The 226,003-nt window shown below is 67.5% G+C and carries 213 protein-coding genes and 2 pseudogenes (2 of these 215 only partly in view); 102 read left to right on the top strand and 113 right to left on the bottom strand.

Annotated features, from left to right (window positions below):
- Positions 1-43, bottom strand: partial view of an SDR family oxidoreductase gene (locus LQZ87_RS02705; protein ID WP_230101898.1) — the 5' portion only. 752 nt of this gene lie to the left of the window's left edge; 43 of the gene's 795 nt are visible here — the first part of the coding sequence; the start codon lies at positions 41-43; its stop codon lies off the left edge, out of view.
- Between the two features lies 1 nt (position 44).
- Complete coding sequence (locus LQZ87_RS02700) at positions 45-914, bottom strand: hypothetical protein (RefSeq protein ID WP_230101897.1); 870 nt, start codon at positions 912-914, stop codon at positions 45-47.
- 110 nt (positions 915-1,024) lie between these two features.
- Here LQZ87_RS02700 and gnd point away from each other — a divergent pair, with 110 nt between their 5' ends.
- Positions 1,025-2,086 (top strand): phosphogluconate dehydrogenase (NAD(+)-dependent, decarboxylating), encoded by a 1,062-nt coding sequence (gnd, locus tag LQZ87_RS02695; protein WP_230101896.1) that lies wholly within the window; start codon positions 1,025-1,027, stop codon positions 2,084-2,086.
- A gap of 48 nt (positions 2,087-2,134) precedes the next feature.
- On the opposite strand, the gene LQZ87_RS02690 is transcribed toward gnd, so the two are convergent.
- Positions 2,135-2,971, bottom strand: a complete 837-nt coding sequence (locus tag LQZ87_RS02690; RefSeq protein ID WP_230101895.1) for a helix-turn-helix transcriptional regulator — start codon at positions 2,969-2,971, stop codon at positions 2,135-2,137.
- Between the two features lie 100 nt (positions 2,972-3,071).
- Between LQZ87_RS02690 and LQZ87_RS02685 the strand changes: the two genes are divergently transcribed.
- The gene (locus tag LQZ87_RS02685) at positions 3,072-3,830 is read left to right on the top strand and encodes an SDR family NAD(P)-dependent oxidoreductase (protein WP_230101894.1); all 759 of its coding nucleotides are present in this window, start codon (positions 3,072-3,074) and stop codon (positions 3,828-3,830) included.
- Here the strand turns inward: LQZ87_RS02685 and LQZ87_RS02680 are convergent.
- The 5 genes from LQZ87_RS02680 to LQZ87_RS02660 form a co-directional block, all read right to left on the bottom strand.
- A complete protein-coding gene (locus LQZ87_RS02680; RefSeq protein WP_230101893.1) occupies positions 3,827-4,021 on the bottom strand; it encodes a hypothetical protein in 195 nt (64 codons plus the stop codon). The genes LQZ87_RS02685 and LQZ87_RS02680 overlap by 4 nt on opposite strands.
- 89 nt (positions 4,022-4,110) lie before the next feature.
- A complete protein-coding gene (locus LQZ87_RS02675; protein ID WP_230101892.1) occupies positions 4,111-4,464 on the bottom strand; it encodes a TraR/DksA C4-type zinc finger protein in 354 nt (117 codons plus the stop codon).
- Between the two features lie 10 nt (positions 4,465-4,474).
- A complete protein-coding gene (locus LQZ87_RS02670) occupies positions 4,475-4,612 on the bottom strand; it encodes a hypothetical protein (RefSeq protein WP_230101891.1) in 138 nt (45 codons plus the stop codon).
- A 145-nt stretch (positions 4,613-4,757) separates the two neighbouring features.
- Complete coding sequence (gene purL / locus LQZ87_RS02665; RefSeq protein WP_230101890.1) at positions 4,758-7,091, bottom strand: phosphoribosylformylglycinamidine synthase subunit PurL; 2,334 nt, start codon at positions 7,089-7,091, stop codon at positions 4,758-4,760.
- 84 nt (positions 7,092-7,175) lie between these two features.
- A complete protein-coding gene (locus LQZ87_RS02660; RefSeq protein ID WP_230101889.1) occupies positions 7,176-8,132 on the bottom strand; it encodes a WYL domain-containing protein in 957 nt (318 codons plus the stop codon).
- A gap of 107 nt (positions 8,133-8,239) precedes the next feature.
- Here LQZ87_RS02660 and LQZ87_RS02655 point away from each other — a divergent pair, with 107 nt between their 5' ends.
- Positions 8,240-8,698 carry a VOC family protein gene (locus tag LQZ87_RS02655; protein WP_230101888.1) on the top strand — a complete coding sequence of 153 codons (459 nt, stop codon included), beginning with the start codon at positions 8,240-8,242 and terminating at the stop codon, positions 8,696-8,698.
- A 112-nt stretch (positions 8,699-8,810) separates the two neighbouring features.
- On the opposite strand, the gene LQZ87_RS02650 is transcribed toward LQZ87_RS02655, so the two are convergent.
- Positions 8,811-9,311: a DUF4188 domain-containing protein gene (locus LQZ87_RS02650; RefSeq protein ID WP_230101887.1), complete on the bottom strand. Its 501-nt coding sequence runs from the start codon at positions 9,309-9,311 to the stop codon at positions 8,811-8,813.
- 70 nt (positions 9,312-9,381) lie between these two features.
- On the opposite strand from LQZ87_RS02650, the gene LQZ87_RS02645 reads away from it, so the two are divergent.
- Positions 9,382-10,002: a MerR family transcriptional regulator gene (locus LQZ87_RS02645; protein WP_230101886.1), complete on the top strand. Its 621-nt coding sequence runs from the start codon at positions 9,382-9,384 to the stop codon at positions 10,000-10,002.
- A 26-nt stretch (positions 10,003-10,028) separates the two neighbouring features.
- On the opposite strand, the gene LQZ87_RS02640 is transcribed toward LQZ87_RS02645, so the two are convergent.
- Complete coding sequence (locus LQZ87_RS02640; RefSeq protein WP_230101885.1) at positions 10,029-10,631, bottom strand: biotin transporter BioY; 603 nt, start codon at positions 10,629-10,631, stop codon at positions 10,029-10,031.
- A gap of 81 nt (positions 10,632-10,712) precedes the next feature.
- On the opposite strand from LQZ87_RS02640, the gene LQZ87_RS02635 reads away from it, so the two are divergent.
- Both LQZ87_RS02635 and LQZ87_RS02630 read left to right on the top strand, forming a co-directional pair.
- Positions 10,713-11,297 carry a TetR/AcrR family transcriptional regulator gene (locus LQZ87_RS02635; protein WP_230101884.1) on the top strand — a complete coding sequence of 195 codons (585 nt, stop codon included), beginning with the start codon at positions 10,713-10,715 and terminating at the stop codon, positions 11,295-11,297.
- A 26-nt stretch (positions 11,298-11,323) separates the two neighbouring features.
- Positions 11,324-11,872, top strand: coding sequence for a hypothetical protein (locus tag LQZ87_RS02630; protein ID WP_230101883.1), 549 nt, complete (start codon positions 11,324-11,326; stop codon positions 11,870-11,872).
- A gap of 90 nt (positions 11,873-11,962) precedes the next feature.
- Here the strand turns inward: LQZ87_RS02630 and LQZ87_RS02625 are convergent, their stop codons facing one another.
- From LQZ87_RS02625 to LQZ87_RS02585, 9 genes are all read right to left on the bottom strand, one after another.
- Complete coding sequence (locus LQZ87_RS02625) at positions 11,963-12,688, bottom strand: SGNH/GDSL hydrolase family protein (RefSeq protein WP_230101882.1); 726 nt, start codon at positions 12,686-12,688, stop codon at positions 11,963-11,965.
- Positions 12,685-13,851, bottom strand: a complete 1,167-nt coding sequence (locus LQZ87_RS02620; RefSeq protein WP_230101881.1) for a DUF4185 domain-containing protein — start codon at positions 13,849-13,851, stop codon at positions 12,685-12,687. Before LQZ87_RS02620 ends, LQZ87_RS02625 begins: the two co-directional genes overlap by 4 nt.
- Before the next feature lie 92 nt (positions 13,852-13,943).
- A complete protein-coding gene (locus tag LQZ87_RS02615) occupies positions 13,944-16,070 on the bottom strand; it encodes a hypothetical protein (protein WP_230101880.1) in 2,127 nt (708 codons plus the stop codon).
- Positions 16,071-16,101: 31 nt separating this feature from the next.
- Positions 16,102-16,911, bottom strand: a complete 810-nt coding sequence (locus tag LQZ87_RS02610) for a carbohydrate ABC transporter permease (protein WP_230101879.1) — start codon at positions 16,909-16,911, stop codon at positions 16,102-16,104.
- 1 nt (position 16,912) lies between these two features.
- Complete coding sequence (locus tag LQZ87_RS02605; protein WP_230101878.1) at positions 16,913-17,788, bottom strand: sugar ABC transporter permease; 876 nt, start codon at positions 17,786-17,788, stop codon at positions 16,913-16,915.
- Between the two features lie 8 nt (positions 17,789-17,796).
- Positions 17,797-19,068, bottom strand: a complete 1,272-nt coding sequence (locus tag LQZ87_RS02600) for an extracellular solute-binding protein (RefSeq protein WP_230101877.1) — start codon at positions 19,066-19,068, stop codon at positions 17,797-17,799.
- Positions 19,069-19,110: 42 nt separating this feature from the next.
- Positions 19,111-20,928, bottom strand: a complete 1,818-nt coding sequence (locus tag LQZ87_RS02595; RefSeq protein ID WP_230101876.1) for a class I mannose-6-phosphate isomerase — start codon at positions 20,926-20,928, stop codon at positions 19,111-19,113.
- A complete protein-coding gene (locus LQZ87_RS02590; RefSeq protein ID WP_230101875.1) occupies positions 20,925-21,881 on the bottom strand; it encodes an ROK family protein in 957 nt (318 codons plus the stop codon). The genes LQZ87_RS02595 and LQZ87_RS02590 overlap by 4 nt, the downstream gene beginning before the upstream one ends.
- A 132-nt stretch (positions 21,882-22,013) precedes the next feature.
- The gene (locus LQZ87_RS02585) at positions 22,014-23,039 is read right to left on the bottom strand and encodes a LacI family DNA-binding transcriptional regulator (protein ID WP_230101874.1); all 1,026 of its coding nucleotides are present in this window, start codon (positions 23,037-23,039) and stop codon (positions 22,014-22,016) included.
- Between the two features lie 89 nt (positions 23,040-23,128).
- Here LQZ87_RS02585 and LQZ87_RS02580 point away from each other — a divergent pair, with 89 nt between their 5' ends.
- Positions 23,129-23,389 carry a deaminase gene (locus LQZ87_RS02580; protein ID WP_363317985.1) on the top strand — a complete coding sequence of 87 codons (261 nt, stop codon included), beginning with the start codon at positions 23,129-23,131 and terminating at the stop codon, positions 23,387-23,389.
- A gap of 209 nt (positions 23,390-23,598) precedes the next feature.
- On the opposite strand, the gene LQZ87_RS02575 is transcribed toward LQZ87_RS02580, so the two are convergent.
- Both LQZ87_RS02575 and LQZ87_RS02570 read right to left on the bottom strand, forming a co-directional pair.
- Positions 23,599-25,383, bottom strand: coding sequence for a hypothetical protein (locus LQZ87_RS02575; RefSeq protein WP_230101873.1), 1,785 nt, complete (start codon positions 25,381-25,383; stop codon positions 23,599-23,601).
- Between the two features lie 240 nt (positions 25,384-25,623).
- Complete coding sequence (locus LQZ87_RS02570) at positions 25,624-27,096, bottom strand: HNH endonuclease signature motif containing protein (RefSeq protein ID WP_230101872.1); 1,473 nt, start codon at positions 27,094-27,096, stop codon at positions 25,624-25,626.
- 156 nt (positions 27,097-27,252) lie between these two features.
- Here LQZ87_RS02570 and LQZ87_RS02565 point away from each other — a divergent pair, with 156 nt between their 5' ends.
- Positions 27,253-28,182: a hypothetical protein gene (locus tag LQZ87_RS02565; protein WP_230101871.1), complete on the top strand. Its 930-nt coding sequence runs from the start codon at positions 27,253-27,255 to the stop codon at positions 28,180-28,182.
- Between the two features lie 10 nt (positions 28,183-28,192).
- Here the strand turns inward: LQZ87_RS02565 and LQZ87_RS02560 are convergent, their stop codons facing one another.
- From LQZ87_RS02560 to LQZ87_RS02550, 3 genes are all read right to left on the bottom strand, one after another.
- Positions 28,193-28,675: a pyridoxamine 5'-phosphate oxidase family protein gene (locus tag LQZ87_RS02560; protein WP_230101870.1), complete on the bottom strand. Its 483-nt coding sequence runs from the start codon at positions 28,673-28,675 to the stop codon at positions 28,193-28,195.
- A 113-nt stretch (positions 28,676-28,788) separates the two neighbouring features.
- Positions 28,789-30,312, bottom strand: a complete 1,524-nt coding sequence (locus LQZ87_RS02555; protein WP_230101869.1) for an ATP-dependent DNA ligase — start codon at positions 30,310-30,312, stop codon at positions 28,789-28,791.
- Between the two features lie 72 nt (positions 30,313-30,384).
- Positions 30,385-31,257: an IclR family transcriptional regulator gene (locus LQZ87_RS02550; RefSeq protein ID WP_230101868.1), complete on the bottom strand. Its 873-nt coding sequence runs from the start codon at positions 31,255-31,257 to the stop codon at positions 30,385-30,387.
- 107 nt (positions 31,258-31,364) lie between these two features.
- Here LQZ87_RS02550 and fae point away from each other — a divergent pair, with 107 nt between their 5' ends.
- From fae to LQZ87_RS02495, 11 genes are all read left to right on the top strand, one after another.
- Positions 31,365-31,874: a formaldehyde-activating enzyme gene (fae, locus tag LQZ87_RS02545; protein WP_230101867.1), complete on the top strand. Its 510-nt coding sequence runs from the start codon at positions 31,365-31,367 to the stop codon at positions 31,872-31,874.
- Positions 31,875-31,893: 19 nt separating this feature from the next.
- On the top strand, positions 31,894-32,826 hold the full coding sequence (locus LQZ87_RS02540) for an NAD(P)-dependent oxidoreductase (protein WP_230101866.1): 933 nt from the start codon (positions 31,894-31,896) through the stop codon (positions 32,824-32,826).
- On the top strand, positions 32,823-34,313 hold the full coding sequence (locus tag LQZ87_RS02535) for an NAD-dependent succinate-semialdehyde dehydrogenase (RefSeq protein ID WP_230101865.1): 1,491 nt from the start codon (positions 32,823-32,825) through the stop codon (positions 34,311-34,313). The genes LQZ87_RS02540 and LQZ87_RS02535 overlap by 4 nt, the downstream gene beginning before the upstream one ends.
- A gap of 1 nt (position 34,314) precedes the next feature.
- Entirely contained in the window at positions 34,315-35,094 is a 780-nt protein-coding gene (locus tag LQZ87_RS02530; protein WP_230101864.1) for an SDR family oxidoreductase, read from the top strand.
- Between the two features lie 53 nt (positions 35,095-35,147).
- The gene (locus LQZ87_RS02525) at positions 35,148-36,614 is read left to right on the top strand and encodes an FAD-binding oxidoreductase (protein ID WP_230101863.1); all 1,467 of its coding nucleotides are present in this window, start codon (positions 35,148-35,150) and stop codon (positions 36,612-36,614) included.
- Between the two features lies 1 nt (position 36,615).
- Complete coding sequence (locus tag LQZ87_RS02520; RefSeq protein WP_230101862.1) at positions 36,616-38,046, top strand: FGGY-family carbohydrate kinase; 1,431 nt, start codon at positions 36,616-36,618, stop codon at positions 38,044-38,046.
- Positions 38,047-38,150: 104 nt separating this feature from the next.
- Positions 38,151-38,816 (top strand): ABC transporter permease, encoded by a 666-nt coding sequence (locus tag LQZ87_RS02515; protein ID WP_230101861.1) that lies wholly within the window; start codon positions 38,151-38,153, stop codon positions 38,814-38,816.
- A complete protein-coding gene (locus tag LQZ87_RS02510; protein ID WP_290368237.1) occupies positions 38,809-39,855 on the top strand; it encodes an ABC transporter ATP-binding protein in 1,047 nt (348 codons plus the stop codon). The genes LQZ87_RS02515 and LQZ87_RS02510 overlap by 8 nt, the downstream gene beginning before the upstream one ends.
- Positions 39,855-40,643, top strand: a complete 789-nt coding sequence (locus LQZ87_RS02505) for an ABC transporter permease (protein WP_230101860.1) — start codon at positions 39,855-39,857, stop codon at positions 40,641-40,643. The genes LQZ87_RS02510 and LQZ87_RS02505 overlap by 1 nt, the downstream gene beginning before the upstream one ends.
- A 55-nt stretch (positions 40,644-40,698) precedes the next feature.
- Positions 40,699-41,634, top strand: coding sequence for a glycine betaine ABC transporter substrate-binding protein (locus LQZ87_RS02500; RefSeq protein WP_230101859.1), 936 nt, complete (start codon positions 40,699-40,701; stop codon positions 41,632-41,634).
- Positions 41,635-41,714: 80 nt separating this feature from the next.
- Complete coding sequence (locus LQZ87_RS02495; protein WP_230101858.1) at positions 41,715-42,821, top strand: mandelate racemase/muconate lactonizing enzyme family protein; 1,107 nt, start codon at positions 41,715-41,717, stop codon at positions 42,819-42,821.
- Between the two features lie 134 nt (positions 42,822-42,955).
- Here LQZ87_RS02495 and LQZ87_RS02490 read toward each other — a convergent pair whose 3' ends face one another.
- Entirely contained in the window at positions 42,956-43,903 is a 948-nt protein-coding gene (locus tag LQZ87_RS02490) for a zinc-binding dehydrogenase (RefSeq protein ID WP_230101857.1), read from the bottom strand.
- Between the two features lie 276 nt (positions 43,904-44,179).
- Here LQZ87_RS02490 and LQZ87_RS02485 point away from each other — a divergent pair, with 276 nt between their 5' ends.
- Both LQZ87_RS02485 and LQZ87_RS02480 read left to right on the top strand, forming a co-directional pair.
- On the top strand, positions 44,180-44,407 hold the full coding sequence (locus LQZ87_RS02485) for a DUF2188 domain-containing protein (protein WP_230101856.1): 228 nt from the start codon (positions 44,180-44,182) through the stop codon (positions 44,405-44,407).
- 13 nt (positions 44,408-44,420) lie between these two features.
- The gene (locus LQZ87_RS02480; protein ID WP_230101855.1) at positions 44,421-45,143 is read left to right on the top strand and encodes a 3-keto-5-aminohexanoate cleavage protein; all 723 of its coding nucleotides are present in this window, start codon (positions 44,421-44,423) and stop codon (positions 45,141-45,143) included.
- Here the strand turns inward: LQZ87_RS02480 and LQZ87_RS02475 are convergent, their stop codons facing one another.
- A complete protein-coding gene (locus LQZ87_RS02475) occupies positions 45,144-46,139 on the bottom strand; it encodes an SDR family NAD(P)-dependent oxidoreductase (RefSeq protein WP_230101854.1) in 996 nt (331 codons plus the stop codon).
- 71 nt (positions 46,140-46,210) lie between these two features.
- Here LQZ87_RS02475 and LQZ87_RS02470 point away from each other — a divergent pair, with 71 nt between their 5' ends.
- From LQZ87_RS02470 to LQZ87_RS02460, 3 genes are all read left to right on the top strand, one after another.
- The gene (locus LQZ87_RS02470) at positions 46,211-46,786 is read left to right on the top strand and encodes a TetR/AcrR family transcriptional regulator (RefSeq protein WP_230101853.1); all 576 of its coding nucleotides are present in this window, start codon (positions 46,211-46,213) and stop codon (positions 46,784-46,786) included.
- Between the two features lie 37 nt (positions 46,787-46,823).
- The gene (locus LQZ87_RS02465; RefSeq protein WP_230101852.1) at positions 46,824-47,411 is read left to right on the top strand and encodes an HNH endonuclease; all 588 of its coding nucleotides are present in this window, start codon (positions 46,824-46,826) and stop codon (positions 47,409-47,411) included.
- An 84-nt stretch (positions 47,412-47,495) separates the two neighbouring features.
- Positions 47,496-47,981 carry a hypothetical protein gene (locus LQZ87_RS02460; protein WP_230101851.1) on the top strand — a complete coding sequence of 162 codons (486 nt, stop codon included), beginning with the start codon at positions 47,496-47,498 and terminating at the stop codon, positions 47,979-47,981.
- Between the two features lie 436 nt (positions 47,982-48,417).
- Here the strand turns inward: LQZ87_RS02460 and LQZ87_RS02455 are convergent, their stop codons facing one another.
- Positions 48,418-50,148, bottom strand: coding sequence for a DUF2075 domain-containing protein (locus LQZ87_RS02455; RefSeq protein WP_230101850.1), 1,731 nt, complete (start codon positions 50,146-50,148; stop codon positions 48,418-48,420).
- The gene (locus tag LQZ87_RS02450) at positions 50,145-50,489 is read right to left on the bottom strand and encodes a nucleotide pyrophosphohydrolase (protein WP_230101849.1); all 345 of its coding nucleotides are present in this window, start codon (positions 50,487-50,489) and stop codon (positions 50,145-50,147) included. Before LQZ87_RS02450 ends, LQZ87_RS02455 begins: the two co-directional genes overlap by 4 nt.
- 538 nt (positions 50,490-51,027) lie before the next feature.
- On the opposite strand from LQZ87_RS02450, the gene dcm reads away from it, so the two are divergent.
- Entirely contained in the window at positions 51,028-52,398 is a 1,371-nt protein-coding gene (dcm, locus tag LQZ87_RS02445) for a DNA (cytosine-5-)-methyltransferase (RefSeq protein WP_230101848.1), read from the top strand.
- A gap of 102 nt (positions 52,399-52,500) precedes the next feature.
- Here dcm and LQZ87_RS02440 read toward each other — a convergent pair whose 3' ends face one another.
- The 7 genes from LQZ87_RS02440 to LQZ87_RS02410 form a co-directional block, all read right to left on the bottom strand.
- Positions 52,501-53,382, bottom strand: a complete 882-nt coding sequence (locus LQZ87_RS02440; protein WP_230101847.1) for a hypothetical protein — start codon at positions 53,380-53,382, stop codon at positions 52,501-52,503.
- Entirely contained in the window at positions 53,369-54,499 is a 1,131-nt protein-coding gene (locus tag LQZ87_RS02435; RefSeq protein WP_230101846.1) for a hypothetical protein, read from the bottom strand. Before LQZ87_RS02435 ends, LQZ87_RS02440 begins: the two co-directional genes overlap by 14 nt.
- Positions 54,492-56,534, bottom strand: coding sequence for a Z1 domain-containing protein (locus LQZ87_RS02430; RefSeq protein WP_230101845.1), 2,043 nt, complete (start codon positions 56,532-56,534; stop codon positions 54,492-54,494). Before LQZ87_RS02430 ends, LQZ87_RS02435 begins: the two co-directional genes overlap by 8 nt.
- A complete protein-coding gene (locus LQZ87_RS02425) occupies positions 56,527-58,140 on the bottom strand; it encodes a sigma factor-like helix-turn-helix DNA-binding protein (RefSeq protein WP_230101844.1) in 1,614 nt (537 codons plus the stop codon). Before LQZ87_RS02425 ends, LQZ87_RS02430 begins: the two co-directional genes overlap by 8 nt.
- A gap of 557 nt (positions 58,141-58,697) precedes the next feature.
- Positions 58,698-60,239, bottom strand: a complete 1,542-nt coding sequence (locus LQZ87_RS02420) for an SIR2 family protein (protein ID WP_230101843.1) — start codon at positions 60,237-60,239, stop codon at positions 58,698-58,700.
- Between the two features lie 7 nt (positions 60,240-60,246).
- Positions 60,247-60,552: a hypothetical protein gene (locus LQZ87_RS02415; protein ID WP_230101842.1), complete on the bottom strand. Its 306-nt coding sequence runs from the start codon at positions 60,550-60,552 to the stop codon at positions 60,247-60,249.
- A complete protein-coding gene (locus tag LQZ87_RS02410) occupies positions 60,549-61,979 on the bottom strand; it encodes an ADP-ribosylglycohydrolase family protein (protein WP_230101841.1) in 1,431 nt (476 codons plus the stop codon). The genes LQZ87_RS02415 and LQZ87_RS02410 overlap by 4 nt, the downstream gene beginning before the upstream one ends.
- Positions 61,980-62,080: 101 nt before the next feature.
- On the opposite strand from LQZ87_RS02410, the gene LQZ87_RS02405 reads away from it, so the two are divergent.
- Positions 62,081-62,689 carry an NUDIX domain-containing protein gene (locus LQZ87_RS02405; protein WP_230101840.1) on the top strand — a complete coding sequence of 203 codons (609 nt, stop codon included), beginning with the start codon at positions 62,081-62,083 and terminating at the stop codon, positions 62,687-62,689.
- 122 nt (positions 62,690-62,811) lie between these two features.
- On the top strand, positions 62,812-64,173 hold the full coding sequence (locus LQZ87_RS02400) for a hypothetical protein (protein ID WP_230101839.1): 1,362 nt from the start codon (positions 62,812-62,814) through the stop codon (positions 64,171-64,173).
- A 51-nt stretch (positions 64,174-64,224) separates the two neighbouring features.
- Here LQZ87_RS02400 and LQZ87_RS02395 read toward each other — a convergent pair whose 3' ends face one another.
- The 7 genes from LQZ87_RS02395 to LQZ87_RS02365 all read right to left on the bottom strand — a co-directional run bounded on the left by LQZ87_RS02395 (position 64,225) and on the right by LQZ87_RS02365 (position 72,942).
- Entirely contained in the window at positions 64,225-65,121 is an 897-nt protein-coding gene (locus tag LQZ87_RS02395; RefSeq protein WP_230101838.1) for a phospholipid scramblase-related protein, read from the bottom strand.
- A 184-nt stretch (positions 65,122-65,305) separates the two neighbouring features.
- Positions 65,306-66,313 carry a hypothetical protein gene (locus LQZ87_RS02390; protein ID WP_230101837.1) on the bottom strand — a complete coding sequence of 336 codons (1,008 nt, stop codon included), beginning with the start codon at positions 66,311-66,313 and terminating at the stop codon, positions 65,306-65,308.
- Positions 66,314-66,680: 367 nt separating this feature from the next.
- Positions 66,681-67,433, bottom strand: a complete 753-nt coding sequence (locus LQZ87_RS02385) for an SDR family oxidoreductase (protein ID WP_230101836.1) — start codon at positions 67,431-67,433, stop codon at positions 66,681-66,683.
- A gap of 155 nt (positions 67,434-67,588) precedes the next feature.
- Positions 67,589-69,700: a sugar-binding domain-containing protein gene (locus LQZ87_RS02380; protein ID WP_230101835.1), complete on the bottom strand. Its 2,112-nt coding sequence runs from the start codon at positions 69,698-69,700 to the stop codon at positions 67,589-67,591.
- A 2-nt stretch (positions 69,701-69,702) separates the two neighbouring features.
- A complete protein-coding gene (locus LQZ87_RS02375) occupies positions 69,703-70,614 on the bottom strand; it encodes a carbohydrate ABC transporter permease (RefSeq protein ID WP_230101834.1) in 912 nt (303 codons plus the stop codon).
- 2 nt (positions 70,615-70,616) lie between these two features.
- Positions 70,617-71,480 carry a sugar ABC transporter permease gene (locus tag LQZ87_RS02370; RefSeq protein ID WP_230101833.1) on the bottom strand — a complete coding sequence of 288 codons (864 nt, stop codon included), beginning with the start codon at positions 71,478-71,480 and terminating at the stop codon, positions 70,617-70,619.
- Positions 71,481-71,574: 94 nt separating this feature from the next.
- Positions 71,575-72,942 (bottom strand): extracellular solute-binding protein, encoded by a 1,368-nt coding sequence (locus LQZ87_RS02365; protein WP_230101832.1) that lies wholly within the window; start codon positions 72,940-72,942, stop codon positions 71,575-71,577.
- Positions 72,943-73,069: 127 nt separating this feature from the next.
- Between LQZ87_RS02365 and LQZ87_RS02360 the strand changes: the two genes are divergently transcribed.
- From LQZ87_RS02360 to LQZ87_RS02340, 5 genes are all read left to right on the top strand, one after another.
- Positions 73,070-74,083, top strand: a complete 1,014-nt coding sequence (locus LQZ87_RS02360; protein ID WP_230101831.1) for a LacI family DNA-binding transcriptional regulator — start codon at positions 73,070-73,072, stop codon at positions 74,081-74,083.
- 24 nt (positions 74,084-74,107) lie between these two features.
- Complete coding sequence (locus LQZ87_RS02355) at positions 74,108-74,947, top strand: hypothetical protein (protein ID WP_230101830.1); 840 nt, start codon at positions 74,108-74,110, stop codon at positions 74,945-74,947.
- 158 nt (positions 74,948-75,105) lie between these two features.
- Entirely contained in the window at positions 75,106-75,384 is a 279-nt protein-coding gene (locus LQZ87_RS02350) for a type II toxin-antitoxin system RelE/ParE family toxin (protein WP_230101829.1), read from the top strand.
- Positions 75,385-75,395: 11 nt separating this feature from the next.
- Positions 75,396-75,680, top strand: a complete 285-nt coding sequence (locus LQZ87_RS02345) for a HigA family addiction module antitoxin (RefSeq protein WP_230101828.1) — start codon at positions 75,396-75,398, stop codon at positions 75,678-75,680.
- Positions 75,681-75,758: 78 nt separating this feature from the next.
- Positions 75,759-76,043 carry a transcriptional regulator gene (locus LQZ87_RS02340; RefSeq protein ID WP_230101933.1) on the top strand — a complete coding sequence of 95 codons (285 nt, stop codon included), beginning with the start codon at positions 75,759-75,761 and terminating at the stop codon, positions 76,041-76,043.
- Positions 76,044-76,069: 26 nt separating this feature from the next.
- On the opposite strand, the gene LQZ87_RS02335 is transcribed toward LQZ87_RS02340, so the two are convergent.
- Positions 76,070-76,285, bottom strand: coding sequence for a helix-turn-helix transcriptional regulator (locus tag LQZ87_RS02335; RefSeq protein WP_230101827.1), 216 nt, complete (start codon positions 76,283-76,285; stop codon positions 76,070-76,072).
- Complete coding sequence (locus tag LQZ87_RS02330) at positions 76,285-76,770, bottom strand: DUF2975 domain-containing protein (protein WP_230101826.1); 486 nt, start codon at positions 76,768-76,770, stop codon at positions 76,285-76,287. The genes LQZ87_RS02335 and LQZ87_RS02330 overlap by 1 nt, the downstream gene beginning before the upstream one ends.
- A 216-nt stretch (positions 76,771-76,986) precedes the next feature.
- Here LQZ87_RS02330 and LQZ87_RS02325 point away from each other — a divergent pair, with 216 nt between their 5' ends.
- Both LQZ87_RS02325 and LQZ87_RS02320 read left to right on the top strand, forming a co-directional pair.
- Positions 76,987-81,762: an NAD-glutamate dehydrogenase gene (locus LQZ87_RS02325; RefSeq protein WP_230101825.1), complete on the top strand. Its 4,776-nt coding sequence runs from the start codon at positions 76,987-76,989 to the stop codon at positions 81,760-81,762.
- A gap of 29 nt (positions 81,763-81,791) precedes the next feature.
- Entirely contained in the window at positions 81,792-83,000 is a 1,209-nt protein-coding gene (locus tag LQZ87_RS02320; RefSeq protein ID WP_230101824.1) for an MFS transporter, read from the top strand.
- On the opposite strand, the gene LQZ87_RS02315 is transcribed toward LQZ87_RS02320, so the two are convergent.
- Positions 82,997-83,662 (bottom strand): hypothetical protein, encoded by a 666-nt coding sequence (locus LQZ87_RS02315; protein WP_230101823.1) that lies wholly within the window; start codon positions 83,660-83,662, stop codon positions 82,997-82,999. The genes LQZ87_RS02320 and LQZ87_RS02315 overlap by 4 nt on opposite strands.
- Before the next feature lie 175 nt (positions 83,663-83,837).
- On the opposite strand from LQZ87_RS02315, the gene LQZ87_RS02310 reads away from it, so the two are divergent.
- The 10 genes from LQZ87_RS02310 to LQZ87_RS02265 all read left to right on the top strand — a co-directional run bounded on the left by LQZ87_RS02310 (position 83,838) and on the right by LQZ87_RS02265 (position 93,151).
- The gene (locus LQZ87_RS02310; protein WP_230101822.1) at positions 83,838-84,611 is read left to right on the top strand and encodes a Rossmann-like and DUF2520 domain-containing protein; all 774 of its coding nucleotides are present in this window, start codon (positions 83,838-83,840) and stop codon (positions 84,609-84,611) included.
- A complete protein-coding gene (gene panC / locus LQZ87_RS02305) occupies positions 84,608-85,459 on the top strand; it encodes a pantoate--beta-alanine ligase (RefSeq protein ID WP_230101821.1) in 852 nt (283 codons plus the stop codon). The genes LQZ87_RS02310 and panC overlap by 4 nt, the downstream gene beginning before the upstream one ends.
- Entirely contained in the window at positions 85,459-85,851 is a 393-nt protein-coding gene (panD, locus tag LQZ87_RS02300; protein WP_230101820.1) for an aspartate 1-decarboxylase, read from the top strand. Before panC ends, panD begins: the two co-directional genes overlap by 1 nt.
- A complete protein-coding gene (gene panB, locus LQZ87_RS02295) occupies positions 85,848-86,744 on the top strand; it encodes a 3-methyl-2-oxobutanoate hydroxymethyltransferase (protein WP_230101819.1) in 897 nt (298 codons plus the stop codon). Before panD ends, panB begins: the two co-directional genes overlap by 4 nt.
- Positions 86,745-86,771: 27 nt before the next feature.
- On the top strand, positions 86,772-87,782 hold the full coding sequence (locus LQZ87_RS02290) for a PfkB family carbohydrate kinase (protein ID WP_230101818.1): 1,011 nt from the start codon (positions 86,772-86,774) through the stop codon (positions 87,780-87,782).
- 63 nt (positions 87,783-87,845) lie between these two features.
- Entirely contained in the window at positions 87,846-89,189 is a 1,344-nt protein-coding gene (locus tag LQZ87_RS02285) for an HNH endonuclease signature motif containing protein (protein WP_230101817.1), read from the top strand.
- A gap of 174 nt (positions 89,190-89,363) precedes the next feature.
- On the top strand, positions 89,364-90,005 hold the full coding sequence (locus LQZ87_RS02280; RefSeq protein WP_230101816.1) for a PadR family transcriptional regulator: 642 nt from the start codon (positions 89,364-89,366) through the stop codon (positions 90,003-90,005).
- 56 nt (positions 90,006-90,061) lie between these two features.
- On the top strand, positions 90,062-91,741 hold the full coding sequence (locus LQZ87_RS02275; protein ID WP_230101932.1) for an AarF/UbiB family protein: 1,680 nt from the start codon (positions 90,062-90,064) through the stop codon (positions 91,739-91,741).
- 56 nt (positions 91,742-91,797) lie between these two features.
- Entirely contained in the window at positions 91,798-92,163 is a 366-nt protein-coding gene (locus LQZ87_RS02270; RefSeq protein WP_230101815.1) for a helix-turn-helix domain-containing protein, read from the top strand.
- Between the two features lies 1 nt (position 92,164).
- The gene (locus LQZ87_RS02265; protein ID WP_230101814.1) at positions 92,165-93,151 is read left to right on the top strand and encodes an SRPBCC family protein; all 987 of its coding nucleotides are present in this window, start codon (positions 92,165-92,167) and stop codon (positions 93,149-93,151) included.
- 206 nt (positions 93,152-93,357) lie between these two features.
- On the opposite strand, the gene LQZ87_RS02260 is transcribed toward LQZ87_RS02265, so the two are convergent.
- Positions 93,358-95,127 (bottom strand): sugar phosphate isomerase/epimerase and 4-hydroxyphenylpyruvate domain-containing protein, encoded by a 1,770-nt coding sequence (locus LQZ87_RS02260; protein WP_230101813.1) that lies wholly within the window; start codon positions 95,125-95,127, stop codon positions 93,358-93,360.
- Positions 95,128-95,238: 111 nt separating this feature from the next.
- Here LQZ87_RS02260 and LQZ87_RS02255 point away from each other — a divergent pair, with 111 nt between their 5' ends.
- From LQZ87_RS02255 to LQZ87_RS02230, 6 genes are read left to right on the top strand one after another with little or no spacing between them, the layout of a single operon-like run.
- A complete protein-coding gene (locus tag LQZ87_RS02255; protein WP_230101812.1) occupies positions 95,239-95,787 on the top strand; it encodes a TRAP transporter small permease subunit in 549 nt (182 codons plus the stop codon).
- Positions 95,784-97,058, top strand: coding sequence for a TRAP transporter large permease (locus LQZ87_RS02250; protein ID WP_230101811.1), 1,275 nt, complete (start codon positions 95,784-95,786; stop codon positions 97,056-97,058). Before LQZ87_RS02255 ends, LQZ87_RS02250 begins: the two co-directional genes overlap by 4 nt.
- Positions 97,055-98,041 carry a shikimate dehydrogenase gene (locus tag LQZ87_RS02245; RefSeq protein ID WP_230101810.1) on the top strand — a complete coding sequence of 329 codons (987 nt, stop codon included), beginning with the start codon at positions 97,055-97,057 and terminating at the stop codon, positions 98,039-98,041. The genes LQZ87_RS02250 and LQZ87_RS02245 overlap by 4 nt, the downstream gene beginning before the upstream one ends.
- Positions 98,038-99,069: a DctP family TRAP transporter solute-binding subunit gene (locus tag LQZ87_RS02240; RefSeq protein ID WP_230101809.1), complete on the top strand. Its 1,032-nt coding sequence runs from the start codon at positions 98,038-98,040 to the stop codon at positions 99,067-99,069. Before LQZ87_RS02245 ends, LQZ87_RS02240 begins: the two co-directional genes overlap by 4 nt.
- 8 nt (positions 99,070-99,077) lie before the next feature.
- Positions 99,078-100,052: a phosphotriesterase-related protein gene (locus LQZ87_RS02235; RefSeq protein ID WP_230101808.1), complete on the top strand. Its 975-nt coding sequence runs from the start codon at positions 99,078-99,080 to the stop codon at positions 100,050-100,052.
- Between the two features lie 7 nt (positions 100,053-100,059).
- Positions 100,060-100,707, top strand: coding sequence for a TetR/AcrR family transcriptional regulator (locus tag LQZ87_RS02230; protein WP_230101807.1), 648 nt, complete (start codon positions 100,060-100,062; stop codon positions 100,705-100,707).
- Positions 100,708-100,709: 2 nt separating this feature from the next.
- On the opposite strand, the gene LQZ87_RS02225 is transcribed toward LQZ87_RS02230, so the two are convergent.
- Positions 100,710-101,411 carry a ribonuclease H gene (locus LQZ87_RS02225; protein WP_230101806.1) on the bottom strand — a complete coding sequence of 234 codons (702 nt, stop codon included), beginning with the start codon at positions 101,409-101,411 and terminating at the stop codon, positions 100,710-100,712.
- Between the two features lie 30 nt (positions 101,412-101,441).
- A complete protein-coding gene (locus tag LQZ87_RS02220) occupies positions 101,442-101,768 on the bottom strand; it encodes a hypothetical protein (RefSeq protein WP_230101805.1) in 327 nt (108 codons plus the stop codon).
- 94 nt (positions 101,769-101,862) lie between these two features.
- On the opposite strand from LQZ87_RS02220, the gene LQZ87_RS02215 reads away from it, so the two are divergent.
- The gene (locus LQZ87_RS02215; protein ID WP_230101804.1) at positions 101,863-103,095 is read left to right on the top strand and encodes an FAD-dependent oxidoreductase; all 1,233 of its coding nucleotides are present in this window, start codon (positions 101,863-101,865) and stop codon (positions 103,093-103,095) included.
- Here the strand turns inward: LQZ87_RS02215 and LQZ87_RS02210 are convergent.
- Together LQZ87_RS02210 and LQZ87_RS02205 are read right to left on the bottom strand one after the other, a co-directional pair.
- Positions 103,092-103,820, bottom strand: coding sequence for a DUF3108 domain-containing protein (locus tag LQZ87_RS02210; RefSeq protein WP_230101803.1), 729 nt, complete (start codon positions 103,818-103,820; stop codon positions 103,092-103,094). The two genes, LQZ87_RS02215 and LQZ87_RS02210, sit on opposite strands and share 4 nt — an antisense overlap.
- 8 nt (positions 103,821-103,828) lie before the next feature.
- Complete coding sequence (locus LQZ87_RS02205; protein ID WP_230101802.1) at positions 103,829-104,731, bottom strand: VOC family protein; 903 nt, start codon at positions 104,729-104,731, stop codon at positions 103,829-103,831.
- Between the two features lie 107 nt (positions 104,732-104,838).
- On the opposite strand from LQZ87_RS02205, the gene LQZ87_RS02200 reads away from it, so the two are divergent.
- Positions 104,839-105,900 carry a mechanosensitive ion channel domain-containing protein gene (locus LQZ87_RS02200; protein ID WP_230101801.1) on the top strand — a complete coding sequence of 354 codons (1,062 nt, stop codon included), beginning with the start codon at positions 104,839-104,841 and terminating at the stop codon, positions 105,898-105,900.
- Here LQZ87_RS02200 and LQZ87_RS02195 read toward each other — a convergent pair.
- Entirely contained in the window at positions 105,869-106,237 is a 369-nt protein-coding gene (locus LQZ87_RS02195) for a protealysin inhibitor emfourin (RefSeq protein WP_230101800.1), read from the bottom strand. The genes LQZ87_RS02200 and LQZ87_RS02195 overlap by 32 nt on opposite strands.
- Positions 106,209-107,276, bottom strand: coding sequence for a M4 family metallopeptidase (locus tag LQZ87_RS02190; RefSeq protein ID WP_230101799.1), 1,068 nt, complete (start codon positions 107,274-107,276; stop codon positions 106,209-106,211). Before LQZ87_RS02190 ends, LQZ87_RS02195 begins: the two co-directional genes overlap by 29 nt.
- A 116-nt stretch (positions 107,277-107,392) precedes the next feature.
- Between LQZ87_RS02190 and LQZ87_RS02185 the strand changes: the two genes are divergently transcribed.
- The 3 genes and pseudogenes from LQZ87_RS02185 (at position 107,393) to LQZ87_RS02175 (ending at position 110,723) form a co-directional block, all read left to right on the top strand.
- Entirely contained in the window at positions 107,393-108,922 is a 1,530-nt protein-coding gene (locus LQZ87_RS02185; protein WP_230101798.1) for an SDR family NAD(P)-dependent oxidoreductase, read from the top strand.
- A gap of 232 nt (positions 108,923-109,154) precedes the next feature.
- Positions 109,155-110,282 (top strand): annotated as a pseudogene (locus tag LQZ87_RS02180) (Gfo/Idh/MocA family oxidoreductase); the annotation flags it as partial.
- Between the two features lie 51 nt (positions 110,283-110,333).
- Positions 110,334-110,723, top strand: a complete 390-nt coding sequence (locus tag LQZ87_RS02175) for a VOC family protein (protein WP_230101931.1) — start codon at positions 110,334-110,336, stop codon at positions 110,721-110,723.
- A 22-nt stretch (positions 110,724-110,745) separates the two neighbouring features.
- Here the strand turns inward: LQZ87_RS02175 and LQZ87_RS02170 are convergent, their stop codons facing one another.
- Both LQZ87_RS02170 and deoD read right to left on the bottom strand, forming a co-directional pair.
- Complete coding sequence (locus LQZ87_RS02170; RefSeq protein ID WP_230101797.1) at positions 110,746-113,274, bottom strand: DEAD/DEAH box helicase; 2,529 nt, start codon at positions 113,272-113,274, stop codon at positions 110,746-110,748.
- Between the two features lie 74 nt (positions 113,275-113,348).
- Positions 113,349-114,059 (bottom strand): purine-nucleoside phosphorylase, encoded by a 711-nt coding sequence (gene deoD / locus LQZ87_RS02165; protein ID WP_230101796.1) that lies wholly within the window; start codon positions 114,057-114,059, stop codon positions 113,349-113,351.
- A 130-nt stretch (positions 114,060-114,189) separates the two neighbouring features.
- Between deoD and LQZ87_RS02160 the strand changes: the two genes are divergently transcribed.
- Both LQZ87_RS02160 and LQZ87_RS02155 read left to right on the top strand, forming a co-directional pair.
- Positions 114,190-115,278, top strand: coding sequence for an iron-containing redox enzyme family protein (locus LQZ87_RS02160; RefSeq protein ID WP_230101795.1), 1,089 nt, complete (start codon positions 114,190-114,192; stop codon positions 115,276-115,278).
- Positions 115,279-115,285: 7 nt separating this feature from the next.
- The gene (locus tag LQZ87_RS02155) at positions 115,286-115,456 is read left to right on the top strand and encodes a CDGSH iron-sulfur domain-containing protein (protein WP_325471009.1); all 171 of its coding nucleotides are present in this window, start codon (positions 115,286-115,288) and stop codon (positions 115,454-115,456) included.
- 1 nt (position 115,457) lies between these two features.
- Here LQZ87_RS02155 and LQZ87_RS02150 read toward each other — a convergent pair whose 3' ends face one another.
- Positions 115,458-116,129, bottom strand: a complete 672-nt coding sequence (locus LQZ87_RS02150) for a DNA alkylation repair protein (RefSeq protein ID WP_230101793.1) — start codon at positions 116,127-116,129, stop codon at positions 115,458-115,460.
- Positions 116,130-116,234: 105 nt separating this feature from the next.
- Positions 116,235-117,269, bottom strand: a complete 1,035-nt coding sequence (locus LQZ87_RS02145) for an FUSC family protein (protein WP_230101792.1) — start codon at positions 117,267-117,269, stop codon at positions 116,235-116,237.
- A gap of 138 nt (positions 117,270-117,407) precedes the next feature.
- Between LQZ87_RS02145 and LQZ87_RS02140 the strand changes: the two genes are divergently transcribed.
- The 9 genes from LQZ87_RS02140 (at position 117,408) to LQZ87_RS02100 (ending at position 128,312) form a co-directional block, all read left to right on the top strand.
- A complete protein-coding gene (locus tag LQZ87_RS02140; protein ID WP_230101791.1) occupies positions 117,408-118,442 on the top strand; it encodes an iron-siderophore ABC transporter substrate-binding protein in 1,035 nt (344 codons plus the stop codon).
- Positions 118,439-119,485, top strand: coding sequence for an iron ABC transporter permease (locus tag LQZ87_RS02135; RefSeq protein ID WP_230101790.1), 1,047 nt, complete (start codon positions 118,439-118,441; stop codon positions 119,483-119,485). Before LQZ87_RS02140 ends, LQZ87_RS02135 begins: the two co-directional genes overlap by 4 nt.
- Positions 119,482-120,540, top strand: a complete 1,059-nt coding sequence (locus tag LQZ87_RS02130; RefSeq protein WP_230101789.1) for an iron chelate uptake ABC transporter family permease subunit — start codon at positions 119,482-119,484, stop codon at positions 120,538-120,540. The genes LQZ87_RS02135 and LQZ87_RS02130 overlap by 4 nt, the downstream gene beginning before the upstream one ends.
- Positions 120,537-121,337: an ABC transporter ATP-binding protein gene (locus LQZ87_RS02125; protein ID WP_230101788.1), complete on the top strand. Its 801-nt coding sequence runs from the start codon at positions 120,537-120,539 to the stop codon at positions 121,335-121,337. Before LQZ87_RS02130 ends, LQZ87_RS02125 begins: the two co-directional genes overlap by 4 nt.
- Positions 121,327-122,268: a siderophore-interacting protein gene (locus LQZ87_RS02120; RefSeq protein ID WP_230101787.1), complete on the top strand. Its 942-nt coding sequence runs from the start codon at positions 121,327-121,329 to the stop codon at positions 122,266-122,268. Before LQZ87_RS02125 ends, LQZ87_RS02120 begins: the two co-directional genes overlap by 11 nt.
- Before the next feature lie 105 nt (positions 122,269-122,373).
- Positions 122,374-123,429 (top strand): DUF998 domain-containing protein, encoded by a 1,056-nt coding sequence (locus tag LQZ87_RS02115; RefSeq protein ID WP_230101786.1) that lies wholly within the window; start codon positions 122,374-122,376, stop codon positions 123,427-123,429.
- 81 nt (positions 123,430-123,510) lie between these two features.
- A complete protein-coding gene (gene putP, locus LQZ87_RS02110; protein ID WP_230101785.1) occupies positions 123,511-125,043 on the top strand; it encodes a sodium/proline symporter PutP in 1,533 nt (510 codons plus the stop codon).
- Positions 125,044-125,154: 111 nt separating this feature from the next.
- Complete coding sequence (locus tag LQZ87_RS02105; protein WP_230101784.1) at positions 125,155-125,397, top strand: hypothetical protein; 243 nt, start codon at positions 125,155-125,157, stop codon at positions 125,395-125,397.
- 56 nt (positions 125,398-125,453) lie between these two features.
- Entirely contained in the window at positions 125,454-128,312 is a 2,859-nt protein-coding gene (locus LQZ87_RS02100) for a helix-turn-helix transcriptional regulator (RefSeq protein ID WP_230101783.1), read from the top strand.
- 59 nt (positions 128,313-128,371) lie between these two features.
- On the opposite strand, the gene LQZ87_RS02095 is transcribed toward LQZ87_RS02100, so the two are convergent.
- The 4 genes and pseudogenes from LQZ87_RS02095 to LQZ87_RS02080 form a co-directional block, all read right to left on the bottom strand.
- On the bottom strand, positions 128,372-129,043 hold the full coding sequence (locus tag LQZ87_RS02095; protein WP_230101782.1) for a response regulator: 672 nt from the start codon (positions 129,041-129,043) through the stop codon (positions 128,372-128,374).
- Positions 129,040-130,449: pseudogene (locus LQZ87_RS02090) on the bottom strand (ATP-binding protein); the annotation flags it as partial. The gene LQZ87_RS02095 and the pseudogene LQZ87_RS02090, both read right to left, overlap by 4 nt.
- A 75-nt stretch (positions 130,450-130,524) precedes the next feature.
- Positions 130,525-132,531 (bottom strand): APC family permease, encoded by a 2,007-nt coding sequence (locus LQZ87_RS02085; RefSeq protein ID WP_230101781.1) that lies wholly within the window; start codon positions 132,529-132,531, stop codon positions 130,525-130,527.
- Between the two features lie 93 nt (positions 132,532-132,624).
- Positions 132,625-133,206, bottom strand: coding sequence for a GNAT family protein (locus LQZ87_RS02080; RefSeq protein WP_230101780.1), 582 nt, complete (start codon positions 133,204-133,206; stop codon positions 132,625-132,627).
- Between the two features lie 97 nt (positions 133,207-133,303).
- Between LQZ87_RS02080 and LQZ87_RS02075 the strand changes: the two genes are divergently transcribed.
- Positions 133,304-134,005, top strand: a complete 702-nt coding sequence (locus LQZ87_RS02075) for a GTP pyrophosphokinase family protein (RefSeq protein ID WP_230101779.1) — start codon at positions 133,304-133,306, stop codon at positions 134,003-134,005.
- Positions 134,006-134,027: 22 nt separating this feature from the next.
- On the opposite strand, the gene LQZ87_RS02070 is transcribed toward LQZ87_RS02075, so the two are convergent.
- Positions 134,028-135,266, bottom strand: a complete 1,239-nt coding sequence (locus LQZ87_RS02070) for an amidohydrolase (RefSeq protein WP_230101778.1) — start codon at positions 135,264-135,266, stop codon at positions 134,028-134,030.
- 32 nt (positions 135,267-135,298) lie between these two features.
- Positions 135,299-135,949: a TetR/AcrR family transcriptional regulator gene (locus LQZ87_RS02065; RefSeq protein ID WP_230101777.1), complete on the bottom strand. Its 651-nt coding sequence runs from the start codon at positions 135,947-135,949 to the stop codon at positions 135,299-135,301.
- 161 nt (positions 135,950-136,110) lie between these two features.
- Here LQZ87_RS02065 and LQZ87_RS02060 point away from each other — a divergent pair, with 161 nt between their 5' ends.
- The 7 genes from LQZ87_RS02060 (at position 136,111) to LQZ87_RS02030 (ending at position 145,468) form a co-directional block, all read left to right on the top strand.
- Positions 136,111-137,781, top strand: coding sequence for an ABC transporter substrate-binding protein (locus LQZ87_RS02060; protein WP_230101776.1), 1,671 nt, complete (start codon positions 136,111-136,113; stop codon positions 137,779-137,781).
- 59 nt (positions 137,782-137,840) lie between these two features.
- Entirely contained in the window at positions 137,841-138,665 is an 825-nt protein-coding gene (locus tag LQZ87_RS02055; RefSeq protein WP_230101775.1) for an ABC transporter ATP-binding protein, read from the top strand.
- The gene (locus LQZ87_RS02050) at positions 138,662-139,477 is read left to right on the top strand and encodes an ATP-binding cassette domain-containing protein (protein WP_230101774.1); all 816 of its coding nucleotides are present in this window, start codon (positions 138,662-138,664) and stop codon (positions 139,475-139,477) included. The genes LQZ87_RS02055 and LQZ87_RS02050 overlap by 4 nt, the downstream gene beginning before the upstream one ends.
- Positions 139,474-140,565, top strand: coding sequence for an ABC transporter permease (locus tag LQZ87_RS02045; protein ID WP_230101773.1), 1,092 nt, complete (start codon positions 139,474-139,476; stop codon positions 140,563-140,565). Before LQZ87_RS02050 ends, LQZ87_RS02045 begins: the two co-directional genes overlap by 4 nt.
- Positions 140,566-140,700: 135 nt before the next feature.
- Positions 140,701-141,645: an ABC transporter permease gene (locus LQZ87_RS02040; RefSeq protein WP_230101930.1), complete on the top strand. Its 945-nt coding sequence runs from the start codon at positions 140,701-140,703 to the stop codon at positions 141,643-141,645.
- Positions 141,638-143,908 carry a glycoside hydrolase family 3 N-terminal domain-containing protein gene (locus LQZ87_RS02035; protein ID WP_230101772.1) on the top strand — a complete coding sequence of 757 codons (2,271 nt, stop codon included), beginning with the start codon at positions 141,638-141,640 and terminating at the stop codon, positions 143,906-143,908. Before LQZ87_RS02040 ends, LQZ87_RS02035 begins: the two co-directional genes overlap by 8 nt.
- A 63-nt stretch (positions 143,909-143,971) precedes the next feature.
- Positions 143,972-145,468, top strand: coding sequence for a SulP family inorganic anion transporter (locus LQZ87_RS02030; RefSeq protein WP_230101771.1), 1,497 nt, complete (start codon positions 143,972-143,974; stop codon positions 145,466-145,468).
- A gap of 17 nt (positions 145,469-145,485) precedes the next feature.
- Here the strand turns inward: LQZ87_RS02030 and nhaA are convergent, their stop codons facing one another.
- Positions 145,486-146,781, bottom strand: coding sequence for a Na+/H+ antiporter NhaA (nhaA, locus tag LQZ87_RS02025; RefSeq protein WP_230101770.1), 1,296 nt, complete (start codon positions 146,779-146,781; stop codon positions 145,486-145,488).
- Positions 146,782-146,942: 161 nt separating this feature from the next.
- Between nhaA and LQZ87_RS02020 the strand changes: the two genes are divergently transcribed.
- Complete coding sequence (locus tag LQZ87_RS02020; RefSeq protein WP_230101769.1) at positions 146,943-147,557, top strand: hypothetical protein; 615 nt, start codon at positions 146,943-146,945, stop codon at positions 147,555-147,557.
- 29 nt (positions 147,558-147,586) lie between these two features.
- On the opposite strand, the gene LQZ87_RS02015 is transcribed toward LQZ87_RS02020, so the two are convergent.
- The 4 genes from LQZ87_RS02015 to LQZ87_RS02000 all read right to left on the bottom strand — a co-directional run bounded on the left by LQZ87_RS02015 (position 147,587) and on the right by LQZ87_RS02000 (position 152,001).
- Positions 147,587-148,591 carry a LacI family DNA-binding transcriptional regulator gene (locus LQZ87_RS02015; RefSeq protein ID WP_230101768.1) on the bottom strand — a complete coding sequence of 335 codons (1,005 nt, stop codon included), beginning with the start codon at positions 148,589-148,591 and terminating at the stop codon, positions 147,587-147,589.
- A 9-nt stretch (positions 148,592-148,600) separates the two neighbouring features.
- On the bottom strand, positions 148,601-150,274 hold the full coding sequence (locus tag LQZ87_RS02010) for a glycoside hydrolase family 13 protein (RefSeq protein ID WP_230101767.1): 1,674 nt from the start codon (positions 150,272-150,274) through the stop codon (positions 148,601-148,603).
- Positions 150,275-150,347: 73 nt separating this feature from the next.
- Entirely contained in the window at positions 150,348-151,274 is a 927-nt protein-coding gene (locus LQZ87_RS02005) for a 2-hydroxyacid dehydrogenase (protein ID WP_230101766.1), read from the bottom strand.
- Positions 151,275-151,329: 55 nt separating this feature from the next.
- Positions 151,330-152,001 (bottom strand): GntR family transcriptional regulator, encoded by a 672-nt coding sequence (locus tag LQZ87_RS02000; RefSeq protein WP_230101765.1) that lies wholly within the window; start codon positions 151,999-152,001, stop codon positions 151,330-151,332.
- An 81-nt stretch (positions 152,002-152,082) separates the two neighbouring features.
- On the opposite strand from LQZ87_RS02000, the gene LQZ87_RS01995 reads away from it, so the two are divergent.
- Positions 152,083-153,249 carry a mandelate racemase/muconate lactonizing enzyme family protein gene (locus LQZ87_RS01995; RefSeq protein ID WP_290368236.1) on the top strand — a complete coding sequence of 389 codons (1,167 nt, stop codon included), beginning with the start codon at positions 152,083-152,085 and terminating at the stop codon, positions 153,247-153,249.
- Positions 153,250-153,270: 21 nt separating this feature from the next.
- Positions 153,271-154,092 carry a TIM barrel protein gene (locus LQZ87_RS01990; protein WP_230101764.1) on the top strand — a complete coding sequence of 274 codons (822 nt, stop codon included), beginning with the start codon at positions 153,271-153,273 and terminating at the stop codon, positions 154,090-154,092.
- Positions 154,093-154,137: 45 nt separating this feature from the next.
- On the opposite strand, the gene LQZ87_RS01985 is transcribed toward LQZ87_RS01990, so the two are convergent.
- From LQZ87_RS01985 to LQZ87_RS01905, 17 genes are all read right to left on the bottom strand, one after another.
- The gene (locus tag LQZ87_RS01985; protein WP_230101763.1) at positions 154,138-154,818 is read right to left on the bottom strand and encodes an aspartate/glutamate racemase family protein; all 681 of its coding nucleotides are present in this window, start codon (positions 154,816-154,818) and stop codon (positions 154,138-154,140) included.
- A gap of 42 nt (positions 154,819-154,860) precedes the next feature.
- Positions 154,861-156,096, bottom strand: coding sequence for a CaiB/BaiF CoA-transferase family protein (locus tag LQZ87_RS01980; RefSeq protein ID WP_230101762.1), 1,236 nt, complete (start codon positions 156,094-156,096; stop codon positions 154,861-154,863).
- 51 nt (positions 156,097-156,147) lie between these two features.
- Positions 156,148-157,185, bottom strand: coding sequence for an ABC transporter permease (locus LQZ87_RS01975; RefSeq protein WP_230101761.1), 1,038 nt, complete (start codon positions 157,183-157,185; stop codon positions 156,148-156,150).
- 51 nt (positions 157,186-157,236) lie between these two features.
- Positions 157,237-158,043 carry an aldolase/citrate lyase family protein gene (locus tag LQZ87_RS01970; RefSeq protein ID WP_230101760.1) on the bottom strand — a complete coding sequence of 269 codons (807 nt, stop codon included), beginning with the start codon at positions 158,041-158,043 and terminating at the stop codon, positions 157,237-157,239.
- Between the two features lie 100 nt (positions 158,044-158,143).
- Positions 158,144-159,682, bottom strand: coding sequence for an ABC transporter substrate-binding protein (locus tag LQZ87_RS01965; RefSeq protein WP_230101759.1), 1,539 nt, complete (start codon positions 159,680-159,682; stop codon positions 158,144-158,146).
- A gap of 135 nt (positions 159,683-159,817) precedes the next feature.
- The gene (locus LQZ87_RS01960; protein ID WP_230101758.1) at positions 159,818-160,579 is read right to left on the bottom strand and encodes an enoyl-CoA hydratase/isomerase family protein; all 762 of its coding nucleotides are present in this window, start codon (positions 160,577-160,579) and stop codon (positions 159,818-159,820) included.
- Positions 160,579-161,433, bottom strand: coding sequence for an ATP-binding cassette domain-containing protein (locus LQZ87_RS01955; RefSeq protein ID WP_230101757.1), 855 nt, complete (start codon positions 161,431-161,433; stop codon positions 160,579-160,581). The genes LQZ87_RS01960 and LQZ87_RS01955 overlap by 1 nt, the downstream gene beginning before the upstream one ends.
- Positions 161,430-162,485 (bottom strand): ABC transporter ATP-binding protein, encoded by a 1,056-nt coding sequence (locus LQZ87_RS01950; protein ID WP_230101756.1) that lies wholly within the window; start codon positions 162,483-162,485, stop codon positions 161,430-161,432. Before LQZ87_RS01950 ends, LQZ87_RS01955 begins: the two co-directional genes overlap by 4 nt.
- Complete coding sequence (locus LQZ87_RS01945) at positions 162,482-163,699, bottom strand: CaiB/BaiF CoA-transferase family protein (protein WP_230101755.1); 1,218 nt, start codon at positions 163,697-163,699, stop codon at positions 162,482-162,484. Before LQZ87_RS01945 ends, LQZ87_RS01950 begins: the two co-directional genes overlap by 4 nt.
- Positions 163,696-164,622 (bottom strand): ABC transporter permease, encoded by a 927-nt coding sequence (locus tag LQZ87_RS01940; RefSeq protein WP_230101754.1) that lies wholly within the window; start codon positions 164,620-164,622, stop codon positions 163,696-163,698. Before LQZ87_RS01940 ends, LQZ87_RS01945 begins: the two co-directional genes overlap by 4 nt.
- Before the next feature lie 9 nt (positions 164,623-164,631).
- Positions 164,632-165,414 carry an SDR family NAD(P)-dependent oxidoreductase gene (locus LQZ87_RS01935; protein WP_230101753.1) on the bottom strand — a complete coding sequence of 261 codons (783 nt, stop codon included), beginning with the start codon at positions 165,412-165,414 and terminating at the stop codon, positions 164,632-164,634.
- A 62-nt stretch (positions 165,415-165,476) separates the two neighbouring features.
- Positions 165,477-166,565 (bottom strand): tartrate dehydrogenase, encoded by a 1,089-nt coding sequence (locus tag LQZ87_RS01930; RefSeq protein ID WP_230101752.1) that lies wholly within the window; start codon positions 166,563-166,565, stop codon positions 165,477-165,479.
- Positions 166,566-166,567: 2 nt separating this feature from the next.
- The gene (locus LQZ87_RS01925) at positions 166,568-166,996 is read right to left on the bottom strand and encodes a MaoC/PaaZ C-terminal domain-containing protein (protein ID WP_230101751.1); all 429 of its coding nucleotides are present in this window, start codon (positions 166,994-166,996) and stop codon (positions 166,568-166,570) included.
- Positions 166,993-168,426: a MaoC family dehydratase N-terminal domain-containing protein gene (locus tag LQZ87_RS01920; RefSeq protein WP_230101750.1), complete on the bottom strand. Its 1,434-nt coding sequence runs from the start codon at positions 168,424-168,426 to the stop codon at positions 166,993-166,995. Before LQZ87_RS01920 ends, LQZ87_RS01925 begins: the two co-directional genes overlap by 4 nt.
- Positions 168,427-168,771: 345 nt before the next feature.
- A complete protein-coding gene (locus tag LQZ87_RS01915) occupies positions 168,772-169,785 on the bottom strand; it encodes a LacI family DNA-binding transcriptional regulator (RefSeq protein ID WP_230101749.1) in 1,014 nt (337 codons plus the stop codon).
- Between the two features lie 68 nt (positions 169,786-169,853).
- The gene (locus LQZ87_RS01910; RefSeq protein WP_230101748.1) at positions 169,854-171,131 is read right to left on the bottom strand and encodes a hypothetical protein; all 1,278 of its coding nucleotides are present in this window, start codon (positions 171,129-171,131) and stop codon (positions 169,854-169,856) included.
- A gap of 54 nt (positions 171,132-171,185) precedes the next feature.
- Positions 171,186-172,112 carry a dihydrodipicolinate synthase family protein gene (locus LQZ87_RS01905; protein WP_230101747.1) on the bottom strand — a complete coding sequence of 309 codons (927 nt, stop codon included), beginning with the start codon at positions 172,110-172,112 and terminating at the stop codon, positions 171,186-171,188.
- 201 nt (positions 172,113-172,313) lie between these two features.
- Here LQZ87_RS01905 and LQZ87_RS01900 point away from each other — a divergent pair, with 201 nt between their 5' ends.
- Together LQZ87_RS01900 and LQZ87_RS01895 are read left to right on the top strand one after the other, a co-directional pair.
- Positions 172,314-173,810 (top strand): FAD-dependent oxidoreductase, encoded by a 1,497-nt coding sequence (locus LQZ87_RS01900; RefSeq protein ID WP_230101746.1) that lies wholly within the window; start codon positions 172,314-172,316, stop codon positions 173,808-173,810.
- Between the two features lie 13 nt (positions 173,811-173,823).
- Positions 173,824-174,516 carry an RraA family protein gene (locus LQZ87_RS01895; protein WP_230101745.1) on the top strand — a complete coding sequence of 231 codons (693 nt, stop codon included), beginning with the start codon at positions 173,824-173,826 and terminating at the stop codon, positions 174,514-174,516.
- On the opposite strand, the gene LQZ87_RS01890 is transcribed toward LQZ87_RS01895, so the two are convergent.
- From LQZ87_RS01890 to LQZ87_RS01875, 4 genes are read right to left on the bottom strand one after another with little or no spacing between them, the layout of a single operon-like run.
- On the bottom strand, positions 174,473-175,465 hold the full coding sequence (locus tag LQZ87_RS01890; RefSeq protein WP_230101744.1) for a Gfo/Idh/MocA family oxidoreductase: 993 nt from the start codon (positions 175,463-175,465) through the stop codon (positions 174,473-174,475). The genes LQZ87_RS01895 and LQZ87_RS01890 overlap by 44 nt on opposite strands.
- 12 nt (positions 175,466-175,477) lie before the next feature.
- The gene (locus LQZ87_RS01885) at positions 175,478-176,911 is read right to left on the bottom strand and encodes an NAD-dependent succinate-semialdehyde dehydrogenase (RefSeq protein ID WP_230101743.1); all 1,434 of its coding nucleotides are present in this window, start codon (positions 176,909-176,911) and stop codon (positions 175,478-175,480) included.
- A gap of 10 nt (positions 176,912-176,921) precedes the next feature.
- A complete protein-coding gene (locus tag LQZ87_RS01880) occupies positions 176,922-177,905 on the bottom strand; it encodes a transketolase C-terminal domain-containing protein (protein ID WP_230101742.1) in 984 nt (327 codons plus the stop codon).
- Positions 177,902-178,768 (bottom strand): transketolase, encoded by an 867-nt coding sequence (locus LQZ87_RS01875; protein ID WP_230101741.1) that lies wholly within the window; start codon positions 178,766-178,768, stop codon positions 177,902-177,904. Before LQZ87_RS01875 ends, LQZ87_RS01880 begins: the two co-directional genes overlap by 4 nt.
- A 122-nt stretch (positions 178,769-178,890) precedes the next feature.
- Here LQZ87_RS01875 and LQZ87_RS01870 point away from each other — a divergent pair, with 122 nt between their 5' ends.
- Entirely contained in the window at positions 178,891-179,655 is a 765-nt protein-coding gene (locus LQZ87_RS01870; RefSeq protein WP_230101740.1) for an IclR family transcriptional regulator C-terminal domain-containing protein, read from the top strand.
- On the opposite strand, the gene LQZ87_RS01865 is transcribed toward LQZ87_RS01870, so the two are convergent.
- The 6 genes from LQZ87_RS01865 to LQZ87_RS01840 are packed head-to-tail and all read right to left on the bottom strand — an operon-like array spanning position 179,644 to position 185,623.
- Positions 179,644-180,618: a DUF4862 family protein gene (locus tag LQZ87_RS01865; protein ID WP_230101739.1), complete on the bottom strand. Its 975-nt coding sequence runs from the start codon at positions 180,616-180,618 to the stop codon at positions 179,644-179,646. The two genes, LQZ87_RS01870 and LQZ87_RS01865, sit on opposite strands and share 12 nt — an antisense overlap.
- Entirely contained in the window at positions 180,615-181,523 is a 909-nt protein-coding gene (locus tag LQZ87_RS01860) for a 2-dehydropantoate 2-reductase (protein ID WP_230101738.1), read from the bottom strand. The genes LQZ87_RS01865 and LQZ87_RS01860 overlap by 4 nt, the downstream gene beginning before the upstream one ends.
- A gap of 13 nt (positions 181,524-181,536) precedes the next feature.
- Positions 181,537-182,313 carry an SDR family NAD(P)-dependent oxidoreductase gene (locus LQZ87_RS01855; RefSeq protein WP_230101737.1) on the bottom strand — a complete coding sequence of 259 codons (777 nt, stop codon included), beginning with the start codon at positions 182,311-182,313 and terminating at the stop codon, positions 181,537-181,539.
- A gap of 40 nt (positions 182,314-182,353) precedes the next feature.
- Positions 182,354-183,310 carry an aldo/keto reductase gene (locus LQZ87_RS01850; protein WP_230101736.1) on the bottom strand — a complete coding sequence of 319 codons (957 nt, stop codon included), beginning with the start codon at positions 183,308-183,310 and terminating at the stop codon, positions 182,354-182,356.
- Positions 183,311-183,344: 34 nt separating this feature from the next.
- Complete coding sequence (pdxA, locus tag LQZ87_RS01845) at positions 183,345-184,394, bottom strand: 4-hydroxythreonine-4-phosphate dehydrogenase PdxA (RefSeq protein ID WP_230101735.1); 1,050 nt, start codon at positions 184,392-184,394, stop codon at positions 183,345-183,347.
- Entirely contained in the window at positions 184,391-185,623 is a 1,233-nt protein-coding gene (locus tag LQZ87_RS01840) for a four-carbon acid sugar kinase family protein (RefSeq protein WP_230101734.1), read from the bottom strand. Before LQZ87_RS01840 ends, pdxA begins: the two co-directional genes overlap by 4 nt.
- A gap of 196 nt (positions 185,624-185,819) precedes the next feature.
- On the opposite strand from LQZ87_RS01840, the gene LQZ87_RS01835 reads away from it, so the two are divergent.
- Positions 185,820-186,251 carry a DUF1761 domain-containing protein gene (locus tag LQZ87_RS01835; RefSeq protein WP_230101733.1) on the top strand — a complete coding sequence of 144 codons (432 nt, stop codon included), beginning with the start codon at positions 185,820-185,822 and terminating at the stop codon, positions 186,249-186,251.
- Between the two features lie 203 nt (positions 186,252-186,454).
- On the opposite strand, the gene purQ is transcribed toward LQZ87_RS01835, so the two are convergent.
- Positions 186,455-187,162: a phosphoribosylformylglycinamidine synthase subunit PurQ gene (gene purQ / locus LQZ87_RS01830; protein WP_230101732.1), complete on the bottom strand. Its 708-nt coding sequence runs from the start codon at positions 187,160-187,162 to the stop codon at positions 186,455-186,457.
- Positions 187,159-187,407, bottom strand: coding sequence for a phosphoribosylformylglycinamidine synthase subunit PurS (purS, locus tag LQZ87_RS01825; RefSeq protein WP_230101731.1), 249 nt, complete (start codon positions 187,405-187,407; stop codon positions 187,159-187,161). The genes purQ and purS overlap by 4 nt, the downstream gene beginning before the upstream one ends.
- 286 nt (positions 187,408-187,693) lie before the next feature.
- On the opposite strand from purS, the gene LQZ87_RS01820 reads away from it, so the two are divergent.
- Positions 187,694-188,371 (top strand): MerR family transcriptional regulator, encoded by a 678-nt coding sequence (locus LQZ87_RS01820; RefSeq protein WP_230101730.1) that lies wholly within the window; start codon positions 187,694-187,696, stop codon positions 188,369-188,371.
- Between the two features lie 49 nt (positions 188,372-188,420).
- Here the strand turns inward: LQZ87_RS01820 and LQZ87_RS01815 are convergent, their stop codons facing one another.
- Positions 188,421-188,954, bottom strand: coding sequence for an adenine phosphoribosyltransferase (locus LQZ87_RS01815; RefSeq protein ID WP_230101729.1), 534 nt, complete (start codon positions 188,952-188,954; stop codon positions 188,421-188,423).
- Positions 188,955-188,976: 22 nt separating this feature from the next.
- Positions 188,977-189,339 carry a hypothetical protein gene (locus LQZ87_RS01810; RefSeq protein WP_230101728.1) on the bottom strand — a complete coding sequence of 121 codons (363 nt, stop codon included), beginning with the start codon at positions 189,337-189,339 and terminating at the stop codon, positions 188,977-188,979.
- 233 nt (positions 189,340-189,572) lie between these two features.
- Between LQZ87_RS01810 and LQZ87_RS01805 the strand changes: the two genes are divergently transcribed.
- The 7 genes from LQZ87_RS01805 to LQZ87_RS01775 all read left to right on the top strand — a co-directional run bounded on the left by LQZ87_RS01805 (position 189,573) and on the right by LQZ87_RS01775 (position 196,122).
- Positions 189,573-189,791, top strand: a complete 219-nt coding sequence (locus tag LQZ87_RS01805) for a hypothetical protein (RefSeq protein WP_230101727.1) — start codon at positions 189,573-189,575, stop codon at positions 189,789-189,791.
- 12 nt (positions 189,792-189,803) lie between these two features.
- The gene (locus tag LQZ87_RS01800; protein ID WP_230101726.1) at positions 189,804-190,190 is read left to right on the top strand and encodes an ABC transporter permease; all 387 of its coding nucleotides are present in this window, start codon (positions 189,804-189,806) and stop codon (positions 190,188-190,190) included.
- A gap of 131 nt (positions 190,191-190,321) precedes the next feature.
- Complete coding sequence (locus LQZ87_RS01795) at positions 190,322-191,632, top strand: ABC transporter substrate-binding protein (protein WP_230101725.1); 1,311 nt, start codon at positions 190,322-190,324, stop codon at positions 191,630-191,632.
- Positions 191,633-191,734: 102 nt separating this feature from the next.
- Positions 191,735-192,778, top strand: coding sequence for a sugar ABC transporter permease (locus LQZ87_RS01790; protein ID WP_230101724.1), 1,044 nt, complete (start codon positions 191,735-191,737; stop codon positions 192,776-192,778).
- Entirely contained in the window at positions 192,775-193,665 is an 891-nt protein-coding gene (locus tag LQZ87_RS01785) for a carbohydrate ABC transporter permease (RefSeq protein WP_230101723.1), read from the top strand. The genes LQZ87_RS01790 and LQZ87_RS01785 overlap by 4 nt, the downstream gene beginning before the upstream one ends.
- Positions 193,666-193,670: 5 nt before the next feature.
- A complete protein-coding gene (locus tag LQZ87_RS01780; protein ID WP_230101722.1) occupies positions 193,671-195,095 on the top strand; it encodes a family 1 glycosylhydrolase in 1,425 nt (474 codons plus the stop codon).
- A gap of 31 nt (positions 195,096-195,126) precedes the next feature.
- Positions 195,127-196,122 carry a LacI family DNA-binding transcriptional regulator gene (locus LQZ87_RS01775; RefSeq protein ID WP_230101721.1) on the top strand — a complete coding sequence of 332 codons (996 nt, stop codon included), beginning with the start codon at positions 195,127-195,129 and terminating at the stop codon, positions 196,120-196,122.
- 8 nt (positions 196,123-196,130) lie between these two features.
- On the opposite strand, the gene LQZ87_RS01770 is transcribed toward LQZ87_RS01775, so the two are convergent.
- A complete protein-coding gene (locus LQZ87_RS01770) occupies positions 196,131-196,769 on the bottom strand; it encodes a GntR family transcriptional regulator (RefSeq protein WP_230101720.1) in 639 nt (212 codons plus the stop codon).
- Between the two features lie 127 nt (positions 196,770-196,896).
- Between LQZ87_RS01770 and LQZ87_RS01765 the strand changes: the two genes are divergently transcribed.
- The 5 genes from LQZ87_RS01765 to LQZ87_RS01745 are packed head-to-tail and all read left to right on the top strand — an operon-like array spanning position 196,897 to position 203,188.
- On the top strand, positions 196,897-198,156 hold the full coding sequence (locus LQZ87_RS01765; protein ID WP_230101719.1) for an NRAMP family divalent metal transporter: 1,260 nt from the start codon (positions 196,897-196,899) through the stop codon (positions 198,154-198,156).
- A gap of 2 nt (positions 198,157-198,158) precedes the next feature.
- A complete protein-coding gene (locus LQZ87_RS01760) occupies positions 198,159-198,959 on the top strand; it encodes a 5-oxoprolinase subunit PxpA (protein WP_230101718.1) in 801 nt (266 codons plus the stop codon).
- 1 nt (position 198,960) lies between these two features.
- Positions 198,961-199,761: a putative hydro-lyase gene (locus LQZ87_RS01755; protein ID WP_230101717.1), complete on the top strand. Its 801-nt coding sequence runs from the start codon at positions 198,961-198,963 to the stop codon at positions 199,759-199,761.
- Positions 199,761-201,470, top strand: coding sequence for an urea amidolyase family protein (locus LQZ87_RS01750; protein WP_230101716.1), 1,710 nt, complete (start codon positions 199,761-199,763; stop codon positions 201,468-201,470). Before LQZ87_RS01755 ends, LQZ87_RS01750 begins: the two co-directional genes overlap by 1 nt.
- Positions 201,467-203,188, top strand: a complete 1,722-nt coding sequence (locus LQZ87_RS01745) for a biotin carboxylase N-terminal domain-containing protein (RefSeq protein ID WP_230101715.1) — start codon at positions 201,467-201,469, stop codon at positions 203,186-203,188. Before LQZ87_RS01750 ends, LQZ87_RS01745 begins: the two co-directional genes overlap by 4 nt.
- 123 nt (positions 203,189-203,311) lie before the next feature.
- Here the strand turns inward: LQZ87_RS01745 and LQZ87_RS01740 are convergent, their stop codons facing one another.
- The 8 genes from LQZ87_RS01740 to LQZ87_RS01705 all read right to left on the bottom strand — a co-directional run bounded on the left by LQZ87_RS01740 (position 203,312) and on the right by LQZ87_RS01705 (position 211,962).
- Positions 203,312-204,652: a solute carrier family 23 protein gene (locus tag LQZ87_RS01740; RefSeq protein ID WP_230101714.1), complete on the bottom strand. Its 1,341-nt coding sequence runs from the start codon at positions 204,650-204,652 to the stop codon at positions 203,312-203,314.
- A gap of 113 nt (positions 204,653-204,765) precedes the next feature.
- Positions 204,766-205,629: a phosphoribosylaminoimidazolesuccinocarboxamide synthase gene (locus LQZ87_RS01735; protein ID WP_230101713.1), complete on the bottom strand. Its 864-nt coding sequence runs from the start codon at positions 205,627-205,629 to the stop codon at positions 204,766-204,768.
- An 84-nt stretch (positions 205,630-205,713) separates the two neighbouring features.
- On the bottom strand, positions 205,714-206,094 hold the full coding sequence (locus LQZ87_RS01730; protein ID WP_230101712.1) for a Rid family detoxifying hydrolase: 381 nt from the start codon (positions 206,092-206,094) through the stop codon (positions 205,714-205,716).
- Positions 206,091-207,764 (bottom strand): amidohydrolase family protein, encoded by a 1,674-nt coding sequence (locus tag LQZ87_RS01725; RefSeq protein ID WP_230101711.1) that lies wholly within the window; start codon positions 207,762-207,764, stop codon positions 206,091-206,093. Before LQZ87_RS01725 ends, LQZ87_RS01730 begins: the two co-directional genes overlap by 4 nt.
- Entirely contained in the window at positions 207,764-209,041 is a 1,278-nt protein-coding gene (locus LQZ87_RS01720) for an alanine racemase (protein WP_230101710.1), read from the bottom strand. The genes LQZ87_RS01725 and LQZ87_RS01720 overlap by 1 nt, the downstream gene beginning before the upstream one ends.
- A 5-nt stretch (positions 209,042-209,046) precedes the next feature.
- On the bottom strand, positions 209,047-209,649 hold the full coding sequence (locus LQZ87_RS01715; RefSeq protein ID WP_230101709.1) for a bifunctional 4-hydroxy-2-oxoglutarate aldolase/2-dehydro-3-deoxy-phosphogluconate aldolase: 603 nt from the start codon (positions 209,647-209,649) through the stop codon (positions 209,047-209,049).
- A gap of 10 nt (positions 209,650-209,659) precedes the next feature.
- Complete coding sequence (locus LQZ87_RS01710; protein ID WP_230101708.1) at positions 209,660-210,592, bottom strand: sugar kinase; 933 nt, start codon at positions 210,590-210,592, stop codon at positions 209,660-209,662.
- Positions 210,589-211,962: an MFS transporter gene (locus tag LQZ87_RS01705; RefSeq protein ID WP_230101707.1), complete on the bottom strand. Its 1,374-nt coding sequence runs from the start codon at positions 211,960-211,962 to the stop codon at positions 210,589-210,591. Before LQZ87_RS01705 ends, LQZ87_RS01710 begins: the two co-directional genes overlap by 4 nt.
- A 117-nt stretch (positions 211,963-212,079) precedes the next feature.
- Between LQZ87_RS01705 and LQZ87_RS01700 the strand changes: the two genes are divergently transcribed.
- Genes LQZ87_RS01700 through LQZ87_RS01690 form a run of 3 tightly spaced genes read left to right on the top strand, consistent with a single transcriptional unit; the run spans position 212,080 to position 214,846 of the window.
- Positions 212,080-212,766, top strand: coding sequence for a PAS domain-containing protein (locus tag LQZ87_RS01700; RefSeq protein ID WP_230101706.1), 687 nt, complete (start codon positions 212,080-212,082; stop codon positions 212,764-212,766).
- A gap of 54 nt (positions 212,767-212,820) precedes the next feature.
- Positions 212,821-214,311: a DHA2 family efflux MFS transporter permease subunit gene (locus LQZ87_RS01695; protein WP_290368235.1), complete on the top strand. Its 1,491-nt coding sequence runs from the start codon at positions 212,821-212,823 to the stop codon at positions 214,309-214,311.
- Between the two features lie 4 nt (positions 214,312-214,315).
- The gene (locus LQZ87_RS01690; protein ID WP_230101705.1) at positions 214,316-214,846 is read left to right on the top strand and encodes a GNAT family N-acetyltransferase; all 531 of its coding nucleotides are present in this window, start codon (positions 214,316-214,318) and stop codon (positions 214,844-214,846) included.
- Positions 214,847-214,872: 26 nt separating this feature from the next.
- Here the strand turns inward: LQZ87_RS01690 and LQZ87_RS01685 are convergent, their stop codons facing one another.
- The 3 genes from LQZ87_RS01685 to LQZ87_RS01675 all read right to left on the bottom strand — a co-directional run bounded on the left by LQZ87_RS01685 (position 214,873) and on the right by LQZ87_RS01675 (position 218,191).
- Positions 214,873-215,877: a sugar phosphate isomerase/epimerase family protein gene (locus tag LQZ87_RS01685; protein WP_230101704.1), complete on the bottom strand. Its 1,005-nt coding sequence runs from the start codon at positions 215,875-215,877 to the stop codon at positions 214,873-214,875.
- 32 nt (positions 215,878-215,909) lie between these two features.
- A complete protein-coding gene (locus LQZ87_RS01680) occupies positions 215,910-217,073 on the bottom strand; it encodes a Gfo/Idh/MocA family oxidoreductase (protein WP_230101703.1) in 1,164 nt (387 codons plus the stop codon).
- A 77-nt stretch (positions 217,074-217,150) separates the two neighbouring features.
- Positions 217,151-218,191, bottom strand: coding sequence for a substrate-binding domain-containing protein (locus LQZ87_RS01675; RefSeq protein ID WP_230101927.1), 1,041 nt, complete (start codon positions 218,189-218,191; stop codon positions 217,151-217,153).
- Positions 218,192-218,504: 313 nt separating this feature from the next.
- Between LQZ87_RS01675 and LQZ87_RS01670 the strand changes: the two genes are divergently transcribed.
- From LQZ87_RS01670 to LQZ87_RS01660, 3 genes are all read left to right on the top strand, one after another.
- On the top strand, positions 218,505-219,989 hold the full coding sequence (locus LQZ87_RS01670) for a sugar ABC transporter ATP-binding protein (RefSeq protein ID WP_230101926.1): 1,485 nt from the start codon (positions 218,505-218,507) through the stop codon (positions 219,987-219,989).
- Complete coding sequence (locus tag LQZ87_RS01665) at positions 219,986-221,035, top strand: ABC transporter permease (RefSeq protein WP_230101702.1); 1,050 nt, start codon at positions 219,986-219,988, stop codon at positions 221,033-221,035. The genes LQZ87_RS01670 and LQZ87_RS01665 overlap by 4 nt, the downstream gene beginning before the upstream one ends.
- An 84-nt stretch (positions 221,036-221,119) precedes the next feature.
- On the top strand, positions 221,120-222,298 hold the full coding sequence (locus LQZ87_RS01660) for an ROK family transcriptional regulator (RefSeq protein ID WP_230101701.1): 1,179 nt from the start codon (positions 221,120-221,122) through the stop codon (positions 222,296-222,298).
- A gap of 90 nt (positions 222,299-222,388) precedes the next feature.
- On the opposite strand, the gene purD is transcribed toward LQZ87_RS01660, so the two are convergent.
- Complete coding sequence (gene purD / locus LQZ87_RS01655) at positions 222,389-223,666, bottom strand: phosphoribosylamine--glycine ligase (protein ID WP_230101700.1); 1,278 nt, start codon at positions 223,664-223,666, stop codon at positions 222,389-222,391.
- Positions 223,667-223,698: 32 nt separating this feature from the next.
- The gene (locus tag LQZ87_RS01650) at positions 223,699-224,382 is read right to left on the bottom strand and encodes a CoA pyrophosphatase (protein ID WP_230101699.1); all 684 of its coding nucleotides are present in this window, start codon (positions 224,380-224,382) and stop codon (positions 223,699-223,701) included.
- Positions 224,383-224,439: 57 nt separating this feature from the next.
- On the opposite strand from LQZ87_RS01650, the gene LQZ87_RS01645 reads away from it, so the two are divergent.
- Together LQZ87_RS01645 and LQZ87_RS01640 are read left to right on the top strand one after the other, a co-directional pair.
- Positions 224,440-224,928, top strand: coding sequence for a hypothetical protein (locus tag LQZ87_RS01645; RefSeq protein WP_230101698.1), 489 nt, complete (start codon positions 224,440-224,442; stop codon positions 224,926-224,928).
- 21 nt (positions 224,929-224,949) lie between these two features.
- On the top strand, positions 224,950-225,318 hold the full coding sequence (locus LQZ87_RS01640; RefSeq protein WP_230101697.1) for a sterol carrier family protein: 369 nt from the start codon (positions 224,950-224,952) through the stop codon (positions 225,316-225,318).
- Between the two features lie 9 nt (positions 225,319-225,327).
- Here the strand turns inward: LQZ87_RS01640 and LQZ87_RS01635 are convergent, their stop codons facing one another.
- Positions 225,328-226,003, bottom strand: partial view of a heme ABC transporter ATP-binding protein gene (locus LQZ87_RS01635; RefSeq protein ID WP_230101696.1) — the 3' portion only. 104 nt of this gene lie beyond the right edge of the window; 676 of the gene's 780 nt are visible here — the last part of the coding sequence; its start codon lies off the right edge, out of view; it ends in the stop codon at positions 225,328-225,330.

The following is a 226,003-nucleotide window of genomic DNA, read 5'->3' as shown; positions in this document are numbered from 1 at the left end:
ATCCCGTGACGAGTGCTGTTCTGCCTGTCAGGTCGATCTTCACGTCAGCTCTGCTCCTCAGGATGGCGGATCGGGTTGCGCTGGATCGGGCTGCGCTGGATCGGGCTGCCGGTTGCCTGGCTGTTGCGAACGGGCAGAGGGTCCGGCGCGTGCTCGGCAACGGGCTCGGCAGAGGCCGCGGCGGCCGTCGAGGGCCCCGTGATCTCCCGCGCGACCTGTTTCTCGAGCACCTCGACCGCCTGCTCGCTCAACACGATGAGTCCGTCGAGCTCTTCGCGCACGCGCTTGTATGCGATGTTGCGCTCGGCCTGTGTCGCCGACTCGTCGACGGCGACCTTCAGGAGCTTCTCGGCCCGGTCGAGCTTCTTGCGCTCGGCCTCGGAGAACGTGGAGTTCCGCAGCCGGCGGGCATCCTTCTCGGCGATCTCGAACGCGACGGCTGCGTTGCCGACGGCATCCAGATACTCGCTGACCTGCTGCTCGCTGACCTTGGCGCCCGGCGACGAGGGTCGCAGGTTGTCCGCAGTCTTCTTCGCGCGCAGGAACGCGGCGGTCAGCGGCTGCCGGCCGTCGCTCATGGCGGGGAAGGCGATGAGCTTCGCGACGTCGAGTTCGTAGTCGAGCCACCGCGCGGTGATCTCGTCATGCTCGGCGAACAGGCGCTCCAGCAGCTCCTTCGACGAGAGCTGAGAGTCGGATGCCACATCCTTCGCCCTGGCGCGCGCAGGCAGTGCCTGCCCGCGGGCGGCGAGCTGGGCGGCTTTGATCTCGCCCTTGACCCGCAGCGTCTCGAGCCGACGCTCGTGCCGGCGCTTCGCGCTCTGCTCCCACGCCTTGGCCGCTCCGCCGGCCATCCCCATGATCGGGAAGATGAGCCACCAGAAGTTGCCCGCCCAGTTCCAGAACTCTTGCATGATGCGTTCAGCCTAATGCGGGCCCGCTCTTCGCGGGTGGCGTCAGTTCGGATGCCGTGTCAGGATGACCACGGATCGGCTCGCGACGAGCCCGAACGGGAGGAGCAGACATGCAACTGGCCATGATCGGACTCGGCAGGATGGGCGCGAACATCGTCCGACGACTGATGCGCGACGGTCACGACTGCGTCGTCTACGACGTGAATCAGGATGCTGTCGCCGCACTCGTCGCTGAGGGCGCCACCGGCGCCGACAGCATGGCTGACCTAGCCGCCAAGCTGCAGCCCACCCGTGTGGTGTGGATGATGGTGCCGGCATCCCTGACCGGAAAGGTCGCCGACGAGGCTGCCGCGGTGCTCGAACCGGGCGACATCCTCATCGACGGCGGCAACTCGAACTACCGCGACGACGTGCGCCGGGCGAAGGCGCTGCGCGAGAAGGGCATCGAGTACGTCGACATCGGCACCAGCGGTGGCGTGTTCGGCCTCGAGCGCGGGTACTGTCTCATGGCCGGTGGCACCGAGCGCGCTTACGCGCACATCGAGCCCATCCTCAAGACGATCGCCCCAGGGGTCGGCGAGATTGAGCGCACTCCCGGCCGCACCGGTGACCTTGCGCCGGAGGAGCAGGGGTACCTGCACTGCGGGCCGTCCGGTTCGGGTCACTTCGTCAAGATGGTGCACAACGGCATCGAGTACGGCATCATGGCCGCGATCGCCGAGGGCCTGAACCTTCTCCACAACGCGGATGCCGGAGTGCGCGAGGCCGAGCACTCCGCCGAGGTCGCCCCGCTCGAGGAGCCGGAGTTCTACCAGTTCCCCATCGACACCGCCGCCGTGTCGGAGCTGTGGCGCCGCGGATCGGTGATCTCATCGTGGCTGCTGGATCTCACCGCCGCCGCGCTGACGGAGAACCCCGCGCTCGACGGTCTCGCCGGCCGGGTGTCGGACTCGGGCGAGGGTCGGTGGACGGTCAAGGCCGCGGTCGACGTCGGCGTTCCGGTTCCCGTGCTCGCGGCATCCCTCTTCGAACGGTTCGCGTCGCGCGACGAGGACCAGTTCGCCAACCAGGTCCTTTCGGCGATGCGGCTGCAGTTCGGCGGCCACAAGGAGCTTCCCGCCGGTGACGTGCTCGAGGCGGGTGGGCGCAAGTCCGATTCGAGGGACGCGTAGTCGCTCCCTGAGCCTGGCGTCGATCCGTGGGGCTCAGGGATCGGTGGCTCAGAACCGCTGCGCCCCGAGCACCCCGAGCAGGCGGATCCTCTCCTCGTCGTCGCTGCGCGGCGCAGCGGTGAGCACGAGCAGCGCCTGCCCGCGGTCCTCCGTGAAGAGCACCTGGCAGTCGACCTCGATCGGTCCCACTTCGGGGTGGATCAGCGTCTTGTGGTCGGCGAACCGCTGCGCGACCTCCTGCCGCTCCCACAGCTCGCGGAACTCCTCGCTCTGCCGTGACAGCTCCGCCACCAGCGCTCCGGCCTGTGATCGCTGTCCCATCGCGCCGTACGCGACGCGCAGACCCGCGACCTGTGCACGGCTGTTGCGAGCGTGATCGTCCTCCGGGTAGTGCGCTCTGGCCCGCTCCGGTTGCACGAACCACCGGTACGGCTCGTACCGCTCGAACCCCGACAGGCCGACGTTGTCACCGAGCAGGGACGCTGCCAGCGCGTTCTGCACCAGCGTCTCGCCCAGGCTCGAGATGATCAGCGCCGGGGTGTCCTCCAGCCGGTCGAACACCCGCTGCAGCGCCGGCGCCACGTGATCGGAGGGCGCGATCCGGTCGGGTACCGTGTGCCCGGCGACCCGGTAGAGATAGTCCCGCTCGTCGGATGACAGCCGCAGCGCTCGGGCGAGGGATGCGAGGATCTGGGTGCTCGGCTGTGGCCCTCGCTGCTGCTCGAGACGGGTGTAGTAATCGGTCGACATCAGAGCGAGCTGCGCGACCTCTTCGCGGCGCAGCCCCGGCGCTCGCCGCCGCACGCCCGACGGCAGCCCGACGTCGCCGGGCCGCAGCTGCTCCCGGTGCCGGCGCAGGAACTCGGCGAGGGCTTCACGATCCATGCATCCATCATGCGCGCCTCGCGTCGCCGCATCCAGGGATCGCCGGTCCCCCGACAAGCGCTCTCTGCCGCGCGGCCGTGCACCGGCCGAGACTCGGATCATGCGAATCAACGGAAACACCATCTTCATCCCCGGCGCGACCAGCGGAATCGGCTTCGCCCTCGCGCTGCGTCTGCAAGAGGCCGGCAACCAGGTGATCGTCGGCGGTCGCCGCACCGAACTGCTCGAGGAGATCGCGGCGCAGCATCCAGAGATCGACACGATCAGGATCGACACGGCGGATGCCGTATCTATCGCCGCTGCCGCGAAGGAGGTCATCGCGCGCCACCCTGACCTCAACGTGCTCGTGCCGATGGCCGGCATCATGCGGGCGGAGGACTGGACCTCACCCGGTTTCCTCGAGACGGCTGAGGCGACGGTCACCACGAACGTGCTCGGCCCGATCCGGCTGATCGCGGCGTTCACCGAGCACCTGCTCGCGCAGCCCGACGCCACGATCATGACGGTCTCGTCGGGCCTCGCTTTCACGCCGCTACGGTTCACGCCGACGTACAACGCGACGAAGGCGGCTATCCATCAGCTCAGCGAATCGTTGCGGCTGCAGTTCTCAGGCACGAGCGTTCGCATCGTCGAGCTCGTGCCGCCGTCGGTGCAGACCGACCTCATGCCGGGCCACGCGGAGGACCCGCATGCGATGCCGCTCGGCGACTACATCGACGAGACGATGGCGATCCTCGAGAATCAGCCCGAGGCGACCGAGGTGCAGGTCGAGCGCGTGAAGTTCCTGCGCTACGGAGAGGCCCGCGGCGACCAGGCGCAGGTCATCGCGGCGCTGAACGGATTGGCGCGGACGGCTTAGGAGTCGGCATCCGTCTCGTCGGAGTCGATCTCCTCCTCGATGCCGGCGTCCTCGGCGTCGTCCTGCACCTGCGCCGGCGGCAGGTCGGCGAGGAACGCGCGGTCGTCGTTCGGGTCGCCGGTTCCCTTGTCGAGGCCGGCGCTGGTGGGATCGTCGGCGCTGGTGGGATCGTCAGTGCGGGGGTCGCTCATGGGATGCTCCAATCGGTCGGTCGCACCAGCGTGCACCTGCCGAGCGGGGCGCACCAGAGGGTTGACAACGTGGAGTTCGAAATCGCTCGTCAGCGTCCGAGCTTCTCGGCGCACGGCACGCAGAGCTCGGCGAACGGGCGGACGCGGAGTCGTGCGGCCGGGATGCTGCGACCGCAGTTAGCGCAGATGCCGTAGGTGCCGGCATCCATGCGGGCGAGCGCGGCGTCGACCTGCGCGAGCTCGTCGCGCGCGCCGTCGTGCAGCCCGCTGAGGCGCGACCACTCGGCGGACAGCGGCACGCCCTCCGGATCGTGTTCGTCGTCGTCGCTCTGGCTGCTGCGGTCGCGGGTGAGCTGCGCGAGCGTCGCCTCGAGTGCCGCGGCGCGGTCGCTCGCCTGGCGTCGCAGCGCCTCGAGCAGGGTGCGCAGCTCGGGATCCGTCATGGCCCCAGCGTCAGCCGAACAGCAGGCTGAGCACGGTCGAACCGCCGCCCACGAGGATCAGCGCGCCGATCGTGATCCACGCGATCAAGCGGATGCGGCGATTGCGGCGCTCGCCGAGATCGCCGTAGTCCTCGCTGGGCTCGGTCATCGGCTGCTCCTCACGTGGGAGGTATCGGTTCGCGCTGCTCTTCCCTGGTTCGCGCTGCTCATTCCTGTTTGCGCTGCAGAAACATCGACCGCGTGAACAGATTTCGACAGCGTGACGCGAGGGGCGGGCGCGAGAGCGAACGGCTTCACGAGTTCACCGGCTCCGCGACGGTCGGGCCGAAGGCCGCCGGCAGAGTCGCCTGCGAGGTCTCGCGCAGCTCGGATGCCGACACCGTGAAGAGTCCGGTGACCTCGAGGTCGGCGACGGTGTCGGTGACGCCGATGCGCAGCACCGGGTAGTTCCGGCCCTCGCAGAGACCGCGGAACTTCACGTCGTCCTCGCGCGGCACGGTGACGATGACGCGGCCGGTCGATTCCGAGAAGAGAGCGGATGCGGCATCCACCCCGTCGCGGTCCATGAGCTCGGTCAGCCACACGCGGGCGCCGACGCCGAAGCGCATGACGCCTTCGGCGAGCGCCTGGGCGAGCCCGCCCTCCGACACGTCGTGTGCGGAGGAGATCAGCCACTCGTCGCGCGCGGCGCCGATGAGGCCCGCAAGCGTCTTCTCGGCGGCGAGATCCACCTTCGGCGGGAGCCCACCGAGGTGGTCGTGCACGACGTCGGCCCACGCCGAGCCGGACAGCTCGGTCTGCGTGGTGCCGAGCAGGTAGATGTTCTGGCCCTCGTCCTGCCAGCCGGACGGGATGCGGCGCGAGACGTCGTCGATGATGCCGAGCACGCCGACCAGCGGAGTCGGGTGGATCGGGGTGTCGCCGGTCTGGTTGTAGAACGAGACGTTGCCGCCGGTGACCGGGGTGCCGAGCTCGTAGCATCCGTCGGCGAGGCCGTCGACGGTCTGCCCGAACTGCCACATGACCTCGGGGTTCTCCGGGGATCCGAAGTTCAGGCAGTCGGTGATCGCGGTGGGCTCGGCGCCCGTGACGGCGACGTTGCGGTACGCCTCGGCGAGCGCCAGCTGCGCGCCCGCGTACGGGTCGAGCTGGCAGTAGCGGCCGTTGGCGTCGGTGGAGATCGCGAATCCGAGACCCGACTCCTCGTCGACGCGGATCATGCCGGCGTCGTCGGGGAAGGCGAGGGCGGTGTTGCCGAGCACGTAGTAGTCGTACTGGTTCGTGATCCAGCGGGTGTCGGCCAGGTTCGGCGAGCCGACCAGTCGAAGGAACTGCTCGCGCAGCACGTCGCCGTCGTCCGTTCGGGGCAGCAGCTCAGCGGCATCCGCCTGCAGCGCATCGATCCACGTCGGGTAGGCGACAGGACGGTCGTAGACCGGACCGTCGACTGCGACCGTCGACGGGTCGACGTCGACGATGCGCTCGCCCTGCCAGTCGATGACGAGGCGGCCGTCGCCGGTGACCTCGCCGAGTACGGAGGTCTCGACGTCCCACTTGTTCACGACCTCCATGAACGCCTCGAGCTTCTCCGGCGCGACGATCGCCATCATGCGCTCCTGCGACTCCGACATGAGGATCTCCTCAGCGGTCAGGGTGGGGTCGCGCAACAGGACGTTGTCGAGCGAGACGTGCATACCGGAGTTGCCGTTGGCGGCGAGTTCGCTGGTCGCGCACGAGATGCCGGCGGCGCCGAGGTCCTGGATGGCCTCCACGAGTTCGCCGCGGTAGAGCTCGAGGCAGCACTCGATGAGCACCTTCTCGGCGAACGGGTCGCCGACCTGCACGGCGGGGCGCTTGGTGGGACCGCCGTCGTCGAAGGAGTCCGATGCCAGGATGCTGGCGCCGCCGATTCCGTCGCCGCCGGTACGTGCGCCGAACAGGACGACCTTGTTGCCGACGCCCTCGGCGTTGGCGAGCTTGAGGTCCTCATGACGGAGGACGCCGACCGCGAGGGCGTTCACGAGGGGGTTGGCCTGGTAGACGGCGTCGAAGACCGTCTCGCCGCCGATGTTCGGCAGGCCCAGGCAGTTGCCGTAGAAGCTGATGCCGGCAGTGACGCCGTGCACGACGCGGGCCGTGTCGGGGTGGTCGATCGCGCCGAAGCGGAGAGCATCCATCACGGCCACGGGGCGCGCGCCCATCGAGATGATGTCGCGGACGATGCCGCCGACGCCGGTCGCAGCGCCCTGGAACGGCTCGATGAAGCTCGGGTGGTTGTGGGATTCTGCCTTGAAGGTGACGGCCCAGCCCTCGCCGACGTCGACGACGCCCGCGTTCTGGCCCATGCCGACCATGAGGCGTTCCTTCATCTCGTCGGAGACCTTCTGCCCGAAGCGGCGCAGGTAGTTCTTCGACGACTTGTACGAGCAGTGCTCCGACCACATGACGGAGTACATCGCCAGCTCGCCGCTGGTGGGACGGCGGCCCAGGATCTCGCGGATGCGGGCGTACTCGTCGTCCTTGAGCCCGAGGGCGCCGTACGGCTGCTCCTTCTCGGGCGTCGTCTCGGCGTTCGAGACGGAGTCGGGGACGTGCTGACGAGCGGATGCTTCGGGGGCGGTGGTCACGCGCGCTCCAAGGTTTTGCGGAAGGAGAGGTGGCAGGCGGGGCGGTCCCAGTCTACCGGCGCGGTCGACGCCCCGTTCCGCCGGTCAGGATCGTCGATGCGCCGCAGCGGTTAGCCGTTGAGCGAGCACCTTCGCGGCGTCGCGCAGCGGCTCGGGGCCAAGGATCGTGAAGGAGGCGTCGAACCGAGCGAGCGACGCCAGCACTCCGGTCCACGACCAGGAACCGACCGTGATGCGGCACGAGTTCGCGTCGACCTCCTCGAGCGTCCCGTCTCCGATCCACGGCGCGACGGCGCGGGCGGGGAGGGCGATGAGCACCTCTCCGACGCACGGCCAGCGGTCCTCGGCATCCGAGCCCTTCGCCCGCGCTGCGAGGTAGGTCTCGGCATCCGCCGCCGGCAGCGGGCGCGGCTCGAACGACGGGCCGGTCGGGATGCGCGGCGACATCCTGTCGAGGCGGAACGTGCGCCAGTCATCTGCCTCGAGATCCCATGCGAGCAGGTACCAGCGACTCTCGCGCGCCACGACCGCATGCGGTTCGGTGCGTCGCGGCGGGCGGTCGTGGTCGGTTCCGTAGTCGAATCGCAGCACGCGGCGGGCGTGCACGGCCGCGCTGACGGCCTCGAGCACGGAGGGGTCGAGTGCGGCGCCTGCGTCCTGCGGGCCGGTGAAGCGGATGCCGTCGACCCGATGCCGCAGGCGCGAGGGCATCACCTGTCGCACGGTGGCGAGGGCACGCACCGCGGCCTCGTCGATGTCGACGCCGGTGGCGGATGCCGTCTGCAGAGCGATCGCGATCGCCACAGCCTGATCGTCGTCGAACAGCAGCGGCGGCAGCTCGGAGCCCGCGGCGAGGCGGTAACCGCCGTCCGGTCCCTTGATCGCACCGATCCGATAGCCGAGTTCGCGCAGCCGATCGACATCGCGGCGCACGGTGCGCCGGCTCACGTCGAGGCGTTCGGCCAGGACGCGGCCCGGCCAATCGCGCTGCGTCTGCAGCAGCGAGAGCAGGGCGAGCATGCGCGCGGAGCTTCCGGTCATGGCATCCATTCTGCGCCGAGTAGAGGACGATAACTGACCTCTACTGCTGTGATCGTGGGTCTCGGCGACCACTCGGTCGTCGGCAGGTTCCACAACAGGAGAGAATCATGACCCTCACGACCACCACTCACCTCAACTTCCGCGGCGTCGCTCGGCATGCGCTCGAGTTCTACCAGTCGGTGTTCGGCGGCGAGCTCACGGTCGCCACCTACGGCGACTTCGGGATGCCGGCCGGCGTGCCCGGCGCCGACAAGGTCGTCTTCGGCAAGCTCACCGGCGAGGACGGCATCCGTCTGATGGCCTACGACATCCCTGGTCAGGACGACGAGGACGCGGCCGCGACGGCGGGGTCGACGCGACGCGAGAACGGCGTCACGATCACCGATCGCACGTTCTTCCAGTCACTCGACGGCGGCTCGATCGAAGAGATCACGAGGTACTGGGAGCGCCTCCTCGAGGGGGCCGTGATCATCGAGCCCCTGGCGGCGTCCGCGTGGTCGGCTGGATTCGGGATGCTTACGGATCGTTTCGGCGTGACATGGGTGCTGGGTGTGACGGCCGAGTAGGTGACAGCGGAGTAGGTGGTGTCGGGGTGTCGCCTCGTGCCGTCTGAACGGAAGTTCAGCGTCGCGAAGCGACACCTCTCGACTGAGCGTCGAGCGTCGAGTGCGCCGGATGCTACCGTCGCTCCGCTTCGGCGACCGTCCTGCCCTCGTCGAACCGTGCCTTCGCCCGGTCCTGGCGTCTGCCGACTTCGACCAGCTCGGTCGCCTTCGGCAGCCCCATCTCGCGCGTGGAGACGTAGATGCTCTCGGCGCGCTCGACGAGGAATGTCTCGTGCCAGACTCCGACGGTCCCTGGGGACTTGCGGGCGGCCTGGTTGAACTTCGTCCAGGCGGGCCGGTGCGCCTGCGACGGCGAGGTGGAGTAGGCGTAGAGCTTGTCGACCGATGACCAGTACTGCACGACGTACGGACCTCCTCGGCCGAAGAGGAGCTCGTAGCCCAGGAAGCCCGAACCGTCGTCCTGCGACAGCTCGCGCAGCATCCGGGGCATTGCGAAGAATGCGGGCAGCCAGACGTCCGGCCGCCACCAGCGGTTGATCTGCATCCCGATGTGGAAGACGACGAGCTCGCCCTCGTAGTGATGGGTCATGCGGCCCATGATGACCTTCGACATGATGTCCTCCGTTTTGGATAGCGTCACTATCCATAATGGATAGCGCTACTATCGATGTCAAGAGGTGACGATGAAGATCTCAGAGCTTTCCGCCACGACCGGCGTCCCGGTGCCGACGATCAAGTACTACCTGCGCGAACAGCTTCTGCCCGAGGGGGAGCGCAGCGCGCCGACGCAGGCCTCGTACGGCGAGCGGCACGTCAAGCGACTGGGCGTGATCCGCGCGCTCGTCGCTGCCGGGGTGAGCATCGCCGAGGTGCGCCGCGTCCTCGAGACGCTGGACAGTCCGCCGGCGAGCGCGCATCTTCTGCTCGGGTCCGCACACGCGGCGATCACGCCGCGGGTCGATGACTCGCTCGACCTTGCGGCCGCGGAGGATCTCGTCGCCGGGCTCGGCTGGACGCCTGGCCTGTGCGATGAGGCGCTGCTGCATGCCGTCGCCCGAGCGCTCGACGGCCTGAAGGCAGCCGGATTCGAGATGCCCGCTGAGGTCCGGTCGGCGTACCTGGACGGCATCCGCAAGATCGCTGATGCCGAGGTCGCCGGCGTCCCGACGTCGTCGCCCGAGGCGGCGGTGCAGTACGTGGTCCTGGGCTCTGCGCTGGTCGAGCCGCTGCTTCTCGCGCTGCGGCGCGTGGCGCAGCAGGTCGCTTCGGCTGAGCGGTTCGGGGATGGTTCGACGCTTCGGTGAGGTGGCGCGACCCGGGCGGTGCGGCGTCAGCGCCGTGTGCGGTCGACGACCCGCCAGGTCGCGGGCAGCAGAGCGGCCATCGCGACGATCTTGACCGCGTCGCCGATGAGGAACGGAACGACGCCCAGCGTCAGTGCTGCGACCAGGTCGACGCCGACGAACGCGGCCAGCCACGGCACGCCGAATGCGTAGATCGTGAGCGAGCCGAGGGCGGCGAGCCCGAGGGTCGTCCAGACGTTCCGGTCGGAGCGACGGCGGGCCAGGATGCCGACGAGCAGAGCTGCCGCGACGTAGCCGAGGATGTAGCCGAACGAGGCGAAGGCCCAGCCCGCGGAGCCGTTTGCGAAAAGCGGCACCCCGATGATGCCGAGTGCGAGGTAGAGGCCGGCGCTCGCGCCGCCGCGCAGCGGTCCGAGCGCGGCTCCTGTGAGCAGCACGGCGAAGGTGGCCAGCGAGATCGGCACCGGGGTGAACCACAACGGGATGGCGATGTAGCCCGCGACCGTGATGAAAGCCGTGCCGGCGAGCGTCAGCAGCACGTCGCGGGCGAGCGCGCTCCGGCGGGAGTGCGTGCGGATGAGGTCGGCGAGCACGGGAACGCGGCCGATGCGGCCTGCGGGTGCGGACATGGGTTCCTCCTGGACGACGTAGTCGAGAACAGCGTTCACCTGAACACCGTTCTATTGAACACTGTTCGGTACAGTAGCACTATGAATGCCGCGCCAGCATCCGCCCGCAACGACAAGAGCGCCGTCCTCGCTGCCGCCATGCGCGTGCTCGCTGAGAACGGTCTTCCGGGGCTCTCGATGCGTCGCATCGCCGATGAGCTCGACGTGCAGGTGAGCGCGCTGTACTGGCACTTCCCGAACAAGCAGGCGCTGCTGGCCGCCGTCAGCGCGCGGATCGTCGGCGACGGGTCGCCGAATCCTGAGATGGATGCCGTCGCCCGAACCCTGCGCGACCGCCTGCTCGCGCATCAGGACGGTGCCGAGATCGTCTCCAGCTCGTTCGCGCTCGGCCTGCTCGACCTTCCCGCACGAGCCGATCTGGTCAGTGCGGCCCGTGATCTCGGGCTCGACGACACGGCTGCGGAGGTGGCCGCCGACACGGTCGTGCACTACGTGATCGGGTACACGTTCCACGAGCAGCAGCGGGTGCACGCGGCCGTCGTCGGCGCAGCGGATGCTTCGGTCGACCTGTCGCCGTCCGACGTCGACGATCGCGGAGACGACTTCGAGGCCGGGCTCGCCATGGTCCTCGCGGGGGTGCGGGCGACGGCATCCGCTCGCCGCTGACGACGGCGGCGCACTAGCCTCGAGAGGTGTTCGCGATCGCTCTGAAGTACGCCCTCATCGCCCTGGTGATGGTGATGGTCGTCGGCGGAATCTGGTGGGCGGCGAAGCATCCCAACCGTTCGAAGCAGGATCCAGGACGGCTGCGCATGCCGATCTTCATCCCGATCGTGGGCTGGCTGCTGCTGGTCGTCGGGTTCCTGATGGTGCTGGTCGCGTTCAGCGCAGACGGAGATGCCGACGGCGAGGCCGACCTGCTGCCGATGCGCATCGCGGCGGTCGCCATTTTCGCCGGCGGGCTGTTCTTCCTGCTCATGCACCGCAACTGGTACCTCGAACCCGATGCGGACGAGGTGCGCTTCCGCACGATCTCCGGGCGCGAGCGCGTCATCGCCTACGCCGACATCGTCGACTATCGGACGTATGAGTACCAGGGCCAGCCGCGACTCGAGGTGCGCTCGGCATCCGGCGTGAAGCTGGCGATCAATCCGCGGATGTACGTGGTCGAACCGCTGTTCGACGCGATCGCGTTCCACCAGCGCGCCGGGCGCTGGCCGCTGCGCGGCGAGGCGCGGTAGTCGGCCGAGCGCGCCAGCCTGTATGACTTTTGTCGGTTATGAGCGCTCAGAACCGACGAAAGTCATACCGCACGCGGCGAGAGGGGCGCGTCAGGCCGGCGGCCACTGCGGATGCCGCGCCACCTCCACCCGCGCGGTGAGATCAGCCACCACGCGGGAGCCGTCGGCGACGAGCCCGAGAGTGCGCGCCAATTCCAGCGCCATCAGCGCGTGACCCGCCGCATTCGGGTGGAACGCGTCGTCGAGCAGACCCCATGGCATCCCCTCGTTGCCAGGACCCGTGCCGGTCGAGAACTCGGCGAACACGGCGTGCTGGTCCACCAGGAGGACCTCCTCCGCCACAGCCACCTCGCGCATCGCCTCGGCGAACTCGGCGAGTCGGGCCCGATCCGGCGCATGCGCCAGGTCGGCGAACGGCGGCGTCTGCAGCACCGGAATCGCCCCCAGCCCCCGCACGCGGGACACGAACACGGTGAGGTCGGCGGCGAACTCCGCAGGCGACACGACCGGATCGACCCACACCGTGGAGCAGTCGTTCGTGCCGATCATCAGGGTGACGACATCGGGGTGCCAGGTCGCGACGCGACGGTCGAAGTCGTCCAGGATGAGCGGGATGCGCCAGCCCGAGATCGCGGTGTTGATGACGGCATCCTGCACGCGCCCGAGATCACCGCGGATCAGCTCGTGCAGATGATCGACGTAATTCCGTGCTCCGCGCGTGTGGAGCAGCCCGTGGGTGATGGAATCGCCGGTCATCACCCACGTCGCCGGTCGCCCGGAGGCCAGCAGGTCGTGCAGCCTGGAAGCGTCGTTCATCCGCCTACTTTCAGCTCGACATCGATGAACCGCGGACGGTAGATCGACGCGTCGTCGTATACGTCGCCGACATTGTCGAACGTGTTGACGTTGTACGTCACGAGGAGCCGGTTGCCCTTGCGCATGTCGGGATGCTCATGCGCGTTGTAGGTGAAGACGTCGGCGTCTCCGTACGAGCCGAGCGCCCCGGTCTCTGGCGTGCGGTACAGCTCGACCGGCTCCGAGAACGGGCCGATGGGCGAGCACGAGGTGCGCGCCACGATGCGGGTGCTGAAGAGTTCGGAGGTGTCTTGCGTGATCATGAGGTACCCGTCGCGGTACTTCGCGACGCTGAACTCGTTCGCGACGTACGGTGTGACGGGCACGGCATCCGCCTCCTCCGCCGACCAGCCGGTGCCGTCCCAGAACGTCCAGTCACCGGCCAGCCCTGAGCCGTCCGTCGTCCGGGCGACGTGCGCCGAACGGACGCCCTCGATGTCGGTGATGCCGTAGATGTAGGTGGTGCGGCCCTCCTGCAGCGTCCAGGAACCCCAGTTGATGCCCGTGGCCGACGGCAGGTCGGCGATCGACTCGAGCTGCAGCGTGTCGCCGTCGAGCGTGGCGAGCCTGTTCGCGCTCCATCCCCAGTCCCACTGACCGGTACCGGTACGGGTGAACTGCAGCAGCGGCACCTGCACCGTGTTGTGCTTGCCCGTCGCCGGGTCGCCGATCCAGTACCAGCGACCGTCGTCCTCCGGCGGCACGATCGCCTCCGGAGCATCCGCCGTTCCGCCCGTCACCGTCTGCATGCCCTTCCGGGTCTCGACGACGATCGAGTTGTTCACGAAGGCGGAGTCGGTGGGCCGCGAGCCGTCGGGGTTGACGGTGCCGAGGAACGTGTCGGAGAAGAACCAGCCGGTCTTGCCGCCCTTCAGCGGCAGCGAGTACGTGCTGTCGGCACCCGTCCACGCCCCACCGGTCTCGGCGTAGGTTCGGAACTTGTCCGTCAGCGGCTGGTCGACGGATGCCGTCGCCGTCAGCGTCTTGCCGGTCAGCGAGCACTGGCCGTCGCCGTGCCCGTGGCCTGCCGGTGCGATGGTCGCGCTCGCGGGTGCCGCGATCAGCGCGCCGGCCAGCATGGATGCCGCGGCGACGGCGCCAGCGATCGTTCTGATGTTCCTCATGACCACTCCTTCGTGTTCGTTGCTGCTTCTGATCGAGCTGATCTCGTGCTGGATGAGTTCAGTCGGTTATGAGCTTCCAGAAGCGACGAAAGTCATCCCGCCTGGGGCAGAACCTGCCCGTCCGCGCGCACGTCGTACGTTGCGTCTCCGACGCGGAGGCCGCGGAGCACCGCCGACGAGTCGAGCGCGGCCACGCATCCGGCGGCGGAGACCCTGCCGTCCAGCGCGATCGACACCCCGAACAGCGACTCGATGACGAGCTCGATCCACGCGCCGGACGACGAGCACGCCCAGTCGGTGATGTACGGCAGCTGCGGCGGGGCCTTGCGCGCTCCGCCGTTCAGGCCGGGCACGGCCTCCTCCACGAAGTGCGCCTGCCCCATCGGGCCCTGGTTCGCGGTCTGCGCGAGGCCGGAGATCCAGTCGGTGAGCACTCCTGGCGCTCCGAGCGCGGCGAGGGCTCGCCCGGCATCCGCCGGCCAGGCCGGATACGCGCCGTTCCACTGGTGATCGGGCCGCACGCTGTAGCTGGCATCCGGATCCCAGGGCGAGAGAGCGCGCATCCAGTTGTCGGTCTGCAGCTCGCGCTGGAAGAACTCGACCATCTCGGCACGGATGCCGGGCGTCAGGTCGGCGGCGATCGTCGTGCCGACGACGCTGAAGTCGTAGCAGTGCCGCACCGGCAGCATCGTGCCGTCGGGCTGGCCGGCGGCGAAGATCCCCTGCCCGGGCAGGTAGCGGGAGATGACGGACGGCAGCAGGTCGTCGGCCGCGGCGCGGAGGGTGGATACCGCGGCATCCTGCTCGTGCCCTTCCGAAGCGTGAAACTCGACGAGCGACGCGGCCGTGCGCATGTTCCAGACGTTCGCGGCGTTGAGGCTCGCGACCTCGTGCGTGTACGAGCTCACGCACTCGAGCAGGTTGTCGATCTCGCCGTAGTCGGCGAGATCCGTGTCGTGGCGCAACGCCTTCCACGCCGTCGCCCACTCCTGCACCGACTCCGCGACGGTCGCATCTCCGACTCGTTCCGAGAGGAAGCCGACATCGCCGGTCAGTCGTACGTAGTCGTTGACGAGCCGGATCATGGCGTAGTCGTTGACCGAGTACCAGCGCCCGACCGGGCCGCCCGTGATCGACGAAGTGCCGAAGTGCGAGTGGATGTCGAGCGAGATCCAGTGCAGGATCTGATTCCGCATCTCGGCCGGGTCGAGCAGCGCGTGGCTGACGGAGCTCAGGCTGTAGTCCCAGATGAACGTCGTCGTGCCCCAGTAATTGGGCATGAGCGTGTCGTACGAGCGGCCGAGTACGTTACCGTCCCAGTCGCGGCGGAACCAGATGAGGCCGAGGGCGGCCCACCAATAGATCCGCCGCAGGGGTTCGGATGCCGTGTCCAGCACTGGCAGCGCACCCGAGAACTCGCCGTCGTCCGGCGTGAAGGCCGCCGCGAGCTGCCGGTTCCAGAACTCCTCGGCCGACGCGACAGCACCAGGCACGTCCGCTGCGACCTTCGCGTACGTCCGGCGCGCGGCATCCGCCGAGGTGCCGATCGCGTGCACGTAGCCGGTCCGAGCAGACCCGCCCGCCGGCACGTCCAGCACCACCGTGAGATCGCCGCCGCGGCCGTTGCCGCCGATGCCGATCTCGAACTCCGCAGGCAGCGCCGCCACCCCGCTCAGCGCTGCCTCCCCCTCGGCCAGTCCCTGCACGCTCCACGCCGCGGCATCCGCCGACGAGAACTCGATCGTGCTGCCCTTGACCGTCGCGGCATCCGTTCCGGAGGGCGATTCGGCATCGAGCCACGCGTCCGACGACCGGGTGACGCGTGCGGCGGCCGACAGGCCGATGGTCACCGTGCGCGCCGATTCCGACGAGACCACGATGTCGATCGCGACGGCCATCGACCCCGGCACGCACGCTGTCGTCGTCTCGATCGTCAGGGCGCCGAGCTCAGCTCGACGGACGACGCGGTCCGGGCGCCACTCGTGCGTGACCGGCACGCCGTACGACGCGAACAGACGCCCGTCGACGAACAGCACGGCGGTCTGCGTCAGCCCCTGTGAGACGGGCGGGAACTGCACCGCGGAGAGCGCGGTGAGGTCATGGTCGACACGGACGGTTCCGAGCATGTTCGTGAGCCCGGCCGGCGCGATCATGTCGTCGTACTGGTGGGTGATCGGGTCGGCGGCGAGATCGTCGACCGTGGGGATCAGCGGATTCATGGTGCCTTTCACACGTTTACGAAAGAGTGCGTCAGTACTGGCCGAGGGCCAGTCCCTTGTTGAAGAACTTCTGCGTGCAGAGGAACAGAACGACCGTCGGCAGTGAGACGATGACGGCCGCCGCGAGCACGGTCGACATCTGTGCGCCGCCGTACGTGCTCTGCATGCCGGACAGGGTCGTGACGATCGGGCGGATGTCGTCCGACTGGCTGAGCGTGAGGCCCAGCAGCAGGTCGTTCCAGACGAACGTGGCCTGCAGGATGAAGATCGCCACGAGCGCGCTGGATGCCATCGGCAGGTACATGCGCGTGAAGATCTGCCAGGTGGTGGCGCCATCGAGAACAGCCGCCTCGAACGTCGAGTGAGCGACTCCGGTGAAGAAGTTGCGCATCACGAACGCTGAGAACGGTATCGAGATGACCGTGTAGATGATGACCATGCCGACCCGGGTGTCGAACATTCCGGTGCGGGAATATGCGTCGAACAGGGGCAGCAGGATCATCTGCAACGGGAACACCGATCCGCCGAAGATTACGACGAACCACGTGAATCCGTGCTTGAGCCGCAGGGCGACGATCGCGAAGCCGGCGGCCGCTCCGACGAGCACCGCGATCGCCGGCGAGACGATCGAGTAGATCAGCGTGCTGACGATCGAACTGCCGAGCCCCGACAGCTCGAAGGCGGCGGCGAAGTTCTGGAAGAGGTGGAAGTCGGTGGGGATCCACGACTCCTTCGAGGTGAAGGTGAGCGGGTCCTTGGCCGCGTTGACGACGAGCAGGTAAGCGGGCATCAGCCAGATGAGGCCGAGGATCATGAGGATGCCGTAGCGGAGGGTCTTCATGTCAGAACTCCTTCTTCGGCGACAGTTGCTGGCGCAAGTACGTCACCGAGGCGACGAGCGTGATGACGGTCAGGAACACGGCGATCGCGGAGCCCAGGCCGTAGTCGCTGTTCACGAAGGTCTCCTTGTACATCGTCAGCGCCAGGGTCTCCGAGACGGTTCCCGGTCCGCCCTTGGTCATGCCCCAGACGATGTCGAAGGTCTTCAGGCTCGCGACGATCGAGAGTCCGACGACCACGGCGGTGAGCGGACGGAGCATCGGCCAGAGGATGCTGGTGAACAGGCGGATGCCGTTGGCTCCGTCGATGCGGGCGGCCTCGAGCGGCTCCTTCGGGATCGCCTGCAGCCCGATCGTGAACAGCAGCGCGTTCACGCCGACGCCCTGCCATGCGGCGGCGATGATCATGACGACGGTGTTGAGCGGAGCATCCAGGAGCCAACGCGGCGGATCCAGGATGCCGAACACGGCGAGCGCCTGATCGAGCGCGCCGCCGGAGGACAGGATGAAGGACCACACCACGCCGACGCCGATGCCCGACAGGGCGTAGGGGATGAGGAAGGGCAGGCGCAGCCAGAGTCCGCCGCCGAGGTTCCAGGTGAGCAGCGCCACCGCGAGCCCGATGCCGACCGGGATGATGAGCGTCCCGACCACCCACAGCACGGTGTTCAGGGCGGAGGTCAGGAAGTCGCCGTCGGTGAACATCTCGACGTAGTTGTCGAGGCCGATCCAGTCGGGGCTGCCGAGCCCGTTGTAGTCAGTGAAGCTGAGGTAGACCGTCCACAGCAGCGGCAGGTAGAGCAGGACCGCGATGAGAAGCACGCCCGGGGCGATGAAGCCCCGGGCGGACCACTGGTACGGCGTCTTCTGGTGCGCCATCCGACCCGTTACTCCTGCTCTGCCCAGTACTTGTCAGCCGTGGCCTGGATCTTCTCCAGGAACGGCATCGGGTCGCCGGGGTTGGCGTTGAAGGCGCCGAACTGCTCGATCGCGGTGGTCACGATCTCGGTCGGCATCGCCTCGAAGAAGCGGTCGTACAGCTGGTAGTCGTCACCGGCGATCTCGGTGCCGAGCTCTGCGAGAGCGGGATCGGCGACCTCGGCCTTGGGGTTGAAGGCGACGTCGCCGTGCGCGGCGTTCCAGGCGGTCTGCGCGCCGTCCGACATCCACCATTCGGAGTACGCGAGGCCGAGATCCTTCTGCGAGGAGCTCTCGGCGACGCAGATCGGGCCGGATTCGACGGCGACCGGCGTCTTCTCGAGATCGCCGTTGACCGCCGGGATCGCGAACATGCCGTAGTCGTCCGTGCTCATGCCGGCTCCGGCGAGGTTGCCGGCGAAGAACGTGCCGAAGTTGATCATGGCGAAATCGCCCTGCTTGAGCGCGACGGCCGGGTCGGTCGTGCTTCCCGGATCGCTGAACCAGCCGTCCTTCTGCTCGTCGAGCCACAGGTTCATGACGTCGACGATCTCGGGGTCGGTGTACTTGACGTCGCCCGTGGTGAGTCCCTCGTACAGATCGGGGTCGGTCGAGGCGACGAGGTGCTGGAACCACTGGAACGTGAAGAGCGTGCTCGTCTGGTAGTACGGCGTGACGCCGGCGTCCTTGAGGGTCTCGGCTGCGGTGTTCAGCTCGTCCCAGGTGGTCGGCACCTCGACGTCGTTGTCGGCGAACGCTGCCTTGTTGTAGAACATGATCCAGTAGGCGATGTTCATCGGCACGCAGTACTGCTTGTCGTCGAAGGTGTAGCCCTTGGCGAGGTCTTCGCTCACCCAGCCCTCGTCGATCGCCTTCTTCCAGATGTCGGTGGTCTCGGCGATCAGGCCCTCGTCGACGAGCTCCTTCAGCGACTGGCCGGTGTGCCAGGTGAAGAGCCCTGGCGACTTGCTCGTTCGGAACGACTGCTTGATGAACGCGTCGTACTGATTGGCGTCCGAGTAGCCGGTCGTCTTCAGGTCGATGTCGACATCGGCCGAGCTCGTCTCGTTGAGGGACTCGAAGTCGGGTTTCCACGCGGCCTTGTCCGTGTAGAAGTTGAGCGTGCCGGTGGTCTCTCCACCGTCTCCTCCCCCGCCGGACCCGCCGGAGCAGCCGGCCAGGGCTGCCCCGGCCAAGACCAGGCCGGTGACGGTGATGGCGATCTTGCGTCGCGAGATCATGGGAACTCCTTTGTTCTGGATTGCTGGTGTCGGTGTTTCGGGTCAGTTGTCGGTCGTGCGGGATCCTCGGACGTACGCCTTCACGGTGGCGAGGCGGTCGCTGCGCGTCCGCTCGGTGCGCTCGATCCGGTAGGCCCCGACGGACGCCGGGATGATGAACGTCTCGGCATAGTGCACGATGAAGGGCTCGAAGGCCTCGGACGGGCTGACCACGCGCGCTTCATCGCCCTCGACGAGATTGATGACGTTGACGGTTCCGTCGGTGTCATGGTCTGCGCCCTGGGTGAACCAGTGTCTGCGGGTCTCGATGAACTCGAGCGCGTGCAGGCCGGTGCGCTCCTCGATCGTGTCGCCGGTGCGGCTGATCTCTTCGACCTGGTCGATGAGGTTCTCGTTCACCCAGTCGGTGTCGCGGTCCCACTGAATGTTGCGGGCGCCGTGATCGAGGTGGACGGGCCGCGGGATGCCGTCGAGCCCGACGCGGCCCCAGTCCCAGAGCTTGAACGTGAAGATGAACGGCGTGGCCGAGATCTCGAGCACCATCGAGTTCGCGCCGGAGCAGTGGATCGTGCCCGAGGGGATCGCGAAGTGGTCGTGCTTGCGGGCCGGGTAGGAGTTGATGTACTTCTCGGCGGGGAAGGGCGTCTCGCCCTGCTGCGCGGTGGCGAGGTCTGCGAGCATCGCATCCTGGTCGATGCCGTTCTTGGTGCCGAGGTAGACGACAGCGTCGTCACCGGCATCCAGCAGGTAATAGCTCTCGTCCTGCGTGTAGGCCATGCCGAACGTGTTCTGGATGTAGTCCGTCAGCGGGTGCACCTGCAGGCTGAGGTTGCCGCCGTCCATGGTGTCGAGGAAGTCGAAGCGGATCGGGAACTCCGCACCGAAGCGTGCGAACGTCTTGGCGCCGAGCAGGTCGACCGGCTGGGCGAAGACGAGGTCGAGGGAGGGGATCTCGATGACGCCGCCTTCGTCCGCACCCGCGTCGCTCTCGAGCAGCAGCGAGTTCTCCTCCGGAACGCAGTCGAAGCACCAGGCGTAGTTGTCCTTGGACGGGTCGAGGCCGATGAGCGACTTCATCCACTGGCCGCCCCACACGCCGGGGTCGAAGAACGGCACGACGCGGAAGGGGCGAGTGGCGGCATCCTGCAGCGCGATGCGGAACGCGTCGCCGGTGATCATGCCGGCCTCGGGGGAGTCGGCGTGCGGCTCGGCCGGGGCGATGGCGTTGCCGTCGACGACGAAGTCGAGGGTGTCGAAGAGGGAGCGCTTGTGGCGGTCGGCGACGCGCCATTCGACGAAGAAGCCGCGCTTGTACTTGCGGAGGATGTCTTCGTCGGCGTTGTCGGCGCGCCAGTTGGTGGCTCCTGCGCGCAGGCGCAGCTGGATCTCCCAGCGGGCCATGTCGACGAGCACCGTGGTGCTTCGCTCGACGCGGTCCGCCAGGAGTCCAGCACCCCAGCCGACCACGATCGTGCGGTCGGTGACGCGGCCGGCTAGCTTGTCGAGCCTGCCGGCGTCGTAGAAGTCAGTGAGGGTGAAGTGGCTCATGACGCCGAAGACGCGGTCGTCGGTGAGGTTCGGGGCGATCAGCTGCTCGATCTCCACAACAGGGCGGGCGGCGTCCTCGACGTCGACGATGGTCCAGTCGGGGAGGGCGTCGCGCAGCTGCGCGGTGAGCGCCGGGATGTTCACGCCGGGGTAGGTGTCCACCAGCAGGGTCGTCGCGTTCTGGGCGGCGGTCTGCCAGGCGGCGGAACCGCGGAGGATGCGCTCGCCACTGGGCAAGGGAACCGTGGGCTGGGTGTCGTAGCGGCCGCGCTCGGTGTGTCCTTCGTGCATGTCGCTGATCGGCGTGCTCAATTCATCTCCTGGTGTCGCGGGGTGCGCGCAAGGGCGCTCAGCCCTCGCACGACGGAGTATTCGGGTTCTGGGGGCACGACGAAGCGCGGTGGGGTCATCGACGGCCAGAGGTGTTCGCGCACGTAGGTCTCGATCGGGGCGCTGACGGCGTCGCCGGCGCGGAGGATGCCGCCGGAGAGGATGACGACGCGCGGGTCGTACATGTGGCAGAGTGTGACCACGGTCGCGCCCCAGACCTGCAGGAATTCATCTCGGATCTCGGCGTGATCGTCGGACGTGAACAGTTCCTTGACCGTTGACGGTCCATCGCCCTGCGGGTCGTTGAGCGAAGGAGGCGCACCCGCCGCAGACGAAGCGCGTCGAGCGAGCGGAGCGAGTCGAAACGTACCCTCCTCCCGCAGTGCCCAGCTCGACGCCAGCGCCTCTCCGCAGCCGACGTTCCCGCACGGGCACACCGGTCCGTGGAGGTCGACGGTGGCGTGGCCGCCGAGGATGCCGGCGTGGCCGGTGACTCCGCGCAGCGGGACGCCGTCGATCATCGCGGCGGTGCCGATGCCGGTGCCGAGGGTGACGAGGACGGCGTCGCGCTCGCCGGATCCTGATCCGGTCGAGGTCTCGCCGATGAGCGCGGCGCGCGCGTCGTTCTCGACGACGGCGGGGAGCCCGAGGTGTTCTCGCACCCATTGCTTCAGGTCGAAGTCGTTCAGGAACTCGTACTTGTCGTTGGCGTGCAGCATGCGGCCGGATGCCGGGTCGACGACCCCGGGGACGGCGATGCCGGCCGAGGTCGGGGTGCCGCCCGCCCGCTCGATCAGCGCGTGGGAAGCGGTGACGGCGGCGTCGAGGTCGGCGGTGCTGCCGGTGACGGGGATGCGGTCGGATGCCAGGATGCTGGCGCCCTCGATGACGGCGAGCTTGATCTCGGTGCCACCGAAGTCGATGCACAGCTCCATAACCGCACTCCCGTCTGATTGATTGGTAACGTTACCAACGAGCGCAAGGGGTGTCAACACCTTTCTGGCTCGTCGTGTGCTGGGGTCGTTGAGCGAGGCTCAGCCGAGTCGAAACCGCCCGCCGCACCGCTCCTAGCGCAGGTGCATCCGCAGCTGCACCGGCAGCTCGACTTCCCGTGCCGCTCCGCCGTCGCCCTCGGCATCCAATCGATCCAAGAGGAGTCGCGCGGCGGTGCGTCCCAGCTCTCGCGGATCGTGGTCGATGACGCTGATCGGCACGGGTGAGAGCTCGGCGAGCTCGAAGTCGTCGAAGCTCATGATCTCGGGATACTCCGACGCGGGCTTCAGCCCCGAGCCGAGCTGTCGGCTGATCTCCTTGAGCGCGCCGATGGCGTTCCGGTTGTTGGCGCAGAAGAGTGCGGTGGGCGGGTTCTTCATCCGCAGCATGGCGCGGGTTGCTTCGCGGGCCTGGTCGACGGTCTGCTGCCCGGCGGCGACGAGCTTCGGGTCGATCGGGATGCCGCGCTCCTCGAGCGCACGGATGAATCCCGCGTGTCGGCGCTGACCGGTGAAGATCGAGAGGGTGTTGCCGAGGTAGCCGATTCGCGTGTGGCCGGCATCGATGAGCGCCGTGGTTCCGCGGTGCGCGCCGTCGTCGTCGGCGAGGACGACGCTGTCGGCATCCAGTCCGTCGATGCGGCGCGACGCCTGCACGACCGGGACGCCCTGTGTCTGGGATGCCGCGAGATGGTCGGGCTCGGTGCTCGCCGGTACGACGATGAGCCCCTCGACGCGGCGGCCGAGGAAGTCGCTGACGAGCGCGTTCTCGCGGGCGGCATCCTCCGACGTGTTGCCGAGCAGGATGCGCCGGCCGGTGAGTGCGGCCTCCTCCTCGACGCCGAGCGCGAAGGTGCTGTAGTACGGGTTCGCGATGTTGGTGATGGCGACGCCGATCAGTCCGCTGGAATGGCCGGGGCGGATGCTGCGAGCGTTCTCGTTGCGGTGATAACCGAGCTCTGCGACGGCGGCGAGGACGCGCTCCTGCACGTCGGGTTTGACGTTGAGACCACCGGAGAGCGTGCGGGAGACGGTCATCGGGCTCACGCCGGCGTGCTGCGCGACCTCTTTGATGGTCGGGCGATGTGCCCGTGCGCTCATTGCCCGCCTCCAGCTTCGTCAAGGGAACGTTATCAGGGCAGCGCTGAGGCCTGAGTGCCCTGTGAGGCGCGAGGGTTACCCTGTCGCCCATGAACACGGATGCTTCGACGATCAACGATGACGGCGACTCGGCAGGAAGTTCCGCTGATGAGGGCTTTCTTCGGCAGGCGGTGAATCTCGCCGTGAAGAACGTGGCGGATGACGGGGGACCGTTCGGCGCGGTGGTCGTGCGCGACGGGGAGGTGATCGGCACCGGTCAGAACCGCGTGACGAGCGATCACGACCCGAGTGCGCACGCCGAGATCATGGCGCTGCGCGCGGCAGGGATGAGCCGTTCGAGCGCTGGTTGAGTACGGCGTCGCGCACCGAGTATTGAGGTGCCCGATGCCGGTGCGCTGCAGGGGTCGCAATACGTCGTCACGGCGCGCGTTTAGCGACCCTTTGCGACCCCTCCCGCAGGGATGCGACCCCCGGGCCGGCGCAGGGGGCGCAATGTGTCGCTTGGGCGCGCGTGAAGCGACGACTTGCGTCCCCTCCCGAGGGGCCGGCGGCGTCCGCGCTACGGGCGGGTGTCGTCGTGGTGCACGATGCGGCTGAGCTCGATGGCTCCGCCGGGCAGCTCCCAGTAGTGCAGGCGCCGCGCGCCGGGAGTGTTCTGCTCGATCGCTGAACGCCAGCACTTCGATCCGTCGGCGCGCACCACGTACGAGTCGTCGCCGCCCTCGCCCGAGCGCAGTCGGTGCAGCTCCCGTGCCGGGATCTCGCGGTCGCGGCCGGTGACGGCATCCACGCAGGCGCGCACAGCCTTGGCCAGCTGGTTCTCATCGAGCGCCTCGAGCGACGCGATGAAGTCCCCTCCGAAGGTGTACTCCCGCAGTGGCCAGCGTTCGCGTTCGCCTGGTGCGGTGCGGTTGCCCCACGTGCGTTCGATCTCGATGCGGATGCCGTCGGGCGTCGCATCCACATGTGCCCGTTCGGCGGCGCGGCGGGCATCGCGCAGCGCACGCCCGGCGTCGCGGCGGTCTTGCGCTGCGTCGGCCAGTTTCGCCTCCAGCGACGCGCGCTCTGCACGCTCGTCCGAGAGCATCCTCTGCAGCTGTTGGTTCTCGGTGCGGAGCTTCGCCAACTCCGGAGCATCGGATGCCGTACCGGATCCGCGGGCGACGAGATTGGTGAGAGCGAGCAGATCACGCCGCACGGCGGCCACTTCGCTCGACAGGGCGCCGATGTCGTGCCGGATCGCGGCGTCGACGGATGCCGGGACCGGTCCAGGCGCCGCGGGCGCCAGGTGTCCCGCGGTGGACGCGTCGCCCCCGGCCCCGCCGTGCGCGTCGGCGGCGCTTCCGGTTTCGGCAGTCCCGGCCGCGGCGGCGTCGGAAGCTCCGCTCCCGGAAGTGGTGGACCGGGATGTGGCACCCTCGGACGCACCCACTGGCGCGCTGGTTTCGCGTCGCCGTCCCTCGCTCAGCCACGCCGGACCTCCGGTGACGAGCGCGAGTGAGGGAACGAGCGGTGCGTCAGGATCGGCATCCGCGTAGCTGAGTCCGATGCCGGCGGGGGTGCGGCGCACCCGGACGCGGACGACATCGCCGACGTGCAGCAGGTCGGTGATGGGTCCTTCGTCGACGTCGACGTCGCGCCGGCGGAGGACGAACGCCTCTCGCGGGTGCAGCTGCACGGTCGCGCGCAGATCGGTCACCTTCACGACCAGCGCGAGCGTATGTGAGCCGTCGGCGAAGGTCGACAGGTTCGCGTTGAGCGGTTCCGGGTGTAGCTCGTTGCCTTCGAGGATGCCGCCGACCGGGCCGCCTTCGACGAGCGCGGCGATCAGGGGGATGGTGGGCGGCAGAAGGTCGTCGGTCGCCGTGACGGTCGCGCCGTCGTCGAGACGGATGATGGCGCGGGTGCCGTCGGCGACGAAACCCTGGACTGTGCCGCTGGCGTGACGAACCTGGGTCGGGCGGGCCGATTCGACCGTGCGTCCGTGCGTCTGGGAGAACACGTCGTCGATGAGGTCGTCGGTGTCGGCGTGGCCCGGGAAGCGGAGATGCGAGCGCGTCCAGTCGGGCGCCGAGCCGAAGTCCGGCGGGTAGGAGCGGGCGGCTCCGCCGAAGGCGTGCGTCTTAGGCGGCATGAGGTTCTCGAGGTCGCGGCTGGCGGTGCCGGTCTCGATCGTGACGATGTCGGCGACGCCGTCGAGTTCAGCGCGGAGCCTGGTCAGGTCGAAGGCGAAGAGGCCGTCGGCATCCGTCGAGACGAGGACGAGCGGTTGCTCGCGCGAGCCGAGGATCCGTGCGGCGAGCGCCTCGACCTCGGCGGCGGTGCGGACGTCGGCGAGACTCATGGGTGCGAGTGTAGGCGAGGTGTTCGAGGAGAAGGCCGGGGCGCGGCGGGCCGGCTGATCACGCGCATCGGACTCGCGTCTCGTCAGGCCCATGCCCGCTCGGCGTCAGGCCCATGCCCGCTCGGCGTCAGGTCCTTGCCCGCTCGGCGTCAGGTCCTTGCCCGCTCGGCGTCAGGTCCTTGCCCGCGCGGCGAGTCCGGCCCGGATCCGCATCGCTCGAGCCCGAGCCCGAGCCCCGGCTCACCCAGCCGGGCGGAATCTTCGCGGCGGTGGATCGATCCCCGCCCATGCGTACGCGAGCGGAAGGCTTTTCTGCAGCAGGATCGACTCCGCGCCGAACCTGTCGCCCGGCGGATGGAGGACGAAATCGTCCTTCCCCTTGCGCGTGATTCGCCATCCGTGGTGGTGCAGGTTCATATGGTGGAACCGGCACAGCAGAATCCCGCGATCGATGTCCGTCCGTCCGCCGTCGGCGCTCCACTCGTCGATGTGGTGCGCCTCGCAATAGGAAGCGGGACGGTCGCACCCTCGCCACATGCACCCGCCGTCGCGCACGGCCAGCCCGATGCGCTGTCGGGACGTGAAGAGTCGCTGTTCTCGCCCGACGTCGAGGGGGTTGCCGCACGCGTCGACGGTGACCGGGACGTACCCGCTGTCGCAGACGTGCTGGTCGGCGACGGCTCTCGGCAGGGTCGTCAGACCGTCTTCGGCGTGGGCCGTCGGCTCGTCGACGACCCGCACGAGCCGGATGCCGGCCTGCCGGGTGCCGAACACGGTTTCAGCGTCGGCCAGTGTGCCGGTCCGCACGACGTCGAAGAACAGGTCGTATGTGAGCTGATCGTTGGTCCGCTCGTCCGCAGTGAGATCGGCCGCCCGCTCGCGCTCCGCCGAGTCGACGAACCGCGGTCCACCGCGCCGCGGCCGCATGGCGTTGTCGCGCAGGGTCTGCGCCTGCAGCCAGCCCTCGTCGTCGAAGAGGATCGACCCCCGTCGATTGCCGTCAGCATCCATCCAGAGCCGAAAGCTGCGGCGTTCGTACCGCTCCAGGAACCGGCGCTTCGCGCCCTCGGGGTCGAGCCGATCGCGCACTGAGCGCGCGGTCTGCCGCAGCTCATCCAGCGACACCTTCGCAGCCTCTGCGATCAGATGCTCCGCCGCCAGCGCCCAGGCCTCTGCCGCAGAATCAGCAGACGCAGCAGGATCATCCTCCACAACCACAGGCTCCCCGAGCCCCTGCCTGATTGCGTCGTTCTGCACCGCCGTGATCGTCTGCGCGAACAGCGCCTCGCTCAGCGCAGCATCCCATGCCGGCTGCGGTGGACTCTCGACCGTCGCACCCACGTCCAGCGCCTCGTCGGCGACCGGCTCAGGCACGCTCAGCAGGGATTCGCCCACGCGCACCTTGCGCGCAGCATCCGCCTTGCCCGTGCCGGTGAGCTCCTGAACGAGCGACAACGCCGTGCGATGCCCGCGCGACTGCGCGAGGCCCGAGTGCCCGGCATCCCGCGTCGAACGAGTCGCGATCACGCCGACGGCCGCCACCTGCGCGAGCTCGGCGCAGCGCATCAGCGCGGCCGCCGCCTCGGCGACCAACACAGCATCCGCGTCGCCCAGCAGAGCCGCCCGAGTCGCGAGATCCTGCGACTCGACGTCCGCTCCGAGCACAGCGACCAGCGCTGTCGCGCGGTCGGTGATCTCGGCTGCGAAGGTCATGATTCCAGTATCGTGAGGGCCACCGACATTTAGCATTTGTGTGGGGTTCGCGGTCGCGCCGACGATCATCGGGCCCGATTGCGCGGCTGACGCGAGAGCGAGTGACGCGAGCGCGGCGTGCACCGGCATCCGCCCGTCATCTGGCACGCTGGCCGAATGGAATCCGAGACTCCACCCGTCCGCGGACGATTCTGGCCGTCCCTGCTGATCGGGGCTGGGGCCGCCGCCGTGATGCTGTTCCCATCGTGGGTGGGCGGTGGCATCCTGCCGCTGCAGAACCTGTGGCACGAGCAGACCCTGCCCGACGACATGCCGTTCTCGCTTCTGCCGCTCAGTCAGTACTACGCGATCAACATCTGGGTCATGCTGCTGCTCGGCGGCGTCGTCGCGGGCCTCGTGGTGCGTTTCGCGGGGCGGCGATGGATGCTCCGCCCCGGCCCCGCCGCGCTCGGAGTGCTGCTCGTGCACCTGATCGTCACGCTCCAGGCGTTCGCAGTTCTCGGCGCGGGCCTCGGCCTGTGGGACGGCACCGCGGGCGCCCGCGAGGTGCTGTACTTCGGCGGGATGCTGGGCGGAGTCGTCGCCGGCATCCTGCTCGCACAGCTCGGGCTGTGGCTGACCTCGCGGCGCTCGGTGGGTCCGGTCGCGCTGGGGATCGTGCTGGCGGCGGTGCCGTTCGCGAACTGGATCGGCACTGCGATCACGGCGTTCACGACGTACATGGGGTATCCGCAGTTCATCGCGGACGTGCTGCGCTGGCTCCCCGCGGTCATCGTCGGCGTGACGCTCGCGTGGTGCGGCGTGCGCCCGATCGGCCGGCTGGGCGTGTGGGTCGTCGGGCTGCTGTCGGTCTGGATCGTGCCGGCGCTGTTCACGGCGATCATGTACGCGCTCGGGTCGCGGGTGTTCGACGGCGACCTCGGAATGATGGCCGAGGCCGGCACGCAGGTGTTCCCGCAGGCCGTCGCCGTGCTGTGGCAACCGGCCGTGGTCGCGCTCGTGATCGGCGTGATCGGTGTCGTCGTACGGATGCTGGTGACACGGACGCCCGGGAGGACGTCCGTGTCACCGCAACGGGAGGTCTGAACAGTCGAACTCAGAGGTCGACTTTGCCGCTTTCCCCGCCCTCATAGCGTTCGCCGGTGACCTTCGACTTGACGAAGCTGAACGCTGTCGCGATCTTTCCACCGGGGCTGTCCCAGTACTCGGCCGAGTCTGCGCTGAACTTCAGGACGCCGACGTCGAGGTCGTCTGGCCCCTCCGGGAACCAGGCATCGACCATCGGGTTCCACAGTTCTGCGATCTTGTCGCGGTCTTCGACGAGCCGTGCCGTGCCGGAGAGCGAGACCCATGCGTCGTTCGAACTCAGTGCAACGTTGGCGCGGGAGTCCGCGGCGAGGTCGTGAACGGGCGATGAGGTCTTCGAGACGAGGAACCACAGATCGCCGTCGAACTCAGCCTCCTGAACGGTCAGCGGGTGGGCGACGAGCGTGCCGTCGTGGTTCGTGACGAACATCGCGAAGCGGAACTTCTTGACGAGCTCTGCGACCTTGGTTCGGTCATCGGTGGTGTCGCTCATGGCGGTGGCCTTTCTGTCCGGGTGCTGGTGCGTACGACAGTGCATCCGCCCAGAGGCACAGGAGAAGGGGGTTGCAAGGTCGGCGGGGTCGCGTTAGGGACGCACGCATCACCTCACTCCCGCAGCAACCCCCGCAGCGTCTGGATCGCGTCCGCCTCGGCCGCCGTCTTGTCCGGCCGATAGCCCTTGACCCGGGCGAAGCGCAGGGCGATGCCGCCCGGATAGCGGGGCGAGCGCTGCACGCCGTCGATCGCGATCTCGACGACGAGCTCGGGGCGCAGGAGCACCGCGTGCGCGGACCGCGACGTCTCGTACGACGGGAAGGTCGAGGTCTGCCAGTCCAGCAGGGCGTCGGTGAGTCCCTTGAAGGTCTTGCCGACCATGACGAACCCGCCCGCTTCGCCGAACTCGCCGTCAGGGTCGAGCGCGCCGAGGTGCAGGTTCGAGAGCTTGCCGCGCCTCCGCCCCGATCCCCACTCGGCGGCGAGCACCACGAGGTCGTACGTGAGCACGGGTTTCACCTTCACCCACGACTTGCCGCGGCGCCCGGCGGAGTACGGCGAACCGATGGCCTTGACCAGCACGCCCTCGTGGCCGGCGGCGAGTGCTTCGCGGGAGAGGTCTTCCGCCGCGGACGGAATGGCGGTGACGATGCCCGGCATCCGCCATTCGCCCGCGACGCGGTCGAGCTCCTCAAGGCGAGTGGACAGGGGCTCATCGAGCAGATCGCGACCGTCGACGTGCAGCGCGTCGAAGAACCACGGGCGCAGGGCGATGGTGCGCGCGACGTCGGCGCCGAAGCGCGACATCGTCTCTTGGAACGGACGCGGCCCGCCGTCCTCGTCGAGCGCGAGCGTCTCGCCGTCGAGGATGAGGTCGTGGGCGGGCAGGGCTCGCACGATGTCGACGATCTCGGGCACGCGGTGGGTGATGTCGGCGAGGCTGCGGGTGTAGACGCCGACCTCGTCGCCGTGCCGGTGCACCTGGATACGGGCGCCGTCGAGCTTGTATTCGACGGATGCTTCGCCGGTGAGCTCGAGCGCGGCCGTCGGTGTCGCAGCGGTGGCCGCGAGCATGGGGAGGACCGGGCGGCCCACCTGCAATCCGACCTCCTCCAGCTCGGCCGCGCTTCCGGTGAGGGCGAGGAGCGCGGTCTCGCCCAGGTCGCCGGAGAGCATCGCGGCCCGGCGGACGGTCGCCGGCGCACGGTCGGATGCCTTCGCGATCGCGTCGAGCAGCACACCGCCGAGGGCGCCGGTGCGGAGCTCGCCGAGCATGGCGCGGGCGAGGAAGTCCCACTCATCCGCTGTGGCTGCGCTTGCGAGTGCCGAGAGGGCGCCCGTGCGCCGGGCGGCCGAGCCGGAGCCGGATGCGTGAGCGAGCTCGTCCAGCGCCCGGTCGACATCGCTGATCGTGAGCGTCGTCTCGGTCGAGTGTGTGATCTCCAGTGCCGCAATGCCGCGCCATCCGACCCCGAGCCGCCCCTGCCGAGGGGATGCGAGCAGCAACCCGACGATCACCGGGAGCTCGTCGGGCGCAGCATCCCGAAGCAATCGAGCCAGCGCATCGATCTTCGCCAGGCGCGACGAGGTGGCCGCGACCTCGCGGGTGGTGTCGACGAGCTCGGAGAGCCTCATGAAGCGATCATTGCACCGGGGTCGGACGTTCGGTGGATGCAGACGCCTCCGAGTGATGCCCGAGCCGACGACTCAGGCCGGCTTCTCTGCGACCGCTGCATCGGGGTCGAACCCCAGCTGTGCAGACAACTCGACCGCTGCGGCACTGACGTAGCGCGCGAGGCTTTCCAATCGATCACTGATGCGGATCTTGGGAGCACTGATGTTCAGGGCCGCGATGATGCGGCCGCTGTAGTCGCGGACGGGTGCCGATGCGCCGACGACGCCGAGTTCGAGCTCCTCGTCGAGCAGTGCGTAGCCGCGAGTGCCGATGCGGGCGAGCTCCGCGCGCAGCGACGGAAGGTCGTAGACCAGCGCTTTGTCCTCGGGCGGTGCCGGGAGCACGGCGAACCCGACGGAGTGCGACGGCACCGGGCCGACGATGACCTGATCGCGCCCGTGCACGTCGTACCAGCGCACCAGCGACTCATCGTCCCAGTCGCTCAGCAGGACTCGTCCGGATGGTGTGCGCCACGCGGCTGTCGTCACCCCTTCCCATCCGGTGGTGCGGAACTCGTGCGGGCTCATCTCGCTCGAGATCGTGAGCACGTTCCCGCCGCGCAGAACGCACAGGTGCGTTGTCTCGCGCGCCTGCTGGGCCATGCGTCGCAGGATCGGACGCGACTTCGCCGCGAGCCGGCTCTCGAGCGTCAGGGCTGCCATCGAGTACAGCCGCGATCCGAGTCGGTAGGCGAGGGTGCTCTCGTCGCGCTCTGCGAGTCCGGCCTCCGACAGGGTCGCGAGCGACCGTGACACGACAGCTTTGTCGCGTCCGGTGAGTTGTGCGACGCGTACGACGCCGAGCCCACCCGGCGCGGCTTCCGGGCTGCCGAGCGCCTCGAGGATCTCGATGTCGCGGGCCAGGCCTGACGTGTTCCGTCGTGGAAGCTTCTCTGCGTTCTCCATGCGCCCACCCTACACAGTTGCCATGTGCGCATCTGCAAGTGGCGTATCGGCATCTGTTGTTCCTATCGTGGTGACACACAGACTCAATGCAGAGAGAGGGGACTCCGATGACCGATCCACGCATCGGCGAGAGCTTCGTGGGAGAAGGCGTCAACGCCGCCCACATCAACACCGTCGCCGGGCCGCGCTCCGGCCCAGCCGGCATCGCCTGGGCCACAGCACTCGGCACGCCGAGCGCGGGCCATGTCCCGTTCGTCGCCGTCCTGCAGCCCTCGCTCCCCGTGAAGCCGCTCACGCTGTTCATCACGAAGGCTGCTCCCGAGTCCGACGAGCACGGCCTGTTGATCTGGGGTCCGGCGCAGGCAGGCGTCGCCGCGGGAGTCGCCGACGCCGTCGCCGACGGCGTCATCAGCCCCGAAGAGGCGGACTCCGACGTGATCATCGCGGCAGTCTGGGTGAACCCCGGCGCCGACGACGCTGACGCCGTGTACCGCAACAACCGAGAGGCCACCCGCACCGCCCTGCGCAACGGCGTCGAGCAGCTGCCCGCGCTGGACGACGTGCTGGCCGCCCGCAACGAACCGCGCAACCCCTTCTACACGGCCCCTACTGACTGATCGACGAGAACGGATCCTGATGACTGACTCCCTCCCCACCGTCGGCTTCGTCGGCCTGGGCAACATGGGCAGCGGGATGACCCGCAACCTCCAGGCGGCCGGTTTCCCGCTCGTCGTCACCGACCTGCGCCGAGAAGCCGCAGCCGAGCTCGTCGCCGGTGGCGCCCGTTGGGCGGACTCCGCGGCCGCGGTCGCGGCGAACAGCGACCTGGTGATCACGATGCTCCCCACGCCACGGCACGTCGGTGACGCACTGCACGGTGCCGACGGCATCCTCGCCGGAATCGCCGATGGCGGCACGTGGATCGACATGTCCACATCGGTGCCCGAAGTCGCAGACGCGGTGCGCACGGATTACGCCGACCGTGGACTGCGCATCCTCGACGCGCCGGTCAGCGGCATGTCCGTCGGCGCTTCGAACGGCACGCTGCAGATCTTCATCGGCGGCAACGCGGCAGATGTCGATCGGCTGCTTCCCGTGTTCCACGCCATGGGCGACGCCGATCGGGTACTGCACGTCGGCGGACACGGTGCGGGCTACGCGGTGAAGCTCATGATCAACCAGCTCTGGTTCAATCACCTCATCGCGACTGCTGAGGTACTGTCTGTCGGTGTCAAGGCCGGCGTCGATCTCGAAGTGCTGCGGCGTTCGCTGATCGCCAGCCCGGCGAACAGCAACTTCCTCGAGAACGACGTGCTATCGATCCTCGACGGTGGAGACTACGACGAAGGCTTCGCTCTGGTGCTGGCCTGCAAGGACCTCGGCCTCTCGGTGGATCTCGCTCGATCGGTCGGCATCCCCGTCGAGCTCTCCGCGCTCGTCGAACAGCAGTTCCGTCGTGCGAAGGCGCTGTTCGGAGACCGCGCCGGCGAGATGACACCCTTCAAGCTGTACGAAGACCTCGTCGGCGCCCCACTGCGTCGCACGCCGACTGAGGAGTTCGCACGATGACCGTGACCGCTTCCGACGAGACCGCCCTGCTCGAGCGGGTGCCCGTCGACCTGTACGTCGACGGCGAATGGCGTCCCGCCTCGAGCGGCCTGCGCTTCGACGTGCACGATCCGTCGACGGGTGAGGTGCTCGCGCAGGTCGCCGACGCGACGGTCGAAGACGGGGATGCCGCGCTCGCCGCCGCGCACGCCGCCCAGAAGGCGTGGGGCCGCACCGCCCCGCGCGAGCGTGCCGAGATACTCCGCCGTGCGTTCGAGCTCGTGACCGAGCGCGCCGAGGACTTCGCCCTCGCGATGACGCTCGAGATGGGCAAGCCGCTCGCCGAAGCGCGCGCGGAGGTCGCCTACGGCGCTGAGTTCCTGCGCTGGTTCAGCGAAGAAGCTCCGCGCATCTCCGGTCGGTACGCCACAGCTCCGGACGGACGCAATCGTCTCGTCGTGGTGCAGCGGCCCGTTGGGCCCTGCCTGTTCATCACCCCGTGGAACTTCCCGTTGGCGATGGCCACCCGCAAGATCGCGCCGGCGATCGCCGCCGGGTGCACGATGGTGCTCAAGCCTGCGGCACTGACGCCGCTGACCGCTCTGCTGCTGACGCAGGCCCTGGAGGAGGCCGGCCTTCCGAAGGGCGTGCTCAACATCATTCCCACCAGCCGGGCCGGCGCCGTCACGGGGCCGCTGATCAAGGATCAGCGCCTGCGCAAGCTGTCGTTCACCGGATCGACCGAAGTCGGCCGACGCCTCATCGCCGACTCGGCCGAGCAGGTGCTGCGCGTCTCGATGGAGCTCGGCGGCAACGCGCCGTTTCTCGTGTTCGAAGACGCCGACATCGACGCGGCGGTCGAGGGCGCCGTTGCGGCGAAGATGCGCAACGGCGGCGAGGCCTGCGTCGCCGCGAATCGTTTCATCGTGCACGAGTCGGTCGCGGACGAGTTCACCGAGAAGTTCACCGCCCGCATCGCCGCGTTCGTGCCGGCGCGGGGCACCGAGCCGGACTCGACCATGGGTCCGCTCGTCGACGCGGCCACACGCGACAAGGTCGCGGAGCTCGTGAAGGATGCCGTCGCGGGCGGCGCTCGCGTCGCCGTCGGCGGAAACGCGATCCCTGGCCCCGGCTACTTCTACGAGCCGACCGTGCTCGTCGAAGTGCCGGATGACGCAGCGATCCTCGGCGAGGAGATCTTCGGCCCCGTCGCACCGATCATCACCTTCTCCACCGAGGAGCAGGCGATCCGTCTGGCCAACGCCACGGAGTTCGGTCTGGTGTGCTTCGCTTACACCCGTGACCTCGATCGCGGACTGCGTCTGGCCGAAGAGCTCGAGACGGGCATGTTCGGACTCAACGCCGGCGTGGTGTCGAACCCCGCCGCACCGTTCGGCGGCGTGAAGCAGTCCGGCGTCGGCCGCGAGGGCGGATTCGAGGGCATCCACGAGTATCTCGAGACCACCTATGTCGGCATCGCCGACCCGTTCGCATCACGGAAGGCGTGAAATGGAGATCACGGACTTCAGCACGGCGCTGTTCTCTCTCGAGGGCAAGCGCGCCATGGTCACCGGCGGCAACGGCGGTCTCGGCAGGGCGTTCTCGCTCGCGCTGGCGAAGGCAGGAGCCGATGTGTTCGTGCCGTCGCTCGCCGACGACGACGGCACCACCCGTCGACTGGTCGAGGAGACGGGCCGCCGTTACGAGTTCGCGCAGGTCGACGTCACGGAGCGCGGTGCGCCGCAGCGCATGGTCGATCAGTGCGGGCAGGCACTCGGCGGCCTCGACATCCTCGTGAACTCCGCCGGCATCAACCTGCTCAGCGACGATGTACGCGAGTTCGGACGGGACAAGTGGGACCCGATGATCCAGGTCAACCTCACCGCGACGTTCGAGTTCGCCGAGGCCGCGGCCCGCACCTTCATGGAGCAGGGCTCCGGCAAGATCGTCAACATCGCATCCCTCTTCTCGTTCCTGGGCGGGCGGCAGTCGCCGGCATACGCGGCGAGCAAGGCCGGCGTCGTCGGGTTCACGAAGGCCTACGCCGACGAACTCGGGCCCTTCGGCATCCAGGTCAATGCCATCGCGCCCGGGTACTTCGCCACTCCGCTGACGACGAGCACCCGTGCCGACGAGGCGGCGAACGCACGCATCATCGATCATGTGCCCGCCGGTCGATGGGGCGATCCGGCCGACCTCATGGGCGCCGTCGTCTTCCTATCCAGCCCCGCGTCCAACTACGTCAACGGCCACACCCTCGTCGTCGACGGCGGCTACCTCGTCCGCTGAGGCTGTGCTGAAACCCGCTCCGAATCCGCCACACCCCGACACCCCAGGAGAACATGATGGTCGCGTCCCGTTCCTCGCTCACCGCTGCGCAGATCGTCGAGCACGTCACCCGGCTGCTCGGCCCTGACCAGATCGACATCGATGAGACTGCACTGCGCGAGGCGAGTGTCGACAGGTTCAAGAAGTACACCGCCGTGCACGGCATCTTCGACGGGCCGTTCCCGTCGGTGATCGTCTACCCGGAGTCCACCGAGCAGGTCGCCGAGGTCCTTCGATTCGCGAACGAAAATCTGATCGCCGTCATCCCCCGTACCGGGCGCACGGCGACCGAGGGTGGCCTGGAGGTGGTCGTCGACGACACGATCGTGCTCGACGGCTCGCGGATGGACCGGACGCTCGACGTCAACACGACCGACATGATGGTGACGGTGCAGGGCGGCGCCCCGCTTCAGCGTGTGGAGGACGAGCTGCGGGCGATCGGATACACGACGGGACATTCGCCCCAGTCCAAGCCGCTTGCACAGTACGGCGGGCTCGTCGCGACGCGCTCGATCGGACAGTTCTCGACTCTCTACGGAGGGATCGAGGACATGGTCGTCGGGCTCGAAGCAGTCCTCGCCGACGGCACGGTGACGCGCATCAAGAACGTGCCCAGACGCGCGGCCGGCCCCGACATCCGACACCTGATCATCGGCAACGAGGGCGCGATGAGCTTCGTCACCGAGGTGACGGTGAAGATCTGGCCGTACCAGCCAGAGAACCTGCGGTTCTTCGGATTCCTCACCGACGAGTTCGGCACCGGTGTCGAGGCGCTCCGCGAGCTCGTCACGCAGGGGTACCGACCGTCGGTGGCACGCGTCTACTCTCCCGAGGATGCTCGCCAGCACTTCGCACACTTCCACGACGGGAAGAACGTCGTCGTTCTCGTCGCGGAGGGCCCCAAGCGTCTCGCGGATGCGACAGCGGAGGCGATCGAGGAGGTGTTCGAGGGCAAGCAGCATGAGCGCGTCGACGATGCGCTCATCGAGCAGTGGTTCCACAACCTCAACTGGGGTCAGGACAAGATCGACCGCGAGAGGGCGACGATGCTCACCGAGTCACACCTCGGATACACCACCGAGGTGTCCGTCGACTGGTCGCGCGTGGTGGATCTGTATGAAGCGGTCATGCGGCGGGTGCGCGAGGAGTTTCCCCGTGCGCAGGACCTCACGATGCTCGGCGCCCACTCGTCGCACAGCTACCAGACCGGCACCAACCTCTACTTCGTGTACGACTACAACATCACCGTCGAGCCCCGGCAGGAGATCACCGAGTACCACCAGCCGCTGAATGCGATCGTGGTCGAAGAGGCGCTGCGCCACGGCGGCTCGATGGTGCATCACCACGGCATCGGCAAGTACCGCACGTCGTGGACCGAGCAGGAGCACGGGTCGGCGACCGAACTGCTGCGCCGGCTGAAGTCCGCGCTCGACCCGAAGGGGATCATGAATCCCGGGACGATCTTCGCGCTGGAGGATTGACGTGGCGTACGTCGTCGCGATCGACAACGGTTCGCAATCGACGAAAGTCTTGATCGCGGATGCCGCGGGGCGCGTGCATGCCTCCGCGAGAGTCGGACTGCGGGCATACGAGTCGCCCACACCGGGTCGCAGCGTGCACCCCGGGGACGACGTGTGGGAGTCGATCGCGGCGGCCTGCCGCACGGCGATGTCGCGCTTCGACGGTGACGTCGGTGAGATCGTCGGCATCGGACTGTGCACGATTCGTTTCTGCCGTGCACTGCTGCGGGCCGACGGCACGCTCGCGGAGCCGTTGCTGAGCTGGATGGACGAGCGCGTCGGCCGTCCGCACGAGCCGTCGCCGGACGTCGCCAGGATCACCACGTCTTCGGGGTACATCACGCACCGCCTCACCGGCCGGTTCACGGATGCCGCGGCCAATCACCAAGGCATGTGGCCGATCGACCACGCCACGTGGCGATGGAGCACGGATGCCGCCGACTACGCCCGCACGGGGATGTCGCCGGAGATGCTGTCCGATCTCGTCGACCCCGGTGAAACGCTCGGGACCGTGACGGCAGCCGCTGCGGAGGTCACAGGTCTGCCACCGGGCATACCGGTGTTCGCCACGGCCAACGACAAGGCGGTCGAGGCGCTCGGCGCCGGGCTCGGATCGCAGGACGAGGTGCTGCTCTCTCTGGGCACGTACGTCGCAGCCATGACGATCGCCGAGTCGCCGGAGGGCGGCTCTGCGCACTGGGTGAACTTCGGCTCGCGTCCCGGTCAGCATCTGGCCGAGTCCGTTGGCATCCGCCGAGGGATGTGGACCGTGAGCTGGCTGCGTTCGCTGCTGCATGAGCCGACCGATGCCGGAGACGATCTGTACCTGCTCGACAGGCGACTCGGTGAGGCCGCCGAAGCGGTGCCACCCGGCTGCGACGGTGTCGCCGCGGTGCTGGACTGGCTGGCGCCGGACGACGCACCGCATCGACGTGGGGCGTTCGTCGGCTTCTCGGGTTCGCAAAGCCGGGGTCATCTGCAGCGGGCCGTACTCGAGGCCATCGCGTTCACGATGGCCGACCATATCGATGCAATGGCCGCGGAGCTCGGGCGCACGTTCCGCAGTGTGCTCGTGACCGGCGGTGGTGCGCAGTCACCGCTTCTGGTGGGCATGATCGCCGATGTTCTCCGCCTTCCGGTGCAGCGGGCGAACGTTGACGACGCGGCCGGCATCGGAGCCGCGGTCTGCGCGGCAGTGGGCAGCGGACTGCATCCGGATTGGGACGCCGCCGTCCAGGCCATGGTCGGTCGCTCGGAGCAACAGCATCCGTCCCCCGTATCCGGCACGTATGAACGTCTTCGCCCGTGGCATCGCGGAATCCGCGCACGCATGGATGCCGTCGACGCGTGGTCCGCCGCGCAGCTCGCGATCGATCCCGAAGAGGTGCGTTGACATATGCACAACCTTGGTTGCACGCTCGCGAACTCCAGTCCTAGATTCAAACCAACGGCCACGGTGGCCGCCGATCTGCTCGATGAAGAGAAGGTGAGGTGCTCATGAACGGCTTCGATCTGCAGGGGCTCTTCACTTTCTGGAGCCGCCGCTGGGACGACATCCTCGAGCTGGCTCTTCAGCACATCGCCGTCGTGGCACTGAGCGTGCTGCTCGCCACCGTGATCGGCGTGCTGATCGGCATCGCGGTGTGGAATCGTCCGGTGCCGCGCTCGCTGACCATCGCCGCCGCCGGTGTCGCGCTGACCATCCCGTCGCTCGCGCTGCTGGCTCTGATCACCCCGGTGTTCGGGCTCGGCTGGACGCCGACGGTCATCTCACTGATCTTCTATTCACTGTTGCCGATCGTCCGGAACACGGCCGTCGGACTGCGCGAAGTGTCTCCGGCGATCATGGAATCGGCCAAGGGCATGGGCATGTCGCCCGCGAAGATCCTGTTCACCATCCAGCTGCCGATCGCTTGGCCGATCATCCTCACCGGCGTTCGGGTCGCGGCCCAGCTGACCATCGGCATCGCCGCGATCGCCGCCTACGTCGCCGGTCCGGGCCTGGGTCAGCTCATCTTCCAGGGGCTGTCGTCGCTGGGTTCCAAGAACGCGTTGAACTTCGCTCTCAGCGGCACGCTCGGCGTCGTCATCCTCGCGCTGCTCGTCGACGGCGCTTTCGTCCTCATCACCCGCCTGACCACCTCGAGGGGGCTCCGTGTCTGATTCCACCGCCACTCGCGCCACAACTGACGCAGCATCCGCAGACTCCGCCCAGAGCGGGGTTGCGATCACGCTCGACAAGGTGACCAAGGTGTACCCGGGGCAGGAGACGCCGGCCGTCGACGATTTCTCGATGAGCGTCCGCCCTGGTGAGCTCGTCATGTTCGTCGGCCCGTCGGGCTGCGGCAAGACGACGACGATGAAGATGATCAACCGCATCATCGAGCCGTCGTCGGGGTCGATCGCCATCGACGGGCGCGACGTGCTGTCTCTCAACCCGAACGAACTGCGTCGGCACATCGGATACGTGATCCAGCAGATCGGCCTGTTCCCGCACATGACCATCGCCGAGAACATCGCGGTCGTTCCGCGGCTTCTCGGCTGGAGCAAGCAGAAGATCGCCGATCGCGTCGACGAACTGCTGCAGACCGTGCAATTGGATCCCGGCACTTTCGCCGCCCGTTACCCGAAGCAGCTCTCCGGCGGCCAGCAGCAGCGCGTCGGTGTTGCGCGTGCGCTCGCAGCCGATCCGCCGGTCATGCTCATGGACGAACCGTTCGGGGCGACCGACCCGATCACCCGCGAGAAGCTGCAGGCGGAGTTCTTGCGCCTGCAGGAGTCGATCGGCAAGACGATCATCTTCGTCACGCACGACTTCGATGAGGCGATCCGCCTCGGCGACCGGATCGCCGTGCTCTCGGATCGCAGCCAGATCGAGCAGTTCGACACTCCGGCGAACATCCTCTCCGGTCCGGCGAACGACTACGTCCGTTCGTTCATCGGTCAGGGTGCGGCTCTCAAGCGACTTGCCTTGATCCCGGTCACGGATGCCAAGCTCAAGGCCGCATCCGGTGCGTCCGGGGTGCCGTCGGTCCCCGTCGAGGCGAGCCTGCGTGATGCGCTCGACGCGCTCGTTCTGGCGGGTGTGCCGGCCATCGACGTCGTCGACGGCGACGGCAGAGCAGTGGGTGCGGTCTCGGTCGAGGCGATCTCCGAGGTGCTCGGTGCCGAGCTCCCCGGTGTTCCTCCGGCGGGTGCATGATGGCCACTGTCACCACCGATACGCAGCTCATGGCGACGCGCACGCTCGTGCCGCCCGCCAGGCGACGTATCTTCACGCTCAAGCGCTTCATCACCCCGATCGTCGTCGTGGTGATCCTCGCGCTGCTCCTGTGGTGGGTATCGAGTCTCGAGCTCGACTCCATCGAGCAGCGGACGCTCAACTGGAACTACATCACGCTCCGCATCGGGGAGCACCTGAGCCTCACGGTCGTGGCATCCGCTCTCGTCGCCGTGCTTGCGATCCCGCTGGGCATCGCAACGGCCAAGTCGCCGTCGAAGGTGTTCCGCAGCATCGTGCTGGCGCTCGCGAACATCGGCCAGGCGACTCCGGCGGTCGGTGTCGTGATCCTGCTCGCCATCGTGTGGCAGACGGGTTACACGACAGCCCTGGTGGCGCTCGTGATCTACGCGTTCCTGCCCGTGCTCCGCAACACCATGATCGGCATCGACCAGGTCGACGCGAATGTGCGCGAGTCGGCACGCGGTATGGGCATGACACCCATGCAGGTGCTGACGCGCATCGAGCTGCCCCTGGCGGTTCCGGTGATCCTCGCGGGGCTCCGCACGGCACTTGTGTTCTGCGTCGGCGTCGCGACGATCGCGACCTTCATCAACGCCGGCGGCCTCGGCGACATGATCGTGAACGGCCTCAAGCTCCAGCGCTACCCCGTACTCGTCGTCGGCGCGGTGCTCGTCGCTTGCATCGCGCTGCTCATCGATTGGGTGGCCGGTTTCGTCGAAGACATCGTCACCCCGCGCGGCCTCTGACAGGCCGCGCATCCATTCCCGAAACACCCACTCGTACGCATCAAAGGAGACCATTATGAAGCGGGTAAGACTTCTTCCCATCGCCGCGATCGCGGCGGCGACCGCACTCGCGCTCGCCGGCTGTTCGACCGGCGGCACGGCGACCGGCAGCCAGGGCGACGAGCTCGAGGGTCTGACCGGCCAGATCGGTGCCAAGGACTTCTCGGAGCAGTTCGTCCTGGCGCACATCACCACCGAGCTCCTCAAGGCGCACGGCGCCGATGTCGAGGCGAACACCAAGCTCGTCGGCTCGGCGAACGTGCGACAGGCGCTCGAGAACGACGAGTTCCTCGGCTACTGGGAGTACACGGGCACGTCGTGGATCACCTACAACGGCAACACCGCGCCGGTGCAGGGTGCTGAGGAGCAGTTCGAGGCGACCAAGGAGGCGGATGCCGCGAAGGACATCGCCTGGCTCGACCCCGCACCGCTGAACAACACGTACGCGTTCGCGATCCGCGAGGACAAGGCGGAGGAGCTCGGGGTCGAGAAGCTGTCGGACATCGCCGACCTGCCCGCCGACGAGCAGACGTTCTGCATCGAGAGCGAGTTCTCGACGCGCGACGATGGCTGGCCCGGTCTGAAGGAGGCGTACGGCATCGACGTTCCGGACGCGAATGTCGCGCTGCTGGACACCGGTGTCATCTACACGGCGACGGAGAAGGGCGACGACTGCAACTTCGGCGAGGTGTTCCAGACCGACGGTCGCATCCCGGCGCTCGGGCTGACCGTGCTAGAGGACGACGAGGAGTTCTTCCCGGTGTACCAGGGCGCGTTCACGCTGAAGCAGGAGACGCTCGACGAGTACCCGGCGATCGCCGACATCATCGCCGAGATCTCGCCGATGCTGACCACCGAGGTCATGCAGGAGCTCAACTCGCTGGTCGACGTGGACGGCGAGGACCCGCAGGATGTCGCGATCGACTGGCTGACCGAAGAAGGTCTGATCTGATCCACGAGGAGGGCCGCCGAGAGGTGGCCCTCCTCGTTTGTCACATCATGGTGAGTTCTGAGAGCTTCTGAGGGCATGAGATGAAGATCGAGAAGATCGAACTGATCCGGTTGAACCTGCCTCTGGATCCGCCGTTCCTTGCGGCGTGGGATCCGAACCCGCGGGTCGACTTTCCGGCGACGCTGGTCGTCGTCCGCACGGATGACGGAATCGTCGGGTACGGCTCGGGCGACACCATGGACGGGTTCGAGGCGTATCGCGACCTGTTCATCGGCACCGACCCGCTGCAGATCCTCAGCCAGGTGCGAAGGATCGAGACCATCAACTTCCACGGTGGACGGTATTGGCCGCTGGAAGCAGCGTTGTGGGACATCATCGGGCAGGTGGCGGGTCTGCCGGTGAGCCTGTTCTTCGGTGGCGCTCGCGATCGTCTGCCCGCCTACGCGTCAAGCGGTGAGTTGAAGCCGCCGCAGGCGCGGGCCGACTCTGCAGTCGCAGCGAAGGAGGCCGGATTCCGGGCGATGAAGATCCGCATCGCTCGTGACCGGATCGCGGATGGCGTCGCGGCCGTACGGGCGGCTCGGGATGCGGTCGGCGACGGGTTCGATCTCATGGTCGACCTGAATCAGATGTGGCGGATGTCGGGTGACATCGACGCTGCGCTGCCGCTTGCGCGCGTGCAACGCCTGGCCGCCGAGCTGAACGAGCTCGGCGTTCGGTGGCTCGAGGAGCCACTGCCGCAGGTGGACGTGATCGGTGCGCGCCGCGTGCGTGCGCACACCGGGGTGCAGGTATCGGGTGGCGAGATGGTGCGCAGTCTGCCCGAGATCATGGCCCTGATCGAGGCGGACGCTTTCGACATCTACCAGCCCGACGTCGCGCTCGCCGTCGGCATGTACCGCGCGCGCCAGGTGGCGGAATCGGCCAACCTGCGGCATCGCCTGTTCACACCGCATACCTGGTCGAATGGGCTGGGTCTGCTGGCGAACCTTCACGTCGCGGCGGGCGTGGATGCCGGGCCGTACCTCGAGTTCCCGTACGACCCACCCGGATGGACGCCGGAGCGGCGCGACTTCTTCATGGAACCGTTGATGATCGACGCGGCCGGCGATCTGGTGGTTCCGGATGCTCCGGGCTTGGGCGTGCGGATCGACGAGGACGCTGTGGCGCGGTACCGGGTGCGGTGACGGCTGTTCCGCTGGGCTTAGTGAGAACGGCGCGACGATCACCGACCGCGCGTGGATGCTCGATGTGGAGGTGGCGTACGCGGGGTGACAAGCGCTGTACTCCCGAGGCCATGCCGGCCCCGGGAGCCGGAGGGTCAGTCGGCGACCTTCGCGACCAATCGCCCTGTGGCAGTGCCGTCCGTGAGCTGCTGGATGCCAGCGGGGATCTCTTCGAAGTCGATCTCCGTGATCGCGGGCTTCAGCTCGCCGGATGCCATGTAGCGCATGGTCTCTTCGATGTCGTCCTTGCTGCCGCCCATCGAGCCGTGCAGCTGCTTGCGGCCGAGGATGAGCGAGTAGGTGTCGATGGTCGACTCGAGCTTCCCCATGCCGACCTGCACGACGCGTCCGCCGCCCGAGGACTTCACGGTCTTGAGTGCGTCGGCGGTGGTGACGCCGAATCCGGCGTAGTCGATGATGACGTCGAGCTCGACGTCGGCGAACTCGGTGATCGACTTCGCGACCTCGACGGCACCGGCCTCGCGGGCGCGATCCCAGATCGACTCGTTGACCTCGGCGACGTAGACGTGAGCGCCGCGCAGGTGCGCGACGCGGGCGCCGATCTGGCCGAGACCGCCGAAGCCGATCACGCCGACCTTCATGCCCGCCTCGACGCCTGCGGTCGAGAGCGCGCCGACCGAGGTCATGCCCGCGTCGGTGGCCGCTGCCGCCTGCGCGAAGGAGACGTCGTCGGGGATGGCGATGAGTCCGTCGGTGCTGACCTCGGCGCGGTCCTGCCAGGCGCCGTTGACCATGTATCCCATGAGCTCAGCCAGCGGCCAGACGGCTACGCGGTCGCCGACCTTCCACTCGGTGACGCCCTCGCCGACCTCGCTGATGACGCCTGCGGTCTCGTGGCCGGGGACGACGGGCGGCTGCTTCATGGTCGCCAGCCACTTCTCGTCCTCGAGGATGCCGACGTCGGAGTGGCACAGGCCCGCTGCCTTCACATCGATCACGACCTTGCCAGGTCCGGCGGTCGGTTCGTCGATGTCGACACGCTCAAACGGCTTGTGGGTGCCGACGAACTGCCATGCGCGCATGCTGATCTCCTTAGAACTGCGGTTCGGGAGCCGGGGGTTTCACGCTCCCTCGTCCTTCCAGGCTAGGTTCACTCAGCCGCTTGAGGGCAGTGTTCGCTGGCCGCAGAATATGCGTATGAATGGAAAATCTCTGATACGCGGGTGAACTCCGCCGCGCTCCGACGACGACCCCGGGCGTGAACCCACCGCTACTCGGGATCGGTCAGCGGGGCAAGGCCCTCGGAACGATCGAAGACCTGCAATAGAAAGAGAATCGACACAGATAGGAGGGTCGACATGGCTGCTGGAGACATCGAGACGTTCCACCAGAGCGGCACCTGGTTCAACCGGATCGAGGGCGAGTCGCGCACCTTGGGCCCCGGCTTCGACACTCAGGAGGATGCCGTCGCCGCCGGTCGCAGCGCCGCTGTCGCTCGTCAGGTCGAGCACACGGTGAAGAGCGACGAGGGCCCGTCTGACGACCGCGCCGCGTACGGCACGAACCCGCGCGATCGCGTCGGCTGAGACGGATCGCGGCATGCTGATTCAGGCGTGCGTCAACGGTGCACGAGACGTCGCGGAGCATCATCGAATCAGCGCTCACGAGCACGTCGTCGCCACTGACGCGGCGCGTGCCGTGGCGGCCGGCGCTGGCAGCATCCATGTCCACGCCAAGGATGCTGACGGGCGGGACAGCCTGGATGCCGGTGATGTGGCACGGTGGCTGACCGCCGTGCGGGCGGCGTGTTCAGGCATCCTCGTCGGTGTGACGACGGGAGCCTGGGCCGCTCCGCACCTCGAGGCGCGTCTTGCCGCCATCGACGCATGGACCGAACTGCCGGACTTCGCCTCGGTGAACTGGCACGAGGATGGCGCCGATGAGGTCGCGGCTCTCCTGGTGAGCCGAGGCGTCGGCGTTGAAGCCGGTGCCTGGAGTCTCGACGGAGCAGAGGCGTGGTCGCGGTCCCCTTCGCGGGATGACTGCATGCGCGTGCTGATCGAGCTGCCTGATCTGGACGTCGCGATGGTGCGGGAAAGAGCGGATGCACTGATCGCCCGCATCCGGCGTTCGAATGAGAAGATCCCGCTGCTGCTCCACGGCGAGGGACGTTCGACCTGGGTTGCGTTCGATCTCGCCGTGGAGCGCGGGCTGGACTCCCGTATCGGGCTGGAGGACTGTCTCACGCTGCCTGATGGCAGCATCGCGTCGGGCAACGCGGCGCTGGTCCGGGCGGCGATGGCGAGGGTTCCGGTTCGGTGACTACTGCACCGACCACCCGCCGTCGCTCGCGAGCACCGCACCGTTGATGTTCACGGCGTCGTCGCTGAGCAGGAAAGTGATGGATGCTGCGAGGTGCTCAGCGGTTGCGACGGTGGGGATCGCCTGCTGGAACGGCGCCAGCCGCCCGGAACCGTAGGAGGACATGTTCGGCGGCATCGGGATGCCGGTGGCCACGCCGCCCGGAGCGACGGAGTTCACGCGGATGCCCTTCGGTCCGTACATGAACGCCGCGGACTTCGTGACGCCGATGATGCCGTGCTTGCTCGCCGTGTAGGCGTTGCCCGAGGCGTTGCCGCGCAGGCCCGCTTCGCTGGCGACGTTGAGGATCGCCCCGCGGCCCGCCTTCTCCATGAGCGGCAGGACGGCGCGCATGAGCTTGAACGGCGCGGTGAGGTTGATCGCGATGACGCGGTCCCACACGGCATCCGTCGTCTCGCCGGCGGGCGAGAAGTCGTCGTTGATTCCGGCGACGTTGGCGAGGGCGTCGATGCGGACGCCGGCGGCGGCGATGACGGCGTCGATCGCGTCCTGCTGGGTGAGGTCGCCGGCGACCGCGATGATGTCGGGGAGCTCGCCCTTCAGCGCCTCGAGCTTTTCGGCAGCGATGTCGGATGCGATGACGCGTCCGCCTTCGCGGGCGATGCGGGACGCCGTGGCCTTGCCGATTCCGGATGCCGCACCCGTGACGATCACGGTCTTGCCGGTGAAGCGTCCCGGCGTTACCTGCTCGGTCCAGCCGGTGGCTTCAGTGTCTTCGGGGATCTCGCCGCCGTTCGCACCCCGGACGAGGTCGTCGACGACAGACTGCGGCATCTGGCCCTGGCTGAGGGTGACGAGCTGCTGCAGCGGCAGGCCGAGCACCGGGGTGAGGGATTCGGGGTCGGCACCGGACTGCGCGAGGAGCCCGCGGACGAGCTCGCCGCCCGTCGGGTCGTTCAGCCATTCGCCGATGGTGGAGTGTGCGGTCAGTGCCATGATTTCTCCTGTATCATTTCGCAACGGAGCGTCTCGTTATAAACGAGTGTACGCCTCGATACGCTCACTGGATGCCTCGTCCTCGCAGTGAGAAAGCCCGCCAGTCGGTTCTGGCCGCGATGCGTGCCGCGCTCGCCGCGGACGGCTACGCCGCGGTGACGATCGAGGGGCTGGCTGCCGAGGCCGAGGTGTCGAAGCAGACGATCTACCGCTGGTGGCCGTCGAAGGCCGCGATCCTCGGGGAGGCGCTGCTCGAGGGGGCGCTGCCCGTGGCCTCCCTGCCGGTGACTTCAGATTTGGCGGCCGACCTGCGTGCGTGGTTCTCGGCCATGTCTGCGCAGGCCGAACGCGGTGCGAGCGTCGAGGTCGCGCGTGCGTTGATCGCGGTGACCGCGACGGATGCCGAGCTCGGCGCCGCTCTGAACGAACGGCTGGCTGGCCCGATCATCGAGCAGATCGTCGCGCGGCTCGCCGTGGCGCAGGAGGCAGGCGAGGTGCGGGTGGACGTGGATGCCGCGGCTGTCGCCGACCAGTTCATCGCGATGTCGTCGTATGCCGCGCTGCTCGGGCGGGAGATGGATGAGGAGCGGGTGGATGCAGTGGTGGATGTGCTGATGCGGGGGATCGGGAACGCTCACCGCGAGTAGGCTCGCGGGCGTGACGCAGAGCTCTTTCCGATTCGCCATGCCCAAGGCCGTCCGCATCACCGGACGCTCGTCGAGCATCACGAATTCGTTCGTGAACGGTATCGTGCCGATCATCAAGCCGACGGATGCAGAAATCGACGAGGCGCTCGCGGTCCTCGAGATGACGGATGCCGTCATGTGCGCGTACTGCGGCGACACCGCGACGGAGTGGGATCACCTGCGCCCGCTCGTCGAGAACCAGCGCCCCACGGGATACATCCACGAGATCCATAACCTCGTTCCCGCGTGCGGCAAGTGCAATCAGAGCAAAGGCAACAAACACTGGCGTGCCTGGATGTTCGGCCCTGCCCGTCTCTCGCCGCAGGCGCGCGGCGTGGGAGACATAGAGGAGCGTGCTGCGACATTGGAGCGCTACGAAGCGTGGACCCGGCCAGTCAGGATCACGTTCTCAGACCTTGTCGGCGAGGAGCTTTGGACGAAGCACTGGGCCAACCACGAGGCGCTCCTGCAGCAGATGCGCGAGGCGGAGAAGACCGTCGAGCTCATCCGCGAATGCATCCGGGCGGGTATGGAAGGTGCAACCGAGCCAGTGCTGACAGGTGAACCCGTGGAGGATGCGGTCTGAGTGAGATCGCGCCGCCGAATGCTCTGATAGTTTCGCGATTGAGCACCGCGATGATGGCCGGTGCTGATGACCTCGAAGGATCCCATGACGAAGTCACCCTTGAAGCTCGCGACCGCTCTCGTCTTCCTCTCCCTCGTCGGAACCGGCCTTGTCGGATGCGGTGGAGAGAGCGCGCCGACAGGCCAGACGAACGAATCCACGGCGAGCGCACCACAGACCGAGGAGGCGCCGGCGCCTGCGCCCGTTCCGGTGGATCTCACCGGAACGTGGAAGCAGACGAACTCCAACTCTCCGGACAGCTTCCAGGAAGCGACGATCACCGGTGACACGATCGAGATCCAGTGGGTTGCTCCCGATCAGAAGTCGCTCTACTGGGCGGGGACAGTCGAGGTTCCCGAAGACGGATCGGCGGACTTCAGCTGGGAGTCGGTGAACGACACCTCGAAGACCGACGGTGCGCTGCTGGCTTCAGGCGACGAGACGAAGACGTTCACGTACAAGGACGGCGAACTGTCGTACGAGGTGACCGCGCTGGGCACCACGATGACCGTGCGCCTGGCCCAAGAGTAAGCCGCGCTCCGCTGGTGGTCATCTGCCCGATCAGGCAGAAAGCGGGGCCGCCGGGATCCCGTGGCGTTCGGCCGCGGTCGCGAGCTCATTGTCGAACGTCAAGACGCCGGTGATTGCGGTGCCCACGTGGATCGCGGTGGCCAGATGCAGCGCATCAGGTCCGGTGCTTTGTGAGGGATCCTGGCCGCCGAACGGCAGCCAGGATCCCTCACCGCATCACATGTCGCGACAGTGCTTGCAGAGCGGCCAATTGTTGGTTCCGGATCGTCGGTTTCGGTCCGGGATCTGCTGTCCGCTGGGGCAGTCGCTGAAGGTGTGATGAACGTCAGGATCTGTCGGATTGATTGAGTAGTACGGCGATACTCGCATGGTGCGCTCCTTGTCGTGACTTGCTGCCAGGTGGCAGGTCAGAAGATAGGCGGCACCACCGACATGGTCAGTTGAGCGCCGTGAACAGCCGCTCCCGCAACCTGGGATCGCAGACGTAGACGTAGGTCCCGAGCATCCCGCGCGTGAGCAGCACCCCGTAGATGTTCCGGATGAAGACGAGCAGGTCGTCATCGTCGAACGTCTCGGCGAGGTGCCCGGTGCGCTCCTTGCCCTTCTTGTCGCGGTACGCGTCCCAGTCCGCGACGATCCGCCCAGAATTGGACGAGACGCGGAGGTCAGGCCCGATGATAACGCCGGCGTAGTTGAGGTCGTACCCCTGCACGGTGTGGATCGATCCGACCTCGTCGAGCGAACCGGGTGCGTTGATCCAGTCCTTGTCGGTGCTGTTCCACCGCAACTGCACGCCATCGAGCTCGATGTCGAATGCCGAGGGCTCGCGGCGCGATTTCCAGTCCCACGCGTACCCGGCGACGAGACGCGAGAGACCGACCTCAGCGTCCCGAGCGCGGATCGCGTCGCACATCTCGCCGAGATCATCGAAGAACCGCAGGTCGTAGTCACCGAGATCGGGGCGTTCAGGATGCTCGTCCCGCAGCAGCGCACGCACGTACTCTACGTAGTCGGCGCCGGCCTGCACCCGCATCTGCGTGGTCAGCTGATAGTGCCGGTGCAGGTCGCGAGCAGCGTGGACCTCCGCCGACAGCACGGCCGGCGACAGATCATGCGGACGCACGCTCTGCTCGCCATCCACGAGCAGCAACTGATGTCGGCTGCGCGCCTTGATCCAGTCGAGCTGGGTGTACCGCGGGTCATCCGCCCCGAACAGCGCGGCGTTGATCTCGCGGAACTTCTTGTTCTGCACGCCCGACGCCTGGTTCGCGCGCTGACCGAGCCGGTGCGTCTCGTCGACGAGGATGAGGTCGAACGTGGCATCAGACTCGCCGACCTGGAAAGGCGTCAGCACCATCGCTGGGTCGAGTCGCGGCGTCTTCTTGAACACCTTCCTGACCGATTCGCGCAGCGACTGCTGCGGGATGACGAGGGCCATGCGCAGATCGGTGAGCAGGTCACGATTCTCGGGGACGAAGAACTCCGCGAACATCGAGTCGGGCTGCACGTCGTCGTGATCCTGGTGGGCGCGGATGTCAGCGAGCAGCTTCATGAGGAAGATCGCGATGATCGTCTTCCCGGTTCCCGGCTCGCCCTGCACGAGGAGCGTCGAGCGTGCGTCAGGATGCTGCAGGTCCTCGAGCAGGCCCTCGACGATGTCCGTGATCGCAACGGCCTGATCGTCGTTGAGCGCCTTGAACGGCGACAGCTTGAAGAGGTCAGAGTTCTCGATCTGCGGGATGCTGCGCGAGAACAGTCCTTCGGCGCGCAACTCCTCGAAGACGTCGCGGAACGACTCGCGGTACAGATCGCGGTCGTAGTACTGCGCATCGGTGAGTCCGTCGTTTCCGTTGAGGAGCTCGTACTGGCCGTCGCCGTGGAACCAGCGGATCAGGTGCGATTCGAGATCCAGGCACACGGACTTGTTGAACCGCTCGTCGACGACGACGCGGATCGATTCGAGTCCCTCGTGCTTCTTGGAGCCGGCGAGGTGCTGCCGCATGCGGGTGGCCGTGTTGACGGTCTCGCCGACGTAGAGCTTGCGCCGATTGCCCGAGCTGTCGATGACGTACACGACGGGCCAGTTCGTGTGACGTGCGTCGCCGCGCGCCCAGGCATCGACCGCTTGCCGCTGGAACCGCACGCGCTGGATGCTGAATCCGGTCATTCCTCTTCGTCGCTCTCTTGCTGCAGTTCGGTGTACTTGGTCATGCGGCCCTTGGCGAGGTGGACCGGGTACTTCGCTGCCGTGGAATCGAGCTTTCGCATAACGATTTCATCGAGGTCGACGCCGAGCTTGTTCGCGAGATGGATGCAGTACGTGACTACGTCCGCGAGTTCTTCCTCAACGCGTTGCTGGTCGGGAGTGCCGCCCCACTGGTAGAGCTCGAGGAGCTCAGCAGCCTCGATCGAGATGCTCTTCGCCAGATTCTCCGGGGAGTGGAACTGGTCCCAATCGCGCTCGGCGACGAAGGCGCGGAGGGCGGCGAGGGTTGAAGGGGTCGGCATGAGGCTGACGGTAGCAGGGATGCTGCGGCGTGCCAGCCGTGACGGCGCCACACGACTGATATGAAGGGAGAGTGGCAATCATCACGCGCTTCTACCCTGACCACCGCAGCTTTCGGCGGGCTGCCAAAACGGCGGAGTGCGCATACCAGTTAGTTGACGGTGACGAGGTGTGCCATATCTCCAACTGGTGACGTTCGGGTCCGAAGACAGGCAGGACATCGGAAGCCCGTCCCAGAATATCCGGCTCAACGAGAGCATGGCTCGAGAGTTGGTCGAGATTCTCCGAGAAGCGTTCCCTGCATTGCGCGAGAAAGACACCCCGGGTATGGATCGCGGAACACGCCGCGTGGTGTCGTGAAGACGCATCCTGCAATCGAGCGAAGCGCTAAGCGGGGAAGCGATGCTAGGGCATTGATCCGCACCGTTCGCATCGCGCGGGCGACCGCGGGCTTTGGTCGCTGTGCAGGGTCCCGAGGACATCGGAGTCAAACGTCGCTGGCGCCCGATACATTGGATCGACGACCCAGGAGGGGCACCCATGAACGATTCGCCGGCATCCTTCAACTTCATTGACTTGTTCGCTGGTCTCGGTGGCTTCCATGTCGCACTTGAAGGCCTCGGCGGTCGTGGCGTGTTCGCGGCCGAATGGGAGCCGACTCTTAACGAGCTCTATTCGAAGAACTTCCCGACCGCGACCGTCTGGTCGGATGTCAGTACTCTAGACAGTCCCGCTGTCATCAGAACAGCAGTGCCCGATCATGAGGTTCTCACAGCCGGCTTCCCGTGCCAACCGTTCTCGAAGGCAGGCGAGCAACTCGGGTTCGGGCACACCCTCCAGGGCCAGTTGTTCTTCAGAGTGCTCGACATTCTGAAGGAGAAAAGGCCGCGCCGCTTCATTCTGGAGAACGTACCGAACATTCTCCGGCATAAGAAGGGCGAGACGCTTCGGACCATCCTCGCCGAACTAGAGAACATCGGTTACGCGGTCGACTGGCACCAGTATTCCCCTCACCAGTTCGGCGATCCGCAGATTCGTGAGAGAGCGTATTTCGTGGGGTCTTTGGATGGCCTGGATGGTTTCGATTGGCCGGAGCCGACTCATCAGAGCACAGATATCAGGACGGCGCTCGATGGGGCGGCGACCCCGAACCGGCCCGTCCCCGATCAGACTGTTCGAGCAATCGACATGTGGGATGATTTCCTGCGCCGTTCAGGGCAGGTCAAGTTGCCGTCGTTCCCGATCTGGTCAATGGAGTTCGGGGCCGATTACCCATATGGCGACGAAGGCACCCCGCCCGCGATCTGGGCTGAAAGAGGCCCCGGCGACCTTGGCGCGTACCGGGGGAGTTTTGGTAGTTCGCTCGCGGGTCTGAGTCGTGATGACCAGTTTGAACACCTCCCGAGCTACGCCCGCAGGGACGGGGATTTCTCGTTCCCCGGATGGAAACAGGCATTTATCCGGCAGAACCGTCAGTTCTTTTGGGCGAACAGGGTATGGCTTGTCGATTGGATGAACGAATGGCGGCCGTGGGAGTTCCCGCAGAGTCTACAAAAGTTCGAATGGAACGTACAAGGTGGCGAGCGCCGAATTGACGATTACGTCCTACAAGTCCGAGCGTCCGGTATCAGGGTAAAGCGCACGACAACTGCCCCGAGCCTCATCGCCATGACCCACACGCAGGTGCCAATCCTCGGTAAGAACATCGTCGGTGTTCGTCGGTACATGACGCCCCGGGAATGTGCAAAATTGCAAAGTCTCGGCGACCTGGGGCTACCGGAGAGTGACCTCGCGGCATACAAAGCGCTGGGTAATGCCGTCAACGCCCGCGTGGTCCGTGCGATTGCGGAACCACTCGTTGCGAACTTGACAAACTCGAGCGACGGTGTAGTTGTGTCGACGGCTGCGTAACTGATTATCTGTGAAGATCGCTGGCAGGCCGCGGTAGGAGAGTGTCGATGGGGCAACTGACTCGCCGCGCAAAGTGTTCGTAACCCGAGAGGGCGAGCGCCCCTAGATCTCGGCGGCTCCGAGCCGCTCTCTCAGACTCTCCAATGCCATAGTTGCCCACTCGATTGGTTCATCGGTTCGCTCAGCGCGACCAAGCAATTCGATCAAACGCAGCCGCTCAATGACCGTGACGACCGATGTCAATTGATCCCATTGAGTCCCGGCGCGCGGGATGGTGCCAGGAATAACCAGGAGACTTAGTGGATCATTGTCCATTCGGAGCCATGTTGACCATAGACGAGTGTCGATGTCAGTGGTCTTGGTGTATTTTTCACCCTGAATTGTGCATTGGGCGAGCGCGATCGGGAATCCCGCTCGCCTGTCGCGGAACTGCCGCCACGCGACGACGTCGACGCCGCCATCTTTGCGTCGAGGCGGACGATAACCGTGACCGGGCTTGACCCCGATACGTTTAGCGAGCCAGTCAATAGCCTGGTCGAACTGTTCCGGTCGTCCGTATCGGGATGGAAAGGCAAATCGAATTGCGCTTCCGCCAACACCCCACAGTTTGGCGAGCGCGCGCTCAGCTATTTCCTCAAACAACTCGCCCATCGCCCCGATGTTCTGTGGTGAAAGCAATTGCCGGGATATGGACTTTGGTGTGAGTAGGAGCAAAGCCGTATACGAATGTATGAGGCGAGCATCGCGGCGGCGAAGCACCGCGATGTCTGGCCGAACTACGAACGGGTATAGATCTCCGAGCACCGTAGAGCGGCTCTCGAGGATCCCGACTGCGAGCGAGGTCCGCGCCGCCTCGACGCCCAATTCCTCCTCCGCGAGCTTGAACAGCCGGTCAAGTGTGATGTGACCGCTGGGGCTCACCAATAGAGACAATTCGATCCAATCTCCGATCGACTCGACAGTTTCAAGGTCAACGTCGAGCACTCTGGTGCCCTTCAGAGTAGGTCGAGGTTGCGAGTTCATCTAACGTTGAGCGGATTCCCTCGACGGCTGATTCGATGTCGTTTACCAAATTCACCACCTCTGGATCGTTTGTGAACTCGGAAAGATCACTGCTCGCGGACGCGAGCGCATTCTTAGCAGTGGTGAGACGTCGCTTTAGGGCTTCCAAAGGATCCAGCCCCGCGGCGCTGACCTTCTGTTTGGCTTGTTCAAGCGTCTCGCCATTCCGAAGCGCAGCCAGTCCGACGTCGCTGGACACTACGCTTCCGAGCTGGGACATCTGGCGCGAATCCGAGATGACGGGTTCGTGTTCCTCGTCTCCGAAGACCCACTGGAGCACCTCAGCGAGTTCACTTGTCTTTTCGGCTGGGATCGGCGGCTGGTTCGGATCAAGACGCGAGCCGAGCGGGGCACCTACGTGCTCACGAATCTTGGTGCTGCTCAGGGCGACTGTAAGCAAAGAGAACGCCGCCTCGGCTTGCGATGTGGACAGGCCGAGCTCCTCAGCTTGAAGAAGGACTGCCTGGTCTCGGTAGAGGTCGGCAGCTTTGCTTTTCGGGATGCCAATGAGGTCAGCTACTTCCTGGAGCGTTCGACCTTCGGCAACGCGGGCGGCGATGTAGCGCGCTTGCATTAATGGTCGCCACTGGAGCTTTCCGACGATGTGGACACGCGCAATCTCGGAGTGCGTGGTCTCACGGGTCTTGTGCACCACAACCGGGATGAGCATGTCCACCGAGATGACGCGCTTTGCTGCGAGCGCTTCCCACTTCTCGGGATCTGGAAACTCCGCTCGCATCTCGGCGTTGGCGAGGCCCAAGAGTGCGGTAAGGCGCCGGTTGCCTTCCACTACGATCCACGCGCCCGACTCGGAGTCGCTGGGGATCACGATGAGCGGCTCCGCTTGGAAGAACCCAAGCTCGGCAATCGACTGGGCGACCGGGTGGGCATCGAAGCCCATCTCGAGGATCACAGCGAGGTCCTCGAGGCGGTCGCTTCGATTCTTCTCGGGAATGCGGGGATTCTCGCGATCTAGCCGCAGGGAATGGAGCGGCACCTGCTGGAGTCGGCCTGCGCTTGCTGGTACTTCCTCAGTCATTTGAGCCCTTTCGAACAATTGAACCGCTCCCCAGGTAAAGCCCTAGCGCTAGGACCTCGCCCTGCGAGGCGTCGGTGGGATGGACGAGTCGGTGGACCTGGACCACGATCTGGTTCGGGTGCTCCTTGATCCCGAGTACCTCGCGGTCGCCTGGGTAGTAGTCACCGTTCAGTTGTGGCTTGATGTCGTGGCCCTGGAATAGGTTGATGAACCCGATATCGGCGTCCCACTTACGACTGCGGGGTTGTCCATCATTCTCCATCAGCATGAGGGTTACACTGCCGACCTGCTCGGCCTTCCGCCTCACGGCCTCGACAAACTCATCGTGGAGCCAGCCAGGGCTGTAATCGGAAATTCTCCAGGTTGAAAGGAGCGTATCGACTACGTCGAAGTCGGCTAGCCGTTGCGTGCGGAATTCCAGGCGCCCGTGAGACTCGTACTCAGCGTTAAGCAGCCCGGTCTCTGCCAGCAGTAGTCGGTTCGACTTGGTGTCGGTGGCCAACAAGGAGGGCCTGCGTTGTGAGTGCCACCCGAGCCCCTGCGACGACAAAGCTTGGACGACGCTCGCCCGTGTCGGAGTCATCCCCGGCGGAAGAAGAAGCCCAATCTCTTCGGACCAGGTGCGAACGGAACCACCGGCGTCGATGTGATCGCGAAGGCGCGCGCGAAGGTCCTCTTCAGTGTGGACTATTTCCGTTAGAGAGCGGATCGTTCGTTTGCTTCCAAAAAACTGGCAATACGGCAGCAGATCGCCTCGATAACCAAAGGCCCTAGCGCGTTGCTCGAGCGTGTCAACCTGGGGGCTCGCCGGGCGATTCATATACGTCACGGTCAGGCCTTCAACCGTGAAGCCTCGGTCCAGCTTGTTGCCGCCGACGAGGATGTGAATGGGGGCGATGTTCCAATCCACCTTGTTTACATCTGCCGCGCTGTTGACAAGCCAGATTGTCGACTCCTTCAGCACCTCGCGGAGTTTCGAAAGGAAAGCCTCGTCAGACACGTCAGCAATCCCGTAACGCCCGAGCCGCGCCCGTTCCTCCTGAACGAGGGGTGGGATTGTCGATGCATCGCCCTCGAGAACGGTCCCTTTCCACTGCGCGATCTGACGCTTGATCAGGAACTCGTACCTTGCCTGGACGTCGTTCCGCGCGGTGGAGTGGACGAGCATGCTGATCGGCGGGCTCGACTGCTCGTGGAGGAGGAGAACGGCTGCACCCGCAAGGAACGATGCGAGAGCTTGTAAGAGGCTGGTCTGCAACTGGATCGGCGGTGTCTTTGACGCTTGCTCGTCCAACACCGGAACGTTTCTAACTACCGTGTCGGCGTTGTCGATGAAGAACTCCTTGCCACCTGTGTAGCCCTTTCCGGGCATGAGAAACTCTACGAACTGCGGACTCAGAATATCCGCGGAATCGAGCAGAAGTGGCGCGTACGGCGTCGCGGTGTATTGGACGTAGAGATGGTTCGGCGCGGATGCGCGGAGGTCTTTGATGGCGGAATAGGTCCTGCTTTCCGTGTCCTGGCTTGTGTTGAGCGATGCTTGATCTGCCTCGTCATCGACGACAAGTACCTTAAGGTCCTTCGGTAGTTTCGCCAGTTGCTTTGCAACGTCGCGAATTCGGCCCGCATGCTTGAGCACGGGTACAAGGCACACACGGCCACGTTCGATGAACTCTTTCATCCGCTTGCCTGCAGCATCCGTCACCGGGTTTGTTTCGCTGATCCAGACGTAGTCAGCGCGCGTGCCAATGCCAAGGGAGTTCTCAAGTCGAGATCTATTCTGATCAAGCAGAAGATTCGTCGAGCCTAGGAGAGCGACGATCAACTGGTATCCATCATCAGCGGCCGCCGCGGCAAGCGCCGTGATCGAAGTTGTCTTGCCGGACTGCACAAAACCAAGAGCCAGACCTGTGTTTGATTCGTCGAACTTCGCGTCGTGGTCGAGGATCGCCGAAGCTGATTCCCAGATGCGCAATCGCGTTGGGGCGTCTATCTGGGCGGCAAGAATAGCGTCGAGGCGCGTTTTCTCAGTCATTTGAGTTTTCTCCGGGATATAAGGCGAGACGTTTCACATTCGACCAGGTGCCAAACCGATTGCGAAGCGTCTGCTGTGAAGGAGCATCCGAAGCGTGTTGTCTCTTCCACGCATCGAAGCGATGAGCGGAACTGGGCCAGCCTGGATCGAGGAAGTAGTCTCGGGCGTAAGCGAGGAGTTCCGCATCAGTCCAGCGGGTGTTGTAGCTCGCGCGCGGAGTCTGGCCGTGTTCCACCTGGGCAGCGTCGCAAGCCGCTGCCCAACCGCCAAAGCGCTGGTTTATTCGGGGTAATGATGGTCCCCGCACTTGCCCGACGCGGATGAGTTCCGCGTACGCCTTCGCGGTGAGCGGGAACTCAAAAAGCGCGGCCTCCCGGATCGCGGCATATGTCTCGTCGTCCGTCCAAGTCGGCTCCGCGAACCCAGCAGTTCGAATGCGTAGATGGGTCAAGTCCTCAGGCCAGAACTCCACGAGTTCTGCGTTCGTGAGACCCGTCCTAGCCGTCAGCTCCGGAATTGTCATAGCTCCGCCTTCGTGCAAAATGGGCCGCACCAACTTGTCAATCGCGCTCCGCCTCGCCTCCTTAGTTCGGCGGACCAGGTCCTGCTGTGCGGCTCTCACCTCAGCAGGAGAAGGCCCTCCGTGCTTCTCGATGATTTGACGTACGCGCTCGCGAGAGATGCCGAACTCATCGCCGATGGTGCCGAGCGTGGCACCGGCGCGGCGCCGATCAATCATGAGGCGTTCGCGGGGAGTGGGTCCGGGACTTGATCTTCTTGGCGTGGTGACTGCATGGGGATCTGCGAGCGGTGCTCGTCCGAGGTCATTGAGCAACCTCTCGATGGAAGTCGCTCCGATCCCTGACCAGGTCGCAATCTGATCGATTGACAATTCAGAAAGACCCCGCCAGTCAAAGACTTGATGTGCGACGAGCGCGTTGAACGAGCGTGTGTCGTTGGTAAGACGCTCAATTGGGACTGCCGCGTCGAGATGAGGGAACTGGTCTCCGAGCGTTGCTGCGACGTTCGTTGCAGATTCGTAAGGTGCCGCTGAGCCCGGCACGTGAGCCGTTAGATCCGTGAGCAGAGTCTCCATCGCCCGGTGTCCAATCCCGCTCCACTGCCCAATGTCATCCAGATTGTGCGGCGCGAGGTGCCGCCACGTCCTGATGCCGCGCCGTAGCATTGCGTTTCGAGTTGTCGCGCCCGAGACGATTCGCTCGACAGACGTCTGCGCACCGATCGACGGAAACAGGGCCCCCAGTGGAACTGGGGGAAGGTCGCTGTCGGCGGGGCCGGTCGAGCGGTGAACTTTAGACCGAATGATCCCGTGACCTGACCTGGTGGCAGTGGCGAAGTCTTCTATCAGTTGGCCGATGCGCTCCTCGCCGAGCCCCGGCCAGTCGCTGATCTCGGCCAGAGTCATGCAGGAAATGTCCGACCACGATTTGAAGCCGCCGAAGCTGAACCATGTGCAGGTTGCACTGTCCGAGACGACTTGGTCTAAGGCGGCGGCGTCGGCAATAGCCGGGAAGACGTCCGCAAGCGTTACGAGCTCATCGGCGGACGCCGACTCGAAGTCGGTTGCGGAGGCACGTTCATCCATCTGACCTCCTCGTGTCTCGGCGGACGTCTTCATCCAAGACACACCATAGCGGGGCTGGTCGTGCCGCCGCGTTGAGTCCTCGGCTAGTCCTTAGTTGGGACGCTCGGCCTGTTCACTCGACCGCAGGTGGGTGTTCGGTCGACCATCCAACTCATGACCCGCATGACCCCGCCCGCCCGCGTGACGGGGCGAACGTCTCTAGTTCGCCGGCGCGCGTGATTCCGACGACTGGAACGCCTCCATAGCCTCGAGGTGCGGCGCATGCGTCTCGGTTCCAAGGCGAGGCCGACTTCATCGTTCTCGTGCCCGACCGCGGCATCGTCGTGAGGCCCGAGGAGGACGACTGGTTCGACCTTCCGTACGCCGGGCTGACCCGGGCGCGCTATCGGTGTGGGGTGATTCCGAGCTGAGACTGCACCGGGCACCTCCGAATCGAAGGAATCATGAGGTCCTGGATGCATGCCTGTCTCACCCTTGCGGTGTGGCCAGCGCTGACCGACATTGGCGTGTGGCGAGGTATACCCCTACTCCAACCTGTCCGGCAGTGCACTCCAAGATCATGCAGGAGTTTCCGACCCGAACCCCAGTTCCTCCAGCATCCTGGCCACGACCGGCCATGACTTTCCATTCCGTCCTCGTGCCGATACCGATTCGGTGACAGCCATCAGTGCTCGCCGCACCTCGAGCTCTGCCCCATCGAGTGCCGACTCGTACCCGTCTGCGAGCAGGTAGGAGTTCGACGTCGCGCCGTACGCGAGCATCGCGTCCAGGAAGATCTCGAGCTGCCGTGGTGAGTCAATGTGCACGAAGTCCAGGTCGTTCTCCCAGAGGCGTCGGGTGACCTGATCGTCGCTCAACGTGACGACGGTGCCGAAGCGGTGGCCGCGCTCGGGAAGCGCACGCCGCACGTCGTGCACGATCTCGTGGAAGTGTGCGTCGCCCATCCCGAAGCCGACGAATAACAGGTGACGTGTCATCAGGGTGGCCTTCACCAGCGAGCTGAGTGCGGCGCGATCGGCGTTGAAGCCGAGGTAGTCCTCGCGGGTCAGGACGATCGACTCCCGCCTGTCGACGCTGCCGTGGAGCTTGAGCAGCCACCGGTTGCTTGTCTCGGCGGCTCCGGGGATGACTCGGCGTGGACGCTGTCCGTCGAACGCGGCCCATTCGAACAGCTGGTCGTAGTTCAGCGTGATGGCCTGCTCGGCTTCGAGGGCCGCGAGCAGCGGCGGAAGGAGTCCGTACCGACGCTTGTCGACGGCCTCGACGATGGTCTCCGTGAATCGGTCACGGCCGTCCTCATCGTCCCGGGCGAACGCGTCGCGCACGAACGCCGCCTGGTCGAGCACATCGTGCTTGTTCACCAACAATTCGACGACGTCCTCATCGAGGCCCGCCGCTTGCGCAAGAGTGCGGATCAGTCCTGTCCAGTCCGGAGCGCCCGCCGACATGCTGATTCCAGAGCCCATGAAGGGAACGAGTCGGGCATCGCGTGCGACTTCGCCCAGCCGCCTCGCAGCGTCGCGCATCTCATCGGTGAGTTCCGGCCACCGTTCGCGATCATCTCGGCGGGTCATTTGTGCCAGGGCGTATGCCTGCGGATCGCGCAGGACGATCGCCACGTCTACGTCGTACCTCTGCGCGGCGATTCGGCTCCGCTCGTCGATGACGCGGAGGAGTTCGCCACGGAACTTCCCGCCCCCGCCCCCTCCGGCGCCGAACAGCGGAACGGCGAGCAACGGCTTGCTCCGGTTCGACAGAGACTTCGTCGGCTGGCGATGTGCCACGACCTCGGCCGCCACCGAGAAGAACTCCTCGAGGCGGGGGACGATCTGGTCTGCCGTTTTCACGCGGTGATAGGGCACTGCCGTGAGGATCGTCGTCGGCTCGTCCGGGACGTCCGCGCGCTCGAGGAGCGGCAGCGTATACCGGGCCTCGGATCGGAACTCGCGCTCGTATTGCGGGTCCAGCCGGGTGGGCGCCTCGGGCGCCGATCGAGTCCATCCGCCACCGGGCCGCAGTTCGCGGTCGGTGGCGTGCAGATACGCGTCGCAAGCGAATCGTCGGGTGTCGCCCTGAATGACGAAGACGTGACCGGTCATGAACTGATCATGGCATCCCAGCGCGTTTCGGCTTCGGCGCCCGCGCAACGAGCTCCTCCCCGTTCGGTCCTTCCGCCCCGCGGTACTCGAAGACCCAGAACCCGTCGACCTGCGACTCGCTGGTGCACTCGTATACCGCGAACAGGCTGAACTGGTGAGGCTGACTCAGCGGCACCTTCGAGACCATGCCCGTCAGCTTCTTGCCGGAGAGCGTCACGGGCATGTCTCCGGTCTTGAAACCGTCGCGCGGACCGCCGAAATAGGCGCAGTAGAGCGAAGGGTCCTGGTTCTTCGCGGATTCGTGAGTGGTCATGCTTCCTCCGGCTGACGATGGTCGACGATCCGCGCGACGGCGTCGCGCAGGAACTCCTGAGGTGCGAATCTCGGCATCACCCCGCGGACGTCTGTCCATGCGGTGGATACCGGGATGCCGCGATGCCGTGCTCCGTATAGTGCGGCGACAGCTGCCGTACGGCTGCGCCCCTCGGCGCAGTGCAGGAACACACGCCGTCCCTCCGCGCGAAGTGATGCGACGGCATCCGAGGCTTCAGCAAGCACGAAGTCGAGGTTCGGGTTGCGGTCGGGCTGGTCGATCAGCCAGACCTCGACACTGACGCGATCCTCCGGCACCTGCTTCGCGCCGACCCGACACAGGGATACGACCGCGTCGACCTCGTCCGGGAGACGGTCGAGCGCGCCGAGCGAGCCGATCCACACGCCGTCGTCATGGGGATGCCGTGCGAGGGTGCCCTGCGTCGAGTAGCCCGCCTGCGCGAGCCGGTCCGCACCCGGCCACCCCTCGGCATCCGGCTTCCCACCGCGCGCCGCGAGCGCTGCCTGACGCACGAGGTCGCCCGCCGCACATTCCGGCCAGCCGTGCAGACGCCGCTTCCAGCCGAGCGGCACGGCGGAACCGCCCCACAGCGCACCCGCAAGCGAACCGGCGATCGCAGCAACCGTGTCGGTGTCTCCGCCGCCGCGCACGGCGCGCTCGACAGCGTCCACAAGAGAAGTCGCCCCGGATATCGCGGCCAGAGCTCCCTGGAATGCACGTACCACCCAGCCGTTACTCTGCATGAACTCCCGCGGATGCGCACCGAGCGCCTCGTCGATCAGGACTCCCCATCGTGTGGAATCCGCTGGAGCCAGCAATGCGAGATGCGCGTGCATGTCGAGCTCGCCGGTGAGGATCGCGTGCCGAATGGCTGCGGACCACAGAATGCACGCGGAGGCGCTGTCGGACTCCCAGTGCGTCAACTCCGACAGTGCTCGTGCTGCCTCCGCCAGGTCCTCGGCCGGTCGATTCAGGTAGCCCAGGGCGACCGGACCTGTGCGCATCAGCGCACCGTTGCCTGCGCTGCGCCCGGTGCGCTCGTGCACGTGGCGCGCCGCATCCCTGACATCCACCTCCGAGAACTCCCTCGGAACGCTCGACAGGACGGCTCGCGTCTGCGCGCCGACGTCCTTCGCGGTGCGCGACCATTCGATCCACCGCCTTGCGATCTCCTCACGGGTCGAGGTGTCGATGATCTCGCCGCGGGCGAGGACGTCGAGGATCGGGATCGCCATGCTCGTGTCATCCGTCCACTCGCCGGTGGCGTGGCCGAAGACGCCCTCGCCGAACCGCGGTGTGACGTCGTCGGCGAGCGACGGGCCGAACTCGTACTGAGAGCCGAGTGCGTCTCCGGCGGCCGAGGCGAGCACGGAGCCGATTGCCCGATCGAGCTGGATGCTGGTCATTCCCATGGCTCCTCCTGAATTAAATCAACTTTGCGATAAGTCTGCTGAGAAGATGATGCACCCGACCACCGACATTGCGCAAGAGCGCGTAAAATCGCAGCGTGGCTCGTTCACTCGATTCCTTCCCGCGTCCTTCGGTGGCCGTGGACACAGCCGTCCTCACTGTCGTGGACGGAGCTCTCGCGGTGCTCGTGCTTCCGCCTTCCGAGCACCTGCCTATGCGACTGCCCGGAACGTTCCTTCACGAGGGCGAGGAACTCGCGGACGCGGTGCTCCGGTCGCTGCGGGAGAAGGCCGGGGTGGAGGGTCTCGCGCCGCGGCAATTGCGCGTCTTCGACGCCGTGGACCGGGATGATCGTGGTCGTGTGCTCAGCGTGGCGCATGTCGACGTAGCGCGATCGGAAGCCCTGCCGCCGTCGACGCTCGTCGTGCCAATCGCCGAACTGCCACCGCTCGCGTTCGACCATGACCAGATCGTCGCCTTTGCGGTGGATTGGCTTCGCGATCGGTACCGGGAGCAACCGGATCCTGCCGGCCTGCTGGGGGAACCGTTCACAATCAGCCGACTGCGTGCGCTGCACGAGGCGGTGCTGGGCCTCGAGCTGTTGCCGGACACGTTTCGACGGTCGATGCTGCCGCAACTCATCAGCATCGGAGCTCTCGAGCGCGCTGGACGAGGTCGGCCAGCGGAGCTGTATCGACGCGCGTGAGGCTTTCGTGCCGAGGGTGCTCTGATCAAGGCGTCCTGGGTGACGCACGCGGGCCCTCGCCTCCCAGTAATGTCTGGATAGGCGGTGTGCGGTTGAGGTGCATCGGTGCCGGAGGAGTGATCATGGGCAATGAAGTCGAGTTGGTAAGCGACGGCGACGGTCTGGCCGTCCTCGGCAACGCTTCGGACGTTGAGCGGTTCTTCCTTGAGAGCGGGTTGGATCGCGTGTCACCTCGAGAGCTCGACCTCCAACGCCTCCGGTCCTTTTCGTCTACAACGGGAGCTGCTGTCGGCGTCGTCGGAGACATCGCGGCAAACTCCGGCCGCTGGGTGAAGCTCACGGCCGAATCGGCCGAAGCAGTCAAGACGTATGGGCTCATGGCGACCAAGACGCCCGGAGTCAGCCACGCGATGATCGGCCAACCCGGCGATATCAAACAGTGGCTGCAGATTGCGCAGGCGCCAACCGCGCTCCTCAACGGCCCGTTCGCGCTCACGGCTCTGTCGACGATGATGCAGCAACGGGCGATGCAGGAGCAGATGGATGTCATCGTCGAGTACTTGCAGGAGGTGAGCGAGAAGCTTGACGACGTTATGCGTGCGCAGAAGGACTCCGTTCTTGCGGACATGATCGGCGTCGACCTCGTCATCGAAGAAGCACTCACGATTCGTGACCAAGTCGGACGCGTTTCCGACGTCACCTGGTCGAAGGTGCAGGCGACGGGCATGACGCTTGCCCGCACACAGGCCTATGCTCTGCGTCAGCTCGACGCGATCGCCGAGAAGCTGGAGAAGAAGGCCGACCTCGGTGAGATCGCCAAAGCGACGAAGGAAGCGGAACCACGCGTTCGCGAATGGCTGGCGGTCATCGCTCGTACGTTCCAGCTGCAGGATGGTATCTCGGTCCTCGAACTTGATCGGGTGATGGACGCTGCACCCCAAGAACTGGAGGACCACAGGCTCGGACTGCGCACCGCTCGACAGAACAGGCTCGGACTCATCGGTCGCAGCAGCGCGCGTCTATTGGACCAGATGGATGCCACGATTCAGCGAGCGAATGCCAAAGTTCTGCTCAATCCATTCGACTCGCCCGCCGCGGTGAAATCGAGTAACCGGGTCGCATCCGGGGTACTCGAATTCCGTGGCCGCCTCGGCATCGAATCGGGACATGACTCGAAGGATGCGAAGAGGTGGCGTCAAGCGGCCGCTGAGGTCGGCGAGAAAGTGTTCGTATCCGCCTCGGAGGGCGCGACAGCGGCTGCGCGGCTTGGCACCTCAACCTTCGAGCGGGCCACCGAGGCGTTCCGCGCCGTAGACATCGACGGTGACGGAATCCCGGATAGGCCCCGCGCTGCGACTGCGGCCGAAGAAGCGAGCGCAGCGCTCAAGGACGCGGCGGGTGGCGTAGCTGGCGCGTTCGGGACGCTCTTCGGGCGGAGACAGGTCGATCCTTCGCTGCGAAGCGACGAGTCGGATCAGGACTGAGTTGCGGTTCTGCGGCTGGAGGGGCCGGCACCACAAGTCTGCCGATGACTCTCACCGCCGGTGACGCTGGTTCGCATCACTGTCTTGTTTCAGAACGGTGTCAACAACCAAAGCGGCGGAGACGACCAAGGTGAGGAGAGGATCGTCCAACGTGCGGTGCATCTCAAGCACGTAGTTATCGGCCTTCGTGAAGCTCTCCTTGCCGAACCCCGCCCATGTCTTGGTGATGCGTGCGATCTCGGAGCCGTGCGGATCAAGAATGCTGAAGTCCCGTGCCCGCCAGTCTTCCGAGTGGATGGTGCCGAGTGCAGTGCCGCCAGCTTCCATGCGGAAGCGTACATTGAACCGGCCACCGAGCACCGACGCCATCACACCAAGAGTTTCCTGAACGATGCTCCCGACGAGTGTGCCGTCTTCGCGCATGACCGTCACCTTCGACTTGAGCATCGTGGCTGGACGGGTAAGCGTGAGAATCGGGCGGCCATCCGCGTCGATGATCTGCAGCCGCTTGGTCGCGTTGTCTCGGCCGACTGCGATTCGCGACATGCTGATGCCGAACTCTCGAACACCGCCAAGTCTTCGCCCGTTCCGATCGAAGACCGTATACTCGGCCTTCTTCTCGAAGAGCTTTGCCTTCTGGTTCACCACCAGCACGCGCTCCGTGAATAGAGTGCCGTGACCTTCTCGCGTCGACTCGGCGAGGCCGAGTTTGCGGACCTGCTTCTGCACTTTCTTGTTGACGGGTGCGGAATGGGCATGCGATGTAGTCGACGCGACTGTGACTGTCTCCTGCGCGGCAATCGCGGTCGGAGGGGCAACCACCGGCGCATCGATCATCTGTTGTCCGCGGGAGCCCACATGCTCAGTCCACTGCACGCCGTCCCAATACCGATGTTCATGGCGGCCGAAGGGATCGGAAAACCATCCGGCCGGAGACTGCTCGCTCATGAGCTGAGAATAGCCGAGGCGCGTCGTATAGAACGCGTTCGACTACTCGATCGCCAACGGCCGCGAAAATGGTGTAACCGCGGGTAGAAGCGAGTGGGTGAGGCACCGACGCACCTCACCCACTCGGCGAGTCCCCAGCGGCCTCGCCGGCAGCGGACGGCTCCCCTCAGCCTTCCGCTGACTGTTACAGAACGGCGTACGCTTCGTACTGCGTTCCGCCGGGAAGCGGATCGAAGAACGTCACTTCGAACTGTGCCGTCCCGCCCGTCGGTAGGCGATCGATGTATCCGGACTCGGCGCCGATGATCTTCCCAGAGGCGTCACGTGCGACGACGACGACCATCACCGACTCTTGGTCGTCGGCGAAGGAACTGGTGACCTTGCCATTCACGTTCGTGGACCACTCGTCACTCGTCGCCGCGACATCGGTAACGTCGAACGCCCCAGTCGACGACTGCGGGGCACGTGTCGCCGCTGATGCCTCCGGGCCACGAACCTCGAGCGAGGCGATCTCGCCCTGGCCTACATCGAAGAACGTTCCGGTCACTGCAGTCCGTCCGGAGAGAATCGTCCGGTAATCGCTTGACGAGTCGAGGATGGTGCCCGACGCATCCAGTGCCTCGACATCGATCCCGCTGAACGAGAAGATGTAGTCCTCGTTTGGATTGTCAATGACCGCTACGTACCACCACGTCGAACTATCGAAGTCCGAGCGGCCGAAGGCCGTCTCCACGAGGGCCAGATCTTGGCGCTCATCTTCGGCAGGATCGGCCTGCGTCTCGTCGTCAGCGACAGCATCCGCCTCGTCCGTCAACTGAGCTGGCTGCTCGACGGCCGTGTCACCGCTACCGAACGCGTCATTGAAAGACGTCGCCACAACGGCGAAGAACACGATGAAACCGACGATTGTCCCCACCACCGAGACGATCAGGCCGACGATGCCCATCCACTTGCGATCGCCCTTGAGGAACAACGAGACGATGCTGAGAACGAAGGCGATCGGCAGCAGGATCCAGCCGACGATCAGCGCGCCGGGGATGCAGGCGAAGATGAAGCCCACGATCGCGACGATCATCGCGACCATCGCGAGGACGTTGTTCTTCTTCGGCCCCGAGACCGGCGCGCCAGCCGGAGGCATCGGAGGAGGCAGCTGCTGCGGCGCGGGAGCTGCGGGAGGGTTGGGAACGGACATGTGATTCTCCTTGTGGAGTGTGCGTGGAGCACCGGCCTGCCCCACGACGGATGCCGCAGGGCGCCGACCGCACGCACGACGAATATCGCCCGAAGTGCAGGCGCGATTCGGGAGCTCGGATGGGCTCCGGGGTCCGTGCGGACCGGCTGAATCAGACCATAGAGATGGGCTCGGACATTCGTCCAAAGTCACCTGGCGAAAGGTCGACACAAGGTCGCGGGTGTGTCCCTTCCGCCCGACCGATTGAGGTGATCGCACCCACGCTGGATGCTTTCGTGCTCAGCGCCGGCGACGTGGTCGTGCTCGCCGGGGAGAGGATTCGCCCTCGATCAGACAGATCCGCGATTGTCAGTGCGCCCGCCACCCATCAAGGAGCCGTATACCCACCATCCACGAGGTGGTAGCTGCCGGTGATGAAGCTTGCGGCGTCGCTCGCCAGGAAGACGATGAGGTTCGCGACCTCGTCGGCCTGCCCGAGCCGGCCGATCGGATGCTTCGACACGAGGAACTCTCTCGCCTCAGCATCCATCTGCGCCAGTAGAGGGGTGTCGATGAAGCCGGGACCGACCGAATTCACGCGCACGCCCTGCGCCGAGTACTCCAGCGCGGCCGTCTTGGTCATTCCGACGACGCCGTGCTTCGCCGCGACGTACGCGGGGGAGGTGGCGAAGCCGACGCTGCCCAGGATCGATGCGACGTTCACCACAGAGCCGCCGCCGTTTTCGAGGATCGAGGGGATCTGCGCCTTCATGTTGCGGAACACCGCGTTCAGGTTGATCGCGATGACCTTGTCCCAGTCACCGTCCGCATACTCGGCGGTCGGCGCAGCCGCGCCGCCGATGCCGGCATTGTTCACGCCGATGCGTAGAGGGGCGAGACTGTTCGCCTGCTCTACGGATGCTGCGATCCACTCGGGGTCGGTCGCGTCGCCTGCGGACGCTTCGGCGACGCCACCCGCGGCGCGGATCTCGTCGACCACCGACTGGGCCGCCTCGGCGTTCAGGTCATTCACGACCACGGACGCACCGTTCTGCGCCAGCAGCAGCGCGGTGGACTTGCCGATGCCACTACCTGCTCCTGTGACGATCGCCGAGCGGTCTGAAACGTCGTACTGAGCCATGACGACTCCCTCCAGGGCAAGCACGGCACCGGGAGAGCTTCTCGGTCGGTCCGCCCTCCTCGACCATACGTCGCGTGCGCATTCGTCGCCGTGGCCTTGACATTGACAGGTGCGCAGCGCTCGTCCAGCGGCCGTCGCCCCGACGCGCGCCCCTTCTATTGCTCCCCCGGAACCTCCACCCCGACGAACTCACCCTCCCGGGCACCGCGCCGGTTCGGCGCTTCGACCTCGGCAGCATCCAAGAATGCGCGCGCGACGATCGCACCATCGGCATCCGTCGCCCAGAGCAGGAATCGGCCGGCGTCGGCACGAGCAGGAACGGCGAGCGACACGCCATCCGACAACTGGAACGGCTGAACCTCGACAGACCCGGCCGACACGACTCCGACCTCCGCAGCTACGTCCGTCGGTGACCCAGCAGTTACCCACGCGCCATGCACGGTGACCGACAGCGCAGAGCGCCCGTGATGCGAGACCTGGACATCGAGATCGAATCCGGCGACCGGCATCGCCAGATCCGCGCCGGCTCGTGCCGGCACCATGTCCAGCACGAGCACCGTGTCGGCGTTCACGTCGGCGGGGTCGAGCCCACCCCAGTCCTTCGTCCGACGGTCCTCGGTCAGCAGACCCGCGCACTCGTGCTCGACATCCGAGAACTCCGTGTACACGTACCCGGCATAGCGGTCGTGACGACGCAGCTCCTGCGTCTCCCACCGCAGGTGCCAGGCGCGCTCTAGGCTGGTGAACCCCTCGCCGTACTCGCTATTGAGGATCGGCACACCCGTTCGCGGGAACGACGCCGAACCATAGAACGACTTGTCGACCGTGAAATCAGGGCCGAGTCGCACCGGGAACGTCTCGCGCTCGCCGGAAGCAAGGTCGGCGACGGCCTGCTTCCACGTCGCCAGATCCGGCTCGTAGTAGTGCCAGTCGACGAGGTCGCTCTTCACGTGCGACCACCCGGAGTTCTCCACGATGGGCCGCGTGCCATCGAGTGCGCGCAGCATGTCGTACGCTCGCACTGCGGCCTCGGCGCGAGCGGCGCTGCCCGGGATGTCCCAGTCCAGACCCCACTCCTCGTTGTACAGGCCCCAGATGATGATGCTCGGGTGGTTGCCGTCGCGTTCGACCATCGCGGGCAGCTGCGCCTCGAACGACTCGGCTGCGGCCTCAGAGAAGCGGCTCGGGCATGCCGGCTCGGCCCACACGAGCATGCCGGTGACATCAGCCTCGTGCAGCCAGATCGGGTCTTCGAACTTCAGGTGCTTGCGGACGAGGTTGTAACCGAGCTCACGTGCGAGGGCGACGTCGCGGCGCAGCGCCTCGACATCGGGCGCCGTGAGACCGGTGTCGGGCCAGTACCCCTGGTCGAGCACGCCGCGCACGTACAGCCGCGACCCGTTCAGCAGGAGCTCCTCACCGCGCGTCTCGATGCGACGCAGGCCAGTGGTCGCGACGACATAGTCCGCGAAGTCATCATCACCGACTGAGACCTCCACCCGGTACAGGTGCGGGTCCTCCGGCAACCACAGTCGCGGTTCGGGCAGCTCGATCCTGCCCGACGCCTGGCCGGCGGCATCCGTCGTGATCTCGATCTCGACACCCTCGACCCGTGCGCGTACGACAGCCCCGACAACGTCGTCGCCCTGCAGAGCCACCGAGACGTCGATGCCGGTCAGACTGTTTCCACGCAGCGCGACCGAACGGGCATAGGTTCGTCCGCGCGCTTCCAGCCAGACCGACTGCCAGATGCCCGAGGTCGGCGTGAACGAGACTCCGTCGTAGTCGTCGCGGGGGATCGACCGCTGCTTGCCGTGCGCGATCGCACGCTTGTCGGCAGGCGCCTCGACCTCGACCTCGATCTCTGACGCGACGCCGGGAACCAGGAAGTCGGTGACGTCGAACTCGAACGACTCGTATCCGCCGACATGCTCGCCGACGAGCGACCCATCGATGCGGACGACCGCGCGGTGATGCACGGCTCCGAAGCTCAGCACGACACGACGGCCCTCCCACTCGACCGGAACGACGACCTGCCGACGATAGACGCCGCGTTCGAGCCACGTGCGGCGAATGCCGGACGCCTCGCTCTCCCACGCGAACGGCACCGTGATATCCGCCTGGATGCCGTCCGCCTCGAAGTCCCAACGCCCGTTGAGCGTCAGCCAGCGCTCGGAGCGGTCACGATCGGGCCGGGGGTACTCGGGACGCGGGACGCCTCCGGTTTCGGAGGAGACGGGTGCCTGGTCGGTGATGGAGAGTGACACATTCAGCCTTTCACGCTGCCGGCGAGGATGCCGTTGATGAAGTGACGCTGGAGCACGATGAAGAGCACCAGCAGGGGGATGAGGGCGATGGAGCTCGCCGCAAGAAGCTCGCCGGTGACCGTCGCGTAGTCTGCGCCGATCCGGTTGCCGGTGATGTTCTGCGCGAGCGTCGACAGGACGACCTGAAGGGTAGACATCCTCTCGGAGCTGGCGACGATCACCGGCCAGACGAAGTCGTTGTAGATGTTCATGATCGTCAGGACCGCGAGGCCGGCGAGCCCCGGACGGATGACGGGCACGATCACGCGCCAGAAGATGCCGAACTCACTGCAGCCGTCGACGCGCGCGGCATCCAGCAGCTCGTCCGGGACGGCGCTGATCACCTGGCGCATCCAGAAGATCGCGAACGCGTCGATCGCGCCGGGCAGAATCAGCGCCTGGTAGGTGTTCACCCAGCCCAGCGCCTTCATCTCGAGCAGCAGCGGGATGATCAGCACGATCGTCGGCAGCATGAGCGTGATGAGGACGGTGCCGAAGATCAGGTTCTTGCCGATGAAGCTGTACTTCGCGAACGCGAATGCCGCCAGCGGTGCGAAGAACAGCGTGATGCCGCCCTTGACCACGAGCACGATCCCGGTGTTGAGGAAGCCCTGGGCGATCGGGACGTCCTGGAACATCGCGGTGAAGTTGTCGAGTGTGAAGGTGGTCGGGTCGAACCCGAGTGGATCGCGGATGATGTCGTTCGGCTGCTTGAACGACGAGACGATCGCCCACGCGACCGGTGCGAGAAACGCGATCAGCAGCAGCATGAGGAAGACGTGCGAGCCGATTCGCAGGCTCGGACGGCGCTCGGCTCGGGTGCGAGGGGCGGATGCCGCGGCAACCGTCTCGGGGCGGGTCAAGGTATCGGTCATGATCAGTCCTTGGCTCTCAGCATCCGGACGAAGAACAGCGACAGCACCATCACCAGGATGACCAGCAGGAAGGAGTTCGCCGCCCCGGTACCGAGATCGCCGCGCGTGATGTGGTTGTAGAGGTAATAGCCCGCCGTGGTCGTGGAGTTGTACGGCCCGCCCTGCGTGACGACGAACGGCTCGGCGAACATCTGGAAGACGGCGAGAGTCTGCAGCACGACGGCGAACATGATGGTGCGACGCAGCAGCGGCACGGTGATGCTCCACAGCTGCCGGAGCTTCGACGCGCCATCGAGCTCCGCGGCTTCATACATCGAACCGTCGATCGACTGCAGACCCGACAGCAGGATGACGATGATGAAGCCGGTCGTCTTCCACAGGAACAGCAGCGCGAGCGTGGGTTTCGCCCAAGCGCTGGTCGTGAGCCAGCCGATATCCGGGATGCCGAATACGCCGAGGAACGCGTTGATCGCACCGTACTGTTGGTCGAACAGCACCACCCAGATCTGAGCGACGGCGACCAGCGGGGTGACGAACGGCACGATGAACGCGACGCGGTACAGGCCGCGCAGCTTGAGCTTCGCCGAGTTGAGCAGGACGGCGACGATCACCGCCAGAACGATCTGGATCGGGACGATCAGCAGCCACAGGACCGCCGAGTTGCCCAGCGAGCTCCAGAACGCCTCACTCGTGAGGAGGTACGTGTAGTTGCCCCAGCCCACCCACTCCGCGGCGCCGGATCCGCGCCAGTTCGTGAAGCTCAGTCGCGCGGTGAAGATCAGCGGATAGACGCTGAACGCGACGAAGATCACGAGGAACGGAAGAACGAAGAGATACGGCGCTGAGCGTCGTCGGAACTTCGCCATTCCGTTCCGACGCGTGCGCGATGGGGTCGCGTCACGGCCGGATCGCGGTGGTGCCGCGGAGGGGAGGGTGGAGGTCGTCATCGTGGAAGGTCCGTCACTGCCTGTCGATGAGGTTGGTCTGGATGGCGTCGGTCGAGCTGCTGATGACCTCGGCTGGAGTCAGATCGCCATCGAGCATCTTCTGAAGATCGTTGCCGAGGTAGTCCACAGCGCCGTTCCACCACGACGGGATCGAGGTGCCGCTCGGGATCTGCGCCCCTGCGGTCGTCGCGACCTCCCAGAGGTCCTGCCCGCCCAGAGCCTCGATCGGATCGAAGAGGGGCCCCGCCGGGTCGGCTGCGGGAAGGTACGCGGGGATCGACGTGTTCAGGCCGGTCGGGTAGATGTCATTGATGCCCCACACCGCGCTGTATCCGGCCTCGTCGTACATGAGGAACTCGTAGAACAACCAGGCGAGATCGGCGTTCTCACCCTCCTTCGGCAGCACGAACGATGAGCCGCCCATGGCGCCGCTGCGGGCGCCGCCGTCCTCCCAGGCCGGGAGTTCCATGGCTCGCCAGTCGCCGCTGGTCTCGGGTAGCAGCTGCTGCGGCGCGAAGTCGAACCAGATCGCCCACGGGTAGAACACCTGGTTGCCGTTCTCGAGCTCGGCGATGTCCGTAGGACTCAGGTACTCGGCCCGTGTGCCGAGACCGTCGGACTGCACCGTGTCGAGGAACGTCAGGATCTGCTCGTACTCCGGGCTGTCCAGGCGCAGCTCGCCGTCGGCATCCGCGATTGAGGTGCCCAGCTGGCTCGCGTACATCTCGAGCTGGAGCTGGCCGAGGAAGGGGCTCTGCTCGAGGTGGATCGGGTGCGACTCCGGCACTGCCTCCTGATACGCACGCGCGGCGTCGAGAAGATCGTCGTAGGTCTCGATCGTCGTGGCATCGACACCGGCCGCTTCCAGCGCTGTTGCGTTGTAGAAGAGCAAGCCGGGGTTGAGGTCGTAGGGAACACCGTAGATGCCATCGCCGACGGTTGTCGCATCGATCTTCTGGGGTGCGATGTCGTCGGCGTACGGAGCGAGCACATCGGTGAGGTCCCAGAGGTGGTCGGCGAACCCGCCGACGAGCGCATCGTCGAGGAAGACGCCGTCGGGCACATCGGTACCGGTGATCAGCGTGTTCTGCAGTTTGGCGTTGATGTCGACGGCCTCATGGTTGACCTTGATGTCGGGGTACTTCTTATTGAAGTCGTCGATCACGGCGTCGAACACCTCGTACAGGTCGCCGGAGCGATCCCAGATGGTGATCTCGCCTTCCGGCTTATCAGCCGAGGGCGCCTGCAGACGGTCGGACGTTGCTTCGTCGTCGGCACCGGCTGTGATGTCGGGTCCGCACGCGGTCAGGGCCAGTGCGGCGACGGCGGTGACGCCGACTGCGGCCAGGCGCAGGGCCGGCCGCTTCGGGTTGCTGTTCATGACACTCCTTTGTGTTTGCGGTGCTGGGTGTTGAGAAGGCACGGTCGGGTGTGGGGCAGTTCGTGTTTGCCAACGTATGCAAACTGTAGCGGACGTTTGCATACGTTGCAAACGATATGATGACGACATGCCAGCCACACTTCGCGACGTCGCCGAGAGGGCGCAGGTGTCGATGCGCACGGTGTCGAACGTGGTGAGCGGCTACACGCACGTCAGCGAACGCATGCGCGCGAAGGTCCAGGCCGCGATCGAGGAGCTGGACTACCGCCCGAACCCCGTGGCCCGCACGCTCCGGACCGGTCGTACCGGCATGCTCGCCCTCGTCGTCCCCGAGATCGACGTGCCCTACTTCAGCGAACTCGCTCGGGATGTGATCCATGCTGCGGCTGAAGTCGGCTATCGAGTGATGATCGACCAGACCGGCCACGATCATGAGCGCGAGCGGCAGCTGCTCACCGGTGAAGACCGGACGATGCTCTTCGACGGTCTGCTGTTCAGCCCGCTGGTCACCAAGTCCGAGCTCCTCGACATGCACGGCGCCTCACGGATGCCGTTGATCCTGCTCGGCGAACATGACTTCGACGGCCGCTACGACCATGTCGCGATAGACAACGTCGCCGCCGCTCGGGACGCCGTGAACCACCTCGTCGCCACCGGGCGCACGAGGATCGCCGCCATCGGATCGCAGCCGCTGGAAGAGTACGCCACACCACTGCAGCGCTCCGCTGGCTACGAGTCGGCACTGACCGACGCGGGCATGCCGGTTCGCCCGGACTACGTCACGACGGCTGCGCATTACTCTCGCACCGAGGGCTACGAGGCGGCGCGCGCGCTGCTCGAGCTCGACCCCCGCCCCGACGCGATCTTCTGCTTCTCCGACCTGCTGGCGATCGGCGCGATGCGCGCTGTCTTCGATGCGGGGCTCAGCGTGCCAGAGGATGTGGCAGTGATCGGGATCGATGATGTCGAGGAAGGACGATTCGCTCGCCCGTCGCTCAGCACGATCTCCCTGGACACGCCGTTCATCGCGCGCGAGTCGGTTCGCCGGATCATCGAGCGGATCGACGACCGCGAGTCGCCCGCGACCGAGATCGTCGCACCGCACAAGCTCGTGGTGCGAGAGAGCACAGGCGGCAGCTGAACACCGCGAACTAGGCTCATCCCCGTGCCCTGGCGATCCATCGAGCTCCGCGTCGACCGCGACAGCGTCGCGATGGGCGATGACGTCCAGTCCCACGCCGGCGTCATGTCCGTCCCCCGCGGCACGCTGCTCAGCGCAGCCCTCGAGCGATCTTCTCCCGAGATCCGGTCCCCGGGCTGGTCGTGGGTCGCCGTCGTCGACCGCGAGGTCACCGCTGTCTGGTCCGTCGACCACGGCGTCCGAATGCTCGTGCCAGACCGCGAACTCACCCGCGGCCCGGTCGACATCCACTTCCGCTACTTCGTTCAGATCGACCCGGCGTGGCTGTTCGATCGGCTGTCCACCGGTGCCACCGCCGACCGGCGAGAACTCGAAGCGGAATACGCACCGATCGCACGCGAGAAGCACCGCGCCGAACTGCGCCGTCGTGAGCGCGAGATCGATGCCCGCTTGCTGAGCGCCGAGTGCATCGAGGCGATCCGCCATTACGGGGCCGACGTCACCCTGCACGCTGACGTCGCCTGCGACTTCACCCACGCAGGCGAGACATGGGCGGTGCGTCGCGCCGACACGATGCTCCAAGTGTTCCGCGGCGGCGGAGGACCCATCGCTTCCATCCGGCCTCACGTCCTGGGCGAAGCCTGGCTGGTTGGGATGCTCGGCGCCTCAGTACGCGCTGCATCCGGTCTGCCGAGCCTTCCCGCCGCCGACCGCCTGCCCGGGCTCGAATTCACGCAGACCGGCGGGCGATGGATGTCGCGCGGAGCGACCGTCGTTCAGGTCGACTCCGAGCACGCAGCCGACGTCGCAGGCCTCGTGTTCGGGCGGTCGATCGCCGAGATACGGATGCTTCTCGAGGGCTGAGACCGCTACCCGAGAACGCTCCCGGCATCCGCGCACTCGACGAGCTTGCCGTTCTTGAGCACCGCGACCCGGTCGGCGGACAGCACGGGCCGCGTCTGGGTCTTTGAAGTCTCCAATCAAAGAGTGTATCGTGAGGCGATACCCGATACACTTAATCGATGATCGTCAGTTTCCGACACAAGGGGTTGGAGATGCTCTATCGAGAAGATTCGAAACGTGGCATCCAGCCCGCGCACGCCGCCAAGCTGTCGCGAATACTCGCGGCCTTGGACGTTGCACTGGACCCGTCTGATCTGACGATCCCGTCGTTTAGGTTGCATCCGCTCAAGGGAGCGCTTGCTGAGCACTGGTCGATCTGGGTGAACGGGAACTGGCGAGTCACGTTCCGTTTCACTGGTCAAGATGTCGAACTCGTCGATTACCGGGATTATCACTGAAGGAGAAGCTCATGATGAAGAACCCGCCGCATCCTGGCAGCATTCTTCGCGAGGACGTCATCGCAGAGCTGGGCCTCACGGTTGCTGAGGCTGCGGTACGACTCGGCATGTCGAGGGTTGCGCTCAGCCGGGTGCTGAACCAGCACGCGGCCATCAGCGCGAACCTTGCGGTGCGGCTTGAGTACGCGGGAGTCGGCACTGCACGTTCTTGGCTTTCGATGCAGACGAATTATGATCTCGCCCGCGAGCTGGCAGAGAACGAGCACACTGTGCGCCCGCTCTCCACTGCCGGGTAGGGGCGCGCTCGCTCACCGAACGCGAGGTAGGCGAGCAGGAAGATCGCGGCGAACGTGTCGGCGCGCTCGGTCGCGGGGATGCGAGGAGCGAGCATCCAGCTCACGGATGTGCTCTTCGCCCTCAGCGACCCCGATCGTCTCGCGATCGCGCGTCAGCTCGTCGACGGGCCGCTCGACATGGCCGCGTGCCACGCCACCGACCCGAATCTGCCGAAGTCGACCAAGTCGCACTTCATGAAAGTGCTGCGCGAGGCCGGCGTCATCCGCAACGAGCCCAACGGTCGCCAGCGCACGCTGACGCTGCGGCGGGAGGATCTCGATGCCCTGTTCCCCGGGCTTCTGGACTCGGTACTGCGGGGTTAGGCGAGTCGCTTCCGCTCGTGTCGGACCTACTCGTCCGCGACCGGCTCCCACCGCAACAGATCACCCGGCTGGCACTCGAGTGCCTCGCACAGGGCGTCCAGCGTCGTGAACCGTACGGCCTTCGCGCGCCCGTTCTTGAGCACGGCGAGGTTCGTGGGGGTGATGCCGATGCGTTCGGCGAGTTCGCCGACGGCCATCTTGCGGCGCGCGAGCATCACGTCGATGTCGACGATGACGGGCATCAGATCACCTCGCCGAGCTCGGTGCGCAGCGTCTGGGCCTCGTGCTCGCGGTCGATCGCCTGGCGCAGCAGCGCCTTCATGACGACCATCAGAAGCGCCATGCCGCCGAGCACCAGTGCGGCGCCGCCGACGAGCGCGACGAGGCCCGGTGCGATCTCGGTGGGTTTCAACACGAGCGCCATCGCCAGTGCCAGCACCGCGGCCGCGCCGAACGCGCCGATGATGACGTCGACGTAGCGGAACGACGACCTCTGGAAGATCGACCCTCGTCGCACCTTCGTCAGCAGCATCCACACGCATAAGGCGAACACCTGCATCGTCAGCACGCCCAGGACGACGATGGTCACGAAGCCGACGCGGAACCACGTTGGCGCGCCCACGAGATCGATCCACATCAGCGGCACGATCACGGTCTGCACGACCAGCGAGCCGGCCAGTGCCAGCGCGATCACCACGCGCAGGATCACGATCGTGGTTCGTCCCATGGTTGCATCCTCTCATCGACCGACAGAGAGAATCTATCGTTAATCGTTCGATATCGGAAGTCCGTCGATCGAGCGTCTCGCGACGTCGATCCGCCCGTGGAACCCTTCCGGATCCACACCCCACCAGCGCAGCAGCCCTCTGACGGCTTCGAAGAAGTAGGCTCGAGGAGAGGTCGAAGACGACCTCGAGGTACCGCCGAAGGGACGATCGGACTCATGGCGAACGCAATCGGATCCGCTGAGCTGCGAGAGGCGATCGCGGCTCTCGACCCCGACGTCGGGTCCGGCGTCGAGAGCCTGATCAGCCGGCTCGACGCCGTCGATCTCGAGGAGCGCGAGCCGCGGGACGTCGTGGGCGCTGCGCTCTCGATGCGCGCCCTTGCTGCCCAGCGCCGCCGCGGCGAGATCAGCGTGTCGGTCTTCACACCGACACTCAGCGAGCACGGCTGGACCTCGCGCCGCACCATCGTCGACATCTGCACCGACGACGCCCCGTTCCTGGTCGACTCGGTCACCGCGGCGGTCGCGCGACAGGGCCTGGCCGTGCATCTTCTGCTTCACCCGATGGTGTCGGTGCGTCGGGGCGACGACGGCGAGCTGCTCGAGACCGACGCGCACGGCGGCGAGCTCGAGTCGTGGATCCACCTCGAGGTCGACCGCGTGCCCACCGAGGCGGGGCGCGCGGCGCTCACGGAGCGGCTGCTCTCGGTGCTCGGCGACGTGCACGCCGCGGTCGACGACTGGCCGGCCATGCGCCGCGCCTGCCTCGACCTGGTCACCGACCTGCGCACCCAGCCGCCGGTCACCGCCGACCCGGCCAGCGTGGGACCGACCGTCGACTTCCTCAGCTGGCTCGTCGACGACAACTTCACCTTCCTCGGCTACCGCGAGTACTCCCTGGTATCGAATGAGCACGGCGAGGACGTGCTCGTCCCGATAGAGCACACCGGGCTGGGCATCCTGCGCAAGCCCACCACTGCGGTGGCACACCTGCGCCCTGAGGCGCAGCGCACGGCCCGCGAGCCGCGGTTGCTCACGATCACGAAGGCCAACTCGCGCGCCACCGTGCATCGCGACGTCTACCTCGACTACATCGGCGCGCGGATGTTCGACGAGGCCGGCGAGGTCATCGGCGAGCGCCGGTTCCTCGGCATGTTCACCTCTGCCGCCTACGCCGCGTCGGTGACGACGCTTCCGATCGCCGCAGCCAAGGTGCGCGCCGTGCTGGAGGCATCCGGGTTCACACCGCTCTCGCACACCGGTAAGGATCTGCTGCAGATCCTCGAGCAGTATCCGCGGGACGAGCTGTTCCAGGACTCGGTCGACCACCTGCTCGAGGTCGCTTCCGAGGTGAGCCGTCTGAACGGACGCCGGCGCTCCCGCATGTTCCTGCGGAGCGATGAGTTCGGCCGATTCGTCTCGGCCCTGGTCTATCTGCCGAAGGACCGCTACAACACCCCGGTGCGGCTGCGCATCGAGGCGCTGCTGCGGCAGTTGTTCGAGGCCGAGCACGTCGACCACGCCACCCGGGTCACCGACTCCCCGCTCGCCCAGCTGCACTTCGTCGTGCGCGTGCCGCGCGGAGCATCCCTTCCCGACATCGACGAGCGCGAACTGCAGCGCCCACTGGCCGATGCCGTCCGCGGATGGGATGAAGGCCTCGTCGACGCACTGCACCACGCCCACGGCGATGACGAGGCCGCGAGACTCCTGGCTGACTACGGCGAGGCCTTCCCCGCGGTGTACAAGGAGACGGTCACCCCCGAGGAGGCGGTCGACGACATCCCCCTGCTGGAGAGCCTGGGCGAGCGCGAGCTCGCCGTGCGACTGAACGTGCCAGAGCGCGACGTCCCAGGCAAACGCGTCTTCACACTGGTCTCGCGTCAGGAGTATCCGCTCACGCGCGTGCTTCCGGTGCTCACCGATCTCGGCGTCGACGTGGTCGACGAGCGTCCATACGAGATCACCCTCGATGGCGGCGAGAAGCGCTACATCTCCGACTTCGGCCTCACCGCCGAGGGCGTCGAGCGATGGATGGACGCCTCGTGGGGCAGCGTGTTCGAGGATGCGTTCACGGCCTGCTGGACGGGCGCGGCCGAGAGCGACCGTCTGAACACCCTCGTGCTTCACGGCGACCTGGACTGGCGCCGCATCGTGATCCTCCGCGCCATCGCGATGTATCTGCGTCAGATCGGGTCGGCGTTCTCGGTGGAGTACATCGAGAACGCGCTGGCGTCGAACCCCGAGCTCGCCCGTGACCTGGTGCGCCTGTTCGAGCTGCGATTCGACCCGTCGATCACCGGCGACCGCGCCGCGCAGGTGGAAGCGGCCGAGGCCGATCTGCTGCTCGCGCTGGACCAGGTGGCGAGCCTCGACGACGATCGCATCCTGCGCTCCTTCGTCGGAGTGATCAGGGCGACGTGGCGGACGAACTACTACCAGCCGGCTGAGGACGGCTCGCCGAAGCCGTGGGTGTCGATGAAGCTCGACTGCGCAAACGTGCCAGGGCTGCCCAAACCGCATCCGATGGCCGAGATCTGGGTGTACTCGCCCGAGGTCGAAGGAGTGCATCTGCGGTTCGGAAAGGTGGCTCGCGGCGGCTTGCGCTGGAGCGATCGGCGGGAGGACTTCCGCACCGAGGTGCTCGGCCTGGTCAAGGCGCAGATGGTGAAGAACGCTGTGATCGTCCCGACCGGGTCCAAGGGCGGATTCTTCGCCAAGCGGCTGCCCGCCCCGAGCGACCGCGGCGCGTGGCTCGAAGCGGGGAAGGCCGCGTACAGAACGTTCATCCGCGGGCTGCTCGACATCACCGACAACCGGGTCGGCTCCGAGATCATGCCGCCGGCCGACGTCGTGCGCCACGACGGAGAAGACCCCTACCTGGTGGTCGCCGCCGACAAGGGCACGGCCTCGTTCTCCGACATCGCCAACGGGATCTCCGAGGAGTACGGGTTCTGGCTCGCCGACGCCTTCGCGTCGGGCGGGTCGGCAGGCTACGACCACAAGGCGATGGGCATCACAGCCCGCGGCGCCTGGGAGTCGGTGAAGCGGCACTTCCGCGAACTCGGCCTCGACACTCAGTCCGAGGACTTCACCGTCGTCGGCATCGGCGACATGTCGGGAGACGTGTTCGGCAACGGAATGCTGCGATCCCGGCACATCCGGCTGGTCGCAGCCTTCGATCACCGCCATGTCTTCGTCGACCCGACCCCGGATGCGGAGGCGACCTTCGCCGAGCGGGAACGCCTGTTCGCACTGCCGGGGTCGTCGTGGGACGACTTCGACCGCAGCGTGATCTCCGCCGGCGGCGGGGTGTATCCGCTCTCGATGAAGTCGATCACCGTCACGCCCGAGATGGCCGAGGCTCTCGGTCTCGACCACGCGGTGAAGAAGATGACGCCGATGGAGCTGAAGAAGTCCGTGCTGCTCGCGCCGGTCGATCTGCTCTGGAACGGCGCCATCGGCACGTACATCAAGGCGAGCGACGAGAGCGACGCCGACGTGGGCGACCGCGGCAACGACGCCGTCCGCGTCGACGGCGGGCAGCTGCGACTTCGGGTGGTCGGAGAGGGCGGCAACCTCGGCGCCACCCAGCGCGGCCGCATCGAGGCTGCGTCTGCCGGCATCCGGATCAACACCGACGCCATCGACAACTCTGCCGGCGTCGGCACCTCCGACCGGGAGGTCAACATCAAGATCCTGCTCGGCATCCTGGAGCGCGAGAGCCGTCTCGACCGCGAGGCGCGCAACGAGCTGCTGCAGTCGATGACCGACGAAGTCGCAGTGCAGGTGCTGCGGGACAACTACGAGCAGAACGTGCTGCTGGGCAACTCCCGGGCCAACGCCGGCGTCATGCTCCCCGTCCATGAGCGGCTGATGGAGTGGCTCGAGGAGCGCGACGAACTCGATCGCGACCTGGAATTCCTGCCCGGCCGCGCCGAAGTGGCCGACCGGATCGCCCAGCAGCAGGGGCTGACCAGGCCGGAGTTCTCGGTGCTGGTCGCCTATGCGAAACTCGCCCTCAAGGGCGATCTCGCCGCGACCGATCTGGCGGATGACCCCTGGTTCACTCGAACGCTGGCCGAGTACTTCCCCGCGCCGATCAGAGAGGCGTACGCCGGCGATCTGGATGCCCACCCGCTGCGCACCGAGATCATCGTCAACTCGGTGGTGAACTCGATGGTGAACCGCGGTGGGATCACCTTCGGCTATCGGGCGGCGGACGAGACGGGAGCATCCAGCGAGGAGATCGCGCGCGCCTACGTGGCCGCGCGCGAGATCTTCGATCTGCACGGCTTCGTCGTCGCCGTCGAGGCGACCGACAACATCGTCTCGACGGATGTTCAGACCGACCTCTATCTCACCTTCCGCCGACTGCTGGATCGCGCCACCCGCTGGTTCGTGCAGCACCGTCCGGACGGCGTGGACATCGGCGCGGAGATCGAGCTGTTCCAGGGTCCGGTGACGCATCTGTCGGCGAACGTCGACCGGTGGCAGCAGGGAGTGGATCTGGAGCGCTTCGGGTCGCGGACGCAGGAGCTCCAGGACGCCGGCGTGCCGGAGGATCTCGCCAGGCGCGGGGCCGGGCTGCTCGACGTGCTCTCGCTGCTCGACATCGCCGAGTTCTCGCGCACAAGGGGCTGGGATCTGGAGGAGCTGGCGGCGCTGTACTTCGCGATGTCGGCGCGGATGTCGTTCGAGCAGACGCTGACGAAGATCAGCGCCCTGCCGCAGGACGACCGCTGGGGATCGATGGCCAGGGCGAGCATGCGCGACGACCTGTACGCGGTGATGATCGAGCTGACCGCGACGGTCGCGCAGCAGACCTCTCCCGGCGAGCCGGATGCGCGTATCGAGGCCTGGCTGGAAGCGGGCGGCTCGTCCATGCGGCGCGCCGTGGACGAGGCGATCGCTGCCGCACAGGCGCAGGACGGGTCAGGGTTGGCCACGCTCTCGGTCGCGGTGCGGCGACTGCGCTCCCTCGTCAGATGACGCCGGCGCGACTGCATACGCTTGTCCATATGACGTCTTCGGCCACGCTCGACCCTGCCCTCCGCCGCGCCCGCGTCGGCGTCGCGCTGCTCTTCCTCACCAACGGTGCGCTGTTCGCCAACATCCTGCCGCGCTACCCCGAGATCAAGGCCGAGCTCGGTCTGGATGCCGCCACCTACGGCCTCGCGATCGCGGCCTTCCCCGCCGGGGCGATCGTCGCAGGTCTCGCCGCCGCGATGTTCATCCGCCGGTTCGGATCGGCGAGAGTCGCGGTCGCCGGAACCATCATCACGAGCCTCGGCATCCTCGCGGCCGGCTTCGCGCCGTCCGTCCTCTTCTTCGCGCTCGGCCTGTTCCTCGGGGGAGCCGCGGATGCCATCACCGACGTCGCCCAGAACGCCCACGCCCTGCGCGTGCAACGCGGCTACGGTCGCTCGATCATCAACTCGTGCCACGCGATCTGGTCGATCGGCGCCGTGCTCGGCGGTTCGATGGCGGCTGTCGCGATCGCGGTCGCCGTGCCCCTCGGCATCCACCTGATCATCTCGGCCGTGGCATTCGGCATCGTCTCGCTCATCGCCCTGCGGCTGTGCCTGCCCGGCCGCCACCGCGAGACCGATGAAGATGCGGTCGCCGGAGGCGAAGAGATCGGCGGCGCGCTGCAGCGCATCACCGCGAAGGTCTTCATCGTCCTCACAGCTCTCGTGCTGATCTCGATCGCCGGAGCCCTCGTCGAGGATGCCGGGATGTCGTGGGCGACCCTGTACCTGGCCACGACGCTCGAGGCTCCGGCGGCCCTCGCCGCCACCGGATACATCGCCCTCGTCGGCGCACAGTTCATCGGGCGCATCGTCGGCGACGGCCTCACCGACCGGTTCGGGCAGCGCGCCGTCGCGCTCAGCGGTGGGCTCATCACCGCGGTCGGCATGGGCCTCGCGCTCGCGTTCCCGTCGATCCCCGGCACGATCATCGGCTTCGCCGCCGCGGGGTACGGTGTCGCGACGCTCATCCCGGCCGCCATGCACGTGGCCGACGAGTTGCCCGGGCTCAAGCACGGCGCCGGCCTCACGATCGTGTCGTGGCTGCTGCGACTCGGGTTCCTGTTCTCGCCGCCGCTGGTCGGTCTCGTGGCCGACAACGCCGGACTGCGGACCGGTCTGCTCGTCGTGCCGATCGCCGGGGTGGTCGCGGTGCTGTTCGCGTGGTCGCTGCAGGGGCGGGCGAAGCGCGGGCTCTAGCTCCTCGCGGCATCCGCATCGGCGAGCCCTCGCCGCATCGCCTCGCGCGATGCAGCGTCCCACGGGCCCGAGCACGCGAGCGGGATCTCAGTCATGTAGCGGCGCTCAGGTTCCGGCATCCGCTCGGCGAAGCCGGCCGGGTCGGACCCCGCCGTCGCGTACAGGTCGGGTCCATCCGCGAAGTAGAGATCGCAGGCGACGAGGCGGCCGTCGCTGCCGCGCATGATGTTCGACGGATTCTGGTCGAGCGGACCGCACCAGGGAAGCTCGCGGACGGCGTCGGCGTGGATGCGGCGCACGATGTCGACGAGCTCGGCGACGTGCGGTTCACGATCGGCGATCGCGGTGTGGAACGCCACGGCATCCTGCTCGTCGACGTCGCTGAGCCACTCCATCACCTGCAGATCGCCGCCGCCGGCGAGTCGGCGATGCGCGAACAGCTGTGGAACCTGACGGGTGTGCGCCGCCTCGCGATACAGGGCGGCGGTGTACGGACCGACCGGATCGAACGGACTGATCCGCACGGCGGCCGCTCCGTCGGGGGAGCGCAACGCGATCGCCCAGTCGCCCTCCCCGCACGGTGTCCAGTCGGCGTCGCGGAACGCACGCTCGGCGTCGCGGTGGGTGGCGTCTGCGGGCAGGCTGTCGACGATGGCAGTCATGAGTCCATTCTGAACGAAATGCAGTATGGCAAGGTTAAGTGCAGATTGAGTTGCATAACAACAATCAATCGTTATCTCAAACTTCACATAATGCTGCTCGGTTTTGCGAGCAGGGCCGCGCGGGTCGATACTCATGGCGAAACCAGAGCGCCACCGAAAGCTCTTCTGGCCCACTATGAATCAGACAGACACCCTGAACCCTGCACGCGCGAGCGTCGCCGTCATCGGCTCCGGCCGCCTCGGCGGCGTGCTCGCGCGTGCCCTCCGCGCGGCCGGGCTCGACGTACTGGGACCTTTCGGTCGAGACGGCACTGCTGCCTCGGGTACCGTGCCCGCCGTCGACATCGCGCTGCTCTGCGTTCCTGACGCCGCCATCGCCGTCGCCGCTGACGCCGTGAGGGATCGCGCGCGGTTCGTCGGTCACGTCTCGGGCGCCACGGGTCTGGATGCTGTCGACTTCAGCCAGCACCCGCTGCAGACGTTCACGGGAGATGAGAAGCCGGACGTCTTCCGCGGCATCGGCTGCGCCGTCGATGCGCACACCGATGAGGCGCTCGCCGTCGCGACCGGACTCGCCGAGGTGCTCGGAGCGCGCGCCTTCCGCGTGGGCGATGCGCAGCGCGCCGGCTATCACGCCGCGGCATCCACGGCGTCGAATCTGGTGCTCGCAGTGCTGGATGCCGCCGAGCAGCTCGCCGTGGCCGCCGGCCTTCCGTCGGCCGACACGCGCGCTCTGCTCGCACCGCTCGTGCGCCGCACGGTCGAGAACTGGGCGGATGCCGGTGCCGAGGCATCCCTCACCGGCCCGATCGCACGCGGCGACGAAGGCACGGTCGCACGCCAGCGCGCGGCGGTGGCGGACGCCGGCCTCGACCTTCTGGCGCTGTTCGATCAGCTGTGCGCGAGCACCCGCGGGCTCGCCCACCGACCGCAGGAAGACGCAGCATGAGGATCATCCGCACGATCGACGCGATGCGTGCCGCGGTGCGTGAGGCGCGTCGTGCCGGTCGGAGCGTCGGCCTCGTCCCCACCATGGGCGCCTTCCACGAAGGTCACCTCTCGCTCATGCGCCGCGCGCGAGAGCAGAACGATCTCGTCGTCGTCTCGCTCTTCGTCAACCCGACCCAGTTCGGCCAGAACGAAGACCTCAGCTCCTACCCGCGTGACGAGGCGCGCGACGCGGCGCTCGCCGAGAACGAGGGCGTCGACGTCCTCTTCGCCCCGTCAGCTGCCGAGGTGTATCCGGACGAGTTCGCCACCAGCATCCATGTCTCGGGAATCACCGACGTGCTCGACGGCGCCTCGCGCGGCGCATTCCACTTCGACGGCGTCGCGACCGTCGTCACGAAGCTGTTCGGCATCGTCCGCCCCGATGTCGCGTTCTTCGGACAGAAGGATGCCCAGCAGATCCTGGTCGTGCGGCGCGTCGTCAGCGACCTCGATCTCGACGTCCGTATCGAGGCGTGCCCGATCGTCCGCGAGACCGATGGACTCGCGATGAGCTCGCGCAACGTCTACCTCTCGCCCGAGGCGCGCGAGCAGGCGACGGCGCTTTCCCGTGCGCTCGACGCGGCCTCCGCCGTGCGGGAATCGGGCGAGCGCGACGGCGAACGGATCCTGGATGCCGCCCGCCGCGTCCTCGCCGACGCCGGTATCACGCCGGAGTATCTCGAGCTCCGCGACGCTCTCACCCTGAACACCGTCACCCGCGTCGACTCGGACGCACTCCTCGCCGTCGCCGCACGCGTCGGCGCCGCTCGATTGATCGACAACCACATCCTGAAAGGCGACCGCTGATGCAACGCACCATGCTGAAGTCGAAGATCCACCGCGCTACCATCACCGGAAGCGACCTCAACTACGTCGGTTCGATCACGATCGATGCCGACCTGCTCGATGCCGCCGACATCCTCGAGAACGAGCAGGTCCACGTGCTCGACGTCGACAACGGCGCGCGCTTCGAGACCTACACGATCGCAGGAGAGCGCGGCTCCGGCGTCATGCAGGTCAACGGCGCCGCCGCCCGACTCGTGCACTCCGGCGACACGATCATCGTCGTCTCGTACGCTTCGTACTCGCGTTCCGAGCTCGAGGAGTACGAGCCGATCGTCGTGCATGTGGACCGCGGCAACGGCATCATCCAGGTCGATGACGCGGTGGACCAGCTGCTCACCGGGGCGTCGGCGTGAGCATCCACCCGGTGGCCGGCCGCGCGCGCGTCACCCTCGGTGCGCTCGCGGCGAAGAAGGCCGCCGGCGAGAAGATCGTGATGGTCACGGCGTACGACTATCCGGGCGCACAGATCGTGGATGCCGCAGGCGTCGACATCGTGCTCGTCGGAGACTCCGCAGCGATGACCGTGCTCGGCTACGACTCCACGGTGCCGGTGACGGTCGACGAGATGATCATGCTCACGGCCGCGGTGCGGCGGGGTCTGCAGACGCCGTTGCTGGTCGCCGACTTGCCGTTCGGATCGTACGAGGCGTCGGACGAGCTCGCGATCGCGACCGCCCAGCGCTTCATCAAGGAGACCGGCGCCGACGCGGTCAAGATCGAGCGCGGTGGCACGACGGTCGATCGGGCGCGTGCGCTCGTCGCTGCCGGCATCCCTGTCGTGGGTCATGTCGGCCTCACGCCGCAGACCGCGTCGTCGCTCGGCGGGTACCGCGCGCAGGGGCGGACGGCCGACTCCGCTTCTCGGGTGATCGAGGACGCGCTCGCCCTGCAGGATGCCGGATGCTCGCTGCTCGTCGTCGAGGCAGTGCCTTCTGCGGTCACCTCCGTGCTCATGGCGCAAATGGGCATCCCGGTGATCGGGATCGGGGCAGGGGCGGATGCCGATGGCCAGGTGCTCGTCTTCCACGATCTGCTCGGGATCTACGACGGCGGAGCGGCGCGCTTCGTCAAGCGGTACGCGGAGGTGCGCGGGGCGATGGTTGCTGGTGTCTCTTCGTACGCAAGCGAGGTGCGCTCGCGGGTCTACCCCGCGGCCGAGCACACGTACGGGATGCCGGCCGAGGAGGCCGAGAGGCTTGCGGCGCTGTTCGCGGGGCGTGCAGGGGGCGCTCGCAGCGTCGGGTGAGCTGACTGCGCTGGGTAGGCTGACCGCATGCGCATGGATGCCTCATCTTCTTCGGGGCCGATGCCCCGCGTGATCCACACCGGACAGGCCCTGGTCGATGAGGTCATCGAGGTGCCCGCCCTTCCCGCGCGAGGGCAGAACGTCATGGCATCCTCCGTCGCCCAGTACGCGGGCGGGGCTGTCACCGTGCTGCTGGCCGCCGCGCGTCTCGGCGCGGACTGCGTGCACGCGGGTGCGGTGGGCACCGGCCCGCACGGAGACGCGATCCGTGCGGCGTTGGAAGCCGATGGCATCGCGGCATCCGCGCCGCCGGTGACCACGCAGGACACCGGCGTCTGCGTCGTCCTGGTCGAGCCGACGGCCGAGCGCACGTTCGTCACGACCCTCGGTGCCGAGCGCGAAATCACGGTCGATTCCCTGGCCAGTGCTTCTGCCGGACCCGGCGATCTCGTCTGCGTCACCGGATACTCGCTGGCGGTCGAGCAGACCCGCGACCCGCTGTTGGCGTGGATGGAGACCCTGCCGCCTGATGCCGTCGTGGTGCTCGACCCCGGCGCGGCGTTCGCCTCGCTTCCTGCCCAGGTCCGGGATGCGATGCTCGCCCGCACCGACGTGTGGACGGGGAATGCGGAGGAGACGACGGATCTGCTGTCCGCGCTGTCCGCTTCTGTTTCTGGGGTCGCTGATTCTGAGCTCGCTGATTCTGGGGCCGATCGCGAGATCGTCGATCAGGCGGCTGCCGTCCCGGCGCTGCTGCGAGACGGAGCCGTCGCGATCGTCCGGGACGGTGCGGAGGGGTGTGCCGTCTCCGTCGCAGGCGAGACGACCTACGTCCCTGGCTTCCCGCAGAAGCCGGTGGACACGAACGGCGCCGGCGATACGCACACCGGCGCGCTGCTGGCATCCGTCGCGACCGGGGTGAGCTGGGTCGACGCGAGCCGGCGCGCCAATGCAGCCGCAGCGATCAAGGTGACGCGCCGAGGGCCGACGACGGCGCCGACCGCGGACGAGGTCGAGGACTTCCTTCTGAACGCCTGACGGGTTATCCACAACCTCGAATATTCTTCCGAGAATGTCGGTGGCCCTGCATACTCTGGAGGTATGTCAAAGCTGACCGCACTCCACGAGGCAATCACAAGTCTCGAACGGGTGTGGGCGGGCGCCGATGACTCGAACGAGCTTACGAGAGAACAGCTCGTTTCTGCGACGGATGCTGTCGCACTCGTGCAACGGCGATTGGATGCCGTCCAGGTCGACGTGGCCGCAGGTCTCGCACGCGAATCGCGTCCGGAGCTCGGGGCGGAGTCGCTCGCCAAGCAACAGGGATTCCGCACACCGGCCAAGATGCTGTCCACGACAATGGGCGTCTCGACGGGCGATGCGCTGCGGCTGATCAAAGTGGGTGAGAGCACGGCACCGCGGTCAGACCTGCTGGGCGCGAAGCTGCCGGCGAAGTATCCGCTCGTTCGTGAGGCGCTGAACTCGGGTGCGCTGAGTGCGCAGGCATCGGCGCTGATCATCGGACTGCTCGATCGCTGCCGCGTGGCTGCGGGTGCCGTGCGCATCGTCGAAGGGGAGCGACTGCTCGTCGAAGCGGCCGTCGGGCTCGGTCTCGACGAGGTCCGCAAGTTGATCGTGCGTGCCGAGGCGTGGCTCGACCCCGACGGCGTCGAGCCGCGAGAAGACGAGCGCCGTGCGCAGCGTTCGCTGACGTTCTTCGAACGCGACGGCTACCTCCACTTCAACGGAAAATGGGATGCCGAGACCGGCGCGCCGATCGCTGCAGCCCTGCGCGGTGCTGTCAGTGCGACATTCGCCGCGCGGAAGGATGCTGTCGACCCCGACGCTCCGGATGCCGATCACCGCACCGTCGCGATGATCCAGGCCGATGCTCTCAGCGCGTTCTGCGCGCACATGCTCGGCTGCGAGGCGAAGGGGCCGGTGCTCGCGGGCGCGACGGTCATCGTCCGGATGAGCCTGGAAGACCTCGAGTCGGGTGTCGGATCGGCGACGATCGACGGCATCGACCAGCCGATCGGCGTCGGAGCGGCGCGGCGGATGGCCGCCAGCGGCGGCGTGATCTCCTGCGTGTTCGATGGCGACAGTCAGATCCTCGATTGGGGGCGCGAGAAGCGGTTCTTCACCAAGACCCAGCGACTCGCGCTCGCCGAACGCGACGGCGGATGCGCGATGTGCGGGCTTCCGCCCGAGATGACCCGGGCACATCACATCCGATGGTGGCAGCGAGATCGAGGGCCGACCGACCTGTCGAACGGCGTGCTGCTGTGCGAGACGTGTCACCATCGCATCCATGACAACGGGTGGGAGATAGAGATCGACGGCGCGGGAACCAGCGCTCGGGTGTGGTTCATCCCGCCCGCCTACGTCGATCCGGCGAGGACGCCGCGGCTCGGCGGCAGGGCACGGTTCGATATCGCGGCGTGAGCGCGGGGCGCGACGCCGTGCGCCAACCGGCGCCGCATGGTCGATCCCGTGCATTCGCTGGGAAGGCTTTCCGAACGATCTATAGCGATATATCGTTAACGCACTCCGCTCGGCACGAACGGAGCTTGACATGCACGGGCGCGCTGCCGGCGCACCGCGAACCAGGAGGTCATCATGAACGACTCATCCCACAACAGCGGTTTCGGGTCGGGCTCGCCCTTCGGCGGGTTCGGCGGCTTCGGTTCCGGTGGTTTCGGCGGCTCTGGCGGCTCCGGTGGCCCAGGGGCGATGATCTTCGACGCGCTCGACCAGATTCGCAAGCAGTTCGAGTCCCGCCCCGGCGGCTCAACGCGCATGGCGCGCGGAGACGTGCGGGCGGCGGTCCTCTCGCTCCTGGCCGAGGAGCCGATGCACGGCTACCAGATCATCCGCGAGATCGAAGACCGCTCAGGCGGAACGTGGAAGCCGAGCGCGGGGTCCGTGTACCCGACGCTGCAGCTGCTCGCCGACGAGGGACTCGTCGAGGCCGAGGAGCAGAACGGACGCAAGACCTACTCGCTCACCGAGGCCGGTCGTGCCGTGGCCGATGAGGCGGACACTCCGGCCCCGTGGGCGGCCAACGGCGACGGGGCGCGTCGTGACGGTCGCGGTGGAGGAATGCCCGGCGAGCGCCAGCGCGCCCTCGCGAAGGCAGGTGTCGACCTCGCAGGAGCGGCCGCGCAGTTCGCCCGCAGCAACCCAGAACAGATCGACCAGGCCGTCGAGATCCTCGAGGACGCCCGCCGTAAGCTGTACGCGATCCTTGCCCAGGACTGATCCGCTGAAGCATCAGCATCTGACCAGCACGAGCTCGGCATCGCGGGAGGGGCATGATGGCTGACGCGGGACGCCCGGGGCCCCATCGCGCCCGGTATCGCCGAATCCTGCGCTTCGCGTCGCTGCAGCTCGTCCAGCTGTGGTGGTTCGAGCTGTTCCTGCCGCGCATCGGGCTCGCCGGCATCGCAGAGCGCACACGCACCGACCGGATGCGCCGCATCGCACAGCGCTTCCACGTGCTCGCCGTCGACCTCGGCGGCCTCATGATCAAGGTCGGGCAGTTCATGTCGTCGCGCCTCGACGTGCTGCCTCCCGAGATCACCGACGAGCTCGCCGGCCTGCAGGACGAGGTTCCGGCCGTGCCGTTCGCCGACATCAAAGCGCTCGCCGAGGCCGAGCTGGGCGTACCCTTCGACCGCGCGTTCGCTTGGGTTGACGAACGGGCGCTCGCCGCGGCATCCCTCGGCCAGGTGCACCGCGCGCGACTATCCGAACTCGACGCGGCCGACACCGGGCTCGAGAACGTCGTCGTGAAGGTGCAGCGTCCAGGCATCGACGAGATCGTCGCGGTGGACCTCGCCGCACTCCGCAAGGTGGCCGGGTGGCTGCGGCGGGTGCGCATCGTCTCCGATCGCGTCGACGCGCCGGCGCTCGTCGAGGAGTTCGCGCAGACGAGCCTGGAGGAGATCGACTACCTGCACGAGGCGCAGAGCGCAGAGCGCTTCGGCGAGAACTTCGCCGCCGACGCGCGCGTCGCCACCCCCGAGGTCGTCTGGGAGCGCACCACCCGTCGGGTATTGACGCTCGAGGACGTCACCGCGATCAAGATCAACGACACGGATGCTCTGCGCGGGGCGGGCATCGACCCCGACGAAGTGGCGGATGCCTTCGCCAAGGCCATGTTCGAGCAGGTGTTCACGCATAGTTTCTTCCACGCCGACCCGCACCCTGGGAACATCTTCGTGACACCCGGCGCCACTCCCGACGCGTGGCGGCTGACGTTCATCGACTTCGGCATGATGGGTCAGGTTCCTGAGGGGCTGCGCAGCGGATTGCGCGCCCTCGTGATCGCCGTCGCCTCTCGCGACGGCCGCAAGCTCGTGGATGCTGCGCAGGAGGTCGGCGTCCTGCTGCCCTCCGCCGACACCAAGGAGTTCGAGAAGGCGATCACCGCCCTGTTCGCCCGGTTCGGGGGCATGGGATTCGCGGAGCTCGCCACTGTCGACCCTCGCGAGTTCCGTGATTTCGCCAGCGAGTTCGGCGACACGATCCGGGCGCTGCCGTTCCAGCTTCCCGAGGGGATGCTGCTGCTGTTCCGCGCCGTCGCGCTGACCTCGGGCATGTGCAGCGGGCTGAATCCGACGTTCAACGTGTGGGATGCCGTCGAGCCGTTCGCGGCGCAGCTGCTGCGCGATGAGACCGGCAGCACCGTTCGTGCCTTCGCCGATGAGGCATGGAGGGCCGCGGTGACGACGGCCCGGTTGCCAGGACGCATCGACGCCGTCATCACTGAGATCGAAGAAGGCACGATCACCTTCGACACCTCGCGGCTCGAACGTCGTCTGGATTCGCTGATCCGCATCGGTCGACGCGTCGTCTCTGCTGTGGTGTTCGCCGGACTTGCGGTCGGCGGGGCGCTGCTCATCGTTCCGACGCCGCCGCTCGGGATCGTGCTGCTGGCGGCGTCCGTCGTGCCGCTCGCGCACGCGCTGTTCGCCGGCGCCGGGCGGCGCTGAGGTCGATACCGAGAACCTCTTGACACGGCATCCGCCTCGGCATAACGTACAACCAAATGGTTGCACAATCTGAACTGAGCGAGACGGAGATCGACCGTGTGTTCCACGCACTGGCGACGGCGACCCGGCGTGACATCCTGCGCCGCACGATCACCGAGGAACAATCCGTATCAACCCTCGCGGGCGACTACGAGATGTCCTTCGCGGCCGTGCAGAAGCACGTCGCCGTCCTCGAGGCCGCCGGCCTCATCATCAAACGCGCTGAGGGACGCGAGCGGCTCGTCCGTGCGAATCCTGAGATGATCGCGCGCGCTCGGGCGCTGCTGGCCCGTTACGAAGAGCTGTGGCGGGCTCGCATCTCCCGCCTGGATGACCTGCTCGCCTCGGATGCATCGAACGCCGAATCCAACGAAGGAGTCTGAAATGCCTGTCACCGATATCACCACCGATCCGCAGAGCCTGACGATGACGCTGACCGCCGAGTTCGCTGCTCCGGTCGAGCGCGTGTGGAACGCGTTCACGACCGCGAGCCAGCTCGAGCGCTTCTGGGGCCCTCCAGGGTGGCCGTCCACATTCCGCGAGTTCGATCTCAGGGTGGGAGGGCGCGCGCAGTACTTCATGACGAGCCCTCGCGGCGAGAAGTCGTCGGGCTCGTGGGAGTTCATCTCGATCGACGAGCCGCGTGGCTTCGAGGTCATCGACTCGTTCGTCGACGACGAGGGCAACCCGCTCGACGGATTCCCCGCGATGCGGATGAGCTTCAACTTCGAAGAGACCGAGGCCGGGTCGCGCATGGTTAACACGAGCTACTTCGACAGCGCCGAGGCGCTCGAGCAGGTCGTCGCGATGGGCGCCGTCGAGGGTTCGCGCATGGCGATGGCGCAGCTGGATGCCGTCCTGCAGGACCTCCGCGAATACGCCGAGGGCAAGGGCACCCGCGTCGAGCTGCTCGACGACACGCACGTGCGCATCACGCGGCTGGTGAACGGCCCGCGCGAGCTCGTCTGGCGCGCGCACCACGACCCGGAACTGATCCGGCAGTGGATGCTCGGACCCGACGGCTGGGAGATGACGGAGTGCGTCGCGACCACCACGGTCGGCGAGAGCTACCGCAACTCGTGGGCACCGGTCGGCGACACCGAAGGTGAGCTGTTCGGATTCGAGGGCGAGGTGCTGCTCAGCGACCCGCCGCGGCGCGCGGTCACCACCGAGCGGATGCAGGGACTGCCGACCGAGACGCTCAACGACCTCAACCTCTACGAGGAGGACGGCGCCACCCTGGTCACGGTGCTCATCGAGTACCCCGACAAGGACACGCGCGACATGATCCTCGCCACCGGCATGGCCGACGGCATGGAGTCGTCGTTCCAGCGCCTCGAGCGCGAGGTGCTGAGCGCCGCCCGTTCGTAACTCCACAGGAGTTGCTGCTCCGGCCCCGGATCCGGTGGATCCGGGGCCGGACTGCTGCGGTGGTGAGGGCTGTGCCCAGGTGAGCGGCCGCGTCGGCGCCGCACAACTCCGGAGAAACTGCGTTCTGGGCGAGTTCGGCACCGGAAACACGCAGATTCTGCGAGAAGCTCCGGAGTTATGCAGGGCGGCAGGCAGAAACCTGGCACTTACCGCTGGGCGGCCAGCCGGATCGGCGCGTTCGAGCCTCCGTACCCGTCGTAGCCGCCGCGGCGCTCGACGACCTCGAAGAAGACGTCGCCGATCGTCCGCGTGTAGAAGTGGATGAACTCGCCCTGCGCATCCCGGTCGTACAGCAGATCCAGCTCGCGCAGTGACGACAGCATCTTGGCCGGCAGATCGAACCGCGCCGCCAGGTCGTCGTAGTAGTTCGCCGGGATCCGCAGGTGATCGATGCCGCGCTCCCGCGCCCGGCGCGCCACCTCGAACACATCCGCGGTCCGCACCGCGACGTGCCGTGCTGGAGGCTTCGCCGTGGGAGGGGCGAGGTTGATCGGCACGCGGATGATGCCGTCCGGAGTCCGCATCACCTGACTGCGGATCAGCCCCTGCAGCCCGGGGACATCGGCCGGCGGATCGGCCTGCAGCGACAACGCGCTCGACATGAACAGCACCGCCTCGTCGAAGTCCTGCCATGCGTAGGCGAGGTTGATGTGGTCGACCTCGCCGACCAGCTCACCACCGCCACGGGTGCCGCCCTCGAACTCCTGCAGCCACGACTGCTCGACGGGCAGCGAGCTCCAGAACACCTGCGTGCCGTCGGGCGCCGCGACCCCCTGCAGCTCCTGCTCCCCCTCGTACGTCCGCCGGAACACCGACGGCGACCCGAGTGCGAGCGCGCGCGAGACCGCGGCTTCGGCATCCGCCGTCCTCAACCCGATTCCCGCGAGCACGGCCTCGCCGCTGCGTACCTGCTCGTTCAGGATGATCCGGGCAGCGCCGGCGCTCCACAGGCGCACCGGCTTCGACCGATGACGTCCCTCGAAGGCGAAACCGAGCTGACCGAGCAGCTCGTCGACCTCGGCGAGATCGGCCCCAGCCACCTCGACGAAGTCCAAGCCGGATGTCGAGGGTGCAGAGCCGAGAAGGTCCTCAGACCAGCCGTTCGCGGCGGCGGTCCGATCCGCCAGCCACACCAGCGAGCGGTGGGCGTGTGCCGCAGTGCGCATCGTGTCGGTCTGTCGGTACGTGTCGTTGAAGACCTCGAGCGACCAGGGCCCGGTGTATCCCGCCCGCATGACATGCGTCATGAAGCCCACCAGATCGAACGACCCCTCGCCGGGGAACAACCGGTGGTGCCGGCTCCATGACAGCACGTCCATGTCGAGCGCCGGAGCATCGGCGAGCTGCAGGAAGAAGATCTTCTCCGCGTCGATCTCCTCGATCGCCGCCGGGTCGTGGCCGAGCGAGAGGATGTGGAAGCTGTCCAGGCACAGACCGAGATTCGGTCGGTCGGCTCGCTTCACGATCTCCCACGTCCGCCGGTAGTCGTCGACGAATCGGCCCCAGGCGAGCGCCTCGTAGGCGAGTCGGATGCCGTGCACCGCAGCCCTGTCGGCGAGCTCGCCGAGCTGCCTGGCGATGATCGCGTCATCATCGACCGTCGCAGTGCCGACGTTGCTGCACACGAGCATGAGGTCGGTCCCGAGACGCTTCATCACCTGGAACTTCGCCTCGGCCCGGCGCAGGTTGTCGGCGAACAGATCGTCTGACACGCCCTCGGCGTCTCGGAACGGCTGGAACATCTCGATCTTCAGACCGAGTCGATCGCACAGGGCGCGGATCTCCTCGGGGGACTCTGGGGCGGCGATGAGATCGGCGTCCATGATCTCGACACCGTCGAAGCCTGCCTCAGCGCAGGCGTGGAGCTTTTCGACGAGCCCGCCGGAGATGCAGACGGAGGCAATGGAGGTTCGCATGGCAGTGAACGTACCAGTTTGTACATTAATTTCCCAGAGCTCTTGCTCAATCAATGTACTAACCAGTACATTCAACTTCAGTACCCGAACCACCGAGGACGAAGGCGTCTTGTGACTTCAGATCAGCAACCTCAGCGCACCGGCATCCTGCGCCGGACAGCGCGCTACATCACCGGCATCGAGCTGGTCATCGGCGGTGTCTCCGTCCTGATGATCCTCGTCCTGGTCTTCTATCAGGCGCTCCAGCGCTACCTGCCGTTCGAGAGCCTCGCCTGGACCGGCGAGCTCGCTCGGTTCGCGCTGCTGTGGGCGACCTTCGCAGCCATGGGTGTGCTCGTCACGACCCACGGCCACATCGCCCTCGAGCTCGTCGACTCCCTCCGCAACCCCATGGCCGTCCGGTTCATCCAGGTGATCTCGCTCGTCATCGTGGCCGCTGCCGCCTTCGGCATGACTCTCGAGGCGTGGGCGCTCGTCCAGACGCAGGGCATCGTGAAGTCGCCGGTGCTGCGGGTGCCGATGTCGTGGGTGTACATCCCCGTGCTCATCGGTGTGGTGAGCACCACCATCCGTGCGCTGATCGCCGCCGCCGACATCGCCATCCACGGCCCGATCATCGCCGAAGTCGATGAGGACCAGCCGGAGGTGGCAGGACTGTGACTCTCCTCCTCCTCGCCCTCGCGATCGCCATCCTCCTGGCGATCCGCGTCCCCGTCCCGTTCGCATTCCTCGGCCCCTCCCTCGTCTACATGGCGATCGAAGGGCAGTCGCTCGGCATGGCCCTGCGCACAGTCACGAACGCCGCCAGCAGCTTCCCGCTGCTCGCCGTGCCGCTGTTCATCTTCCTCGGCGCGCTGGCCAACCACGCCGGCATCGCCGACCGGCTGTTCCGCTTCGCTCAGGCGCTGCTCGCCAACGTCCGCGGCAACCTCGGCTACGTCGCCGTCGGCACCAGCGTCGGCTTCGCGTGGATGAGCGGCTCGGCCGTCGCCGACGCCGCAGCACTCGGCAAGGTGCAGATCCCCGCGATGATCCGCGCAGGCTACGGTCGCCGATTCGCCACCGGAGTCTCAGCGACCTCGGCGCTGATCGCGCCGGTCATGCCGCCCAGCATCCCCGCCGTCATCTACGCCGGGCTCGCGGCGGTCTCCACCGGTGCGCTCTTCGCGGCATCCGTCATCCCGGCCCTGCTCATGGCCATCGGCTTGTGCATCGTGGTGTGGATGCTGGTGCGCCGGATGGACCACGTGAAGAAGGGCGTGTTCAACCGCGCCGAGTTCCTCGACTCGACCAAGGGCGTCATCCTGCCGCTGGTCGCGCCGTTCATCATCCTCGGCGGCATCCTCGGCGGGTTCTTCACCCCAACGGAGGCAGCGGCCGTCGGAGTCGTCTACATCGGCCTCGTCGGCATCCTGCAGCGCTCTCTCACGCTGAAGGGCTTCATCAGGGCGCTCACCGAGACCGTCACCACGACCGCATCGATCATGATCATCGTCGCCTCGGCGTCGCTGCTCGGCTACATCCTCGCCCGGGAGCGTCTGCCGCAGATGCTCACCGAGCTGGTGTTCGCGATCACCGACAGCCCGGTCGTCTTCCTGATCCTCGTCGCCGTGCTCATGCTGATCCTGGGCACCGTCATCGACGCCACCGCGATCCTCGTGCTCACCGTGCCGATCATCCTCCCGATCGGCAATCAGATCGGCGTCGATCCGATCGTGCTCGGCGTGCTCATGATCCTCTCGCTCATGATCGGGCTGCTCACCCCGCCGGTCGGCACCGTGCTGTTCGTCACGGCAGCGGTCTCGAAGACCCGCATCGGCGAGGTGTTCCGCGGCAGCCTGCCGTTCATCGTGCCGCTGCTGGTCATCTGCGTGCTCATCATCGCGTTCCCCGACGCCGTGATGTGGCTGCCGGGGGTGCTGGGTCTGTGACGCTCGCCGGTCATTCCCGCACCGAGCTCGATCGCCGGCCGGCCGTGTTGATCGGACTGATCGGCGAGGGCGTCACCCCGTCGCTCACGCCGCCGATGCACGAGTTCGAGGGCGCTCGCCACGGCATGCACTACGTGTACCGGACGATCGATCTCGCACCGGCCGAGGGCACCGCCGAGTATCTCGAGACTCTGCTGCGGGCGGCGCAGAGGCTCGGATTCGACGGCCTCAACATCACCCACCCCGTCAAGCAGGCCGTCTTGCCGCTGCTCGACGACCTCAGTGACAGCGCCCGCGCGGTGGGTGCGGTGAACACGGTGGTGTTCACGGATGCCGGCACCATCGGCCACAACACCGACGTCACCGGCTTCGGCGCCGCGCTGACGGACGCCTTCGGCACAGAGCCCCTCGGCCGCGTCGTGCTGCTCGGAACCGGAGGCGCCGGCTCAGCCGTTGCCACGGCTCTGGCACAGCGTCCGATCGACGAGCTCGTGCTCGTCGACCAGGTGCCCGACCGCGCCGCCGCGCTCGCCGCGCAGGTGAGTGCGCTCGGAGGCGCCGCAGCACGCGCGGCAGCCCTCGTCGATCTGCCGGTCGAGCTCGCCGGCGCAGACCTCGTCGTCAACGCGACCCCGATCGGCATGGCCGCCCATCCAGGCACGCCGTTCGACGTCGCGCTTCTGCCGAGCGGCTCCCGTGTCGCAGATATCGTCTACCGCCCCGCGGACACCGCGCTGCTCGCGGCATCCCGCGCCCGCGGCATCCGCACAATGTCTGGCCTCGGCATGGCCATGCACCAGGCAGCCGACGCCTTCGAGATCTTCACCGGGGAGCGCGCCGACCGAACGGCGATGCTCGCCGACCTCCACGACCTGGTCGCCGCCGAGGCGGCCACGACCCCAGCAACACCCGAAACAGCACGACCCGAAACAGCACCACCCGAAACAGCACCACACGCACCAGAAAGAGGAGAGAACCGATGAACGCACGACGCACGCGGCGAACGATGTGGCTCGCCCTTGTCGCAGCACCGGCAATGCTGCTGGTCGCCTGCTCCAGCGGAGGAGAGGGCACCGGCGGCGACGCCGGCGACACCGGAGCGACGCAGAAGCTCACGCTCGCCCACAGTTACAACGAGGACCAGCCCCAGCACCGCTGCGGGGCGCAGGTCATCGCCGATGAGGTGGCGGCGGCCGACGTGGGACTCGAGATCGAGATCTTCCCGTCCAGCCAGCTCGGAGGCGACGCCGACCGCATCGCCTCAGTGGCATCCGGAGACATCGACATCGACATCCAGGGCGCATCCGCCCTCGGCGCCGTCTACGAACCGATCAGCGTGCTCGACGCGGCATACGCCTTCGACGACGCCGACCACCTGGCGCGCTTCATGGCCAGCGACGCCTCCGACACCGTCACCGAGGCGTTCGAGGCCGAGACAGGTGTCCACACGCTCGGGGCATGGTCGGCCGGTGCTCGCCAGTTCACCGCGAACAAGGCGATCCGCACTCCCGACGACCTGCAGGGGCTGCGGATGCGCTTCCCCGGATCGCCGCAGTTCCTGATGAACGCCAAGGCGCTCGGCGCCGAGGCGACAGAGGTCGCGTACGAGGAGCTCTACCTCGCCCTGCAGCAGGGAACGGTCGACGGCCAGGAGAACCCGATCACGAACATCGTCGCCTCCAACCTCAAGGAGGTGCAGGACTACGTCAGCCTGAGCTCGCACCAGCTCAACACGAACCTCGTCATCATCGGCCAGGTCTGGACCGAGCTGAGCGACGAGCAGCAGGAGGCGCTGAGCGCCGCCACAGAGAAGGCCATCACCGAGGTCACGTCGTGCGTCGACGAGGACGAGGCGACGGTGCTGGACGAGTGGCGCTCCGGCGGCGACTGGGAGGTCGTCGACGATGTCGACCGCGACGCGTTCAGCGCCACCGCGGAGGAGTACCTCTCCGGGGCCCTGACCGGAGACTCCCTCGCGGTCTACGAGGCCATCCGCTCGACCTCCGAGTGATCACCTGCATGGCGCGTTCGATTCCGACGTTCACGGGGGAGGTGAGCGGGGACGACCTCGGGGTGACCCTCATCCATGAGCACGTCTTCGTCACCGACCCCGAGCTCGACATCAATATGCCTCACCCGGAATGGGATGAGTCGCTGTGGATCGAACGCGCCGTGCAGACCCTCACCGATCTGCACGCCCGCGGCGTCCGGACCGTCGTCGACCTCACGGTCATCGGCCTCGGCCGTGATGTGCGACGCGTCGCCGATGTCGCAGCGCGCGTGCCGGTGCAGATCGTCGCGGCAACCGGATGCTACGCAGCAGAAGTCCTGCCCCCGTACTTCAGGCTCAACGGACCAGGGCTCGTCGTCGACGGTCCCGATCCGCTCGTGGAGCTCTTCGTCGGCGACATCGAGCGCGGCATCGCCGGCACCGACGTGCGGGCGGGAATGATCAAGATCGCCTCGGGAGACGCGGGCCTCACCCCGGACGCAGCACGCGTGTTCGCGGCTGCAGCCGAGGCGCATCGCCGAACGGGCGTGCCGATCACGACGCACTCGCACGCGGCATCCCGGGGCGGTATCGCCCAGCAGGACGAGCTCGAGCGCCTGGGCGTGCCGCTCGACCGGGTCGTGATCGGCCATAGCGGTGACTCGACCGACTTCGCGTACCTGCGCGGTCTTGCCGACCGCGGCTCTTTCCTCGGGTTCGATCGGTTCGGCATGGAGCACGTCGGCCGCGATGAGGATCGGGTGCGGATGCTGCTGCAGCTGCTCGACGCAGGCTACGCCGACCGCATCGTGCTCTCGCACGACGCCGCCGTGTTCAGTCGTGTCACCCCGCCTTCGTGGCGCTCGGCGCACACGCCGTCGTGGAGGATGTCGCATCTGTTCGAGACCGTGCTTCCGCAACTGCGGTCGGCGGGGCTCGATCAGGCGACCGAGCATCAGCTGATGGTCGTGAATCCGCGGCGTGTGCTGGCGGGTGGGGCATGATGTGGGGGTGGACAGCGTGAGCGAACCGGTCGTGCGGAAGCGCGATGCCGAGCGGACCAGGGCAGAGCTGCTCGAGGTCGCGACGGAGGCGTTCGCCGAGTCGGGCTACGCGGGGACGCGGGTGGATGAGATCGCCGAGCGCACCCTGACGACGAAGCGGATGATCTACTATTACTTCGGTGGCAAGGAGCAGCTCTACCTCGCCGTGCTCGAGAACGCCTACCGCGGCATCCGCGAGACCGAGCAGTCGATCCACGCCGGCGACCTGCCCCCGGTCGAGGCGCTTCGTCAGATCGCCGAGCTCACGTACGACCATCACCTGAACCACACCGCGTTCATCCGCCTGGTCTCGATCGAGAACATCCATCACGGCGAGTTCATCAAGCGCCTGGGCGCCCTGCGTACGCTGAACCAGCCTGCCGTCGACGTGCTTGAGACGGTGCTCGAGCGCGGCCGCGCCGAGGGGTCGGTGCGCACCGACGTGGACGCCCTCGACGTGCACCTGCTGATCAGCTCGTACTGCTTCTTCCAGGTGGCCAATCAGCACACCTTCGGGTACTTGTTCGACCGCGACCTGCTCGCCGCGGACCGCCGCGAGCACCTGCGCTCGATGATCGGCGATGTCGTGGTCGCCTGGATGACCGCGAAGCCCTGACCTCAGATCAGGCGGCGCAGTGCCTGCTCGAGCGAGATGCCCTGCGCGTCGGCGCGATCGCGTAGGCGTGCGTGCTCGTCGGGTGTGAGTGCCACGTGCAGGTCGATGGCGGATGCCGCGGACCCAGCCGCATCGTCAGGGGTGTCGAAGACGTCGAGAAGCGAGGATGCCTCGGCCCAGAGCGGCTGCGCTGAGGGGGACTCGGACGTCGGGACGGGGACCGGGGCAGAGGCCGCCGCACCCAGGGCGAAGCCCGGACCGCGGTTCGGCTCGCGCTTCGCCTGATACGCCTTCGCGGCGGCATTCGCCCGCTCGTCTGCGGCTTCGTTGAGATCGTGCCCGGCATGCCCCTTGACCCACGCGAACTTCACGTCGCGGTCCTGCATCGCGGCATCCAGCGCCTCCATGAGGTCGCGGTTCAGCACCGGCCCGCCGTCGGCCTTGCGCCATCCGCGGCGCTTCCAGCCCGGCATCCACTTGGTGATCGAGTCGATCACGTACTTGCTGTCGCACATGATCAGCAGCGACTCGCCGGTCGCGGCCGTCGCCTGCAGCAGCTCGAGAACGGCCTGCAGTTCGCCCTGATTGTTCGTGCCGTGGGGGGATCCGCCCGCCGCCCAGTTGTCGTCGTCGATGTACCACGCCCAGCCGTTCGGGCCTGGATTACCGAGGGCTGAGCCGTCTGCCGCGGCGGTGATCGTCATCCTTCAACCGTAACGGGGGACGGCGCGGCTTCACGCCCGCCGGAACACGTAGTACCCGACGACGGCGCCGTGATTCACGACGCCCTCGCCCGTCCCCCACATCCGCGCAGAGGTCGTCGCGCCGCTCTCGATGAACGTGAAGGCGCTCGACTCGAGCCGCCATCCGATCTTCTCGACCTCGCCGAGGAAGTACCCGATGCTCTCATCGTGCGACGCCATGTTCCCGGCCGAGCCGAACGACGACTTCTCTCCCGTGAGCAGGCTGACATCCACGGCGATCTGCAGCAGCGCATCACCCCGGTCATAGGTGTGATGCGCGAGCCCCAGCAGCCGGGACGCCTCTTCAGCAGCAGGCATGGTTCCCCCTCGTATCCGTCTCGCGGGACAGCCTAGGGCTATCGCAGCATCGACCATGCGTGCAACTTCGCCACGAGAGGACGATCCTGGACTCATGAGCACCGAAGGGAGCAGCCAGCGCATCGACACCGACTGCGCGATCGTCGGCGGAGGCCCGGCCGGGCTCATGCTGGCGCTCGCGCTTCTGCGGCACGGCATCCGCGTCACCGTTATCGAGAAGCACGCCGACTTCCTGCGCGACTTCCGCGGCGACACGATCCACCCGTCGACGCAGGAGCTGCTCGCCGACCTCGGCCTGCTGGACGAGTTCTTGGCCCTGCCGCACGACGACATGGAGCGGGTCACCGTCAGCTGGCAGGGGTCTGAGCTCGTGCTCGCCGACTTCACCCGCCTGCCCACGCGCCGCAAGGTCATGACGTTCATGCCGCAGTGGGACTTCCTCGATCTGCTCGCCGAAAGCGCGTCGCGGCATCCGGGATTCACGCTCATCCGCGAGACGCGCATCGACGGCCTGATCCGTGAAGACGGCAGAGACGACGGCCGCGTGACCGGAGTCGCCGGCGCGGGCCCCGACGGCGACGTCACGATCCGCGCACGCCTCGTCGTCGATGCGTCAGGCCGTGACTCCGACGTCCGCTCCGCCGCCGGCCTGCATCCGACGGGCGTCGCCGCCGCGATGGACGTCCTCTGGTTCCGCCTGGCCAAGCGCGACGGTGAGACGTACCCGTTCATCCAGGCGGGCTCCGGGATGATCATCACGATCGACCGCGGCGACTTCTTCCAGATCGCCCACGTGATCCCGGCCGGCACGTGGAGCGGCACGGACGCCGACCTCACGATCATGAAGCAGCGCATCGGGCGGATCTCGCCCCGCATGGCGGATGCCGTCGCCGCCGTCACCACCGACGACGTGCACCTGCTGCGGGTCAGGCTGGAACGGCTACGCCGCTGGTTCACCTCCGGGATGCTGTGCATCGGCGACTCCGCGCACGCGATGTCGCCGGCGGGCGGGGTCGGGATCAACCTCGCGATTCAGGATGCCGTGGCCGCTGCCCGCATCCTCGGGCCGGTGCTTCGCGGCGGCGGTGCACCGACCAACCGAGACCTGCGCCGTGTCCAACGTCGACGCTCATGGCCGACACGGGTCACGCAGTTCGTGCAGCGTCGGCTGCAGGGTCCGTTGATCGCGGAGCGGACTCCTGATGCGCCGCTGCCCCTGCCTCTGCGATTGTTGCGCGATCACCCTCGGCTGACGCATCTGACCGGACGCTTCGTCGGCCTCGGAGCGAGGCCGGAGCGCTTCGAGCGGATCGAGCCCGGCGTCTAGGGTCGCGCGATCGCGATCACAGTCGTGCGCTGCATGCCTGATGAACCCGTGCGCTGTATGCCTGCATCGACCCGCGATTCGTACCGCACCGGCATCCCCGGGTGGTTGACCGCGAACCAGAACGCCTCCGGGGCGGCATCCGACGACTCGCGCACCTCGTAGCGCAGGCACTCCACGCGTCCGATCGGCAACTCCAGCGTCTCGGACGACAGCGTCGTCAGATCAGCGGGGAACGCCGCGTGCCCCTGCAGCTCGCGCCAGGTCACGCGCGAGCTCGTGATCTCGCCCTGGACGATGCCGGTCGGGCCCGAGATCCAGCGCTCGAGCGTCGCACCCTCGTCATCGGCATCCCGGAACCGGTTGACCCTGATGTGCGATGCGCCATCGGGTTCCTCCACCAGCATCCGGATCGTCTTGCCGCCGCGCGCGCCCGCGTGGATCTCGTCGGCCGTGAACGGCGTCGGCAGCAGGCCGGGGCCGAGCACGTGCGGGTCCGGTTCGGCTGCAGGGTCTTTCGGCGCGGCATCCGATGCATCCGATGCCTCAGGGGCGGGTGGCGCGACGGGGAACACGACCGACGTGTACTGCGCGCCGAGGCCCACCTCCATCGGGTCGACGACGGGTGCCGTGTCGAGCACCTCGGCGGCATCCCTCGGCCCGCGCGGCTCTCCGGGCAGCGCAGCCCAGGTGTTCTCGTCTTCCTCGCGCTGCGTGAACAGTCCCATGGCGTCCTTCAGAAATCGGCGATGATGAGCTTCTTCATCCCCATCATCTTCGTGTACGCGTCCGGACGCGACATGAGCTCGCCCATGTTCTCCGGAATGATCTGCCAACTGAGCCCGTATCGATCAGCGAGCCACCCGCACACCTCGGCCTCCGGCACGGCGGTGAGGGCATTCCAGTAGTGATCGAGCTCGTCCTGATCGGCGACGCGCACCTCGAGCGAGATGCCGCAGTCGAAGGCGAAATCGTGGTCGGGGCCGCCGTCCATCATCGAGAACCATTGCCCCGCCAGTTCGAACTCGCCGAACATCACCGTGCCGGGCTGTGCGTGCGTCGACTCCGGCGGGTGCACCGCGATATAGCCGACCTCTCCGTCGGGGAACAGCGAGGCGTAGAACTCCGCCGCTTCCCTGGCCTTGCCGTCGACCGACTCCGTGAACGTCAACTGCGGGATGAGGAACGGACGCGACTCGCCCTCGGGGTTCGTGAGGATGAGCTGCCAGTTGACGCCGAAGCGATCCTCGACCCACCCGTACCGAGGGCTGAACGGGTACTCGCCGAGCTCCATGCGAACGGTGCCGCCCTCGGCGAGTCCGGCCCAGACCTCGTCCAGGCTGGCACGGGCGGCATCCCGATCGCCGTCGAAACGGACCGGATCGAAGTTCAGCATGAACGAGATGGACGGATTCGGGCGGAACTCGTCCCCCGCATTGATCAGCGACAGCTGGAAGCCGTCGACGTCGACATCGACCGTGAGCGTTTTGCCGGCGAACTCGGCCTGCCAGTCCGCGACGACGTCCGGATACCGGGCTGTGACCTTCGATGTCGTATGGGGCAGGAGGCCGGCGTAGAACTCACCCGCCTCGTCGGCGTTCTGATTGCACCAGATGTTGGGAATGATCTTCTGAGACATCGCGGCTCCCTCGGCGGGCTGTTCTCGGGTGATTAGATCGTGCTCCGCGGTGACCGCGGAAGCAAGGGGGTTGCGCCCCGGACTGCTCGTCTGTCTAGGGTGGATCGATGGCTTCTCTTGCAGAGTTCACGCTCGAATGGACCTCGTGGATCGGCACGCTCATCGCAACAGTCGTGGCGGTCGTGATCGTCTCGGTGATCGTGACCGGCGTACGGTTCGTCGCGGGTCGCGCGCGCGGCCGCTCAGCGTGGATCGCCGACCTGGAGCGACGCATCCGCGTGCCTGGCATGACCTTGGCGTTCGTGATCGCCGCGTGGATCGTCTGCGCCACGACCGCACCGGCGTCGCTGTCGTGGTGGCCGGTGCTCGATCGTCTGCTGCTCATCGCCACGGTGCTGGTCGGCGCGTGGCTGCTGTCGACGCTGGTGACGTTCGGCATGGAACGGCTCATGCAGTACGACAGCCGCAAGGATGCCACGAGCCCTGAGGCCCGGCGTCGCCAGACGCAGCTCACCGTCCTCAATCGGCTCGCCGTGGTTCTGGTCGGTGTCATCGCGGTCGGGGTGGTGCTGTTCTCATTCCCCGAGGTGCGGGCGGTGGGCACCAGCATCCTGGCATCGGCCGGTGTCGTCAGCATCATCGCCGGTCTCGCCGCGCAGTCGACGCTCGGCAACCTCATCGCCGGGGTGCAGATCGCGTTCACGGACGCGATCCGCGTCGGCGACGTCGTCGTGATCGAGGGCGAGTGGGGGCGGATCGGCGAGATCAACCTGTCGTACGTGGTCGTCTACATCTGGGACGAGCGCCGGCTGATCCTGCCCTGCACGTACTTCACATCGCAGCCGGTGGAGAGCTGGACGCGCAGGTCGGACAAGATCCTCGGCACCGTCTACATGGACCTCGATTGGCGTGTTCCGGTGGATGCCGTGCGCGAGAAGTTCATGGAGATCATCGAGGGCTCGGATGCCTGGGACCGCCGTTCGGCAGGCATGGTCGTCACCGGTTCGGAGGGCGGGCACGTCACGCTGCGGTTCACGGTGTCATCGGCGAACTCCGGCGATCAGTGGGATCTGCGATGCCTCGTGCGCGAGAAGGTCATGATCTGGCTGCAGCAGGAGCATCCAGAGGCGCTGCCGGTCACTCGCGTGATGCTGGATCGCCCGGCTTAGTCGTCCGCGCCGCATCCGCATCGCGGACCGCATCGACGAGATCCCGCCAGGCGCCGCGCAGCTCGGAGTCGGCGAGTTCGCGCTCGCGCTCTTCGCTGGGCATGCGCACCTGGATGCTCCACACGTAGCGATCGGCGCCGGCATCGTGCTCGGCAGGCGCGTTCCACGGGCAGCGATCGATCAGCACCAGCCAGTCATGCGCCTCGGGGCGCGGCGTCTCGACCCGCCAGCGGCGTCGGAGGCCGGCGATCCCGCCCGTCCGGACGACCGCCACGACGAGGAGGTCGTCCTCATCAGCGGTTGCCCGGTCATCCGGTGCGTCGATTTCCTTCGGCATCCAGCACTCCCACGGTCGTCCACGCGTCGCGTACTGCGGCGGTCACCTCCTCACCGTACTCGCGGGAGGCCGCGTCGACAGTGGCATCTGCGAACTCGCGGAATGTCGCCGTCGGCGAGAGTCCGTCGCTCAGCGCGCGGTACCAGACGGTGCCGGCCCGCTCCCAGGCGTTGCCGCCCAGGGCGCGCGCCGCGAGCGCGAACGCACGATTCGGGATGCCGGAGTTGATGTGCACCCCGCCGTTGTCCTCGGTCGTCCGCACGAAGTCGCTCATGTGCGCTGGCTGCGGATCCTTGCCGAGCTCGTCGTCGTCGTACGCCGTGCCCGGCTCGATCATCGATCGCAGCGCCACGCCCTGCACTTCGTCGGTGAAGATGCCCGCACCGATCAGCCAGCTCGCCTGATCCGCCGCCTGCCCCTCGGCGTACTGCTCGGTCAGCGCCCCGAACACATCGGCGATCGACTCGTTCAGCGCGCCGGGCTGGCCCTGGTACTCGAGGTTCGCGGTGTGCTGGATCACGCCGTGCGCCAGCTCGTGGCCGATGACGGTGACCGAACCGGTGAAGCCGCGGAACACCTCGCCGTCGCCGTCGCCGAAGACCATGCGCTCGCCGTCCCAGAAGGCGTTGTCGTAGTCGGTGCCGTAGTGCACCGTCGCGTTCAGGGGCGCCCCCAACCCGTCGAGCGAGTTGCGCTGGAACGCCGAGAGCAGCAGTTCGAACGTGGCGCCGAGGCCGTCGAACGCCTGGTTGACCGAAGCGTCGTCGACCGGCCCGTCGTCTTCGGTGCGCACCACGGCGCCGGGCAGCGTCTCGGTGCCACCGGCATCGCTGATCGTCCGGTTCGGAGCGTCTGTCAACTCGGCGACGAGATCACCGTGCTCGTCGATGGACAGGTTCAGGCGGGCACGGAACTGCGGTCTGCCCGCGAGCAGCGTCTGACGCGCAGCATCCGCAGCCTTGGTGAAACGGCCCGACTGCGCGAGGCGGGCGAGAAGGTATGCCGGGATGATGCCGTGTGCCTGTGCGCTGTGGTCCATGTGGCCGACGATACGCGCGGGTTCCGACAGAGTCACGGGTGCTGCGGTGTTGCGTGATCCGCTGGCCGAATCCCAGACGGCATCCGCTCTCAGGTCGCTCGCGTAAAATCAGCCCAATGACCGATGCCTCTGCCGACAGCTCTGCCGACAGCTCAGCCGACCTCGGCGAAGGCCTCGACCCTGACGATCTCGCCACGACCCTTCGGGTCCTCCAGCAGCTCGACAAGATCAGCGAGCAGCACCCCGATTACATCGCCGTGCGCCGGGCGACCGCCGCGATGTTCAAGGCCGTCAAGCGCGTGCGCCGCAAGGAGATCCGCGACGCGATCGCCGAGGCGGACAAGGCCGTCGTGGCCAGGACCGCGACCGGCGCTCCCGATCGCATCGACGATGAGACGCGCGGCAACGACCTCGCCTCGAGCGTGGATGCCCCGATCGCCGGCGAGCTGCTCAAGCCCCGCAACTGCTACATCTGCAAGCAGCCGTACACGCTCGTCGACGCGTTCTACCACCAGCTCTGCCCTGACTGCGCCCGCTTCAGTCACGCCAAGCGCAACGCCCGCACCGACCTCACCGGCCGCCGCGCCCTGCTCACCGGAGGGCGAGCCAAGATCGGCATGCACATCGCGCTGCGCCTCCTCCGCGACGGCGCGCATCTGACCATCACCACGCGCTTCCCCAGGGATGCCGTGCGCCGGTTCTCATCGCTGTCGGATGCCGCGGACTGGCTGCACCGCCTCCGCATCGTCGGCATCGACCTGCGCGACCCCGCCCAGGTGATCGCGCTCGCCGACTCCGTCGCGGCTCAGGGCCCGCTCGACATCCTCATCAACAACGCCGCGCAGACCGTGCGGCGTTCGCCGGGTGCATATTCGCTGCTGGCGGATGCTGAGATGCAGCCGCTCCCGGACGGGCCGCTGCCCGAGATGGAGACGTTCGGGCACACCGCCGACCCGCATCCCCAGGCGCTGCAGGCGTCGGTCGACGCGAACCCGCTGCTGTCGGTCGCGGCCCTCGGCGGCACTGTCGCCGAGCAGGGCGGGCAGGCACTGACCGCCGAAGACCTCGCACGGCTCGCAATGGCTCCTGGCTCGTCATCGCTCGCCAAGCACGCTGACGGCTCTGCCATCGATGCCGGGGGACTGGTGCCCGACATCGATCACGTCAACAGCTGGGTGCAGTCGGTCGATCAGGTCGATCCGCTCGAGATGCTCGAGGTGCAGCTGGCGAACACCACGGCTCCGTTCCTGCTGATCAGCAGACTCCGGGCGTCGATGCGCGCGTCTGACGCGCACCGCAAGTACATCGTGAACGTCTCGGCGATGGAGGGCCAGTTCTCGCGCCGGTACAAGGGCCCGGGGCATCCGCACACCAACATGGCCAAGGCCGCACTGAACATGCTCACCCGCACCAGTGCCGGCGAGATGCTCGAGACCGACGGCATCCTGATGACCGCGGTCGACACCGGCTGGATCACCGACGAGCGCCCGCACCACACGAAGGTTCGCCTGGCGGAGGAGGGCTTCCACGCCCCGCTCGACCTCGTCGACGGCGCCGCGCGCGTGTACGACCCGATCGTCCAGGGCGAGGCCGGCGTCGATGTGCACGGCGTGTTCCTGAAGGACTACAAGCCGAACCCCTGGTGAGTTCAGCCGCGCCCGATTTCTGAGTCCGCCATGCACACATGCACGGCCCGGGGACGGATGCACGACCGGATCGCCGGTTCGGCCGTGCAAGTGCGCCAGGGCCGTGCATCTGTGCCAGTGGGTGTGCCGGCGGGTGCGGGGATGCCGTCGACCTCGGCCCGCTGCGCGCCGGATGCGGTGAGGGAGTATCGACATTTGACACATCAGATGTCTGATGTCTAGCGTGAAGGGCATGACTGACTCCGCTCTCTCGCCCCGATCCGAGATCCGCTACGGCCTCGTCGGCACCGGATACTTCGGACTCGCTCTGGGGAGAGGCTTCCTGCGTCTGCCCGGCGCCCGCATCACCCGCGTGTTCGACCCCGAGCACGCGGATGCCGCGGTGAGCGAGTTCGGCGCGACGGCGACTGCGACACTCGAGGAACTGTGCGCGAGCCCCGACGTGGACGCGGTGGTCGTGGCATCCCCGAACTGGGCGCACCGCGAAGCGGTCGTTCTCGCAGCGCAGCACGGCAAGCAGATCTTCTGCGAGAAGCCGATGGCGCTGTCGTACGCGGACTGCTCGGCGATGGTGGATGCAGCGAACGAGGCCGGCGTGATGCTGATGAGCGGCCACGTCATGAACTTCATGAACGGGGTGCGCCGCGTCAAGCGGCTCATCGCGGACGGTGCGCTCGGCGATATCGTCTACACCCGCGCTGCGCGCACCGGCTGGGAGGACCCGAAGCCGCAGGTGTCATGGAAGAAGCAGCGCGAGTTGTCCGGCGGACATCTCTACCACCACATCCACGAGCTCGACGTCATCCAGTTCATCATGGGCGCTCCGGAGACGGCGACCATGATCGGCGGCAACGTCGCGCACCGCGGCGAGCGGTTCGGCGATGAGGACGACCTGCTGCTGATCACACTCGAGTTCCCGGGCGGAGCCTTCGCGACGCTGGAGTACGGCTCCGCGTTCCGCTGGCCGGGGCACTACCTGCTCGTGCAGGGCACGCTCGGAGCGGCATACATCGATCTGACGAACGGCGGCGTGACCGTGCGCCGCTCCGGTGCGGAAGAGCGATTCCTGCTGCACCGCAGCGAGGAGGAGGACGCGCAGCGAGCCGCGATCTACGCCTCCCGCGCCGATGCAGGCGGCATCATGTACGGCAACCCGACGAGCACGGCGCCGCTGTGGCTGGTGGGCATCGTCGAAGAGGAGACCGCGTACTTCCACGCTCTGCTGCAGGGAGCCGAGCCGGACCCGGAGTTCGCCGCGCTCACCGACGGGACCGCTGCCCGCCAGTCGATCGCGACGGCGGATGCTCTCACGATGTCGCTGGCCGAGGATCGCAAGGTTCGCGTCGCGGAGATCGTTCAGGGCGGCTGGCAACCTCTCGACATCCACGCGCCATCGGCGGATGCTGGACGCATGACAGCATTCACGGTGGACGGTGCATTCAGCGGGTTCAGCGTCGACGACATCGACGCGGCACGCGACTTCTACGGAACGACGCTCGGGCTCGACGTCGAGGCGAACCCGATGGGCTTCCTCGACATTCGTCTTCCGAGCGGCGGGTCGATCCTCGTCTATTCGAAGCCGAACCATGAGCCGGCGAGCTTCACGATCCTGAACTTCCCGGTCGCGGACGTGGACGCCGCTGTCGACGAGCTCATCTCCCGCGGCGTGCAGACGAAGATCTACAGCGACGAGGAGTTCCCCTCAGACGAACGCGGCATCGTCCGCGGTGAGGGACAGGGCCCCGACATCGCGTGGTTCAAGGACCCGGCGGGCAACGTCCTCGCCGTGATGCAAGCCTGAGCCGTAATGCACGCCTGAGTCGTCAGAGCCGATCCACACCGGTGACCGTGACGACGGCCTCACCGGCTTCGTCCGACCCCGCAAGGTCGACCGTCGCCGAGATGCCCCAGTCGTGGTCGCCGGCGGGGTCGTCCAGGATCTGGCGGGCGGTCCACTCGGCCGCACCCTCCGTCAGCATCAGCAGCTTCGAGCTGCGCGCGTCAGGACCGGTGAGGATCTCATCGTGCTCGGCGAAGTACGCATCCAGAGCGTCGTTCCACCCATCGGCGCCCAGAGCGGGATCGAGTTCTGCGAGCGTCTCGACGTCCTCGAGCGCCGCGAGCTGCACCCGCCGGAACAGCTCGTTGCGCACCAGCGTCCGGAACGCGCGCACATTCGAGGTGAGACGCTTCGGAGCCGGCGGGACGATCGGCTCATCGACGTGGTCCGCGCTCTTCAAGGCGGCGAGGTCGACCTGACCGTTGTCGGTGCCGGAGCGCAGCTCCTCCCACTCGTCCAGGAGTGACGAATCCACCTGGCGGACGAGCTCGCCGAGCCACTCGATGAGATCGCGCAGATCTTCGTTCTTCAGCTCTTCCGGGATCGTCTGCGACGCCGCACGATAGGCGTCGGACAGGTACCGCAGCACCACGCCTTCAGACCGCGCGATCTTGTAGAACGCGACATATTCTCCGAACGACATGGCCCGCTCGTACATGTCACGGACGACGGACTTCGGATGCAGCTCGAAGTCGCGGATCCACGGTTGAGCGGCGCTGTACGTCTCGAAGGCCGCTCCGAGCAGCTCGTCGAGCGGTTTGGGATACGTGATCTGCTCGAGCAGCTCCATCCGCTCGTCGTACTCGATGCCCTCGCGCTTCATCTCGGCGACCGCTTCACCTCGGGCCAGGAACTCCTGCTGCCCCAGCACGGCGCGCGGATCGTCGAGGGTGGCCTCCACGATCGAGATCATGTCCAGCGCGAAGGTCGCGGCATCCGGGTCCAGCAGCTCGAACGCCGCCAGCGCGAACGGCGACAGCGGCTGGTTCAGAGCGAAATTGGGCTGCAGGTCGACCGTGAGGTGGATGCCGCCATCGGCGTCCTGCTCGACGATGCCGGACTCGCGAAGCGTCCGATAGATTCCCAGCGCCCGAAGGGCCAGGAGTCGCTGCCTGGCCCGTGGCTCGTGGTTGTCGTATACCAGCGCGCGCATACTGCCGAACACGTCACCGCCGCGAGCGATGACGTTGAGCATCATGGCGCTCGTGATCTGCATGTGAGACGTGAGCGTCTCGGGGTCGGCATCCACGAGTTTGCGGAACGACGGCTCGCCCCACGACACGAAACCCTCCGGTGCCTTCTTGCGGATGAGCTTCCGCTTCTTCTTCGGATCATCGCCGGCCTTCTTGATCGCCGCGGCGTTCTCGGACTCGTGCTCCGGGGCCTGCGCGACCACGGTGCCTGCGGTGTCGTAGCCGGCGCGTCCGGCACGCCCGGCGATCTGGTGGAACTCCCGTGCGTTCAGCTGCCGCATCCGCGTGCCGTCGAACTTCGTCAGCGCGGTGAGCAGCACCGTGCGGATCGGCACGTTGATGCCGACGCCGAGGGTGTCGGTGCCGCAGATCACGCGCAGCTTCCCTCGTTGAGCGAGCTGCTCGACCAACCGGCGATACTTCGGCAGCATCCCCGCGTGGTGCACGCCGATCCCCGCCCGCAGGAACTTCGACAGCGTGCGCCCGAACGCCGTCGTGAATCGGAACTCGCCGATGAGCTCTGCGATCTCGTCACGCTGCTCTCGCGTGGCGATCTTCGTGCTCGACAGGGCCTGGGCGCGCTCCATGGCCGCGGCCTGCGAGAAGTGCACGACGTAGACCGGCGCCTGCCCGGTGGTCAGCAGGTCTTCGATCGTCTCGTGGATCGGCGTGAGCTCGTAGTAGAAGTGCAGCGGCACCGGCCGCTCGACGCCGGTCACGACGGACGTCTCGCGTGAGGTGCGACGGGTCAGATCGGCCGCGAGCTCGGTGACGTCGCCGAGCGTCGCGGACATCAGGATGAACTGCGCCTGCGGCAGCGTCAGCAGCGGAACCTGCCAGGCCCACCCGCGATCGGGGTCGGCGTAGAAGTGGAACTCGTCCATCACGACCTGGCCGATCTCGGCATCGGGCCCCTGGCGCAGCGCAAGGTTCGCGAGGATCTCGGCTGTGCAGCAGATGATCGGCGCATCCGCGTTCACGGATGAGTCTCCGGTGATCATGCCGACGTTCTCGGGGCCGAAGATGTCGACGAGAGCGAAGAACTTCTCGCTGACCAGGGCCTTGATCGGGGCCGTGTAGTAGCTGCGGCGACCGTCCATGAGAGCCGCGAAGTGTGCTCCGATCGCGACGAGCGACTTGCCGGTGCCTGTGGGAGTGGAGAGGATCAGGTTGTTTCCCGAGACGATCTCGATGACCGCTTCGTCCTGCGCCGGGTACAGCTGGATGCCGGTCGACTCCGCCCATTCCACGAACGCCGTGTAGACGGCATCCGCATCGGAGCCGTCGGGGAGAGTCGCAGAATCGAGAAGGGAAGCCATGTCCCTACGATCCTCCCCCATGCATCGCCGCCCCGCGCCCATCAAGAGCGCGCAGCGCGGCTCCGGCGCGCGCTTCAGGCGGTCGCGGCGCGCAGGGCGATCTCGATCATGTCGCCGAAGGTCTGCTCGCGCTCCTTCGCCGTGGTCTCCTCGCCCGTGACGATGTGATCGCTCACCGTGCAGATCGCGAGGGCGCGACGCCCGTGGTACGCGGCGAGCGTGTAGAGACCGGCGGCCTCCATCTCGACGCCCAGGATGCCGTGCTGCACGAACGGCTCGGTGAGCTCCGGGCGGGTGCTGTAGAACTGGTCGCTGGAGAAGAGCTGCCCCACATGGACGGCAGAGCTGAGCTCCAGCTGCTCACTCGCCTCGACGGCGGCCCGCAGCAGAGCGAAGTCGGCCACCGGGGCGAAGTCCAGCCCGTGGAACCGCACGCGGTTGATGCCCGAATCGGTACTCGCACCGTTCGCGATGATGATGTCGCGCACATTCAGCTTCTCGGTCAGCGCGCCGCATGAGCCGACCCGCACGATCGTCTGGACCCCATACTCGCTGAACAGCTCGGTGGCGTAGATCGCCATCGAGGGCTGACCCATGCCAGAACCCTGCACCGAGACTCGGTGCCCGTTCCAGGTGCCGGTGTATCCCAGCATCCCGCGGGTCTCGGAATACAGTTCAGCGTCCTCGAGGAAGTTCTCGGCGATCCACTTCGCGCGCAGCGGGTCGCCGGGGAACAGGACGACGGGAGCGATCTGACCGGGCTCAGCGGCGATGTGTGTGCTCATGACCCCAGGTTATCGAGCCGCTAGTCAGCGCCGACGGCTCACGTCAACCCCCGACCGCATTCTCCGTGCCTGTGACAGGTTGATGGCATGGATGCCGTTGCCGTCGCATCCGCATTCCGGAAGAGGTTCCATGACTGCCATCCACGAACGGGTCCGTCCCGCTCGCCGCGGCATCGCGCGCGGACCGCTGAGTGCTGCAGTCATGCAGAAGCTCCAGCTCGATGACCCCAGAGATGCCCGTGCTGCCGACGGCGCGGCAGCGTCGCGAGGAAGCGACGACCTCGCGGCGATCGCCGGCGATGCTCTCGCCGCCAGCGACGGCGTCGCGATCGACGACGACATCCAGCTCGCTCTCTTCCTCCTCTACGCCTGCGCCTACGGGTCGCTGGACTGGATCGACCCCGAGTGGGAGTGGCACCCCGAACTCCTCGCCGTTCGCCGGATGATCGAGCGTGCCTTCGAACGCGAGCTGCGCCGTGATGTCGTCGTGGGAGAGACCCCGCCAGCGGACGCCGAAGCCGTCGCCGCCGCGCTCTTCGATCTCACGGCGCCGACCCCTGGCCCGTCTCTCGCCCGATACGTCGCCAAGCGGGCGACGCTCGAGCAGCTGAGGGAGTTCGTGATCCAGCGGAGCATCTACACGCTGCGCGAAGCCGATCCGCACTCCTGGGCCATTCCTCGGCTCACCGGTCGCGCGAAGGTCGCGCTCGTCGAGATCCAGTCCGATGAGTACGGAGGCGGACGCCCCGAGCGCATGCACGCGGAGATCTTCGCCCGCACCATGCGCGGTCTCGGGCTCGACGCACGCTACGGCGGCTACCTCGATCGGGTGCCTGCGGTGACTTTGGCCTCGCAGAACGCGATGTCGATGTTCGGCATCAACCGGTCGCTGATCGGCGCGATCGTGGGGCACCTGGCCGCGTTCGAGATGACCTCGTCGCTGCCGAACCGCATGTACGCCGAGGGCGTGCGCAGGCTCGGCTTCGGCGACGACGTGGCCGATTACTTCGATGAGCATGTTGAGGCGGATGCCGTGCACGAGCAGATCGCGGCGCGTGATCTCGCCGGTGGGCTCGGAGAGGATCGTCCCGAGCTCATCCCGGACATCTTCTTCGGTGCCGCAGCCTGCCTGATGCTCGATGATCGCGCGGCCGACCATATCAGGGGCGCGTTCGAGGCGGGGGAGAGCTCGCTGCGCCCCGAGGGCGATGATGTCTGAGCGCGAGGTGCAGATCACCGCGTGCGCCGATGGGCCGCTCCTCGTGCGCGGGGCTGTTCAGGTCATCGGCGAAGACGGGCAGCCGATCGACAATCCGCGCCGAACGGTCGCGCTCTGCCGTTGCGGCGCTTCGGCGATCAAGCCGTGGTGCGACGGCACGCACAAGCTGATCCACTGACTCAGCGATCCAGCCTCTTCGACATCTCGGTGATCCAGATCGGTGCGAACGGAGAGATGCAGCCAGCAGCGGTCGGGTAGTCGGCGAGCACCTGCAGCTCGTTGCCGATCGCGAGAGCCCGAGGCCGCAGGTCGGGATTGCGGATGCCGATGTTCGCGAGCGTCTCGTTCATCGCCCATTGCGGCCGGGTGGGGGCATCCTTCATGTCGCGCTCGATGAGGTCGAGCAGGTGCTCGAGATCGAGGCCCTCCGGCTTCTTCACCACGCGCTCAGAGGTCAGCGACCAGGCGGCCGCGCTCACCGTCGGGTCGGCGTCGCCGAACCAGCGCTGGCGCATCTCCTCGGCGAGGGGCGACTTCTTCGCGATGTAACTCACGAACCACTCATTGACCTTGGGCGCCCTGGTCTCGCGCAGCATCGCGTCGAGCTCGTCGGCCGAGAACTCGCGCGGCTTGCTGATGAGCAGCGCGAGCAGGCGCGGAGCCGTTTCGCCGGTCGCCCAGAGCTCCTTCCCGAGTGCATGGTTCGTCTTGACCTGCTTCGCGAGCGCCCGCATCTTCGACAGGTTGATGCCGTGATCGTCGCCTCGCTTCTCGTTCGCGGCGCGAAACTTCGGGTCCTCGAGTGCTTCGAGCTCGGCGAGCACCTCGGGGACGGTCATCGTGTCCGTCATGAATGCCAGCGTACGCCGCGCCCCTACGTCGAGAATTGCGTTGCGCGTCGAGAATCGTGCTGGCAGGGCGATTCTCTGCGGCAAAGCAATTCTCGGGGACGGCGGCTACTCGTCGCCGACGAGTTCGCCGCGGATGCGGCGCAGATCCTCCATGAGGGATCCGACGAGGATCCAATGACCGGATGCCGGCGGCTTCAGCTGCAGCGGTGCGGTCAGGGCGGGGATGGTCGAGGTCTCGGCCGCGGGCTCAGGGGCGATGTCGGCGATCTGCACGGCGAGCCGCACATCGTGCCCCGCCCGCCGGAGCTGCTCGGCGATCGCGTGCACGGTGGGCTCATCGGCCAGTGTGGCGTCGTAGTGGTCGAAGTACGCCCGCGTCATCCCGATGACCTGCGTCACGATCGGTGACAGCGTGTCGAGCAGGCTGCGCATGTCGGCGATCTCGCCGCGGGCGGCGCGGCGCGGGTTGAGCGTGAGCGATTCCTCACCGGCGGAGATCGATGCCTCGGCCGCAGTCTGCATCGGCCGCAGCAGGCGTGCCTCCACCATCAGCCCCTGCAGCTGGGCGGGCGTCCGCGAACCGAGCAGAGCATCGGCCAGCCGGTCCAGACTCGCGGCGATCTCGGTGCCGAGCAGCCCGAGGTCGCGTCTGGCCGGCCCCGTGAGCACCGGCGGTACGACCAGCGCGTTCACAATCAGACCGAACGCGACGCCGATCAGCGTCTCCAGGATCCGATCGAGCGCGTACTCGGGATTCGATGAGCCGAGAGCGAGGACGAGCATCGCCGAGATCGCGACCTGATTGCCGGTCCCCGGTGTCGCACGGAAGACCCAGGCCACGAGCATCGCCACGACGATCGCCAGCAGCACGACCCAGCTCTGCGGGCCCAGCAGCAGGCTCAGCAGCACGGCGATCACGACACCCGCGATCACGCCGATGCTACGCTCCAGCGCCTTCGCGAACGACTGGTTCACGCTCGGCTGCACGACCAGCAGCGCCGCGATCGCCGCGAACACCGGGAGCGGACCGGGGATGAGCCACGACGATATCAGCCAGGCGCCGAGCGTGGCGATCGCCGACTTCGCGACCTGCAGCAGAGGAGCGCGCTTCGCGCTCCGCACCGCCGCCGTCATCTTCATGTCACCACGGTAGCCCCGGGCAGGTGCCGTCATCGGCAACTGAGGACACCCTTACCCCGTGCTACGTTAGGGGAGGCTTACCAAAGCCTGTCGGCCTTCTGGTCGGCATCCCGACCCTCAGATCTGAAGGAAACGCCCGTGCGTATCTCCCGACTTCTCGCTCTCGGCGCCGCCGCTGTTCTCGCGGCCAGCCTCGCCGGCTGCGCCACCTCCGCCCCGACGAGCACCGACGACGGAGCGGTGGGCTCCAACCCGGCATCCGCCGACGCCTTCCCCGTCACGATCAAGCACGTGTACGGCGAGACGACCATCACGGAGAAGCCGGAGCGCGTCGCGACGGTCGCGTGGGCGAACCACGAGGTGCCGCTCGCGCTGGGCATCGTCCCGGTCGGCATGAGCAAGGTCGCCTGGGGCGATGACGACGACAACGGAGTCCTCCCGTGGGTCGAGGAGAAGCTCGACGAGCTGGGCGCCGAGACTCCCGTGCTGTTCGACGAGGCCGACGGTGTCGACTTCGAGGCCGTCGCCGACACGAACCCCGACGTGATCCTCGCCTCCTACTCGGGCATCACGCAGGAGGAGTACGACACGCTCTCCAAGATCGCTCCGACGATCGCCTACCCGGATGTGGCCTGGGGCACCTCGTACCAGGACATGATCACGATGAACTCGACGGCCCTGGGGCTCGCGGATGAGGGCGAGGCACTGAACGCCGACCTCGAGGCGAAGACGCAGGAGGCGCTCGACGCGCATCCCGCCCTCAAGGACGCCAAGGTCCTGTTCACCTACATCGACCCGAACGACTTCAGCCAGGTGGGCTTCTACACGCCGATCGACACCCGCCCCGGCTTCCTGCTCGACCTCGGCCTGCCCGAGCCGGAGATCCTCAAGGAGAACGAGGCGGCGACCGACTTCTACCTGACCGTCAGCGCCGAGGAGGTCGACAAGTTCGACGACGTCGATCTGTTCATCACCTATGGCGATGACTCGATGATCGCAGCCCTGCAGGCCGATCCGCTGCTCGGCAAGATCCCGGCGATCGCCAAGGGGCAGATCGCTATCCTTCCCGACGCCACTCCGATCGCGAACTCCGCCAACCCGTCGCCGCTGTCGATCCCGTGGGGCATCGACGAGTACTTCTCGATCCTCGAGGCACCGCTGACCGGCAAGTGAGCTCAGCCGCAACAGCTCTGAAGCCGGGCGCCGCACACCTGCGGCGCCCGGCGCTGGTGCGCAGCACCTGGCTGCTCATCGGCCTCGTGGTCATCCTCATCCTCAGCATCCTGTCCGTGTCATTCGGCGTCCGCGCCGTCTCATTCGACGACATCGCCGCCGCGCTGGGCGGACACTCCGACACCATTGCTCAGGGCGCGATCATCAAGCGCATCCCCCGCACCGTGCTCGCGATCCTCGTCGGCGCCGCTCTCGCCCTCTCCGGCGCGACCATGCAGGCCGTCACCCGCAACCCGATCGCGGACCCCGGGATCCTCGGCGTCTCCAATGGCGCATCGCTCGCCGTCGTCATCAGCCTCGCCTTCTTCGGCGCGACGGGTGCATCCACGCAGATGTTCGTGGCGATCTTCGGCGCCGCCGTCGCCGCCGTGTTCGTGTACACGGTCGGGTCGCTCGGCCGCGGCGGTGCGACTCCGCTCAAGCTCGCGCTCGCGGGAGCTGCGACCTCCGCCGCCCTCGGCTCGCTCATCAGCGCCGTGCTCCTTCCTCGGGTCGACCTGCTGCAGGCCTTCCAGTCCTGGCAGGTCGGCGGCGTCGGCGGGGCGGAGTGGCCCCGCATCGCGATCACGGCCCCGGCCCTCGCACTCGGCGCCCTCATCTGCTTCGCCTGCTCGCGCGGCATGAACTCCCTCGCCCTCGGCGACGACATGGCCGCCGGCCTCGGCGAGAACGTGTTCCGCACACGGCTCGTCTCGGCGCTCGGAGCCGTCATGCTCGCCGGCGCCGCCACGGCGATCGCCGGCCCGATCGGATTCGTCGGCCTGGTGATCCCGCATCTGTGCCGGACTCTGATCGGAACCGACCACCGCTGGCTGCTGCCGTTCTCCGCCCTGGCGGGCGCGGCGCTGCTGCTCGCCGGCGACATCGTCGGCCGCGTCATCGCTCCGAACGGCGAGGAGATCCAGGTGGGCATCATCACCGCGGTCATCGGCGCTCCCTTCTTCATCTGGATCGTCCGTCGACAGAGGGTGAGGGAACTGTGAGCGCCACCGTCACAGCCTCCGCCGCAGCCACCGGCGTGGAGGCCATCGCGGCCGGTCGCCGGTCGCGCCACCGCCGTCACGCCGTCGCGAGCATCGTGCTCGGCATCCTCGTCGTGGCGCTCGCAGCCACGGCGCTCATGGTCGGCAACACCTTCTACACTCCCGGCGAAGTGATCCGCGTCATCCTGGGGGAGACCGTCCCCGGCGCCTCGTTCACGGTCGGAGAGCTGCGACTGCCCCGAACGGTCCTGGCGATCCTCGCCGGGGTCGCGTTCGGCATCGGAGGCGTCGCGTTCCAGACCCTTCTGCGCAACCCTCTCGCGGCCCCTGACATCATCGGTATCACCGAGGGTGCGAGCGCTGCGGCCGTCGTCGGCATCATCGTCCTCGGCCTGAGCGGTCCGGCCGTCTCGGCATTCGCAGTCGGCGGCGCCCTCGTCACGGCGCTCGCCATCTACCTGCTCTCGAACAAGGGCGGCTTCTCCGGCATCCGCCTGATCCTCATCGGCATCGGCATAGCGGCCATGCTGCAGAGCGTCATCTCCTATGTGCTGTCGCGGGCCGCGCAGTGGGACATCCAGACAGCCATGCGCTGGATCGCCGGCAGCCTGAACAATGCGTCCTGGGACGACGTCGCCCCCCTTGCCATCGCGAGCCTCGTCATCCTGCCCTTCCTGTTCCTGCAGGCGCGTGCGCTCGGGATGCTGCAGCTCGGTGACGACTCGGCATCCGGTCTCGGCGTCCGCGTGACTCTCACCCGCGTGCTGTTCATCATCGGCGCGGTCGCCCTCCTCGCCTTCGCCACCGCCGGCACCGGGCCCATCGCGTTCGTCGCATTCATGGCCGGGCCCATCGCCGCGCGCATCACCGGACCCGGCGCGAATCTGCTGCTGCCTTCCGCGCTCGTCGGTGCGGTGCTCGTCCTCGCCGGTGACCTGATCGGCCAGTTCGCGCTCGGCGCGCGCTACCCGGTCGGCGTCATCACCGGTGTGCTCGGCGCCCCATACCTGATCTACCTGCTCATCCGCACCAACCGCTCGGGAGGATCGCTGTGACCCAAGCGCACACCCTGGAAGCCGAGGCCGTCACGCTCGGCTACGGCGACCGCACCATCATCGAGGGCCTCGACCTCCGGATAGCGCCCGGCAGGATCACCGCGATCGTCGGCGCGAACGGATGCGGCAAATCGACGCTCCTGCGTTCGCTCGCACGCCTCCTGTCACCGTCGTCCGGTCAGGTCGTCCTCGACGGGAAGTCCGTGCACTCCCGCCCGACCAAGGAGGTCGCGCGCGTGATCGGACTGCTGCCGCAGTCGCCGATCGCTCCGGAGGGCATCGCCGTCGCCGATCTCGTCGGCCGGGGGCGGCATCCGCACCAGAAGGCGCTCGCCCGCTGGACGGCGCACGACTACGAAGTCGTCGCAGACGCCCTCGAGGCCACCGGCATCTCGGACCTCGCCGACCGCAGTGTCGACGAGCTCTCGGGTGGCCAGCGTCAGCGCGTCTGGATCGCGATGGCCCTCGCTCAGGAGACCGACATCCTGCTGCTCGACGAGCCCACCACTTTCCTCGATGTCGCGCATCAGGTCGAAGTCCTCGACCTGCTGACCGACCTCAGCGTCTCCCGCGGCACCACGATCGTGATGGTGCTGCACGACCTCAACCTCGCAGCCCGCTACAGCGACGAGCTCGTCGCGATGCGGCACGGCAGGGTGCACGCGATCGGCGCGCCCAGCGAGGTCCTGACCCACACGCTCGTCGAAGAGGTCTTCGGCATGGCGAATCAGATCACCACGGATCCGGTCTCCGGCAAGCCGATGGTGACCCCGATCGGAAGGCATCATGTCCGCTAGCACTCGTACCCGTCCGCCGTACGTCCTCGCCCGCGCCGAGGTGCGCGCCGTCGAACGCGTGTCGCCGAGTTTCGTGCGGGTCACGTTCGGCGGCGGTGAGCTCGACGACTTCGGCACGCCCGGCGACGTCCACGACGCCAGGATCAAGCTCGTGTTCCCGCCGGCATCCGGCATCCTCCCCGACATCGACCGCGACACCGACGACTGGTGGGGCGCCTACCTCGCCGTCCCGGAGGACGAGCGCGGATCGATGCGCACGTACTCGATCCGGGAGTTGAAGGCCTCGGATGCCGGCACCGAGGTCGTCGTCGACTTCGTCCTGCATCTGGCACCTGGCCTCACCGGGCCGGCCTCCCTGTGGGCGAGCCGCGCAGCGGTCGGCGACGAGCTCTGGATCGTCGGCCCTCGCCGCGGCCGCGAGGATCGCAGCGGGATCGAGTACGCGCCGGGCGAGGCATCCTCCGTCGTCCTCGTCGGCGACGAGACGGCTGCTCCCGCGATCGCGCGCATCCTCGAAGACGCACCGCGCGACCTCCGAGGCATCGCGTTCATCGAGGTCCCAGTCGCCTCCGATGTGCTGCCGATCGACGCGCCGGCCGGTGTCGAGGTGCACTGGCTGCCCCGAGGGGATGCCGCGCACGGCCTGCGCGTGATCCCCACCGTGCTCGACTACCTGGGCGACACCGGGCACCGTGAGATCACGGTTCAGGATGCCGAGGGCGAGGACCTGGTCTGGGAGACTCCGATCTACTCCGGCAGCGGCGAATCGCTCGGCGCCGCCGTCGCTCACGTCGACCGGTACTTCTGGATCGCCGGCGAGAGCGGCGTCGTCACCACGCTGCGCCGGCACCTGGTCAAGGACCTCGGCATCGACCGCGCGCAGGTGGCCTTCATGGGCTACTGGCGCCGCGGTGTCGCCATGCGCGGCTGATTCGCCGTCCGGGTCGCAGAAACGGTCGTTCTGACTACGCGTGAGCGGCGCTTTGTGCGACCTCGATCTTCGGCGGCTGTCCCCTGACCGTGGTGTGATGGGGGTATGAGCACCGAGCAGCGGATGGCGCGGGAGACCAGGGCGATCTGGGCCACGATCATCTGCTTCGCGGTCGGCACGATCGTCGGCGCCCTGCTGCTCGGCAGCAACCCGCGGCCTGTCGCCGGGGACGGATCGGTCGGGATCCCCGCCGCGATCGTCGCCGGGGTGATCGCTGCCGCATCGTTCACCGTCAGCTCACGCCTGTACCGGCGGGGGGACCACACCGCGATGCCCCGCTGGCAGGTCATCATCTCGTCGCTGTCAGCGGTCGCATTGACGATCGCGTTCGCCGGCGTCACAGCACTCGGCGTACTGCTCACCACCGAGGTGCTGGGTGTCGGGTTGCAGGGCCTCGAGCTGTCCGCCGTCGGCGGCGGGCTCCTCACCGGTGTGGCCAGCGCCGTCGGAGGACGCCTCACATTCGAGGCGGGCATCGGACTGCGCACCGCCGACCTCGCGAACCTGCTGTTCGGCTACCTCATCATCGGCACGCTGTTCGCGATGATCACCGCTGCCGACCCGCGGTGGTGGGAGTCGAACTTCTCGCAGCTCGGCATCGGCGCCGGAGCATGGGCGTTCAACGGGACGCTCGTGGTCGCCGGCATCCTCATCGCCACCGTCGGTTCGTACATCGGCCGCGATCTGCACCGCATCCGCGGTGACGCGGCGCTCGGGCGCATCGCCTGGGTCGTCGCCCTGTGGGCGGCCACCGGCGCAGCGCTCGCCGGAGTCGGGGTGTTCCCGATCGAGCGGATCGTCGTCGTGCACAACATCGCGGCGTTCTCGACGCTCGTGCTGTTCGTCGCCGCCGGCATCCTGACCACGACCGTCATGCCCGGCCCACCGCGCGCACTGCTGCTGACGACCGCCGGGGTCGCGACGCTGATCGTCGTGGCAGTCGTCCTGGCGTTCGGCTTCCGGCTGTTCTCGGTCACGGCGCTGGAGGCGATCGTCATCGGGCTGGCGCTGATATGGCTGACGACCCTGGTGCGCATGCTCGCCGTGCTGACGCCGGAGCAGACGCGGCCATCTGCGAGGACATCGCTGCTGCGCGGTTGACCTCCGCGCGCGGATCGGTCTGGCCCCCGGCATCCGTCCCTGTCAGTATCGAGGGAACCGATCCGCAACGGAGGGACGACGATGTCCGACCAGATCTTCATCTTCATCGCGCTGGGGTTGTACTTCGCGGCCATGCTCTTGATCGGATACCTGGCGTTCCGCCGGACCACCGATCATGAGGACTACATGCTCGGCGGGCGGAACCTGCCGCCATGGGTCGCAGCGCTCAGCGCAGGAGCCTCGGACATGTCCGGCTGGCTCGTCATGGGACTGCCCGGCGCGATCTATCTGTCCGGGCTCATCGAGGCGTGGATCGCCGTGGGTCTCACCATCGGCGCGTATCTGAACTGGCTGCTCGTCGCGCCGCGTCTGCGCGCCTATACGCAGGTCTCGCGCAACTCGATCACGGTGCCGAGCTTCTTCGAGAACCGGCTCCGGGACTCCTCGCGCCTTCTGCGGCTGCTCGCCGGCGTCGTGATCCTCGTGTTCTTCACGCTGTACATTTCCAGCGGCATGGTGGCAGGCGGCTTCTTCTTCGAGAGCTCGTTCAACTCCGACTACCTGCTCGGCATGCTCCTGGTCGCCGGGATCACGCTTCTGTACACCCTGTTCGGCGGCTTCCTCGGCGCTTCGTTCACGGACGTCGTTCAGGGCCTGATGATGGTGATCGCGCTGATCGTGGTCCCGATCGCCGCGATCATCGCCGTCGGCGGCTTCGGCGAGGTGGCCACCTACGTCGAAGACCTCGCGCCGAATCACATCTCGGTCATCGGCGGCACGGCTCTGACCGGCGGGACGATCCTGGCGATCATCTCCTCGCTCGCCTGGGGCCTGGGATACTTCGGGCAACCCCACATCATCGTTCGCTTCATGGCCCTGCGCAATCCGGGGGAGGCCAAGTCCGCCCGTCGCATCGGCATGACCTGGATGATCATCTCCCTGGTGGGCGCGGTGTTCTCAGGCTTCGTCGGCATCGCCTACATGGCGCATCAGGGCATCGATCTCACGAACCCCGAGACCGTCGTGCTGGTGATGGCGCAGACGCTGCTGCATCCGTTCGTCGCGGGCCTCGTGCTCGCAGCCGTGCTGGCCGCGATCATGAGCACGATCTCGAGCCAGCTGATCGTCGCATCCTCCGCGTTGGTCGAGGATCTCTTCAAGGTGGTCAAGAAGGAGCCATCTCCGAGGCTGCTGGTGATCCTCGGACGATCGACGGTCCTCGCAGTCGGCGTGATCGCGGCGCTCCTGGCGATCGTGCCGAACGACACCATCCTCGGGCTGGTCTCGTTCGCGTGGGCCGGCTTCGGCGCCGCCTTCGGGCCGCTGATCCTGCTGAGCCTGTTCTGGCGCAGGCTCACGAACTGGGGTGCGCTGGCCGGAATGTTCGTCGGTGCTGCAGGCGTCTTCTTCTGGAAGGCGGTGTGGCCGCAGATGTACGAGCTGCTGCCCGGATTCATCTGCGCGACTGTCGTGGCCGTCGTGGTCAGCCTGCTGACGCATCGAGACGGTTCGGAGCGGCAGAACGAGATCCTGCAGGAGTTCACCGACACGGGAACGCTGCTGACGGTCAACGGTGTGGGGCGCGGCGCGCGCACGGACAGGCAGACGCCTTAGCCGTTCGTTCCTGGGCGGCTGACTCCGCCCAGGAAGATAAGGCATCTGCCCGATGCCCGACGGGTGCCTTAGAGCGGAGTGTGGACTCAGATCACCAGAGGAGTTCACACCATGTACGAGCACTTCATCTACGACGCCATCGTCATCGAGCAGGAGCGGTTGGAGCGCGAGCTCGAGCGGCAGCGCATCATCCGCGAGAACCCGGACCGCCTGGTCCGTCGCGAGCGCCGCTTCGTCGCTCGGGTGCGTGCGTGGTTCCGCCGGCACGAGCCGGATGCCGCGGCTGCGGCACTCGCAGCGGACAGTCTGCGCGAGATCCGCGACGAGGTCCCCCAACCCGCGTACGCGCGGTGAGCGTTCCGATCGCGATCACGGGCCCCGATGTCGGAGGTGCGTGGCACCATGAACTGGTGACCGTTCCGATTGACAGCTCGGCAATGGTGGGTCGTGACGCCGACCTCGCCGACCTGCGGCGCGCGTTCGATCGTGCATCCGGCGGCGAGCCATCCGCCGTGCTCATCGAGGGCGAGGCCGGCATCGGCAAGACGAGGCTGCTGCGGGAGTTCCGGGGAGTGGTGTCCGGTGTCGCCGACGTTCATGTCGGCCGCTGCTTCGACCTCGGTGCTGCTCGGTCGGCGTACGGCCCGCTGACCAGCATCCTGCGATCGATGGTCGAGCGGCTCGGCGTCGCTGAGGCCAAGGCGGCGATCGGGGTCGGTGCCGAAGCGCTCCGCATGCTCGTCCCCGATCTGGGTGAGGGCGTCGCCGTCCGAGAGAGCACGAGCCCCGACGCCCTGCGCGACGCGGTCGCGACCCTCATCGAGGCGGCGGCGGCCAAGGTACCGCAGATCCTCGTGATCGAAGACCTGCACTGGGTCGACGACTCCACGCTCGCCATGCTCCTCTACCTGCTGCGGACGCTGCAGGAGGGGCGCGTGCTGCTGCTGATCACCTGCCGCACCGACGATGTGCGGCGCGGCGACGCGGTCAGCCGTTTCATCGCCGAGACCACGCGCGCGCGGGTCATCGAGCGGCTGACACTCGAACGCCTCGACCAGGACGCGACACGTCGGATGGTCGAGCAGCTGTACGGCAGCGAGCTCAGCGAGTCGGCGTTCGAGCGTCTGATGGAGCGCGCCGAGGGCGTGCCCTTCTTCATCGAAGAAGTCGCCTGCTGCGCCGCAGGGCCCCTGCCCGACTCGCTGCGGGACATGCTGCTGGTGCGCTTCGATCAGCTCGACGATGATGCGCGTCACATCGTCCGCATGGTGTCGGGCGCTGAGGGGATGCTGTCGCACACGCTGCTGGTCGAGCTCGCCGGACTGCCGGATGATCGCCTCGATGCGGCGATCCGCGCTGCTGCGCGCAACGGCATCCTGTCGGTGCACGACGACGAGTACACGTTCCGGCACGCGCTGCTGCGCGAGGCCGTCCACGATGACCTGCTCCCCGGCGAACGGGCGCGGCTGCACAGGGCGTACGCGGAGGCCCTCGAGGCGAAGTCGACGGCGCTCGACCGATGCGACCGGTCGTCTCTCGCTCACCACTGGCACCTCGCGCAGGTGCCCGACCGTGCGCTGGTCGCCGCTGTCGCCGCGATGCAGGAGGCCAAGACGAGGTTCGCGTTCGCATCCGCGGCCCGGTTCGGCGAGTTGGCCCTGGAACTGTGGGAGCAGGTGCCCGATGCCGAGGCCGTCGTCGGCCTGCCGCACGTGCGGCTCATGCGGCAGATCGGGTCGATCCTGCGCAATGCCGGGATCTCCGACCGCGCGCTCATCGTCGTCGAGCGCGCGCTGGACGAGGTCGACGAGAACACCGACCCGGCCGAGCATGCCCGGCTGCTGCGAGACAAGGCGCAGTTCCTCTCGAACCTCGCCGTGCCGCTGCCCGGCGCGATGGAGCTGTTCCTCGAGGCGCTGGAGATCGTCGATCGCGACGTGGACGATGACCAGCTGCACGCCACACTCCTCAATGGCCTCGCCGGCAAGTACATGCTCGCCTCGCAGCCCCGTGAGGCGATCATCACCGCGACTCAGGCGCTCGAGATCGCGACGCGAATCGGCGATGCCAGGGAGATGTCGGTCGCACACAACCTCCGCGGGTCGTGCCGCACCTACCTCGGCCAGCTCGATGAGGCGTTCGCCGACTACGCGGAGGCCGCGCGGCTTGCTCCTCGCAGCAACGGCAGCGCCGAACTGCGATACTTCGTCAACTACTCCGACATGCTCGCGCTGGTCGGGCGGAACCGGGAGGCGTTCAAGGTCGCAGAGGCAGGTGTCGCGCGGGCGCGTGAACTTGGTGTCGAACGTGCCTCCGGCACCCTCATGGTGCAGAACATGGCTGATCCGCTGCTGACCCTCGGCGACATCGAAGGAGCCACGGCCCGGTTGGCCGCAGTGCCGATCGGGCGGCCGCAAGTGCTCAACGACCAGTACGTCATGCTGACACGCATCCGAGCGCTGGCCTGGCAGGGCGATGTCGACGAGGCGGCTCGGCTGAACGAGGAGTGGAGTCCTGCGCTGCGCCGCACCGGCGACTTCGAACGGCAGGCCTGGTACCGCATCGTCGAGAACGACATCGCCCTCGCGGCTGCCCGCGGTCAGTGGCAGGAAGCACTGAACGCCGTGGTCGAGATGACCGAGTACCAGGGATTCGTGCTGCTGCACGCGTACCGGCTGCTGCTCGAGTCCGGGTGGGTGGTCGCCGAGGTCAGAGCGGCCGGCGGAGACGTCGAGGGGGCCATCGCCGCGATCCGTCGACTCTGGGCCGAGATCCCCGAGACGGTCCGCGACAGCGCGTGGACGGCCATGTTCGAGGCGATGCTCGACCCGTCCATTCCCGCTCTTCGTGAGGCCGCCGCATTCGCCGACGGCGAGGACGTCCCGGCCGTCATGCGCGGCGTCACACGCCTCGAGCTCGCGCGCGTGCTCGTCGCCGCCGGCGAGCGGAGCGAGGCGCAGGCCGTGCTGGCGGATGCCGCTGCTGCCGCCGCCGAGATCGGACACGTGCCCCTGCAGAACAGCATCGGGGCCTTCGGCCGCGCGAGCGGGCTGGCCGCACGGGACGAGGGCGGAGGCAGTGACGAGCTCGAGCTCACCGCACGCGAGCGCCAGGTGGTCGACCTCGTCGCCGAGGGGCTCAGCAACAAGCAGATCGGCGAGCGGCTGTTCATCAGTTCGAAGACCGCGAGCGTGCACGTCTCGGCGATCCTGCGCAAGCTCGGCGTCTCCACCCGCACCGAGGCGGCCCTGGTCGCTGCGCGACGGTGAGCATGGTCGCTGCGCGACGGTGAGCATGGTCGCTGCGCGACGGGGACGAGCGCGCGCCGTTACAGAACCAGCCGGTACCCCATGCCGGCCTCGGTCAACAGGTGCACGGGCTCGGCGGGCGTCGCCTCGAGCTTCTTGCGCAGTTGAGACATGTACAACCGCAGATAGCCCGAATCCGCCACCTGATCGCTGCCCCAGATATCCATCAGCAGGTCCTGCCGAGTGACGAGGGCGCCCGGATTGCGGGCGAGGTGCTCCAGCATCCGCCACTCGGTCGGCGTCAGGTGCACTCGCTGCTCGGCGCGGGTGGCGGTCTTCGCAGCCAGGTCGACGACGACGTCACCGAACGACACAGACGAGTCGCCTGTCGCCCCTGGCGTCCGACGCGACAGCGCCCGCAGACGTGCGAGCAGTTCGTCGATCTGGAACGGCTTGGTGACGTAGTCGTCGGCACCGGCATCCAGCGCCTCCACCTTGTCGGCCGATCCCGTGCGCCCGGAGACGACGATGATCGGTGCGTTCGTCCAGCCGCGCAGCGCCTGGATCACCTGGATGCCGTCCAACTGCGGCATCCCCAGGTCGAGCAGGATGATGTCGGGCCGTGCTTGCGCGGCCGAGGTGATCGCGGCCGCCCCGTCAGACGCCTCGACGACGTCGTAGCCGTGCGCGCCCAGCGTGATCCGCAGAGCCCGCACCAACTGCGGGTCGTCGTCGGCGATGAGCAGCTTCACGGCGTCACCGCCGTGACGTCGGGTGCTGCCACCGGCAGCGAGACGACCATCGTGAGTCCGCCGCCCGGGGTCTCCTCGGGCAGGAGCGTGCCGCCCATGCCCTCGGTGAACCCCTGCGACAGGGCGAGCCCGAGGCCGAGACCCGTCGTGTTGTCCGTGTCGCCAGAGCGCTGGAACGGCATGAACATCGACGCGCGGCGATCGGCCGGTACGCCCGCGCCGTGATCGACGATGCGGATCTCAGCACGTGCGCCGGTGGAGCCCGTCGACACGGTCACCTTGCGATCGACCGGCGAGTGCCGGTGCGCGTTGGCGAGAACGTTCACGAGAACGCGTTGCAGCAGCACGGGGTCGGCCTGCACGGGCGGCAGTTGGGCGTCGAGCTCCAGTTCGATGTCGGCGGGGCCGAGCGACAGCTCATCGAGCGCTGCGACGACACTGCCGGCGGCATCCACTGGCGCGAGCGAGACCGCGAGGACTCCAGCCTGAACTCTGCTGACATCGAGCAGATCCGTCACGAGCGACGACAGCGTCGCCAGGCTCTCGTCCGCGGTGACGATGAGCTCCCGGCGGTCCGCGTCGGACAGCCGGTCATCGCGCAGGCCCCCGACGGCCGCGACCGCCGAGGCGAGCGGGCGTCGGATGTCATGGCTCACGGCGGAGAGCAGAGCGCTGCGCACCTGGTCGGTCTCGGCCAGAGCATCGGCTTCGCGGGCGGTGGCGTCTCGATCCAGCGCAGCGGCGAGCTGGGCGACGATGACATCGAGGAGGCGGCGCGACGGCTCGCTGAGCGGCCCGCCGTGCAGCTCGAGCAGAGCGTGGGACGCGCCGGCGCCGCGACGTTCCACCGGCACGACCGTCGACCGACCGTCGCGCACTGGTTCGCCGTCCAGGGCGATCACCTCGCCGTCGGGCGACACGAGCCGTACGCCGCTCAGGCCGAAGGCCTCGCGCGTCCGGCTCACCAGCGCGAGGATCGCGCTGTCTCCGCGCAGCACGTTGCCGGCGACGGATGCGAGCAGCTCGGCCTCGCGCGTCGCCCGCTCGGCGTCTCGTGCCCGGCGGGCAGCGACCGCGACGATGAGGCCGACGATCACCGCGATGATCACGTAGAGCGCGAGTGCGACCACGTGCAGCGGGTGCTCGATGGCGATGGTGAACGCCGGTGCGACGAACAGCAGATCCAGGGTGATGCCGGAGAGCACAGCGGCCGTCACCGCGGGTCGCAGCCCGCCGATGAGCGCGACGATCACGACCAGCAACTGGTACGAGAGCACCTCGTACGTGATCGATTGCGGGCTGCGCACCGCGAACAGCAGCCAGGTCAGCAGCGGACCGACGACGAACGTCGCGGCGAAGCCCCACAGCTCGCGTCGCCAACCCAGAGCGGCGCCGCCGGTGAGACGCAGGAGCATCGGCGGCTGCGCCGGCTCGCCGAGCGGGAGAGTGCTCATGATGACTGAATCCTAGGCTCGGAAAGCTCAGAATCCGACATGACCGGCTCGCTCCTGCCCGGGGATGGGGCGGGACCGCCGTCCGTAGATGAGCTCGGACGAATCGAGCAGCCACGGCACGAGCGTGATCGATACGCCGTGCACGAGCATCAGTTGGTTGCCGATGCGGCGTGCACGCCGGTTGTGGAGCAGGCGCTCCCACCAGTGCCCCACGATGTACTGCGGCAGGTACACCGTCACGACCGACGATCCGTGCTTCTCGCGGTAGCGCTCGATGAACTGCGCGACCGGCTGCGCGTAGGTGCGGTACGGCGAATCGAGAATGACGAGCGGTACGGGGATGCCGTGCGCCCGCCAGTCGCGGTGCAGCTGCTCGCCGTCCTCGGCCGAGAACGCCACGTGCACCGCGAGCGTCTTGTCGTGATCAGCGGCGATGGCGTAGTCGAGCGCCTTCAGAACGGGCTTCTGCAGCCGGTTCACGAGCACGATCGCGACGTCTCCCGACGCGCCGAAACGTGTCTCATCGTCCACCGCGACCTCGTGCTCGACGTCGCGGTAGTACCGCTTGACGCCGATCATCAGCAGGGCGAGCACCGGGATCGCGAAGAACACGAGGTACGCGCCGTGAGTGAACTTGGTGACGGTCACGATGAGCAGCACCAGAACCGTGAACACCGCGCCGACCCCGTTGATCACGAGACCCGAGTAGGCGGAGCGCCGTTCGGATGCCGTCGCCGCGGTCTTCGCGCGGAGCGGCCCGCGCAGCATCCGGCGCCAGTGGCGCACCATGCCGATCTGTCCGAGCGAGAACGATACGAAGACGCCGATGATGTACAGCTGGATGAGCGTCGTCAGCCGCGCCTGGAACACGATGAGCACGGCGATCGCCGCCAGTCCCAGCAGGATCATGCCGTTCGAGAACACCAGGCGGTCACCGCGGGTGTTCAGCGCCTTCGGGGCGTAGCCGTCACGGGCGAGGACGGCACCGAGCAGAGGGAAGCCGTTGAACGCGGTGTTCGCCGCGAGCAGCAGGACGCAGGCTGTTGCGGCCTGGATGATGAAGAACAGGATGCTGCCACCGCCGAAGGTCGCGGCCGCCACCTGCGCCATCAGGCTCGGCTGCGGGTTCGCGCAGTCGAAGCCCACGAGATCGCACGGGTTCTCGGCGTAGTGCACGCCGGTGATGAGCGCCAGGGCCGTCAGCCCGGCGAACAGGCAGATCGCGATCGACCCCATCAGCACCAGCGTGCTCTGGGCGTTGCGCACCTTCGGAGTTCGGAACGCGGGGACGCCGTTGGAGACGGCCTCGACGCCGGTGAGAGCGGAGCATCCGCTCGAGAACGCCCGGAGGATCAGCAGGATGACGGCGGCCTGGCTGAGGCTCTCGGCGTGCACGGTGAACTCGGCGCTGGAGGCGACGGGGGCGTCGCCGAGCGCGGCGCGGACGAGGCCGGTGACGATCATGACGCCCACGGAGCCGATGAAGACGTAGGTCGGGATCGCGAACACCGTCGACGCCTCGCGGACGCCGCGGAGGTTGACGATGATGATCAGGACGACGAATCCGACGGCCAGTTCGACGCGCCACGGGTTCAGACCGGGCAGGGCCGAGATGATGTTGTCGACGCCGGATGCCACCGACACCGCCACCGTGAGGACGTAGTCGACGAGGAGGGCTGCGGCGACGACGACTCCGGGGATCTCGCCGAGGTTCGTCCGTGCCACCTCGTAGTCGCCGCCGCCTGAGGGGTACGCCTTGATGAGCTGGCGGTAGCTGAGCACCACGACGATCAGCAGCACGATGACGGCCGCGGCGACCATGGGGCTGAACGACAGGAACGTCAGCCCGCCGATCAACAGGATCATCACGAGCTCCTGCGGCGCGTACGCCACCGAGCTCAGCGCGTCGGAGGCGAAGATCGGCAGGGCGCGGCGCTTGGGCAGCAGCTGCCCCTCGACCTGCTGCGAGGTGAGCGGGTCGCCGATGAGGAGCCGCTTCGCGAGGGGCGGGGCATCCGGTGTCTGGTCTGTCACGAATGACGACCGTACGCTCGCGCGGAAGGCGCGGACGGCATCCTCACGGAATCCCTACGCCCCGTTCCCGGATGCTGACGGGATCCTCACGTCTCAGCGGGCGGTCGGCCACTCCTCGGCGAGCAGACCGTAGTTCATGCCGTCCATCCACTCGCCGGAGCGGTGCAGCGCGGTCTTGCGGCTGAACTCCTCCCGGCGCATCCCGAGCCGCTCCATCAGCCGCCACGACGGCTCGTTGTCGGCGAAGCATCCGGCGTGCACGCGGCGCAGGCCCAGCGGGCCGAAGCAGACGTCGATGACGGCGCGCACCGCCTCGGACGCGTAGCCCTTCCCCGAATGCTCAGGGACGAGCGTCCAGCCGAGCTCGGCCACGGTGCCCTTGGCCTGATCGACGACCTCGCGCTGCGCCCAGGCATCGCCGATCTTGAGCATGATGTCGCCGATCACCGAACCGTCGTCGAGCCGGGTGAGGATCAGCGTGGTGGCCAACCGATCCGGGTCGAGGTACAGCTCGTCGAACGCCTCGCGCGTCTGCGGCGCGGGGCCGAGCCAGCGGTAGACGTCGGGGAGTCGCCGGTACTCCCACACGGCGCCGAGGTCGTCGGCCGTGGCGGGCCGGATCTCCAGCCGGTCGGTGCGCACGGGCCAGATGTCGCTTCGCTGCGATTCGGTCATCGTTCGATCCTACGAGCGGTTCGCCATGCAGCGGCATCCCGTCCGCTCATGACGAACGCACAGCCCGTTCCGATCACGAACCCGTAACGTCGAAGCCATGACGACCATCGAGGTCACCGAAGACGCCATCCGCCAGACCCGTGAGCTCCGCGACGAGTTCCAGCGCTTCCTCCGCGAGTACGAGTTCGGGATGCGCGAGGTCGAGACGAAGATCTCGATCCTGCGGGACGAGTTCCTGCACGATCACTCCTACAACCCGATCGAGCACGTCAAGAGCCGGCTGAAGACTCCGGACAGCATCGTGGAGAAGATCGCACGCAAAGGCATCGAGGAGCCGGACTTCGAGCGCATCCGCACCGAGATCACCGACATAGCCGGCGTGCGGGTGACCTGCAGCTTCGTCGCGGACGTCTACCAGCTGTTCGATCTGCTCACCCAGCAGGACGACATCACGGTCCGCGCCGTCAAGGACTACATCGCCGAGCCCAAGGCCAACGGCTACAAGAGCCTGCACGCGATCATCGAGGTTCCTGTGTTCCTCTCGACCGGTCCGCTGCTCGTGCCCGTCGAAGTGCAGTTCCGTACGATCGCGATGGATTTCTGGGCGAGCCTCGAGCACAAGATCTACTACAAGTTCGCCAACCAGGTCCCGTCGCACCTCGTCGACAGCCTGACCGACGCCGCCGAAGCCGCGTCCGAGCTCGACGCCCGCATGGAGCGACTGCACCGCGAGGCGCACGGCGTTCCGCGCCGTCAGTTGCTGCCGCCCCCGCCGCCGCCCCGCGTCGTGCAGGTCTAGTTGGTTCGCCGCTTGAGAACGCTCAGGCCATGAACTCCCGCACGGCGGTCACCATCGCCGTCACTCCGACCTCGATCGTGGGGTGGGGAACGGGGGCGAAGTACGCCGAGTGGTTGGTGGGGATCGATGCGGCCAGCGTGCCCGCGGCCTCCGCCGCCGCGTAGGTCGCCGCATCCACCCCGCCCCAGAACCAGAACACCAGGGGAGCGCCGGCATCCCGCGCGAACCACGACACGTCCTCGCTGCCGGTGAACATGCCGGGGTCGATGACGGTGCCCTCGCCGAGCACGCGGGTCAGCGCCGCCGTGACTCGGGCCGTGGCATCCGCGTCGTTGATCGTCGGGGGCAGCGTGTGCTCGGTGTGGAACTCTGGTTCGACCTCGGCTCCGGATGCCGTCGCCTCGGCCCGCACGATGCGCTTGACCGAGGCGATCACCTTCTCGCGCGTCTCGTCGTCGGGGTAGCGCAGGCTGAGTTCGAGTGTCGCATCGGCCGCGATGATGTTGCTCTTCGTGCCGGCATGGATCGATCCGACCGTGACGACGCCGACCCCTTGCGGGTCGAGCTCGCGCGACGCGATCGTCTGCAGACGCATGACGGTGGCCGCGGCCATGACCACCGGATCGATCGTCGTGTGCGGACGCGAACCGTGCCCGCCGCGGCCGTGCATCGTGACCCGGATGCCGTCGGCCGCAGCCATCTGCGGGCCTGGACGCACGCCGATGATGCCGGCCGGCAGGGGAGTGACGTGCTGTCCGAGCACGATGTCGGGCTTCGGGTAGCGCTCGAGCAGTCCGGCATCCAGCATCGCGCGGGAGCCGGCGCCGTACTCCTCGGCGGGCTGGATCAGCACGACGAGCGTCCCCGACCACGAATCCCGTTCGGCGACCAGTCGCTCGACGGCGCCGATCATCGCGGTGACGTGCATGTCGTGGCCGCACGCGTGCATGATCGGGACGGCGTGGCCCGCCGGGTCGATGCCGGTCGCCGTGCTCGCGTACGGGAGTCCCGTGAGCTCCTCGACGGGGAGGGCGTCCATGTCGGCCCGTGCCCAGACGACAGGGCCGTCGGCGCGCCGCCCTGAGCCCGTCGAAGGGTTGCGGAAGACGCCGACGACGCCCGTGATGCCGACGCCCTCCTCGACCTCGAGTCCGAGATCACGGAGGTGTCCGGCCGCGATGCCGGCCGTGCGCGTCTCCTGGAAGGACAGCTCGGGGTGCTGGTGCAGGTCGGTGTACAGCGCTTCGAGGTCGATGCTCATGGCCCGACTCTAGACCTGCGGCGGCCACGACCTCAGGCGCTGCGCGAGTAGCTCGACAGCTCGGGGCCGGGGTTCAGGACCGAGTTCACGATGGCCCGGATCGCGAACTCGCTGGTCTCGCCGAGTTCGACGACTCCCGGATGCAGCAGCCATTGCAGCTGCAGGCCGTCCATGACGGCCAGGATGGCGGCGGATGCCGCGGCCACCGTGGCGGGTTCGGCCACGCCCTGCTGCGCGCACAGCTCCGCGAAGGCGTCGGTGATCTCGCGGCGCAGCGTCGTGTAGCGCTCCTCGAAGAACCCGCGCGCCGGGTGGTCGTCGGTGATGGACTCCGCCGACAGCACGGTGTAGGCCTGCACGATGCCCGGCCGCTGCGCATTGACGAACGCGGTGCGCACGAGGTGCAGGAAAAGCTCAGGTCCGCCGGGGATATGCTGCTCGTCGAGGTCCTGCACGTCGGCCTGGTCGCGGTAGGCGAGCATCTCGAGCAGCAGATTCTGCTTGGACCCGAAATGGTGCAGGATGCCGGCGTGCGTCATGCCCACCTGCTCGGCCACGTCGGCGAGCGTCCCGTTCGCCGAGCCCTTGTTGCCGAAGATCTCGACGGCGGCTTTCAGGATCTCGGTGCGCTTCCGCCTCGTCGCGGGGCGCGTGCGGGTCTGGCTCTGTGCATCAGTGGCCACAGCATCCCCCTTTTCTGGCGAGTGTAACGGTCTGGCAACCGTCGCTTGCAAAGCTTACTTACTTGTCGGTAATCTCACTGCAGTTTACTTTCTCATGAGTAAGCTAATCAACATCCCGGCACTCCAGCCCTCACACAAAGACCCGTGTCCTAGGAGAAGCAATGAAGCTCAGCAGATCTCTGATCGCCGTCGGTGCGATCACCGCCCTCAGCGTCGGAGCCCTCGCCGGCTGCTCGACATCCGGCACCACCGACAACGGTGATTCCGGCGGCGCAGGCACCGCGGCCCTGACGATCGCCAAGCCCGACGGAGCGATCACCACCGAGTCGCACAACCCGTACCTCGGCGACTCGTCCGCCTCGAAGTACGGCTACGCGAAGGTGATCTTCGAGCCGCTCGCGCTCGTCAACCCGACCGGTGACCTGAGCACCACCCCGTGGCTGGCCGAATCGGTCGAATGGAACGACGACTACACCGAGCTCACCGTCGTGCCGCGCAGCGGTGTGAAGTGGAGCGACGGCGAGGACTTCACCGGCGAAGACATCGTCTTCACCTTCGACCAGTACCTCAGCGGCAAGCTCGCCGACTCCTCCGGCCTGCACTACGAGGGCTCCACCGTCGACGGCGACAAGATCACCCTGAAGTTCGCCGACTCGAAGTTCACCGCCCAGTCCCGCGTGCTGCACACCCCGATCGTCCCCAAGCACATCTGGGAGAACATCGAAGACCCCAACACCGACCCGCTGACCGGCGAGGGCCTCGCCGTCGGCACCGGCCCGTACGTGCTCGACAACTGGACCACCGAGTCCGTGACCCTGAAGGCGAACGAGGACTACTGGGGCGGCGAGCTCGCCGTGCCAGAGCTGCACTACGTCTCCTACGGCGACAACGCCGCGCTGACCACGGCCCTCGCGTCCGGCGAGGCCGACTGGGCACAGGCGTTCCTTCCGCAGATCAAGGAGAGCTACCTCGACGTCGACCCGGACAACAAGTTCCTCGTCTCGCCGACCGCCGGTGCCGGCACGCTGTTCATGAACATGCAGACCAAGCCGTTCAACAATCCCGCCCTGCGCGAAGCGCTCGCCTGGACGATCGACCGCCAGGCGTACGTGGATATCGCCCGCGAGGGCGCGAGCGAGGCGGTCTGGAACGTCACCGGCCTCGGCACGCTCCTCGAGGACGAGATCGTCCCCGAGTACAAGGACGTCAACTACTCGGTCGACGTGGACAAGGCCAAGGACATCCTGACCGACGCCGGCTACACCTGGGAGAGCGACAAGCTCATCGACCCCGACGGCGAGGCCGTCTCGTTCTCGATCTCCGTCCCCGCCGGATGGAGCGACTGGAACACCGAGCAGGCCCTCATCGCCGAGGAGCTCGACGAGGCACTGGGCATCGAGGTCAAGGTCGACCAGCCCGACTGGGGCGGCTGGGATGCCGCGCGCCAGGAGGGCACCTTCCAGGCGATCATCCACTGGCTCGAGGACACCGGCAACGTGTACGGCCTGTACACCTCGACCATGGACCCGAAGTGGATCGTGGACGGCAAGGCCCAGTACAACTTCGGCCGCTTCGACGACCCGGCTGTCACCGAGGCGCTGAACACCTACGCCAACGCCTCCTCCGACGACGAGCGCGCTGCCGCATCCGAGGTCATGCAGAAGGCGTTCGCCGAGAATGTGCCGGCGATCCCGCTCGGTGCGCACCCGTTGCTGGGTGAGTTCAACACCCGCAACTACGTCGGATGGCCGAGCGAGGACGACCAGTACGCCTCCGGCGACCCGACGCAGCCGGGCATCGTCCAGGTCCTGACGAACCTCGAAGCGAAGTAAGTCGCGACGGATGGATGCCGGGGCCGAGGTCCCGGCATCCATCATGGAGGAGTGAAACCATGACAGACCCCCTGCTGTCCGTCCGCGACTTCTCGGTCGTGTACGACGTCGACCCGCCCGTCGCGGCGGTGAAGAACGTCATGCTCGAGCTGCAGCGCGGCGAGATCCTCGGCCTCGCCGGAGAATCCGGCTGCGGCAAGACGACGCTCGCCTACGGCATCCAGCGCCTGCTCAAGGCGCCGGCCGTGATCACCGGCGGATCCGTCGTCTTCCACGACGCCGACGGAGAGGACATCGATGTGAACAGCCTCGGTGTCGAGGCGATGCGGCGCTTCCGGTGGGACAAGGTCTCCATGGTCTTCCAGGGCGCGATGAACGCCCTGAACCCGGTCGCCACGATCGGATCGCAGCTCGAGGACGTCTTCGAGGTGCACCGCCCAGGCATGAATCGCAAGCAGCGTCGGGATGCCGTCGCCGAGCTGCTCGAGATCGTCAAGGTCGGCGCACAGCGCGCCCGTTCCTTCCCGCACGAGCTCTCCGGCGGCATGCGCCAGCGCGTCATGATCGCGATGGCGCTCGCGCTCCGCCCGCAGCTGATGGTCATGGACGAGCCCACCACCGCGCTCGACGTGCTCGTGCAGCGCGAGATCCTCCGCCAGATCTCGCAGCTGCGCCGCGAGTTCGGCTTCTCGGTCATCTTCATCACCCACGACCTGCCGCTGCTGCTCGAGATCAGCGACCGCATCGCCATCATGCGCGAGGGCGAGATCGTCGAGCTCCAGACAGCCGAGGGGATCTGGCGCGACCCGCAGGACGAATACACGAAGACGCTCCTGTCGTCGTTCCCGCGCCTCACCGGCGAGAAGGGGGTGGTGGTGCGATGAGCACCCTCGAAGTCCGCCATGTCAGCAAGGTCTACAACGTCCGCGGCGCCGGTCAGCTCACCGCGCTCGACGACGTCAGCTTCACGATCGACTCCGGCCAGACGATCGGCCTGGTCGGCCAGTCCGGCAGCGGCAAGTCGACGATCGCCAAGATCCTCACCCAGCTCGAGACGCCGACCAGCGGCGAGGTGCTGCTCGACGGCAAGCCCATCCCGCGCCGCGGTGCGGGCCTTCGAAGCTACCGCCAGCAGCTGCGGATGGTCTTCCAGGACCCGTTCGCCTCACTGAACCCGTACCACTCGATCCGCTATCACCTCGAGCGCCCGCTGCGGCTGGACAAGGTCGTTCCCAAGGACGAGACCGAGGCCGAGGTCCGCCGGCTCCTCGAGCGGGTGCGTCTGATTCCGGACGCCGTCATCGATCGACGCCCGCATGAGCTCTCCGGCGGTCAGCGCCAGCGCATCGCGATCGCCCGTGCCCTGGCATCCCGACCGAAGATCCTCGTCGCGGATGAGCCGGTCTCGATGCTCGACGTGTCCATCCGCCTGGGCGTGCTCAACCTGCTCGCCGACCTGCAACGCGAAGAGGGGCTCGGTGTGCTGTACATCACGCACGACCTCGCCACCGCCCGCCACTTCAGCGACGAGATCATCGTCCTCAACCAGGGCCGCATCGTCGAGCAGGGCACGGCGGACGACGTGATCCTGCGTCCGCAGGATCCCTACACGCAGGAGTTGCGCGCAGCATCCCCCGATCCGGAGCGGTTCTTCGCGACGACCGGTTCCGCCGGTGACCTTGGAGGCGCCCGATGACCGCCGTCGAACCCCAGCTGCCGACGCCCGAGACACGCCCGGCCGTGGATGCCGTCGAGGCGGGCACCACCGCGACCCAGGTCGTCGCCGGTCACTCCCGCATCCCGTGGCGGTTCCTCGGCGGACGCGCCGCGTTCTACCTGTTCACGCTCTGGGCCGCGCTCACCATCAACTTCTTCCTGCCCCGCATGATGAAGGGCGATGCGGTCTCGCAGTACCTCTCGCGCAACCGCAACGTCTCACCGGAGGCCGCCGAGGCGCTGCGCGCGCTGCTCGGCCTCGACACGGACAAGAGCCTGTGGCAGCAGTATCTCGACTACTGGGGCCTGCTGCTGCGCGGCGACCTCGGCGTCTCCCTGCTGCACGGGCTGCGCCCCGTCACCGAGGTGATCTCCCAGGCACTGCCGTGGACGATCGGCCTGGTCGGGCTCGCGACCATCGTGTCCTTCGCGATCGGCACGATCGGCGGTGCGTTCATCGGCTGGCGCCGCGGCAGCAAGCTCGACGCCTTCATCCCGATCACGACGTTCCTCAGCACGATCCCGTACTTCTGGCTCGGGCTCGTCGCGATCGCCGTGTTCTCGGTGAACCTGCGCTGGTTCCCGATCGGCAAGGCGTACGGCGTCGGCATGGCGCCCGGCTGGAACCTCGAGTTCATCGGACAGGTGATCCATCACGGCACGCTCCCGCTCCTGACGATCGTGATCGCCTCGCTCGGCGGGTGGATGCTGGGCATGCGAAACATGATGCTGACCGTCCTGGACGAGGACTACATCACCGTCGCTCAGGCCAAGGGCATGCCGAACCGCCGGGTGCTGTGGGGCTACGCGGCTCGCAACGCCGTGCTGCCGCAGATCCAGAGCTTCGCGCTGTCGATCGGCTTCATCGTCGGCGGAACGATCGTCATGGAGATGGTCTTCAGCTACCCCGGCGTCGGCAAGCTGCTGCTGGATGCCACGAACGCCAAGGACTACGCGCTCATGCAGGGTGTCTTCCTCGTCATCACGCTGTCGGTGCTGGTCGCCAACATCCTCGCCGACATCGCCTACGCATTCCTCGACCCGCGCACGCGCCAGACGGAGGCCTGAGCCATGACCGCCACAGACGCCACTCAGCGCCGGAAAGCCGCCGGTACGCCGGAGACGCTGCTGCTGCGAACGACAGGACCAGGGGGACACCGGCCCGACCAGAGCTTCTGGTCGAAGCTCGTCTCTGCGTTCGCGATGTTCCGCAACGGCAAGTCGATCGCCGGTCTCGCCATCCTCGGCTTCTTCGTGCTCGTCGCGATCTTCGCCGATGTGCTCGCGCCCTACTCCCCGACGAAGGTCGACAACTCGGCCCGCCTCCAGCCGCCGTCCGCCGCGCACTGGCTCGGCACCACCCACATCGGCGAGGACGTGCTCAGCCAGGTGATCCACGGAACCCGCGGCGTCATCGTCGTCGGCTTCCTCGCGGCGGTCATCGCCACGCTGATCGCGATCACGGTCGGCGTGATCGCCGGGTATCTCTCCGGCTGGAAGAGCGAGGCGCTCTCGGCCCTGACCAACGTGTTCCTCGTGATCCCCGGGCTGCCGCTGATCATCATCGTCGCCTCGATGTTCGAGGAGCCGCCGCTCGTGCTGATCGCAGCCGTGCTCGGCATCACAGGGTGGGCGTGGGGTGCTCGTGTGCTCAGGGCCCAGACCATGTCGCTGCGCAACCGCGACTTCATCCAGGCCGCCCGCGCGAACGGCGAGCCGCTGAGCCGCATCATCACCGTCGAGATGCTGCCGAACCTCATGGCGCTGATCGCCGCGAGCTTCGTCGGAACCGTGACGGCGGCGATCCTCGGCCTCACGACGCTCTCGTACATCGGCGTGATCCCCGTGACCACCTACAACTGGGGCACGATCCTGAACTGGGCCTCTGCGCAGGGCGCGTTCGGTCGCAACCAGTGGTGGTGGTTCCTTCCTCCCGGGCTGTGCATCGCCGCGATCGGCGTCGCGCTGTCGCTGATCAACTTCGGCATCGACGAGTACGTCAACCCGCGCCTGCGCTCCGCCGGCGAGCGAGCACGCGCCATGAAGAAGAAGGGTCTCGACGTCAACGACGCCGTGACCACGGTTCGCAAAGACACCGTTCGCACCGATCTCGCCAGCACCGATCTCAAGAATCCTGGAAATGACTGAATCCCTCGTCGACACCTACCCGTATCGAGACACCGCTCTCACCATCTCCGAACGCGTCGCCGACCTCCTCGGGCGCATGACGCTCGAGGAGAAGGTCGGGCAGATGCTGCAGCTCGACGCGCGGGACGACCTCGACGACCACGTGCTGCGTCGGAACGTCGGTTCGATCCTGCACACCTCGCCGGAGCGCATCGTCGCCGCGCGCGAGCTGACGCTGCGCACTCGCCTGCAGATCCCGCTGATCGTCGGCGAGGACTGCATCCACGGTCACTCCTTCTGGCCTGGCGCCACGATCTACCCGACCCAGCTCGGCATGGCCGCGTCCTGGGACGCAGGCCTCGTCGAGAAGGTCGCGCGGGCGACGGCCGTCGAGGTCGCTGCCACCGGCATCCACTGGACCTTCTCGCCGGTGCTGTGCATCGCCCGCGACCTGCGCTGGGGACGCGTCAACGAGACCTTCGGCGAGGATCCGCACCTGATCGGCGAGCTCGCGAGTGCCATGGTGCGCGGCTACCAGGGCGAAGGGCTCGATGACCCGAGCGCGATCCTCGCGACGGCCAAGCACTTCGCCGGATACTCCGAGACGCAGGGCGGTCGGGATGCCTCGGAGGCCGACATCTCGCGCCGGAAGCTGCGCTCCTGGTTCCTGCCGCCGTTCGAGCGCGTGGCGCGCGAGGGATGCCGCTCGTTCATGCTCGGCTACCAGACCACGGACGGCGTGCCGATCACGCTCAACGAGTGGCTGCTCAGCGACGTGCTGCGCGGTGAGTGGGGCTACACCGGCACGCTCATCACCGACTGGGACAACGTCGGCCGGATGGTCTGGGAGCAGCATATCCAGCCCGACATCACGCATGCCGCAGCCGCCGCCGTGAAGGCCGGCAACGACATGATCATGACGACGCCCGCGTTCTTCGAGGGCGCGCTGGATGCCGTGGCCCGGGGCATGCTCGCGGAGGACGCCTTCGATGCCGCCGTCGAGCGGATCCTCACGCTGAAGTTCGAACTCGGCCTGTTCGAGGACCCGCGGACGCCCCGGGACGACCTCTCTGCCCTGGTGGGCACGGACGAGCACGCGGAGCTGAACCTCGAGGTCACTCGGCGTTCGCTCGTGCTGCTCGAGAATGACGGGACTCTTCCGCTCTCGCCGGCTGCGCCTGGTGGGCCGCTCTCGCCCTCAGCGACGAAGCGGATCGCCGTCGTCGGCCCGCTGGCGGACGACGCGCAGGAGCAGCTCGGCGACTGGGCCGGCGGCTCAGGCCAGGCCGGCTGGCTCGACGGCCAGCCGCGCGAGATGATCACGACGGTGCTCGACGGACTGCGCGAGATCGCACCGTGGGAGGTCGTGCACGCCCGCGGTGCCGACATCCTGAGCCTCGAGCCCGACCCCGCCGGTGCCACGTGGCCCGATGGCCAGCCGCGACCGCCGGTGGTCAGCCCGATCCCGGCCGACGAGACGCAGATCGCCGAGGCCGTCGCCGCGGCCTCGGCATCGGATGCCGTGGTCGCCGTCGTCGGCGATGCGCAGGGGCTCTACGGCGAAGGGCGCTCGACGGCGACGCTCGAGCTCATCGGCGGACAGATCGAGCTGCTCGACGCGCTGATCGAGACCGGCAAGCCTGTGATCGTGGTGCTCATGGCGTCGAAGCCATTGGTGCTGCCGGCATCCGTCCAGCGCGCCGCTGCCGTGCTGTGGGTCGCGAACCCGGGCATGCAGGGCGGCCGGGCGATCGCCGAGCTCATCACCGGCGCGATCGAACCGACGGGCCGCCTGCCGATCTCGTTCGCCCGCCATGCCGGCCAGCAGCCGACGTACTACAACCAGATCCGCGGCCAGCACGGCGACCGCTACGCCGACCTCACCCAGGCGCCGGCGTGGGCGTTCGGCGAGGGGCTCTCGTACACGACCGTCACGTACGACGACCTCGTGATCGAGGAGGCTGCGCTCGCAGCGTCCGACACCGTCACGGCGCACGTGACCGTCACGAACTCCGGCGCGCGGCCGAGCATCGAGACCGTGCAGGTCTACGTGCGGGATGCCGTCACCAGCGTCAGTTGGACCGACAAGGAGCTCAAGACGTTCCGGCAGGTGTCGCTGCAGCCGGGGGAGTCAGCGCGTGTGCGCATCGAGCTTCCGGTCGCCGAGTGCACGATCGTGGATGCCGCAGGCACCCGCGTCGTCGAAGCGGGGGAGTTCGCGCTGCTGGTCGGTCCGAGCTCCCGCGAAGAGCTGCTGCTGAACGCGGCGTTCACCGTCGCCTGAGTCCGACGCAACCCCGGACTACAGTTGACCTGCCCCACTCGGGGCGTTCCCCCTGGAGTCCGCATGAGCACCCTCGACGATCGCGCCCGTTACCGGCCGAACCCATCCGTCCTCACGGCGCTGAAGAGCCCTCGCATCCTGACCCGCGAAGTCCTCGCGGGTCTCGTCGTGGGCCTCGCGCTGATCCCCGAGGCAATCGCGTTCTCGGTGATCGCCGGCGTCGACCCCAAGGTCGGGCTGTTCTCGTCGTTCATCATGGCGATCTCGATCGCCTTCCTCGGCGGACGCCCGGCCATGGTCACCGCGGCCACCGGAGCCGTCGCCCTCGTGATCGCGCCGGTCGCGCCGACTTACGGCATCGACTACTTCATCGCCACGGTGCTGCTGGCCGGCGTCTTCCAGGTGCTGCTCGCCGTTCTCGGTGTCGCGAAGCTCATGCGGTTCATCCCGCGCAGCGTCATGACGGGGTTCGTCAACGCGCTCGCGATCTTCGTGTTCAGCTCGCAGGTGCCGCACCTGCTGAACAAGCCGTGGCTGGTGTATCCGCTCGTGGCGCTCGGCATCCTCGTCATGATCTTCATGCCGCGGATCACGAAGGTGATCCCGGCACCGCTGGTCTCGGTGATCATCGTGACGGGCGTGGTGATCGTGTTCGCGATCCAGGTGCCGACCGTCGGCGATCAGGGAGAGCTGCCGCGCAGCCTGCCGCAGCTGTTCATCCCCGACGTTCCGCTCACCTGGGAGACGTTCACGATCATCGCCCCGTTCGCGCTCGCGATGGCCGTCGTCGGTCTCATGGAGACACTGCTGACGGCCAAGCTCGTCGATGAGATCACCGACACCCGGTCGCGCAAGACCCGCGAGTCGTGGGCGCAGGGCGTGGCGAACATGCTGTCGGGCATCTTCGGCGGCATGGGCGGATGCGCCGTCATCGGCCAGACCATGATCAACGTCAAGGAGTCCGGCGCCCGCACCCGCATCTCGACGTTCTCCGCCGGTGTCTTCCTGTTCCTGCTCGTGGTCGTGTTCGGCGACTTCGTCGCCACGATCCCGATGGCCGCGCTCGTCGCCGTGATGATCATGGTCGCGGTCGGGGCGTTCGACTGGCACAGCATCCGGCCCTCGACCCTGAAGCGGATGCCGAAGAGCGAGACCGCGGTCATGCTGCTGACCGTGCTCGCGGTCGTCATCACCCACAACCTCGCGATCGGCGTGGTGGCCGGCGTGATCGCGGCATCCGTCCTGTTCGTCAGACGCGTCGCGCACTTCGCGACCGTCACGAGGACGGTGACGGCGGATGCTGCTCACTACTCCGTCGACGGCGAGCTGTTCTTCGCCTCCAGCAACGATCTCACCACGCAGTTCGAATACATCGACGACCCGGACCGCGTCGTCATCGATCTGTCCCGCTCGCACGTGTGGGATGCGTCGACGGTCGCCGCACTGGATGCCATCGAGACTAAGTACGCGCGGCACGGCAAGCGCGTGGAGCTCATCGGACTCAACGATGCGAGCGGGCTGTTCCACGGGCGGCTGAGCGGCGGGTTCCCACCCGCGTGATCGGATCCCGATCCCGGTCACTCGTCCTGAGAGCGGGACGCATCGCCGCGGCGGAAACGCCGATTGCGCACGCCGAGCAGTGCCGCAGCGCCCGCGGCCGCGACGACCGAGGCCGCGAGGATCGCGATCTTGGCGTGATCGTGCGCTTCGCTCCCCGCGGCGAAGCTGAGCTCGGCGACCAGCAACGAGACCGTGAAGCCGATCCCGGCGAGCACGCCGACCCCGACGATGTCCACCCACCGCAGCGAAGGGTCCAGGTCGACCCGCCGGACGCGCGTGATCGCCCACGTGGCCGCCGTGATGCCCAGCGGCTTGCCGAGCACGAGCGCCAGGACGATTCCGAGCACGATCGGGTCGGAGAAGGCCGAGACGAAGCCGTCGGGGCCGCCGATCGCGACACCGGCGGAGAAGAACGCGAAGACCGGCACGGCGAATCCGGCCGACAGCGGTCGGAATCGGTGTTCGAATACCTCGGCGAGCCCTGGCCCGGCCTCCGCCCCGCGATCCGCTTTCCGGTGCAGCACCGGGATCGTGAAGCCGAGGAGGACGCCGGCGATCGTCGCGTGGATTCCCGACGCGTGCAGCAGCGCCCACGCGATGACTCCGATCGGCAGCAGCACGAGCCACGCCGCGGTCGGACGCATGTGGAAGAAGCGGCGGTACAACTGGGCGATCAGCCCGTACACCGCGATCACCACGAGGGCCAGCACCAGCGGCACCACCTCGACGGTCTCGGTGTAGAACAGCGCGATGATGCCGATGGCGATCAGGTCGTCGACCACAGCGAGGGTCAGCAGGAAGATGCGCAGCGCGCTCGGCAGGTGCGACCCGATCACAGCCAGCACGGCGACAGCGAAGGCGATGTCCGTCGCCGTGGGGATCGCCCAGCCGCTCGCGGCCTCTGCGTAGCCGGCTGTGACGGCGAGGTAGATCACGGCGGGAACCGCGACGCCGCCGACGGCCGCCACGATCGGGACGACCGCCGTACTGAAGCGGCGGAGGTCGCCGCTGACGAACTCGCGCTTGAGTTCGAGGCCGACGAGGAAGAAGAAGATCGCCAGCAGCCCGTCGGCTGCCCATGCGCCCAGGCTCAGACGCAGATGCCACGGCTCGTACCCGACCTCGAGATCGCGGATCGCGAAGTAGGACTCGGCCCAGGGCGAGTTCGCCCATACCAGCGCGACGACCGCGAGAGCGACGAGCAGGACGCCGCCGACGGTCTCCTTGCGGAGGATCGCGCCGATGCGGATCGACTCCGCGGCGGAGGCGGACGGGAACAGTCGGCGGATGCCGGGGATGCGAGCGGGTGACATGAGCGCCTTTCGGGTCGACAGCAGTTCATGTCGACCAGGCTTCCCGACTCTCCGCCGCCCAGCCTACCCGTGCCCGCTCGGAATAGCCCATGCGGGTGATGTGCGACGGGGTGCCCCTGCGGCACCTTCGGGGTATGGAAAGACAGCACGGATCCCATCCGGTGAGCATCATCGCGCTGGCGGTGGGCGCCCTGACGGTCGCGGCCGTCGGCTCCGGCATCCTGGGTGCCACTGCACCGGGAAAGGCCGACTTCGTGACCCAGAACGCGATCGGACTCGTCGGCGCCCTGCTCCTCGCCCTCGGGATCGTCGGCGTTCGCCCGGCGCTCGCCCACGTCGCGGGCGGACGGCTTCTCCGATGGGGACTGGTGCTCGTGTGGAGCGGGCTGGGCGCCATGGCTGCCGGTCACGCGGTCGCGATCGCAACAGCCGCGATCGGGACAGGACCGGTGCAGAACGACCTGACCGGGGCTGCTGCCATCGTCGGCATCCCGTTGACCATCGGAGCACACCTGATCTATCCCGGCACGAGCCTCGTCGGTCTCGCGATGCTCCGTGCCCGGCGGGCGCCGGTGGCGCTGTGCGTGCTGCTGACCGCGAGCCTTCCTGTTCTGCTCATCGGCGTGCCAGCCGGTCTCACGCTCGGGAAGGGCGCACTCGGTGAGATCGTCACCTGGATCGCGACGGAGGGACAGATCGGAGCGGCGTGGTTCGCGGTTGCGATCGCGATTTCCGTCCTAGCGCAGGGGCGCTACCGGAGGCCGGCTTCCGTCTGACTCGCGAGAACGCTCAGCGCCGCGCGGTCTCAGCGCCGCGCGGTCGTGCCCCGCACGATGAGCTCGAACGGCAGCGCGCCGTGCGCGGCGGCATCGTCCGTGCCTTCGAGCTTCGCGAGCACCGCATCCGCCGCCCGCTCGCCCTGCGCGAGAGGGAACTGGTCGACCGTCGTGAGTCGGAAGAACTCGCCGAGCTCGTGGCCGTCGATGCCGACGACGGAGAGATCCTCCGGCACGCGATAGCCCAGGTCGCGCGCCGCGAGGACGGCTCCGATCGCCATCTCGTCGGACGCCGCGAACACAGCGGTCGGGCGCGGTCCAGGACGCCCGAGCAGCTGCTTCGCCGCTCGATACCCGCCGTCGACCGTGAAGTCGGCCGGCTCGAGATACGCGGACTTCGGCGTGATTCCGGCATCCGCCAGCGCCTGCTCGAAACCGAGCCTGCGGTTCGTGGGGATGTGGAAGTCGATGTCGAACTCCGGGTTCGCGCCGATGTGCGCGATCTCGGTGTGGCCGAGTGCCAGCAGATGCTCTGTGGCCAGGCGCGCGAGCGCGAAGTCGTCGACGGTCAGAGTGTCGAGCCGCGGGTTGGGCCCGCCGATCGCGATCACCGGCAGGTCGAGTGCGAGCAGCTGCTCCGTCTCCTCCTCGTCGAGCTCGATGGCGACCGCGATGACGGCATCCACCCGCTGACGACGAAGCGCGACGTCGAAGACGTCCTTGCGGACGGCTTCGTCGGCGGTGATGTTGTACAGCGTGATGTCGTAGCCCTGACGCATGAGCGCACTCGAGACACCCGAGAGCACCGTGCTGAAGAACCAGCGGTCGAGGAACGGCACCACGACGCCGACGTTGCGCGTGCGTCCTGACGCCAGGCTCGACGCCCGCGAGGACACCACGTAGCCGAGCTGCCGAGCCGCGATCGTCACGCGTTCGCGGGATGCGGCGGACACGTAGCCGCGACCGCTGAGGGCGCGCGAGACCGTGGCCGTGGACAGCCCGGCCAGACGCGCGACCTCATCGATGCTGACCATGGGCCGGTGTCAGGCCTTCGTGGTGGACAGCGTGTACCAGGCTGCGTGGTCGGTCGGCAGCGCCGTGCCCTCGAACGGCTGGCTCTGCGCGACGAAGGCCACGCCTTCGCCGAGTTCGAGCGGCTCTGCACCGAGGTTGACCGCGACGTGCAGGTCGCCTCGGCGGAAGGCGACCGCGCTCGCGCCGAGGTCCTCCCACACCAGCGAGCCGATGCCGAGCTCGCGCTCGCGACGCAGGGTGAGCAGGTGCTTGTACAGGTTGAGGGTGGATGTCGCATCCGACGCCTCGGCGTCGCGGGCGAAGGATGCCCACTCGGCCGGCTGCGGCAGCCACGAGTCGCCGGTGGTGTTGAAGCCGAACGCCGGAGCGGCGGCCTCCCACGGCAGCGGCACGCGGCATCCGTCACGGCCGTAGCGCTCGCCGTTCGTGCGGAACCACGTCGGGTCCTGACGGAACGCGTCGGGGATCTCCATGGCCTCAGGCAGTCCGAGCTCCTCGCCCTGGTACAGGTACGAGGACCCGGGCAGCGACAGCATCACGGTCGTCGCGGCGCGCGCGCGGGCGAGCCCGGTGGCCTGGTCCGGCTTGCCAGCGGACAGCGGCCCGATGCCGTCGCCCTGCGGGCTGTCGGCCGTCAGCGCCAGGCGCGACGCGTGCCGGATGACGTCGTGGTTCGACAGCACCCAGGTGCTGGGCGCTCCGACCGAGCCGAACTCGTCGAGCGATTCGCGGATGATGTCGCCGATCTTCTCAGCGTCCCACTCGGTCATCATGTACGGGAAGTTGAACGTCTGGTGCATCTCGTCCGGACGCACCCACAGCGCGGTCTTCTTCAGCGTGGGGAGCCACGCCTCGCCGCACAGGGCGCGGTCGCCGTCGTACTCGGCGAGCACCTGGTGCCAGTCGCGGTAGATGTCGTGCACGCCGTCCTGACCCCAGTACGGCACGTCCTCCTCGCCGCCGCCCATCGAGTCGGCCTCGATCGGGGGCGTGTAGTCGGGCAGTCCGTCGGCCTTGATCATGCCGTGCGCCACGTCGACGCGGAAGCCGTCGACGCCGCGGTCGAGCCAGAAGCGCAGGACGCCGCGGAACTCCTCGCGGACCTCTTCGTTCGTCCAGTCGAAGTCGGGCTGCGACGGGTCGAAGATGTGCAGGTACCACTGGCCGGGGGTGCCGTCCGGTTCGGTGACGCGAGTCCACTGCCCGCCGCCGAACACGCTCTCCCAGTTGTTCGGGGGCAGCTCGCCGTTCTCGCCGTTGCCGTCGCGGAAGATGTAGCGCGCGCGCTCCGGGCTGCCTGGTGCCGCCTGCAGGGCCTGCTGGAACCATACGTGCTGGTCGGAGGAGTGGTTCGGGACGAGGTCGACGATGACCCGGATGCCACGGGCGTGGGCCTGCGCGAGCATCTCATCGAAGTCGGCCAGGGTGCCGAACAGCGGGTCGACATCGCGGTAGTCGGCGACGTCGTACCCGGCGTCCTTCTGCGGGCTGGTCATGAAGGGGCTCAGCCAGATCGCGTCGATGCCGAGCTCCTTGAGGGAGTCCAGGCGGCTCGTGATCCCCGGCAGGTCGCCGATGCCGTCGCCGGAGGCATCGGCGAAGGAACGCGGATAGATCTGGTAGATCACGGCACTGCGCCACCACTCGGAGCCGGGCGCGGCGAACTGTTCGAGCTCTGTCATGGGGACGAGCCTACTGCAAACGCTTACAGGTGCGCTAGATCGCGGATCGAATCGGTTCGAGAGGTGCTCAGGATCAGCCGCCGATGACGATGTTCGCCGGGGTCTCGCCGCGCAGCATCCGTTCGATCTGCTTGCGGATGAGGCGGGCGATGCGCGGGTTCATCGCGGTGGATGCTCCGCCCACATGCGGTGCGATGAGGACGCCCTCGGTGGTCCACAGCGGGTGCTCGGCGGGGAGCGGCTCCGGGTCGAGAACGTCGAGCGCCGCACGGATGCGACCCTTCTCGCGTGCCAGCGCATCGGTGTCGATGAGTGTTCCGCGGCCGACGTTGACGAGCAGGGCGCCGTCGGCCAGGCGGGCGAGCATCTCGTCGTCGAAGAGGTGGTGGGTCGCGGCACCGCCGGGCAGCGTCAGGATGACGATCTGGGCATCCGCGACGAGGTCGGGCAGCTCCTCGATCGCGTGCACCTGCACGCGCCCGAGGCGCTCGTGCCACACGGGGCGGGCTGTGCGGGCGACCACGGTCAGGTCGACCTCGAACGGCTCGAGACGCAGCGCGATCGCCTCGCCGACCCCGCCGAATCCGACCAGCAGCACCTTGCGGTCGGCCAGGCTCTCGGCGAACACCGGCGACCACTCGCCGCTCTGCTGGGCGAGCACGAATCGGGGCAGCTGGCGCTGGGCGGCGAGGGTCAGTGCGACCGCGAGTTCGGCGGTGGATGCCTCGTGAACGCTCGCGGCGTTCGCGAACGGGATGCCGTCGGGCAGCACGCCTTCGACGCCGTCGTACCCGATCGACTGGCTCTGCACGAGCCCGACCTCGAGACCTGCGACGTTGCCGAGCAGCTGCGTGCTGCTGAGATACGGGGCCACCACGATGTCGATCCTCTGGCGCGGTGCAGGGGTCTGCATATCCCAGAGCTCGAGTTCCACTCCGTCGGGGAGCGCGCCGAGGTGCTCGGCGAAACGTGCGGAGGGGACGGTGACGACGAAACTCACATCTCGACCCTACCCAGTGCTGACACGGGGCTGCGTACGCTAGCGTCGGGCGCAACTACGGTGTTGTGGGGTCGAGGGCGTCAAGGACGGTGGCCGCGAGACTCTGTGCGATGTGCGTGTGGGCGAGATCTTCGGCACCAGGACCGTTTCCGTCGGCGATTAGCCTCAGCAGCTCATGGTGCTGGGCGAGGTCCTGCGTTCGCGGGGCATCCCCTTCGGGAAGCGTCAGACCGAGTCGTCGATACCTGTCGGTCTTGTCCCACAGGTCGTCGAGCATCCGGATCATCACGTCGTTACCGGATGCCGCGTACACGGTCTGATGAAAAACGCGATGCGCCTCGATCGCCTCGTCGCCGGTGCGGCGATTGACCGGAAGTAGGCGATCCGCGGCCTCGGCCATGGTCCGCAGCTGCTCGTCCGTGCGGCGCTCCGCAGCGAGTCGCATAGCGAACGGTTCGAGCGACAGCCGTGCCTCGAGCAACTGCCGCGCCTCGTCGGCGCTTACCGCGGAGACTCGCACGTCGCGGTGTGGCGACATCGTCACCAGCCCCTCGCTGGCCAGCTGGCGGACGGCCTCTCGCAGCGGCGTGATGCTCATTCCCATCGACTCCGCGAACTCGTCCTGCGACAGGCGCGCCCCCGGGGCGAGCTCGGCGGTGAGGATAAGGCGGCGCAGTTCGGCGTAGGCGAGCGCGCCCTTGCTGGAGAAGATGGCCGTCGGCGGCATGCGGTTCCACTCGATCGTTGAAGTCCGGTTGCGAGCAGTATAGTCTCGTCATATCTTATAAGATGCATCGAAGGAGGATCAGTGAAGATCACCGCCGCCTACGCCGACACCATCCCGATCAGCTCGCCGATCAGGAACGCGTTCATCGATTTCACGAAGATGGACTGCACGATCCTCGCCCTGGTCAGCGACGTCATCGTCGACGGTGCACCGGTCGTCGGATACGGATTCAACTCGAACGGTCGCTACAACGCCACGGCGATCATGAAAGACCGGTTCCTGCCGCGACTTCTCGGCGCCGACCCCGATGCCCTCCTCGATTCCGCAGGCGGACTCGACCCGGCCAGGGCGTGGGACCTGATGATGACCAACGAGAAGCCCGGTGGGCACGGCGAACGCTCTGTGGCCGTCGGCGTGATCGACATGGCGCTGCACGATCTTGCCGCGAAGATCGCGGGGGTCCCGCTGTATCGGTGGATCTCCGACAACTACGGCGACGGCGAACCCGACGAGGACGTCTTCGTCTATGCGGCGGGAGGCTACTACGCCCCCGGCAAGAGCGCCCGGGATCTCCAGGACGAGATGCGCCGCTTCCTCGACGCCGGGTACGAGGTCGTCAAGATGAAGATCGGCGGAGCAGATCTTTCCGAGGACCTGAAGCGGATCGAGTCGGTCATCGAGGTGCTCGGTGGCGACGGATCGAGACTGGCGGTTGATGTCAACGGCAAATTCGACCTCACCACCGCTCTGGAATACGGGCGGGCGATCGAGCTTTATGGGCTGTTCTGGTACGAAGAAGTGGGCGACCCGCTCGACTACGCCCTGAATGCGACGCTGGCCGAGCACTACTCATCGCCGATCGCCACCGGTGAGAATCTCTTCTCGGTGCACGACGCGCGCAACCTGCTCCGGTACGGCGGCATGCGTCCCGACCGCGACTACGTCCAGGTCGATCCGGCATTGGCCTACGGACTCACCGAGTACCGGCGCGTCCTGCACGAGCTCGACCGGCACGGTTGGTCCTCGCGCCGCTGTGTGCCGCACGGCGGTCACCAGTTCTCACTGCATATCGCCGCGGCCCTGAAGCTCGGTGGGAACGAATCGTATCCTGGCGAGTTCCAGCCGACCGGAGGCTTCACCGACGATGCGGAGATCCGCGGCAGTCGTGTCGCCCCCGGCGAGCGCCCCGGTATCGGGCTCGAGGGCAAGGCGGAGTTCTACCGCGTGCTCCGCGCACTGCACAGTTGACGCCCATGTGAGGACTGGAACATGGCCTTCGAATTGTGCGCGAATCTGTCCATCCTGATGCCCGATCTCCCGCTGCAGGATCAATTCGAGGCTGCCGCTCACCTCGGCTTCCGCTCGGTCGAACTGTGGTGGCCGTTCGATGACGCGGTGCCCGATCCCGCCGACGTCGAAGCGCTGATCGGCGCGATCGACGCCTCAGGGCTGAGGCTGGCCGGGCTGAATCTGTTCGCGGGTGACATGCCGGCCGGCGAACGCGGCATCGCGTCGCACCCGGGTCGAGAAGGCGAATTCCGTGCGAACGTCGCGGTCGTCGTCGAGATCGCCCGTCGCACCGGATGCCGTGTGTTCAACGCGCTGTATGGGGCGCGCGTCGACGGTGCGGATGGGGCAGAACAGGATCGCGTCGCGATCGAGAACCTCGCCTTCGCCGCCGAGGCCCTCGGCGAGGTGGGCGGAACGCTGCTCATCGAGCCGCTGAGCGGTACGGCGGGGTTTCCGGTGCTCACCGCGGCCGAGGGTATGCGCGTCGTCGACGAGGTCGCGCGGGCTGCGAGGTCGGGGCGGGTCGGGCTGCTGTTCGACACGTTCCATCTCACGAACAACGGCGATGATCTGGTCGAGGTGATCGCGACCTGCGGCGAGCGGATCGCCCACGTGCAGTTCGCGGATTCCCCCGGTCGGGGTGAGCCGGGTACCGGTGATGTCGACTTTGAGCGTGTCCTCGATGGGCTCGTGCGCGCCGGTTACGACGGTCTCGTGTCGTGCGAGTACGCGCCCACCGTTCCGGTCTCCGAGTCCCTGCGCTGGATCGAGGATCATCCGCGGGTGTCGTTGCCGATCTGACAATGCCGGCGACGAACCGTACGTCATTGTGCGGCCCGACGCAGGTCAGGAGTCCGCGGCCGCGGCGTGACGGACGAACTCCGCGAGGTCCTCGACGCCGCGTCGGGGACTGGCGAGTACCGGGATGCCGGTGAGCTCGGCCAATTCGTCGGCGAGCCGTGCCATCGATGCCTGTGCGAGGACGATGCGGTCCACACCCTCGGCGAGCAGTTCCCGCGCCGCATCCTTCACAGTGGCATCGTGCCCCTCGCGATCTCCGCTCATCAGCACGTTGAACGCGCCGGCGGCGAGCTTCTCGACGATCTCGATCTGCTGGCCGTCGCCGTGCGATCGGATCAGGTCCGCTGTCGGCCCGAGCGTGGTCGGCACGGTCGCCAGCACGCCGATGCGCCCCCCTGCGGCAGCGGCATCCCTGGCCATCGCGTCGTCGACCTTGATGATCGGGACGTCGACGCGATCTTTGGCGACGTCGATCGCAGGCCCCAGCGAGGAGCACGCCGAGAAGATCACATCGGCACCGGCCTGCTCGGCGGCCTGGGCGAGGTGCACCATGCGCTCGGTGCTCGCGTCGTCGATGCCGCCGTCGCGCACGACATCGGCGAGCACACCTGAGTCGACGAAGTGGACGAGCTCGTCACCCGGCAGGAGATCTGCCACGAGGTTCTGGATCTGCGGGTCGACGTTGAGGAAGACGAAACTGGTGTGGAGCATTGCGATTTTCGCCATGTCCGACCTTTCTGAGTAGGGCTGGGCTGGAGGGGAAGACGGTCAGATGGCCTGCTTGGCGCGGAGTTCAGCGATCTCCTCTTCGCTGAAGCCCGACTCACGCAGCACTTCGGCGGTGTGCTGCCCGTGGGTCGGCGGAGCCGTGCGCACGCTCGCCGGGGTCTTGTCGAGCTTGTACGGCACGCCGAAGAACTTCAGCGGGCCCACGGGTGTCGGAAGCTCCACGATCATCTCGTTGTGAAGTGCCTGCGGGTCGCGGAACGCCTCTTCGAACGTGTTCACCGGAGCGGCGAACATGTCCTCCGGCTCCATCAGATCGAGCCATTCGGCCGTGGTCCGCTTGCGCAGCGCCTCCTCGATGATCTCGGTGAACAGCTTGCCGTTCTCGACCCTGGGCCAAAACGAGTTGAAGCGCGGGTCCTCACTGAGGTCGTCGATTTCCAGGATGCGCGACAGCTGCTTGATCTGGCGGCCGCTGGACAGCGCGATGTGGCCGTCCTTGGTCTCGTAGAAGCCGTAGGGAGGCGGCGTGTACGGGCTCGCATGCGACGGCGTCGGCCGCTGCGGCTCGCCGACGTCGGTGTTCATGTTGTGCAGACCCCATTCGGCCAGCGCCGCCAGGGCGCTGTCGAACAGGCACACCTCGACCCGCTGGCCCTCACCGGTGAGAGCCCGGTGGTAGAGGGCGGATGCCACGGCGAACGCGCCGTTCATCGCGCCGAGCGTGTCGGCGAGAGCGGTGCCGACCGGAACCGGCCTGCCGGTCGCATCCCCGTTGATGCGCCCCCACCCCGTGAGGGCTTCGACGAGCACGTCCTGACCCGGTCGCTTGACGTACGGCCCGTCAGGACCATACCCGGTCGCCGACGCGTACACGACGCCGGGGTTGAGTTCCTGGCACCTCTCGTAGCCGATCCCGAGACGGTCCATCACCCCTGGCCGGAAGTTCTCGTACACGACGTCGACCTGAGGAATGAGCCGTTCGATGACCGCCAGCCCTTCGGGAGATTTCAGGTCGACGGTGATGCTGCGTTTGTTGCGGTTCGAGGCGAGGAATCCGGCCGAGTACGACTTCGAGTCCTCGTGATCCTTCCCGTACATGTTGCGCTCGCCGTAGCGGTCGTCGGGACGGCCGTCCGGGGTGAGTGAGATGCGGCGCTCGACCTTGATGACGTCGGCGCCCATGTCGGAGAGCATCTGCGTGGCGTACGGTCCCTGCATCCGCTCGGTGAAATCTAGGATGCGGATACCTGTCAGCGGTCCGGAGGGGGATGTCATCTGCATGCTTCTTTCTGTGGTGCGTGGTTGAGTTCTCGGCGCTCGGTATGCTCAGCGCGCGGTGGGTATCGCCTGGGTCGCTGTCGCCGAGGCGACCGCGCCCTTCTCGCCGCCGGGCAATGTGAGGGCCTCCGTGCGCAGCCTGCGTCGACGCCTCGATGCACGGCCGCCCGTGAGAGCGGCGCGCGGATCGATCCAGGCGTATGCGAGGTCGATGATGAGGTTGACGACGATGACCATGGCCGCGATCACGAAGACGCAGGCGAGCACGAGCGGCAGGTCGCGTCGTTCGATGGCCTGGATGAACAGGCCGCCGACTCCCGGCCATCCGAAGATCGTCTCGATGACGACCGCGCCGTTGAGGAACGAGGCGAGCTCGTCGCCGCCGACCGTGATGATCGGGATGAGGCTGTTCTTCAGCGCGTGGCGTCGCACGATCTTGCCTTCGGACATGCCCTGCGCCCTCAGCGTGATCACGTACGGCTTCTGCATCTCTTCGACGAGCGTCGAGCGCGCCACCTGGGCGAGGCGGCCCAGGGGCCTGAAGGCCAAGGCCAGGGCCGGGAGGATGACGAACTCGAGTCCGCCGAACCCGGACGTCGGCAACCAGCCCAGTTCGACGCCGAAGATGAGGATGAGCATCAGCGCGAGCCAGAAGTCGGCGATCGAGACACCGGCCAGCGAGATGGTCGTCAGCGTGCGGTCCAGGAAGCTGCCCGGACGCATGGCCGAGAGGATGCCGAGGGCGAGCGCGAGCGTCACGGCGATGACGAGCGTGACCGCCGTGAGGTAGAGCGTCGCGGGGAGTCGCCCCAGCACCAGTTCGAGCGCGGGAACCTTCTGCCAGGTGGAGTTGCCGAAGTCTCCGACGATCCATCCGGAGAACGACTCCCAGAACTGCACGATCAGAGGTCTGTTCAGGCCCATGGCTTCTCGCGTGTCCTCGTAGAGCTGCTGGCTCGCCGAGGGAGGGAGGATGAGTCTGGCGGGGTCGCCGAGCTGGTTCACGACGATCCATACGACGACGAGCACCGCCAGCAGCACCAGGACGGCGTGCAACAGCCTCTTGGCGATGTATTTGGCCAACATGGCAGCTCCTATACGATCCGGAGGTTCAGTGGACGGGGTTGCGGGACGGCTTCAGTAGACCGACGGAGTGGCGGGTTCGGCCGCCTCCTCCAATGCCGCGGCGCTGATCTCGCCCACGGCCGCGATCTGCTGCTGGATGGCCCACGCGAGCAGGCCGGCGTCCGAGTAGATGGTGACGAAGTCGAGGCCCTGGTCGAGGTAGCCGCGGGCGATGTCCCCGGCCGGCGTGTGGATACCGACGGCCAGTCCGTGCCGGTGCGCGGCATCGACGATCTTGTCGATGTTCTCCTGGAGCACCGGCGAGGTGGTGCCGGGCTTCTCGCCGAGGGCAAGCGCGAGGTCGCTGGGGCCGATGTAGACGGCGTCGAGTCCGGGCACCGCGACGATCTCGTCGAGGCGGGCGATGGCTTCGGCGGTCTCGATCATGATGATGCAGGCCACCTTCTCGACCTCGCGAGGGTCGGTGCTGCCGATCACGTCGCGTGCGCGGATGGGGCCGTACGAGCGCTGCCCGTACGGGGGGAACCGACAGGCGCGCACCGCCGCCGCGGCATCCTCAGGCGTCTCGATCATCGGGATGATGACGCCGTATGCTCCGGCGTCGAGCGCGGACATGATCGCGGCGGGCTCGTTCCATCGAGCCCGCACGATGCCGATTCCGCCGCCGGCGGTGATGCCCTGGAGCATCGGGAAGGCCGTCGAGTCGTCGATGAGCCCGTGCTGCTGGTCGACGCAGACGTAGTCGAGTCCCTGGCGTCCGGCCACTTCGGCGGCGAACGAGCCGGGAAGAGTCTGCCATCCGCCGATGACCTTGCGGCCGGTCTTCCAGGCCGCGAGAAGGGGGTTGGTGAAAGTCATGGTTGAGTCCTTAAGAAGGTGGTTCGGATCGGATGGCGGGGAAAGCGGGGTGTGGGATCGGGGGCGCCCGTCGCGTGCGCCGGGCACCCCCGATCGGACGTCAGCTCAGGGTCATCTCCTTGAGGAGGATGAACCCGTCCATGCGCGGCGTCCAGTCGAGGTTCTCCGAGAGGCCGAAGTTGAAGCTCGGGGCGCCGATCGGCACCACGGGCACCTGGTCGTACAGGTACTTGGCGATCTCCTGGAACTTCTCGTCGCGCTCATCGCCCGAGGTGGGCAGAGCTGCCTCGTACATCTTCTCGAGAGTCGGGTCGCAGTAGGCACTGGTCGCACCGCCGCACGAGTAGTAGCCGGCAACACTCTGAGCGAAGTCCATCAGCTCATTGCCGTGCTGTTGAAGACCCAGCAGACCGCGCTCCGGCGGGATGTTGTCGTAGCCGATCGTCCACTGCTCTTCGAACGCTGCGGTCTCGTACATGCCCGAGGTGGCACCGGTGAGCCCGATGGCCTTGAGCTGATCGGCGATGTACTGGATCTGCTCGTTCGCGCGGAGGATGTACCCCTCGCGAGCGTTCACCTGCAGCGGAGCGGTCACGTCCACGCCGTCGGCGGCGGCCTCTTCGACGAGCTCCTTCGCCTTCTCAGGGTCGTACGGGTACGGGTCGAGATCGGCGTATCCGACAGCGGCAGGTCCGACGATCTGGCCGAAGGTGTCGCCACCACCGCCGAGGTCGTTCATGACGACGTCCTTGTCGAACGCCATCGATATCGCCTGACGGATGCGCAGATCGCCGATCATCGGGTTCGGAGTGTCGAGCCGCAGGACGACCATCTCGACCGTGGGCGTCGACTCGCACTTCGGCGAGACTTCGCACTCCTCCGTGGTGATGCGGTTGACGAGGTTGGCCTCGTTCTGCTCCACCATGGCGGCCCGGACGGCGGTCTCGGGGCGGAAGACGTACTTCACCGATTTGATCGACTGCGTGCCGTGCGCGTCCTCCGTGTCGGTCAGGCCCCACCAGTCGGGGTTGGCCTCGAGCTCGATGCTCTGACCGCGCGTCCAGTCGACGAACTGGTACGGGCCGGTGCCGATCGGGTGCGTCTCGTACGCCTCCGGGTCGTCCTGGATCTGCGTCGGCGACGGGATCGTGACGAAGTACAGGCGCGTCGGCAGGATCGGGTCGGGCAGTTCGGTCGTCGCGTCGAGGGCGTACTCGTCCGTCGCGGTGAACGTGACCTCGGGCCCGAGGAACGTCCGCATGGCGAAGGCGTTCTCCTTGTCGAGCACGTAGTTCAAGGCGTCCGCGGCGGCCTCGGCGTTGAAGTCGGTGCCGTCGTGGAACTTCACGCCCTCACGAAGCGTGAAGCGCCAGGTCGTGTCGTCGACCTGCTCCCACGCCGTCGCGAGCTCTGGCACCAGCTCCGAGGTCTCGGGGTCACGGTTCAGGAGCCCCTCGCCGACATTGCGGAGGATCGGGTGGCCGTCGTTGGAGTACGCATTCCAGCTTGCGAGGGTGCGGGGTTCCTCGGCCAGACCGATCGTGATCGAATCGCCGCCGTCGCCTGTCCCACCGCCACCGCCATCTGTGCCGCCGGTGCAGGCGGTGAGGATCATGACTGCGGAGGCGAGAATGGCCACCGCGCCGGTCCGTGCTCGACGGAATCCGGAACGTGGCTTCTTTGCCGTTATTCGTTTCATCACCTTGCTCTTTTCTCTTGGTGCGATCCGGTCGATTGACCGGACCACGTCTTCGTGGTGCGGATTTCCTGCGGGTCAGTTCGCCGCGTCGGAGAACCTCCTGGTCGCGGCTGAATACGAGGGTTGGGAATGGGTCGCGTCGCCCGCGAGCATCTGGAAGGCGGCGACGAGGCCGCGATCCGCGAGCGGCTCCGGGGTCAGCGCGACCTTCGCGAGTCGCATTGCGAGCGGGCTCTTGCCGGCGAGCTCGGTCGCCAGCTCGTGAGCAGCCGCCGGCAGTTCCTCCGGCGCGACGACCAGGTTCACGAGCCCGCGCTGGTGCGCCTCCTCTGCGCCGACGCGCTTACCCGTGAGGATCCACTCCTTCGCGATCCCGGCGCCGACGACGGGTGCCAGCCGCTGGAGGCCGCCCGAACCGGGCAGACTGCCGAGGGTGACCTCGGGCATCGAGAACACGGCATCCGTCGCTGCGATACGAAGGTCGCACGCGAGCGCGAGTTCCATCCCTCCGCCGACGCAATAGCCCTGAATCGCTGCGATGACGGGCTTCGGGTACGTCGCGATGCGGCTCTTCGTACGAAAGTCGAGCTCCACGTACTCCTGCTCCGCCCGTCCGGAGAGCTGGCCGATCTCCCGAAGATCGGAACCGGCGCAGAACGCCCTCCCCTCGGCAGCGATCACGATCACCGCGACGTTCTCGGCGCGCTCGAGCTCGTCGAACGCCGCAGCGATCGCGCGGTGAGCGCGTGAATCGAGCGCGTTGAGAACCTCGGGACGCCGCAGCGTGATCGTCGCGATGCCCGCGGCGACGTCGATTGTGATCGATTTCTCGGCCATCAGCTCGTCGCCTTCTCCGTGAGGATCGACGCCTCTGCCGCCGCAGCGCGCCGAGCGGTGAGCTTGCGTCGCTCCTCGATCGGGTCCGGTTCCGGCACAGCGGCGATGAGGGCCTGCGTGTAGGGATGCTGTGGGTGCGAGTACAGGTCCTCCCTGGTGCCGATCTCGCGAATGGCGCCCTGCTGCATCACAGCGACCCGGTCGCACAGGTGCCGGACAGTCGCGAGGTCGTGCGCGATGTAGAGCAGCGTGAGCCCGAGCCGTGACTTCAGATCCTGGAACAGGTTGAGGATCTGAGCCTGGATCGATACGTCCAGCGACGCCACCGGCTCGTCGCATACCAGCAGCTGCGGCTTGACCGCGAGGGCTCGGGCGATGCCGATGCGCTGCCGCTCGCCGCCGGAGAACGCCGCCGCCTTGCGGCCGAGGTGGTCGGGGCGAAGGCCGACGACCTCGAGCAGTTCGGCGACCTCGTCGCGCACCACCGACTCCTTCTCACGCGGCCGGTGGATCCGGATGCCTTCGGCGATGATCTCGCTGACGTTCATGCGCGGATCGAGAGACGAGTACGGGTCCTGGAAGACCAATTGTGCGTTGGCGCGGAAGCTGCGCATCTTGCGTGCGCGCAGGCTCGTGAGGTCGACGCCGTTGAGGCGGACGGTGCCGGCGGTCGGCTCGATGAGCCTCAGCACGCACCGCGCCGTCGTCGACTTGCCCGATCCGGACTCGCCGACCAGCCCCAGCGCCTCGCCGCGCTTGACGGTGAACGAGACGTCATCGACCGCGGTGACGATCTCACCGCGTACGGAGAACTCCTTGGTGAGGTGCTCGACCTCGAGGATGTTGTCGGTCATCGCAGCACTCCCGGTTCTTCGGCCAGCCATTCCGAGAAGTGGCAGGCACTGGGGTGGGTGCCGTTGGGCGGCGTCTCCAGCGGAGGTGCGGTCTCGCGGCAGATGTCCTGCACGTAGCGGCATCGCGCGCTGAACGGGCATCCGCTGGGCAGGTTAGACGGCGATGGCGGGCGTCCGCCGATCGTTGTCAGCTTCTCGGGGATCGGGCCGTCGATGCGCGGCAGCGACTCGAGAAGACCCAGCGTGTACGGGTTGATCGAGCGGTAGTAGAGGTCTTCCGTCGACGCCTTCTCCATGACCCGCCCGGCGTACATGACCATCATGCGATCGGCGAAGCCGGCCAGGATTCCGAGGTCGTGGGTGATGAAGACGACGGCGGCGCCCTGCTCTTCAGTGAGCGTATAGAGCAGGTCGATGATCTTCGCCTGCACGCGTACGTCGAGCGCGGTGGTCGGCTCGTCGGCGATCACGAGTCGTGGTTCACCGATCAGCGCGATTGCGATCATGACGCGCTGGCGCATTCCACCGGAGAACTGGTGCGGATAGTCCCCGAACCGTCGCTCGGGGTCATGGATGCCGACCTTGGCGAGCATCTCGATCGCCCGAGCGCGTGCCTCCTTCTTCGATACGCCGCGAAGCCGGAGCGGCTGACTCACCTGGTCGCCGATCGTGCGGACCGGGTCGAGCGCCGACAGCGGATCCTGGAAGACGTACGAGATGTCCCAGCCGCGAAGAGCCCGAAGTTCGGCCGGCGGCATCTTGTTGATGTCGCGTCCTTCGAAGAGGATCTCGCCGTGAATGCTCGCCCCCTGCAGGAGGCCGAGCAGGCTCTGGGCGGTGACGGACTTGCCCGATCCGGATTCGCCGACGATGCCGACGCGTTCCTTCTCCGCGACGGTGAAGTTCATGCCGTTCACCGCGCGTACGAGGCCGTGGCTGGCATCGAACGAGATGCTGAGGTTGCGCACTTCGAGCAGCGGAGGGCGCTGCGCGTCCGTGCCCGGCTGTGGTGCCGGCGCGGAACGCGGGCGGCCGCTCTTGAGGGTGTTCATCTGAGCGCTCCTTCAGACGTGGGGGACGAGAGGAAATCTGCGGGCAGGCCGAGCTCGGCGAGGATATCGGCCGTGTCTTGCCCGTGCACAGGCGGTGGGTCGACGCGATCCTCCGTGAAGCGGGAGAACCGCATGGGGGAGGCGACGAGGGTGAGTGGCCCGTCCGGGCCGGTCACCGTCCGCAGGCGGCCGGTGTGGACGACCTGGGGATCGGCGAGGGCCTCTTCCAGGCTGTTGACCCTGGCGACGAAGATGTCAGCGGGCTCGAGGATCGACAGCCAGTGGTCTGTGGATGCCGTGCGCAGCCGCTCCTCGAGAAGCCGTTCCATCTCGGCGCGATTCTCGTTGCGCTTGTCGAACGTGTCGAATCGCGGGTCGAGGCTGAGATCGGACATCCCGATGAGCGCACAGATCTCACTGATCTGACGTCCGCTCGACAGGGCGATGTAGCCGTCTTCGGTCGCGTAGAAGCCGTACGGCGGCGGGATGTACCCGTGGCCGTGCATCGGAGTCTCGCGCACGGGCTCGCCGGGGTGGTTGTTGGCGAAGTGCACGATGTGCTCGCTCATAGCGGCCAGAGCCGAGCCGAGAAGATCGACCTCGACGCGCTGCCCCTCGCCGGTGCGATCGCGATGCACGATCGCGGCCAGCACCGCTGCGGCGCCGTTGAGGCCGCCCAGGACGTCGGTGATCGACATGCCGACGGGCGTGGCACGTCCGTCGGCTGCCTGGTTCATCGTGCCCATTCCGGAGAGCGCCTGGATGAGCACGTCCTGTCCCGGCTTGGTGACGTAGGGCCCTTCGGTGCCGTATCCGCTCGCGGAGACGTAGATGATCTTCGGATTGATGAGGGCGCAGTCGTCGTACCCGAGACCGAGTCGCTCCATGGCCCCCGGCCGGAAGTTCTCGTACACGACATCCGCCCGCGCCATCAGCGCCTGCGCGACCTCTCTGCCCTCCTCGGATTTCAGATCGAGGGCGATGGACCGCTTGTTGCGATTATTCGCCAGGAACGTCGCGCGGTACAGCGAGGTCGGCTTCGGCTGTCCGTCGATCGCATACCTCTCGTCGGCCCGACCGTCGGGTGTCACGGCGGAGCGGCGCTCCACCTTGATGACGTCGGCGCCGAGGTCGCCGAGCATCTGCGTCGCGTAGGGGCCCTGAACGCGCTCCGTGAAATCGAGCACGACGACCCCGTCGAGTGGTCCGGTCATGTCGTCTTCACCGTCGTCGTCTTCGCGAACGGAGGAGTCGTTGCATCCTTCTCCTCGGCGTTGCTTCGGCTGGTGCCCTTGTTGTTCGATCGCGCACGGAACCAGGTCGCGATGATGTTCACGCTCAGGGTGGTGAGCAGGATTGCAAGGCCGGGCACCGCCACCAGCCACGGTGCGATGGTGAGATACTCGCGACCTTCCGCGAGCATGAGGCCCCATGACGATTCCGGCGGCTGGATGCCGAGTCCGAGGAAGCTCAGCGACGCCTCGGTGAGCAGCATGACGGCCAGCTCCAGGGTCGCGAGCACGAGGATGGGGGCGAGCAGGTTCGGAAGCAGGTGCTTGAGCAGGATGCGGATGTTCGACGCTCCCAGCGATCGGGACGCCTCGATGAACAGCTCATCACGCAGTGACAGCGTCAATCCGCGCGCCACACGTGCGTAGACCATCCACCGGGTGATCGCGAGGACGAGCACGATGTTAATGAAGCTGGGGCCCAGCACATAGAGCACGAGCAGTGCGATCAGCAGCGACGGCACGCTCATCTGCAGGTCGACCAGGCGCATCATGATGTCGTCGAACCAGCCGCGGTAGTACCCGGCCAGGATGCCGATCGTGGTGCCGAGCACGCCCGAGACGATGACGCTCGCGACCCCGACCGTCATGGAAATCTGCGATCCGAGCATTAGCCTTGAGAGCTCATCGCGCCCGAGCGGATCGGTGCCGAGCAGATGGAACGCCCCGTCGGGGCCGACCGACCCCGGCGGCTTGTTCCGCATCGCGATGTCCTGCGCGTACGGATCGAAGGGCGCGATCCAGTGGACGAACACTGCGCTGATCACGACGGTGAGCAGAACGACGGTGCTCAGGGTCACCAGCTTCTCGCGCCACATGAAGCGGCCGACGGCTTTGACGATTCTCATGGGTACTCCTCAGACGAGCATGGAGACTCCGCCGTCGACGTAGACGGCGGTCCCGGTGATGAACGAGGCTTTGGGGGAGAGTAGGAACTCCGCCGCGGCGGCCTGCTCGTCGGGCTCGGCGAGACGGCCGAGCGGGATGCCGGGGCGGAACGCCTCGAGTGACCCGCCGACCTTCTCCTTCAGGAGGTTCGGTCCGTCGGTGCGCATCGCCTGCTCGATCATGGGCGTCATGGTGACGCCGGGGCAGAGGATGTTGACGCGGACGCCGTCGCCGGCAAGTTCGAGGGCGACCTGCTTGCTCAGGTTGAGCACGGCGGCCTTGCTGGAGCAGTACGCCGATTGGTTTATACGTGCGCCGTCGGCGGTCACCGAGGCGACCGTCACCGCGGCGCCCTTGCTCTTGATCAGCTCGGGAGCGGCGGCGCGCAGCGCGACGAAGGTTCCCTTCACGTTGACGGCATAGATCTTCTCGAAATCGGCCAGATCGAGGTCCTGGAAGCCTGCGGCGGTCTGCCGGATGCCGGCGGCGGTGATCAGTCCGTACAGCCCGCCCCAACGGTCGACGACCGTCGCGACGGCCGCCCTCATGGACTCCTCGTCCGTGGTGTCGGCAGTGACGCCGATGACCTCGATGCCGTCTTCTGCGAGCTCGGCGACGGCGCGGTCTATCGCGTCGGGGAAGAGGTCGCACAGCGCCACGCGCGCCCCCGATATCGCCAGGCGCCGCGCCATGGCGACGCCCATGCCGCCGGACCCTCCGGTGATGAGGATTGCTTCTCCGTTGAATTCCATCTGTGACCTCTTCGTCGCATTCGGGTGCTGCTGGGTTTTGAACCTGTGGTTCCGGATCGTGATCAGTGCGTGGCGCGCAGCCTTTCGATGACCGCGGAGGCTACCTCGGCCGTATTCGCCGTGCCGCCGAGATCGCGGGTCTTGATGCCGGCGCCGAGGGTATCCTCCACGGCGCGCATGAGTCGTGCGGCGGCGTCGGCCTCGCCCAGGTGTTCGAGCATCATCGCCCCCGACCAGATCTGGCCGACCGGGTTGGCGATGCCCTGGCCCGCGATGTCGGGCGCGGAGCCGTGGACCGGCTCGAACATCGACGGATGCTCACGTTCAGGGTTGATGTTGGCCGACGGCGCGATGCCGATGCTCCCGGCAACGGCCGCACCGAGATCGGTGAGGATGTCGCCGAACAGATTGGAGGCCACGACGACGTCGAACCGCTTCGGGTCGAGCACGAACATCGCCACCAGGGCGTCGATGTGGTATTGCTGCGTCGTCGCCTGCGGGTGGGCCGCTGCGCGCTCCGCGAAGATCTCGTCCCAGAACGGCATGGTGTAGACGATCCCGTTGCTCTTGGTGGCGGAGGTGACGTCGCCCCGCCTCCGTGCGGCGAGTTCGAATGCGTAGTTCATGACCCTCTCGATGCCCCGCCGGGTGAACACCGATTCCTGCACGACGAGTTCATGCGGTGTTCCGGCATAGAGCCGACCGCCGATGCGGGAGTACTCGCCCTCGACGTTCTCACGGATCACCGCCATGTCCATGTCTGCGGGGGAGATGCCCGCGAGGGGCGTGGGAACCCCGGCGAGCAGACGGGCCGGGCGCAGGTTCACGTACTGGTCGAACTCCCGGCGGATCGGGATGAGCATGCCCCATAGCGACTCGTGGTCGGGCACCCCGGGTGCCCCCACGGCGCCGAGGAAGATCGCGTCATCCGCGGCCATCTGCTCCAGGGCATCCTCGGGCATCATCCGGCCGGTGCGCAGGAAGTAGTCGCATCCCCAGTCCCGGACCCTCCAGTCGAACCGGATGCCGTGCAGGCCGCCGAGAGCGTCGAGCACGTCGATCGCCGCCGGGACGACCTCGTTGCCGATGCCGTCGCCGGGAAGGGTTGCGATCCGGTAGGTGCGCTCCTCGCCGGTGCTGTCCGCTGTCATCCTCAGTCTTCCTTCCCTGTCAGTTGAAGTTCGCCCGTCAAGACGGTCGTACGCCTGCCGTCGGCGTTCTCGGTCCACAGCTCGAGCGAGACGCGGTGATGCGCGGCATCCACATCCGTCACCTGCCCGCGGCAGGTGATCGGCGCGCCGACGACGTCGACCCCCTGATACCGGGCGCGAAGGCTGACGAACCAGCTTCCGTGCCCGCCCCAGCGCGTGGCGAGGTCGGCGAGGAAGCCGGCCTTGAGGAATCCGTGCACGATCACGTCGTCGAAGCCCCGGCTCCGCGCATAGTCGCCGTCGTAGTGGATGCCGGACGGATCGTGCGCTGCACCGGAGTACTGCACGAGCTGCCTCGTGGTCGTGAAGCGCACCTCGGCGGGCAGCTCCATACCGGTCTCGGCGACGCGGCCGTCGGCGACGGTGATCATGCTCTGCCCTCCGTTTCGGAATCGATATCGAAGGCGAGTACGTGGCCACAGCGGCTCGTGCCGATCGGGTCGCCGGAGACGTCGATGAGCTCGTTCTCACGCACCCGGAACAACAGGGTGCCGCGACTGCCCGTCTTCTCGTAGACCTCGGTGTAGCGCGTCGTCACCTTCACGACGTCGCCGACCCGGATGGGGCGCACGTAGGCGATCTCGTTGAAGGCGTTGCCGCCGCCGGTCTTGCGGAACGGCAGATCCTGCAGGAATGCGTCGAGGTCGATGTCTCTGCGCTCCACGGGGTCGAGCGCCCCGAAGTAGATGGCCGGTGCGGCGTCGCCCTGGACGAACTCGCGCTTCTCTCCCGTGACCGCCTCGACGAACCCGGCGATGTCGTTCGCCGTCACCTCATATGTGAAGACTCCCGCGATGTCGCCGAGCCGGACGGCCCGGCGGAGTCGCTCGAGTGGGAGGCCGCCCTGCTGCTCCTGCACGACGGCGACGCAGGTGCCGCTGACGGACCTGTCGCCGTTCGCGCCCGTGACCCAGACATCGAGGTGTACGCGCAGCGTTCCGTCGTCGGCGTGCTCGAGCTCGACGACCTCACCGCCGAAGGTCAGCTGCTCTCCCACCAGATCGGCGTGCAGGTAGTTGGTCGAGAACGATCGTAAGGCGGCGTCGCCCAGCCAGCGACTCACCAGGCAGCGGAGCACCGCGGACTTCCAGGGACCGTGCGCGACGGGACCACGGAAGCCCTTGGCCGCCGCCGCGGACGGGTCGAAGTGGAACGACGTGAAGTCGCCGCTCGCGGCGGCCCAACGCACGGCATCCTGGTACGAGACCGTGATCGGTCCCAGTTCCGGGAGCCGCTCACCGGCCTGAGGGACCCTGCCGTGCGGGGTGATCGCGAACGCGTTGAGAGCTCGATCGTCGGCCGGTGCCGCCGTGACGGACGCCCCGGCTGACGGGGCGTCGGCGTTCGGGTCGGCAGTCGGCGACGCCGGGTCGGCCGGTTCGAGGTCGAGGCTGAATCCGCGCACGGTGCCGACCTGCACGCCGCGTTCGTCATGGAGGCGGGTCTCGTAGCAGGTGCGGGTCATCTGGCGGCCCGTCGAGACGGTGCGCTCGGCCACTTCGGCGATGCGCGATATCGCCGTCAGGATACCGGGGGAGAGTGGGGAGAGTTGCTCCCATTCGCTGCCGCCGTCGATCGTGACGCCTAGCTGCGCGGGCCGCGGCAGGCCCGATTCGAGGGCGAGCACGAGCGGGTCGGGGCAGAAGTCCGCCAGCGACGTGTCCGCTGCCGTCTCGTCGCCGGCACTGAGCCGAAGCGCGTCGCGTCGCTCGGCGGTGAGACTGATCCGCTGCACGCGTCCGATCCGTCCGACGAGGGCGGTGAGTTCGGCAGAGGATGCTTGGTTCCACGGGGTGGTCATGCGCCAGCTCCTTCGACGACGACCGCGCTCGGCGCTGTCCCGATCTTTGCTGCCCAGATCTTCGAAAACGATTTCCAGGAGAAGACGAGAGCGATCGTGGCGAACGCATCGCGGCCATGCTGCAGCGACACGCATCGGCCCAGAACGCCCGGCGCAATACGCGTCGACTGCGTCGGGGACGTCGTGCGTCCGACGGAGCGGTTCGTAAGCATCATTGCTTCTTTCGGTACCGTTTTCAGAGCCGCACCGACAAGCGGTGTCGGGCGAGTGATCTCACGCTAGGCGAAATGATCTGGCAGTGCAAGGGATTCGTCGTAATCGCCTCCCGTTGGCCTCGCACGAAGGTCACGACAGCACCCAGTCCGTCGACTCCCTGATCACGAGACGCGTGGGAAGCACGACCGTATGGCTCCGCGATGAGCCGGTCGCGAGCTTGTTCAGCATCATTGCAGCCGCTCTTCGTCCGACCGCGACCGTGTCGCGCTCGATCGCGGTGAGCGCCGGCGAGTGCAGCGATGCGAGCGCGCTCTCCTCGCCCACGGCGACCGCCATGTTCTCTCCGATTCGGATGCCGCGGCGACGCAGCTCATGCAGGGCTCCGGCGAGCGCCGACAGGTTTCCGTTGCCGACGATCACGGCCGTGGGGGGCTCGGGATGCTCCAGCATCGTGGCGATCGCCTCGGCGGCATACGCCTCGGTGCCTCGTCCGGATATGAGCAGATCGTGCCGCACTGGCAGGCCGTACTCGGAGAAGGTCTCCTGAAGTGCCCTGACCCGCTCGCGGCTCGGATAACCGTTGGGCTGGCCGGTGAACAACGCGATGCGACGGTGGCCGTTGCCGATCAGATGCGCCACGAGTGCCCGCGTGGCGTAGTAATGATCGCTCACGACCGAGCTGACGCTGTCGAGGTTCATCTGCCGGTCGAGGAGCACGACCGGCACGTCGACCTTCGCGAGGATGGCGGCGAGTTCTTCGTTCTGATCCGATGCGAACGAGGCGATGAGCCCATCTACCCGCCGCTGATGCAGCAGCTTGAGGTTGGCGACGTCGTTCGCATCCTCGCCGCGCGAGTGGGCGAGGATCACGCCGTATCCGGCGGCGCGCAGATCCTCCTCGATGATATCGACCCACTTCGCGACGATCGGATTCAGGATGTCGTTGATCATCACGCCGACGGTCTTCGTGTACCCGCGACGCAGCCCCGCAGCGACGAGATCCGGCTGATATCCGACCTCCTCGACGGCGGCGAGGACTCGCTCGCGGAGGTCGTCGCTCACGTTCGGGTAATCGCTGAGCACGCGCGTCACCGAAGCCGGCGCCACACCTGCTCGCCTGGCCACATCTCGTATGGTCGCCACGGTTGCCCCTTCCATCGTCATGCGCGCGTTCTTGCGATCATGACATGTTCGGAAACGATATCGCTTGTTCAGGACATCAGGTTGCAGAGCATCAGAACAGGCCCGGCCAGCGTGAGGATCAGCACCAGGTATAGCAGGTTCATGCGGGCGATCGCGAAGTTGTCGGCCTGGAATCGTCCGTTCAGGAAGATGTTTAGGCCCGAGATCGGTCCGGCGGCCGCCGAGCCACCCCACGCGATCATGCCGCACATGGCGTACAGGGTCGGATCGGGATGCAGCGGTGCGATGATGGCGGCCACCGCAGCGATCGAGATCACCGGATGCACGCCGATGAGAGACATGAGAGCCATGACGATGGTGGCGAGCCACGCCACCGGCACCGTGAACTCCGTGACGAGAAGGGTGAGCTGAACGGCGGAGAACAGCGAGCTCAGGCCGATCGCGAGAACCCCGGCCGCTGCGAACAGGGTGAGTTCGTTCGTCATTCCCGGCAGGCCGAAGCGCATGTGCGAAACCAGCCGATCTGGCGCTGTACGTGCCGATCGGGCCATCAGCACGACGACCGTGACACCGAGAGCGCTCAACAGGACCAACCGCGTGATGGGCACATCGGGAAGCAGCAGATGCAGCGTCAGCACGAGAACGACCAGTGCGATCGGAACCTGGAGAGTGCTGACGGAGAGGGCATAGCCGTGGTACCCGTCGAGCTCGCCGCGGAAGCGACGCACCACCGCGGTGATGCTGTACAGGAATGCCACGGCGGTGAGGGTGAGGCCGCAGACGACGAGCACGTTCGTCTTCGCCCCCGGTGCATAGGCGATCGCCGCAGCGTTTGCTCCCCAGAACGGCGACCAGAAGGCCGCAGCCGAGAAGGAGCGAGACAGCAGAAGCTCGTTCAGCCGGCTCAGGCGGCCCTTGACGCTCAGCCTTCCCCCGATGAGGTTGAGCGCGCTGATGTTGATGACCGAACCTAGCAGATGGACCGCGGCGGCCGTCCGCCAGACCGCCTTCGCGCCGGTGAACCGTGGCGTTCGCGGTGGTGAGGCGCCGGTGATCAGCCCGAGGAACGACACTGATGCCAGCATCCCGATGAGATCCTGATTGACCGTGAGCGCCTCGGGGACGGTGGGAACGTGCCCCAGTATCAGCCCGGCCACGAGCGCCGCGATGCCGCAGCCGACGAGGACGAGCGAGATGACCAACTGGACTCGGCGGACGATCAGCAGACCCACCACCGCAGCCAGAAGCGTGAGCGCCCCGGCCACCAGCGTCGCCTGGGGGACGGCGATGGAGACGCCGACGGTGATCACCAGCGCTGTGAGGATCACCGCCATGACGGCGTTCATGATCTTCGTGTGAGGTTCCTCTCTCCGCTGGGGCGTCGCGCAGCCCGAATCGCGTCAGCTGGCGAGACTGACCCCTGCCGTCTGCAGCGTGCTGCGGATGTTCTCCGCCGCACCCGCCTCGAGCGGCATGAGCGGTGAGCGCACGGTCGCTGTTCTGATGATCCCACGGGCGACGAGCCCCAGCTTCATCGCGGTGGTCGACTCGATGTGCGACGCGCGATGGTAGACCGCGCGGGTGATGGGACGCATCCGATCGTAGGTCGCCTTGGCCGCGTCGTAGTCGTGCGCCTTGGCGTTCTCGAGGAGTTCGACCATCATCTCCGGGATGAGGGCGGCATACCCGACGAGGGCTCCGTCGGATTCCCACATCGTGTGCAGGAGGAACTCGTCCTGGCAGGTGAGCATCTGGATCTCGGGGAAGTGCGCACGGATGATCGGCGTCTCGACGTCCCAGCGGATCATGTCACGCGCACCGTCCTTGATGGCGAACACTCCGTCCATCGCGCACAGCTCGAGCAGCAGCGGCAGCTGATATGTCGCGAGCGACACGTTCGGGAAGTTGAACAGCGTGATTGGCAGCGACGCGGCATTCCACACCGCGCGGTAGCGGTCCTGCGTTGCGCCGTCCTGGTAGCCGAAGCGCAGGGATGCCAGCGGGGGGAAGACGAGCAGCGAATCGGCACCGGCTTCTGCTGCGCGCTCTGATTCGCGGGCGACCACGCGCGTGCCCTCGCCTCCGACGCCGGCGACGATGTGCAGGTCGGGCACCTCCTTCTTGATCACGCGGATGATCTCGGTCCGCTCGTCATCGCTGAGGGACGTGCCCTCTCCGGCGTGCGCGTTGGTGACGATCCCGGTCACTCCGGGAATCGTTTTCAACCATGCGGCGTATGACACGAGACTGTCGTAGTCGACCTCGCCGTCCTCGTCGAACGGCGTGACGATCGCGGGGGTGACCCCGCGCAGATCGGGTACAGGCATCCTTGCCCCTTCGCTCTGGCCCAAAGGCGATTGATGCCTTCATTGAACTCTTGAAAGCGGATCATTGCAACCGTTTTCTAAGATTTCAGCCGATCGAGCGAGAGGCCAGAATCGAGAGAAGCTTGTTTTTCCGCGGGTAAACCGTAGACGAGAAGGTTGGATCCGTCTATTGTTGAAAACGGTACCGAAAGAATGGAATCAATGATGAGTCCCGTTCCACATACGTCCGACGTCGTCGTGATCGGCGGCGGGGGGTCAGGATTGGCCACTGCGGTCGCTGCCGCAGAGGGCGGCGCCGACGTCGTTCTGCTAGAGCGGCGATCAGAGATCGGTGGCAGCACAGCGCTCTCGATCGGTTCCCTGACAGCCGCGGGGACGTCCTTTCAGCGACGTCGCGGCATCGTCGACGATCCCGATCATCTCGTCGAGGACATGTGGAAGTTCGATGAAGAGCTTCTCAGCGGCGACGCCCCCGACCTGCGACGGCTCTACGCGCACGAGTCGGCCCGCACGCTCGCCTGGCTGATCGAGCACGGCGTCGCCTTCGCGGGGCCGTTCCCCGAGCATCCGCATCGCGTCCCGCGCATGCACAACGTCATCCCGAACTCACGCAGTTACGTCGCTCGACTTGACGAAGCGGCACGAAGGGCGGGGGTCTCGGTGATCACGGGCGCCGAGGCGGAGCGGCTCCTGGAAGAGGATGGTGCTGTCGTCGGCGTAAGCGCACTGGTCGACGGTCAGCCGCGCGACTTCCTGGCGAACAGGGGCGTGGTCATCGCGAGCGGTGACTTCAGCGGCAACCGGGTCATGCGAGAGGAGTTGCTGTCGCGCAGCGCTGCCGGCGCGGTGCCGATCAATCCCGACGCGCTCGGGTTCGGCCACCGGATGGCCGCAGACGTCGGCGCGGAGCTCAAGCACATGGACAAGCTGTTCGGCCCGCAACTGCGATTCCCCGCCTCGCCCAAGCCCGGCCTGCTCGACAGGCTTCCGCTGTGGCGCTGGTTCTGCCGGCTCGAGGCACTCGTTGCGAACAACGTGCCGCCGTCCTTTCTGCGGCCCGTCGTGAAGTCGCTGCTCGTATCGCACATGTCGCCTACGGACGAGATGTTCCGCCGCGGAGCGATTCTCGTCAACGCCTCCGGCGAACGGTTCGGGCAAGAGGCGCATCCCGCCGACGAGCTCGCCCTTCAGCCTCATGGACGAGGCTTCCTCATTCTCGACCGCCGCCTCGCCGCCGAGTTCGATGCATCCCCGCACCACATCTCCACGGCGCCCGGCATCGCATTCGCCTACTTCTCCGACTACGCGCGGGGTCGCCCCGATCTGATATCTCGAGGTGCGGATGCCGCGGAGCTCGCGGCACGGATCGGCGTCGATCCCGGTGCGTTCCAGTCCGCCGTGGACAGCAGTGGACTCACCGGCGAGCTGATCGCGATGGGCCCCGTGCACAGCATGCTCACGGTCACCGAAGGTTCGATCTCTGTCGACGACAGGCTCCGCGTGCTCCGCGACGACGGTTCGGCGATCGCGGGCCTGTACGCCGTCGGTGGCGTGGGCCAGGGCGGAATGCTGTTGAAGGGCCACGGTCATCACATCGGCTGGGCCATGACGTCCGGACGGTTGGCGGGCGCGGCGCTGGCCGCATCCGAGACCACGAACGATCAACCGAGCAACCAAGCGGAACCCCGCAACCAGTAGAGAAGAGATGACTATGACCTCCACACGACTCTTGACCGACGGGGAGCTCGCCTTCCTCAACGGCGTGGACAGTCCCACCGTCGCCAATGCCATCGAGCGGTTCACGATCCGCGATCGGACCGAGGGCTTCATCGGCGGTGATGTCCAGAGCGTCTATCCGGAACTGGGCTCCATGGTGGGCCGCGCCCTGACCGTGACCATGTCGAACGCCCCGGGCGAGCCTGCGCAGCGTGAAGGCTATTGGCGGATGTGGGAGGTGCTCGACGCGATGGAGGGGCCCGTCGTGATCGTCATCGCTGATGCCAGCGGTGCGCCGGAGCGCGTCGCCTACGCCGGCGAGATCATGTCACGCCTCGCACAGCGACTCGGCGCCGTCGGAATGGTGACCGACGGCGCGCTCCGTGACGTCGACGAGGTCCGCGAGATCGGCTTCCACTACTTCATGCGCTTTCCCGTGGTGTCGCACGCGAACTACGAGATCGCATCGGTCGGCGAGCCGATCAACATCGGCGGTCAGCGCATCGTCACCGGTGACCTGCTGCACGGTGACCGCAACGGCATCGTCGTGATCCCGTGGGAGACACTTGACCGTCTTCCCGAAGAGGTCGACGCCGTGCGTCGCGTGGAGCGAGCCGACATGGACATCATCGCCGGCGACGACTTCACGTTGGAGAAGTACAAGAGCCATCGAGGGTACGGCTCCTGACGTCGGCGAGGATGGCGTCTATGGCCTCTGCGGTCGCGAGCGCAGAACGGCCCGTGCTCGGGCACGTTCCGCGTCCGCGGAGCTCGTCGACGATCGTCTGAACAAGCGGCAGGTGGGCGTGCGCGGGGTCGTCGATCAGATACTCCTGCGCCTGGCGGCGGCGCACGAGTCTGATGGGCGCGTGCGCCGAGACCGAGAAGCTCAGCGTTCCGGCCGAACCGATCACGGTCGTCACGTCTTCGTCGTCGGCGCTGTCGAAGCACCAGGTGCCGCTGCCGATCACGCCGTCGGCGAATCGGTACGAGGCCGTCACGGTGTCTTCCAGCGGGCCGATCGCCCCGTGCGACGAGGCGAGGCCGTTCACGTGCTCAATCGGACCGAACAGGAACTGCAGGAAGTCCAGCGTGTGGCACGCGGCGTCGAAGAAGTAGCCGCCTCCCGATGCGCCGGGCGTGTTCTGCCAGGCATCCGCACGTACGCGCTGATAGCGCCGTGAGGCGACAGCACGGATATCGCCGATCGCCCCGTCGTCGATCAGCGTCTTGATCTTGCGGAAACGGGGCAGCGCACGACGGTAATAGGCGACCCAGAGCGGCACGCCGGCACGGTCGCAGGCATCCTGCATCCGTCGACATTCGTCGGCGCTGCGCGCCATCGGCTTCTCCACGTACACCGCCTTGCCCGCCTCCGCGGCGCGCTCCGCATAGTGCAGGTGGGTGTCCGGGTGAGTGGCGATGTAGACGACGTCGATGTCATCGGCCCGGATGATCGCATCGGCATCGTCCGACCACCGAGGGACCCCGTGTCTGCGCGCGTAGTCCTCCGCGAGGTGCGGCGTGCGCCGCATCACCGCCACGAGCTCCGACCCGTCCGCCTTCTGCAGAGCGGGGCCGCTCTTGACCTCTGTCACATCGCCGCATCCGACGATTCCCCATCTGATGTTGCCCATCGACGTGCCTCCTCACACCGGAAGGCCGATGTACTTCTCCTCCATGAACTCGAGGATGCCTTCCGAACCGCCCTCTCGACCGAGGCCGCTCTGCTTCATCCCCCCGAAGGGGGCGGCCGGATCGCTGAGTACGCCCCGATTGACCCCGACCATCCCTGCGTCGAGGCGATGCGCGACCCGCATCGCCTCGCGCTCTTCGCCGAACACGTACGAGATCAGCCCGTACTCCGTGTCGTTGGCCATTCGCACCACCTCGTCGACGTCGTCGAACGCGACGACAGCCGCCACCGGCCCGAAGATCTCCGTGCGATTGATCTCGCTTCCGTGCGGCACGTCGACCACGACCGTGGGTTCGTAGAACGCGCCGTCCTCCGCTGAGCCTCCGCCCTGGACGATCCGGGCGCCCTCATCGACCGCACGATCGACGAGCTGGGCCACCTTGTCGCGTTCACCGCGCGACACCAGCGCTCCGAGGTCATTGCCGCGGTCGCGTCCGGGGCCGACCCGGTACCCGTCGAGCGCGCGGCTGAGGCGGTCGACGAACTCGTCATGCAGAGAGCGGTGCACGTAGAAGCGGTTGGCGGCCGTGCAGGCCGACCCGCCGTTGCGCATCTTCGCGACGAGTGCGCCCTCGATGGTGCTGTCGAGATCGGCGCCCTCGAGCACCAGCAGCGGCGCATTGCCGCCGAGTTCCATCGAAGAGCTGACGACCGTGTCCGCCGCCTCGTGCAGCAGCAGCCTGCCCACCTCCGTCGACCCGGTGAAAGAGAGCTTGCGTACGGCGGGCATGTGCAGCATCCTGCTGACCGCCGGTCCCGTCGGAACGGGCGTCACGAGGTTCACGACGCCACGAGGTACGCCGGCGCGCTCCAGGATGCCGACGATGTGTGCCGCCGTGAAGGGCGTCTCCCGTGCCGGCTTGAGCACGACGGGGCATCCCGCCGCGAGCGCCGGCCCGATCTTACGGGTCGCCATCGCGGCAGGGAAGTTCCACGGAGTGATCAGGAGCGAGACCCCGATCGGTTCGCGGGACACGAGGATGCGCTTGTCGCCGCGCGGCGACAAGCGGTAGTCGCCCGAGATGCGCACGGCTTCCTCCGAGAACCACCGGAAGAACTCGTTCGCGTAGTCGACTTCGGTGAGTGCATCCGCGAACGCCTTGCCGTTCTCCCGCACGATGGTGTCGGCGATCTCCTCGCGCTCTTGCCGCATGATCTCGAACGCCGACCGCAGCAGCTCTCCGCGTTCGCGTGGGGCGGTCAGCGCCCAGTCCTCGAAGGCGCGCTCGGCGGCATCCACCGCGGCGACGCAGTCCTCTTCGGTCGCGACGGCGAACTGTGCGATCTCGGTGAAGTCCGAGGGGTCTACGACCGCGAACGTCTCGCCGCTGCCACCCGATCTCCATTCGCCGTCGATGAAGAGCTGGGTGAGGCGCGATTCAGACATGGTTCCTCCGTCAATCGAACTCGCGGCCGAGGAACGACCGGACGGAATCGGCGAGGTGCCGACCCGTCAGCCGGTACGCATCGAGCACTTCGGCCGGCGTGCCGCTCTCGCCGTACCGGTCGTCGACCCCGAGACGCACGATGGGGCGCGGAAGCCGTTCGCCGAGCAACTCGGCTACGGCACCGCCCAGGCCACCGGCGCGCTGCGCCTCTTCTGCCGTGACGATTCGGCCCGTCTTCCGCACGCTGGCGAGGATCGTGTCCGCGTCGAGCGGCTTGATCGTCGGCACGTGCAGCACCTCGGCGTCCACGCCCTCCTCGGCGAGGATCTTCGCCGCGACGAGCAGCTCGTAGGTCTGGGTGCCGGTTCCGGCCAGTGTCACATCCGTGCCCTGACGGAGCACGTACGCGCGCCCGATCTCGAACGGTGAGTCCTCCGTGCTGAAGACGGGCGTCTTATCGCGAGCCAGGCGAAGGTAGCTGGGTTTGCCGTTCGCCGCGATCGCGATCGTGGCCTTCTCCGCCTCGACGCTGTCGCCGGGAGCGATCACGACCATGTTGGGCATGACGCGCATGAGAGAGATGTCTTCCAGCATCTGGTGGGTCGCTCCGTCCGGGCCGACGTTGAGGCCCGCGTGCGAGCCGACGACCTTGACGGGTTGATCGTTGAGTGCTGCGGTCGTCTTGATCTGCTCCCAGTTGCGGCCGGGGCTGAACGCCGCATAACTGCTCGTGAACGGGATCTTTCCCGCGCGCGCCATGCCGGCGGCGACCGTCACGAGGTTCTGCTCGGCGACTCCCACCTCGATGAAGCGATCCGGGAACTCCTCCTGGAACAGGCTCATCTGCGTGCTCTCGGTGAGGTCGGCGCACAGCGCGACGATGCGCTCGTCGCGGGCGCCGGCGTCGCGCAGCCCTCGGCCGAAGCCCGCGCGGATCGGCTCGCGCACGACGTCGTCGGAGTAGAGGTCGGGGTTCAACGCGTAGTCGCTCATGCTTCTGCCTTTGCATCGAGGGGGAGTCCGGCGAGCGCCTCTTCGGCCTCGGCCCGGTTCGGCGGCTTCCCATGCCAGCGGTGGTCGTACTCCATGAAGGGGACGCCCTTACCGGGGACGGTGTGCGCGATGATCACGGTGGGCTTGTGGCTGACGGCCTTCGCCGTGCCCACGGCATCCAGAATCGCCTGCATGCTGTGGCCGTCGATCTCGAGAACATGCCACCCGAACGATTCCCACTTGCCGCGCAGGTCTTCCAGGGGCATGACCTCTTCGGTCGATCCGTCGATCTGGATGTAGTTGCGGTCGACGATGCCGATCAATTGGCGCAGTCGGTACTTTCCGGCGTACATCGCCGCTTCCCAGATGTTGCCCTCGTTGAGCTCGCCGTCGCCCATCATCACGTACACGAAGCGGTGCGGATCGCGGTCGATGTGCTGCAGCACGTGCGCGTAGCCGGCGCCCTGGGACAGGCCGCTGCCGAGCGGGCCGCTGGTGCTCTCGAGTCCGGGTAGCGAGGTCCGCTCCGGATGGCCTTGCAGGCGTGATCCGAAGCGGCGCAGCGTGTCGAGCTCCTCGACCGGGAAGTAGCCGGAGTGCGCCATGGCCGCGTAGAGCACGGGGACGGTGTGGCCGTTGCTCAGGAGGAAGATGTCTCGCTCATCCCAGTCCGGATTCTGCGGGTCGTGCCTGAGGATGCGGAAGTAGAGGGCGGTGAGGATGTCGGCCATCCCGAGGGGGCCGGCGCTGTGGCCGCTGCCGGCCTTCTCGAGCATCTCGACGATGGAGCGGCGGATGCGGGTCGCCATCTCTTCGAGTTCGCTCGTGTTCAGTGATCTGGCCTGTGCCACGTCGCTGTGCATGTTCCTGTGCCCTTCCGGCATCGACGACGGAATTGCGCATAATTTCACATAGCGCAAACGAATTGTGTATATTGAAGTTTACGGCCTGCGTGCCGGTATGCGCAAATGACGATGGGGCTGTGGTGACCGAGAAGCCGACCACCCGATACGAGTTGGGCAGCGTCGATCGCGCGCTCGAGATTCTGACGATCCTGCAGAGGCATCCGCGAAGCAGACTGGGCGAGATGGCGGAGAAACTGGATGCCAACTCCAGCACGGTGCTGCGTGCGCTGCGCGTGCTCGAGCGACACGCGCTGGTGCGTCGCGCGAACGGCGACATGGAGTACGTGCTCGGCACGCGCCTGGTCGAGCTCGGCCAGGCAGCCCTCGCATCGATCGACATCGTGCCGGCGATTCGTCCTCTGGTCGCCCCGATCGTGCACGACTTCCATGCCACGGCGCACATCGGGATGCTGCGCGCGGGAATGATCACCATCATCGACAAGGTCGACCCCGTCGCGCCGACGGTCGGCTACTCCGCCGTCGGCACACGCATGCCGCTGTACGCCACGGCAGGCGGCAAAGCGGCCACGGCGCTCGCCGGGTCGGCTCTTCTCGACGGCATCGGAGGGCTCTCGCCGTACACGACGAAGACGATCACCGAGCTCGACGTGCTTCGAACCGATCTGGAGGCGACGACGGCCAGGCGATACAGCATCGAGCGCGAGGAGTACCACCTGGGTTTCGGTTGCGTCGGGTCGGCTTTGGCCGTGGGAGGCGACATCTACACCGTCAGCATCTCGGGTTCTCTGCTGGATCCAGCCGTCGTCGACGACTGTGGCGCGCGGCTCCGCGACGCGGTCGACGTGTTCCTGGCCGAGCACGCCGGGGCGGTGTCAGGACTCTGAGTCGCCGGCGCCCACTGCTGACATCGTCTCGGTGAGCACGGCGAAGTTGCCTGCGACGACGTCGAGCCACTGTGTGGGCTCGGCGATCGCCGGCGCCTTCACCTTCACGCCGAAGTACTGAAGACCCGGCACCTGGAGCGCGAGTCTCACGCAGCGTTCCACTTCGGCTCTGGAGAGGAGGCTCGCCTCGGCGGCATCCGACAGCGGACCCGCGCCCCAGTCGCGGATCGGGAGGTGACGGTCTTCCCAGACGTCGCCGTACGCGCCGGCGACCGCTGCACAGCCCGAGAAGATCACCCCGGTGAGTGAGCCCTGCGCGGCGGCGGCCGCGATGTGATCGACCGCGCCGTCGGCCGTGCGCGTCTCGATCACCGACCGGCCCCAGTTGATCACGATGCCCAGGTCGCGTTCTGCCGCAGCGGCGATCTCCTGCTCCAGGGTGAGAAAGCCCTTGGCCGGCGGATGCTCCGCCACGAAGGCATCGCAGTGCTCGATCGCGAGGTCCGCGCCGTGCCACTCCCATGAGGCGATCTCGTCGAGAGAGCGCGCGAACGCATCCGGAGTCGAATGGCCGGCCCCAGGGGCACTGTGCAGCTGGACGGTCTCGATCCGCGCTCTGCCCGATGGATCGGAATTCGAAGGCGCGGAGTTCACCGCCTCGACGAATTCGCGAGCCTCGTCGATCAGCCGCAGCGCGGCGCGCCTCGCGTCCTCATCAGGGGAGGCGAGTCCGAACCGCGGCTGCTCCTGCACGGCGGTCATCGTGGCGGGAACCGTGGTGAGGACGTGCCGGCCGTCGCCGAGCCGAGTCGGATCCTGCCAGGGCGAGTGAGAGCCGATGTAGGGGAGTTCGAGACCGTCGACGCCTGGGATGGCGAGCGCCCCTGCGCTCAACAGCCCGAACTCGGCGTCGGTGCGGAGCGGGCGCGGCGGGGTGCCGTACGAGCCGATGACTGTTCTCATGCAGTGGTCGTCCGTTCTTCTTCAGGGAACCCGGGCACGGGGTCCGCGCCCACGAGTGCGGTGAGCATCGCATTGAGCGGGGTGGGGATGCCGTGGACTGCTCCCGCGCGCACCACGGCGCCGTTGCGGGCCTCGACCTCGGTGCGGCGCCCGGCGATGCGATCGGCGATGATCGAATTGGCGAAGAGGGGCGGGTTCTCGCGTGTGCGCGTGACGACGAGCTCCGGGAGGTCATCGCTGAGCACGGCGCCTTCTGCGCGCCCGACGAGCATCGTCTCGGCGACCACTTCACGGATCATCTCGGCGACCGGCTCCTGATGCGCGATGCCGGCGGGTTGCTTCAGCAGCGCACCGACCGCACCGGCCGCGTTCAGGCAGAGTTTGGTCCAGGCGGTGGAGACGAAGTCGTCGGTGGTGGACACCTCGATCGGCGTCGCGGAAAACAGGTCGACGAACGCTGATCCGGCGGGGCCATGTGGAACGACGAGGGTGCCCATGGTCGCCTGTCGCACGGTACCGTCCGGCATCCGCTGCGCCGGAATGTCGACGATGACCGGCACGATCTGCTGCTCAGGCACATACGGGCGCAATCGAGCAACGTGCTCGACGCCGTTCTGCAGGACGGCCACGCGCGTCCGGGGTGACACGAGTCGGCCGAGCCATCCCGAGGCTGACTGCACGTCATACGTCTTGACGGCGAACAGCACCCAGTCGACCGGCGAGGCATCGTTCGCGACCGTGAGCACCGCAGGGTTCGCCGCGATGCGACCGGTCGGCGTATCGATACGGAGGGAGTCGCGGTGACTTCGCGTGCAGATCGTGACGTCGAGGCGTTCATCCTGCGTCAGCCATGCCGCGATCGTCGATCCGATCGCGCCCGGGCCGACGACGGCGACGGTCGTCATGAGAAGAGGAGGGTCATGAGAAGTGCAGACCCCCGTTGATGTCGTAGTTCGCACCCGTGATGTACCCGGCATCGTCACCGAGCAGATAGGCGATCAGGCTCGCGACCTCGTCGGGGCGCCCCACCCGGCCGACGAGCACGTCACGGCTGAGATCCTGCTTCCGATCGTCGGTCAGGGTGCCGCCCATGATGTCGGTGTCGATCGGACCGGGCGAGACGGCGTTGACGGTGACCCCGAGCGGAGAGAGCTCGCGCGCTACGGCCCGAGAGAACCCGACGACACCCGCCTTGCTCGCCGAGTACGGCACCTTCGAGAAGGTGCCGCCGCCGCGTTCCGCCGAGATCGACGAGAGCGACACGATGCGGCCGAGGGAGTTCTTCACCATCGACTCGGCGGCCCGTCGGGTGGCGAGAAAGACACCGCGCATGTTGACCGCGAAGACGCGCTCCCATTCCTCGACCGTGACCTCGAGGAACGGGACGGGCGAACTGACTCCGGCGATATTGACGAGGCCGACCAGCTGCGGCATCTCCGCCTCGATCCGATCGAACGCGGCGCGCACCTGAGACTCGTCGGCGACCGAGGCTCCGACACCGATGGTCGGTACCCCGAATTCCTCGGCGATCTCGTCGGCGACTCCGCGGGACTGAGTCTCGTCGATGTCGATGATCGCGACGGCCCACCCGTCGGCGGCGAGACGCCGCGCGGTGACGCGTCCGATGCCGCGGGGGGAGGCCCCGCCGGTGATCACGACGGTGCGGGCTTCGGGAAACGTGCTGGTCTCGGTCATGGCTTCTCCGTGGGCGATGGTGAGCGGTCTGACAGGGGGGTCATCGGTTGTACGCGGGCATCGGGCCGCGCAGCTCTGCGCCGACGGCATCCGCGGCTGCGACGACATCGGCACCCAGCGGTCCGCGCGAGAGCAGTTCGATGTTCGACGTGACCTGCTCGACCTTCGAGCCGCCGAGGAGCACCGACTGGGTGATCGGTTTCGAGATCGTCCACCGCAGGGCGAGTTCGAGCAGCGGGATGCCGGCGTCGTCGGCGATCGCCGTGAGCTGTTCGACGGCGGAGAAGAAGCGTTCGTCCCAGTAGCGGTCGCGATATTGTTCAGCTGTTCGTGCGCTGGAGAAGCGGCCCTCGTCGGCGTTCTGATCGAACCTGTACCGACCGGTCAGCAGTCCGCCCGCGAGCGGGTTGTAGATCATCGTGGGGAGAGACGCGACGCGCGCGTACTCCTCGTACTCCTCCTCGACACGGCGGGCGACGAGGTTGTACATCTGCTGGCCGACGACGATGGGCGGTGCGCCCACCTCTGCGGCGACGTTCGTCGCCTGGAGGGTCTGCCACGCCGAGTAGTTCGAGATGCCGACGGCGCCGATCTTTCCCTCCGCCGCGAGCTCGGCGAAGGTCGAGAGCGTGTCGGCGATCGGCGTCGAGCGATCCGGCCTGTGCAGGTAGAGGATGTCGACGTGCTCACGCTGCAGCCGGCGCAGGCTCCCCTCGACCGACTTGCGCACGACGTCGGGGCGCAGCAGCGACTCGGTTCCGACCTCGGGGTGGGGCTGGCCGACCTTGGTGGCCAGGATGACGTCGTCTCGGTCTCCGATCACGCGCCCGATGATCGACTCGGATTCTCCGGCGGAGTAGGCGTTGGCCGTGTCGATCCAGGTGACGCCCGCCTCGAGCGAACGCTCGATGATCTCTCTGGCGCCGTCCTCGTCGGTGGTGTCGCCGAAGGTCATCGTGCCGAGGACCAGGGGGGCGATGGTGGTGAGGCCTGTCATGGTGATATCCCTTTCGATGCAGCCGTGCTCGACGTCAGTTCTCCCGCGTTCCCGGTCCTGTCGGAGGCGCGGCGGTGCTCGCCTGCGACATCTCGGCGGCCTGTCGCAGCGCCTCGATCATGCTCCGGACATCGACGATGCCCTTGCCGGCGATGTCGAAGGCCGTGCCATGGTCGACGGACGTGCGGATCACGGGAAGACCGACGGTGATGTTGGTGCCTGCTTCGATGCCCAGCACCTTGACCGGGCCATGACCCTGGTCGTGGTACATGGCGACGATCAGGTCGTAGTCGCCCCGCCCCGCGAGGAAGAACGCCGTGTCGGCCGGGAGAGGGCCGTGCACGTCCTCGCCTTCGGCCTGCAGGACGCGGATGGCGGGGGCGATCTTCTCTTCCTCTTCGCCGTAGCCGAACAGGCCGTTCTCGCCCGCGTGCGGGTTGATCGCGCAGACGCCGATCTTCGGGCGGGCGATGCCCGTGCCGCGCATCGCCGTGAGTCCTCGGCGGATCGTGCGCTCGACGAGCCCGGGTTCAATCTTGGCGACGGCGTCGATGAGGCCGATGTGCGTCGTCACGTGGATCACTTTGACCTTCGGCGTCGACAGGAGCATCGAGACCTCGTCGGTGCCGGTCAGAGCGGCGAGGAGTTCGGTGTGACCGGGGTAATTGTGGCCGGCGGCGTGCAGGGCCTCCTTGTTCAGCGGGGCCGTGCAGATCGCGTCCACCTCGCCCGCCGTCGCAAGTTCGCTGGCGACCCGCACGTAGTGGAAGGCGGCATCGCCGGCGACCGGCGAGAGCTGACCCCACGGCAGGTCCTCGGGCAGCAGTTCGAGGTCGATCACGTTGATCCGCCCTGGCGTGAACTCCGCGTCGCCGACATCATCGATCGCGACGATGTCGGCGGTGAGCCCGAGGGCGGCGGCCGCCTGTCGCAGCCGGCGTGCGTCGCCGATGACGAGAGGGCGGGAGCGCTCCAGGACTTCGGCATCCAGAGCTGCGGCGACCGTGATCTCGGGACCGACACCGGCACCGTCGCCCATGGTCGTGGCGATCAGGGGCCGGTCGGATGCTGTGCGTTCGTTCATCTCGTGACCTCTCGATGGATTGATGTGTCGGATGCGGTGGAGCCGGAGAGCTCGCGTGCGAAGCGCACGAGACTGTCGGCATCCCCGAAGCTGCCGGGTCTCGTGATGACCGGGATGCCGTTATCGGTCAGCCCCTGCGCGGCGCCGCGGTCGACCTCGGCGCGAATCGTCAGGGCTCTGACCCCCCAACGATCGAGAACGGCGCGCGCAGTCTGTCCTCCGCTGAGCATGAACGAGGTATTCGGTGAGAGTGCCGGTGCGTCAGCGATTGCCTGGGCAAGTGCGTCGGCGAGCTCGGCGCTTTTGGCCGGGTCGAAGTCGGATGCGTGATCGAACGTCACGACCGAGACGGGTTGCGCGAGCGCGTGCGCGATCTCGGTGCGGAGGGCGGGGTCGCCGGCGAGAAGCGCACTCGGTGAGAGGCGCAGCACCGCCGCGCCGATGCCCTCGAGACGATCGATCTGGCGGCGGGCCGTGGGCTCCGATGTGCCGATGATGAACGCCACGCGCGTCGTCGTGATCGGCGGAGGGAGCGTGCTCGAGGTGGTCGGGGCGAGTTCTCCGGCGACCGCGGAGACCAGTGCGGCGGCTCCCACGAGCACCGGGGGCTCATCGAACGACAGTGCTGCCGCGGCGATTCGGCGCAGGTCATCGGTCCTCTCGGCGTCGCAGACGATGATGCCTGGCGCTTCTGCGATCGCGGCGATGAGCTGCTCTGGCTCCGCCCGGACGAGATCGAGCGGCAGTGTTCGCGACGACACGGAAAACGATTTCGATATGGTCTCCGGCGGGCGCGTGAGCTCGATGGACCAGGTGCTCGTCTCGGCGAGAGGCACGCCGCGGACGAGAACTCGTCCCTGGTGGACGGCGCGACCGGCCGAAGGCAGCGCGGGCGCGACGATGACAGGTCGGCCGAGACCGAGCATCCACTCGGTCTCGGCGGCGAAATGGCCTCGTAGCAGCGAGTCGACCTTCCGCACCACGATGTCGCGGCCGGCGAGCGCTGGACGCAGCGATTCCAGCAGGGCGGGAAGCTCTGACGCTGTGGCCGCGCGGGAGTTGGTATCGATTACCGCGGGTTTTGTCGGGTCTGACCGGGGCGCCGTGCCAGCCTGCGACAGCAGATGGACGGGCACCTCAGGATGGGCGTTGCTGAGCGCTGCGGCAGACTCGGCGGCACCGGTGAGGTCGTCCGCGATGACGACGACGTCGGTTGCGCTGCGCTGCACGCTGGTTCCTTCCAGACGGAGTCGTGCGCATTGGTATCGATTCCAAGACTTCAGCCGATACGAGCCGCGCACGTTTCGATCATCTTGACATCATGTGGTCGCGAGGGCAAGCGTGTGGCTGTGATCGATGCGCGACAGCGTGCGCGGGGTCGATCGTGCGGAGAGTAGTCTGAGCGCATCAGTTCGAGGAGACACCATGATTCCCGAGATCAACTACTGGGCCGTGCTGCTCGCGATGCTCTCGAGCATGGTCGTCGGCTCGCTCTGGTATACAACGAAGCTGTTCGGCACGCGCTGGGCGAAGCTCGCGAACGTCGACACGGATCGTCCTGGCGCGAGCGCGGTCTGGCCCATCATCACGACGGTCATCGTCAGTTTCGTCACCGCGTGGGTGCTCGCCGGAGCATCGGCCATCGCCTGGCACTTCTATGGCAGATCGTTCCTGTGGGGAACGATCGTCACGGCGATCCTGTTGTGGGCGGGATTCACCGCCGCCCGGTTCATCACCCACGATGCCTTCGAAGGGCGCCCGACTGCTCTCACCACCATGAATATCGCGCACGAGCTCGTCACGGTCGTCATCATGGCCGTCATCATCGGCGTCTGGCCGCCGGCCGGCACCGTCTGATCTGGTGCTCGGACACGCATCCGGACTCCGCCCCAGGCCTGTCCGGAAAGATGCGGGCGATGCCTCGCTGAACCCGCCAAACCCGGACACGCCTCGATCGATGTTCGGCAAGGGGCGGTGTTAGCGGCTTCGACCGGCAAGAACCCGGACATGCCCGGGGAGGTGGGGGAGAGAGTGCTGCCGGATGCCGGCACAGGACGCGGCTACGCGGCGACGCGGACGATCGCGGAGATCGCGCTCGTGAAGAAGCCGAGGCCGTCGGTGCCCGAGCGCATCGCAGCCGAGGTGTCAGGGCCGAAGCCCGGCTCGGTCGCGTGCTCTGGGTGCGGCATGAGGCCGACGACGTTCCCTGCCTCGTTCGTGATCCCCGCGATGTCGCGCAGCGATCCGTTCGGGTTGAGGCCCGCGTAGCGGAAGGCCACCAGACCCTCCCCCTCGAGGCGATCGAGCGTCTCCTCCGAGGCGATGTAGCCGCCCTCGCCGTTCTTCAGCGGGATGACGATCTCCTGGCCGGTCTTGAACTGATTGGTCCAGGCGGTATCGGAGTTCTCGACCGTGAGCTTCTGGTCGCGACGCACGAAGTGCTGGTGGTCATTGCGGATCAGTCCGCCGGGCAGCAGATGCGCCTCGACGAGCATCTGGAATCCGTTGCAGATCCCGAGCACGGGCAGGCCGTTCGCCGCGGCTTCCTTCACCTCGGTCATGATCGGCGAGAGCGCGGCGATGGCGCCGGAGCGCAGGTAGTCGCCATAGCTGAAACCGCCGGGGAGGACGAGCGCGTCGACGCCGTCGAGGTCGTGCGAGCCGTGCCACAGGGCGACGGGCTCTGCGCCCGCCAGGCGGACGGCGCGCTGCGCGTCGCGGTCGTCCAGCGACCCCGGCCAGGTGATGACGCCGATGCGGACCGTCATTCGACGACCTCGATGCCGACGACGTCGTCGATCACGGCGTTCGACAGCACGTCTTCGGCGATCTTCTTCGCCTCGGCGAGAACCTCGTCGGTGACGTCGCCCTCGACCGTGAGCTCGAAGCGCTTGCCGATGCGCACGTCGCTGAAGCTCGTCACGCCGAGCCGTGAGAACGCGCCGGAGACGGCCTTCCCCTGAGGGTCGAGCAGTTCGGACTTGGGCATGACGTCGACGACGATGGTGGGCATGAACGGCTCCGGATGTCGCGGGAAGGCGGGCACGCCAAGTCTAGCGGCCGTGCGTGCACTCACCCCCGCCGGGGCGGGAAGGCAATGCCCAGGCGGACGACGTACCCCCCGGCTGCGTCCGCCCGGGCATGTCGAGAGTCTGACTCATCGACGCTCCAGCACCCTGTTACCCCAGCGGCGAGAAGTGTCCCTGCACTGGCAGGCTAGAGTCAACGCACAGATGTCGCACCGTGGAGAGTGACGGGGCTCGCCACTCTCCAACAGTCGTCCTCGGGGGGAGTGGCGCGTGAAGCTCAATGAACTGGCGGCTCGGAGCGGAGTCAGGAGAACCACGCTCAAGCACTGGATCAGGGTAGGGATCCTGCCTCCGGGGCGACTGCGCAATCACACCACAGCGGTCTACGAGCAGCGTCACGTCGATCGGGCGCAGCTCATCGCCGTGCTGCGGGACTCGTACGGAGCATCCACCGCCGCGATCAAGTCGCTCACCGATCTGATCGACTCCGAGGGTGTGCTGACGCTCGACGTCATGAACGCCTGCCAGGCGTTCGCGCTCGGAGTGCCGGAGGAGGGCGTCTCCGACCCCGACTACGAGATCTATCGCGAGCGCACCTACGAGCTGATGCGTCGCCGCGACTGGCGCGGCTACCCCGGTGCGGCCGAGCAGGGCCTCGCGCATGCACTCGCGCAGGCTTCGGCGGTCGGCCTCGCCTACGACGTCGACGAGCTCATGGCGTACGCCGACGCCCTGGAGCCGCTCGCAGCCCCGAACGTCGCCGCCCTCCAGCCGGACGGCTCGCCCGACGTGGTCGCGCGGCGGATGCTGCTCGCCATCAACGCCCGCGCGCGACAGCTCGTCGCGGTGAGCAGTCTGGCGCATGCGGCGATCGCCATCCGCTCCGCGATCGAGCGCGGCGTCGCTCCGCCGGATCTCGCAATGCCGCCGCCCGCGCCGGAGCGGTAGCGCAGACGAAGAGCAACCGCGCAGCCGCCGGCGCGTCAGCGCCGCGGCGTCAGGCCGAGTGGAAGACGGTGTGCAGGTCGCCGATCGCCTCGCGGCCGCCGAGACCGTCGATCTCGAACAGCACCGAGATGCCGGAGACGTGCGAGCCCAGGCGCTCGATCAGCTGCCGACCCGCGGCGAGGGTGCCGCCGGTGGCCAGGACGTCGTCGATGAGAAGCACGCGCGAGCCCGCCGGGAGATCGTCGTGCATCTCGACCGTCGCGGTCCCGTATTCGAGTGCGTAGTCCACGGATGCCGCAGGGCGCGGGAGCTTGCCCGCCTTGCGGATCGGGATCAGGCCGACACGGGCCGCGATCGCAGCGGTCCCCGCGATCAGGAAGCCTCGCGCCTCGATCCCCGCGACATAGTCGAACTGACCGGCGAACGGCTCGATGATCGCCTCGGTCGTGACGCGCAGCGCCTCGGCGTCGGCCAGCAGCGGCGTGATGTCGCGGAACAGGATGCCGGGTTCCGGGTAGTCCGGGATGCTGCGGATCAGCGATTCGGCGCGGACGAGGGCGGGAGACAGCTCGGCTGAGGGCACCGTCTCAGGCTACCGGAGCCGTTCAGGGCGCATCGCGCAGCTGTTCGATCCCGCGGATCAGCGCATCGCGGCCGAAGCGATAGGAGCGCTCGGCGTCGCCGAGTCCGTAGTCCTCGCCCGCGGCCTGTCCGACGCGGCCAGAGACCGGGCAGTGCTGTTCCTGGACGAGCCGACCACGGCCCTGGACCCCGCGGATGCGCCGAAGTGTGGCTGGCCGTGCAGGAGGCCGCCGCGCGCGGACCGCCGTGCTGCTGACCACGCACTTTCTGGACGAAGCGGATCGCCTGGCCGGTCGCATCGCGGTGATGCAGAGCGGTCGGGTGATCGCCGAGGGCTCGCCCGCAGAGCTGAAGCGGTCGATCGGCGGTGACCGCATCGTCGTCACACCGTCGGCTCCCTCCGAGCTGGATGCGGTCGAAGGCGCGATCGTCGGTGCCGGCCTCGTACCCGACGTCGACTCCGACGCCGGATGGGTCACGGTGGCAGCCCCTGGTGGCACCGCCGAGCTCGTTCGCGTGGTGAGAGCCATCGATGAATCCGGCATCCCGTTGGCGGACTGCGAACTGCGCCGCCCACCCTCGACGATGTCTTCCTCGCCCTCACAGCGAAGGAGTCCCGATGAACGCCACACTCACCCACGCCTGGGTCCTGACGCAGCGCGAGCTGCTGCACTGGGCTCGGCAGCCGATCATGCCGGTGTTCAACCTCGCGTTCTCGGTGATGCTGCTCCTCATGTTTCGGGTTGCTCTTCGGTGGCGCGATGGACGTGCCCGGCGGCGCGGATGGCCGCAGACGCCAAGCGGGGCATCACCGACCGGTTCCGGTCGTTGCCGATAGGCGGCTCAGCGGTTGCTCTCGGGCGCAGCGGCGCTGCTCGCGCTGCTTCTGCTGCTCTGGCTGCGCTACTCGCTCATCTGGTTGGGAATCTTCCTCGGGCTCACTTTCCGGACCGAGGGAGCCTCGACTGCCATCCAGGTGCTGGTGTGGCCGATAGCGTTCGCCTCGAACGCGTTCGTGGCGCCCGAGACGATGCCCGCCTGGCTGCAGCCGGTGGCCGACTGGAATCCGATCTCCGCCACCGCCACGGCGACGCGGGAGCTGTTCGGAAACGCCACAGGCATCACCGCGGCGTGGCAGGTCGACGCATCCATGTGGCTCGCCATCGCCTGGCCGCTCGTCATCACGCTCGTGTTCCTGCCCCTCTCGGCGCGCGCCTACCGGCGACTTCGTCACTGACGCTTGACAGTCGTGGGAGCGATCCCATACATTGGCTCAAGAAGACGTGAGAGCGCTCCCACGGACGACTCACCGCACCATCCTGCTGCACCAACCACTGCACTACATCCACCGACACAAAGGAGTGACCTGTGAACACGCATGCCCGCCGACGGATGCTGGCGACAGCTGCCGTCGCATCCATCTCGGCCCTCGCCCTCGCCGGCTGCGCCGCCACCACCGGCGACGACCAGGGCGCCGGCCCCGACGAGGACGTCACGCTGACCATCACCACGTTCGGAACGTTCGGCTACGACGACCTCTACAAGGAGTACGAGGACCTGCACCCGAACGTCACGATCGAGGCGACCAACATCGACACGGGCGGCAACGCCCGCACCGACGCCTTCACGAAGATCGCTGCCGGCTCAGGACTCAGCGACATCGTCGCGATCGAGGAGGGCTGGCTCGGCGCGATCATGGACGTCTCCGACACCTTCGCCGACCTGCGCGACTACGGCATCGAGGACCGCAAGGGCGACTGGGTCGACTGGAAGTACGCCCAGGGCACCGACGCGGAAGGCCGCGTCATCGGCTACGGCACCGACATCGGCCCGAGCGGCATCTGCTACAACGGCGCGGCCTTCGAGGCTGCCGGGCTCCCCAGCGACCGCGAGTCCGTCGCCGAGCTGCTCGACGGCGACTGGGAGAACTTCTTCGCCGTCGGCCAGGAGTACACCGACAAGACCGGCAAGGCCTGGTACGACCACTCCGGATTCGTCTGGAACGCCATGGTCAACCAGCTCGAGGAGGGCTACTACACGGCTGACGGCGAACTCAACGTCGACGGCAACGCCGAACTGCAGCAGCGATTCGAGCTGCTGGGCGCTGCGACCGAGGGCGGACAGTCCGCTGCCCAGGCCGCATGGGACTGGAACGGCGGCAAGTCATTCGTCGACGGCACGTTCGCGACCTTCGTGTGCCCCGGCTGGATGCTGGGCGTCGTGCAGGGTCAGGTCGAGGCCGGCGGCGGTGACGCAGGGACCGGCTGGGACTTCGCCGACGTGTTCCCCGGAGGTGCCGCGAACTGGGGTGGCGCATGGCTGTCCGTTCCCGAGAGCTCCGCGCACAAGGAGGCAGCAGCGGCCCTCGCCGACTGGCTGACCCAGCCCGAGCAGCAGGTCAAGCAGTCGGCAGCGGCCGGCAACTTCCCCTCGACGGTGAAGGCGCAGGAGACCCTCGCGGCGGATGCGACGCCGAACGCGTTCTTCAACGATGCACCCACCGGCGCGATTCTCGCCGAGCGTGCGAAGGGCGTCGTGGCGCAGTTCAAGGGCGCTGACGACTCCGTCATCCAGGAGAACGTCTTCGGTCCGGCGCTGAGCGCACTCGATCGCGGCGAGACCGACACCCAGGGCGCCTGGGATCAGGCCATCCAGCTCCTGAACGAGCTCGTCGGCTGACCTTTCCGCCACACTCAGGTCGCAGTTTCTGTCGCTCCGGTGCCTCCGTGCCGACAGAAACTGCGACCTGACCTCGCCCGGAGACGGGAGGAGACAGGACCAATGACTCTCACCGCACCACGCAGGACGGCATCAGCCCGTCTGCAGGATCCGGGATCGGATGCCGCGCCGAAGCGCTCCTGGCGCCACCGCCTCTCGCGGTTCGACCAGAACGCCTCCCCGTACTTCTACATCTCGCCGTTCTTCGTCCTCTTCGGCCTGGTCGGCCTGTTCCCCCTGCTGTACACCGTGTACGTCGCGGTGTTCGACTGGGACCTGCTCAAGGGGCAGGGCGACTTCGTCGGCGCCGGCAACTTCGCAGAGATCCTCGGCGACGGGATGTTCTGGAACTCGATCCTCAACACCCTGAGCATCTTCGTCCTCTCCGCCATCCCGCAGCTCACGGTCGCGCTGGTGATCGCCTATCTCCTGGATCGCGGCCTCCGGGCCCCGACGTTCTGGCGGATGAGCGTGCTCATCCCGTTCGTGGTCACCCCGGTCGCCGTGGCGATCATCTTCTCGAGCGTCTTCAACGAGGCCGACGGCCTCGCCAACAACCTGCTGAACCTCATCGGCATCGTCGATCAGGAGTGGAAGCACGACACGTTCCTCTCGCACATCGCGATCGCGGTCATGGTGAACTTCCGCTGGACCGGGTACAACGCCCTGATCCTGCTCGCCGCGATGCAGGCCGTGCCGCGCGATCTCTACGAATCGGCGGCGATCGACGGCGCCGGCCCCGTGCGGCGGTTCTTCTCGATCACGATCCCGACGATCCGGCCGACGCTGATCTTCGTCATCATCACCGCCACGATCGGCGGGCTGCAGATCTTCGCCGAACCCCGACTGTTCGACGTCTCCACGGCCGGTGGGATCGGCGGCAGCGATCGGCAGTTCCAGACCACGGTGCTGTTCCTGTGGGAGATGGCGTTCTTCCGCCGCAACCTCGGCGAGGCATCCGCCGTCGCGATCCTGCTGTTCCTGCTCATCGTCGTGATCGGGCTCGTCAACTTCCTCATAACGAGGCGGATCTCGACCGGCGACGCCCCCAGCGGACGCGCGGCACGACGACGAGCGCGCACGCAGACGAGAGGAGTCGAGCGATGACCGCGACCCAGGCACTGAGCGTGCCGGAGAAGATCCGCCGGCGCCGCGGCGCCGCGGCGGGCGCAGCCGGGATCGGCAGCCGCCCCGGATTCCTGACCTACGGGCTCCTCGCGGCGTTCATCATCGGCAGCGTGTATCCGCTGTGGTGGTCGGTCGTCGTCGCCAGCGGCACCAACGCCACCCGCGGCGAGACGCTGCCGCTGATTCCCGGGGGCAACTTCTTCGCGAACGCGGCGAAGGTGCTCGACGCCATCCCGTTCTGGCTGGCTCTGGGCAACTCGTTCCTCGTTTCCGCGATCATCACGATCTCTGTCGTGAGCTTCTCGACGCTCGCCGGGTACGCCTTCGCGAAGCTGCGGTTCAAGGGCAGGGACGGGCTCATGATCTTCGTCATCGCGACGATGGCGATCCCCACCCAGCTCGGCATCGTCCCGCTGTTCATGGTCATGCGCGAGCTCGGATGGACCGGTTCGATCGGTGCCGTCATCGTGCCGACGCTGGTTACCGCGTTCGGGGTGTTCTTCATGCGCCAGTACCTGGTCGACGTCATCCCCGACGAACTGATCGAGGCGGCCCGCATGGACGGCGCGAACCAGTTCCGCACCTTCCTCACCGTCGGCGTGCCGGCCGCTCGTCCGGCCATGGCGATCCTCGGCCTGTTCACCTTCATGACGGCGTGGACCGACTACCTGTGGCCGCTGATCGTGCTCTCTCCCCAGAATCCGACGCTGCAGACGGCACTCAGCCAGCTCCAGTCCGGGTACTACATCGACTACTCCATCGTGCTCACCGGAGCGGTGCTCGCGACCCTGCCCCTGCTCGTCCTCTTCGTGGTGGCGGGCAAGCAGCTGGTCAGCGGCATCATGGCCGGCGCGGTGAAAGGATGACACATATGACCACCAGGCGGTTCCCGGACGGATTCCTCTTCGGAGCGGCGACTGCCGCCTACCAGATCGAAGGAGCGGCGTTCGAAGACGGCCGCACCGCCTCGATCTGGGACGCGTTCAGTCGTGTGCCAGGGGCCGTGATCGCCGGCGACAACGGCGATGTCGCGTGCGATCACTACCACCGCTACGGCGACGATGTCGCCCTCATGCGCGAGCTCGGGCTGCAGACCTACCGCTTCTCGACCTCCTGGTCGCGCGTGCGCCCGGACGGAGGCGCGGTCAACGCCAAGGGCGTCGACTTCTACAGCCGCCTGGTCGACGAGCTGCTCGGTGCCGGCATCCTGCCGTGGCTGACGCTCTACCACTGGGACATGCCGCAGGCACTGCAGGACAACGGCGGCTGGACGAACCGCGACGTCGTCGAGAGGTTCCTCGACTACGCAGGCACCGTGCACGACGCGCTCGGCGACAGGGTGAACGTCTGGACGACGCTGAACGAGCCGTGGTGCTCGTCGTTCCTCTCCTACACGGGCGGGGAGCACGCCCCCGGGCACACGAGCGTCGCCGAGGGTCTGCTCGCCGCGCACCACCAGCTGCTCGCGCACGGCGAGACGATCCGCGAGCTGCGTTCGCGCGACGCGTCACTCGACCTCGGCATCACGCTCAACCACACGGTCGCAGACCCTGCCGATCCGCAGAACCCCGCTGATGCGGATGCCGCCCGCCGCGTTGACGGCCAGTTCAACAGGTGGTTCCTCGATCCCATCTACCGCGGCGAGTACCCCGCCGACATCGTCGAAGACGTCAGGGCGGTGGATGCGGATGCCGTGGCCCGGTTCGAGGCCGCCGTCCGCGACGGCGACCTCGAGACGATCTCGCAGCCGATCGACACCCAGGGCGTGAACTACTACCACGGCGACCTGCTCGCCGGAGAGGCGCCCGCTCAGCCGCCGGTCTCCGGAGGGCCGTCGACCGAGCGCCCCGGTCGCAGTCCGTACCCGTCGGATCACGGCATCCACGCGATCGAGCGCGGCCTTGCGCGCACCGCGCAGAACTGGGAGATCCAGCCGGAGGGCCTCACCCGGCTCCTGCGCCGGCTGTCCGACGAGTACACGGCCGAGCGCGGCGTGACGCTGTACGTCACCGAGAACGGTGCCGCCTTCGACGATGTCGTGGACGCGGACGGCCAGGTGCACGATGCCGACCGCACGGAGTTCGTACGTCAGCACCTGGCAGCGGTGCTCGACGCCGCAGACGCCGGCGTCGACGTGCGCGGCTTCTTCTACTGGTCGCTGATGGACAACTTCGAGTGGGCCTGGGGCTACGACAAGCGCTTCGGAATCGTCCGAGTGGATTACGACACGCAGCAGCGCACGGTCAAGGACAGCGGCCGCGAGTACGCTCGAATCATCGCCGCTCGCGCCCTCTGAATCGCGGGGAACGCGGCAGAAGGGAAGCACGGTGACGTCGAGGGCGACGATCGAAGAGGTGGCCGCGGCCGCCGGGGTATCGCGGTCGACGGTCTCGCGCGTGGTCAACGGATCGACGGCGGTGAGCCCAGAGGCGCGCGACTCCGTGCACCGCGCGATCGCATCCCTGAACTATGTTCCCAACCGCGCCGCCAGGTCTCTGGCTTCACGGCAGACGAATGCGATCGCGCTGATCGTCCCCGAGGACACCACACGCTTCTTCGGCGATCCGTTCTTCGCCTCGATCGTCGCCGGGATCACGGGCGCGCTGCGCGGCTCCGACTATCTGCTCAACCTGCTCATCGCCAGCGACGACCCCGGCGACAAGATGTCGAGCTTCGTGCGTCACGGCGGCGTCGACGGCGCTCTGATCGTCTCGCACCACACCAGCGACGCGTTCGTGGAGAAGATCGCCTCATCGGTGCCCGTGGTGTGGGGCGGTCGTCCGCCGCAGCGCCGTCACGGAGAGTACGCCGTCGACGTCGACAACATCGCCGCTGCCAGGACGGCGACGCAGCACCTGATCGACACGGGCCGAACCAGGATCGCCACGGTCACGGGCCCCATGACGATGCACGTGTCGTCCGACCGCCTGCAGGGCTTCCGCGACGCGCTGGCGGATGCCGGTCTCTCGTCTGCGGCGGAGCTCGAGGGCGACTACGGCGAGGAGAGCGGGGCGGATGCCGCGCGTCGCCTGCTAGCCGCTGGCCTGCCGGACGCGATCTTCGCAGCCAGTGATCTGATGGCGCGGGGAGCGCTGCGCACGCTCCGCGCTGCCGGCGTCCGCATCCCTGAGGACGTCGCGGTGGTCGGCTTCGACGACTCGCCCGTCGCCCTCAGCTCCGACCCGCACCTGACGACCGTGCGTCAGCCGATGTACGCGATGGGTGAGACGATGGCAGCGGTGCTGCTGTCACGGCTGGCCGGCAACGAGCCGCCGCAGATCACGATCCTGCCGACCGAACTGGTCGTGCGCGAATCGACGTGAGCGGCTGATCAGCCCCTGTTCATCCGCGCGAAGGCCCCGAGCACCAGGCGCTCGGACTGGATCAGATAGCGCTCAAGCGCATCGGCCGCGGCATCAGGCCCCTCGCTGAGCAGCGCCTCGAGCACGATGCGATTGCGCCGGACGAACGGTTCGTGGAGCGCGCGGGGGTCGTCGATCTCGAGGAAGACCAGGCGCAGCTCGGCGGACAGGTTGCGGTATGTACGCGCCAGGCGCGGACTGTCCGCCAAGTCGACGATCGCGACGTGGAACGCCATGTTGGCGCTGCCGACCCGCTGCCAGTCCTCCTCCGCCTGCCGGCGCTCTGATTCGGCGAGGGAGTCGCGCATGCGCTGGACGGCCGGATGCTCCGGCTCGCAGTCCCGCATGACGGTGCACTCGATCGTGCGCCTGGCGCGGTAGATGTCGATCACGTCGGCGATCGCGGGCGCCGCGACGGAGACGCCGCGGTGCGGAGTGTGCTCGATGAGCCCCTGTTCGGCCAGAACGCGGAACGCCTCGCGCACGGTGTTGCGGGAGGCTTCGAATCGGGTGGCGAGCATCGCCTCGGACAGCTTGGACCCGGGAGCGAACTCGCCGTCGATGATGCTCTGCCGCAGCGAATCTGCCAGCACTCCCTGTTGGATCACGCCTTCATGTTAGGCCGCCGAGACGGTTTCGTAGCATCCCGGAAACAAAGTTGTAGAACAATCTGACCCACAAGTGTTCTACACTCGGTGTCAATCGACACCCAACAACGATGATGGGACTCCCTCCATGTCAGAGCAGACTCATGACGAAGCTCGCCTCGCGGCGGTGAAGAAGCGCGCCGGCCGCAGTGCCGTCATCGGCGCGATCTTCCTGATGGCGACCAGCGCCATCGGCCCCGGCTTCATCACCCAGACCGCGACGTTCACCGCCACGATGGGCGCGGCCTTCGCGTTCGCCATCCTCATCTCCGTTCTCGTCGACATCGCCGTCCAGCTGAACATCTGGCGGATGATCACGTCCTCCGGCAAGCGCGCCGGCGAGCTCGCCAACGCCGCCATCCCCTTCTCGGGTCACGTCATCGCGATCCTCGTCGTCATCGGAGGCCTCGCGTTCAACATCGGCAACATCGCCGGCGGCGGTCTCGGGCTGAACGCACTGCTCGGCATCGACGCCAAGTGGGGCGGCCTCCTCACCGGCGCGCTCGCGATCGTCATCTTCCTGATCAAGAAGGCGGGGAAGGTGATGGACATCGTCCTCGTCGTCCTCGGCGTCGGAATGATCGTGATGACTGTGATCGTCGCCATCATGTCGCAGCCGCCGATCGGCGACGCCCTGCGCCAGACGTTCGTGCCCGACACGCTGAACTTCGCCACCATCACCACGATCGTCGGCGGCACGGTCGGCGGATACATCACCTATTCGGGTGCGCACCGGTACCTCGATTCCGGCCACACGGGTCCGGAGCATGCCGGACCGGTCATGCGGGCTGCGGCCAACGGCATCCTCGTCACCGGCATCATGCGCTACGTGCTGTTCCTCGCGATCCTCGGCGTCGTGGCATCCGGCGTCGCCCTCGATCTCACGACCCAGGCCGCCAACCCGGCCGGCCAGGCGTTCGGCGCCGTGCTCGGAGAAGCCGGGCTGCGGATCTTCGGCGCGATCTTCTGGGCCGCCGCGATCAGCTCGGTGATCGGCGCCGCCTACACCTCGGCGACGTTCCTCTCGACCTTCCACAAGCGCTTCCTCGGCGGGTGGTCGCTGCAGTGGGCGACGATCGCCTTCATCGTCGTCTCGCTGATCGTCTACCTGCTGATCGGCACGGCGCCCGCCGCGATCCTCGTCTTCGTCGGCGGCTTCAACGGATTGATCCTGCCGATCGGGCTGACGGTCTTCATGTACATCGGCTGGTTCCGTCGTGACCTGCTCGGCACGCGCAAGTACCCGATGTGGCTGCTCATCGCGGGCACGCTGGTGACCCTGCTCACCTGGTACATGGGTATCGTCTCGGTCGGACCCATCTTCGCCTTCCTCGGAACTGGAGCGTGACCATGCCGACCATCGATCTGAACTCCGACCTCGGTGAGAACGTCGCCGATCGCGTCGTCAGCGACGATGCGGCGATGCTCGAGATCGTGACCAGCGCGAACGTGTCGTGCGGCTTCCATGCGGGGAGCCCTGAGGGCATCCGGGAGACGCTCGCCGCGGCCGTCCAGCGGGGGGTCGTGATCGGCGCCCACCCCGGCTACCGCGATTACGAGAACTTCGGCCGCACCAACGTCGAGATCGATTCCCCGACCCTTCAGGCCCACGTCGAGTACCAGCTCGGCGCCCTGATCGGGCTGGCATCGGCCGTCGGCGGTCGCGTGGCCTACGTGAAGCCGCACGGCGCGCTGTACAACACGATCGCCCGCGATGAGCGGCAGTCGGCGGACGTGGTCGCGGCGATCAGGGCGATCGACCCGAGCCTCGTGCTGCTGGGACTCGCCGGCGGCGTCGTGCTCGATGTGGCCTCGAAGGCCGGGCTCGCCGTCGCCGCCGAGGCATTCGCCGATCGCGCCTACCAGCCGGATGGCCAACTCGTCTCGCGCACGCAGGAGGGCGCTGTGCTGCACGACCCCGCCGCGGTCGCCGAACGCATGGTGCGGCTCGCCGACGAGGGAGTGATCCGTGCGATCGACGGCACGGACGTGCGGGTCGACGCGCAGTCGATCTGCGTGCACGGCGACAGCCCTGGTTCGATCGCAATGGCCGCCGAGACGAAGCGGATGCTGCAGGACGCCGGCATCACGATCGCACCGTTCGCCTCAACGACACCGTTCGCTTCAACGACACCGTTCGCCGGAGCCTGACATGTCGGTCCTCGCCTCCCCGGACCAGCTCGCCTCCGCGCGGGCGGCTCGTGCCGCCTACCGCGAAGGACTCGCCGAGCCCACCAGCGGTGTCGCCCCGGGGCTCACCCAGGCGAACCTCATCGCAGTGCCGGCCGACTGGGCCTTCGAGACGCTGCTCTACGCGCAGCGGAACCCCAAGCCGTGCCCGGTGATCGATGTCATCGAGCAGGGTGCCGTCGAATCCGCACTCGCTCCCGGGAGCGACATCCGCACCGACATCGGCGCATACCGGATCTGGCGCGACGGCGAGCTCGTGTCCGAGCAGACCGATGCACGCGACGCGTGGGAGGAGCATCCAGACCTCGTCGCGTTCCTGATCGGCTGCAGCTTCACGTTCGAGACAGGACTCGTGGAGGCGGGCATCCCGATCCGTCATCAGGAGCTCGGCCGCAACGTGCCGATGTACCGGACGAACATCGACTGCACCCCCGCAGGGCGCCTCCGCGGCGAGCTGGTCGTGTCGATGCGTCCGATCCCGGCCGGGCGAGTGGCGGATGCCGTGCAGATCTCGGGTCGCACGCCCGCAGTGCACGGGGCTCCGGTGCACGTCGGCGATGCGGCATCGCTCGGGGTCGCCGACCTGTCCCGCCCCGACTTCGGAGACGCCCCCGAGCTGCGCGACGGCGAGGTCCCGGTGTTCTGGGCCTGCGGCGTCACCCCGCAGGCGGCGATCATGGCGTCCAAGCCCCCCTTCGCCGTCACCCACGCACCCGGCTTCATGTTCATCACCGACGTCCCGGACGCGGAGTACATCGTCTGATGCGCATCCTCACGGCATCCGACCGGTCCCTGCTCGTCGAGGCGGCGGACCTCGACGAGGCGATGCGCCTGAACCTCGCATGGGACGGCATCCCAGGCATCGTCGAGCGCATCCCCGGCGCACGCACCGTGCTCGTGCGCTTCGACCCGATGCGGACGTCTTCTTCGTCTCTCGCATCGGTGCTTGCGGCGACGGTGGTGGATGCCGAACACGTGCCGCATACGCGCGAAATCACCATCCCGGTGCACTACGACGGGTCGGATCTCGCGGAGGCGGCATCGCTGCTCGGCGTCTCGGCGGACGAGCTCGTCAGCCGCCACCTCGCCGCCGACTGGCAGGTCGCCTTCTCCGGCTTCGCGCCGGGCTTCGGTTACGTCGTCAGCAGCGATCCGCTGTTCGACGTTCCGCGGAGGTCATCGCCGCGCACGCGCGTGCCGGCAGGGTCGGTCGCGCTCGCCGGAGCCTTCACGGGCGTGTATCCGCGGGAGAGCCCTGGTGGGTGGCAGCTCATCGGACGCACGGATGCCGTCATGTGGGACATCGATCGCGACCCTCCTGCGCTGCTGGCGCCGGGGACGTCGGTGCGATTCATCGCCGATTCTCGGGAGTCAGTCACGGTCGCTGAGCCTGTCGAAGTGCCCGCTGCGCAAGGGATGCCTCGGGACGTCTCCGCGATGGATACCTCCGGCCGAGACATGCCCCCGCACGCCTCCGGCGTGCTCCCGCCAGACCCGATGCCAGCTCGGCCAGAGGCATCCATCGCTCCGCTCGGTGCGGACGCGGATGCTGGGGAGGAGGAGCGTAGCGACGAGTCGAAGCCTTCCGCGGCCGTCGAAGTCGTTCGGCCGTCGCTGCAGCTGCTCGTCCAAGACCTCGGCCGCCCCGGCCATGCGGCGCTCGGAGTCTCCGAATCCGGAGCAGCCGACCGCACAGCCATGCGCGACGCGAACCGAGCTGTCGGCAACCACCGCAGTGCCGCTGTGCTCGAGAGCGTCGGCGGTCTGACGCTGCGCTTCCACGGTGACGGCGTCGCCGTCGTCACCGGAGCCGTCGGCGATCTCAGCCTGACCGACGCGGACGGCGTCGCGCGCAGCATCCCGCACGGCACCCCGTTCGCCACTGCCTCCGGCGACGAGCTCGCCCTCGGCCACCCGACGCACGGGCTGCGCTACGTCATCGGCATCCGCGGAGGGGTCAGCGCGGCATCCGCGCTCGGCAGTCGCTCCAGCGACACGCTCGCAGGGCTCGGGTCGGCCGCGCTCGCCGCGGGCGACGTCCTCGAGGTCGGCGATGCAGCGGTGGCCGCCGTCGACCCGAATCCCCAGCCGCGCGACCTGCCGGCATCCGGCGATCTCGTCGAGCTCGACATCACGCTCGGTCCGCGAGACGACTGGTTCACGGCATCCGCCATCGAGGCGCTCACGACGCAGGAGTGGGCGGTCACGCCGCGCTCCGACCGGGTCGGCATCCGGCTGCAGGGCGACGTGCCGCTCGAGCGCGCGACCACCGGCGAACTGCCGAGCGAGGGCGCGGTGACCGGCGCGATCCAGGTGCCGCCCGACGGGCAACCCGTGCTCTTCCTGCCCGACCACCCGCTCACCGGCGGCTACCCGATCATCGGCGCGCTCACCGACCGCTGCCTGGATCTCGCAGCCCAGCTGCCTCCTGGCGTCCGCATCCGCTTCCGCATCGAAGGAGCACAGTCATGAACAAGGTCCTGATCGCCAACCGCGGCGAGATCGCCGTGCGCGTGATCCGCGCGTGCGCCGAGGCCGGATACACCTCTGTCGCCGTCTATGCCGACCAGGATGCCGAGGCGCTGCACGTCCGGCTTGCGGATGAGGCCGTGGGGCTGGGCGGCGCGACGGCCGCGGACACCTACCTGTCGATCTCGTCCCTTCTGCAGGCCACCGCCGCGTCGGGCGCGGATGCCGTGCATCCCGGATACGGGTTCCTGTCCGAGAGTGCGGAGTTCGCGCGCGCCGTCGAAGATGCCGGGCTCACCTGGATCGGACCTGCGCCCGACAGCATCGACGCGCTCGGCGACAAGATGACCGCGCGGCGCATCGCCCAGAAAGTGGGCGCGCCGCTCGCGGCCGGCACCGACCAGCCGCTGTCGGGGCCCGCAGAGGCCGTGGCATTCGCGGAGGAGCACGGAGTGCCGATCGCGATCAAGGCCGCGTACGGCGGCGGCGGACGCGGCATCAAGGTGGTGCGCGAGCTCTCCGAGGTGGCCGAGGCGTTCGACGCGGCCACGCGCGAGGCGATCGTCGCGTTCGGACGCGGTGAGTGCTTCGTCGAGCGCTTCCTGGAGAGCCCGCGGCACATCGAGGTTCAGGTGCTCGGCGACGGGCGGGGCGGCGTCGTCGCGGTCGGCGACCGGGACTGCTCGATGCAGCGCCGCAACCAGAAGCTCATCGAAGAGGCGCCGGCACCGGGACTCACACCCGAGCAGCGCGCGGAGTTCCACGAGGCCGCACAGCGCATCTGCGCGGAGGTCTCGTACCGCGGTGCCGGAACGGTCGAGTTCCTGCTCGCCGCCGACGGCACGATCTCGTTCCTCGAGGTGAACACGCGGCTGCAGGTCGAGCATCCGGTCACCGAGGAGGTCACCGGAGTCGACCTCGTGCGCGAGCAGTTCCGCATCGCGTCGGGTGACGGACCATCGTTCACGTCGACGCCCGAGCCGCGGGGCCACGCGTTCGAGTTCCGCATCAACGCGGAGGACCCGGGGCGCGGGTTCCTGCCGAGCCCCGCGCTCGTGACGTCATTGAGCGTTCCGGGCGGGCCGGGAGTCCGCTGGGACAGCGGCATCGAAGCCGGGGATGCCGTGCAGCCCGCGTTCGACTCGATGATCGCGAAGCTCATCGTCCACGCCGATTTGCGGGATGCCGCGCTGGTGCGCGCGCGCCGCGCGCTGCGGGAGCTGCAGATCGAGGGGCCCGCGACGGTGATCGGATTCGACCGGCTGGCGGTGGACGAGCCGGAGTTCGCCACCGACACGTTCGGCGTGCACACGCAGTGGATCGAATCGACTCTGCTGCCGCGCCTCGAACCGCAGTTGCGGCCGGCGCCGCTCGAGGATGCCGGCATGCAGCGCTTCGGCGTCGAGATCGACGGGAAGCGCGTGGTGCTCGGGGTACCAGCAGCGCTGCTGCGCGGGTTCGCTGCTTCTTCTTCGTCGGGTGGGCCGGCAGCCGAACCGGCATCCGCCGATCTGGCCGATCTGCGGGCGCCCGCGCCCGGCAGCCTCGTGCGGTGGCTCGTCGACGACGGCGCAGAGGTGGCGGCAGGGGAAGCCGTCGCGGTTCTGGATGCCATGAAGATGGAGACCCAGGTCACCGCGCACCGCGCCGGGACGCTGTCGCACACAGCATCCGTCGGCGACATGGTCAGCGCGGACGCCGTGCTCGGCCGTATCGCCTGACGCCGCCGCATCCGGCCGCTCTGCTGCTGCCCGATCTGCGGAGATCAGCCCGATCTGCTGACACTCTTCACGAATTCGTCAGCGAATCGGGACAAAGTCCGCAGATCGGGTCGGCTGCCGCGCCTACTCCGGGTCGCCGCCCAGCGGCCCGACGGCCGGGATGGGCCCGCCGTCGTCGGCACCGGTCTTGCGCGCCCTGGCGATCGCGTTGCCCAGGTGGTAGATCAGCAGGGCTGCGACCGTGCCGAGCACGATGGCGCCGAGCTGGAACGCTCCCCAGTTCATCGCGAAGCCGCCGACGGCGATCACGAACGACACAGCGACGGTGTACTGGTTGACCGGACGGGAGAAGTCCACCCGGTTGTCGACCCAGATCTTGATGCCGATGACGCCGATGAGGCCGTACAGCGCGGTGGTCACACCGCCGAGCACTCCGGGGGGGATGGAGTTGAAGATCACGCCGATCTTCGGCGAGAACGCGAGCAGGATCGCAGCGACGCCTGCCACCCAGTACGCCGCGGTCGAGTAGACGCGGGTGGCGGCCATCACGCCGATGTTCTCGCCGTAGGTGGTGGTCGCCGATCCGCCGAAGCCGCCGGCGAGGGTGGTCGCGAGGCCGTCGGCGACGAGCGCGCGGCCGGTGTGCTTGTTGATCGACGGGTCGTTCGTCATGGTCGCGACTCCCCGGACGTGTCCGACGTTCTCGGCGATGAGCACGAGCACGACCGGCAGGAACATCGGCACGTACAGCCAGGCGGCAGGGTCCGCGATACCGGCGAGGTGGAAGTCGGGCAGGCCGATCCAGGCAGCATCCGCCACTCCATCGAAAGAGACCTGTCCGGTGAGGATCGCCACGATGTACCCGACGATGACGCCGAGGAAGATCGAGATGCGTCCGAGGAATCCGCGGAACAGCACGCTGAACAGGATCACCGCGACGAGCGTCACCGAGGCGAGCTCCGGCTGCAGGGTGAAGTTGTTCCAGGCGGCGGGCGCCAGGTTGAAGCCGATCAGCGCGACGATGGACCCTGCGACGACCGGGGGCATGAACCGGTCGATCCACTGGACGCCGACCGCCTGCACCAGGAAGCCGATCGCGGCCAGCAGCACGCCGACCACGACGACGCCGACGAGCGCCTGCGCGATCTGCTGCGGCGTCTCGAGGGCCTGACCCGCGTTGATCGCAGTGATCGGAGCGAGGAACGCGAACGACGAGCCGAGGTAGCTGGGCAGGCGGTTGCGCGTCAGCAGCAGGAACAGCAGCGTGCCCACACCCGAGAACAGCAGCGTCGTCGAAACCGGGAATCCGGTGATGATCGGGACGAGGAACGTCGCGCCGAACATGGCGATGACGTGCTGAGCGCCGATCGCGAACGTCGCGGGCCAGCTCAGCCGCTCTTCGGGTCGGACGACCTTCCCAGGGGCGACGTTGCGACCGTCGCCATGAATCTTCCACACCGGCATACGGGTGCTCCTCTTCGTTTTCGGGTCGGAGACACACTACCGATTCCTGGGGGTTCGCTGTGCGCGGGCGCGCAGTGAGCGCGGCGAGCCCGCGGCACCCCGCGGCAACCCGCTTACGCGGTCAGGCGCGCGATGAGCTCGCGGTACCGGTCGGCGGTGCGCTCGACGATCTCCTTCGGCAGCACCGGCGGCTCGCCCTGCTTGTCCCAGTTCGACGCCAACCAGTCCCGCACGATCTGCTTGTCGAACGACGCCATCCGCTCGGAGGGCGTGGAACCGGACTCCCACGCGGCGGCATCCCAGTACCGTGACGAGTCGCTGGTGAGCACCTCATCGGCCAGACGCAGCGTGCCGTCGGCATCCGTGCCGAACTCGAACTTGGTGTCGGCGAGGATGAGGCCGTGCTCCTCCGCGATGGATGCCGCGCGTGCGTAGATCGCGAGCGATGTGTCGCGCAGCTCGGCCGCGCGCTCCGCGCCCACCAGCTCGACCACACGATCGAACCCGATGTTCTCGTCGTGCTCGCCCATGGGCGCCTTGTAGGCGGGCGTGAACAGCGGTTCGGGCAGACGGTCGCCGTTCTCGAGGCCCACCGGCAGCGGGATGCCGCAGATCGTGCCTCTCTCCTGGTACTCGACCCAGCCCGAACCGGTGATGTACCCGCGTACGACGCACTCGATCGGCAGCATCTCGAGAGACTGCGCGAGCATGGCGCGGTCGGCGACGGCGGCCGGGATCTCGCCATCGACGAGGTGGTTGGGGTACTCGCTCAGCTGTTCGAACCACCAGCGGCTGAGCTGCGTGAGCAGCGCGCCCTTGTCGGTGATGCCAGGGGAGAGCACGAAATCGAAGGCGCTGACCCGATCGGATGCCACGACGAGGATGCGCGTGTCAGCCGGGTCCTCGGAGGCGTAGAGGTCGCGGACCTTGCCGGAGTAGAGATGACGCCAGCCGGGGATGATCGCGGGAGTGCTCATGCGCCCATTATCCCGGTTGACGTGGTCGTGCCCGACCAGCGTTGCGGACGCCGGAAGCGCGCCCGGCACCCGCAACGCACGGCACTACGCCTGGGGAACAGCGGCGACCACGTCGATCTCGACGAGGATGTTCGCCAGCTGCGAGCCGACGGTCGTGCGCACCGGGTACGGCTCGGAGAAGAACTCCTTGTACGCCTCGTTGAACTCGGCGAAGTCGGCGAGATCGGCGAGGTGAACGGTCGACTTCACGCAGTCATCGAGCGTGAGCCCGTGCTCGGCGAGCACGGCACTGACGTTGCGCAGCACCTGACGCGTCTGCTCCGCGACCGAGTCGGCGACGGCACCGGTGGCCGGGTCCTGCGGGCCGAAACCTGCGGTGTAGAAGAAGCCGTTCGCGAGGACGCCCTGGCTGTAGGGGCCCGCCGGCTGGGGTGCGTTGGTGGTGTGAACAGCGGTCTTGCTCATGTGATGCTCCGTTCTGTGGATGGGTGATGGTCCGGTTCCGCCCGACGCAGGCCGCGCCCGGGAAGTTCGAGGGAGGGAGTGTCGAGATCGGATGCCGCGCCGACGAGTTCGCCGGCCGACAGCACCTGGATGCCGGCCACGAAGACGTCGTCGATGCCGACGGAGTCCCGCAGCGGCTGCTCGTACGTGGCGGCGTCGGCGACGGCATCCGGATCCACGACGATCACGTCGGCCACCGAGCCGGGCTCGATCGCGCCGCGTCGGCCGAGGCCGAATCGGGCGGCCGGCGCCGCGGACAGGTGCTGCACGGCATCCGACCACGACCATGTCGCGCTCTCGCGCACGAACTCGCGGAGGAAGCGTGCGAAGGCGCCTCGCGCACGCGGGTGCGGATGGGCTCCGATGAAGATGCCGTCGGACCCTCCGACGTGTCCTGGGTGGGCGAAGATGCGCGCGAGTTCGGCGACCGGCCGGTCGTACCGCACGGCCATGATCACGTTCGCCCGCAGCCGGCATGCCAGAAGGGTGTCGAGGACGAAGTCGATGACGTCGACCCCGGCGCGCTCCGCAGCCTGCGCGAGGGTGAGGCCGTGGGCCCAGGACAGTTCGGGTGCCGACAGGTGCGACAGCGAGATCATGCGCGGCCAGTCGGGGCCGAGGCTCGGGTTGCGCGCGACGCGGGGGAACCAGTCGCGCCGCAGCCGATCGCGTTCCGCGGGATCGGAGAGCGCCAGCAGGACGTCGTCGACCGGCTGCGCAGAGAGCTCCGGCGGCAGCAGCGGCATGCTCATCAGGCTGCAGCCGCGGATGTACGGGTACGCGTCGAAGGTGGCGTCGACGCCGGATGCCGCGAGCCCGTCCAGCTGCGCGAGGAGGATGTCGGCTTCGGCATGGAAGTGCGACACGTGCACGCGCAGCTCGGCGCCCGCCAGGGCTCCCGCGCCGCGCGCGATCGCCGCGATCTCGTCGATCCCGGCTGCCGAGTTCGCCTCGTAGCCGCCGCGCATGTGACTGACGTAGACGGCACCGGCCGCGGCGACCGGTGCGCAGAGCGCGGCGATCTCGTCGATGCCCTGGAAGATTCCCGGCACGTAGTCGAGCCCCGTGGACAGCCCGACGGCCCCGTCGCGCATTCCTTCGCGCACGAGCGCGGACATCGCCTCCAGGTGTTCGTCGTCGGCTGGCCCCTGCGCACGACCGCACACTTCGAATCGCACGGTGCCGGCGGGTACGAGGTATGCCGCATTGACGCGCGAGGTGCCGTCCGCTGCGGCGAGGTAGCCGGCGACGCCGTTGCCCGAATACGTCGGGTGGGGGCCGTTCACGGCGGCGAAGTACTCGCTGGCGTACGCGCCGTCGCCCGGTGCGTACGAGACGCCGTCCTGCCCGGTGATGACCGACGTCACACCCTGACGCAGCAGCGACCGCTGCACGCTCTCGTCGTGCAGCAGACCGTCGACATGCGAATGGGCGTCGATGAAGCCGGGCATCACGAGCCGACCGGTGCAGTCGACCACGGTGTCGCCGGCCTGAGATGCCGCCTCGCCCACGGCGACGATGCATGCGCCCTCGATCACGACATCGGCGCGTCGTTCGCCGGACGCGTCGACGATCGTGCCGCCGCGCAGGACGACACGGGCGGATGCCGCGCGGATCGCTGCGTCCGTCATCAGAAGTACGTGCGCACCAGGTCGGTCACGACGCCGGAGTCCCAGGAGTCCACGACGGGCAGCACGCGCCACTTGTCGAAAGCAGTGCACGGGTGCGAAAGGCCGAGTGCGACGACGGCTCCGACAGCCAGGTCGCCCTGCATCCGAACGAACGCGTGCTGATCGTTCAATGCCGTCACCGTCGCGCCGTCGAGCGCGCGCCACTGCTCGCCGAGCTCGGTTGCCGTCTGGCGGGGGATCGGGAGGCCTTCGTCGTAGGGGAAGTCCCGCTTGCCCCCGTCCACGAGAGCCAACCCGTGCTCGGGTTGCGAGACGACTCGAGCGATCCCGTGCATGGCGGTGCGCAGCCGCGGGGCATCGGCGGAGGCGCGCGCCTCGTCGAACGGGGAGATCTGCCGGTAGAAGCCGTCGTCGTGAACGATGTACGCGCCGGAGCGCAGCGTGAAGTGCGTGCTCGGGTCCGTGCCGGCGCCGGCCTCGGCGTACACCTCGGCCACGATGTCGAAATAGGCGCTGCCGCCGGCCGTGATGTAGATCTCGCCCGGCCCGTACAGGCGGCGGATGCTCTCGTGCAGCCGCACCTGCGACTGCAGGTATTCGCGCACCACGTGCTGCGCGTTGTCGCTGCGGTCGTGCGCGAGGGCGCCCTCATAGCCTGCGACTCCGGCGAGCCGCAGGGTGGAGGTCGCGGCGATCCGCTCCGCCACTCGGGTGGCGGCCTCGATCGTGCGCGCTCCGGTGCGGGCCCCCTCGGCGCCGAGCTCGACCAGCACGTCCACCGGCCGGGGGGCGCCGGCGGCACGCAGAGCGCGGTCCATCGCGTCGACGGTCTGCAGCGAGTCGGCCCAGCAGAGGAAGCGGAAGGACTCGTCATGGAGCTCGCCGGCAAGGTAGCGCAGTGCGCGCTCGTCGACGGCGCTGTTCGCGAGCATGATCGATGAGACACCGAGGCTGCGAGCGGTGCGGACCTGGCCCATCGTGGCCAGCGTGATCCCGGTGGCGCCGGCATCGAGCTGGCGCTGCCAGAGCGTCGGGGCCATCGTGGTCTTGCCGTGCGGCATGAGCTCGAGTCCTCGATCAGCGCACCACGCTGCCATGGTGGCGACGTTGTGGTGCATGGCGCTGTCGTCGAGGACGACCAGCGGCGTCCAGAACTCGTCGAGTCGGGGGCTCGTCGCGAGGAAGTCGGCGATCGTCATACCGATCGCGCGCTCCGGGATGCCTTTGTCGGTGGAAGTCAGGACATCGCCGGCGGTCAGCAGATCATCGTTCATCATGGCGCTCAGCCCAGCAGCTTCGCGAGGGCGGGCAGCTGCTCGGGATCCTCGAGCGCCGAGCCGACGGCGACCACGCGAATACCGGCATCCAGGTAGGCTGGCGCGTTCGTCGCATCCATCCCGCCCGTCGCCACGAACGTGACGCCGGGGAACGGGCCGCGCATCGCGCCGAACCATCCGGTGCCCAGCTGCGACGCGGGGAAGGCCTTGAGCCAGGTCAGGCCCTCTTTCACCGCAGCCTGAACCTCGGTCGCCGTCGAGACGCCGGGGAGGGACGGCATCCCGGCCTCGTGCGATGCGCGGACGATCTCGGCATCGAAGCCAGGGCTGACGGTGAACGCGGCGCCGGCATCGCGGGCCTGGCGCACATGCTCGAGAGAGACGACGGTCCCGGCGCCGACGCGCAGACCTCGCGGGGCAGCGGCCTCCGCCAGAACACGGAGCGCTTCGACGTCGGTCGGTGTCTGCACGGGCACCTCGACGGCCGTGATCCCGAGGTCCCACGCGGTCGTCGCGACGGCGAGGCTGCGCTCGACGCCCATGCCGCGGAGGATCGCCATGAGGGGCACCTCTCCGAAGAGCTCACGGAAGGAGGAGTTGTCGGTCATGATCGCCCTTTCACTGGATGTCGTCTGCGACGAAGTCGCTCGTCGAACGGAGCACGAGGTGTGCGCGGGCGTGCCCGGCGCTCAAGCGGCCCACTGCGTCGTCGCCGCTGAGGTGAGCTGCGAGATAGCCGGCGGCGAACGCGTCACCGGCTCCGACCGGCTCGATGACCTCGGTCGGGATGGCGGGCACGAACGTCGTGGAGTCCGTGGCGGTCTCAGCCCCGTCGCGTGCGAACTCGGTGGCGCCCACGTCGCCGTCCTTCACGACGAGTCGCGCAGGCTCCGGCAGCAGCTCGCGCACGTCCTCCACCGTTTCGCATCCCCACACGGTCTGCGCCTCATCGAGCCCGACGAACACGATGTCGGCACGGCGCGCGAGCGCCAGAAGCGTCGGAGCTGCTTCGTCCGGAGCCCACAGGGCCGTGCGGTGGTTCACGTCGAAGCTGAGCCGGCCGGAGCCGGCTCCGACTCGATCGATGACCGTGTCGACGAGGGCGGCGCAGCTCGGCGACAGGGCAGGGGTGATGCCGGAGAGATGCACGACCTCGGCGTCTTCGAGCGGAACCTCGGCGACGGCATCCGGCGTCATGCGCGATGCCGCGGAGCCTGCGCGGTAGTAGAGCACGCCGTGACCGGGGTCCTTGAAGTAGACGCCGGTGGGTGCGCCCGAGTCGGTGCGCACCCACGTGACGTCGACGCCGCGCGCCGCGATGGCGTCGCGCACGCGGTCGCCGAGCACATCGGCGCCGACGGCGCTCACCCACGCCGCGTCGATGCCGAGAGCGGCGGCGTGGGTGGCGACGTTCGACTCGGCGCCGCCCACGTGCACCTGCAGTTCGGCGGCAGCCGCCAGCGAATGCCCGCGCCCAGGCGTGAGCATCACCATCGTCTCGCCCAGCGTGATCAGACGCGGGGCGATCAGGGGCGACTGCGTGGCCGTCATCGGGATGCGGCCTTCGCCTTGACGGTGGGGATGTTCTGCGTCGCAGCCAGCACGTGCAGGCGTCCGGCATCCTCGCGGTCGGGGCGGACGGATGCCGCGAGCGTCGCGATCACACCGACCACGGCGATCACCGCCGAGTAGACGACCACGGGCCAGAAGGCTCCGCCCGCCGCGGCGACGATCGCGGTGCAGATCAGCGGTGCGAAGCCTCCGCCGAGGGTGTTCGAGAACTGGTAGCCGATGTTCACGCCGGTGGTGCGCGCCTCCGCGTCGAACATCTCGACCAGCATCGTCGAGAGCGTCGCCTGCATGGCGACGCCGAACACCACGAAGCCGAGGATCTGGCCGAGCCAGATCAGCCACATGTTGCCGGTCGTGAAGAGCATGAACGTCGGGTAGACCATGGCGGCGAAGCCGAGGCAGCCGATGATGTAGACGGTGCGCCTGCCGATGCGATCCGAGATCGCGCCCCAGAGCGGGGCGACGAAGATCTGCAGCATTCCGACGATCATGGTGCCGGCGAAGCCCATCCACGCGGGGAGGTGCTGGTCGGAGACCATGAAGCTGAGACCGTAGGTGAGGACGACGTACCCGGCGATCGACTGGGGGAGGCCGATGAGGATTCCCATGATCGCGTTCTTCGGATGCCGGAACACCTCGATGAGCGGGTTGGCCTTCTTGCCCGCCGCGGCCAGCTGCTCGTTCTGCGTCTCGATGAACTCGTCGGACTCCTCGAGCTTGTGCCGCAGGATGACGGCGACGATCGCGAGCACGAGCGAGAACACGAACGGGATGCGCCAGCCCCACTCGATGAACCAGGAGCCCTCTCCGAGGCCGAGGGCCGCCATGAATCCGCCGGAGACGACGTTGGCGATGCCGGCGCCGCTGATGAGGAATGCGCCGTACATGCCCTTCTTCCCGATGGGGGCGTTCTCGACGACCATGGTCGCCGCTCCGCCCATCTCGCCGCCGACGAAGAAGCCCTGGAACATCCGGAAGACGATCAGCAGGATCGGGGCCGTCGCGCCGATCAGGTAGTCCGGCGGGATAAGGCCGATGGCGGTCGTCGCGATGCCCATGCCGACGACGGTGATCATGAGCACGGCCTTGCGACCGACCCGATCGCCGACGATGCCCCAGATGATGCCGCCGACGGGGCGGAGCAGGAATCCGACCGCGAACGTCGCGAACGAGGACAGCTGCGCGATGACCGGGTCGTTGCTGGAGAAGAAGACAGCGGGGAAGACTGCGGCCGACGCGAGGCCGTACAGGTAGTAGTCGTAGTACTCCATCAGCGTGCCGATGGAACCGCCGGCGATGGTGCGCCGCTGCTTGGGAGTGAGTCCGCTGGGGGTGCTCGCTCGGGTCATGAGAGCTTCCTTACTCAACTGGATCGTGGATCAGACACAAGCTAGCGCAGGCTGAACAGATTGTCTAGATGAGATACATTTAGTTCAGATGAGGAGCGGGGGTGCAGAGTGGTAGACGTGGAAACGCAGACGCATGACACGTACGAGGGCGCGGCCGAGGTGCTCGAAGTCTTCCGCCCCGTCATGCACGCCATCGCGGCGGCAGGCGGGCCGGCCTGCGAAGTCGTGCTGCACAACCTCGACGGCGCTGACGTCGATCTCGGCCACACGATCGCGGCGATCGAGAACGGCCACGTCACCGGCCGTGAGGTCGGCGGCCCCTCGACCAGTCTCGGACTGACGGTCCTGCGCAATCGGCAGGAGGACCACGACGCGTTCGGGTACCGCGGCTTCACCGATGACGGGCGCGAGTTGCGCTGCTCGAGCGTGTACTTCCGCAATCGGGCCGGCGACATCATCGCCGCCCTGTGCATCAACGTCGATCTGAGCGCGATGCAGCAGGCGCGTTCGCTGCTCGATGCCCTGCTGCCCGCTCAGGGGCCAGCGGCGAACACCTCGCCCGACGAGTACTTCGGGCGGGATCTCGTCTCTGTCATGGACACCATGATCACCGAGGCGATCCGCGAGGTCGGACGCCCGCTCTCGCAGATGACACGCGACGACAAGATCGGCGTGCTCGAGAGGCTCGATGAGCGCGGGGCGACGCAGATGCGCAAGTCGGTCGAGACGATCGCCGTTCGCCTGGGCATCTCGCGCGTCACGGCGTACGCGTACCTCGACGAGGCTCGTCGCGCCGCGAACTGACCCGGGTCCTGCCGCTCGATCGTCGGTGTCCGCCGACGGGTGTAGCGTTGCCGGGTGACCGACGCCACCGCACCCAGCGCAGCATCCACTCAGGCTCCGGAGCGCAGCCCCTGGCCGGCCCTCTGGGCACTCGTCATCGGGTTCTTCATGATCCTCGTCGATACGACGATCGTGACCGTCGCGAACCCCGCGATCAAGGCGGCGCTCGACCCCGACACGCCGAACCTCGACCGCGTCGTCTGGGTCACCAGCGCCTACCTGCTCGCGTACGCCGTGCCCCTGCTGATCACCGGGCGCCTCGGCGATCGCTTCGGCCCCAAGAACATCTACCTCGCCGGCCTCGCGATCTTCACCCTGGCGTCCCTGTGGTGCGGGCTGTCGACGAGCCTCGACGGACTCATCTGGGCGCGTGCGGCCCAGGGCCTCGGCGCCGCGCTCCTCACGCCGCAGACCATGGCCGTCATCACCCGCACGTTCCCGCCCGAGCGCCGTGGTGCGGCGATGGGGCTGTGGGGCGCGGCATCCGGGGTCGCCATGCTCGTCGGTCCTCTGGCCGGCGGATTCCTCGTCGACGGTCTCGGCTGGGAGTGGATCTTCTTCATCAACCTGCCCGTCGGCGTCGTCGGATTCGTGCTCGCCTGGATGCTGGTCCCGAAGCTCGAGACGCATTCGCACCGCTTCGACGTGCCAGGCGTCTTCCTCAGTGCGATCGCGATGTTCCTCATCGTGTTCGGCCTGCAGGAGGCCGAGGCGTACGACTGGGGTGTGATCTGGGGACCGATCTCGGTCTGGAGCCTGATCATCGCCGGCGTCGTCGTGCTCGCCCTGTTCCTCTGGTATCAGGCCCGAACGAAGAACGAGCCACTCGTCCCTCTCGGGCTCTTCCGCAACCGAAACTTCGCCTGGTCGAACATCACGATCGCACTCGTCGGGTTCACCGTCACGGCGCAGGGCCTGCCCCTGATGTTCTTCCTGCAGCTCGCCCGCGGACTCACCCCGACCGAGTCCGCGCTTCTGCTGATTCCGATGGCGCTCGCAGCCGGCATCGTCTCGCCGTTCGCCGGCCGTCTGCTCGACCGCATCGACCCGCGCATCATGCTGGTACCCGGGTTGCTGCTGGTCGCGATCTCGTTGTTCCTGTTCGCCGTGATGATGAACACCGACACCCCGATCCTGTGGATGCTGGTTCCGTCGCTGATCCTCGGCTTCGGCAACGCCGGCATGTGGGGTCCGCTCGCGACCACCGCGACCCGCGACCTGCCCATGCACCAGGCCGGCGCCGGTGCCGGCATCTACAACACGATGCGCACGATCGGCTCAGTGCTCGGATCGGCGGCGATCGCCGCCTTCATGCAGAGCAGGCTCGACGCGAACCTGCCCGGTGCCGACCAGGCGTCAGGCGGTTTCGGGGAAGGCGCCCTGCCGGACGTCGTCGCCGGCCCGTTCGCGGATGCCATGGCGCAGACGATGCTGCTCCCGGCGGTGTTCATCCTCCTCGGCGTCGTCGCGGTTCTCTTCCTGCGTCGGCCGGCGCATCTACGCTGAGAGCATGACGATCGAACTCACCCGACCCACCGCTGACCTGTTCGACTCCTGGGCTGCGGCGGTCGACGAGTTCGGCGGCATCCACATCGACGGTTCGGGTATGACCACGCCGACGCGGGGCGACAGGGCGAGCTTCGACGAGCTCGTCGCGAATGCGGAGCGCATGGCCGACACGAGCGTCGCCCCGCCGGAGGGCCGCGTCCACAACGACCTCTACTGGATCACCGACGGAGGCGACGTCATCGGCTTCGTCTCGCTGCGGCACGAACTGAACGAATGGCTGCGCCACTTCGGTGGACACATCGGGTACTCGGTGCGGCCCACTCGGCGTCGGCAGGGCTACGCGCACGCGGGCCTCGCGCTCGCGATAGACCGCGCCCGCGAGCTCGGGCTCGAGAGCGTCATGCTCACCTGCGACGACGACAACCCCGGTTCGTACCGCACGATCGAGGGCGCCGGTGGCGTGCTTCAGGACGTGGTGGATGCAGCCGAGCAGGGCCACCCGCGTCTGCGCCGCTACTGGATCGAGCTGTAGCGCGCCTCAGCGCGTGGAGAAGGCGCTTACCTCGTCGAGAAGGCGCTGTCGAAGGCGGCGTCCGCCGGCCGGTACGACGACAGCTTCCGCACGAACTCCAGCGCCTCAGGAGCACCGACGAGCCGGTCCATGCCGGCGTCCTCCCACTCCACGGACAGGGGGCCTTGGTAGCCGATCGCGTTCAGCATCCGGAACGCGTCCTCCCACGGCACGTCGCCGTGGCCGGTCGAGATGAAGTCCCAGCCGCGCCGCGGATCGGCCCAGGGCAGGTGCGAAGAGAGCCGACCGTTGCGACCGTTGCCGAGCCGCCTCTTCGTGTCCTTGCAGTGCACGTGGTAGATCCGGTCCTGGAAGTCCCAGAGGAACGCGACGGGGTCGATGTCCTGCCACACCATGTGCGACGGGTCCCAGTTCAGCCCGAATGCCTCGCGGTGCCCGATCGCCTCGAGCGCGCGCTTGGTCGTCCAGTAGTCGTACGCGATCTCGGACGGGTGCACCTCGTGAGCGAAGCGCACGCCGACCTCGTCGAACACGTCGAGGATCGGGTTCCAGCGGTCGGCGAAGTCCTGGTAGCCGGCATCCACCATCTCGTCGGTGGCCGGCGGGAACATCGCGACGTACTTCCAGATCGAGGAGCCGGTGAAGCCGGTGACGGTCTTCACGCCGAGCTTGGCCGCAAGGCGGGCGGTGTTCTTCATCTCCTCGGCCGCGCGCTGACGCACGCCCTCCGGGTCGCCGTCGCCCCACATCTGGTCCGAGACGATGTTGCGGTGGCGCTCGTCGATCGGGTCGTCGCACACCACCTGCCCCTTGAGGTGGTTGGAGATCGTCCAGACCTTGAGGCCGTTGCGCTCGAGGATCGCCAGTCGATCCGCGATGTACGCATCGTCGTCCCAGCGCCAGGGGTCGAGGTGATCGCCCCAGCAGGCGATCTCGAGGCCGTCGTAGCCCCACGAGCCTGCGAGCCTGGCCACTTCCTCGAAGGGCAGATCCGCCCACTGGCCGGTGAACAGGGTGATCGGTCGTGACATCGTCGTCCTCTTCTCGTGCGTTCGGTTCTTGGTCAGACGTCGGTCCAGGCGGATCCGCCCTGCGCGCTGCGCTCGACGGCGTCGAGCACCCGCTGCACGCGGAGTCCGTCGGCGAACGTCGGCTGCGGGTCAGTGCCGGCGGCGATCGCCTCGGCGAGGTCCTTCACCTGGTGGGAGAAGCCGTGCTCATAGCCGAGCATATGTCCGGTGGGCCACCAGCCCGCAAGGTACGGATGCTCCGGCTCGGTGACCAGGATGCGGGTGAACCCCTGCTCGCCGGACGGGCGCGTGGCGTCGTAGAAGTCGAGCACGTTCATGTCCTCGAGGTTCCAGTGCAGCGCACCGGCGTCGCCCGAGATCTCGATGTCGAGCGCGTTCTTGCGTCCGGTGGCGAACCGGCTCGCCTCGAAGGTGGCGAGGGTGCCCGATTCGAACCGGCCGATGAACAGGGCGATGTCGTCGACGGTCACCGTGCCGCGCTCTGCGCCGGCAGTGCCGCTGAGACCCACGGATTCGGCGAGCACAGGTCGCTCCTCGACGAGCGTCTCCATGACGCCGGAGACCCGGGTGAGTGACTGACCGGTGACGAACTGCGTCATGTCGACGATGTGCGCTCCGATGTCGCCGAGTGCGCCGGAGCCTGCGCGATCCTTGTCGAGCCGCCAGGTCATCGGTGATTCAGGGTCGGCGAGCCAGTCCTGGCGGTAGCTCGCGCGCACCTGCCGGATCGTGCCGACGCGGCCTGAAGCGATCATGTCGCGCATGAGGGTGACCGCCGGGACCCGGCGGTAGGTGAAGCCGACCATGGCACGGACGCCGTGCGCCGCGGCATCCCGCGCAGCCTGTTCCATGGCCTCGGCCTCTTCGACCGAGTTGGCCAGCGGCTTCTCGCACAGGACGTGCTTGCCGGCCGCCAGCGCGGCGATGGCGATCTCGGCGTGCGAGTCGCCGGGGGTGACGATGTCGATGAGGTCGATGTCGTCGCGTTCGATGACGCTGCGCCAGTCGGTTGACGTCTCCGCCCAACCCCACTTGGTCGCAGCGGCCGCGGTCTTCTCGGCATCACGACCGACGAGCACTGCCATCCGCGGTGCGATCGGCAGGTCGAATGCGGCCGGAGCCTGGCGCCAGCCGACGGAGTGGGCCGCTCCCATGAATCCGTGGCCGATCATGGCCACACGCAGCTCAGTTGTCATCTCTACTCCCCGGGGCGTCTCGGTCAGATACAGTGCGGGGCGAGCGCGTTCGACGGCGCTCGCCCCGCAGATGATGGTCAGGACTCGAAGGCGAGCTTGATGAACTCGTCGACGTTGTCCTTGGTCACCACGGGTGCGTCCAGCACGATGCGGTACGGGACGCTCGGCGTGATCAGGTCGCTCATGGTCTTGTCCTGAGCGATCAGTCGCGCCAGGGCGATGCCGTCGGCAGCCTGCGTGGACGGGTAGATGACCGTGGCCTTGATGACGCTGTCATCCGACTTGATCAGGTCCATCATGTTGACGCTGCCCGCGCCGCCGACGAGGAAGAACTCGTCACGGCCGGCCGCGTCGATGGCAGCCATGACGCCGACGCCCTGGTCGTCGTCGTGATTCCAGATGGCGTCGATCTCCGGGTTGGCCGAGAGCAGCTGGGATGCTGCGCTCTCGCCGCCGGCGACGGTGAAGTCGGCGGCGACGCGCGGGCCGACCTCGAGGCCGCACGAGTCGAGCGCGTCCTTGAAGCCCTGCGAGCGGTCCTGCGTGAGCGGCAGGGAGTCGATGCCCGCGATCTCCGCGACCACGGCATCGCTCTGGCCGTCGAGCTGCTCGCAGATGTACGTGCCGGCGCTGACGCCCATCCCGTAGTTGTCGCCGAGGATCGTCGCGCGGGACGCGAAGGTGCTCGAGAACTCGCGGTCGACGTTGATGACCGGGATGCCGGCATCCATGGCCTTCTGCGCGACCTGGGTGAGAGCGGCACCATCCGTCGGGAGCAGCACGATGGCGTCGACGCCGTCGTTGATGAACTTCTCGACTGCGGCGATCTGCTGATTGGCGTCGTTCGTTCCCTCCGCCTGGCGCAGCTCGACATCGGCGAAGCCCTCGGCGGCGTTGATGGCTCCGCTGTTGATGGCGCCGAGCCAGCCGTGATCGGCCTCGGGGCCCGACCAGCCGATGACGACGGTGTCGCCGCTGGCGGCGTTCTCCTCGCTGGTGGTTCCCTGGTTGGTTTCCGGGTCGCCTTCCTCGCCTGAACTGGTGCAGCCGGCCAGAAGGCCGACGGCGAAGAGTGCGGCGGCGCCTGCCATGAGCGGGCGAAGGCTCCGTGAGCGCATGCGGTGCATGTGTTTCCTCCTTGAATGTGATGCATCTCAGCGTCCGTCACGGCCGTCGCGGGTGAACTGCACGGCGTCGCGGGGACACGGTCAATGTAGCAGAAGCAGAAACAACTCGCGCAACTTTTGTTTGAACAATCGCAAAAGTTCTTGCGGCCCTTGAAATCAAGGCAATCGGACACGTCTGAACGGTGACGTCGTACGTGTCGAGCGGAGGATCCCAGGCTCGTACAACCGTCAAGCCCTGTGTTATCGTCCTCTCGTGATCAAAGATGACCAAACGTCGGCATTACTGGAGATGCCCCTGCTGGAGATGCGCGGGGTCGAGAAGACCTTCGGTGCTGTCCGCGCGCTGCGCGGAGTGGACCTGGAGATCCGCGCGGGGGAGGTGCACTGCCTGCTCGGCCAGAACGGTGCGGGCAAGTCGACCCTGATCAAGACGCTGGCCGGAGTCCACCAGCCCGACGCCGGAGAGATGCGCTGGAACGGCGAGGTCGTCACGATCGACAACCCGCAGGCCGCCATCGATCTCGGCATCGCGACGATGTACCAGGAGCTCGATGTCGTCGACGACCTCACCGTCGCCGAGAACATCTTCCTCGGGCACGAGCTGTCCAGGGGAGGGTTCACCCGTCGCAGCGAGACCACGGCTCAGACGCGGGCTCTGCTGAAGCGGCTCGGTCACGAGAAGCTGTCGCCGCACGCGGAGGTCGCCTCGCTGAGTGCGGCGCAGAAGCAGATCGTGAGCATGGCCAGAGCGCTCTCGCACGACATCAAGCTGATCGTGATGGACGAGCCTTCGGCCGTGCTCGACTCCGAAGAGGTGCGCAACCTGTTCGGAGTCGTGAAGGAGCTCACGGCACAGGGGATCGCTGTCATCTACATCACCCACCGTCTCGAAGAGATCCGCACGATCGGCGATCGGATCACGGTGCTCAAGGACGGAGCCAGCACCGCCACGAACCTGCCGGTCTCGGACACCCCGACCCCGACGCTGATCAAGCACATGACGGGCCGCGTCGTCGAGAACGTGTTCCCGGCGGCTGCGCCGATCGCGGCGGATGCGCCGGTGCTGCTCGAGGTCGAGAACCTCAGCCTGGCCGGTGTCTTCGAGGACGTGTCGTTCTCGGTGCGCGCGGGCGAGATCATCGGACTCGCCGGTCTGGTCGGCTCCGGCCGATCCGAGATCGTCGAGACCGTCTACGGAGCGCGACCCTCCACCTCGGGCACGGTGCGCGTCGAGGGCAAGCCGCTGCCGCGCGGCTCGGTCTCGGCCGCCGTGCGCGCCGGACTCGGACTCAGTCCCGAGGAGCGCAAGTCGCAGGGCCTCGTGCTCGGCGAGCCGATCTTCCGCAACATCACGATGTCGTCGTTCTCCCGTGAAGCGAAGGCCGGCTGGCTCGATGAGCGCGCCGAACGCCGGATCGCTCGCGAGCAGATCGCGGCGATGGAGCTTCGACCGGCCGACCCCGACCTGCCTGCCGGCACCCTGTCCGGCGGCAACCAGCAGAAGATCCTGCTCTCGCGGTGGCTGGTGCACGGCAGCCGCATCCTGCTGCTGGACGAACCGACCAGAGGCGTCGACGTCGGTGCCCGTGCCGAGATCTACGCGCTGATCCGCAACCTGGCAGCTGACGGCCACGCGATCGTCATCATCTCGAGCGAGATCGAGGAAGTCCTCGGTCTGGCCGACACCGTGCTCGTCGTCGGCGACGGGCGCGTGCTTACCTCTCTTCCCGCTTCTGAGATCGACGAGCACGGTGTGCTCGATCTCGTCATGAAAGGAACCGCCGCGTGAGCGAGCAGACCCAGACCCTCACCGCTGAGCCGAAGCCGTCGCCGCTGAAGGCGCTGTTCTCGGGTGCAGCGGGACGCAACATCGGCCTCGTGCTGGCGCTGCTGGCCATCGTCGTGGTCGGCATGCTCACGGCGTTCGACAACTTCTTCAACTTCGGCAACGCACTGGTCATCCTGCGCCAGGCGTCGATCATCGGCGTCATCAGCATCGGCATGACATTCGTGATCATCTCCGGTGGCATCGATCTCTCGGTCGGAGCGGTGCTGGCGCTGGCATCCGTCGTGGCGTCGCTCGCGGCGATCCAGGACATCGCGAAGTCGTCGCACTGGATCGTCACCGTCATCATCGCCCTGCTCGTCGGAGTAGGGGCCGGGTTGATCAACGGCGTCGTCATCGCCTACGGAAAGGTCGCCGCGTTCATGGCGACCCTGGCCATGCTGGTCGGCGCGCGAGGGCTCGCCGAGGTGCTCGCGAACAATCGCACGCTCGTCGTGTCCGACCGCGACTTCCTGAAGGCCATGAACGTCGACCTGCTCGGCATCGACATCCTCGTGTGGATCTTCGCCGTCGTCGCCGTCGGCGGCTGGCTGCTCCTCAACCGCACGACGTTCGGCCGCCGCACTGTCGCCATCGGCGGCAACCGCGAGGCCGCTCGCCTCGCCGGTATCAAGGTGAAGCAGCACATCATGTGGCTCTACGCTCTGTCCGGACTGACCGCGGGTATCGCCGCGGTCATGATCCTCGGCCGTACGAACGCCGGCACCTCCACGCACGGCAACCTCTACGAGCTGGATGCCATCGCCGCCGTGGTCGTCGGTGGAACGCTCCTCATCGGAGGCCGCGGCACGATCACCGGCACCGTCTTCGGCGTGCTGATCTTCGCGACGCTGTCGAACGTGTTCGTGCAGAACAACATGTCCTCGTCGCTGCAGGCGATCACGAAGGGCGTGATCATCGTCATCGCGGTGCTGCTGCAGCAGCAGTTCGCCGTGGGACGCGTCAAGAAGGTCCGCAAGCGCTCGGTCGTGGATGTGCCGACCGCGTAGACTTTTCGATTCCAGCCCCAGAAGTGAACAGACGCTCTCGCGACGCGTCGGTGGCAGCCGTTTCATGAGAAGCACAGAGGAAGAATGCCCAGCAATCCCAGCGTCGCCGGTGTAGGTCAGCTCTTCCAGCTGCTGCGGGACGGCGTGCCGCGTACGCGTGCCGAACTGGCGAAATCGTCCGGTCTCGCCCGCTCGACCGTGGCGGCGCGCGTCGACGAGCTCATGCGCATGGGACTCGTCGCTCCGGTGGCGGATGCCGCATCGACCGGTGGGCGTCCGCCGTCGCAGTTCGCTCTGAACCCGGCTGCGAAGGTCGTGATCGCCGCCGACATCGGCGCTTCGCACACCACTGTGGCCGTGACCGACCTCGCCGGCACGATCCTCGCCGAGCGCACCGGGCAGATGGCGGTCTCCCTCGGGCCGGAGCCGGTGCTGACCTGGATGGTCGACACCGCGAACGAACTGATCACAGAGGCCGGGCTCGCGCACGATCAGATCGCGGCCATCGGCGTCGGCGTCCCCGGACCGGTCGAGTACTCGACGGGAAGGCCTGCGAAGCCTCCGATCATGCCTGGATGGGACGCGTTCGACGTTCCCGGGTGGGTGCAGCAGCACCTCGAGGTGCCCGTGCTCGTCGACAACGATGTGAACATCTCTGCGCTCGGCGAACGGGCGGCCGCCTGGCCGGCCACCGACCACCTCATCTTCGTCAAGGTCGCCACCGGTATCGGTGCCGGGATCATCTCGGACGGGCGTCTGCTGCGCGGTGCGCAGGGCATCGCCGGCGACTTCGGGCACGTGCGGGTCGCCCGAGGCGCCGATGTGCCCTGCCACTGCGGGAACACCGGATGCCTCGAGGCGCTGGCGTCCGGACCGGCGATCGCCCGGTCGCTGACGGCGAAGGGCATCGAGGCGAAGGACGGCAACGACGTCGTCGAACTCGTGAAGAACGGCAGCCTTGAGGCGATCCAGGCGGTGCGGCAGGCCGGGCGCGACCTCGGAGAGGTGCTCACGGCATCCGTCAGCCTGCTCAACCCCTCGGTGATCTCGATCGGCGGCGCTATGGCGAGAGTGGGCGAGCACCTGATCGCCGGCGTCCGCGAGGTCGTCTACACGCGGTCGATGCCGCTCGCCACCGAGCACCTGGCGATCGTGCAGTCCGTCACCGCCGGCGAGGCCGCGGTGCGAGGCGCGAGCATGCTCGCGGTCGAGTACGCCCTCTCGCCCGAGATCCTGCCGCAGAGCTTCGGCTTCGACGGCTGAGCCGCGTCCGCGCCGGCTCGCGCGGCTCCGTTCTGCTCGCGCTGCAGATACTCTCGCAGCGCGAGCAGCGATCAGCAGCGCGAACGACCACTACTCCGCGACGGCGGCGGCGATGTCGCGGCGGTAGTGCGCGCCGTCCAGGTCGATGCGCCCCATGGCATCGTAGGCGCGCGTCCGAGCGGTGGCGAAGTCCGATCCGACCGCGACGACGTTCAGCACGCGGCCCCCGGTCGCGACGAGGTCGCCGCCCGGAGCATCCGGTCCCGCCGTCGCGGCGTGGACGATTCGCACGCCCTCGACGCTCGCGGCATCCGCGAGGCCTGCGATCTGGCGACCGGTCTGCGGAGCCTCCGGGTAGCCCTCGCTCGCGAGCACGACCGTGATCGCGACGTCGTCGGAGAACTCCGGCTGCGGCTGGCCCTCGAGATTCCCGGATGCCGCGGCCAGCAGAAGCTGCGACAGCGGGGTGCGCAGACGCGGCAGCACGATCTGCGTCTCCGGGTCGCCGAATCGTGCGTTGAACTCGATGACCTTCACGCCCGCCGGGGTGAGGATGAGGCCGGCGTAGAGGAGGCCGATGAACGGGGTTCCCTCGGCATCCAACTGGCGGATGACGGGCATGGCGACCTGCTCGGTGACGAGGTCGACGAACTCGCGCTCGCTGCCGAACTGCTCGGCCAGCCACGGCAGCGGCGAGTAGGCGCCCATGCCGCCGGTGTTCGGTCCTTCGTCGCCGTCGAAGGCGCGCTTGAAGTCCTGCGCGGGGCTGAGCGCCCGCACGGTGTCGCCGTCGGACAGGAAGAAGAGCGATACCTCGGGGCCGGAGAGGAACTCCTCGATCAGCACCGGACCCGCGGGCAGATAGTGCTCGGCGTGCGCGAGCGCCTCGGCGCGGTCGGAGGTGACGACGACGCCCTTGCCCGCTGCGAGCCCGTCGGCCTTGACGACGTAGGGCGCGCCGAGCTCGTCGAACGCGCCCTCGACGTCGGCGATGGATGCTGCGCGCACTGCGCGTCCGGTCGGCACGCCGGCGGCATCCATTACCCGCTTCGCGAATGCCTTGGAACCCTCGAGCTGGGCAGCGGCCTTCCCAGGGCCGAACACGGGGATCCCGCGCTCGCGCAGGGCGTCGGCGACGCCGGCGACGAGGGGTGCTTCCGGACCGATGACGACGAGGTCGATGGAGTGCTCATTGGCGTACGCGGTGACCGCCCGGCCGTCGAGCTGGTCGACGGCGACGAGGGTCGCGTCCGCGGCGATGCCGGCGTTGCCGGGGGAGCAGAACAGCTCGTGTCCGGCGCCTTCTGCCTTGAGGGCGAGGATGATCGCGTGCTCACGGGCACCGGAACCGAGGACGAGGATCTTCACCCGTCCAGACTACCGAGCCGTGTCCGCTGCGGTCACACGGTGACGGGCCGCTCGACCGTCGCATCCCACGGCACGGTCCACCCGCATGCGTCGAACAGCCGGTCGAGAACCATGGCGGTGAAGCCCCAGACGATCGTTCCGTCGACGTCGAACGCCGGGCCCCTGAAGGTCATGCCTGCGCGGGTGATCGTCGACGTGAAACGCGTAGCCGGGTCGAGCAGCTGCGCCACCGGCACCCGGAACACCTCGACGGTCTCGGCGTGATCGACCGCCGCGACCTTGGAGGGCTTCGTCCACCAGCCGAGCACCGGGGTGACGTGGTGATTGCTGACGGCCAGGGGGAGTGCGGGCAGCGCGGCGAGGATCTCGACGCCGGTCGGGTCGAGGCCCGTCTCCTCCTCGGCCTCGCGCAGCGCGGTGTCGATGTCGTCGCGGTCGGCCGCCTCGCGTCCGCCGCCGGGGAACGACACCTGCCCCGGGTGCGATGACAGTGTCGGAGCGCGTCGCTGCAGCAGCACGTCGAGGTCCTTCGCGACGGCGGCGTCGGGCGTCGCCGCCGGGATGCTGTCCAGCACCCCGAACAGGACGAGAACGGCCGACCTCCGGGCTTGGACGCCGTCGGGCACCTGCGGCAGCGCCGGCGGATTCCAGTCGCCGCGGCGTGCTGCGGCGAGCAGCTCGGCGCGGGCGCCGTGCGAGGGCTGGTCGTCGGTCATGGTTCGAGGCTAATCGCTCTCACTTCGCGCGGCTCGGTCGTCGCTATGCTCCGGGGTATGAATCGTCTGCGGGGACCTGCTGTGATCGGAGCCGCGTTGACCGTGCTGAGCGGCGGCATCGCTCTGAGCGGATGTACGGCTCAGCATTCGCAGTCGGACACCTCGGAGGAGGTCCAGCAGTGGCTGGATGACTTGGACATCGACGGCGGTGACGTGCTGACCAGTTTCCGCGGAGGCGCAGCTCTCGACTGGGGAGATCTCGACGCCATCCACGTGGCGTTCGCGGACGACATCGACGCGAGTGTGTCTCATGCCGATGTCTACTGCTTCGGCGAGGATCGGGTGAGCGTCGAGGTCCGGCTCGAGGGAGCGACCAGCGCCACGACCCTTCGTGAGGAGGATGTGCCCTGCGACGAGAGTCCACACACGATCGACCTGACGATGGACGGCGTGAGCGCCGTCGGCGCGAGTGCGATCAGCTTGGAGGGAGCGGCCGGGTGGGCTGTGGCCGTCCACGGCACAGAGAGCCCGAGCGCGGAGAAGTGACGCCCGCCATAGGCTGAGCAGATGGCTCGCAAGATCGACACCGCCGAGGGGCGCGCTGCGCTGGATGCCGTGCGCTCAGCGACCGCGGCGGGGGAGAAGCCCGCTCGGACCGCACTTGCGACAGCCGTGCGGTACCTGCTGCAGCTGCTGGACGAGAAGGCGCCGGGCAACAGCGTCGAGGTGCGTGTGCCGCCGTTCGGTGCGGTGCAGGTCGTGCAGGGGCCCCGGCACACCCGCGGGACGCCGCCGAACGTGATCGAGATGGATGCCGCGACCTGGATCGCCCTCGCCACCGGTGAAGAGGAATGGGCCGATGCCGTCGCGGCCGGCCGTGTGCAGGCATCCGGAACCCGCGCCGACCTGCACGGTCTTCTTCCGCTGCGACCCTGAGCCCAGGTCCTACCGCCGGGCGACGACCAGCGGCACTCCCGTCGCTGGATGCGGGAACACATCGACGCTCTGCTCGTACACCTCGGCGATCCGCTCGGCCGTGAGAACCTCGGCCGGCTTCCCGGTCCCGACAACGCGACCGGCGGTGAGCAGCGTCACACGGTCGGCATGCGCCAGTGCAGCGTTGAGGTCGTGCAGCACGACGGCGACCGCGGCGCCGGCATCCGCGCTCGCGCGCACCAGGCGCATGACGTCCTCGTGATGCTTGAGATCGAGGGATGCCGTCGGCTCGTCCAGCAGCAGGATCGGCGTCGCCTGCGCGAGCACCCGAGCCAGCGCGACCCGCGCGCGCTCTCCGCCCGACAGCGACGACACCGAGCGGTGCGCGAGCCCATCGACCTCGGTCGCTCGCATCGCCGCGGCTACAGCGGCATCGTCATCCGCCTCGCTCGGCGTGCGCGCCCACGGCGCGCGCCCCATCCGCACGACCTGCTCGGCTGAGAACGGGAACGACACCGCGTTCTCCTGCAGCAGCACGGCCCGCGTCCGCGCGAGCTCGCGCGGACGCATGGCGCGCACCGACCGTCCATCGATCGACACCGACCCGGCCTCGGGTGCGACATCCCCCGCCAGTACACCGAACAGCGTCGATTTGCCGGCGCCGTTGGGCCCGACGAGCGCGTGC

This window comes from Microbacterium sp. Bi121, assembly GCF_918698005.1.
GTDB lineage: Bacteria > Actinomycetota > Actinomycetes > Actinomycetales > Microbacteriaceae > Microbacterium.
The sequence above is the reverse complement of the archived record's forward strand: the minus strand, read 5'-3'. Positions and strand labels throughout refer to the sequence as shown.

Bases quoted from the DNA above. Each gene is read 5' to 3' on its own strand.
- LQZ87_RS02700 (WP_230101897.1), bottom strand. From the start codon at position 914: ATGCAAGAGTTCTGGAACTGGGCGGGCAACTTCTGGTGGCTCATCTTC.
- gnd (WP_230101896.1), top strand. From the start codon at position 1,025: ATGCAACTGGCCATGATCGGACTCGGCAGGATGGGCGCGAACATCGTC.
- LQZ87_RS02690 (WP_230101895.1), bottom strand. From the start codon at position 2,971: ATGGATCGTGAAGCCCTCGCCGAGTTCCTGCGCCGGCACCGGGAGCAG.
- LQZ87_RS02685 (WP_230101894.1), top strand. From the start codon at position 3,072: ATGCGAATCAACGGAAACACCATCTTCATCCCCGGCGCGACCAGCGGA.
- LQZ87_RS02680 (WP_230101893.1), bottom strand. From the start codon at position 4,021: ATGAGCGACCCCCGCACTGACGATCCCACCAGCGCCGACGATCCCACC.
- LQZ87_RS02675 (WP_230101892.1), bottom strand. From the start codon at position 4,464: ATGACGGATCCCGAGCTGCGCACCCTGCTCGAGGCGCTGCGACGCCAG.
- LQZ87_RS02670 (WP_230101891.1), bottom strand. From the start codon at position 4,612: ATGACCGAGCCCAGCGAGGACTACGGCGATCTCGGCGAGCGCCGCAAT.
- LQZ87_RS02660 (WP_230101889.1), bottom strand. From the start codon at position 8,132: ATGACCGGAAGCTCCGCGCGCATGCTCGCCCTGCTCTCGCTGCTGCAG.
- LQZ87_RS02655 (WP_230101888.1), top strand. From the start codon at position 8,240: ATGACCCTCACGACCACCACTCACCTCAACTTCCGCGGCGTCGCTCGG.
- LQZ87_RS02650 (WP_230101887.1), bottom strand. From the start codon at position 9,311: ATGTCGAAGGTCATCATGGGCCGCATGACCCATCACTACGAGGGCGAG.
- LQZ87_RS02645 (WP_230101886.1), top strand. From the start codon at position 9,382: ATGAAGATCTCAGAGCTTTCCGCCACGACCGGCGTCCCGGTGCCGACG.
- LQZ87_RS02640 (WP_230101885.1), bottom strand. From the start codon at position 10,631: ATGTCCGCACCCGCAGGCCGCATCGGCCGCGTTCCCGTGCTCGCCGAC.
- LQZ87_RS02635 (WP_230101884.1), top strand. From the start codon at position 10,713: ATGAATGCCGCGCCAGCATCCGCCCGCAACGACAAGAGCGCCGTCCTC.
- LQZ87_RS02625 (WP_230101882.1), bottom strand. From the start codon at position 12,688: ATGAACGACGCTTCCAGGCTGCACGACCTGCTGGCCTCCGGGCGACCG.
- LQZ87_RS02620 (WP_230101881.1), bottom strand. From the start codon at position 13,851: ATGAGGAACATCAGAACGATCGCTGGCGCCGTCGCCGCGGCATCCATG.
- LQZ87_RS02615 (WP_230101880.1), bottom strand. From the start codon at position 16,070: ATGAATCCGCTGATCCCCACGGTCGACGATCTCGCCGCCGACCCGATC.
- LQZ87_RS02610 (WP_230101879.1), bottom strand. From the start codon at position 16,911: ATGAAGACCCTCCGCTACGGCATCCTCATGATCCTCGGCCTCATCTGG.
- LQZ87_RS02605 (WP_230101878.1), bottom strand. From the start codon at position 17,788: ATGGCGCACCAGAAGACGCCGTACCAGTGGTCCGCCCGGGGCTTCATC.
- LQZ87_RS02600 (WP_230101877.1), bottom strand. From the start codon at position 19,068: ATGATCTCGCGACGCAAGATCGCCATCACCGTCACCGGCCTGGTCTTG.
- LQZ87_RS02590 (WP_230101875.1), bottom strand. From the start codon at position 21,881: ATGGAGCTGTGCATCGACTTCGGTGGCACCGAGATCAAGCTCGCCGTC.
- LQZ87_RS02585 (WP_230101874.1), bottom strand. From the start codon at position 23,039: ATGAGCGCACGGGCACATCGCCCGACCATCAAAGAGGTCGCGCAGCAC.
- LQZ87_RS02580 (WP_363317985.1), top strand. From the start codon at position 23,129: ATGAACACGGATGCTTCGACGATCAACGATGACGGCGACTCGGCAGGA.
- LQZ87_RS02575 (WP_230101873.1), bottom strand. From the start codon at position 25,383: ATGAGTCTCGCCGACGTCCGCACCGCCGCCGAGGTCGAGGCGCTCGCC.
- LQZ87_RS02570 (WP_230101872.1), bottom strand. From the start codon at position 27,096: ATGACCTTCGCAGCCGAGATCACCGACCGCGCGACAGCGCTGGTCGCT.
- LQZ87_RS02565 (WP_230101871.1), top strand. From the start codon at position 27,253: ATGGAATCCGAGACTCCACCCGTCCGCGGACGATTCTGGCCGTCCCTG.
- LQZ87_RS02560 (WP_230101870.1), bottom strand. From the start codon at position 28,675: ATGAGCGACACCACCGATGACCGAACCAAGGTCGCAGAGCTCGTCAAG.
- LQZ87_RS02555 (WP_230101869.1), bottom strand. From the start codon at position 30,312: ATGAGGCTCTCCGAGCTCGTCGACACCACCCGCGAGGTCGCGGCCACC.
- LQZ87_RS02550 (WP_230101868.1), bottom strand. From the start codon at position 31,257: ATGGAGAACGCAGAGAAGCTTCCACGACGGAACACGTCAGGCCTGGCC.
- fae (WP_230101867.1), top strand. From the start codon at position 31,365: ATGACCGATCCACGCATCGGCGAGAGCTTCGTGGGAGAAGGCGTCAAC.
- LQZ87_RS02540 (WP_230101866.1), top strand. From the start codon at position 31,894: ATGACTGACTCCCTCCCCACCGTCGGCTTCGTCGGCCTGGGCAACATG.
- LQZ87_RS02535 (WP_230101865.1), top strand. From the start codon at position 32,823: ATGACCGTGACCGCTTCCGACGAGACCGCCCTGCTCGAGCGGGTGCCC.
- LQZ87_RS02530 (WP_230101864.1), top strand. From the start codon at position 34,315: ATGGAGATCACGGACTTCAGCACGGCGCTGTTCTCTCTCGAGGGCAAG.
- LQZ87_RS02525 (WP_230101863.1), top strand. From the start codon at position 35,148: ATGATGGTCGCGTCCCGTTCCTCGCTCACCGCTGCGCAGATCGTCGAG.
- LQZ87_RS02515 (WP_230101861.1), top strand. From the start codon at position 38,151: ATGAACGGCTTCGATCTGCAGGGGCTCTTCACTTTCTGGAGCCGCCGC.
- LQZ87_RS02505 (WP_230101860.1), top strand. From the start codon at position 39,855: ATGGCCACTGTCACCACCGATACGCAGCTCATGGCGACGCGCACGCTC.
- LQZ87_RS02500 (WP_230101859.1), top strand. From the start codon at position 40,699: ATGAAGCGGGTAAGACTTCTTCCCATCGCCGCGATCGCGGCGGCGACC.
- LQZ87_RS02495 (WP_230101858.1), top strand. From the start codon at position 41,715: ATGAAGATCGAGAAGATCGAACTGATCCGGTTGAACCTGCCTCTGGAT.
- LQZ87_RS02490 (WP_230101857.1), bottom strand. From the start codon at position 43,903: ATGCGCGCATGGCAGTTCGTCGGCACCCACAAGCCGTTTGAGCGTGTC.
- LQZ87_RS02485 (WP_230101856.1), top strand. From the start codon at position 44,180: ATGGCTGCTGGAGACATCGAGACGTTCCACCAGAGCGGCACCTGGTTC.
- LQZ87_RS02480 (WP_230101855.1), top strand. From the start codon at position 44,421: ATGCTGATTCAGGCGTGCGTCAACGGTGCACGAGACGTCGCGGAGCAT.
- LQZ87_RS02475 (WP_230101854.1), bottom strand. From the start codon at position 46,139: ATGGCACTGACCGCACACTCCACCATCGGCGAATGGCTGAACGACCCG.
- LQZ87_RS02470 (WP_230101853.1), top strand. From the start codon at position 46,211: ATGCCTCGTCCTCGCAGTGAGAAAGCCCGCCAGTCGGTTCTGGCCGCG.
- LQZ87_RS02465 (WP_230101852.1), top strand. From the start codon at position 46,824: ATGCCCAAGGCCGTCCGCATCACCGGACGCTCGTCGAGCATCACGAAT.
- LQZ87_RS02460 (WP_230101851.1), top strand. From the start codon at position 47,496: ATGACGAAGTCACCCTTGAAGCTCGCGACCGCTCTCGTCTTCCTCTCC.
- LQZ87_RS02455 (WP_230101850.1), bottom strand. From the start codon at position 50,148: ATGACCGGATTCAGCATCCAGCGCGTGCGGTTCCAGCGGCAAGCGGTC.
- LQZ87_RS02450 (WP_230101849.1), bottom strand. From the start codon at position 50,489: ATGCCGACCCCTTCAACCCTCGCCGCCCTCCGCGCCTTCGTCGCCGAG.
- dcm (WP_230101848.1), top strand. From the start codon at position 51,028: ATGAACGATTCGCCGGCATCCTTCAACTTCATTGACTTGTTCGCTGGT.
- LQZ87_RS02435 (WP_230101846.1), bottom strand. From the start codon at position 54,499: ATGACTGAGGAAGTACCAGCAAGCGCAGGCCGACTCCAGCAGGTGCCG.
- LQZ87_RS02430 (WP_230101845.1), bottom strand. From the start codon at position 56,534: ATGACTGAGAAAACGCGCCTCGACGCTATTCTTGCCGCCCAGATAGAC.
- LQZ87_RS02425 (WP_230101844.1), bottom strand. From the start codon at position 58,140: ATGGATGAACGTGCCTCCGCAACCGACTTCGAGTCGGCGTCCGCCGAT.
- LQZ87_RS02420 (WP_230101843.1), bottom strand. From the start codon at position 60,239: ATGACCGGTCACGTCTTCGTCATTCAGGGCGACACCCGACGATTCGCT.
- LQZ87_RS02415 (WP_230101842.1), bottom strand. From the start codon at position 60,552: ATGACCACTCACGAATCCGCGAAGAACCAGGACCCTTCGCTCTACTGC.
- LQZ87_RS02410 (WP_230101841.1), bottom strand. From the start codon at position 61,979: ATGACCAGCATCCAGCTCGATCGGGCAATCGGCTCCGTGCTCGCCTCG.
- LQZ87_RS02400 (WP_230101839.1), top strand. From the start codon at position 62,812: ATGGGCAATGAAGTCGAGTTGGTAAGCGACGGCGACGGTCTGGCCGTC.
- LQZ87_RS02395 (WP_230101838.1), bottom strand. From the start codon at position 65,121: ATGAGCGAGCAGTCTCCGGCCGGATGGTTTTCCGATCCCTTCGGCCGC.
- LQZ87_RS02390 (WP_230101837.1), bottom strand. From the start codon at position 66,313: ATGTCCGTTCCCAACCCTCCCGCAGCTCCCGCGCCGCAGCAGCTGCCT.
- LQZ87_RS02385 (WP_230101836.1), bottom strand. From the start codon at position 67,433: ATGGCTCAGTACGACGTTTCAGACCGCTCGGCGATCGTCACAGGAGCA.
- LQZ87_RS02375 (WP_230101834.1), bottom strand. From the start codon at position 70,614: ATGACCGATACCTTGACCCGCCCCGAGACGGTTGCCGCGGCATCCGCC.
- LQZ87_RS02370 (WP_230101833.1), bottom strand. From the start codon at position 71,480: ATGGCGAAGTTCCGACGACGCTCAGCGCCGTATCTCTTCGTTCTTCCG.
- LQZ87_RS02365 (WP_230101832.1), bottom strand. From the start codon at position 72,942: ATGAACAGCAACCCGAAGCGGCCGGCCCTGCGCCTGGCCGCAGTCGGC.
- LQZ87_RS02360 (WP_230101831.1), top strand. From the start codon at position 73,070: ATGCCAGCCACACTTCGCGACGTCGCCGAGAGGGCGCAGGTGTCGATG.
- LQZ87_RS02350 (WP_230101829.1), top strand. From the start codon at position 75,106: ATGATCGTCAGTTTCCGACACAAGGGGTTGGAGATGCTCTATCGAGAA.
- LQZ87_RS02345 (WP_230101828.1), top strand. From the start codon at position 75,396: ATGATGAAGAACCCGCCGCATCCTGGCAGCATTCTTCGCGAGGACGTC.
- LQZ87_RS02340 (WP_230101933.1), top strand. From the start codon at position 75,759: ATGCGAGGAGCGAGCATCCAGCTCACGGATGTGCTCTTCGCCCTCAGC.
- LQZ87_RS02335 (WP_230101827.1), bottom strand. From the start codon at position 76,285: ATGCCCGTCATCGTCGACATCGACGTGATGCTCGCGCGCCGCAAGATG.
- LQZ87_RS02330 (WP_230101826.1), bottom strand. From the start codon at position 76,770: ATGGGACGAACCACGATCGTGATCCTGCGCGTGGTGATCGCGCTGGCA.
- LQZ87_RS02325 (WP_230101825.1), top strand. From the start codon at position 76,987: ATGGCGAACGCAATCGGATCCGCTGAGCTGCGAGAGGCGATCGCGGCT.
- LQZ87_RS02320 (WP_230101824.1), top strand. From the start codon at position 81,792: ATGACGTCTTCGGCCACGCTCGACCCTGCCCTCCGCCGCGCCCGCGTC.
- LQZ87_RS02315 (WP_230101823.1), bottom strand. From the start codon at position 83,662: ATGACTGCCATCGTCGACAGCCTGCCCGCAGACGCCACCCACCGCGAC.
- LQZ87_RS02310 (WP_230101822.1), top strand. From the start codon at position 83,838: ATGAATCAGACAGACACCCTGAACCCTGCACGCGCGAGCGTCGCCGTC.
- panC (WP_230101821.1), top strand. From the start codon at position 84,608: ATGAGGATCATCCGCACGATCGACGCGATGCGTGCCGCGGTGCGTGAG.
- panD (WP_230101820.1), top strand. From the start codon at position 85,459: ATGCAACGCACCATGCTGAAGTCGAAGATCCACCGCGCTACCATCACC.
- LQZ87_RS02290 (WP_230101818.1), top strand. From the start codon at position 86,772: ATGCGCATGGATGCCTCATCTTCTTCGGGGCCGATGCCCCGCGTGATC.
- LQZ87_RS02285 (WP_230101817.1), top strand. From the start codon at position 87,846: ATGTCAAAGCTGACCGCACTCCACGAGGCAATCACAAGTCTCGAACGG.
- LQZ87_RS02280 (WP_230101816.1), top strand. From the start codon at position 89,364: ATGAACGACTCATCCCACAACAGCGGTTTCGGGTCGGGCTCGCCCTTC.
- LQZ87_RS02275 (WP_230101932.1), top strand. From the start codon at position 90,062: ATGGCTGACGCGGGACGCCCGGGGCCCCATCGCGCCCGGTATCGCCGA.
- LQZ87_RS02270 (WP_230101815.1), top strand. From the start codon at position 91,798: ATGGTTGCACAATCTGAACTGAGCGAGACGGAGATCGACCGTGTGTTC.
- LQZ87_RS02265 (WP_230101814.1), top strand. From the start codon at position 92,165: ATGCCTGTCACCGATATCACCACCGATCCGCAGAGCCTGACGATGACG.
- LQZ87_RS02260 (WP_230101813.1), bottom strand. From the start codon at position 95,127: ATGCGAACCTCCATTGCCTCCGTCTGCATCTCCGGCGGGCTCGTCGAA.
- LQZ87_RS02240 (WP_230101809.1), top strand. From the start codon at position 98,038: ATGAACGCACGACGCACGCGGCGAACGATGTGGCTCGCCCTTGTCGCA.
- LQZ87_RS02235 (WP_230101808.1), top strand. From the start codon at position 99,078: ATGGCGCGTTCGATTCCGACGTTCACGGGGGAGGTGAGCGGGGACGAC.
- LQZ87_RS02225 (WP_230101806.1), bottom strand. From the start codon at position 101,411: ATGACGATCACCGCCGCGGCAGACGGCTCAGCCCTCGGTAATCCAGGC.
- LQZ87_RS02220 (WP_230101805.1), bottom strand. From the start codon at position 101,768: ATGCCTGCTGCTGAAGAGGCGTCCCGGCTGCTGGGGCTCGCGCATCAC.
- LQZ87_RS02215 (WP_230101804.1), top strand. From the start codon at position 101,863: ATGAGCACCGAAGGGAGCAGCCAGCGCATCGACACCGACTGCGCGATC.
- LQZ87_RS02210 (WP_230101803.1), bottom strand. From the start codon at position 103,820: ATGGGACTGTTCACGCAGCGCGAGGAAGACGAGAACACCTGGGCTGCG.
- LQZ87_RS02205 (WP_230101802.1), bottom strand. From the start codon at position 104,731: ATGTCTCAGAAGATCATTCCCAACATCTGGTGCAATCAGAACGCCGAC.
- LQZ87_RS02200 (WP_230101801.1), top strand. From the start codon at position 104,839: ATGGCTTCTCTTGCAGAGTTCACGCTCGAATGGACCTCGTGGATCGGC.
- LQZ87_RS02195 (WP_230101800.1), bottom strand. From the start codon at position 106,237: ATGCCGAAGGAAATCGACGCACCGGATGACCGGGCAACCGCTGATGAG.
- LQZ87_RS02190 (WP_230101799.1), bottom strand. From the start codon at position 107,276: ATGGACCACAGCGCACAGGCACACGGCATCATCCCGGCATACCTTCTC.
- LQZ87_RS02185 (WP_230101798.1), top strand. From the start codon at position 107,393: ATGACCGATGCCTCTGCCGACAGCTCTGCCGACAGCTCAGCCGACCTC.
- LQZ87_RS02175 (WP_230101931.1), top strand. From the start codon at position 110,334: ATGACAGCATTCACGGTGGACGGTGCATTCAGCGGGTTCAGCGTCGAC.
- LQZ87_RS02170 (WP_230101797.1), bottom strand. From the start codon at position 113,274: ATGGCTTCCCTTCTCGATTCTGCGACTCTCCCCGACGGCTCCGATGCG.
- deoD (WP_230101796.1), bottom strand. From the start codon at position 114,059: ATGAGCACACACATCGCCGCTGAGCCCGGTCAGATCGCTCCCGTCGTC.
- LQZ87_RS02160 (WP_230101795.1), top strand. From the start codon at position 114,190: ATGACTGCCATCCACGAACGGGTCCGTCCCGCTCGCCGCGGCATCGCG.
- LQZ87_RS02150 (WP_230101793.1), bottom strand. From the start codon at position 116,129: ATGACGGACACGATGACCGTCCCCGAGGTGCTCGCCGAGCTCGAAGCA.
- LQZ87_RS02145 (WP_230101792.1), bottom strand. From the start codon at position 117,269: ATGAAGATGACGGCGGCGGTGCGGAGCGCGAAGCGCGCTCCTCTGCTG.
- LQZ87_RS02120 (WP_230101787.1), top strand. From the start codon at position 121,327: ATGTCCGCTAGCACTCGTACCCGTCCGCCGTACGTCCTCGCCCGCGCC.
- LQZ87_RS02115 (WP_230101786.1), top strand. From the start codon at position 122,374: ATGAGCACCGAGCAGCGGATGGCGCGGGAGACCAGGGCGATCTGGGCC.
- putP (WP_230101785.1), top strand. From the start codon at position 123,511: ATGTCCGACCAGATCTTCATCTTCATCGCGCTGGGGTTGTACTTCGCG.
- LQZ87_RS02105 (WP_230101784.1), top strand. From the start codon at position 125,155: ATGTACGAGCACTTCATCTACGACGCCATCGTCATCGAGCAGGAGCGG.
- LQZ87_RS02080 (WP_230101780.1), bottom strand. From the start codon at position 133,206: ATGACCGAATCGCAGCGAAGCGACATCTGGCCCGTGCGCACCGACCGG.
- LQZ87_RS02075 (WP_230101779.1), top strand. From the start codon at position 133,304: ATGACGACCATCGAGGTCACCGAAGACGCCATCCGCCAGACCCGTGAG.
- LQZ87_RS02070 (WP_230101778.1), bottom strand. From the start codon at position 135,266: ATGAGCATCGACCTCGAAGCGCTGTACACCGACCTGCACCAGCACCCC.
- LQZ87_RS02060 (WP_230101776.1), top strand. From the start codon at position 136,111: ATGAAGCTCAGCAGATCTCTGATCGCCGTCGGTGCGATCACCGCCCTC.
- LQZ87_RS02055 (WP_230101775.1), top strand. From the start codon at position 137,841: ATGACAGACCCCCTGCTGTCCGTCCGCGACTTCTCGGTCGTGTACGAC.
- LQZ87_RS02050 (WP_230101774.1), top strand. From the start codon at position 138,662: ATGAGCACCCTCGAAGTCCGCCATGTCAGCAAGGTCTACAACGTCCGC.
- LQZ87_RS02045 (WP_230101773.1), top strand. From the start codon at position 139,474: ATGACCGCCGTCGAACCCCAGCTGCCGACGCCCGAGACACGCCCGGCC.
- LQZ87_RS02040 (WP_230101930.1), top strand. From the start codon at position 140,701: ATGTTCCGCAACGGCAAGTCGATCGCCGGTCTCGCCATCCTCGGCTTC.
- LQZ87_RS02035 (WP_230101772.1), top strand. From the start codon at position 141,638: ATGACTGAATCCCTCGTCGACACCTACCCGTATCGAGACACCGCTCTC.
- LQZ87_RS02030 (WP_230101771.1), top strand. From the start codon at position 143,972: ATGAGCACCCTCGACGATCGCGCCCGTTACCGGCCGAACCCATCCGTC.
- nhaA (WP_230101770.1), bottom strand. From the start codon at position 146,781: ATGTCACCCGCTCGCATCCCCGGCATCCGCCGACTGTTCCCGTCCGCC.
- LQZ87_RS02015 (WP_230101768.1), bottom strand. From the start codon at position 148,591: ATGGTCAGCATCGATGAGGTCGCGCGTCTGGCCGGGCTGTCCACGGCC.
- LQZ87_RS02010 (WP_230101767.1), bottom strand. From the start codon at position 150,274: ATGACAGAGCTCGAACAGTTCGCCGCGCCCGGCTCCGAGTGGTGGCGC.
- LQZ87_RS02000 (WP_230101765.1), bottom strand. From the start codon at position 152,001: ATGCCGCCGACGGCCATCTTCTCCAGCAAGGGCGCGCTCGCCTACGCC.
- LQZ87_RS01990 (WP_230101764.1), top strand. From the start codon at position 153,271: ATGGCCTTCGAATTGTGCGCGAATCTGTCCATCCTGATGCCCGATCTC.
- LQZ87_RS01985 (WP_230101763.1), bottom strand. From the start codon at position 154,818: ATGGCGAAAATCGCAATGCTCCACACCAGTTTCGTCTTCCTCAACGTC.
- LQZ87_RS01980 (WP_230101762.1), bottom strand. From the start codon at position 156,096: ATGACATCCCCCTCCGGACCGCTGACAGGTATCCGCATCCTAGATTTC.
- LQZ87_RS01975 (WP_230101761.1), bottom strand. From the start codon at position 157,185: ATGTTGGCCAAATACATCGCCAAGAGGCTGTTGCACGCCGTCCTGGTG.
- LQZ87_RS01970 (WP_230101760.1), bottom strand. From the start codon at position 158,043: ATGACTTTCACCAACCCCCTTCTCGCGGCCTGGAAGACCGGCCGCAAG.
- LQZ87_RS01960 (WP_230101758.1), bottom strand. From the start codon at position 160,579: ATGGCCGAGAAATCGATCACAATCGACGTCGCCGCGGGCATCGCGACG.
- LQZ87_RS01955 (WP_230101757.1), bottom strand. From the start codon at position 161,433: ATGACCGACAACATCCTCGAGGTCGAGCACCTCACCAAGGAGTTCTCC.
- LQZ87_RS01950 (WP_230101756.1), bottom strand. From the start codon at position 162,485: ATGAACACCCTCAAGAGCGGCCGCCCGCGTTCCGCGCCGGCACCACAG.
- LQZ87_RS01945 (WP_230101755.1), bottom strand. From the start codon at position 163,699: ATGACCGGACCACTCGACGGGGTCGTCGTGCTCGATTTCACGGAGCGC.
- LQZ87_RS01940 (WP_230101754.1), bottom strand. From the start codon at position 164,622: ATGAGAATCGTCAAAGCCGTCGGCCGCTTCATGTGGCGCGAGAAGCTG.
- LQZ87_RS01935 (WP_230101753.1), bottom strand. From the start codon at position 165,414: ATGGAATTCAACGGAGAAGCAATCCTCATCACCGGAGGGTCCGGCGGC.
- LQZ87_RS01930 (WP_230101752.1), bottom strand. From the start codon at position 166,565: ATGACAGCGGACAGCACCGGCGAGGAGCGCACCTACCGGATCGCAACC.
- LQZ87_RS01925 (WP_230101751.1), bottom strand. From the start codon at position 166,996: ATGATCACCGTCGCCGACGGCCGCGTCGCCGAGACCGGTATGGAGCTG.
- LQZ87_RS01920 (WP_230101750.1), bottom strand. From the start codon at position 168,426: ATGACCACCCCGTGGAACCAAGCATCCTCTGCCGAACTCACCGCCCTC.
- LQZ87_RS01910 (WP_230101748.1), bottom strand. From the start codon at position 171,131: ATGAACGCCGTCATGGCGGTGATCCTCACAGCGCTGGTGATCACCGTC.
- LQZ87_RS01905 (WP_230101747.1), bottom strand. From the start codon at position 172,112: ATGCCTGTACCCGATCTGCGCGGGGTCACCCCCGCGATCGTCACGCCG.
- LQZ87_RS01900 (WP_230101746.1), top strand. From the start codon at position 172,314: ATGATGAGTCCCGTTCCACATACGTCCGACGTCGTCGTGATCGGCGGC.
- LQZ87_RS01895 (WP_230101745.1), top strand. From the start codon at position 173,824: ATGACCTCCACACGACTCTTGACCGACGGGGAGCTCGCCTTCCTCAAC.
- LQZ87_RS01890 (WP_230101744.1), bottom strand. From the start codon at position 175,465: ATGGGCAACATCAGATGGGGAATCGTCGGATGCGGCGATGTGACAGAG.
- LQZ87_RS01885 (WP_230101743.1), bottom strand. From the start codon at position 176,911: ATGTCTGAATCGCGCCTCACCCAGCTCTTCATCGACGGCGAATGGAGA.
- LQZ87_RS01880 (WP_230101742.1), bottom strand. From the start codon at position 177,905: ATGAGCGACTACGCGTTGAACCCCGACCTCTACTCCGACGACGTCGTG.
- LQZ87_RS01875 (WP_230101741.1), bottom strand. From the start codon at position 178,768: ATGCACAGCGACGTGGCACAGGCCAGATCACTGAACACGAGCGAACTC.
- LQZ87_RS01865 (WP_230101739.1), bottom strand. From the start codon at position 180,618: ATGAGAACAGTCATCGGCTCGTACGGCACCCCGCCGCGCCCGCTCCGC.
- LQZ87_RS01860 (WP_230101738.1), bottom strand. From the start codon at position 181,523: ATGACGACCGTCGCCGTCGTCGGCCCGGGCGCGATCGGATCGACGATC.
- LQZ87_RS01855 (WP_230101737.1), bottom strand. From the start codon at position 182,313: ATGACCGAGACCAGCACGTTTCCCGAAGCCCGCACCGTCGTGATCACC.
- LQZ87_RS01850 (WP_230101736.1), bottom strand. From the start codon at position 183,310: ATGACAGGCCTCACCACCATCGCCCCCCTGGTCCTCGGCACGATGACC.
- pdxA (WP_230101735.1), bottom strand. From the start codon at position 184,394: ATGAACGAACGCACAGCATCCGACCGGCCCCTGATCGCCACGACCATG.
- LQZ87_RS01835 (WP_230101733.1), top strand. From the start codon at position 185,820: ATGATTCCCGAGATCAACTACTGGGCCGTGCTGCTCGCGATGCTCTCG.
- purQ (WP_230101732.1), bottom strand. From the start codon at position 187,162: ATGACGGTCCGCATCGGCGTCATCACCTGGCCGGGGTCGCTGGACGAC.
- purS (WP_230101731.1), bottom strand. From the start codon at position 187,407: ATGCCCACCATCGTCGTCGACGTCATGCCCAAGTCCGAACTGCTCGAC.
- LQZ87_RS01805 (WP_230101727.1), top strand. From the start codon at position 189,573: ATGAACGCCACACTCACCCACGCCTGGGTCCTGACGCAGCGCGAGCTG.
- LQZ87_RS01790 (WP_230101724.1), top strand. From the start codon at position 191,735: ATGACTCTCACCGCACCACGCAGGACGGCATCAGCCCGTCTGCAGGAT.
- LQZ87_RS01785 (WP_230101723.1), top strand. From the start codon at position 192,775: ATGACCGCGACCCAGGCACTGAGCGTGCCGGAGAAGATCCGCCGGCGC.
- LQZ87_RS01780 (WP_230101722.1), top strand. From the start codon at position 193,671: ATGACCACCAGGCGGTTCCCGGACGGATTCCTCTTCGGAGCGGCGACT.
- LQZ87_RS01765 (WP_230101719.1), top strand. From the start codon at position 196,897: ATGTCAGAGCAGACTCATGACGAAGCTCGCCTCGCGGCGGTGAAGAAG.
- LQZ87_RS01760 (WP_230101718.1), top strand. From the start codon at position 198,159: ATGCCGACCATCGATCTGAACTCCGACCTCGGTGAGAACGTCGCCGAT.
- LQZ87_RS01755 (WP_230101717.1), top strand. From the start codon at position 198,961: ATGTCGGTCCTCGCCTCCCCGGACCAGCTCGCCTCCGCGCGGGCGGCT.
- LQZ87_RS01750 (WP_230101716.1), top strand. From the start codon at position 199,761: ATGCGCATCCTCACGGCATCCGACCGGTCCCTGCTCGTCGAGGCGGCG.
- LQZ87_RS01745 (WP_230101715.1), top strand. From the start codon at position 201,467: ATGAACAAGGTCCTGATCGCCAACCGCGGCGAGATCGCCGTGCGCGTG.
- LQZ87_RS01740 (WP_230101714.1), bottom strand. From the start codon at position 204,652: ATGCCGGTGTGGAAGATTCATGGCGACGGTCGCAACGTCGCCCCTGGG.
- LQZ87_RS01735 (WP_230101713.1), bottom strand. From the start codon at position 205,629: ATGAGCACTCCCGCGATCATCCCCGGCTGGCGTCATCTCTACTCCGGC.
- LQZ87_RS01730 (WP_230101712.1), bottom strand. From the start codon at position 206,094: ATGAGCAAGACCGCTGTTCACACCACCAACGCACCCCAGCCGGCGGGC.
- LQZ87_RS01725 (WP_230101711.1), bottom strand. From the start codon at position 207,764: ATGACGGACGCAGCGATCCGCGCGGCATCCGCCCGTGTCGTCCTGCGC.
- LQZ87_RS01720 (WP_230101710.1), bottom strand. From the start codon at position 209,041: ATGATGAACGATGATCTGCTGACCGCCGGCGATGTCCTGACTTCCACC.
- LQZ87_RS01715 (WP_230101709.1), bottom strand. From the start codon at position 209,649: ATGACCGACAACTCCTCCTTCCGTGAGCTCTTCGGAGAGGTGCCCCTC.
- LQZ87_RS01710 (WP_230101708.1), bottom strand. From the start codon at position 210,592: ATGACGGCCACGCAGTCGCCCCTGATCGCCCCGCGTCTGATCACGCTG.
- LQZ87_RS01705 (WP_230101707.1), bottom strand. From the start codon at position 211,962: ATGACCCGAGCGAGCACCCCCAGCGGACTCACTCCCAAGCAGCGGCGC.
- LQZ87_RS01690 (WP_230101705.1), top strand. From the start codon at position 214,316: ATGACGATCGAACTCACCCGACCCACCGCTGACCTGTTCGACTCCTGG.
- LQZ87_RS01685 (WP_230101704.1), bottom strand. From the start codon at position 215,877: ATGTCACGACCGATCACCCTGTTCACCGGCCAGTGGGCGGATCTGCCC.
- LQZ87_RS01680 (WP_230101703.1), bottom strand. From the start codon at position 217,073: ATGACAACTGAGCTGCGTGTGGCCATGATCGGCCACGGATTCATGGGA.
- LQZ87_RS01675 (WP_230101927.1), bottom strand. From the start codon at position 218,191: ATGCGCTCACGGAGCCTTCGCCCGCTCATGGCAGGCGCCGCCGCACTC.
- LQZ87_RS01670 (WP_230101926.1), top strand. From the start codon at position 218,505: ATGCGCGGGGTCGAGAAGACCTTCGGTGCTGTCCGCGCGCTGCGCGGA.
- LQZ87_RS01660 (WP_230101701.1), top strand. From the start codon at position 221,120: ATGCCCAGCAATCCCAGCGTCGCCGGTGTAGGTCAGCTCTTCCAGCTG.
- LQZ87_RS01650 (WP_230101699.1), bottom strand. From the start codon at position 224,382: ATGACCGACGACCAGCCCTCGCACGGCGCCCGCGCCGAGCTGCTCGCC.
- LQZ87_RS01645 (WP_230101698.1), top strand. From the start codon at position 224,440: ATGAATCGTCTGCGGGGACCTGCTGTGATCGGAGCCGCGTTGACCGTG.
- LQZ87_RS01640 (WP_230101697.1), top strand. From the start codon at position 224,950: ATGGCTCGCAAGATCGACACCGCCGAGGGGCGCGCTGCGCTGGATGCC.